Origin of the sequence: Pantoea sp. VS1, from assembly GCF_002207995.1 — a bacterium.
Classification (GTDB): domain Bacteria; phylum Pseudomonadota; class Gammaproteobacteria; order Enterobacterales; family Enterobacteriaceae; genus Pantoea; species Pantoea dispersa.
In genome coordinates this window covers 1-229,471 of sequence record NZ_NHZE01000005.1, presented here as the reverse complement: position 1 = coordinate 229,471, position 229,471 = coordinate 1, and the positions used below count along the sequence as shown (strand labels likewise).

Here is a 229,471-nt window from a genome sequence, read left to right as displayed (position 1 = left end):
ACGGGCAATTACGCGGTAACGCTTGTCCGAATCCAGCAGATAGCGGGAAAACTTGGTGGCTTCGCCGAGACAAATCGGCAGCATACCGGTGGCCAGCGGATCGAGCGCGCCGGTATGGCCCGCCTTGTTAGCATTAAACAGGCGTTTTACTTTTTGCAGCACATCGTTAGAGGATGCGCCCTGGTGTTTATCCAGCAGGAAAACACCGTGGACATCGCGACCACGGCGACGAGGACGACTCATCAGTCCTCCTTGTCGTCTTCCGCCGGGCTTTCACCCCGTCGCTCAGCATCGTTTCTGATCACGTTAGACACCAGATTCGACATGCGCATCCCTTCAATCAGCGAGTTATCGTAAAAGAAGGTCAGCTCCGGCACGATGCGCAGACGCATCGCTTTACCGAGCAGAATACGGATGTAGCCAGACGCTTCTTTCAGCGCTTTGAGGCCGTTTTTCACCGCTTCTTCATCCTGGTCGTTCAGGAAGGTCACGAACACTTTGGCATACGCCAGATCGCGTGACACCTCAACGCCAGACACGGTGACCATCATACCCAGACGTGGGTCTTTGATTTCGCGCTGCAGGATGATCGCAATCTCTTTCTGCAACTCCTGCGCCACGCGCTGTGGGCGACCAAACTCTTTCGCCATACTATTTCTCCCAAATAATTCGGGAGGCCAGAGGCCTCCCAAATTGCATCACATCGACCAGCAATTACTCGATGGTGCGTTTAACTTCAATCACTTCGAACACTTCGATCATATCGCCAACGCGAACGTCGTTGTAGTTCTTCACGCCGATACCACACTCCATGCCGTTACGCACTTCGTTGACGTCATCTTTGAAGCGACGCAGAGATTCCAGCTCGCCTTCATAGATAACCACGTTGTCGCGCAGTACGCGGATCGGGTTGTGACGTTTGATGTTGCCTTCGGTGACCATACAGCCGGCAATCGCGCCAAATTTCGGTGACTTGAACACGTCACGGACTTCGGCCAGACCGATAATCTGCTGTTTGAACTCCGGTGCCAGCATGCCGCTCATGGCTGCTTTCACTTCGTCAATCAGGTTATAGATGACGGAGTAGTAGCGCAGGTCAACGTTTTCAGCGTCAATCACGCGACGCGCAGAGGCATCAGCACGCACGTTGAAGCCGAGGATGATCGCGTTGGACGCAGCAGCCAGGGTGGCGTCGGTTTCGGTGATACCGCCCACGCCAGAACCGATAATCTTCACCTTCACTTCGTCGGTGGAGAGTTTCAGCAGCGAGTCGGAGATCGCTTCCACAGAACCCTGTACGTCGGACTTCAGGACGATGTTCAGCTCGGACACTTCGCCTTCGGTCATGTTGGCAAACATGTTTTCCAGCTTGGACTTCTGCTGACGTGCCAGTTTGACTTCGCGGAATTTGCCCTGACGATACAGCGCCACTTCACGCGCTTTCTTCTCGTCACGCACCACGGTCGCTTCGTCACCCGCTGCCGGCACACCGGACAGGCCGAGGATTTCCACCGGAATCGATGGACCCGCTTCCAGCACTTCGCGACCCAGTTCGTCACGCATCGCACGCACACGGCCGTATTCGAAGCCGCACAGTACGATATCGCCCTTGTTCAGCGTACCTTCACGCACCAGCACGGTCGCTACCGGACCACGACCTTTGTCGAGGAACGATTCGATCACCACGCCGCTCGCCATACCCTGACGAATCGCAGTCAGCTCCAGTACTTCCGCCTGCAGCAGAATCGCGTTCAGCAGGTCGTCGATACCGGTACCGGCTTTCGCCGAGACGTTAACGAACATGTTCTCGCCGCCCCACTCTTCCGGAATGATACCGTACTGGGTCAGCTCGTTCTTGACGCGATCCGGATCGGCTTCTGGCTTATCGATCTTGTTCACGGCCACGACCACCGGCACACCGGCCGCTTTCGCGTGCTGGATAGCTTCGACGGTCTGCGGCATCACGCCATCGTCCGCCGCCACCACCAGGATAACGATATCCGTGGCCTGCGCACCACGTGCACGCATTGCGGTAAACGCGGCGTGGCCCGGGGTGTCAAGGAAGGTGATCATGCCGTTATCGGTTTCAACGTGATACGCACCGATATGCTGGGTAATCCCGCCCGCTTCGCCGGAGGCGACTTTGGTGGAGCGGATATAGTCCAGCAGCGAGGTTTTACCGTGGTCAACGTGACCCATGATGGTCACGACCGGCGCACGGCTTTCCTGCGCAGCATCGGTATCACGATCGTCCATTACCGCTTCTTCCAGCTCGTTCTCGCGGCGCAGGATCACTTTGTGACCCATCTCTTCGGCCACCAGCTGGGCGGTTTCCTGGTCGATAACCTGGTTGATGGTTGCCATGGCACCCATCTTCATCATCGCTTTAATAACCAGCGAGCCTTTCACCGCCATTTTGTTGGCCAGTTCGGCAACGGTGATGGTTTCGCCAATGATGACGTCACGGTTCACCGCCTGAGCAGGTTTGTTGAAGCCCTGCTGCAGCGTGCTTGGTTTACGATGTTTGCCACCTTTACCGCCGCGTACCTGAGCACGCGCTTCTTCACGGTCAGTTTTGGCTTCAGAGTGCTTGTTGCCTTTTTTGGCCGGACGCGCTGCCTTGGTGGTGCGGGTGCGACCACGACCGCCTTCGACTTCGCGATCGTTTTCGTCTTCTGCCTGACGGGCATGAGTTGAAGTGGTGACGTGGTAGTCGCCCTTATCTTCTTCCTCTGGTTTTTCCCATTCAGCGGCTTTCTCTTCGGCCAGACGACGGGCTTCTTCCGCCGCGCGGCGCGCATTCTCTTCCAGCTTACGGCGCGCTTCTTCTTCCGCTTTACGCTTCAGTTCGGCGGCTTCAGCTTCACGACGGGCTTTGTCAGATTGCGCAGCCTTGGTCATTTCGTCGGTAGGTTGATTAGTCACTTTCTCATTTTCCGCTGCTTCACGCTTAGCCTTGTCAGCGGCTTCGCGCTTGGCTTTCTCTTCGGCTTCACGTTGCGCTTTTTGTTCAGCTTCGCGACGGGCTTGTTCTTCAGCCTCGCGACGCGCCTGCTCTTCCGCTTCACGCTGCGCCTCGGCTTCTGCTTCCGCCTGAGCTTGCTCAGCGTCGGCATCACCTTTCACGTATGTGCGCTTTTTGCGGACTTCGATTTGCACCGACTTACTTTTACCCCCGGTGCCTGGAATATTCAAGGTGCTGCGCGTTTTGCGCTGCAACGTCAGTTTGCCTGAACCGGTCTGACCGTGCTCACGATTCAGGTGGGACAGTAAGGTCTCTTTCTCTTGCTGGGATACGGCGTCGTTTTCAGACTTACGGATCCCTGCATCAGCAAATTGCTGTACCAGGCGATCGACCGGAGTCTGAATTTCGGCGGCCAGCGATTTTACGGTTACATCTGTCATGCTGTTCCTTCCTGTTATTACGCGTCATCGCCGAACCAGCAGATATTACGTGCAGCCATAATCAGCGCACCGGCTTTCTCATCATCCAGCCCTTCAATATCTGTCAGATCGTCAACACCTTGCTCAGCGAGATCTTCCAGCGTGCAAACGCCTTTTGACGCCAGGCGATACGCCAGCGCACGATCCAGGCCTTCAAGATTCAGCAGGTCCTCAGCAGGTTCCTGATTACCAAGGCTCTCTTCTTTCGCTAATGCCAGGGTGGTTAACGCATTTTTTGCTCGTTCACGCAGGGCTTCAATGGTCTCTTCGTCGAGGCCGTCGATTTCCAGCAGCTCGTTGATTGGCACGTAAGCCAATTCTTCCAGCGAAGAGAAGCCCTCTTCCACCAGAACGGTGGCGAACTCTTCGTCGATGTCGAGATGTTTAGTGAACATATCGATCGCTGCATGGGCTTCGGCCTGATGCTTCGCCTGCAGATCATCGACGGTCATCACGTTCAGCTCCCAGCCGCTCAGCTGGGATGCCAGACGCACGTTTTGGCCATTACGGCCAATCGCCTGAGCCAGATTGCCGGCTTCAACAGCGATATCCATGGTGTGATTGTCTTCATCCACCACAATTGACGCCACATCGGCAGGTGCCATGGCGTTAATCACGAACTGTGCCGGGTTGTCGTCCCACAGCACGATATCAATACGCTCGCCGCCCAGCTCGCTGGACACCGCCTGCACGCGCGCACCGCGCATACCGACGCAGGCACCGACCGGATCGATACGTTTGTCGTTAGTTTTTACCGCAATTTTGGCGCGTGAACCCGGATCGCGCGCTGCCGCTTTGATCTCGATAACTTCTTCGCCAATCTCCGGCACTTCAATGCGGAACAGTTCGATCAGCATCTCTGGTTTGGAGCGGGTAACGAACAGTTGCGCACCACGCGCTTCCGGACGCACGGCATACAGCACGCCGCGAATACGGTCACCCGGGCGGAAGTTTTCACGCGGCAGCATGTCTTCACGCACAATCACCGCTTCGGCGTTGTTGCCGAGATCCAGTGAAATGTTGTCGCGATTCACTTTCTTCACCACGCCGGTGATGATTTCGCCTTCCTGCTCGCGGAACTGATCGACCACCATCGCGCGCTCGGCTTCACGCACTTTCTGGACGATAACCTGTTTCGCGGTCTGCGTGGTGATACGGTCGAAGGTGACAGATTCGATCTGATCTTCAACATAATCGCCCAGATTGAAGGCTTCATCTTCAAAGCGTGCTGCTTCCAGCGTGATCTCGCGCGTTGGCTGCGTGACTTCTTCTACAACCACCCAGCGACGGAAGGTGTCGAAATCTCCGCTGCGACGGTCAATGCTGACGCGCACGTCGATTTCCTGCTCATACTTCTTCTTGGTCGCAGTGGCCAAAGCGCTCTCCAGCGCTTCGAAGATTTTCTCACGCGGCAGGGCTTTTTCGTTAGAAACGGCTTCTACTACAGCTAAGATCTCTTTGTTCATCCTGGTTAGCCTCAATCCGGACTTTTAAAAGTGGGGGACCAGGTTCGCTTTCTGAATGTTGCTCAGCGCGAACACTTCATCGTTACCCTCAACGGTTACCGTGATCATCTCGCCTTCGACAGACTTGATGATGCCCTGCCATTTACGGCGGTTCTGCACGGCCATACGCAGTACCAGGCTCACCTCTTCGCCAGCGAAACGCGCATAGTGCTCCGCGGTGAACAGAGGGCGATCGAGACCCGGTGAGGAAACTTCAAGGTTGTAAGCCACCGTAATAGGATCTTCCACATCCATTACAGCGCTGACCTGGTGGCTAACATCGGCGCAATCATCAACATTGATACCCTCTTCACTATCAATATAGATGCGCAAGGTTGATGTGCGACCACGAATGAACTCGATACCGACCAATTCGTAGCCAAGCGCTTCTACCGGAGCAGAGATCAACTCTGTCAACTTTTGCTCTAATGTGGACAAGCCCACCCCCAAGACATAAAAAAAGGGCCTAAAGCCCAGTGTTACGATTTCCTGATAACAAAAAACCCCGAAAATTCGGGGCTTTTTGTGACTGGACCCTGTATGCCGCGATGCGGCTTCGGCACACCATCCAGCAGAATTTTTTTCAAAACTGACTGCGGATGCGTCCGTCGATGCATACAGTATATTTGAAAAAGAACTCTAAGGGAAAGTGGTTGCGGGGGCCGGATTTGAACCGACGACCTTCGGGTTATGAGCCCGACGAGCTACCAGGCTGCTCCACCCCGCGTCCGAAAACGTGGCGAATATTACGCCGATCTTGCGAAAAATGCAAGTTATACTGAGATTTGGTACCGAGGACGGGACTTGAACCCGTAAGCCCAATCGGGCACTACCACCTCAAGGTAGCGTGTCTACCAATTCCACCACCTCGGCACTTCACTGACTGCGACGATACGATGTCGCTTTAGCGCTGACGATCTTACTGCGGGATATCATTGCCCGGCGTGGCCGGTTTAGCTGGCTGAGTCTGCTGTTGAGACTGAGCCGGCGCGCTGAGGTTTTCCCACTCGCTTCCTTTGGAAGTCTTATTACTGTTCAGGTTGCCCAGAATCAGACTGATAATGAAGAACAGCGTAGCCAGTACCGCGGTCATGCGAGTCATAAAGTTACCAGACCCGGTTGAACCGAACAGCGTACCAGAAGCGCCTGCACCGAATGAGGCTCCCATATCAGCGCCTTTGCCTTGCTGCAGCATGATCAGACCAACGAGGCCAATCGCTACAATAAGGAAAACAACCAACAGAGCTTCGTACATAATCAACCTGTTTCCTTGCGCGTTATCCGCACAGTTAAAGCTTCAACCAATATTGACGGGGAGTCTCGTCATCACCCATCAGAAGCGGGTGTGAATACTAACCAAAGGCGCATACCTCTGCAAGCGCAATTTACACGAAGTTTTGCGATTGCGGAAAAAAGCGCCATCCCGGTGATTTTACAGGCGGAAAGCAGCAAACTGACCGCCCGTAACGCGGTTACACCGCTTTTACCGCATCGGCAATTTTGTGCGCCAGCTCGGTTACCTGCGCCTCATCCTCGCCTTCCACCATCACGCGAATCAGCGGCTCGGTGCCGGATTTACGCAACAGCACACGCCCGCGCCCGGCCAGCGTTTTTTCCACCTCTGCGGCAGCCGCTTTGACGCTGTCGCTCTCCAGCGGATCGTGGCTGCCGCTGAAACGCACATTCACCAGCACCTGTGGCAGCATCTTCATACCGCTGCACAGATCGTGCAGACTCATGTGGTTGCGCACAATCGCAGTAAGTACTTGCAAACTTGCTACGATGCCGTCACCGGTGCTGATTTTATCCAGCAGGATCACGTGGCCGGAGTTCTCCGCGCCCATGCGCCAGCCCTTCTCCTGCATTTTTTCCAGCACATAGCGGTCGCCCACTTTGGCACGGGTAAACGGAATCCCCAGCTGTTTCAGCGCCAGCTCCAGCCCCATGTTGCTCATCAGCGTGCCGACCACGCCGCCACGCAGTTGACCCTGACGCAGCGCTTCGCGCGCGATGATGTAGAGAATCTGGTCGCCATCCACCTTCTGTCCAAGGTGATCCACCATCATGATGCGGTCGCCGTCGCCGTCATAGGCCAGGCCGAGATCGGCTTTTTCATCCAGCACGCGCTGCTGCAGTTGACGCAGATCGGTAGCGCCGCACTCTTTGTTGATGTTCATGCCGTCCGGCTGCACGCCAATCGCAATCACCTTCGCACCCAGTTCACGCAGCACATTCGGCGCGATGTGATAGGTCGCGCCGTTGGCACAGTCGACCACGATCTTCAGCCCGTTCAGGCTTAGCTCGCTGGGAAAAGTGCCTTTGCAGAACTCGATGTAGCGCCCGGCGGCATCGACGATGCGGCTGGCACGGCCCAGCTCAGCGGACTCGACGCAGGTCAGCGGCTTCTCCAGCTCCAGCTCAATGGCGGCTTCAACGTCGTCCGGCAGTTTGGTGCCTTCGGCAGAGAAGAATTTGATGCCGTTGTCGTCAAACGGGTTGTGCGACGCGGAGATCACGATGCCCGCCTCGGCGCGGAAAGTGCGCGTCAGGTAGGCAATGGCCGGCGTGGGCATCGGGCCGGTGAAAGCCGCAGACAGCCCGGCAGCCGCCAGACCGGCCTCCAGCGCCGATTCCAGCATATAGCCGGAAATCCGTGTATCTTTACCAATCAATACCTTGCGCGAGCCGGAACGGGCCAGCACTTTGCCGGCAGCAAAACCCAGCTTCAACACAAAGTCCGGGGTAATGGGCGCTTCACCCACTTTGCCGCGAATCCCATCCGTACCGAAATATTTACGATCGCTCATGCCTTTATCCTTTTGCTCTCCGTGTCGCCTCGACGATGCGCATCGCTTCGACAGTTTCTTTAACGTCATGCACGCGAATAATCTGCGCGCCCTGCATGGCGGCGATCACCGCGCAGCTCAGGCTGCCGGTCAGGCGCTGTGCCGGGCCGACGTTTAACAGCTGGCCAATCATCGACTTACGCGACATGCCCACCAGCAGCGGCAGACCGTGATGGTGAAAATCACTGAGATGCGCCAGCAGCTCATAATTGTGGCTGAGATTCTTACCGAAACCGAAGCCCGGGTCGAGCAGCAGACGCTCTTTTTTAATGCCGGCCGCTTCACAGCGCGCAATCTGCGCAGCGAAGTAAGCGTCCACTTCGCTTACGATGTGCTGATATTCCGGTGCCTGCTGCATGGTGCGCGGTTCGCCCTGCATGTGCATCAGGCATACCGGCAGACCGGTCTCTGCGGCGGCCTGTAACGCGCCCGGCTCGGACAGCGAGCGGATATCGTTAATGATGTGAGCGCCCACTCGCGCGGCTTCGCGAATCACTTCTGCTTTTGACGTATCCACCGAAATCCACACTTCAAAGCGCTGCGCAATGGCTTCCACCACCGGAATCACCCGCGCCAGTTCCTCTTCCACCGGGACTTCATCAGCACCAGGACGGGTTGATTCGCCGCCCACATCGATAATCGTGGCACCGGCATTCACCATCTCGTTGGTGTGCGTGAGCGCGTCGACCAGCGTGTTGTGCGTTCCGCCATCAGAAAAGGAGTCCGGCGTGACATTTAAAATTCCCATCACATGGGGAAACGACAGATCGAGATGGGTATCACGGGCGTACAACTTCATGGCGAAAATCTCCCTGAGGAATCACTGGATTGTGGAATGTAAAAAACCCCGGACCAGCCGGGGTTTTTGCTTAGGAACAGGCCTGTTACTTGTCGAACTGTTCTGACATGGTGTTGCCTGGGTTTGGCGTACGCGGTTCATCAACCGGACGTGGCGCCTTTGGCGTACCGTTGCTGTCAGAGTTGTTGCTGCCTGGATCTTCCCAGCCTGCTGGCGGACGCACTTCGCGGCGCGCCATCAGGTCATCGATCTGCGGTGCGTCGATGGTTTCATACTTCATCAGCGCGTCTTTCATCGCGTGAAGGATATCCATGTTCTCACCCAGAATACGGCGTGCACGCTGGTAGTTGCTGTCGATCAGGTGTTTAACTTCCTGGTCGATGATGCGGGCCGTTTCGTCCGACATGTGTTTGGCTTTCGCCACTGAACGGCCGAGGAACACTTCACCGTCCTCTTCCGCATACAGCAGCGGACCGAGTTTTTCCGAGAAGCCCCACTGCGTCACCATGTTGCGCGCCAGGTTGGTCGCCACTTTGATGTCGTTTGAAGCACCGGTAGAAACGTGTTCCGCCCCGTAGATGATCTCTTCTGCCAGACGGCCGCCGTACAGCGTTGAAATCTGGCTCTCCAGCTTCTGACGGCTGGCGCTGATCGCGTCGCCTTCAGGCAGGAAGAAGGTCACACCCAGCGCACGGCCGCGCGGGATAATCGTCACTTTATGCACCGGATCGTGTTCCGGCACCAGGCGACCAATAATCGCATGGCCCGCTTCGTGATACGCGGTGGATTCTTTCTGCGCTTCCGTCATCACCATGGAGCGACGTTCCGCACCCATCATGATTTTGTCTTTCGCTTTCTCGAACTCGACCATCGACACTACGCGCTTGTTGCCACGCGCAGCGAACAGCGCCGCTTCGTTGACCAGGTTCGCCAGGTCCGCACCGGAGAAGCCCGGCGTACCACGTGCGATAATCGCGGCATCAATGTCGGTTGCCAGCGGCACGCGACGCATATGCACTTTCAGAATCTGTTCACGGCCGCGCACGTCTGGCAGACCTACCACCACCTGGCGGTCAAAACGGCCTGGACGCAGCAGCGCCGGGTCCAGTACGTCCGGACGGTTAGTCGCGGCGATAACGATGATGCCTTCATTGCCTTCGAAGCCATCCATCTCAACCAGCATCTGGTTCAGCGTCTGCTCACGTTCGTCGTGACCACCGCCTAAACCGGCACCACGCTGACGACCCACCGCATCGATCTCATCGATAAAGATGATGCACGGTGCCGCTTTCTTCGCCTGCTCGAACATGTCGCGCACACGTGATGCACCGACACCGACGAACATTTCTACGAAGTCAGAACCGGAAATCGTGAAGAACGGTACTTTCGCTTCGCCAGCAATCGCTTTCGCCAGCAGCGTTTTACCGGTACCCGGAGGGCCCACCATCAGCACGCCTTTCGGGATTTTACCGCCCAGCTTCTGGAAGCGGCTCGGCTCACGCAGGTATTCCACCAGCTCACCCACCTCTTCTTTTGCTTCGTCGCAACCCGCAACGTCAGCAAAGGTGGTTTTGATCTGGTCTTCGGTCAGCATACGGGCTTTGCTCTTGCCGAAGGACATCGCGCCCTTGCCGCCGCCGCCCTGCATCTGCCGCATAAAGAAGATCCACACGCCAATCAGTAGCAGCATCGGGAACCAGGAGATGAAGATGGAAGCCAGCAGGCTCGGCTCTTCTGGTGGTTCACCCACAACTTTGACGTTTTTGGTCAACAGGTTATCGAGTAACTTGGGATCGTTGACAGGAATGTAGGTCGTGTATTTATTACTGTCTTTTTTGGTTACGTTGATCTCACGCCCGTTAATACGTGCCTCGCGGACCTGATCCTGGTTCACTTCCGACAGGAAGGTTGAATAATCAACCCTACGGCCATTCGACTCGCTGGGCCCAAAGCTCTGGAATACTGACATCAGCACGACCGCGATGACTAACCAGAGAATCAGGTTTTTCGCCATGTCACTCAAGGGATTAACCTCATATTACAACGGTGTTAACAGACAGCGTAGGGTACTATATATCCTTCATACCTGGAATCGCGGCGCTGATGATTTTGCCTGTTTAGCCTGAAACTCAGAATTACGCATCAGAATAAACGCCGTTTCGCCTTGCTTTGATTCCGGTATGGAGGGCTACAGTTTGCGCCCTGTCGCCACAATGTACACTTCGCGCGAACGTGATCGCGAAGCGTCCGGCTTACGAATTTTCACTTTCGTAAACAGGGAGCGAATTTCCCGCAGGTATTCATCGAAGCCATCTCCCTGAAACACTTTCACTACAAAACTGCCGCCAGGTGCCAGTACATCCCGACACATTTCTAACGCCAGTTCAACTAAATACATGGAACGCGGGATATCGACCGCAGGCGTACCGCTCATGTTCGGCGCCATGTCCGACATCACCACCTGCACTTTCTGGTCGCCCACGCGCTCCAGTAACGCTTTCAACACCGCTTCGTCGCGAAAATCGCCCTGCAGGAAGTCAACGCCAACGATGGGATCCATCGGCAGCAGATCGCAGGCAATAATACGGCCACCCGAACCAATCTGTTGTACCACATATTGCGACCAGCCGCCGGGCGCAGCGCCCAGGTCAACCACGGTCATACCGGGTTTGAACAGCTTGTCACCCTGCTGAATTTCATCCAGTTTAAACCAGGCGCGCGAGCGCAACCCTTTTTTCTGTGCCTGTTGCACATATTTATCGCTAAAGTGTTCCTGAAGCCAGCGACTGGAACTGGCCGAACGCTTTTTACCCGTCATAATATTTCCAGTTAAATCGTCATCGTAGCGATAAATCAGCACGCAATGGGTCGCGTTGATTTGGCGATATACCCGAGATGGCGGTAGAATGAACCGTTTTCAATCCCTGAGTAAGCAAAAAATACGATGAATCTGAGTACCAAACAAAAACAGCACCTGAAAGGCCTTGCCCATCCACTGAAGCCAGTGGTCATGCTGGGCGGCAATGGCCTGACTGAAGGCGTGCTCGCCGAGATCGAACAGGCGCTCGAACATCACGAATTGATCAAGGTAAAAATTGCCTCGGAAGATCGTGAAACCAAGCAGCTGATCGTGGACGCTATCGTGCGTGAAACTAAGGCAAACAACGTTCAGGTCATCGGCAACGTGCTGGTGCTGTATCGCCCTGCCAAAGAGCGCAAAATTACTCTGCCACGTTAAGCGTACCGTTACGGCTCGTCCGACGGGCAGAGAAAGTGCCATGCTCCTGCATGGGATAAAAGGCCGCAGCGCGGCCTTTTTCCTTTCTTTACAATATGCAGCTGCGCATTTCAAAGCGTAGCAATATCTTAGATGTATTCCACTTTCAGCACTTCATATTCCACATCGCCGCCTGGGGTTTTAACAATAGCCACGTCATCGGCCTCTTTGCCCACCAGACCGCGCGCCATCGGCGAATTCACAGAAATCAGGTTCTGTTTAAAGTCCGCTTCGTCGTCACCGACAATCCGGTAAGTAAACTCTTCGTCGGTATCGACATTCAGCACGGTGACGGTGGCGCCAAAAATCACGCGGCCGGTTTTCGGCATGGCGGTCACGTCAATCACCTGTGCATTGGAGAGCTTGGCTTCGATCTCCTGAATACGCCCTTCGCAGAACCCCTGTTCTTCGCGCGCGGCGTGGTATTCGGCATTCTCTTTCAGATCGCCGTGCTCACGGGCTTCGGCGATAGAGGCGATGATGCGCGGACGCTTAACGGTTTTCAGTTCGTTCAGCTCTTCACGCAGCTTCTCAGCGCCTTTCAACGTCATCGGAATCTGATTCATTTTGGCTCCTCGTCATCTATCCTGGTTAACGGCGTCATCCTGACCGGTGACAGCAGAAGATCGGCTTCTGCGGCGCGTAACCTCTTTTCACAAGCAAAAGAATCCTGACCCGGAAAGCTTTCCGGGTCAGGTATCGGTTTTGCATTTTGATACGTATTTTACCCCAGAGTTCCCTGTGGGTCATTGTTTACTTTGCACCGTCCGGGGACATAGTATTGACGCCTTCACCCGTCAGTTACCGCGAGATTATGCGATTTTCACGACTTGTTACCGGATTAACCTGTGCGTTTATGCTGCAGGCACAAGCAGCACCCGTTGAAGAATACATGCAGTATTTGCCAGACGGCGCAAACCTGGCGCTGATGGTACAAAAAGTGGGCGCATCCACCCCGATAATCGACTATCACGGCAAACAGATGGCGTTGCCGGCCAGTACCATGAAAGTGATCACCGCGCTGGCGGCACTGCTGGAGCTGGGCCCGGACTTCCGTTTTCAGACCACGCTGGAGACCAAAGGCGCGGTCAGCGATGGCACCTTAAATGGCGACCTGGTAGCGCGCTTTGCCGGCGATCCGACGCTCAGCCGCCAGGATCTGCGCAATATGGTGGCGGCGCTGAAAAAGCAGGGCATCAACCATATCAAAGGCAATCTGGTGATCGACACCTCGGTGTTCGCCAGTCACGATATGGCGCCAGGCTGGCCGTGGAACGATCTGACACAGTGCTTCAGCGCCCCGCCAGGTGCGGCGATTGTTGATAAAAACTGCTTCTCGGTTTCGCTCTACAGTGCCAATACGCCCGGCGAAAACGCCTTTGTGCGCATCGCCTCTTACTATCCGGCGCACATGTTCAGCCAGGTGCGCACGATCGGACGCAACAGCGGTGACGGGCAGTATTGCGAACTGGACGTGGTGCCCGGCGAGCTCAATCGCTACACGCTGACCGGCTGTATGCGCCAGCGTGCGGAACCGCTGCCCCTGGCATTTGCCGTGCAGGATGGCGCCGCGTGGGCCGGCGAGATCCTTAAAGCGCAGCTGCGCGACGCCGATATTGATTACAGCGGCCATTTAGTGCGCCAGACGCAGGTGACGTCACCGGGCACGGTGCTGGCCTCGACGCAGTCCGCACCGCTGCACAACCTGCTGCACACCATGCTGAAAAAGTCAGACAACATGATCGCTGATACCGTGTTCCGCACCATCGGCCATCACTACTTTAACGTGCCGGGCACCTTCCGCGCCGGTTCGGATGCGGTCAGGCGTGTGCTGCGCGAAAAAGCCGGCGTCGACCTCGGCAACAGTATTCAGGTGGATGGTTCCGGCCTGTCGCGTCACGACCTGATCGCGCCGGATACCATGATGCAGGTGCTGCAGTTCATCGCCAAAAATGACGCCACGCTGAATTATATTTCGATGCTGCCGCTGGCAGGTTATGACGGCACGCTGCAGTATCGCGGCGGTCTGCACGAAGCGGGGCTGGATGGCAAAGTGTCGGCAAAAACCGGTTCGCTGCAGGGCGTCTATAATCTGGCTGGGTTCATCACCACGTCGAGCGGTGCGCGCGTGGCCTTTGTCCAGTTCCTCTCTGGCTATGCGGTACCGCCGGAAGACCAGAAAACGCGGCGGATTCCGCTGGTGCGCTTTGAGAGCCGCCTCTATACCGACATTAACAAGAACAACTAATGAAACTGTTGATCGTTGAAGATGATGCGTTATTACAATCGGGCCTGGCGCAGGCGCTGAGCAGCGAGGGCTACGCCGTGGATTGCGCTGGCAGCGCGGCGGAAAGCAACGCCCTGCTGCGCAGCAGCCAGTACAGCCTGATCGTGCTGGATCTCGGTCTGCCGGATCGCGATGGCGCCACGCTGCTGCGCCAGTGGCGGCGCGGCGGCATCGCGGTGCCGGTGCTGATCCTGACCGCGCGCGATGCGCTGGAGGATCGCGTCGACGGGCTGGACGCCGGTGCCGATGATTACCTGGTCAAGCCGTTTGCGCTTGCAGAACTGCAGGCGCGGGTGCGCGCGCTGATCCGCCGCTATCAGGGGCACAGCGACAACCTGCTGCAGCAGGGCGATCTGACGCTCAATCTCAGCTCGCAGCAGGTACTGCTGGAGAATCTGCCGCTGGAGATCACCCCCAAAGAGTTCGCCCTGCTCACCCGCCTGCTGATGCGCGTGGGGCAGAATGTGCATCGCGAAACGCTGCAGCAGGATCTCTACAGCTGGAACGACGATCCCGGCTCCAACACTTTAGAAGTCCACATTCATAATCTGCGCCGCAAGCTGGGGAAAGATCGCATCAAAACCGTGCGCGGCGTTGGCTACCGGCTGGAACTGCGCGAATGAACAGCATGCGTCAGCGGTTACTGATCATGCTGGCGCTGATTCTCCTCACCTGCCAGGTGATGAGTGCCATCTGGCTGTGGCACGAAAGCCGCGAACAGATCAGTTTCCTCGTCAACGAAACCCTGTCGGCCCAGGCGCGTAACGATCGCGTGGAGAATGAGATCCGTGAAGCCATCGCCTCGCTGTTGCTGCCTTCGCTGGTGATGGTAAGCCTGACGCTGCTGCTGTCGTTCTGGGCCATCAACTGGATTATCCGTCCGCTCAAATCGCTACAGGACAGCCTTGCCCACCGCTCTGCCGACAACCTGACGCCGCTGCCGATTTACTCCGAGATGGATGAGATCGTTGCGGTCACCTCCTCCATCAACCAGCTGTTTTCCCGTCTCGACCACACGCTGCAGCAGGAGCGATTATTCACCGCCGACGCCGCGCACGAGCTGCGTACGCCGCTGGCCGGGCTGCGCCTGCATCTTGAGCTTCTGCATCAGCAGCAGGTGCCACAAAGCGCCATGCTGATTGAGCGTATCGACCAGTTGATGCACACCGTCGAACAGCTGCTGATGCTGTCGCGCGCCGGTCAGGCGCTGGCGGGCGGCCACTATCAGCAACTACAGTGGCAGCGTGACATCATGCAGCCGCTAATGCCGGAGATGGCTGAACTGTATGCCCAGCGTCAGCAGACGCTGCACTGGCCAGACGGCGACGATGTGCCGCAGCAGGGTGAAGCGGTGCTGCTGCGCCTGATGCTGCGCAATTTGCTGGAGAACGCGTCGCGCTACAGTCCGGAAGGCAGCAGCGTGCAGGTGAAGCTGCGTCAGGTGCAACAGCAGGTCTGGGTTGAAGTGTGGGATCAGGGGCCGGGTATTGATGCCGATGCGGCAGAAGAGCTGACGCAGGCGTTCCGGCGGCGCGATCAACGCTATGGCGGCAGCGGCCTGGGCCTGAACATTGTGCTGCGTATTGTGCAGATGCATCGCGGCAAACTGGAACTGGTCAACCGCGAAGACAGCAGCGGACTGGTCGCCCGCTGCTGTTTGCCAACGCAACTGATTGGCTGAACGCCATCAGAAGTGGGTGTTGAGGCTCATATAGTAAGTACGGCCTGATTCGTTATAGGTATTGGCACCGGCACCGTAGAGATAAGCGCCGGTGGTAGCATTACCGGTGGTTTGCGCATTGCCCTCACGGAAGTGGCGCTTATCGAACAGGTTATCGATGCCCAGCGTCACGCTGGCGTACTTATTAATATCGTAAGTACCGCTCAGGCCGACAATCGAGTACGGGCTCACTTTGTCGGTGGCGCTGCCGGTCACCGGCTGTCCTTTGTAGTCGTACTTCTTCGGCGTCTGGGTGCCGTACCACGTCAGGGTGGTTTGCAGCGACAGATCCTGCGTTGCCTGCCAGCTCAGCGTCGAGTTCAGCGTATACTCCGGAATGATCGACAGACGATCGCCGGTCTCCTTGTTCTTGCTCTGCAGCATGTAGGTGAAGTTGTTATTCCACATCACGCTGTCAGAGAAAGGAACATTGACCGTACCTTCCAGCCCTTCCACCACCGCTTTCGGCACGTTCTCCCAGCGATAGATGTCCGTGGTGCCGTTAGAGGCTTTACCTGAAGGCGCATAGCCGGCTTCAATCTTGTTGCGGTAATCGTTACGGAACCAGGTCAGACCTGCCTGATAACCTTCATGCTTCCACTCCAGCCCAACTTCTTTATTGATGCTGTTTTCCGCTTTCAGATCCGGATTACCCTGCAAATAGCAGGCGCCGGTGCTGGCGGCGCAGCCCTGCCCGTTGCTGTACAGCAGGTAGTTCGGGTTCGTCTGGTACAGACTCGGCGCTTTGTAGGCCCGGCCAATCCCCATCTTCAGCGTGAAGTCATCGCCCAGCCCCTGTGACAGGTTAAGCGACGGGCTCCAGTTGTTGCCAACGATGGAGTGATGATCGAAGCGCAGCGCCGGCGTCAGCATGGTGCTGTCGGTCAGCTCCATGTTGTCTTCGGCAAACAGGGAGAAAATCTCCGCCTGGGCATAAGGACTGCGGCCGGTGCTGGCGATGCCTGGAACAGCGCCGTTGCTGGCAGCCTGGGTGGTCGACGAAGGATCTTTCATGCGCTGCTGGTTCCATTCGGTGCCCAGCGTTGCGGTCTGATTGACGCCCAGCTCAAACGGCAGGCTGATTTCACTGTGCAGCAGCACATCGTCCAGCTGAATGGTATTGAACCCGCTGTTGGAGAAGATCCCTTCCGTGCCGCCCGCCAGACCTTCATTAATGCGCGTATTGCGGGTTTTCTCGTAGCGCGCCCAGCTGCTGGTGCTGATGCCGTTGTCCCACGCGCCGGTCCATTTCAGTGAAATATTCTGGCGATACAGACGGTTGGTTTCATCGCCGTACAGGCTTTTCACCAGCGCGTTAGTGTTGGTGTTCTGCGTATCGCCCGCGTACAGGTTGCCCTGACGACTGTAACCGGCCTGCAGTTCCAGCGTCTGCATGGGGGCAAACGCCCAGCTCAGCAACGCATTGATATCTTTGTTAACCGAACCTTCGCGGCCTGCCGGGTAGCTGCCGGCATAGCTGCCGGTGCGCGCTGCCGCGTGCCCTTCATTGATGTCGTACGCGTCGGCCTGGGTTTTGGCTAAACCGCCATAAAGCCGGAAGTTGAAGTCGTCGCCCAGCGGCCCTTCAAGGCTGAAGTTGGTGCGTTTGGTCGCCCCTTCCGATTTGTGTTCCGGCGCGTTGAAGTAGGTATTCCACGAACCGTGCCACTGCTGATCGCTGTACTTTTTGGTGATGATGTTCACCACACCGCCCGCCGCGCCGTTGCCGTAGCGCACCGCGGCCGGCCCGCGAATCACGTCGATGTGATCAATCATCTCCGGCGGCACCCAGTTGGTATCGCCGCGCGTATCACGCTCACCGCGCCAGCCAAGACGCACCGAGTTACGGCTGGTGATCGGCATACCGTCCACCATGATCAGGGTATTTTCCGGTCCCATGCCGCGAATATCGATCTGACGGTTGTTGCCGCGCTGGCCGCTGGTCGAGTTACCGGTCAGGTTAACCCCCGGCATGGTACGGATAATTTCTGAAACATCGCGCGCCGGCGGATGCTTTTTGATCTCATCGGCGGTGATGGTGGAAACCCCCGGTGCCTGCAGCGTCTGCTGCTGGGCCGTCACCATTAAGGTGCCACCGTCCATCGCGCTGGCGTCGGGAGAAGAGGCGTTGCTGGAAGTCGTCTTGCTGGAAGTCTCTGCTGCCCAGGCGCTGCCGGAGAGCAGTGAGGCGCTGAGCCCCAGTTCGATCAAAATAGCGAAGGTTAACCGCGAGTAATGCTTCATTTTTTTTCATTCCTGGAAGGCCAGTTCTGCGCCACAGCGGAGTGACTGGCGAGCCGGTGAGAAGATCCCTGTCTTTATCGCGCAGCCGTTCACACCTGGCAGGGCCATCCTTTGCTGAATCCCATGACTTACCGGGTGCCAGACGGAACGTGCGTGCTCATTTTGAGCGCAGTCACCCTATTGCAAATGCAAATAATTATCAATAGTATTATTTATCAATCCTATGTAAACCTCCCCGTACAGACGGCGACTGGCAGCCCCTATGACCTGGCGAAATGATGGAATTGGTAGCGAAGCCTGGTGGCAGGAGCAACAGACTCAGGGCATTCCGCGCATTGAGCCGCAGCAGGATGGCACCTGTCTGGTGACCTTCTTCTGGCGCGATCCGCAAGGCAGTGAAACCACCTCCCACACCCAGCGCGTGTGGATCAACATCACCGGCGTGACCGATCACCACCAGCGGCGCCCGCCGCAATCGCTGATGCGCGTCGCCAGTAGCGATGTCTGGTACTGGCAAACCGTGCTGCCGTCACACTGGCGCGGCAGCTACTGCCTGATGCCGGATCGGCAGGCCAGCGATTTCAGCGGCGAGCCTGACATGCATGCGCTGCGCCACTGGTGGCGCGAAAAATTCCCTGCCGCGCAGGCCGATGCGCTCAATCCGCTGCGCAGCTGGTCCGGCGGGCGCGGCATGGGCGTGTCACCGCTGCACCTGCCTGACGCGCCCGACCAGCAGGTGTGGCGTGCGGTGGATGAGGGCCGCGCCCCGGCGCTGACGCTGCAGGTGCAGCAGTGGGACAGCGCGCTGCTCGGCAATCGTCGCCGGGTGTGGCTGTACGCCACAGGCGAGGCGCAGCACGGCCCGCGTCCGCTGGCGATACTGCTCGATGGTCAGTTCTGGGCGCAGCAGATGCCGATCGCCGGCCCGCTGCAGCAGCTGACCGCCGCGGGCAAGCTGCCGCCGGCGGTCTACCTGTTTATCGACATCATCGATCGCGAACACCGCAGCCGCGAGCTGCCATGCAATCCGCAATTCTGGCAGGCGGTGCAGCAGGAGCTGTTGCCGCAGGTGGCACGCTGGATGCCGTACGATGCGCAGCCGGCGCGCACGCTGGTCGCCGGACAAAGCTTCGGCGGTCTGGCCGCGGTGTTTGCCGCACTGCACTTTCCCCACACCTTTGGTAATGCGCTCAGCCTGTCCGGCTCCTTCTGGTGGCCGGAGCGCGGTAACCCGCATGGCTGGCTGCTGCAGGCGCTGGACCATGGCCTGGCACCTCGCCAGCCGCTGCGTTTCTGGCTGGAGGCAGGCCAGCGTGAAGGCCTGATTCTGCAAGCCAATCAACAATTACAACAACAACTTACCGCTGCCGGCTATCAGGTGCATTACCAGCCGGTAGAGGGCGGGCATGACGCGCTGTGCTGGCGCGGTGGCCTGCTCGACGGTCTGCAAGCTTTGTGGCGCAATCCAAATTCATTCATCACGCCAGACGTGAACCGGAGCGACAGTAAATTCTCTGATGAACGACACTATGATTGACCAACAAACTCTGCCGCTGGTGGCGGCGCAGCCTGGCATCTGGATCGCCGACCAGCTCAGCCGCCATCACAACGCTTACGCGGTCGCGCACTTTGTCGAACTGCGCGGCGACATCAACAGTGCGCTGCTGGCGCAGGCCATCGTCGACGGCATGCAGGAAGCCGATACCCTGAATATGGCGTTCGGCGAAATCGACGGCGAGCCGCTGCAGTGGCCGCAGCCGCAGACCTTCAGCCTGCCAGACATCGTTGATCTGCGCAGCGAAGCGGATGCCGCTGCCGCCGCGCGCGCCCTGATGCGTGCCGATATGCAGGGTGACCTGCGCGTGCTGAGCGGCGCACCGCTGTGGCACCATCGTCTGTTCCGCCTCGGCGAGCAGCACTGGTTCTGGTATCAGCGCTATCACCATCTGGTGGTGGATGGCTTTAGCTTTACCGCGCTCACGCGCCGCATCGCCAATCTGTACAGCGCCGCCGTACAGCAGCAGCCGCCTGAGCCGACACCGTTTATTCCGTTCAGCGCCGTGGTTGACGAGTATCAGCGCTATCAGCAATCGGCGTCTTACACACGTGACGGCGAATTCTGGCGCGAAAAAGGCCGCGCCCTGCCCGCGCCCGCCTCGCTGTCGCCGCTGCCGCTGGCCGGTCAGAGCGCCAGCACCGATCTGCTGCGTCACAGCGTTACGCTGGATCGTCACCGCTTCCAGACGCTGACCAGCCAGCATCCACAGCACAGCGCCGCCGATCTGGCCTTTGCGCTGGTAGCGCTGTGGCTGGCTCGTCTCAGCGGACAAAATGATTTTGCTGCTGGCTTCATCTTCATGCGCCGCATCGGCTCCGCCGCGCTGTGCGCCACCGGTCCGGTGATCAACGTGCTGCCGATGGCGGTGCACTATCAGCCGGGACAAACGCTCGGCGATCTCGCCGCTCAGCTGGCCGCGGAAGTGAAAAAAATGCGCCGTCATCAGCGCTACGATGCTGAACAGGTGCAGCGCGATCTCGGCCGCCTCGGCGATAGCGATCCGCTGTATGGCCCGGTGATCAACCTGAAGATGTTTGACTACCAGCTTGATTTCGCTGGCATTGAAGGCATCACGCATCAGCTGGCCTCCGGCCCGGTGCGCGACCTGGAAATCGCGATTTACCTCAGCGAGCACGGCGATCTGACGCTGGAGCTGCTGGCGAACGCGCAGCGCTATGCTGCCGAGACGCTGCAGCGCCATGCCAGCCGCTTTGCCCTGCTGCTCAGCCAGCTGGCCGCGCAGCCGCAGCGCGCGCTGGGCGAGCTCGATCTGCTGACGCCAGCGGAGCAGCAGCAGATTGCGGCCATCAATCAGACCGCCCATCCGCTGCCGGCGGAAACCCTGGCGTCGCTGCTGGCGCAGCAGGCGCAGCGCACGCCGGACGCACCGGCGCTGGCCGATGCGCAGCACCAGCTGAACTATCGCCAGATGCAGCAGCAGGTATTCGCGCTGGCGGCCGATCTCAGTGCGGCCGGCGTGCAGCGGGGTGATATCGTCGCCGTGGCGCTGCCGCGTTCAGTGCAGCTGTCGCTGGCGCTGCAGGCGATTGTGACGCTCGGGGCCGCTTATCTGCCGCTGGATACCGGCTATCCTGACGAGCGGCTACAGCTGATGCTGGAAGACGCCGCGCCCAAAACGCTGATTACCGCTGCCGCACTCAGTGCCCGCTTCCGCGCCATCGCGCCGGTCAGTCAGCTGCACTTTGACACCCTGTATAATGCCGAACATGCACCGGCCCCGGCCAGCGCGCCGACGCCGCAGGATGGCGCGTACATCATCTATACCTCCGGCTCTACCGGCCGGCCGAAAGGCGTGCTGGTCGGCCATCAGGCGATCGTTAATCGCCTGCTGTGGATGCAGGATCGTTATCCGCTGCAGGCGGATGACGTGGTGCTGCAGAAAACACCGAGCAGCTTTGATGTCTCGGTGTGGGAGTTCTTCTGGCCGCTGCTGGTCGGCGCGCAGCTGGTGATGGCGCCGCCGGATGCACACCGCGATCCGGAAGCCTTACAGCAACTGTTTGCCCGCTACAAAGTCACCACCACGCATTTCGTACCCTCGATGCTGGCGGCCTTTGTCGCGGCGCTCGACCACCCGGCCGCGATAGCGTGCTGCGCCAGCCTGCGCAACGTGTTCTGCAGCGGTGAAGCATTGCCCACCGATCTGTCGCGCAGCTGGGAAACATTGACCCGCGTGCCGCTGCACAATCTGTATGGGCCGACCGAAGCGGCCGTTGATGTCAGCTGGTATCCGGCGTATGGCGCGGCGCTGGCAGCCGTCGATGGCCCGAGCGTACCGATCGGCTTCCCGGTGTGGAACACCGGCCTGCGCATTCTTGATGCGCAAATGCAGCCGGTGCCGCCGGGCGTGGCCGGCGATCTCTATCTTACCGGCATTCAGCTGGCGCACGGCTATCTCAACCGGCCGGAGCTGACCGCCAGCCGCTTTATCGCCGACCCGTACGCCGCTGGCGAGCGCATGTACCTGACCGGCGACGTAGCGCGCTGGCTGGACAACGGTGCGGTGGAGTATCTCGGACGCAGCGATGACCAGCTGAAGATCCGCGGTCAGCGCATTGAGCTGAACGAGATCGATCATGCGCTGTGCGCCCAGCCCGGCATTGAGCAGGCGGTGACGCATGCGGTGGTGCTGGGCAGTGCGGCGGCACAGGGCGATGCGCGTCAGCTGGTGGGCTACGTGGTGGCGCCTCAGCCGGTGGATGGCGATGCGCTGCGTCAGGCGCTGGCACAGCAGCTACCGGCACACATGGTGCCGGTGGCCATCGTCCAGCTGGAGGCGCTGCCGCTCAGCAGCAACGGCAAACTGGATCGCAAAGCGCTGCCGCTGCCGCAGAGCACCACGCAGCGCCAGGGGCGAGCGCCACTGCCCGGTTTAGAGAGCACGCTGGCCGCAGCGTTCTGCCGCCTGCTGGCCTGCGACACGATCGGTGCGCAGGATGATTTCTTTGCGCTCGGTGGCCATTCGCTGCTGGCGATGCGCCTGGCCGCGCAGCTGCGCCGCGAGCTCCAGCTGCCGGTCTCGGTTGGGCAGATCATGATTGCCCCGACGGTGGAAAAACTGGCGACGCTGCTGAGCGATGGACAATCCCATCAGCAGGCGGGCTTTGAAGCGGTGCTGCCGCTGCGTAAAGGCAGCGGACCGACGCTGTTCTGCTTCCACCCGGCGTCCGGCTTCGCCTGGCAGTTCAGCGTGCTGCAGCGTTACCTTGACCCACGCTGGTCACTGGTCGGCATTCAGTCGCCTGATACTCAGGGACCGCTGAATCAGAGCGCGCACCTCAATGAGGTCTGTGAGGCGCATTTGCGCACGCTGCGCGAGGTGCAACCGCACGGGCCCTACTATTTCCTCGGCTACTCGCTGGGCGGTACGCTGGCGCAGGGCATTGCTGCCCGGCTGGAAGCGGCGGGTGAAGAAGTCGCCTTCCTTGGCCTGCTCGACACCTGGCCGCCGGAAACGCAGAACTGGGATGAGAAGCGCGGCGAGAATGTGCTGGATCCGGCGGTGCTGGAGGAGGTGAATCGCGAGCGCGAACAGTTTATCGCCGCGCAGCGCCATCAGGCCGGTGAAGAGATGCAGGCCATGTTCGATACCATCGAAGCCAACTACGCCAGCTCGGTGCGTCTGCTGGCCACGGCGCGCAGCGCACGCTTCGGCGGCCGCGCTACGCTGTTCCTCGCCGAACAGACGCAGCAGCCAGGCCAGGATGCGCGCCGCGCCTGGGCGCCCTATGTCGGTGAGCTGACGGTGTGGCCGATGGATTGCGCCCACGTCGAGATTATCTCGCCTCGCATGTTTGAGCAGATCGGGCCGCTGTTGCAGCAGTTGCTGGCGTAGCGGTTTTGCCCTAACCCTCTCCCGGCGGGAGAGGGAACCGTATGGCAGAAAACGTTTACACCACAGCCCCTTTCCCGCCTTAGCGCCCGCGCCCCAGCGGCACAATCATTGGCGTATGCGCCACCGGATCCTCAACAATCACACAGCGTAATCCGTACACCTGCTCAATCAGTGCTGGCGTCACAATCTCGCCAGGCTTGCCCTCGGCAATGATCTTCCCGTGACGCATGGCGATCAGATGGGTGGCGTAGCGGCAGGCGTGATTAAGGTCGTGCAGCACCACCACCAGCGTGCGGCCATGCTGCTGGTTGAGCGTCTGCATCAGCTCAAGCAGCTCAATCTGGTGGGTAATATCCAGCCAGGTGGTGGGCTCATCCAGCAGCAGCAGCGGCGTCTGCTGCGCCAGCACCATGGCGATCCATACGCGCTGACGCTGCCCGCCGGACAGGGTATCGACCGCCTGTTGCGCCAGGTCCGCCACGCCGGTGGCCAGCATCGCCTGCTGCACCGCCGCTTCATCCTCCGCGCGCCAGCGGCCAAACAGTGACTGATGCGGATAACGTCCGCGCGCCACCAGCTCGCTCACGCTGATGCCCGCCGGTGCGTTTGAACTCTGCGGCAGCAGGCCAAGACGGCGCGCCACTTCTTTGGTGGGATAACGTGCAATCGCCTCGCCGTCCAGCAGCACGTCGCCTTTCAGCGGTGCCTGCAGGCGGCTGAGAGTACGCAGCAGGGTGGATTTACCGCAGGCGTTAGGGCCGATAATCACGGTCAGCTCCCCTTGCGGAATCGCCACCGACAGATTTTCCGCCACCACTTTTTTGTCATAACCCAGCGTCAGGCCTTCGCCATACAGCCGTGAAGGAATATCGATCATTGGCGTCGCGCCTCCCGCACCAGTAACGCAATCAGATAGAGTCCGCCCAGGCTGACGGTAATCACGCCAACCGGCAGTTGATAAGGCAGGAACAGATGCTGCGCGGCATAATCGGCGGCGCACAACAGCAGCGCGCCGCACAGCGCCGCCAGCCATAATGCGCCTTTTTCCCCGCCGCTCAGCCGGCGCGCAATCTGCGGGGCCAGCAGCGCCACGAACGAGATCGGCCCCGCCAGCGCGGTGGAGGCCGCGGTCAGCAGCACGCCCAGCAGCATCAGCCACAGGCGGCTGCGCTCCACCGGCACGCCGAGCGCGCAGGCGGTGTCGTCGCCCATCTCCAGCAGACGCATGCGCCGCGTTAACAGCGCCACCAGCAGCAGCGACAGCAGCAGCACCGTCACCACCGGCGGCGTTTTCGCCCAGGTGATGCCGTTGAGCGAGCCGGCGCTCCACAGCCCGGCGCTGAGCGCCGACTCCAGCGAAGCGCTGATAATCAGCCAGGCATTGAGCGCCATCAGCAGCGCGCGCACGCTGATGCCCACGATGATTAACCGAAACGTTTCCACCCCGTTGCGCCAGGCAAACAGATACACCAGCGCAGCCGTCGCGATACCGCCGATCAGCGCGGCCCCGGTCATCGCGGTAATACTTTGATTGAACAGCACCAGCGCCACCAGCACACCGCTATAAGCCCCGGTATTGAAGCCGAGAATGTCCGGGCTGCCGAGCGGGTTACGCAGCAGCGACTGAAAAATTGCCCCGCTGACACCCAGCGCCGCACCGATCAGCAGCGCCATCAGCACGCGCGGCAGCCGCCACTCCACCACAATCAGCTGCACGTTGGCCGCTCCCTGCCCGCGCAGCGCCTGCCACACCTGCTCCGCCGTAATCGGCAGCGCACCGCGCGTCAGCGCCAGCCACGTCAGCAGCGCACACGCTAATAGCAGCCAGCCGCCATGCAACCAGGCGCGCCGCGTCATAGTCCACCTCGCCCGCGCTGGCGCCGTACCAGCAAAATCAGCATCGGCGCGCCAAGGATGGCGGTCACTATTGAGACACGCAGTTCCCCTGCCACCATCATCCGCCCCAGAATATCCGCCGCCAGCAGCAGCGCCGGGGTGATCAGCGCCGTCGCCGGCAGCAGCCAGCGGTGATCGTTGCCCACCAGCCAGCGGGCAAAATGCGGCGTCATCAGGCCGATAAAAGCGATCGGCCCGACGGCGGCGGTCGCCGCGCCGCTCAGTAAGGCAATCGCCAGCAGGCCCAGCAGTTGGGTGCGCACCACGCGCGTGCCCAGCGCCGCCGCCATATCGCCGCCCATGCTCAGGCTGTTCAGCGATTGCGCCAGCCCCAGCGCCAGCGCCGCACCGGCCAGCACCGCCGGGCTCAGGATGCGCAACACGCTGAAATCGCGGATATCCAGCGAGCCGCTTTGCCAGAAGCGCAGGTGATCGTAAATGTCCGGATTGAGCAGCGACAGGCCGGAGGTTAAGCCCTCCAGCACCGCAGCCAGCGCCACGCCCGCCAGCGTCAGACGCACCGGATTGACGCGCCCGCCGCCCATCGCGCCAATCACCGTCATCAGCAGCGCCGCCAGCAGCGCGCCGCTGAAGGCCAGCGTCAGCCACTGCAGCGGGGAGTCTGCTCCCAGCAGCGCGATGCCGAGCACGATGGCAAAACCGGCACCGGCGTTCACGCCCAGAATGCCCGGCTCGGCCAGCGGATTACGCGTCAGGCTCTGCATCAGCGCGCCCGCCAGCCCCAGCGCCACACCCGCCAGCAGACCGGCCAGCGTGCGCGGCAGGCGCGCATCGCGCACGATGATGCACTCCGCGCTGGAGCAGGAGGCGGTGAGAGCGTGATACACATCGGAAAGCGGTATTGATTTGGCACCCAGCATCAGACTGAGCGCCATGAGGAGCAAAAGCAGAATCCCTGAGCCTGCTAATGCACGGATCTGGCGCATAGCGTTCTAAACCTTCACTGTTCGACGTCGTTGCGGTGCAACGTAATGTGATAATGATATTTGTTATCGTTATTACTCGCGTTTGCCTATGTTACCATGAGTCGCCTCGCGGATGATGAGGAAAATTGGTGCAAAAAGGCGAAACAATGAACAAACCCTCTCACTTTATCGATCTCTCACTGCTGAAAACCCACGCGGCGTTTCGCGCGGTGTTTATTGCGCGTTTTATCTCGATTGTGGCGCTCGGCATGCTGGCCGTTGCCGTGCCGGTGCAGATTCAGCAGATGACCCATTCACCGCTGCTGGTGGGCCTCGCCGTCACACTGTCCGCTGCCGGCATGTTTACTGGCCTGCTGACCGGCGGCGTGCTCGCCGATCGCTATGAGCGTAAGAAGTTGATCCTGTTTGCCCGCACCACCTGCGGACTGGGCTTTGTCGCGCTGGCGATAAATGCCGCGCTGCCCGCGCCTTCGCTGCTGGCGGTCTATCTGCTGGGCTTGTGGGACGGCTTTTTTGGCGCGATTGGCGTCACGGCGCTGCTGGCCGCTACGCCAGCGCTGGTGGGACGCGAAAACATCATGCAGGCCGGTGCCATTACCATGCTGACGGTGCGCTTCGGCTCGATTTTATCGCCGGCGATTGCGGGTGTGGTGATCGCGCACGGCGGCGTGCTGTGGAATTACGGACTGACCGCCTTCGGCACGCTGCTGACGGTGCTGACGCTGCTGAAGCTGCCTGCGCTGCCCCCGCCTCCGCAGCCGCGCGAGCACCCGCTGCGGGCGCTGGCAACCGGTGTGCAATTCCTGTTCGCCAGCCCGCTGGTCGGCATGGTGGCGCTGACCGGTGCGCTGGTAACGCTGGCCAGCGCCATCCGCGTGCTGTACCCGGCGCTGGCACCGCACTGGTCAGTCAGCGCCGACCAGCTCGGTATGCTGTACGCTGCCGTGCCGCTCGGTGCCGCCGTGGGTGCATTTACCAGCGGCAGGCTGAAACAGGCGGCGCGCCCGGGGCGGCTGGTGCTGGGCAGTGCCGTGGCCGGTTTCGTCGCCCTGGGCCTGTTCAGCCTGATGCCGACGCTGTGGCTGGCGCTGCTGTGTCTGGCGGGCTTCGGCTATTTCAGTGCTATCAACAGCCTGGTGCAATACGCGATGATTCAGCTGCTGACGCCGAATCATCTGCTGGGCCGCATCAACAGCCTGTGGACGGCGCAGAACGTGTGCGGCGATGCCCTCGGCGCCGCGCTGATTGGTGCCCTCGGTTCGTGGCTGTTACCGGCGCAGGCTGCCGCGGCGTTTGGCTGTGCCGCGACACTGCTTGGCGTCATGATGTGGCTGATGATGAAAGGATTGCGGCGCTATCAGGCGCCCGCGCCGGTGCTGGCGCAGCAAACATCATGATTTGACGAACAGCTGATGCAGACGCGTCAGCAGATTGCTGGCGCTGTAGTAATCCAGGCGGAAGGTGTCGATGCCCAGCGCATAGACCTGCTTATCGCGCACCGCCGCGTTTTGTGCCAGGAACGGGTTGCTCAGCACTGACTGCGCGGTTTTGTCATCGCCGGCAAACAGCAGGAAGCTGTGACCGGTCAGGCTGGCGGCGAGATTCTCGCCCGAGAGCTGAATAATGTCTTTGCGCTGGCCCATGCTGTGCCCCTGTTGCGTGCCGGCCGGCGGCTGCGCCAGGGTAAAACCGAGCTGCTGCAGCAGTTTGCCCTGCGCCGATGCGGCGGTCCACAGATTCACCGCCCGGCCATCACCGTTCCATACCATCGCGGAGACCGGCTGCGGCGGCAGCGTAATGGCCTGCTTCAGCGCCGCTTCGCGATCGTCGAACTCTTTTACGCGCTGCGCCGCCTGTGCTTCATGGCCGGTGGCCTGCCCCAGCAGCGTAACCACATCCTGCCAGCTCTTATCGTCGTAGTTGACCACCAGCGTGGGGGCAATGGCGGACAGCTGACTGACCAGCTTCAGGGCAGAGTCATTACCGGTGGCGCTGACGATGATCAGATCCGGGGCTTGCGCCGCAATCGCCTCGGCGCTCGGCTCACCAATGTACAGCCGCTTAACGTGGCGCTGCTTTGCCACCTCGCCCCACTGACGGAAAAAGCCCTGATCGTCGGCCAGGCGGCTTTTCGGTGCGGTCGCGCCTGAGGCGATGACCGGCGCGTCAATCGCCAGCAGCGAGCCAGTCAGCGTGACGCTGGTGGAGACAATGCGCTGTGGTGCCTGGTTAAGCGTTACCGTTCCGGTCGCGCCCTGTACGCTGCGCGGCCAGCCCTGGTCGGCCCGCGCTGTCCCTGACAGCGACTGGAAAATGAACAACAGGACAGCCATGCCCCATAAACCGCATTTATTCATAAGTTTTGATCCACCTTTTAGCTTAATGCCTGGCCCGGCGTCAGCCGCCGCTTACGTCTGACAGCACGGTAAATCCCGCGAATGGATTGACTCTTTGCCCCTTTCGACGTAGGTTACAGAGCCATAATAAAAATGATAATCATTCTTAATAATCTTATCATTTATAGGTGAAAATTATGGTGGAAAGCTCCACGTTTGAAAATGCCTGGCTGAAGGATTTTTCCGCGCTGTGCCGCGGTTTCCTTTTCACCTCGCCATGGCGCAGCCTGGCCACCCAGGGCTGCTATACCACGATCAACACGCCGGTGGGCGATGCCGCGCTGCTGCAGGGCGACTTTCAACAGCAGCTGCGCCAGCACTTTGCCGCGGCGAAAAAGCAGGGGATCGCCAATCCGCTGCTGGTGGGCGCGATTCCGTTTGACGTCAGCCAGCCAGCGTCGCTGTTCATACCCGAATCTTGGCAGAGCTTTAATCGCGCCGACCTGCAACAGGCGCTGCCGGCGCAGCAGAGCGATCTGCCGGCAGTGCGGCGGCGGACGGCAGTGCCAGACCACGCGGTGTTTACCCGCATGGTGGCCGACGCCGTTGCCACCATCCAGCGCGGCGATCCGGACAAAGTGGTGCTGTCGCGCCTGATGGATATCGTCACGGAGCAGCCGGTGGATACCGCCGCGCTGATGCAGCGCGTCATCGCGCAAAATCCCAATAGCTACCATTTCCATCTGCCGCTGGCGGAAGGCGGCGCACTGGTGGGCGCCAGCCCGGAACTGATGCTGCGCAAACAGGGGCGCGATTTCTCCTCCTGCCCGCTGGCCGGCTCGGCGCGCCGCCATCATGACGACGTCAGCGCCGATCGCGCGGCAGGTAACACCCTGATGGCGTCAGCCAAAGATCGCCACGAACATCAGCTGGTGACCGACGCGATGCGCAGCACGCTGCAGCCGCGTAGCCGCCTGCTGTCGGTGCCTACCGTGCCGTCGCTGATCACCACCGCCACGCTGTGGCATCTGGCGACGCAAATCGATGGCGAAGTGCAGGATGAGCGCGAAAACGCGCTGTCGCTGGCTGCGCTGCTGCACCCAACCCCGGCCCTGAGCGGCTTCCCGCACGCCCGCGCGCAGCAGCTGATTCAGCAGCTCGAACCCTTTGATCGCCAGCTGTTTGGCGGCATCGTCGGCTGGTGCGACAGCGAAGGCAATGGCGAATGGGTGGTGACCATTCGCTGCGGAACGGTAAACGGCACGCGCGTGCGGCTGTTTGCCGGCGCTGGCATCGTCGCCGACTCACAACCGGAATCAGAATGGCGTGAAACGGGTGTGAAGCTGGACACCATGTTGCGCGCTTTTGGACTGCAATAAAGGAACAAGCATGAGCATTCCCTTCAGCCGCTGGCCGGCACATCTGGCCGCGCGCTACCGCGAAAAAGGCTACTGGATCGACGTGCCGCTGACCGACATCATCGACCGCCATCGCGAAAACGACGCTATCGCCGTGATCGACGGCCCTTTGCAGCTCAGCTACCGCCAGCTGGCGCAACGCAGTGATAATCTGGCGGCGGCGCTGCAGCGGCGCGGTTTACAGCGCGGTGACACGGCGCTGGTGCAGCTCGGCAACGTGGCGGACTTTTACGTTACGCTGTTTGCGCTGTTTAAGCTGGGCGTGGTCCCGGTGTACGCACTGTTCAGCCATCAGCGCACTGAACTGCAGGCCTATGCGCAGCAGATTGCACCGAAACTGCTGATCGCCGATCGCCAGCACGCGCTGTTTGCCAGCGACGACTTCATCGCCACGCTGTGCGAGGCGCAGCCCACGCTGCAGCAGGTGATCCTGCGTAACGACGCGCAGGCGGAAAATACGCTGGCGTCGCTGCAGGATGAAGCGGCTGGCGATTTTATCGCGACACCGACGGCCGCCGATGAAGTGGCGTTTTTCCAGCTCTCCGGCGGCAGCACCGGCACGCCGAAGCTGATTCCGCGCACCCACAACGACTACTACTACAGCATCCGTGCCAGCGACGAGATTTGCCACATCAACGCCGACACGCGCTATCTGATCGCCCTGCCCGCGCCGCATAACTTCGCCATGAGTTCCCCCGGTTCGCTCGGGGTGTTCTATGCCGGTGGCCAGGTGATTCTCGCCGCGGACCCCAGCGCCACGCTCTGCTTCCCGCTGATTGAGCAGCACCAGGTGACCGATACCGGACTGGTGCCGCCGGCGGTCAGCCTGTGGTTGCAGGCAATTCAGGAGTGGGGCAGCAACACAGCGCTGGCCTCGCTGCAGCGCATTCAGGTGGGCGGAGCCAAACTGGGCGAAACGCTGGCCGCACGCATTCAGCGTGAAATCGGCTGCCAGCTGCAGCAGGTGTTTGGCATGGCGGAAGGGCTGGTTAACTACACGCGCTTCGGCGATGACGAGCAAACCATTCTGACTACTCAGGGGCGGCCGATTTCGGAAGATGACGAAGTGTGGGTGGCCGACGAGAACGGCAATCCGCTGCCGCCGGGCCAGGTGGGTCGCCTGATGACGCGCGGCCCTTACACCTTCCGGGGTTACTACAACAGCCCGGAGCACAATGCCGCCAGCTTCGACGCCAACGGTTTTTACTGCTCAGGCGATCTGATTGAGATCAACGCTCAGGGTTACATCACCGTACAGGGACGCGAAAAGGATCAGATCAACCGCGGCGGCGAGAAGATCGCGGCCGAAGAGATCGAAAACCTGCTGCTGCGCCATCCGGATGTGATCCACGCCGCGCTGGTGTCCATGCACGATGAGCTGATGGGTGAAAAGAGCTGTGCCTTCATTGTGGCACGCCAGCCGGTAAAACCGGTCGCGCTGCGCCGCCATCTGCGCGAGCTGGGCATTGCCGAATTCAAACTTCCCGACCGCATTACCTGCGTCGACGCCCTGCCGCTGACTCCGGTGGGCAAAGTGGATAAAAAACGTTTACGCCAACAGCTTGCTGAGCAGACGCAAGCCTGATTTTTTCCGGAGATTGTAATGGCTATTCCAAAACTGACGTCTTATGCGCTGCCCGCCGCCACTGAGCTGCCGGCTAACAAAGTACAATGGGCGCTGGAGCCGCAGCGCGCGGCGCTGCTGATTCACGATATGCAGGCCTATTTCCTCAACTTCTGGGGCGAAGACAGCCCGCTGGTGAATCAGGTGGTGGAGAACATTGCCCGCCTGCGCGCTTACTGCAAAGCGCAGGGCATTCCGGTGTTCTATACCGCCCAGCCCAACCAGCAAAGCGATGAGGATCGCGCGCTGCTGAATGATATGTGGGGACCGGGGCTGAACAAACATCCGGATCAGCAGAAGATCGTCGACGCGCTGGCGCCGGATCAGGACGATCAGGTGCTGACTAAATGGCGCTACAGCGCGTTCGTACGCTCGCCGCTGGAGTCTATCCTGCAGGAGATGGGCCGCGATCAGCTGATCATTACTGGCGTGTATGCCCACATCGGCTGCCTGACCACCGCTACCGACGCCTTCATGCGTAACATCCAGCCGTTTATGGTGGCCGATGCGCTGGCCGACTTCTCGCGCGACGAGCATATGATGGCGCTGACCTACACCGCAGGTCGCAGTGGCAAAGTGGTGATGACCGCCGACCTGATGCCGCTGCCACAGAGCAAGGACGCGCTGCGCGCGCTGATTCTGCCGCTGCTGGAAGATGATGACGTGCCGGAAGATGATGAAAACCTGATCGATTATGGGCTGGATTCGGTGCGCGTGATGGCGCTGGCGGCGCGCTGGCGTCAGGTGCACAGCGATATCGACTTCATCAGCCTGGCGAAAAACCCCAGCATTGATGGCTGGTGGGCGCTGCTGTCACGGGTGCCAGCATAATGAGCGCCTGTTTTGATTTCAGCGGAAAAATTGTCTGGGTGACCGGTGCCGGCAAAGGCATCGGCTATCACACCGCGCTGGCGTTCCATCAGGCCGGTGCGCAGGTGACCGGTTTTGATTTGCACTTTGGCCAGGATGACTATCCGTTTGCCACCTGCCAGCTGGATGTCGCCGACAGCGCTGCGGTGCGCGATTGCTGTCAGTCACTGCTGGCCAGCCAGCCGCGGCTGGATATCCTGGTGAACGGCGCGGGCATTCTGCGCATCGGCAGCACCGATGCGCTGTCGTTTACTGACTGGCAGGCGTGTCTCGCCGTCAACGCCGGCGGCGCGTTTAACCTGTTCCAGCAGACGCTGCCGGTCTTCCGCCAGCAGCGCGCTGGCGCGATTGTCACCATCGCCTCTAACGCCGCGCACGCCCCGCGCCTCGGCATGTCAGCCTATGGCGCGTCCAAAGCAGCGCTGCGCAGCCTGTGCCAGACGGTTGGGCTGGAGATGGCACCGTATGGCGTGCGCTGCAACATTGTCTCACCGGGATCAACCGATACCGATATGCAGCGCAGCCTGTGGCATACGCCGGAAGCCGAGCAGGAGATGATCAACGGTTTCCCGGATCAGTACAAGCTGGGGATCCCGCTGCGTAAGATCGCCCAGCCGCAGGAGATCGTGAACAATATCCTGTTCCTGGCCTCGGATCTTGCCAGCCACGTGGTGCTGCAGGATATTGTGGTGGACGGTGGCGCAACGCTGGGAGCCTGAGGCATGGCAATCTGGAAACGTACGGTGGATATCGCCACGCTGAATCAGCTGGGCGATAACTCGCTGGTGGCGCATCTGGGCATCGTGTTTACCGCCATCGGTGACGATTATCTGGAGGCCACCATGCCGGTAGACAGCCGCACGCAGCAGCCGTTTGGTCTGCTGCACGGCGGCGCGTCGGTGGTGCTGGCGGAGTCGATGGGCTCCATTGCCGGTTACCTGAGCGTGGAAGAAGGTAAAAGCGTTGTGGGCATTGAGGTGAGCGCCAGCCATCATCGGGCGGTGAGCAGCGGCGAGGTGCGCGGTGTTTGTCGTCCGCTGCATCTGGGGGCGCGCAATCAGAGCTGGCAGATTGAGATACGCAATGGTCGCGATCAGCTGTGTTGCAGTTCGCGGCTGACGGTGGCGGTGCTGGGGTAGGTTTGGTTCCGCTGCGGCCTGATGCCCTCACCCTGCCCTCTCCCACAGGGAGAGGGAATGATGGTGCGGGCTGGTGCTTTCTCCTGCGGGGAGAGGGATGATTGTGCGGGCTGGTGCTCTCTCCCGCGGGGAGAGGGAATGATTGTGCGGGCTGGTGCTCTCTCTTACGGGAGAGGGAATGATGGTGCGGGCTGGTGCTCTCTCCCACGGGGTGAGGGAATGATGGTGCGGGCTGGTGCTCTCTCCCACGGGGAGAGGGAATGATGGTGCGGGCTGGTGCTCTCTCCCGCGGGGAGAGGGAATGATGGTGCGGCCTGGTGCTCTGCGCTAAACAGCTATAAAAAAAGCGGCCATCTGGCCGCTTTTTTTTCTGACATCAACGCTGATAAATGATCTCGACGCCTTCGTCGTCGTCTTCATCCCAGTCGTCATCCCAGTCTTCGTCTTCTTCCACTTCCTGAGCATTTTCCAGCGCTTCACGGTGGTAATCATCCCACATGAAGGCCACTTTCTCCGGCTGCTTCGCTTCTTCTTCCGCTTCTTTTGGATTCGCGATGATAAAGCTCATCACATCCCAGCACAGCTCATTGACACCGTCACGGCTGGCGGCGGAGATCAGATAGTACTTCTCATCCCAGCCCAGCGCTTCGGCAATCGCTTTAGCGCGGCTTTCCGCCTCTTCACGGCTCAGCAGGTCAGTTTTATTGAACACCAGCCAGCGCGGTTTCTGGTACAGCTTGTCGCTGTATTTCTCCAGCTCGCCGAGAATGATGCGGGCGTTTTCTACCGGATCGGATTCGTCGATTGGCGCGATGTCGATGAGGTGCAGCAGCACACGGCAGCGCTCCAGATGCTTGAGGAAGCGAATGCCGAGGCCCGCGCCTTCTGCTGCGCCTTCAATCAGGCCGGGAATGTCGGCGACCACGAAGCTCTTTTCGCTGTCCATACGTACCACGCCGAGGCTTGGCACTAAGGTAGTGAACGGATAATCCGCCACTTTTGGCTTCGCCGCTGATACCGCGCGGATAAAGGTCGATTTACCGGCGTTAGGCAGCCCCAGCATCCCCACGTCTGCCAGCAGCATCAGCTCCAGCTGCAGGTCGCGCTTCTCGCCCGGCGTGCCCATGGTTTTCTGACGCGGCGTACGGTTCACGGACGATTTGAAGCGGGTGTTGCCCAGACCGTGCCAGCCACCTTTCGCCACCATCAGCTTCTGCTCATGGCGCGTCATGTCGCCCAGCGTTTCGCCCGTGCCCTGATCGATAACGCGCGTACCCACCGGCACTTTAACAATAATGTCTTTACCGCGTTTACCGGTACAGTCACGGCTCTGGCCATTCTGGCCGCGTTCGGCGCGGAAAGATTTTTCGAAACGATAATCGATCAGGGTGTTGAGGTTTTCATCCGCCAGCAGGTAAACATCGCCGCCGTCACCGCCGTCACCGCCGTCCGGTCCCCCTTTGGGAATGTACTTCTCGCGGCGGAAGCTGACGCAACCGTTGCCACCATCACCCGCGACCACCAGGATCGTCGCTTCATCAACAAACTTCATTTTTTATCTCCGTCACACTGTCGTTTGCGCCACGCTGCGGGCGACAAACGGGTCCGCCAGGGTCTTCTGCGCTGACCGGCGGCGGATAATACAGGATTGGCAAAGCCATGTGTACATAAAGTGTACAGCAAACTGAGGCGCAAGGTCAGCGTGATTGCCGTAACCTGCGGCAGAATGTAAAAAGCCCCGCAAAGCTGCGGGGCCTTCCATTCGTGTGTTCAGACGTTAATCGTCTGCGGCACAACAACCTTACTCAGCAACGATGCTGATGTATTTACGGTTGTTAGGACCTTTAACTTCGAATTTAACTTTGCCGTCTGCGGTAGCAAACAGAGTGTGGTCACGACCACAACCTACGTTGTTACCGGCGTGGAATTTGGTACCACGCTGACGAACGATGATGCTACCTGCCAGAACAGATTCACCACCGAAACGCTTAACACCCAGACGTTTTGCATTGGAGTCGCGACCGTTACGAGTCGAGCCACCAGCCTTTTTATGTGCCATTTGTCAGATCTCCTCTTACGCGCTGATCACAGTGATTTTCACATCAGTGAACCACTGACGGTGACCAGCTTGCTTACGGTAGTGTTTACGACGACGAAACTTAACGATTTTAATTTTCTCGCCACGACCGTGAGCAACAACTTCTGCCTTGATCACACCGCCTGAAACCAGTGGCGCGCCGATTTTCACGTCTTCGCCATTTGCAATCATCAGAACCTGGTCGAACTCGATGGTTTCACCGGTTGCGATGTCCAGCTTTTCCAGGCGAACGGTCTGACCTTCGCTTACTCGGTGTTGTTTACCACCACTTTGGAAAACCGCGTACATATAAAACTCCGCTTCTGCGCATGCCTTTCTGTTCATCAGGCGGCGCGATAAATATTCACAATAGGGCGCGAATTCTACGCAAAACTCCAGCAGAAGACAAGTGCACTTTGCACTCTCTTGCAGAAAAAAAGCGCAGGACGAATGCAAACGTTTCTCAACCCGATTTTTCAAGTACAATCAGTAACAGATTACCTGAACTCACGCTGGGTAAAAGCGCTTACCATGCAGAAAACGAGTCAAAGCTGAACAGACGAATGAACTTAGAACAGATTAACGAATTAACCGCGCAGGACATGGCGGCCGTCAACCAGACCATCCTCGACCAGCTGAATTCAGATGTCTCACTGATTAACCAGTTGGGCTATTACATCATCAGCGGGGGAGGCAAACGCATCCGTCCGATGATCGCGGTGCTGTCAGCACGCGCGCTGAATTATCAGGGATCGCTGCATGTGACCAATGCGGCGCTGATCGAATTTATCCACACGGCGACGCTGCTGCACGATGATGTGGTGGATGAATCCGATATGCGCCGTGGCAAAGCCACCGCTAACGCCGCGTTCGGCAATGCGGCGAGCGTGCTGGTCGGGGATTTTATCTATACCCGCGCCTTCCAGATGATGACCAGCATGGGATCGCTGAAGATCCTTGCACTGATGTCCGAAGCGGTGAACGTGATCGCCGAAGGGGAAGTGCTGCAGCTGATGAACTGCAACGATCCGGATATCACCGAAGAGAGCTACATGCGGGTGATCTACAGCAAAACCGCCCGCCTGTTTGAAGCCGCTTCGCAGGCTTCGGCGATCCTCGCGGAGGCCACGCCGGCGCAGGAGAAAGCGCTGCAGGATTATGGCCGCTATCTCGGTACGGCGTTTCAGCTGATCGACGATCTGCTGGATTACAGCGCCGACGGCGAGACGCTGGGCAAAAATACCGGTGATGATCTGAGCGAAGGCAAGCCGACGCTGCCGCTGCTGCACGCCATGCACAACGGCACGCCCGAGCAGGCGCAGATGATCCGCAAGGCGATCGAAGAGGGTAATGGTCGTCATCTGCTGGAGCCGGTGCTGGCGGCAATGCAGCAAACCGGTTCGCTGGAATGGACGCGCAAACGCGCCGAAGAAGAGGCGGATAAAGCCATCGCCGCGCTACAGGCACTGCCAGAAACGCCGTGGCGCAGCGCACTGGAAGCACTGGCGCATATGTCGGTGCAGCGCGATTTCTGACCTGCTACGGGGCCGTCCGGCCCCGTTTTTATTTCTCTCCCCTGCTCTGCCCGTCTGATTACATTCCCTTGCAGCATTTTTGCGAAAAACTGCGCAGTTTCGTGCACAGGCAAAACAATTACTGGAAACATATGGAAATTATTTGCTATAAAAATCCGGATTTTTCCAGTTATCTCTGCGCAGGAGAGCCACAGCGCTGCAGAGATGGAGCACTAACACGGACACGGAGAAGAGAGTTATGCATGCAAGGAGAGAAGACTGGCATCCGGCAGATATCATTGCGGCCCTGCGCAAGCGCGGTACGTCACTGGCCGCCCTGTCACGTCAATCTGGCCTCAGTTCATCGACGCTGGCCAACGCGCTGTCGCGCCCCTGGCCCAAAGGTGAATGGCTGATCGCCACGGCGCTGAAGGTCCATCCTTCCGAGATCTGGCCCAGCCGCTATTTTGATCCGGTCACACAGCGTCTGCTGGATCGTAAAAAACGCATTCGATCGCCCCAGGATCTGAAAAAGATCGCCTCACGCGGGTAAAGCAAAAAAAACCAGCCACGCTGTCGTGACTGGTTTTCATGCCTGGCAATCAGGACAAAGGGTTACTCGCCGCTGACGCGCTCGATGTTGGCGCCTAACGCTTTCAGCTTGTCTTCAATGTGCTCGTAGCCACGATCGATGTGGTAGATACGATCCACCAGCGTCGCACCTTCTGCAATGCAGCCTGCCAGTACCAGACTGGCTGACGCACGCAGATCGGTCGCCATCACCTGCGCGCCGGACAAGGTTTCAACACCGTGACAGATAGCGGTGTTGCTTTCGATTTCGGCGTGCGCACCCATACGAATCAGCTCCGGGATGTGCATGAAGCGGTTTTCGAAGATGGTCTCGGTAATCACGCCGGTGCCTTCAGCCACCAGGTTGAGCAGCGTAAACTGCGCCTGCATGTCGGTCGGGAAACCCGGGTGCGGTGCGGTACGGATGTTAACCGCTTTCGGACGCTTGCCGTGCATATCCAGGCTCACCCAGTCTTCGCCAACTTCAATCTCCGCACCCGCGTCACGCAGTTTCGCCAGCACGGCGTCCAGCGTGTCTGGCTGCGCATTGCGGCACACCACTTTGCCGCGCGAGATAGCGCCGGCCACGAGGAAGGTGCCGGTTTCGATACGGTCCGGCAACACACGATAGACGCCGCCGCCGAGGCGCTCAACGCCCTCGATGGTGATTTTGTCGGTGCCGGCGCCGCTGATTTTCGCGCCCAGCGTGTTAAGGAAGTTTGCCGTGTCGACAATCTCCGGTTCACGCGCCGCGTTTTCAATGATGGTGGTGCCCGTCGCCAGCGTTGCGGCGCTCATGATGGTCACGGTCGCGCCCACGCTGACCTTATCCATCACAATGTGCGCGCCCTTCAGGCGGCCATCCACAGAGGCTTTAACATAGCCCTCTTCCAGTTTGATCTCGGCACCCAGCTGCTCCAGGCCGGTAATGTGCAGATCGACCGGACGCGCACCAATCGCACAGCCGCCCGGCAGAGAAACCTGGCCCTGGCCAAAACGCGCCACCAGCGGCCCCAGCGCCCAGATGGAGGCGCGCATGGTTTTCACCAGATCGTACGGTGCACTGAAGACATTAACTTCGCGCGCATCAACGTGGACCGAACCATTGCGTTCCACGCGCGCACCGAGCAGGCTCAGCAGCTTCATGGTGGTATCGATGTCACGCAGCTTCGGCACGTTCTGAATCTCTACCGGCTCTTCAGCCAGCAGCGCAGCAAACAGAATCGGCAGCGCAGCATTCTTCGCCCCGGAAATGGTCACTTCACCGCTTAAACGGGTGGGGCCTTGCACACGAAATTTGTCCATTAACACGGCTCTCAATTATCTATCAACAAAACAGCCAGAGTGGCGCTTAGAAACCGTTGAGTTTACGGTCGCGCGCCCACTCGGCTGGGGTATAAGTCTTGATGGACACCGCATGAATACGGTTATCCGCAATGTATTCCATCAGCGGCGCGTACACAGCCTGCTGTTTCTTTACGCGGCTCAGCTCGCCAAACATTTCGCCCACGGCAATGACCTGGAAATGGCTGCCATCGTTGCTGAGAACATGTACTTCTTCTAACGGCAGCGCCTGCATTAGCACGGCCTGAACTTCACTATTTTCCATCGCTCATTGCTTCACTTGATAATAATAAGGCGGATATCTTAGAGGAAAGCGCCTGACTCTTAAATACGCAAAAGCCCCTGAAAAAATAAGGGGCTTTGTCAGCAGCGCCGTTAATCAGGCGATTTGTTCCGCAGAAACAATAATCTGCTGCAGGTTGTACAGCTTGATTAACGAGTCGAGCTTATCGGTGATACCACTGAAAAGCGGCGTCGTGCCCTGCGCCCGCGCGATTTCGCGCAGATGCACCAGCAGCGCCAGTCCGGCAGAATCAACCCGATCCAGCGCCGCCACGTCAATCGTAGTGATACCGGCCATGGCGCTGTCACGCGCCTGCCACAGCGCCAGCAGCGTATCGCGGTCCAGTTTGCCGCTCAGGGCCAGCGTGCTGGCAGTGCGCTGCCAGCGTAACGGTTCGCTCATTATTGCTGCTTGTCCAGGGTGATAGGCTGCGCGGCATAGGTTTTCAGCTGCGCAGTCAGGCCGTCGATGCCTTTGGTGCGCAGCAGATCGCTCCACTCATTCTGTTTGGTGGTGATCATGCTGATGCCTTCGGCAATCATGTCATAAGCCTGCCAGTTGCCGGTCTGGCTGTTCTTGCGCCACTGGAAATCAAGGCGCACCGGCGGACGACCGTTGGGATCGATGATGGTGACGCGAATCGCCACGATATTGGCATCGCCAATCGGCTGCTCAGGCTGAATCTGGTAAGTCTGGCCGTGATACAACGCCAGCGCCTGACCATAAGCCTGCGCCAGATAATCCCCGAACGCGGCAAAATAGGCGTCGCGCTGCGCCGGCGTGGCTTCACGGTAGTAACGACCCAGTACCAGCGCCCCCGCGTATTTAATCTGCACGTACGGCAGCAGCTCCTGGCGCACGATTTCGCGCAGGTAATTCGGATCCTGCTTAATCTTCGGCTGTTCGTTCTTCAGGCGGGTAAAGGTCTTCTCCGCCGCTTCGTTCATCATCTTGTACGGATTGCTCTGGTTGGCGTCCGCTGCGTTTGCCGCCAGCGGCGCGATGGCCAGCAGGGCCACCATCAGGAAACGTTTTAACATCGTGTTGTACCTCTCTGGGTTATTCCGTTGTAGCAGGTGCTGCCGGGGCGCTCGCGCTGGCGGCGCCCGACGATTTCTCATTGTCCTTGTTGTCGCCGCTCTTATAGAGGAACTGGCCGATCAGGTCTTCCAGCACCAGCGCCGATTTGGTATCCCGCAGCGTGCCGCCATCTTTCAGCATCGCCGAGCCAAGCTCCGGATCGTCAAAACCTAAGTTGAGCGCGAGGAACTGCTCACCCAGCAGACCCTGGGTGCGAATCGCCAGCGAGCTGGTGTCAGGAATTTTATTGGCATACTGTTCGCTGATGTCCATGGTGACGCGCGGCGACAGCGTTTTGTCATCCAGTGAAATGTCAGTGACGCGGCCAATCACCACGCCGCCAATTTTCACCGGCGAGCTGACTTTCAGGCCGCCGATATTATCGAAGGTGGCGTACAGCTTCCACGTTGGCTCAGTACCCAGCGATTTAAGATCGGCGACGCGCAGGCTGAGGAACAGCAGCGCCAGCAGCGCAGCCAGCATAAACACGCCAACCCAGATTTCGTTTTTTTTGCTTTGCATTGCATTAATTCCCAAACATCAGTGCCGTCAGCACAAAATCCAGTCCAAGCACCGCCAGCGAAGCATGGACTACGGTACGCGTCGTCGCGCGACTGATCCCTTCCGAAGTCGGGATGGCGTCATACCCATTGAACAGCGCGATCCAGGTCACCGTGATGGCAAACACCGCGCTCTTGATAAGGCAGTTGATCACATCGGTACGAAAATCCACCGCGTTCTGCATCGCCGACCAGAAAAAGCCCGGGTCGATGCCTTTCCAGGCCACCCCGACCAGCGCGCCACCGGCAATGCCCACCGCGGTAAAGATCAGCGCCAGCAGCGGCATACTGATAAAGCCGGCCCAGAAGCGCGGCGAGACCACGCGGCGCAGCGGATCGACCGCCATCATCTCCATGCTGGAGAGCTGCTCAGTGGCTTTCATCAGGCCAATTTCCGCAGTGAGCGCCGAGCCGGCGCGTCCGGCAAACAGCAGCGCGGTGACCACCGGCCCCAGTTCGCGCAGCAGCGACAGCGCCACCAGCATACCCAGGCTGGTTTCCGCGCTGTAAGTGGTGAGTACCAGATAGCCCTGCAGCCCCAGCACCATGCCAATGAACAGGCCGGAGACCACAATGATCAGCAATGACAGCACGCCCACGCTATACAGCTGCTTCACCAGCAGCGGCGCATGCTTACGAAACGCCGGTTTACCCACCAGCGCATGGAAGAGCATTAAGCCCGCCCGGCCAAAGGCCGCACAGGTGTTAATTCCCTGACGCCCAAATGACGCCAGTGCCTGTAACCACATCAGTTTAGCTTCTCCCTGTGCGGGTCAGATCGCTGAGGTAATCCCCGGCAGCGAAGCGGAACGGCACCGGACCATCCGCATGACCCTCAATAAACTGGCGCACGCGCGGATCGGGATTCTCCCTCAGCTGCGGCGCACTACCCTGAGCAATAATCTTTTGCCCGGCAACAATATAGGCATGGTCGGCAATGCTCAAGACCTCTGGCACGTCGTGTGAAACCACAATGCAGGTGACGCCCAGCGAATGGTTGAGCTCATCGATCAGCTTGACCAGCACGCCCATGGTAATGGGATCCTGGCCGACAAAGGGTTCGTCGAACATGATCAGCTCCGGCTCCAGCGCAATTGCACGCGCCAGCGCCGCCCGGCGCGCCATGCCGCCGGAGAGTTCGGCCGGCATCAGCTGGGCGGCGCCGCGCAGTCCCACAGCTTCCAGCTTCATCATTACCGTGCTGTGCAGTAATTCCGCTGGCAGCCGGGTGTGTTCGCGCAGCGGCCAGGCAACGTTTTCATAGACGTTAAGGTCGGTGAACAGCGCACCGGACTGGAACAGCATGCTCATTTTTTTACGCACGTCATACAGCTTACGGCGCGACAGCGTCGGAATGTTCTGGTCACGAAACCAGATCTCACCTTTGTCCGGCTGCAGCTGCCCGCCAATCAGGCGCAGCAGGGTGGTTTTACCGATGCCGGAAGGGCCCATAATCGCCGTGACTTTGCCCGCCGGAACGGTCAGCGAAATGTCGTCGAAGATGGTGCGATTGCCGCGCGTAAAACTGACGCCACGAACCTCAACCAGATTCGTTTGCTGCTGGATCATCATTACCTCTTTAAACGGATCGGGCGTAATTAACGTGGTGGATGGTAGCCTGGTAAACCACAATGCACGATAGTTTTACAGAAACTTACCCGTCCGGTGTGGCGAAAACGGCCTTAAAATTTACTTTTGCCTCTCAGACAGTCAAAATCAGCGCCTGATTCCGCACGCGCACTGCTTTTACCTGTCGGACAAGGTTTGCCGGCACCGTTATCCATCAAGGATTTTTCATGTTCGTAGCCACTGCCCTGCTGTTTATCGGATTGATTTTACTGGCTTACGGAGCTGACCGCCTGGTGTTCAGCGCCGCGATCCTGTGTCGATCCCTTGGCATTCCCCCGTTGATCATTGGCATGACGGTGGTGAGCATTGGCACTTCACTGCCGGAGCTGATCGTCTCGTTCTCTGCCGCGCAGCATGGTCAGATGGATTTAGCCGTGGGTACCGCGCTGGGCTCGAACATCACCAATATTCTGCTGATTCTGGGTGGCGCTGCGCTGCTGCACCCTTTAACCGTACACTCCAATCTGATTCGCCGCGAACTCCCTCTGCTGCTGCTGGTCTCACTGCTCAGCGGCATCATGCTGTTTGATAACCAGCTCAGCCGGCTGGATGGCGTGGCACTGCTGCTGCTGGCGCTGGGTTATCTGCTGGTGGCGATCCGCATCGCCCGGCGGGCCGAGCGCGATAATAATGACACCCTGACGCGTGAACAACTGGCGGAGCTGCCGCGCGACGAAAGCGGCAACACGGTGGCGTTTCTCTGGCTGGCGGTGGCGCTGATTATTCTGCCGATGTCGACGCGCATGGTGATCGACAACGCCACGGTGTTTGCGGATTACTTCGGCGTTAGCGAACTGGTGATGGGACTGACGCTGATTGCTGTCGGTACCAGTCTGCCGGAACTGGCCACGGTGCTGGCCGGCGCGCTGAAAGGCGAAGACGATATCGCCATCGGCAACCTGATTGGCGCCAATATCTTCAATCTGGCGATTGTGCTGGGCCTGCCGGCGCTGGTGCATCCCGGCGCGATCGATGCGCACGCCTTTGCACGGGATTACTGGATTATGCTGGGCGTCAGCGTGCTGTTCGCCCTGCTGTGCCTGCTGCGCAAGCGCCGCATCGGCCGCGTAGCGGGCACGCTGCTGTTAGGTGGATTTATCGTGTGGGTGCTGTGGCTGTGGCTCAGCCCCACGCTTATCGCAAGCTATTAAGGATGACTGACCATGTCACATCAGCAACCGGATTTCGACTTCCAGCAGGCAGGTAAAGCGGTACTGCGCATTGAACGCGAAGGGCTGGAACAGCTCGATCAGTATATTAACGCCGACTTCAGCCGCGCCTGCGAAATGATCTTTGCCTGCCGTGGCAAAGTGGTGGTGATGGGCATGGGCAAATCCGGCCATATCGGCAAGAAGATGGCCGCCACTTTCGCCAGTACCGGCACGCCGGCGTTCTTCGTCCACCCGGGTGAAGCCAGCCACGGCGATCTCGGCATGGTCAGCACCAACGATGTGGTGATCGCCATCTCGAACAGCGGCGAGTCAGGCGAAATCCTCGCGCTGATCCCGGTGCTCAAACGGCAGAAAGTGCAGCTGATTTGCCTGACCAGCCGTCCGGAGAGCGCCATGGGCCGGGCTGCCGATGTGCATTTATGCGTGAAGGTGCCGCAGGAAGCCTGTCCGCTCGGGCTGGCACCGACCTCCAGCACCACCGCCACGCTGGTGATGGGCGATGCGCTGGCGGTGGCGCTGCTGGAAGCGCGCGGCTTCACCCAGGAAGATTTCGCGCTGTCGCATCCGGGCGGCGCACTGGGGCGCAAACTGCTGCTGCACGTCAGCGACATTATGCACAGCGGCGATGAAATTCCCCACGTCACCCGTGACGCCTCGCTGCGCGACGCGCTGCTGGAAATCACGCGCAAAAACCTCGGCCTGACGGTGATTGTCGACGACCTGATGAAAATCGAAGGGATTTTCACGGACGGTGACCTGCGCCGCATCTTCGATATGGGCATCGATTTCCAGTCGGCCCGCATCCAGGATGTGATGACGCGCGGCGGGATTCGCGTGCGCCCTAACCTGCTGGCGGTGGACGCGCTTAATCTGATGCAAAACAAAAACATCACTGCGCTGCTGGTGGCCGATGACGATCGCCTGCTCGGTGTGGTACATATGCATGACATGCTGCGCGCTGGCGTGGTCTGAACGGGAAACAACAATGAGTGCTGAAACCACGATGGTCGACACCTGCTACGGCCCGGTGAGCGCCGACGTGATGGCGCGGGCGGCCAACATCCGCCTGCTGATTTGCGATGTCGACGGCGTGATGTCCGACGGCCTGATTTACATGGGCAACAGCGGTGAAGAGCTAAAGGCCTTTAACGTGCGCGACGGTTACGGCGTGCGCTGCCTGCTGACCTCGGACATCGAAGTGGCTATTATTACCGGCCGTCGCGCTAAACTGCTGGAAGATCGCTGTAAAACGCTCGGCATTACGCATCTTTACCAGGGACAGTCGGATAAGCTTTTGGCCTGGCGCGAACTCCTGGATAAACTGTCACTATCGGCAGACCAGGTCGCGTATATTGGTGACGACCTGATCGACTGGCCGGTAATGGCACAGGCGGGTCTGAGCGTGGCCGTCGCCGATGCGCATCCGGTGTTACTGCCGCGCGCGCATTACGTGACGCGCATTGCTGGCGGTCGCGGTGCAGTACGTGAGCTATGCGACCTGATTTTGCTGGCGCAGAACAAATTTGAGGATGCCAAAGGGCAATCAGTATGAGTAAAAGCAGGCGTTGGATAACGCTGATTCTGGCGCTGATCGCCCTGGTGCTGATCGGCTGGAATCTTACCAACCAGGACGACAGCGCCACGCCGGTGGCGACCAACGATCAGGCGCCGACCTACACCAGCGCCAACTCCAGCACCGTGGTGTATAACCCGACGGGTGCGCTGGCCTATAAGCTGGTCTCGGATAAAGTGACCTACTTTTCGGCCGAAGAAGTGAGCTGGTTCGATAATCCGGTGATGACCACTTACGACGAAAACAAAGTGCCCACGTGGTCGGTTCGTGCTGACAAGGCAAAGCTGACGAAAGATCGTATGCTGTATCTTTATGGCCACGTTGAAGTACACACATTGACGCAGGATTCCCAGCTTGAGCGCATCATCACGGATAATGCTCAGGTTAATCTGGTCAGCCAGGATGTGACGTCTGACGATCAGGTCACCCTATTTGGCCGCAGTTTTAACTCCACTGGCATGAAGATGCGCGGCAACCTACGGACAAAGAATGCCGAGCTGCTTGAAAAGGTCAAAACCTCCTATGAAATTCAAAATGAACAAAAATAGCCTTAAGTTGCTGCTGGTGAGTGCGCTGCTGGCAACCAGCCTGCCGGCGCTGGCGTTAACGGGCGATTCGGACAAGCCGGTTAACATCGACTCGGTGAACCAGGCGCTCGATTTGCAGGGTAACGTCGCCACCTTTACCGGCAACGTGATCGTGACCCAGGGCACCATCAAAATTACCGCCGATAAAGTGGTGGTAACCCGTCCCGGCGGCGACAGCAACAAAACCATCGTTGATGCCTACGGCAATCCGGCCACCTTTTATCAGATGCAGGACAACGGCAAACCGGTGCAGGGTCACGCCGCCAAACTGCACTATGAGCTGGCCAACGATTTCGTCGAGCTGACCGGCAACGCCTTTATCGAGCAGCAGGACAGCAACATCAAAGGCGATCGCATCACCTATCTGGTGAAAGAGCAGAAAATGCAGGCCTACAGTCAGGGCCAGAGCAAGCGCGTCACCACCGTGCTGGTGCCGTCGCAGCTGCAGGATAAAAACGGTTCGTCTGCGAGCCCCAAAAAGAGTAACTGATCGCTATGGCCACATTAGTCGCTGAAAACCTGGCGAAAGCCTACAAAGGCCGTCGCGTAGTAGAAGATGTCAGCCTGCAGGTGAAATCCGGCGAGATTGTCGGCCTGCTGGGCCCCAACGGGGCCGGTAAAACCACCACCTTCTACATGGTGGTCGGCATCGTGCCGCGCGATGCCGGCCGCATCATTATTGATGAAGAAGATATCAGTATTCTGCCGCTGCATGCGCGCGCGCGGCGCGGCATCGGTTATCTGCCGCAGGAAGCGTCGATCTTTCGCCGTCTGAGCGTCTACGACAACCTGATGGCGGTACTGCAGGTGCGTGACGACCTGACGGAAGAGCAGCGTCAGGATCGCGCCAATGAGCTGATGGACGAATTCCACATCGGCCATCTGCGTGACAGCATGGGCCAGGCGCTGTCAGGCGGTGAACGTCGCCGCGTCGAGATTGCCCGTGCGCTGGCCGCCAATCCAAAGTTTATCCTGCTGGATGAACCTTTTGCCGGCGTTGACCCCATCTCCGTTATCGATATCAAAAAGATCATCGAACACCTGCGTGACAGCGGCCTCGGCGTGCTGATCACCGACCACAACGTGCGTGAAACGCTCGCGGTGTGTGAGCGCGCATATATCGTCAGCCAGGGCCATCTGATTGCCCACGGCACGCCAGATGAAATTCTTGCAGATGAGCAGGTTAAGCGGGTTTATTTGGGCGAAGAGTTCAGACTCTGATAAGGTGTCGGCATACCCGACATTTGCTTAGGAAATTCTAGCCGGATTATGAAGCAAGGTTTGCAACTCAGGCTCAGCCAACAGCTGGCGATGACCCCCCAGTTGCAGCAGGCAATCCGCTTGCTGCAACTCTCTACGCTTGAACTCCAGCAGGAACTGCAACTGGCGCTGGAAAGCAATCCGCTGCTTGAACAAACCGATCTGCACGATGAAGTCGACGCCCGCGAATTTCAGGAGAACGAGGCGTTAGATACCCGTGAGGCACTCGAACAGAAAGAGATGCCGGAAGAGCTGCCGCTCGATGCCACCTGGGACGAGATCTACACGGCCGGTACGCCCTCCGGTACCGGCACCGATTACCAGGACGATGAGCTGCCGGTGTATCAGGGTGAAACCACGCAGTCGCTGCAGGACTATCTGATGTGGCAGGTGGAACTGACGCCGTTCACCGACACCGACCGCGCCATCGCTACCTCCATCGTCGATGCCATCGACGATACCGGTTATCTCACCGTCAGCTTACAGGACATTTGTGACAGTATTGGTGACGAAGAGCTGACGCTGGAAGAGGTGGAAGCGGTGCTGAAGCGCGTACAGCGTTTCGATCCGGTGGGCGTTGGCGCACGCGATCTGCGTGACTGCCTGCTGGTGCAGCTGTCGCAGTATGCGGCCGATATGCCGATGCTGAACGAAGCACGGCTGATTGTCAGCGAGCACCTCGACCTGCTGGCTAACCATGATTTCCGCAGCCTGATGCGCGTGACGCGGCTGAAAGAAGAGGTGCTGAAGGAAGCGATGCTGCTGATTCAGTCGCTCGATCCGCGCCCCGGGCAGTCCATCAATACCAGCGAGCCCGAGTATGTGATTCCCGATGTGCTGGTGCGCAAGACTGGCACGCGCTGGACGGTGGAGCTGAACGCTGACAGCCTGCCGCGCCTGAAAATCAATCAGCATTACGCCGCGATGGGCGGTTCTGCACGTAATGACAGTGACAGTCAGTTTATTCGCAGCAACTTACAGGAAGCCCGCTGGCTGATTAAGAGCCTGGAGAGCCGCAACGACACGCTGCTGAAAGTGACGCGCTGTATTGTCGAACAGCAGCAGGCGTTTTTTGAACAGGGTGAAGAGCATATGCGTCCGATGGTGCTGGCGGATATCGCCCAGGCCGTTGATATGCATGAATCCACCATTTCCCGCGTCACCACGCAAAAGTATTTACACAGCCCGCGTGGCATTTTTGAACTGAAGTATTTTTTCTCCAGTCACGTCAGCACCGAAGGCGGTGGCGAAGCCTCGTCGACGGCGATCCGTGCACTGGTGAAAAAATTAATCTCCGCGGAAAATCCCGCAAAACCCTTGAGCGACAGCAAACTGACCTCCATGTTATCTGAACAGGGCATCATGGTGGCGCGACGTACGGTTGCTAAGTATCGCGAGTCTTTATCTATACCGCCATCAAACCAGCGCAAGCAGCTGGTTTGACCGAAACAAGAAGGAAGACCTATGCAGCTAAACCTTACCGGACTGAATGTTGAGATAACCGACCCACTGCGCGAATTTGTAAATAACAAATTTGCCAAACTGGAACACTATTTTGATCGTATCAATCAGGTTTATATTGTTCTGAAAGTGGAGAAGGTGACGCAGATTGCGGAAGCAACCCTGCACGTCAACGGCGGGGAGCTGCACGCCACATCGGAAGCGGAAGACATGTACGCGGCCATCGACGGGTTGATTGACAAGCTGGCCCGTCAGCTGACCAAACACAAAGACAAACTGAAAAAACACTAACCTTCACGCTTGCAGAGTGCTGACGGGTTCAGCACTCAGAGGAGAAATGGGGCGGGTCACCGCCCCGTTTTGTCATCTGCGCAAGCGCCTGCAGTCACCTGCCCTGCCCGTTCGCGGTGTCCCGGTACGTGCCTTACGGCTATGTGAACACGCAAGTGAAACGATGATGAACAACGATCTGACACTGGAATTGAGCGCGGTCCTTTCGCTGGACTGCACCCGCAGCGGCGTACACTGCCAGAGTAAAAAGCGCGCGCTGGAAATTATCAGCGAGCTGGCCGCTAAGCAGCTCAATCTGCCGCACCAGACGCTTTTTGAAGCCATCCTGACCCGTGAACGCATGGGCAGTACCGGCATTGGCAACGGCATCGCCATCCCGCACGGCAAGCTGGAGGAGGATACGCTGCGCGCCGTTGGCGTGTTTATCAGCCTCGACCAGCCTATCGCCTTTGACGCCGTCGACAACCAGCCGGTTGACCTGCTGTTTGCCCTGCTGGTGCCCGCAGACCAGTGCAAAACCCATCTGCACACCCTGTCGCTGGTGGCGAAACGCCTGGCGGATAAAACCGTCTGCCGCCGTTTGCGCGCGGCACAGAGCGATGAAGAGCTCTACGCCATCATTACAGAAGCTCAGGAAGATCACGCTTAAGCGACAGACACTTTTACCGGCCTGCGTGCCGGTTTAACACGGGAGAAATGTGATGGTGCTGATGATCGTTAGCGGTCGGTCAGGCTCAGGAAAATCAGTCGCGCTGCGCGCCCTTGAGGATATGGGCTTCTACTGTGTCGATAACCTGCCGGTGGTGCTGCTGCCGGAGCTGGCGAACACCTTAACCGAGCGCAATATCTCAGCGGCGGTTAGCATTGACGTGCGCAACATGCCGGAATCACCGGAGGTGTTTGAGCAGGCACTGAACAATCTGCCGGAAGCGTTCTCGCCACAGCTGCTGTTTCTGGACGCCGATCGCAACACGCTGATCCGCCGCTACAGCGACACGCGCCGCCTGCATCCGCTCTCCAGCAAAAATCTGTCGCTGGAAAGCGCCATTGATGAGGAGAACGATCTGCTGGAGCCGCTGCGCTCGCGTGCGGATCTGATCATCGATACCTCAGAGATGTCGGTGCATGAGCTGGCAGAAATGCTGCGCACGCGCCTGCTGGGCAAGCGTGAGCGTGAACTCACCATGGTGTTTGAATCCTTCGGCTTCAAGCACGGCATCCCGATCGATGCCGATTACGTGTTTGACGTGCGTTTTCTGCCCAACCCACACTGGGATCCGAAGCTGCGTCCGATGACCGGGCTCGATCGTCCGGTGGCGGCCTTCCTCGATCGTCACACCGAAGTGCACAACTTTATCTACCAGACGCGCAGCTATCTCGAGCTGTGGCTGCCGATGCTGGAAACCAATAACCGCAGCTATCTGACTGTGGCGATTGGCTGTACCGGCGGTAAGCACCGTTCGGTCTACATTGCCGAACAGCTGGCAGACTATTTCCGTTCGCGCGGAAAAAATGTGCAGTCCCGTCATCGCACCCTGGAAAAACGCAAATCATGACCGTGAAGCAAACCGTTGAGATTCGAAATAAGCTGGGTATGCATGCGCGCCCGGCGATGAAGCTGTTTGAGCTGGTGCAGAGTTTTGATGCGGAAGTGCTGCTGCGTAACGAGGCCGGTACCGAAGCCGAAGCCAGCAGCGTGATTGCGCTACTGATGCTCGACTCCGCTAAAGGCGGTCATATCGAAATCGAGGCCAGTGGCCCGCAGGAAACCCAGGCGCTGGCCGCGGTCATTGAGCTGTTTGAAGCCGGTTTTGACGAAGATTAACCGCGTCAGTGCAGCTGGTAACGGTTGAGGAAGCCCTCGCCGCCCAGCTGGCGCATCTGGCGCATAATCCACTGCTGGCGCTGACGAATGTAGCCGGAAGGCGCATCCGCGCGGAAGCGAATCGGATTCGGCAGCACCGCCGCCAGCAAAGCGGCTTCCGCCATGCTCAGCCGACTGGCAGGCTTGTGGAAATAGCGCTGCGATGCCTCTTCCACACCAAACACCCCGTTCCCGAATTCCGCAATATTCAGGTAGACTGTCAGAATGCGGCGTTTGGTCCAAACCGTTTCCAGCCCCACCGTCAGCCCGGCCTCCAGCCCTTTGCGCACCCAACTGCGGCCATCCCACAAGAACAGGTTCTTCGCCGTCTGCTGAGACAGCGTTGATGCGCCGCGCATCCGTTCGCTGCCGTCATTGTCCAGCACCTGCTGAATGGCATGCACGTCAAAGCCCCAGTGCTCAGGAAACTTCTGATCTTCCGAGGCGATCACCGCCAGCGCCATCCACGGTGAAATCTCATCCATTCCCACCCAGTCTGAATGCGCGACATAATCGAAGCGTCCGCTGAACCACGCGCCAAGCTGCCGCTCCACCATTACCGCCGAAAACGGCACCGGCAAAAATGCGAACAGCACGATGCCGGCCAGCCACAGACCCAGCCATGCCAGAAGCACCCTGCCAGCCAGCCGCTTCAGGCGCTGGACCATCTTCCCTTTACTCTTACTCATGCAATCGTCTCTTACCGGTTCCCTGGATTAATCAATTACTCAGGTCATGATTTCAAATAGCGGTGATGCAAGCCGGAATTTTATCTCTGCGGCATCGCGACCACCAGCCAAACTCATTGCGCGGGCAACCATCGTTCCTCTATTAGAGCCAGTCGCATCAAGTACTTCCGGCAAAAAGGAATCGGTTCCATGCAGAAAAATCGCGCAGCGCGCACGGGCATAAATACTTAACCGATTGTGATACCGCTCACGTTAAACCTTTCACGATGTTTAACTATCATCTTTAGTAGTCAGTGAAGATGTTGATTGACAACCGAGACCATTCTGAAAAACACGGCGCAAATAGCGACAATTACGCTTCAGGCCAGGGCGCAACCTGTAAAACGTTTTACCGCCCATCCGGTTTACGCTAACCGTTCAATGCCCGAACTGGAACTTTCAGCCGGGGGTTTCCAAAACGTTTTGGATAACCGCCACAAAATCTGGTTATTCATTATTAGAATCAATAACATGAGCACAAAAACAGCCGTTGCGCTGCGCTTTTTGCTGTTTCCCTTCGCCGCGCAGCACTTTCCGGACCGCGACTGTGGGAAAACCAGGCAAAAAAGCGAACATTTGCTCAAAAATAGTGCAATACGCCAAAGAAATTGATTCCTTGCTTGACTGTGTCAGCAAATTAATGTTTTCTGTATTTAAACGCTGCTCAACATCACACAATTTAATGAATCTTGTCACAAGCTGTGGCGAATTTGCTAAGGTGATTTTGAAGCGTTAACCAATACCACGCTGTTGCTTTTGTATTCGATTTCTAATAATAGCAGCAGCGCCCATTTCCCTGGTGTTGGCGCAGTATTCGCGCACCCCGGTTTCGACTGGGGTCATTTTTTTTCTGGCCCGCGCTATTTTTCACGCTCCGCAACCCAGTTCCGTAATACTTCAACGTCGTGCCGCCACTCGTGCTTCAGCTCGTCAACCCACTCCTGCACGTTATCCCACCAGGCCGGCAATTCCGGTGACTGAATCTGTTTCGCCAGCTTCTGCAGATGCAGCAGGCCGACGGAGCCCGCCGCGCCTTTGATCTTGTGCCCCTCTTCGGCGATGCCCTTCTGATCACGCGCCATCATGTTGGAGTCCAGCACCTCAAGATAACCCGGCATCATCTGCTCGAACATCGTCAGGCTTTGGGTGATCAGCCCCGGACCAACCAGCTCGATATACTGCTCCAGCATGTCCACATCCAGCAGCGTGCGTGACTGTTCCGCGTCGGCGTCACTCACCACCGCTTCGGCTTCGGCCTGGTAATCCCAGAATTTCTTGATCATCGCGGTCAGCGCCGGCACCGCCAGCGGTTTGCTCAGCACGTCGTCCATGCCGGCATCGAGATACTCTTTTTTATCCTTCAGCACGTTGGCAGTCAGCGCCACCAGCGGCGGCAGCGTCACGCCGGCGTGCTGCTGATGAATGGCGCGCGACACATCAAGGCCGGTCATGTCCGGCAGCTGGATATCCAGCAGCACCAGGTCGAACTCCTGCGGATCGAACATCGCCAGCGCCTCACCGCCGGTCATCGCCACTTCCACGCTGCAACCCAGCTTCTCCAGTACCGAGCGCGCCACAATCACGTTGAGCTCGATATCTTCTACCAGCAGCACGTGCAGCGCCGGCAGCGGCATGCTGTCGTCCTGATCCTCATCTTCCACTTCATCCGCCACGCGCGGCGCGTGGATTTCCACGGTAAAGCACGAGCCCTGACCCGGTGCGCTGCTGACGGTGATATCGCCGCCCATCGCCTGCGCCAGCCGGCGTGACACCGCCAGGCCAATCCCGGTGCCGGTGGCCGGTTTACCGCCGTGCTGATCTTTTACCTGGTAATACATGGCGAAGATTTTGTCCTGCTCTTCCTGCGGAATGCCCATCCCGGAGTCCTGCACCTCAAAGTGCAGCGTTTCGTCCTGGCGATAGGCGACGCGCACCACGATTTCGCCCTGCCGGGTAAACTTCACAGCATTGCCAATCAGGTTCCACAGAATCTGGCGCAGGCGCGTGCCGTCGGCGGAGATCTTGTGCGGCAGCGGCAGTTCCGGTGCCATGACGAACTTCAGCCCTTTCGGCTGCGCCAGCAGGCCGGAGAGGTTTTCCAGGTCGGCGAGGAAGCCGGTGAAATCCAGCGGCTGGTTATCCAGCTGCACTTTGCGCCGCTCAATCTTGTCGACTTCAATCACATCATTAAAGATATTGCCGAGGGTGATGGCCGAGACGTGAATAGTTTTCAGGTACTTCAGCTGCTCCTGATTGAGATCGGTATCCAGCAGGATACGGCTCAACCCGACGATGCCGTTAAGCGGCGTACGCAGCTCGTGGCTGATGGTGGAGATAAAGGTGGTCTTTTCACGGCTGGCGTTCTCCAGCGCGTCCTGATAGCGCTTACGCTCGGTAATATCGCGTCCGAAGCCCATCAGGCCGCTGCGCTTACCGACGCGATCGTAATACGGCACTTTGCGGATTTCAAAGCAGGCTTTGCGCCCGTCCGGATACTGTAGCCACTGTTCATAGGTGAGCGACACATTGTGGCGAAACACCTTCTCATCGGTCTCCAGCACTTTGGTGGCGGCATCTTCGTCATAAATGTCGCGCGGCGTCAGGCCAATCAGCTGCTTCTCGCTCAGGCCGGTGAGCAGTTCCATGGCGCGGTTACAGCCGGAGAACTGTTTGTCGATGTTGCGATAGAACACCAGGTCGGGCGAGGCATCGAGGAACGAACGCAGGAAGGAAGATTGCTGCTCCAGCTCAATCTGCGCCTGTTCACGCCGCGTCATCTCTTCGCGCAGCTTATCCATCACCTGTTCGCGCGCCTGCTCTGCTTTAATACGGTCGCTGATTTCCTGGTTCAGCTGGCTGATGGTCTCTTTCATCTGCTGATTCAGTTCAAGGTCGCGCGTGCGCATCTCCTCCAGCTTGTCCACCAACTTCGACAGCCGCTGGCGCGACTCCTCCAGCTGATCGACCACCACGGAGAGAAAGTAGACCGCCCACGGGGTAATCAGCAGGCCAAAAAACACCGAACGCACCACGTCGATACTTTCAACGTGGCCACGCAGCACCATGGTGACCGCCATCTGCACCACCATTGCCAGCACCACCAGCGCCGAAGCCAGCAGCAGCGAAAACCGCACCAGCCCGAGCTTGACCATTAAATCCACGTAGTACTGTGCTAAAAGACGAATCTGTTTCATTACGCGCTCCCTGAACGAATCTGGCTCATCATAGCGTAATTATCTGCGCGCTGCGCCGCCGCACGCGCCGTGCGGACTGACTTTACGCCCTGTTATGGTGCAGCAGCGCGGCGTTTCGCCGACGTTCGCGCCTTTATGCCTAAAGCGCTTGACTAATTCTGCTAACTGAATAATCTGGAGGGCCGCGCTTTTGCGGGTCCCGGTGCCGCGTGCCCGGCGCATCCGCTTTCTGCAGCCATCCCTCCTGATGGTTGCCTTCCGTTATTGCATATCCATTCAGATTAAGTGCTGTTTTAATCACATCCTGGTTAATTAATTTTACTAATGGCAACCGCGTTTTGATTCAAATGTTCCGCCATAAGAAAAACAGATACATGCTGTGCACGAAACGGTCCAAACAGAATTTTGTGCTGGCATCCCCACATTCAACAGCATGGTCTGGAAATATGAGGCCGATCTCACAGTGAGACGGCTCACACTTCATAAGGGAATCAGAAAGGTCAGATTGACATATATTTACGTAATAAAAACATAATAATCATACAGTTAAATCGCAAAAAGGCTGATTAACCGTAATAAAGCTGGCTATTTGACCTGAGTTCGCTTTCCCGATAAGTTGGAATTCCGCTGGATGCTTTCCAGTCGGGACTGTGTCTCGGCATATCTATGCAGCAAGAAGACTCCCTCTGGATGCAAGTTATCTCCCTTAGAGACCGGATTTTATGGACAGCCAATCAAGGACGTGAATCAGTGCCTTGATTGTCGTTGTCCGGTGTTGCGACGTCCGCGTAAAAGCGCGCGAAAACAAATTGATACAGCACGCAGCAGCGCTCTGTGCCTGAAATAATGCAGGTAATGTCTAAAGCAGTTTAAGGAGACCCTCAATGTCCACTCAACAACCTAACCCCTGGGGTTTGTATGATCCATCAGCAGGAAGCGACAGCTGTGGTGTAGGTTTCATTACCCGCAAGGACGGCGAGCAGACCCATGAAATCCTGCAGATGGCGCATAGCGCCCTGTGCACGGTACCGCACCGTGGCGGGATGTCTGCAGAGGGTGTGGGCGATGGCGCGGGCGTTAACGTTGACCTCTCCCTGAACTTCTTCCGTAAGCTGACCGGTCAGGCGCTGGAAGCGGGCCGCTTTGGCGTGGGCAACTTCTTTGTGCCAAAAGATGCGGCGCTGCGCGCGAACGTAGAGCGTCTGGTTGAAGAGACGCTGGCTGCTTACAACTTCCCGGTGCTGCTGAAGCGTGATATGCCGCTGGACAACAGCGTCACGCGCCCGGCCGCACAGCAGTTCCAGCTGCCGATCGTGCAGTGGGTGTTTGCCGCACCGCAGGACGTTAGCGAGCAAAGCGACTTCGAGCGCCACATTTACCGTGCGCTGCTGGACATCGAAGCACGCGCCTTTACCGAAAGCGAATTCGGCGGCCTTTATCCGCTGTCGCTGTCGTCGCGCACTCAGGTGTTCAAAGCCCGCCTGAACTCCAATGAAGTGATTCCCTACTTCAAAGATCTGACCGATCCCGATCATCAGGTGCGCGGACTGTTTTTCCATACCCGTTTCTCCACCAATACCGATCCGCATACCACGATGGCGCAGCCGTTCCGCCTGATGGCGCACAACGGTGAGCTGAACACGGACCGGAAAAACCGCATCGCGGAAGCGGCACTGATGCTGGCGCGCGGCAAAAAGATCGTGCGGCCAAAAGGCCAGTCTGACAGTTCGCGTCTCGATCAGAGCATCCACAGCCGTCTGATGGAAGATAACCTCGATCTAATCAACGCCGTGGTTTCAATGATGCCGCCGGCGTGGGAAAACGACACCTCGCTGTCGGCTGAAGTGCGCGCCATGCTGGAATACTTCTCGCTGTATGAAGAGAAGAACGACGGCCCCGCCGCGCTGATCTTCGGAAACGGCGAAGTGATTGGCGCACGACTGGACCGTCTTGGCCTGCGTCCGCTGCGCTCCGTCGAAACCGCTGAGTATATCGGTGCGATGTCAGAAGCCGGCCAGATCGCCTTCCCACCGGAGAGCGTGCTGCGCCGTGGCCGTATCGAAGCTGGCGGCATGCTCTATTACGATCACAAAGAGAAACGCTCTTACACCACCGTGCAGGCGCTGGAAAAGCTGGCGGCGGAAAAAGATTATCTCTCACTGGTGCAGGCGGCACGCGTTGAACTGCAGCAGCTGCCGGAAGTGCCGGCAGAGAAACTCGGCTCGCCGCTGCGCTATCGCGGCGACCTGAAAACCTATCAGCGCTTTGTGGCTTACTACTACAACCAGGAAAGCTTCAAATTCATGATGGACCCGATGCTGCAAACCGGCGCTGAGAAGATCTCCGCGATGGGTTACGGCAACGCCATCAATGGCCTGTCCGATCATGAAGGCGGCATGGCGCACTACTTCTCGCAGCGCTTTGCACAGGTCACCAACCCGCCGCTCGACTCCATCCGTGAAGCGGACGGCATGACGCTGCGCGTGGCGCTCGGCGCTAAACCGCACCTCGGCCGCAGTAAAGGCCAGCAGATCATCGTGCCAAGCCCAATCCTGACGCACCTGGACATGCTGCGTCTGCGCGAGCAGAAAGTGGCGCCGTATGCGCGCTTCGAGATGCTGTATGAGCCAGTCATCGGTAAAGACATCGTCAGCCGCGCCGCCAACGCCAAAGCGCTGGAAAACGCTATCGATAACCTGGCGCAGCAGGTGGTGGATTTTGCCCGTCAGCAGGGCGGCATCGCGGTGATTACCGATCGCCATATCTCTTCAACTCATGCTGCCATTCCGATGCTGCTGATGGTGTCGGCCATCAACCAGCGTCTGGTGCAGGAAGGCCTGCGTCTGGATGTGTCACTGGTGGTCGAGAGCGGCCAGAGCATCTCCTCACACCATATCGCCGCCACGCTCGGCTTCGGCGCCTCTGCCGTGTATCCGCTGGGCGTACAGATGCGTGCAGAAGAGAAGTTTGGTGAAGGTGAAGAAGGCAACAAAGCGTTCAAACGCTATGCCAAAGCGGCAGAAAAAGCGCTGATGAAAACCATGGGCAAAGTGGGCCTGTGTACCGTTGAGAGCTACAGCTGCGGTGAGTTCTTCGAGCCGAACTTCCTCGATACCGAAGATCCGGTGCTGAAGAAATATTTCCCGAATATCAAAACCCCGGTGGGCGGCGCGGGCTTCCCGGCCATCGCGCAGATGGCGGTGGACTGGCACCAGAGCGCGCTGAAAATTCAGGGCGAAGCCGAAGTACCACTGCTGGGTCTGTTCAAAGAACGTTCTGAGGGTGCGGGCCACTCGTATGGCACCATCGCAGTACGTACCTTTATTGATATGACAGAGCAGCCGATTCGTTTCGCCGACAAAGCGCGCGAAGAGGACAACTTTATCCGTCTGATGACGCTGGCCAGGCTGGACAACGCGTTCAGCATCAAAGCCGAGTCGTTTAAAGACAGCAGCTTCGAGCGCATCCCGAATGCGGTGATCGACAGCTTTGCTATCACGCCGGATTACCGTCAGTTCTCCAGCCTGATGCACGCTGAGCGTAAGCGTCGTCCGGCGGCACTGCGTGACATCCTCGCGCTGCCGTGCGATCTGACCCACGTGGACAGCGAAGCCGAATTTGGCCGCAAGCTGGGCCGCTACTCGCTGGTCAACAACGGCTTCGCCATTCGCGGCCTGCGCTGCGAAGCGGTGAACGGCAGCCTCAACCAGTTTGAGCTGCGTCTGATTGATGCTATTGCCGGCCTGAAGCCGGAGAGCGAGCGTCTGGCCGCGCTGTCACGCGCGCTGAAAACCCGCTTTAACGATGAGATCGAAAGCAGCAGCATCACTGAAGGCGTGTTGCAGATTACCGCTTACGGCCAGGCCGCAGACTATCTGGCAAAAATCTTTACCGCGCTGCCCTCGCTGCCGCTGGAAGAGATCCAGCCGGCGCACGAAATCACCCGTACCTTCGCCTCAGGCGCCATGAGCCACGGCGCGCTGGTCGCGCCGGCGCACGAAGCGGTAGCGCACGGCACCAATATGGTGGGCGGAATGAGTAACTGTGGTGAAGGTGGCGAACACTATTCACGCCACGGCACCATTCGCGCATCGCGCATCAAACAGCTGGCGTCCGGTCGTTTCGGCGTGTGGGCGGCTTATCTGGCCGACCCGATGCTGGAAGAGCTGGAGATCAAAATTGGCCAGGGCGCTAAACCGGGCGAAGGCGGTCAGCTGCCGGCACCGAAAGTGACGGTGGAGATTGCGGCCGCGCGTGGCGGTACGCCGGGCGTTGAGCTGGTATCACCGCCGCCGCATCACGATACTTATTCTATCGAGGATTTGGCGCAGCTGATCCACGACTGTAAAGCGGCGCGCGTACGCGTTATCGTCAAACTGGTGTCGTCTGAAGGCATCGGTACTATCGCAGTCGGCGTGGCAAAAGCCGGCGCAGACGTCATCAACGTCGCCGGTAACACCGGCGGCACCGGCGCGGCGTCGGTCACCAGCCTGAAATACACCGGGCGCGTGGCGGAAATCGGTATCGCCGAAGTACACCAGGCGCTGTGCGCGAACGGGCTGCGTGACAAAGTGCAGCTGCGCTGCTCCGGCGCACAGCAGACCGGCAGCGACGTGATCAAATCGGCCCTGCTCGGCGGCGACAGCTTCGAGTTCGGCACCACCGCGCTGATGATGCTGAAATGCGTGATGGCGAAAAACTGTAACGTCAAATGCCCGGCAGGCCTCACCACTAACGCTGAAGCCTTCGATGGCGATCCGCGTCAGCTGGCGCAGTACTTCATCAACGTGGCGCAGGAAGTGCGTGAGTTCCTCGCACGCCTCGGTCTGCGTTCGCTGCGTGAAGCGCGCGGCCGCTCTGACCTGCTGCACCTGATGGATCATCCGCTGGAAGTGGGCAAACTCGATCTGCGCGCCATGCTGACCGTGGTGCCAGAGCAGAAGATCGCTCAGCCGGTGTATCTGGAAAAAGATTTCGAGCTGGACGATGGCTGGGTAGACGAGCTGAAAGCGCAGCTGGTTGATGCTGCCCGCCGCGAGATTACGCTGGGTAACGGCGTAACGCTGAACAACCGTAACAAGAGCGTTGGCGGTCAGCTGGCGATCGATATTGAGCGCATGCTGAACCACGAGCTGTCGGCGCAGCAGCTGGCCGCGCTGCCGGCGGTACTGCAGGATGACCGTGGCCGGAAATATCTGGCACCGCGCACAGTGCAGATTGATACCCGCGGGTCAGCCGGTCAGTCATTTGGCGCGTTCTGCAACGACGGCATGCAGATGAAGCATTACGGCACCTGTAACGATGGCGTCGGTAAAGGTCAGTGTGGCGGCGAACTGGTGGTGATGTCACCGGGCGGCGGCGCACAGGACAGCGACGGCAACGTGCTGATCGGTAACTTTGCGCTGTTCGGCGCGACCGGCGGTCGTCTGTTTGTTCAGGGCCAGGCCGGTGACCGTTTCGCCGTGCGTAACTCGGGCGCCACCGCGGTGGTGGAAGGCGTCGGCGACTTCTGCTGTGAATACATGACCAACGGCGCGATTCTTAACCTCGGCACCTTTGGTAAAGGTTTCGGTAACGGCATGAGCGGCGGCTTCGCCTATCAGTATGATCCGTACCGTTCCCTGGCCGCGCACGCCGCCGGTGATTCGGTGCTGTTCGGCTCCATCGCTGACGAAGACGAAATGGCGCAGGTGCACAAGCAGGCAGTGCTGACCATGCTGCACTGGCACCTCGAAGCTACCCAGTCGCCGCGCGCGGCGTGGCTGCTGGAGAACTGGGAAACCGAGTGTCAGCACTTCGTTTATGTGATGCCGCGCTCGCTGCTGCTGTATCAGGATGGCGGCGAAATTCTGAAAGCGAAAACGCGTAAGGATCTGCTGGAAGAGCTGTCCACGTCGCTGGCCGCGCATCAGGTTGCCAAGTTCAAATCAGCCTGGCGTGCGGGCAAAACCATCGCCGACGGTGCGGTACCGGCCTACGGCGCGACCGATACGCAGGAGATGTTTGTTCTGCTGAATAACTACACCGTTCTGAGCTTCGCGCAGCAGCTGGCGCTGGGCAAACTGCCGAAAGGCACAGCGGTGGAAGACGCGGCAGTCGAGAAAGCGGTTCGCAACCTGCTGATGACCGAAGATTTCGCGCTGGTCAGCAAGCTGCAGCGTCATGCCCGTGCGGCCATTGAGAACTACAGCGATGATGAGCTGGCAAGCCTGATCGCCGCCAAGCGTATGTCGGATTACAAAGCCGCGCTGACGCAGCGTAACATTCGCTCCATGGACAGCCTGGCAACCTATGGCTGGATCATTTATCAGGACGCCTGCAACCGTGAGGTGCTGGGCCATCTGCCTGATTTTGAAGAGCTGTTTGCACGCGCCGCACTGCCAGAGATTGCCGCCGCGGTCGGGAAACTCTCCTGATTGCGCTGCGAAAGAAGATTGATGACGATAAAACGGTTTGAGTACTGATATCCATGAAGATTCCTTACATTCCTGAAGACGCGCCGTTTAACGGCGAACAGAAATACTGGCTGGCGGGGTTTCTCGCCGGTCTCCACTCGCGCCTGCTGGTATTAGAAGACAAGCAGACCGCACCGGCAGCGGGCGCCAGCGCCACCACCCAGCTGCATATTCTGTTTGGTTCCCAGACCGGTAACGCCGAAGCGCTGGCGCAGACCGCAGCCAAAGCGGCGCGCGCTAAAGGCCTGGTGCCGGTAGTGCAGGCGCTGGGTGAAGTGGATCTGGATGTGTTCGCCACCATGCGTCATGTACTGATCGTCACCTCCACCTACGGCGAAGGCGAAATGCCGGATAACGCACAGCTGTTCTGGCAGGCCATCTCAGCCAGCACCGCACCGCGTCTGGAGCAGATGCACTTTGCCGTGCTGGCAATCGGCGATACCGGCTACGACGGTTTCTGCCAGGCCGGTAAGTTCATTGATATGCGCCTGGAGCAGTTGGGGGCGAAACGCGTGGTGGATCGCATCGACTGCGACATCGATTACGAAGAGCCTTCCAGCGAGTGGATTGGCAGCGCCATGCCACAGTTTGCCGCCAGCGCGGGCAGCAGCGGCACGGTGCTGGAGAGCGCGCCGGAAGCGCCGGTGATCCCGGGCAGCAACAAGCAAAACCCGTACGCGGCGGCGCTGGTGACCAATAAGCGTCTGTCCGGCGAGCAGTCCGCCAAAGATATCCGTCACTTCGAATTTGACCTGAGCGACAGCGGCCTGAAATACGAAGCCGGTGATGCGCTGGGCGTGATCCCGGTGAACGATGCCGGTCTGGTGAGCCTGCTGCTGAGCGAGCTGAAAGCCGACTACGAAACCCCGGTGCCGGGCTTTGACCGTAACCTCGGCGATCTGCTGACCTATCAGTTCGAGATTTCGGAGCCGTCGCGCAAGCTGATTGAGTGGGTCGGACAGCACACCACCAACCAGGAGCTGCTGCACGTCCTGCAGCACGACGATAAAGACACGCTGGCCAACTGGCTGTGGGGCAAAGATACGCTGGATCTGCTGCAGCTCGAGCTGAAGCGTAATCTGTCGGTGCCGGAGCTGGTGGCGATGCTGCGTCCGCTGCAGCACCGTGCTTACTCCATTTCGTCCAGCTCGAAGGCGTACCCTAACCAGGTGCATCTGACCATCGCTTCCGTGCGCTATCACAGCGGTGGCCGCGAGCGTAAAGGCGTGTGCTCCACCTATCTGGCTGAACGCGTGCGTCGCGGAGAGAAGCCGGCGATCTTTATTTCGCCGAACAAAGCGTTCCGCGTGCCGGCGAACAATAACGCCCCGCTGATTATGGTCGGTCCGGGCACCGGCATCGCGCCGTTCCGCGCCTTCCTGCAGGAGCGCCAGGCGACCGGTGCTGAAGGTAAAAACTGGCTGTTCTTCGGCGACCAGCATCAGGAACATGACTATATTTATGCGGATGAGCTGGCGGGCTGGCAGCAGAGCGGTCTGCTGACGCATCTCGACCTGGCCTTCTCCCGCGATCAGGAAGAGAAGATTTACGTGCAGAACCGCATGCTGGAGAAAGGCGCTGAGCTGTACGCGTGGCTGCAGGAAGGCGCCTACTTCTACGTCTGTGGCGATGCCTCACGTATGGCGAAAGATGTCGATGCCGCGCTGTATGAAGTGGTGCGTCAGTTCGGTGGTCTTTCCAGCGAACGTGCCGCAGCCTATATCGATCAGCTGAAGAAAGATAAGCGTTATCTGCGCGACGTTTATTAAGATCGGTACAAAGGGAGCGCTACGCTCCCTTTGGTCTGCTGCGCACTAAGCCGCGCCGCGACACAGGCATAAAAAAACGGGCTAATCAGCCCGTTTTTTATTTTCCGCGATTTACTTCACTACGCGCAGTGAAGGACGTCCACCGCGCGGCGGCGGTTCGTCATCCGGTGAAGAGTCGTCATCCGTCGCATCGTCCGGACGGTCACCATCAATCACCGACATCAGCGTCTCTTCCTGGCCGCCTTCCTGCTCGTCGCCGGACAGCTCATACGCGGGCTCCGGTTCGAACATCGTGCCGGCGCCGTTTTCGCGCGCGTAAATCGCCAGCACCGCAGCCATCGGCACGGATACCTGGCGCGGCACGCCGCCGAAACGCGCATTGAAGCGCACCTGATCGTTGGCAAGCTCAAGGTTACCCACCGCGCGCGGTGCGATGTTCAGGACAATCTGTCCGTCACGAGCGTACTCCAGCGGCACCTGTACGCCAGGCAGATTGATATCCACCACCAGATGCGGCGTCAGCTGGTTGTCGAGCAGCCATTCATAAAAGGCCCGCAGCAGATAGGGACGGCGGGCAGTAAGTTGCGACATTTCCATAGATTAGCCCCGGGCTTGCAGGCGCATTTCACGTTCGGCTTCCGTCAAAGAAGCGAGGAAGGAGTCACGTTCAAATACGCGCGTCATGTAGCCTTTCAGCTCTTTCGAACCTGCGCCAGCCAGATCCACACCCAGCTGCGGCAGACGCCACAGCAGCGGCGCCAGATAGCAATCAACCAGGCTGAACTCTTCGCTCATAAAGAACGGCGTACGTGAGAACAGCGGCGCAATGGCCAGCAGCTCTTCGCGCAGTTGCTTGCGCGCGGCATCGGCTTCGGCACCGCTGCTGGTTTCAATGGTACGCATCAGGCTGTACCAGTCCTGCTCAATGCGGTGCATCATCAGACGGCTTTCACCGCGCGCGACCGGATAAACCGGCATCAGTGGCGGATGCGGGAAACGCTCATCGAGGTATTCCATGATGATGCGGGATTCATACAGCGTCAGTTCACGGTCGACCAGCGTTGGCACAGTGCGATACGGGTTGAGGTCAATCAGATCCTGCGGCAGATTATCCGTTTCAACCTGCTCGATCTCCACGCTGACGCCCTTCTCAGCCAGCACGATACGTACCTGATGGCTGAAAATGTCAGTCGGACCAGAAAACAGCGTCATTACCGAACGTTTGTTGGCAGCGACAGCCATGAAAACCTCCAAGTTTGTTCACAAAAAAATACTGCGAATAGCCAACCACGCGGCGACTCACCTGCTCATCAGATTCGCACACAGCCGGGCGTTACAGGCATTGTCCGGTCGTCCCGACAGGAGCAGTATGCACAACGCCGCGACTCGCGGGCGCAAAGTGTCAGTCAGTTTACCAGATTTTAAGCAGCTTGTGGGGCGGGGATAATCATTTGCGGGCAAAATGCGGGGAAAGCTCGCGTTTTTGCGCTGAAAAAGCCGCGATTCAGGCAATAAAAAACCCGCCGAAGCGGGTTTTTTGAGCCAATTGTAACTGCCGAAGCAGCCAGCAATTAACGCTTGGAGAACTGTGGACGACGGCGTGCTTTACGCAGACCGACTTTCTTACGTTCAACCTGACGCGCGTCACGGGTAACGAAGCCCGCTTTACGCAGTTCAGAACGCAGAGACTCGTCGTATTCCATCAGAGCGCGGGTGATACCGTGACGGATCGCACCAGCCTGACCAGAAATACCACCACCTTTAACGGTGATGTACAGGTCCAGTTTACCAACCATATCAACCAGCTCCAGCGGCTGACGCACGACCATGCGTGCAGTCTCACGACCGAAGTACTGCTCCAGAGAGCGCTGGTTAATGACGATGTTACCGCTACCCGGCTTGATAAAGACGCGAGCGGCAGAGCTTTTGCGGCGACCAGTGCCGTAGTTTTGAGTTTCAGCCATTGCCTATAATCCCGATTAAATGTCAAGAACTTGCGGTTGCTGCGCCGCGTGGTTGTGCTCGTTACCTGCGTAAACTTTCAGTTTACGGTACATAGCACGACCCAGTGGGCCTTTTGGCAGCATGCCTTTAACCGCGATTTCAATCACACGCTCAGGACGGCGTTCGATCATCTCTGCAAAGGTCGCTTGCTTGATACCACCGATGTGGCCAGTGTGGTGATAGTAAATCTTGTCGTTACGCTTGTTGCCGGTTACAGCAACTTTGTCAGCGTTCAGAACGATGATGTAATCACCGGTATCAACGTGCGGAGTGTATTCCGCTTTGTGCTTACCACGCAGACGGCGCGCCAGTTCAGTCGCCAGGCGACCCAGGGTTTTGCCAGTTGCGTCAACAACATACCAGTCACGCTGTACGGTTTCTGGTTTAGCTGTAAAAGTTTTCATTGAAAAGCTTACCCAAATAAAAGTTACACGTTGGTGAAATCCCAAACGCTAAGTTAACGATTGAGGCTCACACGACCAATTCGCCCAGCAAGCCCACCCCCTCAGGTAGAGTTACCGGATCACACAGTTTTCCGGGAAAAGAAAGCCTGTGCTGTAACGTGGGGTCGCAAGATTATAGAGAAGTCGAATCTAAAGATCGACTCTTTTTGCGCCCGAAGCGGTGATTTCTGTTTGCCCCTCAGGGCAGGTGCGGCAGGCGAAGATACTCCTCGCTCTGCATCTCCTGCAGGCGCGACAGACAGCGCTGATATTCGAATTTCAGCCGCGTGCCCTGATAGATTTCAAACAGCGAGGTTTCTGCCGCCACCACCAGCTTGACGTGGCGCTCGTAGAACTCATCCACCAGCGCGAGGAACCGCCGCGCCTGGTCTTCCGTTTTGTAAATCATCACCGGCACATCGTACAGCAGCACGCTGTGGAAGCGGCGCGACAGCTCAATGTAATCGTGCTGGCTGCGTCCTTCACCGCACAACGCGAGGAAGTTGATGGCCAGTACGCCTTCGTGAACGCCAAGCGTCGGCAGCTGACGATGGTTAATCTCCAGCACCGGCGCGTCGCCGCGCGGTTTACCGGACAGCGCGCTGAACATGCGCTCCATCTCCGCGTGCGTTGCGTCGTTAAGCGGGAAATTCCACAGATGGGCCGATGTCAGGGTGCGCAGGCGATAATCAATGCCGGCATCGACATTCATCACATCGCAGTGGCGCTTAATCTGCTCGATAGCCGGCAGAAAACGCGCCCGCTGCAGGCCGTTGCGGTACAGCTCATCCGGCGGAATGTTGGAGGTCGCTACCAGCGTAATACCGCGGGCAAACAGCGCCTCCATCAGGGTACCAAGCAGCATTGCGTCGGTAATGTCGGAGACGAAAAACTCGTCGAAACAGAGAATATCGGTTTCCGCTTTGAAACGGTCAGCGACAATCAGCAGCGGGTCGCTGTGGCCCTGCAGCTGCGTTAACTCTTCGTGCACGCGCAGCATGAAGCGATGGAAATGCAGACGCAGTTTGCGATCGCCAGGAATAGACTGAAAAAACAGATCCATTACCCAGGTTTTACCGCGTCCGACGCCGCCCCACATATACAGGCCACGCACCGGCGCTTCATGGCTCTCCGGCGCTTTATTCATCAGCTTTGATAAGCGGCCAAACAGCCCTTTAGCTGCCGACTGCGGCTGCTGCTGGCGGGCAATCAGGCCTTGCTGAATGCGATCTAAACGGGTGATGGCGTCACGTTGTACATCGTCCGGACGAAACTCGCCCTGCGACAGCGCCTGCTCATAGCGCGCAAGCGGAGATGAGGTTTGCATGGTTCTCTCAGAATCCCTGAAAAAGTCCGATTCACGTGTCGGTTGTCGAAAATTAGGCCGCTCTACACTAAGCGATACAGCCCGAGGATTCCACTTCCGATGGATTAACGGGTATAGTGGCTACTATTGAAGTTGAAACAGAAGCAATGCCCTACGAAGCAACGGAAATTACACGGGAGTCATTATGACCTGGGAATACGGGCTGATTGGTTTAGTGATTGGCATTATTGTCGGCGCGGTAGCGATGCGTTTTGGCAACAAAAAGCTGCGTGAGCAGCGCAGCATGCAGTACGAACTGGAAAAATCCAAAGCGGAGCTGGCGGATTACCGCGAAGAGCTCACCAACCACTTTGCGCGCAGCGCAGAGTTGCTGGACAACATGGCGCGCGACTATCGCCAGCTGTATCAGCACATGGCGAAAGGGTCGAATGACCTGCTGCCAAATCTGCCGGGCGAGAAAAACCCGTTTGCTTACCAGCTGACGGAAGCCGAGGCCGATAACGACCAGGCGCCGGTGCAGATCCCGCGCGACTACTCTGAAGGCGCATCGGGCCTGCTGCGCAGCGGCGAACGCACCACCCGCGGTTAATCCTTTTGGGGCACAGCATGGCTGTGCCCTTTTTGTTTTCCGAACGCTTATTACCAATAACTGTCACACTTCTTTTATCCCCCTTTTCGCAGCGAGAGCGTCATAGCAATGAAAAAACCAGCACGACTGTTAAGCGCATTAGCCTTGAGCATTGGGATGAGTCTGGCGGCGACGCCGGGTGCCATGGCCACGTTGCCGGCACAGATTCAGGGGCAAGCACTGCCAAGCCTGGCACCGATGCTGGAAAAAGTGCTGCCGGCGGTGGTCAGCGTACATGTCGAGGGCACCGACAGCGGTCAGCAGGGCCAGGATATTCCCGAGCCGCTGAAGCGCTTCTTTGGCCAGGCGCCCGGGCAGTCTCAGCCACAGCCGTTTGAAGGGCTGGGTTCCGGCGTCATCATCGACGCAGCTAAAGGCTACATTCTGACCAACAATCACGTGGTAAACGGTGCGGATAAAATCAGCGTGCAGCTGAGTGATGGCAACGAATATGACGCAAAGCTGATTGGTCATGACGAGCAAACCGACATCGCGCTGATTCAGGTAGAAGGCGCAAAAAACCTCACGCAGGTGAAAATTGCTGATTCTGACGCGCTGCAAGTGGGTGATTTCGCCGTGGCGATCGGCAACCCGTTCGGCCTCGGCCAGACGGCGACGTCCGGCATTATCTCGGCACTGGGCCGCAGCGGGCTGAATCTGGAAGGGCTGGAGAACTTTATTCAGACCGATGCCGCCATCAACCGTGGTAACTCCGGCGGCGCGCTGGTGAACCTCAACGGCGAGCTGATCGGCATTAACACCGCCATTCTGGCGTCGAGCGGCGGCAATATTGGTATTGGCTTTGCCATCCCCAGCAACATGGCGATGAACCTGGCGCAGCAGCTGATTCAGTTCGGCGAAGTGAAGCGCGGTCAGCTCGGGATCAAAGGGACTGAAATGACCGCCGATATCGCGAAAGCGTTTAACGTCGATGCGCAGCGCGGGGCATTTGTCTCTGAAGTGCTGCCGAAGTCGGCGGCGGAACAGGCGGGCATCAAAGCGGGCGACATCATCACCGCCATTAACGATAAGCCAATCACCAGCTTTGCCGAGCTGCGGGTGAAAGTCGGCACCACGCCGCCAGGCCAGCAGGTGAAAATCGGTCTGCTGCGCGATGGCAAACCGCTGACGGTGACCGTAACGCTGGAACAGAGCGCGCAGAGCACCGCCAGCGCCCAGCTGATGTCGCCAGCGCTGCAGGGTGCCACGCTCAGTGACGGCAATACCAAAGCCGGCGATAAAGGGGTCAAAGTCGATACCATCGAAAAAGGCACGCCGGCAGAACAGGTTGGCCTGCAGAAAGACGATGTAATTGTCGGCGTTAACCGTACGCGGGTGCAAAGCCTCGCCGAGATGCGCAAAGTGCTGGAGGGCAAACCGCCGGTACTGGCGCTGAACGTGGTGCGCGGCGACGAGAGTATTTACCTGCTTCTGCGATAATCCTCGCAACGGGCGGACAAGCAGGTGTTTGTCCGCCCTTCTCGTGCTATTCTGCCCTGCGATCAACTCTTGCCTGAAATAACACCATGTTTCTTAAACTTTTACGTTCTGTGGTGATGGGCCTGATCGTGGCAGGTTTACTGCTTGTCGCGATCCCGGCGCTGCGAATGGGCAGCAACGTCACCTTTGATCACGACAGCAGCGCCGATGAAGCGCCCTTCAGTTTCAATCAGGGCGTGCGCCGTGCTGTGCCGGCGGTGGTCAACGTCTATAACCGTAGCGCGCACGGTAACAATAATCGCGGCATTACCACGCTCGGTTCCGGCGTCATCATGAACGCGAAAGGCTACATCCTCACCAACAAACATGTCATCAATAACGCTGACCAGATTATCGTCGCGCTGCAGGACGGACGCTTTTTTGAAGCGACGCTGGTGGGCTCCGACGCCATGACCGATCTGGCGGTGTTAAAAATAAGCGCCTCTAATCTGCCGGTAATCCCGATTAACGCCAAACGTGTCGCGCATATTGGTGATGTGGTGATGGCGATTGGCAACCCGTACAACCTCGGCCAGACGGTCACCCAGGGCATCATCAGCGCCACCGGCCGCATCGGTCTGAGCTCCTCCGGTCGGCAGAACTTCCTGCAAACCGATGCCTCGATCAACCAGGGGAACTCCGGCGGCGCGCTGATTAATTCGCTGGGCGAGCTGATGGGCATCAACACGCTGACCTTCGACAAAAGCAACGACGGCGAAACCCCGGAAGGCATTGGTTTTGCCATCCCGACCGCGCTGGCGACCAAAATCATGGATAAGCTGATTCGCGATGGCCGGGTGATCCGCGGTTATATCGGTATTACCGGGCGCGAGCTGCCGCCGCTGCACGGTCAGGGCAGCAACCTCGATCGGGTGCAGGGCATTATTGTTAGTGAAGTTACGCCGGGCGGTCCGGCAGATCGCGCCGGCATTCAGGCCAACGATGTCCTGCTGCAGGTGAACGGTAAGCCGGCGCTGTCCGCGCAGGAGACCATGGACCAGGTGGCGGAAATCCGCCCGGGATCGGTGATTGATGTGCAGGTGCTACGCAATGAGCAGAAGATGACGCTGCCGGTTACCATCCAGGAGTTTCCGGAAGCGGCCAATAATACCTCGCCGTAAACGCACCCGGCCGCGGACAGCGCCATCGCTGAGCCGCGGCCGGGTGTGCAGAACCGCGGCGTAACTAGCTGCGATCGACCGGGAAAGCGATCACCTCACTAAGCGCATCGGCCTTCAGCGCCAGCATAATCAGGCGATCGACGCCCAGCGCCACGCCGGAACAGGCCGGCATGCCGTGCGCCAGCGCATCCAGCAGGTAAGTATCAATCGGATGCTGTGGCAAACCGCGCGCAGCGCGACGGCGATTATCCTGCTCAAAGCGCTGACGCTGTTCGCGGCTATCGGTCAGTTCGCGGAAACCGTTGGCGAGCTCCACGCCTTTGTAATAGACCTCAAAACGCTCTGCCACGCGGTGATCTTCGGTACTGATCTCCGCCAGCGCCGCCTGACTGGCCGGGAAGTGATAGACGAAGCACGGCTTATCGAGACCAATTTTCGGTTCCACGCCTAGCATAAACAGCAGCTGCAGCAGCGTGTCGCGATCGTCTTCGCGATTCGCCAGCTCACCCTCACCCAGCTTTTCCGCCGCTTCGCGCAGCTGCGCCTTGTCCGCCGACAGCGGATCGATCTCCAGATGACGGATAAACGCCTGCTGATACGATAGCGATTCGGCGCTGTCGCACTCCAGCACCTGCTGCAGCAGGTCGTCGACTTCGTTCATCAGCCGATACATGTCGTAGTGCGGCCGATACCACTCCAGCATGGTGAATTCCGGATTATGGTGGCGCCCGGCCTCTTCATTACGGAAGCAGCGCCCCATCTGATAAATCGGGCCGCTGCCCGCCGCCAGCAGGCGCTTCATGTGATATTCCGGACTGGTCATCAGCCACAGATCGCGCCCGTCTGCCGCGCCAGGTCCGACAAAGCGCGTCTGGAATGGCACCAGGTGGATGTCGGTGATCGTCGCCTGGCTCATGGCAGGCGTATCCACTTCCAGTACGCCGCGATCGGCAAAGAAACGCCGGATTTCCGCCAGGATGGCGGCGCGTTTCAACAAATTGGCAATGGGTGCGCTCGGCTGCCAGCTTGCCGTTTCGCTCATGGTGATGACTCCTTATACAGACAAGGGGAGGAAGTCTACCCGTATTGCTGACGGCAAACAACGGCACCGCCGTCGCGGCAGGCAGTTTCAGAAATCACAGGTGCTGGCAGGACAACAGGAGGAAGAGAAAGCCGGTACGAAAGCAGGTTTCGCACCGGTTTTAGTTACTGCGCGCTGCGCTGAATTGCCTGACCGCCCGCTTCAACATCTTCGCCTACGCCACGCGTGGTGTTACAGGCTGAAAGCAGCGAGGAAAGCACCAGTACCGAGAAAATCGCGACAATACTTTTCTTTAACATAGCCATATCCTTGTTGGTTGCAGTAAAAGTACAGCTTTTAAAGCATAGACCGGATACGCCATGATGGCGGTTAAGCTGCTGAAAAAAGACGCGGTGCGGGGAAGAGCGCGGAAATAAAAAAGGCGCATCGATGATGCGCCTGATTTGACGATTATTTTACGCGGGAAACGTATTCGCCAGAGCGGGTGTCCACTTTTACCACTTCGCCAATCTGTACGAACAGTGGCACTTTGATCACGGCGCCGGTAGACAGCGTCGCTGGCTTGCCGCCGGTACCGGCAGTATCACCTTTCAGACCTGGGTCAGTTTCGGTGATTTCTGCTTCGATGAAGTTCGGTGGCTGAACGGCGATCGGTTTATCGTTCCACAGGGTTACGATACACTCGGCGTTGTCCTGCAGCCATTTGGTCACGTCGTCCAGTACCTTGGCTTCAACCTGATACTGTTCGAAGGTTTCCGGGTGCATGAAGTAGAAGAAGTCACCGTCGTTGTAGGAGTACTGCAGCGTCATGTCACGCACGTCTGCGCCTTCGGCGGAGTCGGTAGACTTGAAGGTTTTCTCAACGCGTGAACCGGTCAGCAGACGACGCATTTTAACACGTGCAAACGCCTGGCCTTTACCCGGCTTAACGAATTCACTGGATTCGATGGCATACGGTTCGCCTTCGAACATGATTTTAAGACCGGCACGAAAATCGTTGCTAAGATAAGTCGCCATAAAGGCCCTCTGTAGATATTAACTGGTAATAGCCAAAAAAATGGCACACATTGTAACCCTAAATCCCCCCGTCAGAGAAGATTGGTTGCAGCAACTTGCTGATGTTGTCACCGATCCTGCTGAATTACTGCAACTTTTAGCCCTCGAAAACCACGCAGATCTGGCAGCCGGGAGCGAAGCACGCCGTCTGTTCGCCCTGCGCGTACCGCGCGCCTTTATTCAGCGCATGCAGCGCGGCAATGCGCAGGACCCGCTGCTGCTGCAGGTGCTGACCAGCCGTCAGGAGTTTACCGATGCGCAGGGCTACAGCACCGATCCGCTCGATGAGCAGAGCAGCGTGGTGCCGGGCTTACTGCATAAGTATAGAAACCGCGCGCTGCTGCTGGTCAAGGGCGGCTGCGCGGTGAACTGTCGCTACTGCTTCCGCCGGCATTTCCCCTATCAGGATAATCAGGGCAACAAGCGCAACTGGCAGGCGGCGATTGATTACATTGCCGCCCATCCCGAGCTCGACGAGATCATCTTCTCCGGCGGCGATCCGCTGATGGCGAAAGATCAGGAGCTGGCATGGCTGATTGGCGCGCTGGAAAACATTCCGCACCTGAAACGCCTGCGCATTCACAGCCGGCTGCCGGTAGTGATCCCGGCGCGCATTACCGAAGGGCTATGCCAGCTGCTGGCGGATACGCGTCTGCAGGTGCTGCTGGTCAGCCACATCAACCACGCGCAGGAGATTGACGAGGCGCTGCGCGAACGCATGCAGAGGCTGAAGCGCGCCGGCGTCACCCTGCTGAACCAGAGCGTGCTGCTGCGCGGCGTTAATGACGATGCGCAGACCCTGGCACAGCTCAGCAATGCGCTGTTTGATGCCGGCATCCTGCCCTACTATTTACATGTGCTGGATAAGGTGCAGGGGGCGGCGCACTTCTTTGTGCCGGATGAGCAGGCGCGCGCGCTGGTGCGGCAGCTGCTGACCATGGTATCAGGCTATATGGTGCCGAAGCTGGCGCGAGAAATTGGTGGTGAGCCGAGCAAAACGCCGCTGGATCTGCAGCTGCGTCAGGAGTGACCAGGCGCAATAAATTGCGCCGCTACGCGTTCGTGCAGACTGCTGAATTCGGATTACCCCCTATCTGCGGGCCGTAGCGGCGCGATTCATCGCGCTATTGTTTATATTACGCCCACAAAAAAGCCGCTCTCGCGGCTTTTTTATTGCTGCTCTGCCATTACGGGCACTTATACACCTGACCCGACATTTTGCTGTCGAGCGGGGCAAAGGCAGACAGCAGGTTCTGCGTCGGGCTGGTGGCACCATAAATTACGTTGCCGCCCATCTCCGCTGCGCGGTTACGCAGGTCGTTGGCCGCACCGCGCAGTGAACTGCCTTCACCGCCTGAGCCGGTCAGCCAGTTGCTCTGCGAGCCGGTAACATTGCCCAGCAGCTGACATTGGCTGCCTGGCTGTTGATCAACAAAGGTGACACGTTCGCCGGCGGCACTCAGTTGGTTGGAGGTGCTACAGCCCGCCAGCAGTAAGGTACCGACTGCCAGTCCGAGCGAGAGGTTAATCCGCATTATAATCCCCATTTATTATCATCAGTGTCGGGCGGCAGCGTAGCAGAAAAGCGCACATTTTTTCTGAACATTCATTGCCCTAAACCCGCAAAGCCGAAGTATTGCGCCCTTACTTATACCTTGTTCGCCGGCAAAAGAAAAACCCCCGACCGTTTCCGATCGGGGGTTTCTCAACAGCTCAGACGTTCAGGGCAATTACATCATGCCGCCCATACCGCCCATGCCACCCATGCCGCCAGCGCCAGCACCTAAGTCAGGTGCGTCGCCTTTCGGCAGGTCGGTGACCATCGCTTCGGTGGTGATCATCAGACCGGCCACAGAAGACGCGTACTGCAGCGCAGAACGGGTCACTTTGGTTGGATCCAGGATACCGAAGTCGATCATGTTGCCGTACTCTTCGGTCTGTGCGTTGTAACCGTAGTTACCGTCGCCCGCTTTCACGTTGTTAGCAACCACAGATGGTTCTTCACCGGCGTTAGAAACGATCTGACGCAGTGGCGCTTCCATCGCACGCAGAGCAACCTTGATACCGACGTTCTGGTCTTCGTTCTGACCTTTCAGGCCAGATGCTGCGATTTTCGCCGCAACACGCACCAGCGCGACACCACCACCGGCAACCACGCCTTCTTCAACCGCAGCACGGGTAGCGTGCAGGGCATCTTCAACGCGTGCTTTCTTCTCTTTCATCTCAACTTCAGTCGCTGCGCCTACTTTCAGTACGGCTACACCGCCTGCCAGTTTAGCAACGCGCTCCTGCAGTTTCTCTTTGTCGTAGTCAGACGTCGCTTCTTCGATCTGCTGACGGATCTGCGTCACGCGGCCAGAGATTGCGCCCTGATCGCCCACACCATCGATGATGGTAGTGGTGTCTTTGTTGATCACCACGCGCTTTGCCTGACCCAGGTCTTCCAGCGTCGCTTTTTCCAGCTCCATACCGATCTCTTCAGAGATCACGGTACCGCCGGTCAGGATAGCAATATCCTGCAGCATCGCTTTACGACGGTCGCCGAAGCCCGGTGCTTTCACCGCAGCCACTTTCACGATACCGCGCATGGTGTTGACCACCAGCGTAGCCAGCGCTTCGCCTTCCACGTCTTCTGCGATGATCAGCAGTGGTTTGCCGGCTTTCGCCACAGCTTCCAGCACTGGCAGCATTTCGCGGATGTTAGAGATTTTCTTGTCAGCCAGCAGGATGAATGGGCTTTCCAGCTCCACTGCACCGGTTTCTGGCTTGTTGATGAAGTACGGAGACAGGTAGCCACGGTCGAACTGCATACCTTCAACCACGTCCAGCTCGTCCTGCAGACCGGTGCCTTCTTCAACGGTGATCACGCCTTCTTTACCCACTTTGTCCATCGCCTGAGCGATCAGGGTACCGACGCTTTCATCGGAGTTGGCAGAAATGGTACCTACCTGCGCGATAGCGCGGGAATCCTGACATGGTACAGACAGGGTTTTCAGCTCTTCAACGGCTGCTGCAACGGCTTTATCGATACCGCGCTTCAGATCCATTGGGTTCATGCCCGCCGCGACGGCTTTCAGGCCTTCGTTGACGATAGCCTGTGCCAGAACGGTAGCGGTGGTGGTGCCGTCGCCTGCTGCGTCGTTGGCTTTAGAAGCGACTTCTTTCACCATCTGCGCACCCATGTTCTCGAACTTGTCTTCCAGCTCGATTTCACGTGCCACAGAAACACCATCTTTAGTGATGGTCGGTGCACCAAAAGATTTATCCAGAACCACGTTACGGCCTTTCGGGCCCAGGGTAACTTTTACTGCATCTGCCAGTACGTTCACGCCACGCAGCATTTTTACGCGTGCGTCATTACCGAATTTTACGTCTTTAGCTGCCATTTCAAATATCCCTTAAATTCGTTTCGTTCAGTGAATTACGCGTAAATTACGCTTCAACAATCGCCAGAATGTCGCTTTCAGAGATGATCAGAACTTCTTCGTTGTCGATTTTCTCAGTCTTGGCACCGTAGCCTTCGCTGAAAATCACCAGATCACCCACTTTCACGTCCAGCGGCTTCACGTCGCCGTTTTCCAGGATGCGGCCATTGCCAACAGCCAGTACTTCACCGCGGGTTGATTTGCCTGCTGCAGAGCCGGTCAGAACGATACCGCCAGCAGATTTGGCTTCAACTTCTTTACGCTTGACGATAACGCGATCGTGCAACGGACGAATTTTCATTTGATAGCTCTCCTTTGAGAAGTCCAATCATTCATTTTTGGGTTGAACGCCGGGCTTGAGGGTTCCGGCCTCGTGGAGAGAGAGATAGGGGCAGAAAAGGGGCTTTCAAGGGCAAAAAAATAAAAAATTTTCGTTTGCGTAACAGATGACGAAAAAGACAGCAAAAAGGGCGGCTTACGCCGCCCCGCTTACATTCAGCGATCTTTATCGTGACCGATACGATCCTGATCTTTGCGCTCAAACTCGCCGTCCATGGTGACGCCGCTATCCGGGCCCTGCCCCGGGCCGCGCCATACGCGCAGGTGCGGCATCAGTTTCAGCGTCAGGTGCTTCTGCACCGGCGGCAGCAACAGCAGCAGGCCGAGGAAATCGGTAAAGAAGCCCGGCAGCAGCAGCAGAAAACCGGCGATGATCAGCGACACGCTTTTGATCATCTCCGCCGCCGGGCTCTCATTACGCGCCAGCTTCTCCTGCATCAGCATAAAGTTCTTCATGCCCTGATTTTTCACCAGCGACACACCAATGCACGAGGTAAAAATCACCAGCAGCATGGTCAGCAGCACGCCGAGCGCGTGCGCCACCTGGATGAAAATCGAGATCTCAATCCAGGCCAGAACAAAAAAAATCACTAACGGTAACCAGCGCACCGATATCTCCTGTGAGTCACGCCGCCACGCAGCGTGCGGGGCAGCAAAATTGAAGGGTCAGCATGACCATAACGTATGAGATGGGCACGCGGCCGGGGAAATTCAACCGCCGCTGTTAAATTTATGCCACCGACTTAAAATTGCGAAGTACATCACATATCGTTATTACCGCTGGGCCAGCAAATGTCCGTAAAGTGATCTGTGCACAAGCATTTCTGCAGTGACAGAATATGATCGTGCTCGCCAGCCCGAAGATGGATAAAATGTCGGCACTGGTATTCCACGACAATATAATTGCTTCACCTGCACGTTATTCGCCGCCCATCCATTCCGGATGCCCGGCAGTAACACAGCAGCAATAATAAGAAGGTAATCATGGCGAACAACATTCGTATCGAAGAAGACCTGTTAGGCATGCGTGAAGTTCCGGCAGATGCCTATTACGGTGTTCATACTCTGCGTGCGATTGAGAACTTCTATATCAGTAACAGTAAAATCAGTGACATCCCCGAGTTTGTTCGCGGCATGGTGATGGTGAAAAAAGCCGCCGCGCTCGCCAACAAAGAGCTGCAAACCATCCCCCGCCACATCGCCAACACTATCATTCAGGCCTGTGATGAAGTGCTGAACAACGGTAAGTGCATGGACCAGTTCCCGGTTGATGTCTATCAGGGCGGCGCGGGCACCTCGGTCAACATGAACACCAACGAGGTGCTGGCTAACATCGGGCTGGAGCTGATGGGGCACCAGAAAGGTGAATATCAGTACCTCAACCCGAACGATCACGTGAATAAGTGTCAGTCCACTAACGACGCTTATCCTACCGGTTTCCGCATTGCGGTTTACGCCTCGATCCTCAAACTGCTCGACGCGATTGGCCAGCTGAGCGAAGGTTTTCAGCGCAAAGCGGTGGAGTTTGAAAACATCCTTAAGATGGGCCGCACCCAGCTGCAGGACGCGGTGCCAATGTCGCTCGGTCAGGAGTTCCACGCGTTCAACGTACTGCTGAACGAAGAGACGCGCAGCATTCTGCGCACCGCCGAACTGCTGCTGGAGGTTAACCTCGGCGCCACGGCGATCGGCACCCGCCTCAACACGCCGGACGGCTACCAGCAGCTGGCGGTACAACGCCTGGCGGAAGTCAGCAACCTGCCGGTGGTGCCCGCCGAAGATCTGATTGAAGCCACCTCAGACTGCGGCGCTTACGTCATGGTGCATTCAGCGCTGAAGCGCCTGGCGGTGAAACTGTCGAAAATCTGTAACGACCTGCGCCTGCTGTCATCCGGTCCGCGCGCCGGCCTGAACGAAATCAACCTGCCGGAACTGCAGGCCGGTTCTTCGATCATGCCAGCGAAAGTTAACCCGGTGGTTCCGGAAGTAGTCAATCAGGTGTGCTTCAAAGTGATTGGCAACGACACCACGGTGACCATGGCTTCCGAAGCCGGTCAGCTGCAGCTCAACGTGATGGAGCCGGTGATTGGCCAGGCGCTGTTTGAGTCGATCAGCATCCTGACCAACGCCTGCTACAACCTGCTGGAAAAATGCGTTAACGGCATCACCGCCAACAAAGCGGTCTGTGAAGCCTACGTGTTCAACTCCATCGGTATCGTCACTTACCTCAACCCGTACATCGGCCATCACAACGGCGATATCGTCGGGAAAATTTGTGCTGAAACCGGTAAGAGCGTACGCGAAGTGGTGCTGGAACGCGGTCTGCTGACCGAAGCCGAGCTGGACGATATTTTCTCCATCCAGAACCTGATGCACCCGGAATACAAAGCCAAACGCTACACCGACGAAAACGAACAGTAATCCGTTCCGGATCAAGTCGTCTGAAGCACGCCTGTATACAATACGGCGTGCTTTTTTATTTTGACGTCTATAACTAAAGTGGCTGCGTGTGGCGGCACTTCAGGGAGTGAAACTATGGTAGTGGTGGAATTGCTCATCGTCCTGCTGGCGATCTGGCTGGGTGCGCGCCTTGGCGGCATCGGCATTGGCTTTGCCGGCGGTTTAGGCGTGCTGGTGCTGACGCTGGTTTGCGGCATGAAACCCGGCGCGATCCCGTTCGATGTCATCGAGATCATTATGGCGGTGATTGCGGCCATCGCCGCGATGCAGGTGGCTGGCGGCATGGATTATCTGGTCGGGCTGGCGGAACGCCTGCTGCGCCGCCATCCGCGCTATGTCACTTTCCTTGCGCCGCTGGTGACCTATGCGATGACGCTGCTGGCGGGTACCGGGCACACCGCTTTTTCTACCCTGCCGGTGATTGCGGAAGTGGCCAAAGAGCAAGGCGTACGCCCTTCGCGCCCGCTATCGATAGCCGTAGTGGCGTCGCAAATCGCCATCACCGCCTCGCCGCTTTCAGCCGCGGTGGTATTTTTTGCCTCGATTCTTGAACCGCGCGGCGTCAGTTATCTGGCGCTGCTCGGCGTCGCGCTGCCTGCCACCCTGCTGGCCATTTTCTGTGCCGCCGTGATCACCAACTTCCTCGGCAAAGAGCTCAAAGAAGATGACGTCTATCAGGCGCGCCTGGCGAAAGGTGAAGTGACATTGCGCGGTGAGCAGGTTTATCACATCAAGCCGGGTGCCAGACGCGCGGTACTGCTATTCCTTATCGGTATTGCGGCGGTGGTGCTGTACGCGACGGCAATCAGCGACAGCGTGGGCCTGATCAGCAATCCGGTGCTGCCGCGTAACGAAGCCATTGTGGTGTTTATGCTGACGGTTGCCACGCTGATTTGCCTGACCTGCAAAGTGGAAACCGGTGAAATCCTCAGCGCCAGCACGTTTAAATCCGGCATGAGCGCCTGTATCTGCGTAATGGGCGTCGCCTGGCTGGGCGATACCTTTGTCAAGGCGCACCTGAGCGACATCCAGACGCTGGCCGGCGACATGCTGCAGAGCTATCCGTGGATGCTGGCGCTGGTGCTGTTCTTTGCTGCCACGTTGCTCTACTCGCAGGCGGCCACCACTAAAGCGCTGATGCCGGCCGCACTAATGCTCGGCGTGTCGCCGCTGGCGGCGGTCGCCTCCTTCGCCGCGGTGTCCGCGCTGTTCGTGCTGCCCACCTACCCGACGCTGCTGGCCGCGGTGGAGATGGATGACACCGGCTCCACCCGCATTGGTAAGTACGTGTTCAACCACTCGTTTATCATTCCCGGCGTACTGGCAATTACCTTCTCGGTGGCGTTTGGCTTCCTGTTCGGCAGCCTGATCCTGTAGCGTCGTGGTTACATCCTGAAAACCTCGTGGCGAATGAGCCGTGTTATTATCGCGGCTCATTCGCCACCGGAGCTGATTAATTCGTCATGGCTGCTCGATTTTCCCGCCTGCTAAGCCTGTGCCTGGCGCTGCTGTTTTGCCTGTCGGCGCAGGCCAGCCTGTTCTCGCCCACTACCAATAACCGCTTTGTGCCAGTCGATCAGGCCTTTGGCTTCGATTTCAGCCAGCAGGGCCATCAGCTGACGCTGAGCTGGAAAGTGAAGGACGGCTATTACCTCTATCGTCAGCAATTCCACATCAGCGCGCAACACGCGCAGCTGGCGCCGGTCACGCTGCCGCCGGGCCAGCCGCACGAAGATGAGTTTTACGGCAAGAGCGAAATCTATCCGCGGGACGTACAGCTGCCGATCACCCTGCGCCAGGCCGATGCCGGTGCAACGCTCAGCGTGACCTATCAGGGCTGCGCCGCGGCCGGCTTCTGCTATCCGCCGGAGACCCGCTCGGTGCCGCTGACGGCGATGGCTGCCGATAGCGCCGCGCCGGTAATCGCGGCATCACCGGCCGCTGACCGCACGCCGCTGCCGTTTTCGCCGCTGTGGGCGCTGCTGATTGGCATCGGCGTGGCCTTTACGCCGTGCGTGCTGCCGATGTATCCGCTGATCTCCGGCATCATTCTTGGTGGCCAGCGCCGCTACTCGCTGGGCCGGCTGTTCGCCCTCGCACTGGTTTACGTGCAGGGCATGGCGCTGACTTACACCCTGCTCGGTATGGTGGTGGCAGCGGCGGGGCTGCGTTTCCAGGCTGCGCTGCAGCATCCTTACGTGTTGATCGGCCTCTCGGTGCTGTTTGTGCTGCTGGCGCTGTCGATGTTTGGCCTGTTCACGCTGCAGCTGCCTGCCAGCCTCCAGACGCGTCTGACGCTGTGGAGCAACCGTCAGCAAGGCGGCTCGCTGGCGGGCGTGTTTATGATGGGCGCACTGGCTGGGCTAATCTGCTCCCCCTGCACCACCGCGCCGCTCAGCGCCATCCTGCTGTATATCGCGCAGAGCGGTAATCTGTGGGCCGGAGCCGGCACGCTGTGGCTGTACGCCTTCGGCATGGGACTGCCGCTGATTGCTGTAACGATGTTCGGCAACCGGCTGCTGCCGAAAAGCGGTCCGTGGATGCAGAGCGTAAAAGAGGGTTTTGGCTTTGTGATTCTGGCGCTACCGGTGTTTCTGCTGGAGCGCGTGCTGGGCGATATCTGGGGACTGCGGCTGTGGAGCCTGCTCGGCGTGGCGTTTTTTGCCTGGGCGTTCAGCCTGAGTCTCAGCGCGCGCGGCACAGCGCGCGTGCTGCCGATCATCATGCTGGCGGCCGCGCTGGTGGTGGCGCGCCCGCTGCAGGACTGGGCATTTGGCAGCAGCAGTACGCAAAGCGTCGCCCACCTGCCGTTTCAGCGCATCAGCAGCAGCCAGCAGCTGGATAGCGCATTACAGCAGGCGCAGGGCCGTATCACTATGGTCGATCTCTATGCCGACTGGTGCGTGGCCTGCAAAGAGTTTGAAAAATACACCTTCAGTGATGACGGCGTGCGCAGTGCCCTGAGCAACGTGCAGCTGCTGCAGGCTAACGTGACAGCCAACAACGCGCAGGATAACGCGCTGCTGCAGCATCTGCAGGTGCTTGGCCTGCCGACCATCCTGTTCTTCGATGCGCAGGGCAAAGAGATTGCCGATTCACGCGTCACCGGGTTCCTTAACGCCGCGGATTTCCGCGCCCATTTGCACAATCTGCCGCGTTAAACGAAACTGGTTGCACGACACTGCCCGGGCGTACGCGCCCGGGCCCGCATTCCGGAGGAGAGTCTTTTGCAACGCGAACAGATCCTTGAGCATGCGCTGAATGTGCTCGAACAGAGCGGCCTGGCCGCGACCACCTCGCTGCAGCAGCTGGCTGGCGAAAGCGGCCTCGCCAGCGATCAGCTGGAGCGCTACTGGCCCGATCGCGATGCCCTGCTGTATGACGCGCTGCGCTTTCACGGCCAGCAGATCGACAGCTGGCGCCGCCAGGTGCAGCTGGATGAGCGCCTCAGTGCAGCACAAAAGCTGCTGGCGCGTTACGACGTGCTGGCAGAGCACGTCAGTAAAGGCCGCTTTCCCGGCTGCCTGTTTATTGCCGCCTGCAGTTTCTATCCCCAGCCGGATCAGCCGGTGCACCAGCTCGCCGAACAGCAGAAGCGCAGTTCCTGGCAGTTCACCCATGAAATCCTCGTCGACCTGGCGCTGGACAACCCCAGCATGGTGGCCGATCAGATGGAGCTGATCCTCGAAGGTTGTCTGAGTAAGCTGCTGGTGAAGCGCAACGTGCAGGATGTCGCTACCGCGCGGCGTCTGGCTGAAGATGTGCTGAGCATCGCGCTATGCCGGCAAAACGGCGCGCTGGCGTAGGCTTTTTGTTCAGCCTGCCTGAAAAGCAGGCAATCAGTCACGATTGCTACGCTTTTTTTACGAAACCCGTTGACGGCTGTGAGCCATTAGGGTTTAATGCGCCCCGTTGCCCGGATAGCTCAGTCGGTAGAGCAGGGGATTGAAAATCCCCGTGTCGGTGGTTCGATTCCGCCTCCGGGCACCACTCTTCAGAGCCTGTTCGTTAGGGGTTGAGATCCTTAACGGGCATGACAGTGGTCCCCAGCATGATGTTGGTAGTTTGCTTACCGCACCATTGTTGAACACGGGACTTAAAGTCCGGAGGATGTTGCTGCATCCTCTGGACTTCTCACATCCTTAAAAAATACTTCAGCATCGTATTTACCTTTAGAAATGTTTTCTGTCAATCTTTTGTAAAGGTTTGCCTCCCTTTTTTTCCTCTTTTAGAATCATATCGTTAAGATTTGACTTAAGATTACTCTTAGGCCACCTCCAGCTGTTCAAGAACGCTCCTGACCTTGTTGATGTCGCTCTCAACGTATTGCAGAGTGACTGCAGGCGTTGAATGGCCCAGAAGATCCTGAGCCATTTTCAGGTTTCGGTCAGGCATACTCATCAGATTTGTAGCTATGGTGTGCCGGAATCGATGAGGACTCACAACAAAACCACATTCATTTGAAAGCCGGCGAAAAAAAGCACGCAATGGTGGATTATCCATGTTTTCACTTGTCTCATTTCTGCGACCATCAAATCGGGATAAATTGAAAAGCTGATCCTCCATCTTTGCTCCTCTTTCCAGAGAACGGTTATAAAGCATTTCTAATCTTGGTCTCAGATGACGCGTGATCGGAACAAGATGCTCGCGATGGTTTTTTGCTCCTTCCGGTCGAAGGCTTATCCAGTTATGCAAAAAATTAACGTCACATAATCGTATATGCAGAAGCTGATTCTGCCTCATCCCTGTCCTTCGTAAAGCATCCAGCACGGTAAGCCAGAACCATGCAGGCCTCAATGCCGACCTGTAGTTATAGTTTTTACCATACTGTTCATCCGCCTCCCTGGCCTCCATTAAAAGATATATTTTATTAATCTGGATATCAGTCAGGGTTTTCTTTCGCTTTACATCTGGCCGTGCAATCTTGCCATTAAAGGGATTTTTGGTTGCCGAAATATAACCTTCTTCAATCGCAAAGTTGAATAATGCTCTCATGTGAGTGAGCTTATTGTTCCAAGTGGTTTTTGTCAGACCCTCCACATTAATCACATGTCTGCGCCAGTTTAAAACCAACCTGTCATCAACATCAGCAGGAGATATGGCTGCTCCAGCAAAATTAAGGAAAGTCTTTAATACTTTTCTGTAACTCCATTCAGTTGCAACACGAAGAGTTTTACTAAAAAAATATCCTTCAATAAGTTCATCAAATGAACATGAATCTTTCATTTTGACCTCAGTTTTATAAATTCTCCCCAGCCAGTCATTTTCTGGCTGAAAGCCATGTGCTGTCCGAAGGACAGCTCCCTTTTTTAAATAAAATGTCGGCATTAATCATATAGCCTGACACTTTTGTAAAACGACCGCTCTTATCCGGCGTATCGTATTGATGGTAATGGAATAACCCCTTACCATTTCGTGAATGGTGTACGTTCAGTGCCTCAAAACTTTTTTGTAGTCTGGCCTTATCCGTATCACTGCCTCCTGCAGTCGTGGTGTAACGGTAAAAACAGGCCGGTGAGACTACAAAAACAAACTGCGCCAGAACGTGAAGCAGACTGTCCTTTTGATTTACGCTCAGCGTGCCGTCCTCAATGCTGTCCCTGATCCATTCAAGAAAGAGCACACCCGATTCTTCTCCCTTATCTTTCCTCTTTTCATCAGAATGAAACACATCAGTTGTAATTGGCGTGGCTGGACGATTATCCGCAGAAGAATTATCCATTGCCGTAGCAGTTTTCCCTTCAGCCATTAAATCAAGCAATGACAGAAGATTCTCCGTAGATCCCTGCATCTGCACTTCTTCTCCCGTACTGATGGCGTTTTCTGCAGAAAGCAGCGGTTCCTCAGCTGTGAGTGCGGATTCCAGCTCCAGTAAAGGCGCAGGTGGGATAATCTTCTCAGGCGACAACTCGTTTTCCTGAACAGAACTGTAGTCTGAAACTCCAGTTTTAATTGGCACTAAAGGACCTTCCGCATTATCGAGACTGGACAATGAGTTAGGTATTACTTCATATAATTTCGGGGGGGTATGGTCTGTAACTGATGTGATATTAACCAGAGATACCTGCTGAGGTTTTTGCCCGGACATTACGGTCTCATTTGAAAGACCGCAGCTGCTCAGGGCATCGTTAACAATACTGGTTAATATCCCGGCTTCAGCACGGTGTCCCGACAGAAATAGCAGGAGCGTATCAGAAAGAACGGGCCAGCGCTGAAGCCACAGCAGGGCCGCCTCAGGCAATAGTCTTAGCGCCACAAATACGCAGTTCATCTCGCCTGATGGTTCTATGGTCTGTCTGACCCGCCATTGCTCTCCAGGCACGCTAAGACCGGGATACCAGACCCGACCGTTTTTCAGAGCCCCTTCCATCTGCATCAGCCAGGGCAGATGATGGAACAGCCCTGCCCAGTAAGCAGCACAGACCCAGCCGGGAGTTTGCTCAGCCTGTTCTTCAGGCGTGGCGCCCGGTGGCAGCATCATGCCACGGACCAGCCTGACCGCACGCGCGGCTACGTTCAGGCTGAGTTCATTAAATCCTCCGGGACCAGAGTACGGGCCGTACCAGGCTGCCGGGCAGGTCTGCACCCTTGCCGCCATCTCCTCCAGAGGCCTGAGCCACCAGGCTTCAGTGACTTCTTTTGAAAACGGGCTGTTTTCTGTCAGCACCCTGATGAGGCGACGGTTTTCGTTTGTCTGCAGTAGCACACTTCCCGTCTGAGCAGGGTGCCAGCTACCGTCAGCAACAGGCCGGGATGACGTGTCTCCCTTAGAGAGTCTCTCTCCCGGCTGGCTTTCCTGTCTGCCTCTGCCTGTTAACCAGTTAAGTCCAATCACCGTCACCTCCGCCGGAATATGCCTGCTGAATATGACGCTAACCTAAAAGCACTCCGGACTATTTCAACAGTAAACCCGGAACCGTCTCTGACAGAAATCCTGCTTGTTAAAATATTAAAAAGTGGTTTCAGATTTTCAGGGTGATCTGGTAACACCGTGATGCTTTCCTGCATACCTCTGATTACACCGGTATCGCGAGCCATCGTATGCAACAATTCTTTGTTTTGTTTTTTTTTATGATCTGGCTGGCACTGTGCGGGTCTTTGAGCCTGAGTTTCACCCTCCAGGGCACTTCCACCGGGTTTTATCTGGTATGGGTGCTGCTGTTCTGTCTTCCCTTTCTGCTTCGCCCGCTCGCATGGGCAGAGCGGCAGTTAAGACCGGCGCTGACGCTGATCCGCCATCGTCGCAGTCGGGCGTGGGTGCACCTCGCCCCCTGGCAGCCCACCACAGATCTGACGCCAGAGCGGGTCCATCAGTTCTGGCAAGGCGTGAAGGCGTCAACCCGACAGGCTCTGGAAAAGCACCACATCGTTATCATCTCCTCGCACCTTCTGACCGACATTCGAGCCCGCCGGATGCTGGCCTGTATCGCTGAAGGTGGACTCACCGTCCATCACCGCACTTACCGTATCCCTTTTACACCGGCGATGAGAGCGCTGATGCAACTGGAAATTCTCTTCCGGCAGTGGCGCTGGCGCACGGAATTCCGTAGTGACTGGCCCGTGCTGATACTACGGCGTAAATCTTCCTGGTCGGAAAAATAATTTCTGGTGTTAGGGCGTTTAGGGAATGTTCACACTGACTACACACATGCATTCGAATTGAACGATCATGTGCAGCCCTTCATTCCATAGGCTGTTAATATGAAAAAAATTCTCTCCATTATGACCCTTTTAATAACGCTAACCGGCTGCAGCGGCAATAACCTCACAAGCTATCTCAACCCTGTCAGTCAGCAACCGGTAACAGGCAACGAAGAGTCGGCAACACGCAATAATACGGTGTGAAAATCTGGCCCGGGTCCTCTTGATACGCCTGCTATGAACCTTAAACAGCATTACGGGTTTGTATCTGACATCGATCTCTCCGCGCACGTAACAGCTGTCAGGGTAATGCAGGCTGGTTAGCATCGGCGATCGCCGAAGGCACCAGTTGGCAGGCACAGCCGGGTAGCTACTGTCGCATGAGTCGGAACTTGGCAGGAAATGACCGCCTGACTCTCGATGTTCGGGGGAACAGCAAAGAGAGCTTTATCACAGCAACCTATATATCTTCTAATAAGGAACAACACTTGGACCACTGTCTGGCCCGCCTTCAGCGACAGGCGTTGTCCTGCAAGCTCGTGCGGTACGGAGTACCAGTGACGGACATATTCGATGCGGTAGTAAGGGCCCACCTAAATTGCCTTATATTCGGTTTATCCATACGGCGAAAGCGGTAGCGCTGAGAGTGCGGCTGCGTCCAGCTCGCGGAAGGGCTCAGCGCGGCTCTGGTTGCCGTAGGCTTTCATAGGACGGTTGTTCATGTCCGTCAGCAGCTCGTGCAGGCGCGTATTTAGCGCCCTCAGCGTGTAGAAGGTCTCACCGCGGATGCGCGCCAGCAGCCACCTTTCCACGATGAGCACGCCGTTTTCTGCTTTCTGATTATCCTTCGGTTTATACGGGCGGGCATCAAGAATGCGTGTCTTTAATGAACCAGGTGGTTCTGTTAATATAATTTCTTCTACAGGGAGAAATAATATGCGAACGCTGACCGAACAAAAACGAACTGACATCCTGAACGCTGCCACGACCGTCTTTCTTGAGCAGGGGTATGAACGCGCCTCCATGGAAGGAGTGGCAAGAACAGCAGAATGCTCCAAAGCCACGCTTTATAACTACTTTGCCTCCAAGGAAAGCCTTCTTGAGGCCGTCGTCAGGGCCTACGGCACCAACTTTCTGACGCGCGCTGCAGATGATCTGTGCAGTCAGGACAGCCGCCATCTTCCTCTGCCTGACAGGCTGCAGCGATTTGGCGAAGGCATGCTGGGTGCCATGACGTCGGACTGGAAGGGACTTCAGTTGTATCGCATGGTCATCGGCGAGGCGGGCCATTCCGGCATCGGTGATATCTTTTATGAGTCCGGCGTCCGGGAAAGCATGAACGCCCTGGCGGCGCTGATGGAGCAGCATATTGAAGCGGGCGACCTTCTGCCCTCCAGCCCCGAACTACGTGCGAAACAGTTTTCTGCGCTAGTGAAGGCCGAGGCTGACGAGCTCTTTCTCCGTCATCACATGCCGGCTTACACGCACGATGATATTGTCGGCATGGTGCGAAGTGCTGTAAACGTGTTTCTGTCGGGCACGTCACCGCGCTGACAAAGCGAGACGGCCTCGGACGATTCAATAAAACCCATTGACAAATTTGACTCCATAAATAAACTGATACGTACAGTTTATTTATGGAGGTAAGTTAATGCTTAATCGTTTTATTATGGTAGCAGGTCTGACCATGGGGTCACTTCTGCTAAGCGGCTGCGTTTCTTTATTCTGAGGAACTGACATGCGTCTTGTTTACAGCCTCATCACCGGCATGGCCGTGCTGATGCTCTCCGGGTGTCTTTCCGTCGGCAGCCACATCTGAACCTTTCAGGCCCGCCTTCCGGCGGGTTTTTTCTGGCGCTGTTTGCACCCGGTCAGAATGACGCCTCCGTCAGCATGAGTACAATCAAGGCGCTGATGGCGAGAGCCACTGGGGTTTCAGTGACAAGCAGCTTCATAAGCGAGTTCTGACGGACTCCCCAGGCGCCTTCAGCATATTTTCGCCCACGTCGGGCTTTCAGGCGCCGTATGTGGACGACTTCTGTAATATTACTGATGACGCGCCACCACATAATCATCACGGTCGCAGCCAGGACGCCAAATAAAATCAGAATGCTTAGCGTATTCCAGTCCCCCAGGAGGCATCGGTATTAATCCCTGTCAGTTTCTCAATCAATTGTATTCCCCTTCATGTAAAGTTATCGCTGATGGTGCCCTCAAGCTGGCGAACCGTACAGTTCGAGACCGGTGCTGTGGTTTTTCACCAGAGAGTGACGTCGCTAAGCACCAGCAGCGCACACAGCGCATCCACGACAAGGCATTCCGCCACCAGGAATATCCTCAGCGGTTCTGATGAGACCCCCCATACCCTGACGGCATAGTATCTGGCCCGCAACTTCCCGAACTGGCGCAGGCGGTATATCTCCCTGAGGTTACCGGCGGTTCTCAGCAGGGCGAATGCCACGGTTATCAGCATGGCTCCATACACGAACCATTGCCGCGGCGGCGTATTTTCCAGCGTCTCCGCTATCAGACAGCCATTCATTAGGCGATCCTGACGTCAAATGCGGTGAGGACGCCGCCGGCAATAAAAATAAGCGCCAGAGTGGCTCTGATAAGCAGCGACTTCATGCTTCTACACGTGCCGCATACTGGAGCAGAAAATCAGCCGTTCTGCGCCTGACCTCTTTGCGGAGCAGTACCTTAACCTGCTGAACGCCGGCCATGAGGTTCAGCAGTTCCTCCGTCTGCGTCAGGTAGGCGCGCGCCATTTCGCCGGAGGGCCGGCAGCGCAGCTCTCCGCGCAGCATTGCCGTATCAATAACGCTCCGGGCATAATCCGCTGCCGGCGTAAAAAAGGTGTCCCGTCCCCTGCAGTGAGGCGGGCCCCTGGTTTCGCCGCATTTCTGCAGCGTCAGCATCATTCTTATCAGCCTCCGCCGCACCGGCAGGCAGGAATAGCGAAGCGGTAGAGTCCAGATAAAACCAGCGCGCCCATCGCTCTCTTCCCGCCTGGGCTCCGGCACGTCCTCCTTAAGTGCCGGCACGATCACCTGCTGAGAACGGGCTCGGTGAGTGGCGCCTGATGACGAAAATTCCGGGTAAATGTAAAGCATGCTGTACTCCTCGTATAAAAGTTACAGACACGAAATGAAACATTCTCTTGACAGAGTCAGGATAAACCATATTAACTGAACCGTACAGTTCATTATTTTAAAAAGTAACCGGAGAATATTTTATGGTTTGCCTGACAAAACAGCTGTTCCGTACGCTTATCCTGACCGCCGTCATTGCCGCTGCGGGGTGTTCGTCCACCTCACCGGTAAAATATTCCGGCATTGAGTCCACGTCCCGGATGACCCCCAACACGGCTGATGACAGCGACCGGATCCCGTTCCGCTACGCCGCGCCCGTTGACTGGAGTAAATACCGGAGTATCATCATCGACCCCGTCGAAATCTATAGCGGCAGCGACGCGCAGTTCAATGACCTGTCCCAGGAAGACCGGCGCAATCTGGCAGACTACATGCAGAAAAAGTTCGCCGAAGTGCTGGCGGAAAAATTTACCGCAAACACCCACGCCGGGAACGCGCCTTCTCTCCGGCTTAAGCTGACGCTGACCGGCGCGGACACGACGCCTCAGGTTGTGGGGACTTTCACGAAGTTCGACCTGGCCGGCGGCCCGTACAATATCGTCCAGTCCGTGCGAGGAGGCCGCGGCCTGATGAGCGGATACGTCAACTATGCGGTGGAAGTAAAAGATGCAGCGACCGGCGAGCTTCTGCTGGCCTACGTGGCGGAGCAGTACCCCAACGCCATGAACGTGGGTGCAACGTTTGGCTCAATGAGCGCGGCAGAGACTGGGGTGGACAAAGGCGCGGAGCAACTGCTGGAAAAACTTCGCTGAGGCAGGCGACAACCGGAACGGTTTGCTGTTAGTTAGTAAGTGCCCCTGCATATGCTGACAGATATTCTTGTCAGGCCGTTCCGGCCCGGGTCAGGACTACATGGGAGGCAGACTTTGAAACTTCTGGACAGCTATACGCTGGATGAGATTGCGAGCCTGACCAGAGGCGTATTCCGCTTTCGTGAGCTGTGGCTCCGGGAAACGACCGTTACAGGCAGCCGGTGGCAGGCGGCCCATCTCCGTCGTGAGATTATTACAGGAGGGGGGCGTACGCTCTTCACCCTAGCCGGGGACGGTAGTGTTATCCCTGACGAGCATTCCCGGGAAAGATATGCGGGCGACGCCGGCAATCCGGAATTAACTGGTAGGGGTGAACCTGGCGTGTGTGTTGAGAGGCTTGACGACCATCTCTATCGGGTGAAAACCATGACAGCGGAAAGTCACACTGTAGGTGGAGGGGGGGAAGAAAAGCAGAAGAGAAGCGTCATGATATAAATACAGGTAATTGTGGGGTACGTCTGTTAAAGCATCCCGTCAACCTGGGATAATGGGCTTTGCCTTCTCGCAGGGCATTCCACCATTGTCACGCTGAAGCTTGCCACCGCGTTTCGTATCGCGAGATATCCAGGAAAGGTCCAGCAGAACCCATGGGGAACTGGCGGAAGCCAGCATTACACGTCAGGACAGCAGACTGTGGAATACGGCCCCCCGCCTCAGCGACAGGTCTCAGAAATGGCGGTCAGCGTTGGAAATCCGCACAGGCAGCGCCTGGCTGGGGACGTGCTGGCGTATCCGCCCGCGCTATGCGTAGTGGTCGTGGCCGGCGCTAGGCGGGCTGAGTTCGACGCCAGAAAAGTGCTGACAGGTTTTCTGTCGCACTCTATAATCAGGTAACAGGGTGATGGCGTACCACCCTCTCCAACCGCTCCGTTCCGGAGCTGATGACGCCTGATGTGACTCTTGATTTTCAGGAGGCGCGTCAGGCCGTCCCTTACTTTCTTCCCGGCCTGCGTGCTTCCCTTCTACGGGGAGGTATCTGTGATACACGTTTTTGGCCACATCAATCCTGACAGTGACGCCATCTGCACGGCCGTCGTCGCCGCGCACTGGCTGACCGGGCGCGGCATGGACGCCCGGGCATGGCGTCTCGGCGAGGCTAACCGCGAAACCTGCTTTATCTTTGACGCCGCCGGTCTTGCGCTGCCGCCGCTGCTCGCATTTCCTCTGAAGGATGAACGGGTCTGGCTGGTTGATTTCACCGAGCCGGCGCAGGGGCCTGACGACCTGCTCCGGAGCAACGTCGTGGGCATCACTGACCACCACCGGCTGGGCGGGCTGGTAACGCAACTGCCGCCGGAGGTACATATTTGCCCGATTGGCAGCAGCGCCACGCTGCTCTGGCTGCTGATGGACGCAGAAACGCGCCGCGCGCTGCCCCCGACGCTCGCCGTGCTTCTGCTGGGCGCGCTCCTGAGTGACACCGTGAATCTTCGCTCGCCGACCACCACCGAAGACGATATCCGTTCGGCGACCGAACTGGGCGTGCTGTCCGGCGTAAACCGCAGAGCCTTCGCCCGTGACCTTCTCGCCGCCAAAACAGACGTCAGCGGCCTCAGCGCACAGCAGTTGCTGGAAAGGGACCTCAAGTCCTTCGTCATTGCCGGCACCGACGTGCGCATAGCCCAGATTGAGGTCAGCTCACCGACACAGGTTGCCCCCGTGATGAACGACCTGCTTGCTGCCCTGGCGTATCTGGCTGACCAGTCGGGTGCCGGCCTGGCGGTGCTGATGCTGACCGACATTCGCGCCGGGTTTTCAACGCTTTACTTCGCCGGGCGGGAAAGCGTTAACGCCGCCTCCTGCTCCGTACCGGGCATGCTCAGCCGCAAAAAACAGCTTCTGCCGTGGCTTGAGTCCCGCCTTAACCAGAACGGGAGTTCATTATGACCTGCTACACCCACGCACTGATACTTGTGAATGATAAAGACGACGGCACCCTTCTGCTGAAACGGGCGGTCGCGCTGGCGCAGCCGCTCGGCATGAAAATTACCCTGGCGCACATCAGCGACGACTACCGGGAGATGAACTACGTGTCCGACAGCCTGTTGGACGACGTCGTGTCGGAGGAGGTGGTGAAGGCTAAAGCGTTTCTGAGCGAGTTGGCGGCTTCAGTGTCTGAGGCGGTCGATACGCGGGAACTGGTCACCATGCACCGTTTTGAGGACGTGGAGAGGTGCATCGCGGAGCTGGGCGTGGACCTCGTGCTTGCCGGGCACCGCAACCGCTTTATGGGAATGCTCACCTCCCGCTCGGCGGAATACTTCAACCACCTTACGGTGGATGTGCTTATCACTCACCTGACTGACTGAACCGGGAGAAACACCATGCATTTTACACTGGATAACGTGACCGCCCGGGAAATTCTTGACTCGCGCGGCAACCCCACGGTTGAAGTCGAAGCCCGGACCGCGGACGGGATGATGGCGCGCGCCTCGGTGCCTTCCGGGGCCAGCACCGGGTCGCGCGAGGCCGCAGAGCGCCGCGACGATGACGCACACCGTTTTGGCGGCAAAGGCGTTCTGGATGCCGTCAGGGCGGTTAATACGGAAATCTGCCAGGCCGTGCGCGGCAGCGACGTGCGCGAACAGCGTCAGCTGGACAACATCATGCTGGCGCTGGATGGCACGGAGAACAAGAGTCGCCTGGGTGCCAATGCCATTTTGGGCGTGTCGCTGGCGGTGGCCCGGCTGGCGGCTCAGGCCTCGCACGAGCCGCTGTGGCGCTACCTGGGGGGCCTGCAGGCGAACCTGCTGCCCGTGCCGTGCATGAACATCATCAACGGCGGCGTGCACGCCCGCGGTCAGGGCGCGGACTTCCAGGAGTTTATGATAGCCCCGCACGGCGCGCCCACGCTGCGCGAGGCCGTACGTCAGGGCAGCGAGGTCTACCAGGCGCTGCGCCAGATCCTGCTGGACAAAAACCTCTCGGCGGCAGTGGGCGATGAAGGCGGCTTTGCGCCCGCCGTGTCGTCGAACCGCGACCCGCTGGCGTTTATCGTACAGGCGATTGAGAAGGCGGGATACCGGCCCGGAGAGGACATCAGCATCTGCATGGACCCCGCATCAAGTGAGTTTTACGCTGACGGTCAGTATCATCTGCGCACCGAGGGCAGCGCGCTGAGCGCGGCGGAAATGACGGCGTACTACGGCGAGCTGATGGACCAGTTTCCGGTCATCCTGCTGGAAGACGGCCTGGCCGAGGACGACTGGGCGGGCTGGAAGCATCTGCACCAGCAGCTCGCGGGCCGGGCCGAGCTGGTTGGCGACGACCTTTTTGTCACCAACGTGAAGTACATCCAGCGCGGCATAGACGAAAACCTCGCCAGCGCCGCGCTGATTAAGCTCAATCAGATAGGCTCGCTCAGCGAAACGCTGGACGCCGTGGCGCTCTGCCAGCGGCACGGCTGGGGCGCGTTCATGTCCCACCGCAGCGGGGAAACGACGGACACGTTCCTTGCAGATTTGACGGTGGCACTGCGCGCGGGACACCTGAAAACCGGCGCGCCGTGCCGCGGCGAACGCGTGGAAAAGTACAACCAGCTGATGCGCATCGAGCAGGCGCTGGGTGACGATGCGCACTACGCGGGGCTTCATGCGTTTGTGCGCCGCACGTAATGCATCTGCCGGACGGTCCCCGTCCGGCACGGGAGCACTGCCTGTGGCACCTGCAACGCTGATCCTTTTGCGTCATGGCGAAAGCCAGTGGAACCGGGAAAACCTTTTTACCGGATGGACGGACGTGCCGCTGACGGACCGGGGGCGGCAGGAGGCCGACCGGGCCGGTGACGCGCTGCGGGCAGCGGGCCTGATGCCCGACCGGGTCTTCACCTCGGTGATGACGCGCTGTGTTCATACGGTCTGGCGGGTGCTGGACCGTCTTGACCGCAGCTGGACGCCCGTGGAAAAAAGCTGGCGGCTGAACGAGCGCCACTACGGTGCGCTGCAGGGGCTGAACAAGGACGCGGCTGCCCGGCTGATGGGCGCAGAGACCGTGCGGCTCTGGCGCAAAAGCTTCAGCGGTATTCCGCCCGCGGACGCGGAGGCTCCGGCGCAGCTGCGTCGGGACCCGCGCTACCGCCGCGTTGCGCTGGCCGACCTGCCTGCAACGGAAAGCCTGGAAATGACCCTGCGTCGCGTCATGCCGTACTGGCACCACGTTGTGGTGCCACAGTTGCGCTGCGGAAGTACCGTTCTGATCGTGGCGCACGGCAACACGCTGCGCGCCCTGACCGTCTTTCTGGACGGCATGCCCTACGACAGCGTGGCACAGTTGCATATCCCGACCGGCGTGCCGGCCGTATACCAGATGGATGCGGCCGCACAGGTCGTGTGCCGTTATGTTCTGAATATTAAAAAAAAGGAGTGAACGTGAATCAGCTTTTTGCCGTCATCACCGGCGGTGCTTTAGGGTGTGTTATCCGCTGGCAGCTGGGCGCGCGCCTGAACGCGCTTTTTCCGGACCTGCCGCCGGGGACGCTGCTGGTCAACCTGCTGGGTGGATTTATCATCGGGTCGGCGCTGGCGTATTTTCTGCGCCATCCCGGCCTCGATCCGGCCTGGCGGCTGCTCATTACCACCGGGCTGTGTGGCGGAATGACGACCTTCTCCACATTTTCAGCTGAGGTTTTTGCCCTGCTGCAGTCCGGCAGCTATGCCTGGGCAGCCGCCTCGGTGCTGATGCACGTGCTGGGTTCGCTGGCCATGACGGCGGCAGGATTTTATATCATGACGCTGTGTGCTTAACCCGGACCGTACGGCCTTTAATCCAGGGGAGACCTCAGTGCAACGACCGCTGCACTGAGGTCAGACAGTTCAGTATATTGTTCAGAAGCGCTCTCTGCAGGCCTGACCCGACAGGGTTACGCCTGTAATGCTCGGGACACTGTCGTAACAGAGTTTCAGGTCTGCCTGTTCTGGTAAAGGTCCCAGCGATTGCCATAGAGGTCCTCAAACACGACAACCATTCCGTATTCTTCCTCCCGCGGCTCCTGACAGAAGTGGACGCCTTTTGCCTTCATAGTATTGTAATCGCGCCAGAAGTCGTCGGTCTGCAGAAACAGAAAAACCCGTCCGCCGCACTGATTGCCGATAAAGCCTTCCTGCCGGTCGTTCGACGCGCGGGCAAGAAGAATAGCGCAGTCGCTGTCAGGGTCCGGCGTAACCACGACCCAGCGCTTACCCGGCGGCGGCGTGTCCTCAATCAGGGTAAAGCCCAGCTTATCGGTGTAGAACTCAATTGCACGATCATAGTCATCGACCACGACATGGCCATACGCTGCTGGCCATGCTCATCAAAGCCTGAAACAAGCCCGTTACGGTTAAGGTAGATGCCGGACATGGCTAGGCTCAGGCGCAACTGCCTGCGGTCGCTCCACTCGCTCTCTGCCAGCACCTGATATATCCAGAAGGTGAGCTTGACCACGTGCAGCGCGTGCTGCCGCCGGAACAGGTCGTTCTGAGCCTTCAGGTTGCCGTTACCGGCCCGCCAGGGTTAGTCCGGCTGGCCGGGAAGGTAGGCGTGCAGCCCTTTCTCACGGCCCTCCCGCAGCAGCCTGTTGATATCGCTGGCCAGCTCCTTCGGAAATTGCCGCTACTTATCAACCATCGCCAGCTAAACGGCCGAGAGAGAGCCGCACTATGAGAAAGGCGCCAGAAGGAGATTACTTTACGTACTGCCAGATGTGCCTGGGTACCCGGTCAAACAGCTTGCCAGCGGCAAGTTCGGCCTTTCGATGGTCATAAGCCGACGTCATCGCAAATTCTTCATCAGGGTCGCCGGTATAGCTCAGGTGCTCATAAACCCTCTCCAGCGTTTCCAGATTCTGGTATCGCCGGAACTTTAGCAGCCATTCGGTACGGTTCATCCATATTCCACATGTTAATTAAGAGTCAGCGAAGGGGCCGGATAATGAGACTATCCGGCAAAAATAAAAACTGGCAATAAGCTGATTTACCTTACTTTTTCGATAAACAGCATCGGTACTCGGCGGTAAATAACTCAACGGCCGCAGCGGAAAACATCAGATGGCTGCCGTAAGATTTGATAGCCACGGGCAGGGCAATGCCCCGGAGCGGTTTTCCGGCACTGGCAGCCTGCCAGAGTGCCAGCGGCGCGATACCGGCCTGGCGAGCGAATGCGTCCAGTGATACCAGCGGCTCATCGGCATCCGGAGCAGAGGGTACAGATGAACGCGTCTGCCACTGCTTTAAGAAGGCTACAGCCTCCTCCTGCAGGAACATCACGGCAGCGCCGCGCACCTGACGACGTCGGGGGAGAGTAAAGCCTGCCAGCACCCCGTCCGTGCGCGTCGCCTGTAGCAGGTCGCCCGGCCGGATGCCGAGCATCTCGGCAAAGAGATCCAGTCGAATATACATGTCTTACCTCTTTCTGGTGTGTGAAAGGCAGTCCATCGCGGGTCCCGGGCATAAATGCTACGGTGACTGAGATTAATCCTGGGTGGAAAAGTATAGATGCCACAGGAGAGACCGCCAGACCAGTACGTGGATGTCACACAACGTAACAACAATTTCAGTTATTCAGCAGGTGCCATGGACCCGCTATGACGCCTGCTGAACATGAGAATAAACAGTATCTTCAGGCGCCTGCCAGCGGCTCCGCAATTAACATCGCGGACAGGCTCTGCTCATGCGTCATATCATCGGGCAGGAGCAACTCTATGCCGAGGCAAGGGGGGCTAGCGTTTACGCCGCAGTGCCGGAAGCCCGCAGGCGACCGCTTAACGCAATCATCGACCGGAGCACGTCCGGTAGGCTGGCTGATCTCCTTTGAAGCCATCAGCTACGTCAACCAGAGCATGTTCGGGCAGGGGGCGGTTGCCGCCAACGCCCTGCTGCGCATGATCAGCGTATGGTTTGCTCTCTCCGGGGGCAGCTGTGGTGCCGCTCGCATAACGACGGGCACTCCGGCCTGAAGGTTACGCAAGCGAACCAGCAGAAATGATAGAGCCGGCCGGGTATTACATTACATCAGGAAAAAAAACCGCCGGCGGCGGGAAAATTCGTTACGGGAAACATCTCATATCATTCTGACATCTGAAAAAAATCAATTTCATCATAAGGTTAGTATTATATACTGACAGTTCAGGGAGGCAACCAGCGGAACGGTTGCGCATGCGGAGGGATGATACGCCCTGCCGGACGGTGCATTAATTTCAGGTTGAACATACCGTGGCAGAGGCTACCATTGGTGGCAGAGTTCTCCGGCAGATACCGGCAAGGCCGGCATCTGCCCTGACTGAAACCAGGAATGTGGTGCAACGTAATGTACAGAACAGAAGATGAAAAACGGGCCGACATGAAGCTCGGTGAGGCGGTGCTTTTTTTACTCAGAGAGAAAGAACCGGTTAATGAGATAACGCTGCTCCTCCGGCTGCAGCAGATGCTGATGACGGAAAAGGATGCCGGCTGCAGAAAGGCAACCTTTTCCGCCATCCGCGAAGCCGAAGGGGCATTACGCAGGCAGCATCAGGACGGTGCCGCCGGCCGCGTCCTGAACCGGACAGATGACCCGGAACGGGCTGACGTAACCGTCCCGGGTGCAGCGTTCAGGCACTGATTCAACGGCCATCCGGCTGTGTGTCAGCCGGTGGCCTGCTGAGTCCGCATCATCCATCCGTGTCTCCGGCGACGACGCGGATCGCCCGATCGTAAAGCTTTTTACGGCCGTCCACCGACCGCGCGGCCTCCTGCTCCAGGACGGTCAGGATCTGCTGCATGCCCACCTCTTTTCCTGACTTCAGCAGGGCCGAGACGGCCTGCCCTATTACTGACGCAATGCTTTCCGTATTATCCGGACTGTCGCTACCCAATTCATACTCCTGACGCACAACTGGTGTCGTGCTTATATCGCCGGGAACGACGTCATTCGGGTCACCCGGCGGGGTTATGATGTTTCCCGCACCCGGCGAGAAGCGGTATCATGTGCGGGCACGCGCCAGCTTTTCCCGCAGCGCGGCGACCCGGCTGGTCAACTCACCCAACTCATCACAGGCTGTATCCATCACCGACACCATATCCGCGGGCACGCCGGCGGCCGTTATCTTCAGCCGGCGGCCCTGCTCCGTCAGGAAAACCAGCACGCGCCGCTCATCATGCTGCATGTCGCGCTGCCGGCAGATAACGCCGGTCTTCTCCAGACGCTTCAGGAGCTGGCTGAGCGTGCCGGAGTCCAGCCGTACGCGCGCGCCGACCTCGGAGACCGTCAGGCCATCCTTTTCCCACAGCACCAGCAGCACCAGGTACTGCGGATAGGTCAGGCCCAGCGGCTTCAGCCGGGGCTGATAGAGTTTCGTCATGGCAAGGGATGCCGAGTAAAGCGCAAAGCACAGAAACTGATCAATGGTTTCAGGTGCCGCTGCGGCAGGAACCGCATCGCAGTTTGCTGGAATGTCATCTTTCATATCATCACGTTTTCCGGATTGGGCCGGGTGCGGCGTGACAGTCTGCACCGGCCAGCGGTTCAGGGCGCCGGACACGCTTCTGTCAGTCAGTCTGCCTCACCGGCCGGACAGCAGCGGTTCTGCGCCCTATCAGGGCGCGCACAGTATTGGGTCAGATTAAATTGATGTCAACGTGAACCGGCTGGCCGGTTCAGCGCGTGGCGGCCGCACAGCGCATAAAGTTGTTTATCACCATAATCATCCGGCCTACTGCTATCAGGTCTGCGGTCAGCAGCAGATCCGTGCGGACCATCCGGTCCATCAGGACCCGGTCGTTCATCTGTGCCTGGATTCTGGCATAGAGGGCTGTCAGGTGCACCCAGTTGTTGGCAAACGTGTCGATGCTAAGGTATTCCCCCTCGCTGAGCTGCCGTAACAGCGCGTCCACGTCGGCCTTAAGAGAGGTGATCCGGTCCGGGCCGGCGAATACAGTATCGCTATCGTACGTCATACGCGGAAGGTCTCCACCATGCCGAGCAGGGCACGGGCCTGCTCTGACAGCGACTGCGATGCCGAAGAGGACTCTTCCACCAGGGCGGCGTTATTCTGCGTCACTCCGTCCATCTGACTGACGGCGATGCTGACCTGAGAGATACCCTGCATCTGCTCGCCGGAGGAGAGGGAAAGGCTGTCCATGGCGTCTGCCAGCTCGCCCACCATGCTGACAACCCTCAGGATACTCTCTCCCGTGCCGGCGGCCGCGGCCACGCCGCCTTCGACCTGGGAAACGGCCTGTTCAATCAGCAGCTTGATGTCCCGCGCCGCGCTGGCGCTGCGCTGGGCAAGTGACCTGACCTCCCCCGCCACAACGGCAAACCCCCGGCCCTCCTCGCCGGCGCGTGCAGCCTCTACGGCCGCATTGAGCGCCAGAATGTTTGTCTGGAAAGCAATGCCCTCAATGACCGAGGTGATGTCCCGGACCCTGACCGCGCTCAGCGAGATCTCGTTCATGGTCTCCGACATGCGCTGCACGTCAGCCTCACCCGCGCGGGCCAGCGAGGCGGTTTCGCGCGCCGTGCCCGCAGTCTGGTGCGCACCGGCCGCGTTGCTTTTCACCGTGGCGGTCAGCTGCTCCATGCTGGCTGCCGTCTCCTGCAGGGCGGCAGCCTGCTGCTCAGTGCGCGAGGACAGCTCGGTATTTCCCTGCGAAATTTCGTCTGCGGCGAGCGCCACCGAGGCGGACGCATCCTTAATCTGCGACACCAGCCCGCGCAGGTTAGCCTGCATGCCTTCCAGCGAGGCAAGCAGGCTGGAAGTATCGCCGCGGCGCAGCGTGACCGGAGAGGTCAGGTCACCGGAGGCGATGGCGGCGGCCAGCGCGCGGGCCTGAGCAGGTTCCCCGCCCAGCTGGCGCATCAGCATGCGGACGAGCAGATAACAGGTTGCTACCGACAGCAGAACGGACAGCAGGGCCAGGCCCGACAGGATAGCGGCCGTCCGGGCGGTGCGGGCACTATTTTCAGATACCGTATCCCGGCTCAGCTGCATCTCAATGTCCGTCAGGTCATCAAGGGGTGTAAGTAAAGCCTTCTGCGCCGGCCGGGCGGTGGCTATCAGAAACGCGGTAGCCTCCTGCTGGCGGTTATCCAGCCCCAGCTTTCCGGCCGTCATCAGGGTGGAAAGTGCGGCTCCCTCCGCTGAAAGCACTTTCTCCAGCGCAGCCTTCCCCTGTGCGGTAACGTTGCCGGACATGCTTCTTTGCAGTTGCTCACGATTACGGATATACGCATCACGCTGAGCAGTCAGGCGCTGCCACTCGGGCTGCATCTGTGCCGGGTCAGACAGCAGGGCCAGGTTGCGCGCGGCAATCGCCATGTCGCGCACGCCGTTCCGTATGTCCACGACCAGTGCAAAGCGCTTCATCTTCACGTCGACGGTGTCGTTCATCCCCTCCCTGGCCTGCCACAGTGCGTGAACGGCGATAGCTGTGCACAGGATAAAAAGCAGGATAAGCAAACCAAAGCCTGCGCTGAGGCGTGTTGAAATTTTCATCAGTTCTCCGGGAAACATTTGTTTGGTGAAGGGGTATCGGCAGAAGACGTTGATTCAGCAGGGTTGAGCACAACAAAATTGCACGCAATATAGTTTTGCACTGTCGTGGCAGGCAACCACATCACCTGAATATCCTGCTGCGCACGGTAATAACACCCGTCAGCGGATGGTCCCGGCATGCCTGAGCCGGTCAGGCCGACACCGGGTGAATGTTCCGTAGACCCTGCTTAGCCGGGCGTGCCGTGACGCACCGGCAGGGCTCGCTCAGCCCGCCCGGCTAAAGGCTATGCAGCCTTACTTGCCGGTAAAGTGCTGCCGGCACCGAAAACCGCAACCGGACCGGATGCAGTCAGATCGGTTGCATGCTCTGCGGAAACCGGCTGGCTGAAGAGGTAACCATGACCTGTCTGCTGGCAACACATCGCCTGAGCCCCGCCCCGTTCGTAGTAGGACTTACCTCACTGCATCTGCAAAAGCAGCCTCTCGGGTCATTAATGGGATCCCGCACCTACTATCAGGGCAGAGCAGGCGGCTGGCTGATATGAACACACATAATGCCGGACGATCAGCGTATGTCTGATTTGTCAGTGTCCGCAGCAAAACTTTTTATGCGCATCTGCAGGCGGGAAATCTGCCCGGTGATGTCAGCTGTTCTTTCGGCCAGCCCCCTGATAGCGCTGGCGATAACAGAAAATCCCCTGCCGTGTATTCCGGCCCTTGCGGCTTCAATACTTGCGTTGAGCGAAATGAGTTTAATTTGCGCTGCAATGCTTCCGTTTTCAGATACCAGTTCCGCAATTTCTTTAGCGGTTTCAGCTGTCTGGATATTCCGCCTGATTTCACTTTCTTCGTGCTGCAGCCGGTCTTTACGCCCCTGAATGTCAATAAGCGCACCGACAGCACGCAGTGGCGTCCCGTCTGCCGCGCGCTTTGTCTGGCCCCGGGCCTGAAACCACCGGTATTCCCCGCTGCGCAGTTTAAGGCGATACTCGATATCAAAACCGGTTTTACCGCTGAAGTCCATGAGATGGCTGACAAACGCGTCAAGCGCAGCCTGTTTATCTTCCGGATGAAGGCGTGATGCCCAGCTTTCCATTACGTCCGGAAACTCTTCAGTCGTTTCAAAGCCAAGCAGCTTTCTGAACTGCGGTGACCACCAGAATACGTTGTCCGGGTTGAGCGGATTTCCACCGATAATATCGAGGTCCCAGAGTCCGTCGTTAAGCATTTCCCGGGACAGGTCAAAGCGTGTGGATACGATATCGAAAAGGCGGGCCTGCTCGATTTCTTCCCCGATATTTTCAATAGTGCCAACCAGCCGGGGCGGCGTAAAGTCTGCGCTGTACTGAGCCCGGAGAAGGAACCATTGAGAATTATTTGCATCTGTTTTAATACGGCATCGTAGGGGATTACCGACGACGCTGTGGCTGACAGCATAATGAATGAAACTTCTGAAAGCGTCTTTGTGATCCGGATGAACCCTCTGCACCAGCGAGGCGAGTCCAAATTCCTTCTGAGAAGACAATCCTAAAAGACGACGGGCCGAAGGTGAGAAGAAAGCGGGCGAATCAGTCCGCAGGTCAGGTGCCTCAATGTACCACACGCACGTCTGATTGATATTCATCAGACATTTCAGCAGCAGAGTGTCGCTGTTATCTGCGCAGACCGTTTCAACAGCCGGTATTGCAGATGTGATTGTATCAGCCCTTTCTACGGCAGGCGCTTTTTTTAATAATTTCCGGAACATCACTTCTCCTGGTCAGCGTAATGAGGCACAAAATATGCTTCAGGCGCTATATCGGCGTGTGATGACGAAAATTCAGTCAACCGACGAAATGTTTCTGGACGTGCGACGTAAAAAGTCGCTTCAGTAATTGTTCCGCTGAGAAATCAGAGAGGAACCTGATGTTCCGTCATCAGTAGCCTACTGGCACATGCAGGATCGGCAACGGGCCTGTGTGAAGCTGCCAGAACAAGGTAGTCCGGCCTTAGGCCGCGTGGATACCGTGAGGTGAAGCGTTACCTGTGAGCATCAATACGGGTGGGACGCCAGGTTGGGCGTCATTCCCGGCAAGACGATCACCGAGCGGCAGGCGGCGGGCAACTTCACCACCAACGTGTTACGCGTCGAGGCGGCACTGGCGCGCTGCGTGGCGCGCAGCATGTTTACGACGCGCTGGTGTCGCTGGCGTTCAACGTCGGCACCGGCAACGTCTGCGGCTCAACCATGGTGACCTTTGCACCATTGATGATAAGCGGCAGTATCGCATAACCCGGCCATGCCATTAAGCCGGTCGCAACCCCCGCTTTTGCGATATCGTCCAAACCGAGGTTTAGGCGAATCAATGGCCTGGCCCGTGATGGCCTGGACTGGCACACTCACGCCCATTTGCGGAGATTGCAGCGTGCTGATTGGCTACATCAGGGTATCAACAAATGACCAAAACACGGATTTACAGCGGATTGCGCTTCAGAGCGCAGATTGTGAGCTGATTTTCGAGGACAGGATCAGCGGAAAAACCCGTGTTCGCCCCGGACTGAAAAAGGCGCTGCGTTGCCTGCAGGCCGGGGACACGCTGGTTGTCTGGAAGCTGGACAGGCTCGGGCGCAGCATGCGTCATCTGGTCATGCTGACGGAAGAACTGCGTGAACGCGGCGTTAATTTCCGCAGCCTGACCGACAGCATTGATACCAGCACGCCGATGGGGCGCTTTTTCTTTCACGTGATGGGGGCGCTTGCGGAAATGGAACGCGAGCTGATCGTAGAGCGAACCCGCGCTGGGCTGGCAGCTGCGCGGGAAAAAGGGCGCGTTGGGGGCCGCCGGCGGGTGATGACAGCGGACGTGACAGCCAGGGCTGAGCGGATGCTGGTTCAGGGGGCAACAATGCTGCAGGTTTCACTGGTGCTGGAAGTGTCAGTCAAAACACTATACCGCTATATTCCGGCGGCAAGACTAAGAGAGCTTAAGGACGAAAGCATTACAGATAAAAAAACGCCGCAACCTGACCAGGTATGTCGGGCGGAAAAATAAAGAAGTGAAATTCGCGACAGGATAAATCGCTGTGAGAGAATACCATTACTGCACAAATGGATAATGATTTGTTTGAATCGCGAAGATAAAGAACTTAACTGTCAGTAATGTGATTATTTCAGGGGCAAAAAAAACCGCGCTGGAGGGCGCGGCAGCAAACTAAAATGAAAACACAATTTCTTATTCAGGTAGGTAAATATAACCGGTTTAACGGCATCGTCAAGGTGATGCAATGTTTTGAGAGGGTACACTACGCAGGATATCGGGTTACGGCAGGTGAGATGTCTCGCTGACAAATACCCCATTGCATGATTTGCGGGCGAGTTGATATGACAAGACTAAACACTGTCGAACTGATTTACTGGGCAAAAAAAACCGCGCCAGCGCGCGGATAATATGGGGTAACGAAAACGTCGATTTTATTAGAATGCCTACCAAGGCTAGTCTGTAGACTGGAAGCGTCAAGGGAAGCGGTTGCTGTCCTTTCGCGGCCTTCCAGGACGAAATGGCCGTGACTCACCGGCGGCACGCTGCTTTTCCTGCTCAATCTCTTTATCGTGTTTCTCAAGTAATTCCCGGCCCTGCTTCGTCAGCCTGTAGCGTTCCTTTTCCCTGAGCCACTCCTCACAGTGAAAATATTCAGCGAGGCCCATTGCCACCAGTTCTTCCCTTATAACAGGCCTGATACGCGCGGGAATCGAGCCTCTTTCCTGCAGTAGGGACAACAGGCGGTAATGTTTCGGGGCCAGTTTCATCGTTATTCTCACGTTTAACATTTCCCTCATAGTTAAAGTATTGAAGAGGGTTATCAATCGGATTCAGGGGGAATAATCCCTGATTCGGTCCATTCTTAATTTGTACCAGCGGGTACGGCAGTTACTCCGGAGTCGCGGATAATTGTGTGAGCCCTCACACAACACTACTCAGATGCGCCATCTGCAATGAGGCACGACCATAGCGGAACCCCTTAACAGGAGAACCGCCAAACGGCACAGGATTATCATCACGGCGTGCGCGTTGAGGAAATCAACGAGGGCACCCGAACCATTACCACCGTCAGTACAGCGATCGTCGGGCTGGTCTGCACCGGTGACGACGCCGACCCGGCAACATTCTCGCTTAACCGACCGGTGCTGCTGACCGGCGTACTCACCGCCAGCGGCAAGGCGGGCGAATCCGGCACGCTGGCCCGATCGCTGGACGCTATCGCCGACCAGTCCAAACCCGTCACCGTCGTGGTGCGCGTGCCGCAGGGCGAGACTGAGGCGGAAACCTCCGCGAACATCATCGGCGGCGTCACCGACGGCCAGCGCACCGGTATGAAAGCGTTGCTGGCCGCGCAGTCGGTGTGCGACGTAAAGCCGCGCATCCTCGGCGCGCCTGGGCACGATACGCAGGCCGTTGCAACCGAGTTGCTGAGTGTGGCGCAGAGCCTGCGCGGGTTTGCGTACCTGTCCGCCTACGGCTGCAAAAGCGTGGAGGAGGCGATCGCTTACCGCGCCAACTTCAGCCAGCGCGAAGGGATGCTGATCTGGTCGGACTTCATCAGCTTTGACACCGTACTGAAGCAGGACGCCACGGCCTACGCCACCGCCCGCGCGCTGGGCCTGCGCGCCAAAATCGACGAACAAACCGGCTGGCATAAGTCGCTCTCTAACGTCGGCGTGAACGGCGTGACCGGTATTTCAAAGGACGTATTCTGGGATTTACAGGATCCGGCTACCGACGCGGGCCTGCTTAACCAGAACGACGTCACCACGCTTATCCGCAAAGACGGCTACCGCTTCTGGGGTTCCCGCTGCCTGAGCGACGATCCGCTGTTTGCGTTTGAATGCTACACCCGCACCGCGCAGGTGCTGATGGACACCATGGCCGAGGCGCAGATGTGGTCCGTTGACGGCCCGCTGAACCCGTCGCTGGCCCGCGACATTATCGAGGGTGAATGGCATGACCAACATAAGTGAACTACTGTGAATCGCCGTTAACATTGACAAGCCAAAGATGCTGACAGGCTTGAACCAAAAGGTACGCAATCGGCTGCTCTTTTGTCGAGTGAGAGCACACGGACATCACGATTGCCGATGAAGAGGCAGGGTCTGACCCATTCTGTTACTGAAGTGAAACACGGTAAGCCCGTACTTCTGCCCACGCTGGCAAGCCGACCGCAAGGGAAGCTGATGGAGGTGCGGGTACAGGAAGGTGGAGAAAGCGAATGCTGCCCTGTAACCGGGCAGAAAGGGGTTGAGCTTCCGGGCGACATTACCCCACGCGAAAGCGGGCGGACTTCCACTGGGTCTTTCTTTACGGGACAGCATTCCGGCTTCTGTTCATGGCATCTGGATGAAACTTATATCAAAGTGAATGGCCGGTGGGCTTATCCGTACCGGGCCGTTGACAGCAGGGGCCGCACTGTCGATTTTTACTTTTCGCCGCATCGCAATACGAATGCCGCTTACCGGTTTCTGGGTAAGATTTTAAACAACGTAAAACAGTGGAAGATCCCGCGCATCATCAGTACAGACAAAGCACCGACTCCCCCCGGGCACTGGCGTTACTGAAACGTCAAGGGAAATGCCCGCCGGAGGTGGAGCACCGGCAGATCAAATACCGGAACAACGTTATCGAATGCGGTCATGGCAAGCTGAAACGGATAATCAGCGCCACGCTGGGGTTTAAATCGATTAAGACAGCTCACGCCACGATAAAAGGGATTGAAGTGATGCGCGCGCTGTGCAAAGGCCAGGCTGAGTCATTCTACTTCGGCCATCCTCTGGGTGAAATGCACTTAGTAGCCAGAGTGTTTGAAATGTGGGCCTTTATCATCGGCCAGAAGGCATATCAACTTTAATATTTGCAACAGTGCCATTTAATCCCCATTACACGATCAGATGCACTCATGGGAAGGCACCAAATACCAGTGGGGTCGAACGCAATTAACGGGGGTGATTGCTCGGGATTCGTCTGGCGCACGTTAAAAGATCGTTTTAATATTCCGATGGATCGTGTCACCACCAAAGAATTAATCGCCATGGGTCAGCCGGTTGATCAGTCACACCTGCAACCCGCTGATTTAGTGTTCTTTAGTATCAAACATGAGTGATACGTCGGCTTTTATGACACCGATCATCAATTCCTTCACGCTTCGGTTAGCCGGGGCGTGATGCGCTCATCCCTGAATAATCCGTACTGGAAATCGGTTTATTTAGAAGCGTGGCGTTCACCGCGTGAGCAGAATTCGCAGATCAGTTTTAATTATAAAAACAAGGTCTGATGTCAAAAATCCCCGGCTTAGCACCGGGGATTTTTCAATCAAAACTGATAAGAGACACTCACCGAGAAGTTACGCGGTTCACCGTAAACATAGTTGTTCATATAGGTGTAGTACTCGCGGTCAAATAAATTATCGACGTTGGCCTGCACCGCAACTTGTTTGGTGACCTGATAACGCGCAAACAGGTTGGCCAGCGGATAGCTGCCCTGATACACACGCTGCGTACTGCCTTCTGGTGCGCTGACATCTTCAAAGGTACGGTTCTGCCAGTTGATGCCGCCGCCAATGGTCAGGTCTGGCAACCTCGGTACCTGGTAGCGCGTAAACAGTTTGAAGTCGGTTTGCGGCTGATCCGGGTTATATCGCCCATCACTGTCGCGTGCCACGTAACGTGTGGCACCGAAGGTCAGTTGCAGGTTATCGGTCAAGGCCCCGTTTAGCTCAAACTCTGCCCCCTTACTGCGCGCGCCCTTAGTGGCGTAGTACGCTTGCTCGCTACTGTTATTAACATAAACGCCGTCAATAGCCGTACCGACATTCTCTTGCTGGATGCGGAATACCGCGACGGTAGCCGTCAGGCGACCATCAAACCACGCTGATTTCAGGCCCGTTTCGTAACTTTTCCCGGTAACTGGCGACAGGTAATGACCTGAGGCGTCGCGGTAAGTCTGGGGCTGGAAGATCGAGGTGTAGCTGGCATAGGCTGACCAGGTATCGTTGATGTCATACACCAAACCGGCATACGGCGTCGTATTGCTCTTGGTCATATTGCCACTGCTGCCGTTGGTACTCCACTCGGTGTAGCGCGCCCCAATAATCAGTGACAGTGGATCAGCCAGCGAGAAGCGCGCGGCGGTGTAGGCGGATTTCTGACGGATCACGTCATTGGCGTTGAGATACCAGCCTTGCCACTGCGGTTCAGCGATATTGCCGGTCCAGTTGTTATTAAAAGCCCCCATGTCGGCTGACGTAATGTCGTATTCATCCAGATCGGTGACGCCATCCTGACTGTAGGTTTGGTTATGCTGACGGCTGTAGCTTACACCCGCCATGAGCTGATGTTGACGTCCAAACAACTCAAACGGACCGCTGGCATAGCCATCAACGGAAGTTTGTTCACGTTTACCGCGATCGAGGCTGCCGTAACCGGTCACCCCTTCACCCGTGGTTTCATCCGGGAAGGCGCTGTAGATATTGAGCAGTTTATCGCTAAAGGTATTTTTCGCATGTGTGCCGTTAACATGAATGCTCCAGCCATTGTTGAAGTTATGCACCAGGTCGGCATACAACTTCTGCACTTCAGTGTGGTAATAAGTCCAGTCGGCGGCGGAGTTGAGACTGCGGTTGTAATGCGTCAGTGATCCATTGCTGTAGAACACTGGTAAGCCGCCCCAGGTAGGATCACGCGTGTCGGCTTTCTCATAGTCATAACCCAGTGAAAGCGTGGTGTGTTCGGTAAGGTCGGCATCAACGACGCCATACAGGAACTTCTTGTTTTTATGGTAACGGTCTAACCAGCTGTCCTGGTCCTGATAACCCGTTACAACACGTCCGCGCAACGAGCCGTTACTGTTCAGCGGGCCCGCAATGTCAGCCACATAGCGCTGCTTATTCCAACTGCCGTAACTGGCACTGACGCTACCGGTGAATTCTTTGCTGTCGGCGTGCTTACGCACCATATTCACCGACGCTGATGGGCTGCCCGCACCAGTCATCAGTCCGGTCGCACCACGTACCACTTCGATACGATCATAAATCGCGGTATCAGAGGCGGCATCACCGTAGTTCCAGCTGTCACCCACCGACGTGGGGATGCCGTCAAAGGTGAAGTTGGTGATTTTAAAACCGCGTGAATAATATTCTGAACGTTCTGAGTCGACCAGGTTACTGGTGATGCCGGTGGTGTTATTCAAAACATCGGTGACGGTTTGTAATTGCTGGTCCTGCATACGCTGCTGAGTCACCACACTGACCGATTGCGGCACATCGCGCGGCGTCAGTAACAACTTGGTGCCAGCACGCGTGGTTTTCACCGCATAATCCTGCTTCTCATTATCTCCGCTGTTGTCGCTGGTGATGGCATTAACCACCAAATCCTGCTGCGTGTTATCTGCCGCCTGTACTATGCCTGGATTGAGAAGGGTATGTACTGCCATCGCCAAAAGCGACACGCTATACGTTTTTCGGATGCCTGAATCCCTGCCTTTCGAAGACATAATTATTTCCGTGGTCAATGATTGTTATGTAAAGCCATCAGGCTTCGGTTGTTATGTTTGCGCCTGAATTTACCCCCCATAGAAAAGGGGTAGGTGCGGCGTATTCCTGTTTACGAACGCCAATGATAATCATTTGCTTTATAGAATCTCGCAATGATTCAACCTGAAGTGTAATAATGTGTAAATAACAACGAAATCAGTGTGATGGATGCGTTCATAACCCGTTAGTTGCTGGCGTTTTCATTTTTGTTACGGGAATAAACAGGAACTTTGCGGTAAATGGTGCGGCAGATGCAGTGAACATTTTTTCTGGTTGAAAGCGGGAGAGCAGAGAAATCCACGTGAATATTTGCCTCCTTCATCTTAATGCGTATGATTCTCATTCTTCTTATATTTTCCGCTCGTTAGATACGGTCGGAGCCGTTCATCCATTGATGGAGTACTGCATGAAATCGTTGTTTAGTCCGCGCAAAGCCGCTGTTGCCATGGCGGTTGCTGCTGCATTTAGTCTGACTGCTTGTCAGGCGCCTGCTAAAAAAGCCGAAGCCCCTGTTGCTGAAACCGCTAAACCGGTTGATACCGCCGTGACACAGCGTGTCCTGGGTGATGGCCTGTATGAGATGGTTTACTCACAGGACTCAAAAGGGCTGTTTGTCGCCAGCGCGCAGAGCTTTAAGGATGTGAATGGCGGTGTTATCTATCGTCTGGACCCAGCAACCCTGGCGACTGAAGGCGAGACTCACACCGATCTGAAAAACTTTGGTGCGGCAATCGATGAACAAGGCAGTGTGTTCTACACCACTAACTCATTGGATGGCGCAATCTCTAAGGTTGATGCCCAGAGTGGCAAAGTGCTGGCACGTCTGGTGTTCCCAGGCAAAATCAGTAAAGAAGGTTATCCGGCGGGCGCCCGTGAAGTGCTGTGGCACGGCAACGAATTGTACGTGGGCCGCGTTGCCGATCCAGGTTACATCTCGGTGGTTGATACGAAAACCTTCAAGCTAAAAACCGAGATCAAAAATGCCGGTAAATGGGTAACGGGCCTGATCTATTCCCCGGTCACTGAGCGCATTTATGCCGCCAATGGTTCTGGCGAAATTTTGGTGATTAACCCGCGCACCCACAAAATCGAGAAGCGTTGGACGGCGGGTGACGGTAAAGAGTATCTGTTCCTGAACATGGCAGAAGATCCTGCCACTGGCCGTCTGTTCATCACTGACGATTCCAAAGGAAAAGCGACACTGGTACTCGACGAGCACACCGGCAAAGTGGTCAAACGTATTGAAGGTGACTCGCTGGGCATCAAATTCAACGCGAAGCGCAACGAAATCTACATCAGCCAGCGTGAATCGAAGAAAGTGCTGCAGCTGGATGCCACCACTTACGCGGTGAAAAACAGCTGGTCGTTTGATCAGAATCCTAACAGTCTGCTGATTGGCCCAGACGACAACACCCTGTATGTGACCCTGAAAGCGGAATTTAATAAAGACTCTTCTACAAAAGGCGCTGACGGCATCGCGCGTATTGCGTTGAAGTAACAGTTATGAAAAGGGCGGCGAAAGCTGCCCTGATGCTTGCTGTTAAGCGCTTTTTGGTCACAACACTACGAAGATCGTGCGAAGTTTTCGTAGGGTGCGCATTTAGGCACTGTTGCAAATATTAAAGTTGATATGCCTTCTGGCCGATGATAAAGGCCCGCATTTCAAACACTCTGGCTACCAGGCGCATTTCACCCAGAAGATGATGTCGCGCTGAAAATGCCCGCCTTTAAATACATTCATGGGGTGCGTCACTGGTGAAAATGGGAAGAAAGTTTATCAGCGCCGCTGATCTTTGCAACAGAGCCGAAAATACAGTGCGACACCTTTAATCATTTTTGCAGCGTTCAGAACGCTGGAAATCAGGTTACCTAATCCATCCACCGGCAGTAATTCAGGCCAGAAAAAGTATGGTTGTCTGTGGAAGAGTGGCACAGGGCAGATTAACCGTATTCATAAAGAGTCCGGGAAGTGCCAGGGGAATAATTCAACGATTTACCTTAACTGAGTCTGGATCTAATGCAGCCGGCGCTTTCATCATGGCACCGGGTAAATAGTTGTCAGACCGGCCTCTGCAGCCTCGCGGCTGAAAGGCGGGACAGAGGTATGCGCCATACACTGCGATGAGGAAGATGTTTCATTATGTTAATTTCTTGACGCCAGACACATTAATAACCCACGCTTTAAAAGCATACCCAGCATGATGACTGGGTTAATTTATCATTTACCAGACGTTGTTAAGGATTAATTATGGTTGATAAAGCAGAAGTTCTGGACCATGCTCAGGTAGTGGACGTTAACGGCGAGCACGTGGGTGTTGTTGACCACTTCGAGGGTGATGACAAAATTAAGCTGGCGAAAAGCGACCCGGAAGCCGGCGGTCAGCATCACATCATCCCCTTCAGCTGGGTTAATGAAGTGGATGACAATAAAGTCATTCTTTCCAAATCTAAAGATGAAGTTGAAAGTGAGTGGCAGGCTGTGTAACGAAACGCCGCGGCTGTTATGCCGCGGCTAATTTTTAAAGCGTTATTGTATTGACCGCATATTCCCCTGGTACTGAACACATCAGTTTTTCTCACGCATTTATATTCTGTTCTACACCCGGCGACTCCGCCACACAAAACCAATATTTTATTTCTTATCCATATGACAGATTTTTCTTCTGGTGAAGGCGCCTTCTCCGTCTACATTCAGTCCTGAGGTTGTTATTTTCCCGAGAAGGAGGATTTGCTGTGTTCTATCACGACGATGAGAAAGGCCATCTCATTATCGGAGAGGCAGCGGTCAGCCTGGCGAGCGCCGGCCAGGACAGTACGGCAGGGTCCCTGAGAAAGGAGCTCGCCGTGATGGCCGAAGCTGACGTCAGCGACGAGAAGCTTGCGGAAATCTTTGATGCCAGACGCTGGCTGCAGGGTTTCCGTCAGTACGGCAGTCGCGAGCAGGCTGAGCTGCACTGGATGACGATGACGGGTCAGGAAAACGACGGTTAGAACGACCTGGAACGTAGAACGGCTCTGGCCGGGACACGACGATGAAAAGCCAGCCTCGCATCGGGCGCGCTGTGCGCGTGCCGGCCGGAGAAACTGTCAGGGATGCCCCCCTCCGCCCTTCGTAAGATAAGTTATTTATCCTCATGATTTATAATGATTAGCATTTTTTGCTAAAAAATTCATTTCACCGTCAAAAATATTTCTGTACAGGTTTTTATTTTTTGTATAACTTTCCGCGCATCATCACCCGATGACATTTTAACCATTATCTCGAGAGAAATGACTATGCGCCAGAACAGCATGCAACCTGATAATGCGGGAGACATTGCCCGTTATTTCACTGACGCCCAACTCCCTTCGCAGCAGGCCATGCTGGGGCAGATCGTGGTGGAAATCCTGCGCAGCGGCGCCGCCCTCAACCGGCCGGCCATCTGCGCAAAGCTCGTACGTCGCCTGGAGCTCGCGGGCAGCGCAGAAGAGGAGCAGCTCTGCCGCACGCTGATTGGCCTGCTGTTTGGCCGGGAAGAGCCTCTCTGAATCAGGTATCTGCCCACAGCAGTGCCTTCTCCGGCGTGGATATCACATCCGGTCATGCATGCGGATGTAACGTCAGCCAGCCGCGTCAGCGGCGGCAGGTACAGGAAAGCGTCCCTTTACTGACACCCGGGAAGTGGTATGTACAGAAACAAAACTGAAATGCTTATGGACCACGTTATCGGTGAGGCCGTCCTCGGTCTGCTCAGCGAGAATGCACCGGTATCGGGTGCAACGGTTGCCGTCAGGCTGATCGAAATGGCCGCGCGTGAAACGCATCCCGACAGGGCTGAGGCCCTGAAACTGGCGCTTGATGAGGTCAGTGCGGCGCTTCCTGGCGCCCGGCTCGTACAGAGTCCGGAGTCGCTGTTTATGACAGAGGATGCCCCTCCGCCAGGCACGCGCCGGCACTGACCGGTAACGTATCTCCGCCACGGGCGGAGGCAGAACGGAGTCTGAAGACAGCCCGGGCGCCGGCGGCGCCCTTCTCTTTATCTGTCCCGGATGATGGGTTATGCAGCAGAACAAAACCGAAGAAGAAATTCTCAGTGTAATTAATCAGCGCGGCGATCAGCTGGCCGCTGAATCAGAAATCATCAGCGCGGTATTTACACGCCTGAAGGCTCAGGGCGGACGCGTGCTGCGAAAGGACGTGATACTCAGCCTGATAGCAGAGCTGGAGAGCACCTCTGACGTCGTCAGGCTCGATGTACTGCGCGGCGCGCTGGAGATGGTTGTGGGGTATTCGCGAGAGGAAGAGGACGCTTAGTCCGGTTCGGCAATGAAGCCACAACACTGATTGTATGAGGCCTGCTTCGCAGGCCTTATCTGCTTAAGCGGACGGGTTAATGAGCACCTGTATCTCAGGAAGAGCCAACGACCCGCTGGTTTATTCCTGAACATTACGATTCTGAGTCAGTGAAGGCGCTCTGCCAGCAGGCCGATAGCGGCCAGACAGGCTTTTTTCTTTCAGAGCTCGGGGGCGCTGATGCTCATCCGCCACAGTGCTGATGAGAGATGCTGTATGGATATCCTCATCGAACAGGATCAGGCAATGGGATTGCCACAAACAGAATTTATTTCGCCGGGTGCGCCTTTCCTGAAATAACGTTTCCTGCTTTTCTGCCGATATATATGCTGAAAGTTTTTATTATTTTCAGATTTCATAAAGTATCAGTCACTTACAATGGCAGGAATTACAGATGACGATTACACAGCGATTATTGCTCACCTTTTCACTTCTCTCAGCCGCTCTGGTCGCGATGGTCATCGTGGCCGTCATGGTTGCCGGCGGATTTCAGTCCCGCTTTCAGTATGTGCAGGAAAATACCGTTGCCTCACTGCTGGACCTGGGCAAGCTGGTAGACGGCAGTAACTCCCTTATTATCTGGCTTTACCGCCACCAGAGCGCAACAGACCGGCGGCGGCAGGCTGAAGTTGAAAAGAAAATCGATGAAGCTATCAGTAATATCAAATCACTGAACCAGTATTACCTAAATAACGACATATCGAACGAGGAGGACCGGCAACTGACAGAGAAGGCGTTCTCCACCATCAAACAGGTTGAATCGTCGCTTCCTGCATTTCTTGCTGGCTCACGCGCACAGAATGACGCCGTTGCACTGGGGGCGCTTCAGAGCAATGACGGCATTGGAGAAGCTGCCCGCCAGCTGATTGCTGGCTACCAGAAACAGCTCAAACTGAATGTGAACATCGGTAGTACTCTGCGTAAAGAAAATGACCGGACTTATCAGATGACAGTCTGGAGCCTTGTGGGTGGCTCAATGCTGGCCATTTCCATTCTGGCCTTTTTTGCGCTGAAAACTATTTTCGCTATCCGCGGACAGCTCAACGGCATGCGGCAGACTATGGAAATCGCCAGCCAGCAGCTTGACCTGACTCTGAGGGTGGACGAGTCGCGTCGGGATGAAATCGGCCTGACCGCAAAAGCGTTTAATCATCTTATTGAAAACGTCTCAGCCTCGCTGTCGAAGGTCGAGGCTTCTGCACAGTCGGTCAGCTCAGCCTCTGCGCAGATAGCAGCCGGTAATGAGGACCTCTCTTCACGAACCGAGGAGCAGGCTGCCTCGCTGGAGCAGACGGCGGCAAGCATGTCAGAGCTGAGTGAGACCGTACGTCAGACCGCAGAAAACACACAGCTTGCCAGTCAGCTGGCGAAAAATGCCCGCGATATTTCTGAAGACAGCGCCGGCCGGGTGCGCACGCTGTTGGGCACAATGGGTGACATCAGGGGGAGCTCTGCAAAAATTACGGATATTATCGGGCTCATTGAAGGGATTGCGTTTCAGACCAACATTCTGGCCCTGAACGCCGCCGTCGAGGCCGCGCGTGCCGGGGAGCAGGGCCGTGGTTTCGCTGTGGTCGCCGGCGAAGTCCGCAACCTCGCGCAGCGCTCCTCCTCTTCCGCCCGCGAAATCAAGGAGCTGATTGAGTCATCCATGGGCTTTGTCGAAGCCGGAGCGACGCAGGCCGAGGGTGTAGGAGAGAATATGTCCCGCATGAACGACGCCGTGCGGCAGGTCACCGACCTTGTCGATGAGATATCCGTTGCCGCCAGTGAACAATCTCAGGGTATCGGGCAGGTCCATATTGCCGTAAACCAGATGGATGACGTGACGCAGCAGAACGCCGCGCTGGTTGAAGAGGCTTCGGCCGCGTCACGCTCGCTGATGGAGCAGGCGGCGGCGCTGAATCAGCTGGTCAGTGCCTTTACGCTGGTTCCCGATTCGGGACAGTCAGACACTGTGCGCGCTCAGGCAACACGGCCGATAAGGACGGCTGCTGCATTACGTCCCACCCCTGCCGTTGCGGCAGCGGGAGATGATAACTGGAAGAGCTTCTGAGGCAGCAGTTACGGTTTCTTAGACTGAAACACGGGGCAGGGACCCTTCCTCAGCCTTTCAGCGTTTTTACGTTATTGGCGTGGTGCCTGCCGGCCAGAAAAAGTACATCGTCGCTGCGCATATGTCTGGCCTGCGCGTACCGACATCTTTAGTGTGCCTTATCAGGGGACAAATAACAGATACTGCGACTGATTGTGCTGATGGCTTCCTCCCGGAAGCCGGTTTTTATCAAACTGACCAGACAGAAAATGTCAGGCATGAACCGGTGGCAGTAATCACGGCAGACTGGCGCGGTGTCATGCCTGCATCTGCAGTTACGGAAGACGTTGTGGAGCGCGTTACGGTCAGGGCCGGTCAGCCCCTGAAAACGTCAATGAGATAAACGGACTTACTCGTGGAGTGTGGCCATCGGATTAATCACCTTATTCGTATAGGCCTGCTGGCGTAAAACTTTAAAGCCCGATCTGCCGGAAGCATTTACTGCTTTTCATGTCGCTCAACGTCCTGTTCGGCCTCTTCGAGCTCGGACATCAACGCCGCAAGGTCAACCACTCCGGCGGCCGGATTACGGCTCGCACGCCGGTAGCGCAACCTGAGCGCACAAAGACGTATCAGCGCTTCGCGGTAAGGTGTGGCAGCATTTTTCATCGGGATGCCTCCTGTCAACTCAACCTTTTGGGTTTTATCACTCCCAACCTGACTCTGTCACGCAGGCGTAAAGCAGGTGACGGCGGCGGAATAGATAAACGTGCACGGTGTCACAGAACAACGTGGGGCAGCAGCGAGTACAGCCGGAAACGATGTGGCGGGACACATGGCAAAAAGTAACCCGGGATGTTCAGACCCGGGATCAAGGCAGGATTTCACATAACCGGCCTTACGCTGGCTGTGTAAAGGGCGGACCAGAGTCCCACAAAGTGCTTACTGATATTGCGGAAAGCCGCCATCCATGATACGGGAAAACATTATATGAATATATTACGCTGTCGAGAAAGTGATGCCAGGAAGTGTCTGATTCACTGATTTTTTTACACTGACTGCGCCACTATCGTTTCAGCCGGTACAGTTTATCCTGAATTATGGCCCGCTGAGCGCGCATTGCTGTAAAGCGCGCTCCGCTCACATCACGGTACCCTGAATACCATCAGGAGCCGTTTTATGTCAGCCGCCACAGGGTGGGCCCTTTACGGAATATTTCCTGACGGTCCGCCGTTTATCCACAGACATTCTGCCTGACACGCCGGTCAGCTTCCTGGTGTCTGTCCGGGAGGGACACTTTCCCTGCCGGAGGTCACGGAGCCCGATGTGTTCGCTGATACTGGCCTGGCACGTGCTATCAGCTCTGCCGCAGGGCGACCTTTCGGGCACCGTCAGCGCCGTTTTCACGCACGGCCGGCCGGGACGTGTGGCGCTGGCACCCGGCGGTCTGGTGCTGGCCCCGCCGCTGCGCGGAAGCGGTATCGGCACCTGGCTTGTGCAGCAAGCTTGCGCATGGGCCGTCACGCTGGCGGCGGCTACACGTGTTGAGGTTTCCGGGTTTGCCCCGGCTGAACCGACTTCATCAGTGGAGCAGATGCGGTTAAGTAAGGCAGTTGCGGGAAAGGGCGGTCTGGATTACAAAGTAGCCTGGCTGCGCCTGCAGCGTCGGTGGAAACGCCAGCCTGATAGTCGAAAGCCCGGAAGCGGTCCTGCGGGACTTCTGGCAGAGGTGCCCGCCACCAACTTCGAGCTGGCGAACTATGAGCGTCTGACCCGCTGCACAGGACCGGCCGGGGTCTGCTGTTTCCGGGCTCGCTGCCCTTACTTCTGCCCGATAAGCTGGCGCACCGGCTGATGGGCCGCTGAGGGCGCCGTTTTATCAGCTGTGCTTCAGCGTCTTACTGTCACCCTCCGCGCTGAGCAGCGCCTCAAACGCCACCGCCGTCAGGGGTCTGCACAGCCCGTTCCCCTGCATGATGTCGCACCGGGCGCCTGTTACGTACGCCCGCTGCTCCGCGTCTTCCACACCCTCGGCCGCCACGCTGAGCCCGAGGCTTTTCCCCAGCGCCGCGATGGCCCGGAACATCATCCGCACGCACATGCTGGTGCCGAGCTCAAGCGTCAGCGACTTGTCAATCTTGAAGCCGCTGACGAAGCCGTGCCGAAGCAGGCTGATGGCGCCCAGCTTGCGGCCGTAGTGATCGATGACGAACGCGGCCCCCGTGCGCCGGATGGCCGCAAACTGTGCCGGCATTTCCTCAACGAGCCCCGTCAGCAGCGGCTCGTCCACCTCCAGGTCCACAAAGGCGGCGTCGCCGCCCGCGGACTCGCGCAGCACGCTTTCCAGCCCGGGACCGGAAAGCTGGCGCGGGAACAGGTTAACGCTGACCCGCAGCCGCGGGCAGCGGACCTGCCACTGCCGGACCTGCGCCAGCGCGGTGCGGATGACCCAGTCGCCGAGCGTCACGGACAGCGGGCTTTTCACCAGCATATCCATAAACTCGGCGGGCAGCAGCAGGCCGCGGGCCGGATGCTGCCAGCGCACCAGCGCCTCGCAGCCGAGCAGGCGGCCGCTGCCGGCGTCATAGCGCGGCTGGTAGTGCAGGATGAACTGCTGCTGGCGTACCGCGGTTTCCAGCTCGCGTTCAAAGCGCCGGCGCCGCTGCTCCGCCGCCAGGAATTCGGGCCGGAACAGGACGCTGCAGCCCTTGCCCGACGCCTTGGCCCGGTAGAGCGCCAGGTCCGCCGCCGACATCACCGACGAGGCGTCTTCTCCGTGTTCGGGATAGGCGGCAATGCCAGTGCTGGCCCCGACAATCACGGGGGAGCCGTGGTAGCTGAATGGCGTCTGCACGGCGGCAATCAGGCGCTCCGCCGTCAGGCCGGCACCGGTACTTCCGCCCGGCAGCAGGATGATAAACTCGTCGCCGCCGAGCCGGGCCGCAGTGACCGCCTCCGCGCACACCAGCCGGATCTGCTCCGCCACGTGACACAGCAGCGCGTCGCCGGCGGCGTGCCCGAGCGTGTCATTGACCTCCTTGAAGCCGTCCAGGTCGGTCATCAGCAGGGTGTAGGGCACGCCGGCCTCGGTCAGCTGCCCCAGCTGCTGCATAAAGGCACCGCGGCTGGCCAGACGCGTCAGCATGTCCAGCGAGGCGAGCTCGCAGAGGCGGGCCTCGCTCTCGTGCCGGGCGGTGACGTCGCGCACAATCATCCCCACCAGGCGTTCGCCGCCCTCCCGCCAGCCCGAGAATGACACCTCGGCCGGAAACTCCCGGCCGTCGCGCCTGAGCCCCCATATCTGCAGCGTGCGCGGCTGCGAAATCGCCGCCTCGTCGGCCGTCAGGCGCTCCAGCTCGTTGCGGTAGTCGGTCTGGCAGCGCTCGGGAATAAGCCCGGCCACATACTGGCCCGCCATCTCCTCCGGGCCGTAACCGAACATCGCGGTGGCAGCCGGGTTCCAGAAGGTGATGCCCCGGCGCAGGTCGGTGCAGATGATGGCGTCCGGGGAGGTGGCCGAGATGGACTCCAGCCGCTGCTGGCTGGCGTGGCGCAGCACCTCGAGCCGGTGGACCTCCATCCGGTCCATAACCAGCGCGGCGATGTCGGCCAGGTGCTGCCGGTCCGCGTCCGTGAGCGGCGGGCGCGGCTGCGTGTCGGTCAGGCACACGGTGCCGATATGGTGGCCGTCCGGGGTGGCAAGCGGGATCCCCGCGTAGAAGCGGATGTGCGGGTAGCCGTGCACCAGCGGGCTGTCGCGAAAACGCGGATCGTCGAGGGTATCCGGCACGCAGAGGATCTCCCCCTGCGCCAGCGTGTGGTCGCAGAAGGCGACGCTGCGGGCGGTGCCGGTGATGTTCAGCCCGTAGCGGGACGCAAAAAGCTGCCGCTGGTCGTCAATCAGCGAAACGAAGGCGGTGGGCACGCGGAAAAGGCGCGCGGCGAGCGTGGTGAGCCGGTCCAGCGCGTTTTCCGGCAGCGCATCCGCCTGCTGATAGGGTGCCAGCGCCGCAAGACGGGTCGCTTCGTGGTCTGATGTCGGGCGTTTCAGGGTCTGTCCCCCCGGGTCGAATGAGCTGTGGCCGGCATGACACAGCAAAAAGGGGACACGTTCAATCAGACGGGGCCGCAGAAATCCCTGCCGCCCCGCCGCCGGAAGAAAGGCCCGTCAGCTGACCCCGCCGCGGGCGGAGTCAGGGATAACAGTGACGCCCGGCTGTCCGGGCATCACGAAAACGTTACTTCAGGACCACTCCTGGCCGCGTTTCAGCGCTGCAGGGAGGCGCACCGCAGGCAGATTACGCAGTCGGGATGCCGCAGGCGCGCGGACTGGAGCGCGTGCCTGAGCGAGTAAAACGTGCCGAGAAAGCGGCCCCCGCCGGCCTGCGCCAGCTCGCCACAGCCCGCGCAGTGCACCTCTTCAATCGCGGGGCGCCCGCATCGAACTGCATAGTAGTACTTTCCGCTCATGTCCTTATCCTTTTATCGGCCGGGCCCGCCTGAACTTCAGGGGGCTCAGGGAACAGAGCCTGCTACTTTTTCTTTTGCGGCACAAGGGCATAGTGCGGGTGACGCCCGGCGAGCAGCAGCAGGAGCTCGTACTCTCCCTGGCTCAGGGGGGCGGGATTTTTCGCCGCCTCCTTCATCTGCCAGACGCGCAGGCTGAGCTCAAACCGCTCGGCGGCGGCCTCCTGCGACAGGCCGGCCGCAAGCCGGAGCTCGCGGACGTCGGAACCGACCGCGACGGGCCGGTATAAAAGCTGATTTCCCAGAAGACACTCCTTTCGCGGCCAGGCGGACCACAACGGGCCGTCAGGATAAAAAATACGGGATACGCCCCTGATACATCACATTATCTTAATATTTATTCCGTAATGCAATGCGCCCTGAATCGATCGCGGGATAGTCAACCGCCATTACCTGATTTATTTCTATAACGCTAAACCAAATCAGCCGCTCAGCGCGACAGGCATAATATCCATACACCCAGGAATCCTCTCCTTTTTTTACGAAATCCTGACAGAGGGATTAATCCGGTGTTTTCCTGATTATTATTCGCCAGGATAGGCAGGGCTTGCTGGCGGCCGTATTTATTGTGCCGCCACACCCTGTACTGATGAAAAGGATAACCTGATGAAAAACCGCGATTATATTCAGCGGCGGGTACCCGCCGACCTGAGCCGCATAGACATCCGGGAGCAGTGGCAGATCACGTTCTGGACGCTGGAACTGCGCACGACCCAGGAGCGTCTGACCCGGGCCGTGCGCGAGGCGGGCCCGGAAGCCGACCGCGTGCGGGCGTGGCTGGAGAAAAATCCGCCCCCCCGCACGACGCGTTAATGATGCCTGAAGGCCACCCAGTCGCCTTCAGGTGGCGGGGTCGCCCGGCGCGGGCTGACCGGTGAAGCGGACGCGGCAACAGCCACGTTGCCTTCTTCTGCAGGCAGTGTAAAGCGGGTGATGGCGCCGCCCAGCGCGATCGTCTGCCCGTTCAGGTTGCCCGCGGTGGCAGAAACCTCCTGCACCAGGGTGGCGTTCTGCTGCGTGACGCGGTCAAGCTCCGCAACCGCCAGCGTGATCTGCGCAATCCCTTTGCTCTGTTCTTCCGAAGCCAGGGCAATCTGTCCGATCAGCGCGTTGACCTCACCGACGCCGTGCAGCACCTCGCTCATGGTGGCACCGGCGCTGCCGGCAGCCCGTCGCCCGTCGCTGACGCGCGCCACGGTGTCGGCAATCAGGCCCTCAATCTCTTTCGAGGCGGCCGCGCTGCGCTGTGCCAGCGACCGCACTTCGGCCGCCACCACGGCAAAGCCCCGCCCCTGCTCCCCGGCGCGGGCGGCCTCAACGGCGGCGTTGAGCGCCAGGATGTTGGTCTGGAAGGCAATGCCGTTGATGGTGGCGGTGAACTGGCGGATTTTTTCAGAGCCCTCCGCGATGCCGCTCATGGCGTCAACCACGGTCTGCACCAGCGCCGCGCCCTGCTGCGTGGTGCCGGCGGTGCGGCCCGCCAGTTCGCGCGCCTCGCGGGCGTTCTCCGCGTTATGGCTGACGGTGGCGGTAATTTCCTCCATGCTCGCCGCGGTCTGCTCCAGCGCGGCGGCCTGGGTGGCGGTCCGGTCGGACAGATCGGCGTTGCCGGCCGCAATCTCGCCAGCCTCGCGGTGCAGGATCGCCGCGTTGTCGCGGATGGCCGCCACCGCGTCCAGCAGGCTGTGCTGCATCTCACGGACCAGCGGCACCAGCTGCCCGACGCAGTTGCGGCCCAGGTCTTCCGGCTCGCGCGTGAGGTCACCCCCTGCGATGGTCTTCAGGTGCGCGCGGATTTTCGCTACCGGGCGCACCAGGTGCACCACCAGATAGCGGTCACAGAACGCCAGCAGCGCGGCAGCGGCCAGCAGCGCGCTGCTGAGAATCACCTCCAGCCGGTGGCGCCCGGCCATCACCGGCGCGTCGTCGGCCGCGAGCTGCTGCGTCAGGCTTCCGAGCCGCTCGCGGCCGGCGGCCGGATAACGGTCCGGCGCACTCAACGCCGCGCGGTAGCCGTCCCACGCCGCCTCCGGCGGAACGGCGGCCAGCAGGGCCGTCTTCTCGGCTGCGGTCCCGCCCTGCATGACGAGGCCGGCGCGGGCCAGAAAGGTCAGCTGCCGGGTCAGCGCACCGGCGTGGTCGGCGTGGCGGTACATTTCGCGCAGCGTCAGCGCGCTCCAGGCGCCGGCGACCGCAACCATGCTAAATGAAACAATCATCATCCACAGCACGACGCGGCGGATGGTAAAATGTCTGAGTAACTGCATGAGGTTTTCCCCGGTGTTGTTATTATTAAATAATAAGAGGCGTTATCGTTTGTTTTAATTACGCGCGTGATTAAGTTGCGCACTACATTTATTTGGCAGGAGTCTGGCAGGTATTATTCAAAAAGAACACTCACGGACGATAAAATAAAAGAATCGCGCTGCGCTAAATATTTTGCTAAAGAAAATAAACATGACATCAGACCAGGAAGCGCCTATAGTAAGCACCATAAAAAAGTTTTAATCGCTTTTCCCTTTCGCAGTTATTGCCTTTTACACCGGTCCGTTACCGTCCACTTTCTCTTTATAATTTCGCACCGGAACCAGGCCGGTGCGGAGGAACCCATGCTGATGAATATTAACGGCGACAGCGATCGCCGCGCGCGGGCGCTGAAAGCACTGCGCAGCCCCGACGAAAGCCGCGACGACGTGCTGCGCAAATTTGTGCGGCTGGCGAGCCAGGCGCTGGGTATCCCCGGCAGCTTTATCTCCGTGCTGGACGACGAGCACCAGCACGTGCAGGCCGCCCACAACTTCGCCCTCACGAGGTCCTCGCGGCAGGACTCACTCTGTCGTCACGCGGTGGACAACGACAGCCCGGTGGTGGTGCCCGACACCTGGCTGGACGCCCGCTTCGTCACGCACCCGCTCATCACGGGCGCGCCCTACATCCGCTTCTATGCCGGCGTACCGCTGAAGAACCGCGAAGGCATCGTGCTCGGCACACTGTGCGTCACGGACACTGCCCCACACCCGTTTGGCGCCGGGCAGGTTACCACCCTGAAGTTGCTGGCCGCGCTGGTGATGTCGTTTCTGGAGGCCTGGCACTCCGCCGGCTTTGCCGACCCGGTCACCGGCCTGCCCAACCGCCAGCGCCTCATCCGCGACCTGCAGTATCTGGCGGCGGCGGGGGACAGTACGCCGCGCCGGCTGGTGCTGATTGACTGCATCGACATGCCGCGCGCCTATGAACTCGCGCGCTCGATGGGCATGGGGCCGGTAGAGAGCCTGCTGAAGGACGTGGCCACGCTGCTGCCGCTGCGGCTGCGTCCTGCCACCGGCGAGCTGCTCTACACCGTTGCCACCGGCCGCTTTGCCGTACTGACGCGTAACGACAGCCGGCTCAGCGCGGACTGGGTGGCGGGGCGTCTGGAGGGGATCAGCGCCGACCTGGGCGACGGCATCGCCGTGGCGCTCAGCACCCACACCGGGGAGCTCACCTTCACCCCGGGCGACATTCCGGCGCAGGAAGCGCTGCGTCGCGCGGTCAGCGCCCTGCACGAGGCCATCGGCCGGAACGTGCCCGCCATGCGCTTCAGCGAAGCGACCGATTCGCGCCATACGCAGGACTTTACCCTGATGAACGACCTGGCCGCCGCGCTGCGGGAAGACAGGGGGCTGTGGCTCGCCTACCAGCCTAAAGTCTGCCTGCACACCGGCCGCCCGGTGGGGCTGGAGGCGCTGGTGCGCTGGCGCCATCCGGTACGGGGAGAACTCTCGCCCGCCCTGTTCGTGCCGCTGGCTGAGCAGACCGAGCTGCTCAGCACGCTTACAGCCTGGGTAACCGACCGCGCGATCGCGCGCCTTGCCCGCCTGCGCAACAGCTGCATCCAGCTCCCGGTGACCATCAATGTCAGTTGCAGGGACTTTTCGCGTGAGGGTTTTGCCGACGCGCTGGAAGCAAAAATGATCAGGGCAAAGCTGCCCACTTCGCTGCTGGGCATAGAGTGCCTGGAGACCGAGCGCATTATTGAAAGCCCGGCGGCGATGCAGGGGCTGGAGATGCTGAAGCTCAGGGGCTTTGGCATTTCGCTGGACGACTTCGGCACCGGCTACAGCAATATCAGCTACCTGCGGCGCATGCCGCTGGACGTCATCAAACTGGACCGCACGCTCATCAGCGAAATCTCGTCAGACACCGCCTCGCGCATCATCGCGCGCAGCATCATCGCGATGCTGAAGGAGCTGGACTATACGGTGCTCGCCGAGGGGGTCGAGGATGCAGAAACGGTGACCGCACTCACCCAGTACGGCTGCGACCAGGCGCAGGGCTTCTTCTACTCCCGGCCGCTGCCGGAAGGGGAGCTCGACGAGTGGCTGGGCTGGAAGCTGCGCGGGCAGTGCTGACCCGCCGCCGCGGGTTCACAGCCCTCAGGCTGGCGTCCTGTAGCGCCTGAACCCCTCCGGTCCGGCGACGATGACCACGTTACGTCCGGCGCCTTTGGCCTCATAAAGGGCCTCATCGGCGCGGCGCAGAAGCGCATCGCGGCTGCCACAGTCTGACAGCGCGGCCACCCCGGCAGAGACCGTCATGGCGCCGACGTACGGGAACGTTGTGGTGCTGACCACGTCGCGGATGCGCTCCGCTGTGCGGGCCGCATCCTCCACGGAGGTCTGCGGCAGCAGAAGAATAAACTCCTCACCGCCAAAGCGGCTGACGACGTCCCCCGTCCGGCACGCCTGCCGCAGCAGACCGGCGAGGCTGACCAGCACCGCATCGCCTGCATCATGGCCGTACCAGTCATTGATTTTTTTGAAGTGGTCAATGTCGATGGCAATCACGCACTGCGCGGCGTCATCGCTGAACCTGTCCGCCATGAGGGTAAAGCCGCGGCGGTTGCAGATTCCGGTGAGCGGATCGGTCATGGCCTCATCGCTGAGCGCAGCCATGCGGCCGGCGACCGCCAGGCGGTGATCCTGTACCGCCTCCTTAAGGCGATCGGCCTCATAATACCAGGCGGGCACCGAGGCCAGCGACGCCTCGCTGTCGTCGTCCCGCACCATGCCGGCCAGCTTTTCAAGCGGGTAAGCGATGCGCCCGGCCATCAGGGCAACGACGGCGGCCGTGAGCACGATGATCCCCAGCAGGAACCACAGCGCGTTTTTCGCCGTGCGCACGAGAATATGCCGGACCGTTTCAGAAGTGCCCGCGATAAAAATGTTCCAGTCCGTTTTGTGCAGGCTGGCGAACCCCGTCAGAAACGCCTGTCCGCCCGCCTCCATGCTGAATCGTCCGCTGTCCATCGTGGCGAGTCGCTTCATCAGGGCTGCACTCAGCGTCATTCTGGTTCCCACGAGAGACGGGTCGTGGCTGAACACGATGAGGCCGTCATTGCTGACGATGCTGACGGTAGAGCCGCGGGCGTAGAAATGCTGACTCAGGATATCGCTCAGCATGCTCTGCTTCCTGAGGTAAATGGTGCCGCCGATGTAGCCCAGATAGCCACCGTCCGGCGCAAACAGCGGCTGTGACAGGAACACGACGTAATTACCGGAGGCCGAGGTAAAGGGGGCCGAGATAAACGGCTTCTGCGTGGCGATGGCCTGCCGGCTCGCATCGGAGTGCAGCTTCACGCCGACCAGGCTCAGGCTCTCCGGGGAGGTGGCGGCGATAACGGCGTCGCGGTTTACCACCACCACCGTGTTAAAAAAGCCGGACTGCAGCCGGAGGCGGTCGGTCTCCCCTCTCAGCAGCGCGGGGTCGGTGAGGCCCTTAATCTGCGTGGCGCTCCAGGCGAGCTCGCGCTGCGCCGTGCCGAGATAGCGATCGGTGGTGTCGGCGAGCTTCCTCGCGTAGGCGATGTTGCTCTCCAGCAGGCTGTCCTCGATGTTGCCCTTCTGAAAAATCAGCAGCGCCCCGAGCAGCAGGCAGGAGGTGAGGATCACCCCGCCGACGGAGAGCGACAGGAGCAGTGTACGGAGGCGGAGTTTTTTCAGCGGCATGGCGTCAGGGGCCCGGTTGAGGTGTCATCAGAGTGTAACGGTCACGGACCGGGTTAAATGGCAGAACAGCGCGCCTTTTATGCGCCGCGCGACAGGATTGCGGGGGCCGGCCCACGCCAGCTTAGCGCATTTCATTCTTCTTAATGCAACTTAATCTGATAATCCTCTGCTTTCACACAATTTTCGTGGATAAATATCATGGAAAATGCTTAATAAAGCGGTGCCGTCTCACCACGGCATAAATCAACGATTAGCCCGTGAAGGCTTGCGGGCATTTTTTTATCGTGCCGGACGTTTTATTTCATGAAGGCGGGCCGGTACCATACAGATAAAAGGGATATACTCCCTGCGCTGCACACACAACGCGTCTGCACAGCAAACGAAGAGAGCTGGCGTCTCCGCCCTTCCGCACCTGACTCAGGTCCGGACGACCGGTGGCGTATTGTCCGGTATTTACGGAACGTCCTGACCGCGCACCCGCGCGGTTTTTTTCTCCGCCGGCGTACAGGCGAACTTATGCACCCGTGCGGTGGATAACCCTGTGGGCAGGGTGCATACACCATCGGCCAGGGAGCGCACCATGCCCGATGGCGGGTGGCGTACAAATTTCATACAGACAGGCGGGCCGTTTATGAACAAGATGCTGCTGCTGTTTGTGCTCATGGCGTCCCCCTTATGGGCGCAGCCGGCAGCCTGCACGCCCGGCTCCGGCACCTGCATCACGGCTTCGGAGGATAAAAACGTGTTTCTGCACGCGACCTGCGATGACGACGGAGCGCTTCTGATTTCGCTGGAGGCGCCGCACGGCAGGCTTTCGGGCGATGACATACAAAACAGCGCAGGACAGGACGGCGGCGGATGGACGTGTGCCGGCGAGGCCCTGCGTGGCCACTGCAACATTCTCTACGCCCGGGTGCCCGGCGCCATGCTGGACATGCTGTCCGGGCGTGCAGGCCGAGGAGTCCGGCTGGCCGGCGCACTGCCGGAAGGACGCCTCCTGAATTTTTCTGCCGCCAGCCTGCGACACTGGGCTGACGCCCTGCCGGCACGCTGCCACTGAGCCCTGCCCTTCCGTGACCGCGACCCGCGCTGCCAGGAATCATCTTATTCACGCGCGCCCGGTTGCCTTAACGGCAGCGGCGGTCTTTGCTTAAACGACTGCAGAGATACAGCAGGTTAAGCGGAGAAACAAACGCCATGGGTCCCGTACGCTGCCGGCGCTGCTGTGCACCTCTGACCACGGAGGATCGTTATTATTTTATCAGCCACTGTGAGACCTGCGACACGGACATCCGGCATCAGGCGGGTGAGGCACACATACCCGTAAAGTCCCCGATGTATGTGCTGAGGGGCGTCTTTTTCTTATTGCGCCGTTACCGTCATATCCGGACGGCCGGGCGCTGACCTCGCGGCGGGAAAGTGACGTCTGCCGCTCAGTGTTTTTTTACAGTGTCCGAAACGATTCGGATATTAAGAAAACACGCATCCCTGCGTGATTATATTTATTCCCAGATTGTTAACGGCAGGTGGGTTACAGAAATCCCCGCATCATTTTAATATAAGACCAGCTTGTCATTCTTTTAATAAACTTTTTCGGGCAGGTGAATTTCCTGCCCTCCCAGTCCAGATTAAACCACTGAAAATCATCGTCCTTTATTTTCTCAATCATACTTAAAGCCTGTTCAGGCGTCCTGAAAGCATAAGCCTTCATCACGCCTTCACGTGTGCGCAAATCAATGTGAACCATATAACCCCCGGGTGAAAAACTACTGTGATTTCATATTATTTTAATAACACGGTCATAATAGCTCTGTTTTCTCACGGTGCGTTATTTATTTTCGTTATGATCGCTTAAAAAAATCACCCCTGAAAAGCCGCTTAAAATATCTGATTATATTTGTGTTAAATAAACAGGAATTTTGATGGCAAAATTCCTGGTCATAAATTAAATATATTTAATCACGTTGACGCATAAGATCATGCTGCATGCTCATCGGACTGATGCCTGTACGCCCGGATGCCACGAAAAGGCGGATTCAGGCAGAGCGCTGGTCCGCGCGATCTCCGCAGCGCGCGCCGGAGAAGTATCATGACTCAGCCATTCCCGAACCGCGTCTGCAGTCAGCACAAGTGGACGGCGGTCATGTATGTCTACCATGCCCTGATTGCTGGCCGCGGTGACGATAACGAAGCCTTCCCGCCCGTGCTCCCGATTGAAGGGCGCCTTTCCGATGGCCGCAAAAAACAGCGGCTGCCTGTCACGGTGGTGAATGAAGTAGGGTTGTTTTCCGGCACCACTTTTTTGCCACTCAAACCAGCCGTTTGCAGGCACGACGGCACGCCCGTGTACCCACAACGGCTTAAACATGCGCCCTGATGCAGCTGTTTCACTGCGGGCATTTATGAGCGGCGCCTTATCCCACCACTCGGGACCATAGCCCCAGTAGACCGGATCGAACGCCAGATCCCCATCGCGTTCACTGAGTAACAGGACCTTTGTGCCCGGCGCCACGTTGTACCGCCCGATAGGCTCCGGGTCCCGGATTAATTCTTCAGGGCTGGCGCCAAGCGCCTCAAAGTATTCATCCCTGCTGCTGTACTGCGCAAACCGTCCACACATAATTACCTCCTGCTATTCAGCATAGGCGGTATACTGTCATCCGGAGGAGTCATCATGTCTCATAACCTTGCAGCCCGGTCGCGGGAAGAACGCGACAGAGTTAACGTGGATTTAGCTGCGTCAGGCGCGGCCTACAAAGAACGCATGAACCTGCCGGTAATACCTGCAGAAGTGGAGCGGCAGCAGCCAGAAGAAATGCGTGAATATTCCGGGAGCGTCTGCAATTCTATCGGCAAGAAGCGCAGAAGTTCCCGCGCGGTACTGACCCGATTTATCAGAAGGAGGAGCAGAAATGACGACGCCGATTGAAAAATTAAAGCAGCTAGCCGAATCTGAACACGTAGCGAAAGATTGTTATTTCGGATACAGCATTGGCAAGCTAACTTCTGATGAAGCTGTCATGCTTTATATGCACCGAAAAACAAAGGAGCATAAAGGTGTTCGCAATCGGCTTCTCAGGGAGAAGCGGGCATAAAATTTCCAAAAGAAAGCAGACCTGTATTCAGGTCTGCCTGCTGAGTTTTAAGCTACGTGAAAAAGTTGTTTTTGCCCTTTAGTGACATTCCGCAACCTTTCCGGCCAGCGCTCCCAGTAATGAACCGGCGTTCGTAAAACCCTTCGCCGCTCATCGCTCAGGGCATTTCCAATCACGACCTCTCCGGCTACGCCGCACAGTGAGAGCTGAATGTAAGCCATACCTGCGGCCAGCGGATCGATGTCCGTTGCTGAAAACCACAGATGACGGTGTGGTGGATAACCGGCCTCCATCATCACGCTGGCGTACGCCAGCACCATACAACCGGCACCGCAGGCTGGTTCCCAGAGGGTAATGAAAGGTTTAACCTTCAGCTGTTCTTCAATAATCCCAAGCTGAAGCTGAGCCATCATACGGGCAATGCTCCACGGGGTAAAAAACTGTCCCCGGTATTTATCACCCATCTCGAGCTGCATAAAAACCCGCCCCAGAAAATCACCTAGCTCCTCTTCAAGCCCGTTCACCACATGGGCAAACAGTTGCGCCAAATTTTTGACGTCAGGTTTTTCATAACGGGACACGATGCGCAGGTACTTCTGTTCACGCTTTTCACAGAACTGCAGGCGATTTTCCAGTGCGATGACGCTACAGCTGATGAAATCCTCAAACACCTGATGCCGGCGGTGATAACGGGCGGTCTGATTAAAGAGTTTAAGAAAGGCTTTTTCGTGATTAATGACTTGTTTCATGCGTGCTTCCTCAGAAAAGGGAACACGCTTCCTGAAGGGAAACGGTGTTCCCTTCGGGGTGAAAAAACGGCCACAGGTTTCGCTGTGGCGGGACGACAGAGCCGGATTACCGGTTCTGGATTGTCGCTATGCGCGGATACTGCCGTAGTGCGCTGTGGTTACAGCGGGCACTAAAGCAGGTTCAGGCGTAACCAGGTACATACGGGCACCATCACCCGATGCAGACTGGCGTAGCTCCTCAGCCGGGTACGGACCGCTGTCAACATGATCGCCCCGGTCAAAGCAGTTGTAACCTGACGTGCCGGCATCCGGTGAAATCCAGTAGTGCCTGATCTCGCAGTCAAACAACTGTGACATTTCTCCCATGATCTCACCTGACGGCGGATACCAGGGAGACGCAAAGTGCAGCGTGAGCGAACCCACATCATCACGGCTCCAGCTGGCCTGATGGCCTGCCGGGAACTCCATGCCAAAAAGCTGCATGTAAAGTTCTAACGATGTATTGAGCCCCCTGAACAGACCCGTATCGCCGTTGAGTTCGGTAGCAAGACGTGACGGCATCACCATCAGCATGTCACAGGGGCAGGTTGTCTCCGGCATACTGCTGAGCCATTCCCAGCGCTCCTGCGGATCGAACTGGCCACCGGCACCGGCTACACCAAACCAGTCGGCATAATGCACGGCCATCAGCTGCGCCATTATCTGCCGGGCTGAAAACGGAATGGCTTCCCATTTCAGCGCATCGATGCCGGACTGCAGCGTGATTTTCTCCATGCGGGAGAGTGTCTTCGTGTCCAGCCACGCATCCTGCTCCAGCAGCTCGATAAAGTGCTGGAATGCCTGGTTAGGTGAAGTCTGCGCTCCCGTACCTGAAGCGGTCAGCATCGGATACGGCGCATAGTCCATGGCCCTGATAGGCTTGAGTATGCCGGCACAGCCAGCGAGAAACAGTTTTATCGCCTGCCGGACGGCATGGCGGTATAGCGGTTTTTCCGTGCCGGCAATCCAGGGCTGCATAACATCAAGGCAGACTGACTTACCGGTGATTTCCAGGCGGTTCTGGCACCATGAAAACATTGTGAAACTCCTCTTGTCGGTTGAAACGAAAAGAGGGCATCTCCCTGAGGAAGATGCCCTCAGGGGGATGATGGCGGCCGCAGCCGCCGGGTCAGATTATGCCGCCTGTTCCGTATTACGGTTCAGGGGCGCAAGTAAATATTCCGAGGCTTCACGGGCGAACCGGCAGGCACGGAAAATTGCCCGTTTGTCTTCCCGAAGTGCTCTCAGCCAGCCGGCAAGATAGCTTTCGTGCTGCACGTCGCCGGTAATACCGAGCTCCGCACAGAGAAAGGCGCTGCCGGTTTCCGCTATCAGCTCTTCGAACGCATAAACCGGGTCACCAAACTGCCGTGACGATGAGGTAATGCCTTCCCGGTTCAGGCGACTGCCGTGCCCGGTGGCATGCACCAGTTCATGCAGCAGGGTGGACCAGTAGTCCGCCTCCGTCCGGAACTGCGATACCGTCGGCATGACTATGCGGTCAGCGCCCGGCCGGTAATAAGCGCGGTCCTGCAGGCGGTGATCGCACCCGACTCCCGTGGAGCTGAATATCTGCTGTACCTGATTCAGCTGTACCGCGCTGAGTTCAGACGGGGATTCTGCCGGAACAGAAACCACACCTTCACCGCTGACGAATTCAGGCAGGCCCTCACACTGTTCAACGTTGAACAGCTGCAGTTGCTTCAGCATGGTCAGTTGCTCCATAACCGGCTCTCCGTCCCGGAACAGCAGATTATCACTGCTGTCCCTAGCCTGTTTCTCAAACGGTTTGTAGATAATGGTCAGCGCGCTGGTTTCATTCTTCCTGACGTGACCTCCCGCAGTTTTAGCCTGCAGGAAAGTCAGCCAGCGATCGGACGTATAACCGTGTTCTTCTGCGGCCATCCAGAGCAGGGGAACGTTAACCCCGCTGTAGGCACGGCCGGTTACGGCATTGACCGGCAGGCAGCTGCCGTGCACGTTCTGAGCCGAACGCCATGGGCGCCGCCAGGGCGGCACGCCATTTTCCAGCGCCACAATGATTTTATCGGTGACCTGCTGATACAGGTCAGTAGTCTGTACTGCTGACGCTTTGGATCGGGCTGTTGTCTTTTTCATGGGATGCATCCTTTGAAAACGGGGCGCATCCCGGCCGGTGGCGGACGATGCGCCACCGGTGAGTGGAAAAATCAGTAAAAACGTAAGGAGCCGTCGGCCATAACCAAACGAATACGGTCACGTACGCTCGCGACCGCACTGTCAAACATCTCCCGATCGGCGGGTTTCGCCCGCTTTGAATCAAGGCGAATGACCTGGTCGAGAACATGTAATGCCTGCGAACGCCAGCTGAGACGTTCAGCATTACCTACACAGGCATGAAAATGGCGCAGCGACTGATCGTAAAGCCAGCGGGTCCGGTCACGATATTCGCTCACCGGTACATACACCTTCAGCGGTGGATGCGTTTCCACATGAAGCGTCAGCGCATTGTTCAGGTTACTGATCACGGGTTTGATGAGCAGATCATGCTGGTCATTCAGGACAGCATCAGACATGCTCTGCGCAATAAAGGTCTGAAAGAAGAATTCCCGTTCGGGTATCAGTGAGTCAGCAAGATCTGACCAGTCTGCATCCTCCGACGGATTACACCCTGCAGCCCAGGCTTTCAGCCACTCTCCGGGATGATTGTCATCAGGTACACGAAGATAAATCCCCAGGTTCTTTTCAAGTATCAGCGGGCGCTGCATACCCAGGTTCTGTGTGAAAAGCGGACGAAGTTCAGCAGAAGTAAAACGGATCATATTTCCTCCGTATAAAAGAAGGAGGAAACCTCCCCGGGAGGGAAGGCCCCTCCGGGAAGTGTTAATCAGTAAAAACAGATTCAGTCGAAACGGTAACGCAATCCGGCCATTTGCTGCGCCATCTGCCGGCCCGCCCGTAAAGCCTTACGTGCGGAGGCAAACTTACCTGCGCTGCCAAGTTGCTGATACTGCCAGTCACGCGAACTGTAGCCCGTTCTGCGTGAAATGATGGCGGTAAACCCTCCTTCAGACTGAACGACCTCGGCGCGGAAACTGCTGTGTCCGCTGCGGTTGGTGAACCATTCAGCCTGCTGCTGACGCATTGCCTCTGCAAGGCAGCTGAGGGCGCGCGATGTGCGGGTGATAAGTAACAGCATTATACTGCTCATGGTTTTCTCCTTAATGAATGCGGAGAAAACCATCACCGCAGATGCAGGGAGGTTGTCCCCGCATGGGTTAAAGCCTTTGTCATAAATGACGCCGGCGTCTGGTTAATGACTAACCGAAGTGATGATATAAAGCGTTATCCGGATCGTCCGGGTTAAAGGTTCGGCTGGCAGGAATGTGAACTGTCATGGCGCAACCGCAGGCTGGGTGATAACGATGACGGAAACGATGGATGTAGCGTTTTCCAAACCACAGAACGCGTTTTTCCACTGTCTCCATGTACTGCCAGACTTCACCGTCATTATCAGCAACAGCCGGGTCCTGCAGGGCACGGTTAGATCTGTGCTTTGCCAGCCTGCTCCACATCCGGTGCCATTCGCTGCTGTTATGTTTAACGAGTAATAACGTATTAAATGCCAGTGTATTCACAGGTAAATCCTCTTCAGTAAAAATAAGAGGATTTGTCTCCGTATGGAGAAAATCCCCATACGGGTTAAGTGCATCACCTCAGAAATCTGCTTCGCTATTTTCCATAGCCAGAAAGCATTTTTCGTCTTTGACTGCGCTTTTGTAGAAATATGTCCAGGCCTCTTTATCAATACCTTCTGCCATGCGGCAGAGGCCGTTAAAGAATGCCTCCCATGATTCAGGTATAAGCTTCCGGACATGCAGTTCAGCCAGGTCCCTGGCGACCGCAGCCATTTCCCAGACGTAAAACGGAAAGCCGTCGTCATCTGTCCCGGTATTCAGGCCAAAACGGCGAAGCGCTGCGATACTCAGCAGCTCGCCCTCTGCTTTGGCCAGTGCGACTTTGTGAGCGGTACGCTCGCTGGCACGATGATAAAAATCTGAAGTGAGAGTTAAATCGTTCATTGAGGATTCCCTGAAGCGTCGGGGAAATCTGTCCCTGACGGGGACAGAAGTCCCGTGAGGGTGAAAGACTGTCCGTTTGATAAGGCAGTCAGGCGATGTCAGAAAAACCGGCGCTCTGATAAAACATTTTGCGCGCTTCTTCTGTAGCGTCGTCCAGCTCTTTTTCCTGGCGAGACAGGGTAACGCCCTGGTGAAAAGCCGTATTCCAGTGACGACTGTGAACATTTGCCCCCAGGAGCGTCAGCTCGTTCACGGCTTCTTCGACAAAGGTGTGTCTTATGAAGCAATGCTCAGTTGCAAAACCAACGGTATGTGCGACATATCTGAGAAAAGTCAGGTAGTCTGGAAGGCCGTCAGCAGGAACCTGAGGATCGGCGTCAACCATGAGTTTGTAACCAAGACGTACGTTAAGCTGAGTTTTAACGTAATCCACCATGATTCTTGCAGAAGCGGATGAATCACAATTCAGTAACGTGAGCGGATTGATCATTTTGGTGTAATGCATGGGTACGATTCCTTATAAAAAAAGGGAACCGTCCCAAAGGGAAAGTATCCCTCAGGGTGAGAATCAGGCCAGAAATGCCGGATGAGTAAATCAGGTGTTCAGGAGAGTGAAGCGAAGTAAAAAGGACCTTAACCGCAGGGGTCCCTGTTTTCAAAGGTTAACAGGTTTGTACCGCCCGAAAGCGCCATCTCTCAGGTTGTGATGGCATTGGCATGTGATTACCCGAAGGCGTTCCTCTCAAATCACCGGAACATTGGCAGTTGTCAGAGACAACGTTAGCAAAATAAGCGTACACAATTCCCGCACCTCAGGCAAGAGTATCAACGCAAAGATCTTACCGCTTTAATTTTTGCACTCAGCACAATCCTGAAAGTTTCAATCAGTGCGCCCTGAGTGAAATACAGACAGGCATCAGTACGGGTGAGCCTGTCACCATAATGTGCATAAGCCTCCTGTAGACAGGCCACCTCGTAATGTCCCCTGTCGATAATGCGTGAAACGTTTACTTTAAATCCTAAAAGCACACGACAAATAATCGAAACTTTACCAGAAATAAAACCATGCTTATTCATGAAGCTCAACCTTGTTATAAACACGCGCCACGTAATGTCCCCTGCCATCGCCATGTCCCAGATCCATTGATGCAAGAGCCTGCGCCTCTTCTTTAGTAAAACCTTTTTTCATATGGAGATTCATAACATCAACAGAGTACGCATAACGTAAACTATGGGGTGCATATTTGCCGGTTAATCCTGATTCACGGACGACATTGCGATAGCGTTCAATAGCCGTGTGTAATGATGGTTTATCGATTAACTTGCCATTATTTTCACTCAGATGTTTAAGAGACGCATTGATTGCAGCCAGAGTCGCATCACGATCTAATACCGTGGTATCTCTTGGGCGCCCTCCTTTTGTACCGAATACAATGCGTATTTTTTCGTCCTCATTCAGTAACGCTTTTTGCCAGGTACGCAATGATTTAGCAGACTGAACTGTTTCTTCCGTTCTTAAACCGAGTAATCGGGATAGCCTCATTGCGCAGGCAATGCCCTCATCCTTTTGCTCTACACTCGTTAATACCTGCCGAAAATAATTATCGGGAATGGCAACCTTCGTTCCGTCCCGGCTCGTTTCCGAAATGCCCAGGGCCTGGTTGCTCAGTTTTTCATGAGAAGGATTAGCCATGAATGTCTTTCCTGCAACCCGCAGTAAAGCGCGGATCGCCGCCATTTCATTTTGAAGTGTGCGCCTGGAAATTTCTTCTGAAAGGCGACTTTTCATATACAGTTCGATATGCGACGTTTTAATGTTCCTTATATCTCTGATTTGAACATTAAGCCTTAATAAACGCTCGGCAAACCTGTCAGCAATTTTCATTCGGTCAGAAACAGTTTTAAAACTTCCGCCCGCCTGTCTGGCAAGCGTTTTAAGATTTTTATTCAGTTTTGCCATAATCCCCCTCCATTTAAACAGGTGTCAGTGCTTTTCCGTCTGCGTAAACGGAAAAGCACTGACACCGGCTGCGCCACAGCTACAGACGATGAATTTCACCCCGACGGCACGGTTTGTGGTTGCGCTTCCTGCGTCTCGACAGATATCTGTGCATCGGGGCGGCGAAATGTTGAGTTATTGCGAAGCTCCCCAGGTCTCTGACCTGTTCGCGGTTTGCACCGGGCTGAAATGAATCAGTCTGCTTCCACACACCAGTATGCTGACTGGTGTCGCCATCGATATCGTGTCGATTTTCTCCTCTTTTAATGAAGTCCCGGGCCGTTTTCATGGCTAAGACGTTTGATTGATAAATGAACAAACGGTGAATGAAGTACGTCTTTAAGGCGCTTAAAACCTTTGAGTACGTGTTGGTCAGTTGGTAAAGAAGTTGTTTAAACGGCAGTGCGTCAGCGCTGCCAGTTATGCGCTGCGCGCGTCACTTGGTACTCGTTTCACTCGAACGCAAGTGACGCCGCGCTCCTCTGCTCTCAATGCGGCCGTGGAAGATGCCCAAATGTTCATACCCACGTCGCAAAGTTTGCAACGGATGCAGTCGTCAAAAAATCGAGACGAAACGAAGAAAACAGACAGATGAGCCTGAAAGAAGGCTGTCAGGGACAGCTTGTTTGTAAAGGAATATCCTTTATCGCTGTCAAAGCGATCCCCATTTTCAAAGGCTAACGGGTTTACCGCCCGAAGGCACCGTCTCTCAGGTCATAACGGTTTTGGCATGCAATCACCCGAAGGCGTCCCTCTCAGATTGCCGGGACATTGGCATGTTGCTTTACGCAACGGTACAACGAGAAGATAGTAGATCGGGTTGGGATCCATTTACAAGTATTAGTCACCGTTCGAGTGTTTAAACTTTTCATTTATAAGAAATAAATGTTTATAATTCCTATAAGAAAAGAACACATACAATATAAACCAGGGTGTTTAGATGGTCGCAGGATCGCCAATAAATTCCACCCCCAACATATGACAATAACTACGCTGGGCTCATTAATAATGAGTTTCTTTGCGTGGAGAGTTATTGTAGGCATACAACATTCATAGATAAATTAAGCAGCCACTGCAAAGATGATATGCCTGACCGGGATATTTAAAGTAACAAAAGTAAATTGTGATTTCTGAGTGATAACTAGAATTTAATAAATAAAAACATAATACACCTGACTCCCATCAGGATAACTATCGTCATTCAACTGGGTTGATTGCATTAATCTAAACATAAAAAACAAACACAACATGAATCCCTTAAATAAAATGTGATGAGATTTTAAATTTAGAAAGGATGTTAAAGCCAAGTAACCCAACCTATCTAAATTAAATTGACCGGGTAATAGCAAGCGTCATTTATTAAGGAGAAAAATAGGCATTATTGCAGTTTAAAGGATAAGATAGCTCGATCTTTTCCCCCTTGCTAAAGACAACATTTTAATTTTCTGAGGAGTTTTTTTCATTACTAATATGCATATTCGAAACATTTAACGTTCGCGCTTTTAGTCTATAAATTGTCATGTCAATGAGATGCCTTAGGGGGCTTGCCTGCCTTTTTCCTGCTAGAGTTGCCCTTGTAAACAGAAAACACGGGCGGTCATGGTTCCAGTAGACATTCTCATCGCAGGATGAGATTTCACGCATCTGCCTGCTTAAAAATTTGCCAGTGCTTTGGAAATTTAGTAACCTGGCAACAGTTTCATGAGTGATGCTGAACTTTAGCATCCTTCGTGTTAAAAAAAATCATGATCATATAGGTATATGTAGTCGGTGCCGTGAAGTAACGTAATCTATTGATAATGAAATGATATAATCTTAAATGAAGTGCAGGCCGTATATAGTTTCGCTACTTGTCTATCAGGAGGGGTTATGGCTAATGATTGGAACGAGGAGTTAAAAGCATATGAAAATGGCAGAACCAACAAAGATGATTTAACTGATTGTTTTTCAGTTATTTTTTCGGTTGCATCTGGTGCTTTAGATATAGTTTCGAATATGCCGAATTCATCCAAAAACCTTGATGATGAGTTAAGTTCTGATGGTTGGAAGGATGGTACACAAGGATATGGTTATTATCGTAATGGGATAAAAGATTAGACCAAGTGCATCCATAAACTTGGTCTATTTATTCACTCTTATGCCTTACCTTTAGTAGCTACAGTCTTGATTGCGCCAGCCGTTTGCTTTGCTCCGTCACTTCCCGCCTGTTGTGGCATTTTCGATGCTGCTGACATTGCTGAATCGATTACTCCTCCAATCCTTACCCCTGCCCAACTCAGCATACCCATCCAAAAGGCTGGAAACACAACATACATCATTCCCAGCACAAGGTTCATAATCCATCCGTCTCTGGGTGAACTCAAAAAATCAGCAATGGGCTGACCAGACGCAAGGCCGCTCTCAGCAAGGCTTGAGTACAAAATGGTGATCATTCTGTCATCAAGCCATCCTGCCAGCTCCCACCAGAAGGTGATGAACTGCAATGCAAATAATGCAAATGATATGGTAACCACTGTTTTGGGCTCGTAAGCACTGAACATCATCAGCACCGGTATCACAGTGATAATCATCATCTGCAGAAGCGCCTGAATCATCGGAAGCGCCTGTTTCAGCGCATCGAAGCCAGGAAGTGCTTCTACCTGCTTCATACCTAAACCTACAGTAGATGCCAGCCGTGACAGATTTCCGCCAATACCGGAGGCGGTGTCATCTGCACCGGCCATGTAAGTAACACCGCCACCCGAAAGTCCGGCATTTCGCGGGCTTACTATCCACCGCAGCACGACCTCTTCCCATTGCTGACCGGGAAACTGCCTCTGCACTTCTTTACGTGTGTAATCACTGAAGATGGCCAGCACGCGAGTACGAAGCCCCGATGAGCCATCGGACCACCACGTTTTACAGGTGGGATAGCCGCCCTGACCGGTGTCCGGATAGCCGCTGTCGCGGGAGCTGTTATAGGGCCACTGGCTCCTCGGGGTGGTGGCGGTGTAGTAATCGTAATAGCCCGACGTATTCAGGAAGTAGTCGCTGCCAATCCAGCCTACCGAGTTAATGGTGGCATCGCTGAGCTGACTGTTGCTGTTCTTGAGCCGGAAATAGGCCCTTGAATAACACTGATCTGCAAAGTCCTGGACCTCCTGTAGCAATACCGGGTCACGTAGCTTCGTGTTCTGCACGTCAAAACGCATCTGGCGCAGCTGCGTGCCGCAGGGAATGGACGCAATCAGAGCCTGGGTAGTGCCCTTAGACATCATATGCAGCAGATACCACCAGATGGGCACCTGGGCGGTACGACCGTCAAAGTCATTGACTAAACCGCTGTACCCCGAGTTCTGCGGCGTGGGTACGCTGATGCCACATTGCTTTGCCCGGGAACTGTCGAATTTGATGGTACTGATATCTACTGGCAGCAGCGGGATGCAGCAAAAAAGCATCACCACAAACGAAACATAAATGGCATGCTCAATGCGCGGGAGCGCCAGTAATCCTTTATTCCCTTCGTCTGCACCTTCCTCACGCACCTTGAGCCACACGCCCATGACCTTAAAAACCAGCGGCAGCGCAAAGAGCCCTGTGCTGCTGAGAATGGTCCACATGGCATTGTTCATCACCCAGCCAAAGAGGACCAGAAAATATTTCAGGTAACTGTTTGCTGTCATGATCTTCCCCTTATGCCGTGCCGGTCCAGGCCACGCATTCCGTGGCCAGAATAAACAGCACCCCGAGCAGCTCGGTGCGCGGCAGGCGGGCACGAGCCTCCGGCCACCGCTTCAGAAGCTGCGGGCGGATCTTCAGGCCCCAGGCTGCAGCGATGCCGGCATACATCACAAGCCGCCAGGCAAACAGCCCCCACCGGCTCTCATGCAGCCAGCTGCGTGTCAGCTGGCCGTCCGGGTCATACGCCATAAAGACCGAAGCCAGCGCAAACATGGCCACGGTTACCAGCAGTAAGGGGAGAAGCATGAGTAATATGCGGCCTGCACGGCCGCGAACAGAGGAGAGTGTCATATCAGTTTGCTCCGGAAGACTGCGTCTGGTTCATCTGGCTGAAGCCCTGATCCTGATTGCCGGCTTTCTGCTGCAGCTGGTTATCCTGGTTACGCTCTCCCTGACGCGCCAGCGTGGTCAGCAGGCTGTTGTTGCTGATGGATTTGCGCAACTCCATCTCGTTACGCAGGGCGCTGAGCTCGCGGTCAAGAGCATCAATGCGGCGGTCGCCTTCAGCAAGCGCCTCGGGTTGCTCAGCGGCGTTTGGCTCGGATTCTCCGGTGGTCAGCATGCGCCGCATGGTCAGTGCTGTTTCCACGGTGTCAGCCATCGCCAGCTCGCCGGCCAGGCGCTGAACCAGCGCGACCTTGTCCGGGTCATCGCGTAGTGACTGAATAACGCCGCGCGTTACAACAAGGCTGCCGGTTTTAAGCGCCGCCAGGTTATCGGCTGTTGGCTGCAGTTCACCGCCGACAAGTTTACCCAGCTGTTCCAGATTGGCTTTGGTAGCATCTTCAAGCACGGGCGAGAATCCCGTGCCGGCGACAGAACTGCCGGGCTGGTTTTCAGCCCCGCCGCTTGTGCATTCGCTGGTTTCTCTGCAGGTCCGGATCGAACGATCGCCAAGCACCTTAACCACCGCCGCTGCCGCATCATCCGAGGTTTTCCAGCGCTGGCAGACCGTGCCGTTGCAGCTGGCGGAGCCCACGCTGCTGTTGCTGGTCACCGGCAGGCTGTTCATCATGTTATAACCGGCTTTAGCCAGGTCACGGGTCGGCTGAATGGCCTGCTGGCCTTTGCCTCCGCGTTTCTGGCCGCCGACCCAGGTTACGCCTTCTTCACCGGTGGCCTTCTGCAGCTGCTGGTCGCTGGAGACGGCGTCTCCGCCGCTGGACGCCACAATATCCTTATATTCTTCGGATACAGCAGCCTGCTGCCACTTGCTGCCCAGGGTATAGTCAGCAAGCTTTTTTGACATATTCTGGCAATTGAGCTGCGCTTTATCGAAGTTGAGCCCTGCCTGCAGCACCCCGTTGGTGAGCATTTCATACAGCCCGGGATTAGCACGCTGAATGGCCATTGCCGGCATGCTCATAACCGCGCCGGTCGCGCCCTGAATCACGTTGCCCATAAGGTCCTTGAATCCGCTGGTGATGCCGTTGAGCTGATTGCCTACGGTCGTTTTCAGGTCAAAGTTGCCGCACATGAGGTCACTGCTCCACCCACCGTTCAGCCCCAGCCGGGACATATTGCTGCGGCTCGGTGGCGGTGAGATCACTGAGCCGCCACCAATAGAGTAAAAAAGTCCGTCATTAATCGCGCCGCTCACTGACGCACCGCCGGACGAAAGTGACGTGTCCACAGCCAGTGCCGGCAGGGAGAGAAAGGCGGAGAAGGCTAATGCCGCCAGAGGGCGGTAGAGCCGCTGCGAATACTGCTGTTTCATCTGCTTAGTCCTCAGGAGAAATCGGTGCTGTAAAGGAAGGTCTGGCCACGTCGTTTGCAGCAGCTGTAGGGCTGCCACAGCGCCCAGGCATAGTTGCCGTTTTCAGCTATCTGCCCGCCGGTGTCGGGGAAAACCGCGCAGCTCTGTGAGAGCTGGGGAGAGAGACGCTGCCATTTGTGATTTTTTGTGCCGGTATTTTCCTGGACGGGGTCGGGTGGCCAGTAGCCCGGCGAACGCTGCCCGGTGAGCGGGCTGTAGACATGCAGCTGTCCCTGGCGGGTGATAATGTCGGCCACGCGCTGCACCACAACGGCCGCCGACTTGTAACTGTCGGTCTGAGTGACAAAGCCGCTGCGGGGGTAGACATTCCCCCACATGTTGCCGCTGGCCGTGCTGCCAATCTCACGCTGTCCCGGGATTAAAGCCTCCGGGTAGAGCGATTCCGGTACGCCAGTGCGCCAGGCAAGCGCATCGAGGCTGCTTGTGAAGTACGGCATAAAAGGCGTGGCGGCACTGTCACAGGAATACCCCGGCACCATTCCGCCGATGAGTCTGGTAGCTGGATGGCCATACGCATCGCCGTAGTAAAAGTGCAGGTTCTGCTTACGATCGCCGGGCGCCTTCATTTCCTGCCGTCCGCCACCTGTCGCCACACCTGCAGCGCCTCCCAGGAGCGCACCCTCGGCGCCATCAGCCAGGCTGCTGACGGCCGACATCTCCGTCCAGGGATTGGCTCCAGGGCTCAGGTAGGCTGAAACCACGGCTTCCGGAATGAAATGGGTGACCTTCACGGAGGTTTTAACGGAGCAGCCGAAAGGCGTACAGAACAGCCAGTAACAGATACCGCTGATGCGCCAGCTGATACAGTCAGGACTGGCGGCGCTTGAGAGCAGACTCGCGGTATTGACGCTGGCCATCGTGCCGGTGCAGGCCATTAACGTGGCGAGTGCCAGCCGGCGCGGGCGGGAGAAAGGCATTTTCACTGTGCAGACTCCTTCCGGGCGTTCAGCTGCTGCGTGGCCACGCCGACGTCCGTGGTGCCGTAGACCACCCACTTATCGTCAAACACCACCGCGGGGTATTTCTCAAGACCCAGCGACCAGGCGTGCGTGAGACCAGCATAGGTTCCGGCAAGGTCCTGCTGACGCTGCTTAAACGCAGGCGAATTGATGACAGCCCGCGCCTGCTGTTCAGCCTGTGCCGGGTCTGCCGGCAGCGGGCCGAAGAGATCTGCCTGCAGCCGGTCAGGCGCATCCAGCATAATGACAGTCACGTCAGGCCCGGGGTTACCCGTTACGGGGTGGGCGTTGTCGGTATAAATGACGGTGCCGGCATGGGCGCCGGCGGTTAGTAACAGTGCTGCGAGGCAGCAAAATGAAAATTTCATGGAGAACACTCCCTGAGTGAGTAACCTGCTCAGGGTGCGTTCAATAACAGGGCCGGTCAGTAATTAACTCTGAGCCCGGCGCTGATAATTTCTCAGCGCGCAGGCTGGTTGAGAAAACCGTGATTCCGCATGATCAGGATGACCCGCCGATGGTGCTGTCGCGGCGCCACTCCAGATAATCCATTTCACGGACAAAACCTGCTGCAGCTGCGTTACGCTCTATGCTCCATCGGGTTTCGCCCTCCACGACAAATGGAAGCCACTCTGCAGGAAGGCTTTGTTCAGGCGGGTGTTCAGCATCCTGTTCATGGAGGTCTTCCGCTTCAATGCTGGCTGGAGTATTTCTGGCAAACCAGAGGTCGCTGTTTTCCCATGCACGCATGGCCCACGCAGCACGTGCTTCCTCATCTGAATCGGTCGCAATGGCAAGGAACTCAACCACCCAGTCGTTTAAAGCCTCCTCAGTAGCGTCGGGTAAAAGGGACAGGTAATGTGTTTTACGGGAAGCCAGCCACATCTGCTCTTCAGCTTCAGCTGCCCGTTGCTCATCGATTAGAATGTCGGATGCATCATCCTCTGCAGCGTACCAGTCCTCCAGAGCCTGCTGTTCCCGTAACCGTTCTGACTGATTCTTACGGGCCTGCTCAATGCCGGCGGCCACCGCGCTATCCCAGTCGGACCTTACAGGCGCCGCTGCACCGGCGCCCGTCAGTTGCTGGTTAAGAAAATCAAGCCGTGACATATCTTCCGGGTCCGGCTGTGCACTTACAGCATCACGAATTCCGGCATCACTGATAACGCCGGGGAGTCCTTTTTTCTCCCGGCCGGTGCTGGCACGCTCAGTCAGATAACGCTCTTTCCAGGCTGTTCCGATTGCGCGTTTACCCTCTGCCTCCAGGCTAGTCGTGTATTTCATCAGCCAGACGTGCATGTAACGCTGGCGATCGGGTGCGCATAGGGTGCTGATATCATGGAAACGCTGATAAAAAGTCTCGTCGTGGCCACAGTCCAGGCTGTCGCCCTGGTGTGCCACCTCGTGCTCCGTCAGGCTGAACAGCTGACTGGCAGTCTGCAGCGCATCGGATTTTAGCCGGCGGACGATATCGATGTTGTAGGCAATGTAGGTCTCTCCGTCCGTCCAGGCATCCGCCGACGTGGACTCACCCAGCAAAATTTGAAAGCGCTTCCCCCCGTAAGAACGTGACTGATAGCCCGCTTCGCCACCCGAGCAGACAGCAGCATACTGGGTAAGGCACCAGCGCAGCGCTGTCCACGCCCGTCGCGTTTCCTTATCAAGCTGTTTCTCGCTGACCATCTGCGTGCGGTCGATAAAGTTTGCGCTGAGGGTGTCGAAATCAATAAGTACCAGCTCAGACTGCCAGCCGGAACCCCATCGCCGGTGCCGGGGTAACTGTTCACGGTAAGCCATCAGATTTGCGCGTACGCGGCTCAGACTTTCCATAAACTCGTCCGACTCGTAACAGCCGAAGCGGGACAGCGTGACAGGATGCACCACTGGCGCGATACCGGCCCGGGCAATGATTTCCCCGCGCGGAACATCGCGAGCATACCGCGCGAGGGTGAAGCAGTTTTTGTCGGTTGCCGCCGGGTAATAGCGGCACTTACGAATGAAGTGCTCAAGCGTGACGTGACGTTTGCCGGGCAGGAGCGTGATGACTTCTTCATCGTGCATCAGCTTCTGCAGGTCGCCTTCTCCGGAAAGCAAAGCGCGGGCGGTTTTCTCCCGACGCGCTTCAGTTTTACGATGTTTCCCCTGATTGTCAGAAAAGGCGGTGGCAAGCTGGCCAAACCGGGCGGCAATTGTTTTCCAGACAGGGCAGCTCTTGCGAAGGATTTCTGTACGCGAGACGTTAAGTGCGATGGGCTTTTTACTGACGATAAGGCCACCCACGCCCCAGATGTGTCCCGGATCATGACGCACCAGAACGCCCTGATTGTATACCGACACCGCTCCGTCTTCCCGGAGGCGATACCAGGCCTGATCGTCCTCCGCATCCCACTTCTCCAGTGCCGGCTGGCGGGTAATGATGGTGCCGTTGAGGTGCACCGTGACGGGTGTATAGCGCACCAGATCACGGATTTCCTGAATACATGACATACGCTCCTGACTGGTCAGCGGTTCATACCACTCACCAGTGATATGACAGCCAGGCTCAGCCTCCGCAATTTCTTCCAGGTCATAGTGATAACCCATTTCACGCGTATCAACCGACATCTGCCAGCGCTGCGAGCGCCAGAGTGTACGAGCGTGCGCCATGATCTGGCCACGACCCAGACGAAAGCGCCCGTAGGTCGCATCACCTTCCTGATGCGGCGTGCCGAAACGCCCGAAATAGCGCTTTACGTCATCGTATGACGTAAAGCCGCGTCCATCATCCCGGCAGGAGAAGCCCTCCGGGGTAATGTCGATGATCACCGCGCCGGCACCGGCATCGACACTGTTCATGATGAGTTCAATGACGGCCTTGCCGACAGAGCCGGCCTGACTGTAAATGATGTGGTGAATAATCTGCGGATCGAGTTCAAAGGGATAGCGCATCAACAGGCTCCTGTTTATAAGCGGGAGTCCATTTTCATGCATTATGCACATGGTTAAACAAACAACTCATATCTGAATCAAGAAAAATTAAAATTCTTTTTTCAGCCTGTTATGATGCCAGTGGAGATAAATGGAAACTGAAGGCTTTCAGTAGAATATTCAGAGTGTGAAGCCAACAGCATGTCAATATTTATTGGCTTTTAGGCTATTTAATTAACAAAGGAAATGACATGAATACAAAAAACACAGAAAATACATGGTTTGAAAAAACCGTTGAATACAATTTTGTACTTGATTCTAAAGATACGTGTGGATTAGATTTTTTATCTCCTCTCGATGGGGGTGCAGAAAGAATCGGAGATTTGGTTGCAGGCTCTGATGCTAAGCACTTTATAATTGAATTTAAGAAAGAACTCAGTGGTCATGCAAGTGAAATAACAAAATACAAAGATGACAAGGTCGGATATATTAGTGCAAAGTTTGCTTTGAGGCATAAAAAAGGATTTAAGAATCACTTTGTTATAGGCGGCAGCCTTACGGAGAGCAATACACTCCAGCTGCACGTAAAACCTTATTTCTCTTTAGGCGACGATAAGATAAAGTCCAGGCTAATTTCAAAGGTGAATAATAATCCCTTCCCACTTGGTGAGGGCATGAGTATCGCTGAGCTGGAGGACTATACAAAAATACTGACTCAGTTTCGTGATTCTACAGAAGGTGTGAAGGAAGGTAGTGCCGGAGGGGTGAGGAATGTTTCGGTGATAGCAGTGTCAAATAAAGGTAATGCAGTTTCGATTCCACTGCATTATTACATTAAATATGTGTTAGACCTTACAAATGCATACGTTAAGGTCCCCAAAACAAGAAAGGCATACAAAAATCGCTGAGACGGTAAAGCGGGCTCTATGCCGCCCGCACCCGCAGCCTCCCTGTTTGTCAGACAGCTTGAAACCGCTGCCTGACAAACAGGCAGGGCCGTTTTAACTGAACACCTCGCCGGCTGTAACCCTGTCGATCTCCTTCAATACCCATAACATATCGGTGGCATCCGGCACGCAGATATTCCAGCGCAGACTGCTTTCGAACTCAGCTTCACCAGGCCATAGCGTGTTACCGGTTACGGTGATGAGGATATCCAGTTTTTTCCCGCCGGCATCCGTCAGATGTACCGCCACGCAGCTGCGGCGCCCAACGCGGTGAGGGAAGACTGAAATCAGAACCGGCTTATCAAGCCGACTTGTGATCTCGCGCTGCAGTATTTCCAGTGAGACACTGTCGGACTGACCAATTGATGCCGTCCCCTGCGGTGGCACGGTAAAAATGACAGACGCAATCAGCGCCTTATCCGCTACGACCACTGGCGGTGCCATAGTCAGTTTTTTCATGGGTTCCCCTGTCAGATACTCAGTCCGCGATTTTCATCCAGCCGGCGCGCAACGTGAAACGCAGCCTCAAGCTCACTGCAATTTAATTCGTTCATGATTTGTCGTCTCTCGGCTTTCTCTGGTTTTTCAGTCATCCCCAGCGCCAGGTAAAGGCTGGGTGGCACCGCACGAAAGAGCGCCTGAACCTTCTCTGAAATAATGACGCCTTCCGTATATTTCCGGGGGACCTTCGTCGCTGAAAGCAGCATTTCCCGTTGTTCAGCTGTCAGCGTCTTGAAGCGGGCAATCTGCTCGACCTCCTGCGGAGGCATTACCAGACAGATCCACCACTCCGCCATGTTCAGCATTTTTTTGGCGGTATCAGGGAAATCCTCGAGGTTCTGTGTGAAAATCCAGAGCCAGGTGCCGAGCTTACGCCACATTTTGGCAATTTTAGTCGCGTAGGGCCCGAGCAGCGGGTTCGTCGTTACGATATGTCCTTCATCGATGGGCACAATAATATCCCTGTCGCTGTACTGATCTCGCTCAGCGATATTATTGATTGAGTTAAGCAGCGAAATGACCGCAACGGCCATCTGCGCCTCATAGCCCTCACGGGCCAGCGTACCCAGGTCAACGATCGTGACATCCGCCTCTGGCCACGGTGTGCCTGGACGGTTGAAGAGTTCGCCTTCGAAACCTTCAGTGAACATCCGTAGCGCCTCGGACATTTCTTCCGCACGGGAACGACGTGCCGCAGTTCGCTTTTCCCGGCCGTCTTCTCCCTGGCTGCTGTCCCGGGCAATATTCTGCAACGCAAACATCAGGTCTTCAGGCAACATCTGCCGGCTTTCCTCAAAAGCCGTGCGGGCGGCGATCATGATGGCCTCACGGATCATGCCACGGTCTGCGCGCGTTAATCGTGATTCTTCTGCAGCTTCTCCGCCAGTAATCATCAGGCGGGCGGCAATTTCCATTTCACCGAGTACGTCATGCTCTTCATCCTTATCTTCATCGTCATCAATATCCGGAAGAGCATCTTCACTGATGATCAGTTCATCCGGTTTTGCCTGCATCAGCAGATGTGAGTCACCGAAAGGTGCGAGAGAAATAACTTTACCGGGCTTTATACTGACCCGATGTACGCTCAGTCCCAGGGAGGCACAGTAATCACCAAACAGGCCGAAGCTGTTGCCTGCTTCTATCAGGAAAATACGGGGGCGATAGATGGCCATCATCTGGGCAAGCTTGACCAGCGCGGTGGCGGACTTGCCGGCACCGGTTGGCCCAAACAGCATTAGATGCGCGTTCTGCGTGCGGTCATTTCTGTTAAGCGGATCGACCGAGAGCGGGCCACCGCCCCGGTTAAAGAAGGTGAAGCCCGGGTTGCCGGTGCCGGTATCACGACCATAGACCGGTGCCAGGCAGGCAAAATGCTGCACGAACATCAGGCGCGTATACCAGTTATGCCGGTCCTGTGCCGGATTAAAGCACATGGGTAATGCGCGCATATAGGTGCTGAGCGGACCGATATCATGCTCCGGGTTAACCGGCTCAAGTCCGCAGTTGAGCAGCTTGCTGCTGAGATCAAGATAGCGCTTATCCAGCGATGGAAGATCCCGGGCTTTAATCAGCAGGGTAATGGCAGCCCGATACAGTTTATGTTTATTACCCAGGTAAGTGCGGGCTGTGGCGGCATCCTCGCGCGCGCGCAGGGAGTCCACGTTTTCACCCATTGAATCGCGGCTCAGGCGGGCAAAGTTTTCCTCCAGCTTATCCTGAGGGTGAATGACCAGCGTCAGGGCAAGCACGGTGCCCTCAGGCAGCAGGTCCATAATGGCATTAATATGTTCACCGCGTTTCACCTCACCCGTCAGGTGACCTGTTGAGGGAGCATTGCGCAGACGCGCCACGGGAACAGCTTTATGCGCCACATCATCAAACCACCATACACCTTTATCCCCGTCGCTGCGCGGGCGAGTAAACCACAGGCTTTCACTGAAATCGTTCAGCAGAGGTAAATCACCCGGCGCATCGTCAGTGTGTTTTGCACAACGATAAAGTGTCGCTTTATCAACCCATTTCGGATCGGGATTGAACCAGCGCAGCAGCCAGCTGTGGATCTGTTCTCCGTTCTGACGCCGGCACTGGATACCCGCACCACTCATTGCCGATGTCAGACGATCGCAAACCTGTTTGAGCAACACCTCGGGCGCCATCGGGTCGCGATACGGTGATTCAACCCAGCGGTAAATCACCATACGTGTACGTCTGATCTGGCCGCGCCAGGGCGCACCGGTGACAGCCTCATCCAGAAACAGGCCCTTTTCGCTGGCCACGTTCTGCAGATGCCGCTCCTGCTCCGTCAGCCAGGCTTCCGTAAAAGCCGTTCCCTGAGCATTGGGCTTCACATACCCCCTGATTCCGTCCATGTAGACGGTCAGATCTGACTCGTCCTGGCAGTAAAACTGCACCACCCACTGGTGAGCATCCAGCTCCGGGAGGCTGTCCTGCAGGGCGTTTTCCACCACGTCACGAATTTCATCGAGCCGTGTGTCAGGTCGTCCCTCGGTCCCAACCGGGATCACTTCGTAAACGGCGCCGACCGACACGCCATCATCAAGCAGAATGCACTTGTGCTCAGGTAGATACTCGCCCCACGGGATGTGGTCGATAATGGAAGGCGCAGTATCATACAGCTTAGCTTCATCACGGCGGGTAAGCCGCCCCTCTCGCGTCAGCGGTTCATGCCCGTTAATGGAAAACGGGCCATCTCCAAACTGATGCGGCGCCTGCGCGTCGGCCCGACGGCGAAAAAGAGAAAAAGCCATTACAGATCCTCCGTGCGCTCACCAGGCAGCGCATACTGCACCTGGCTGTAAAACGGGAAAACGGTGCTGTAGCCGGGCACCGGCGTATTGCCGTCGGCCAGGTGCGGGAACACGTACATGACCATGTCGGGATTAGGCAGGCGCGGAAACGTCTGCTGTATTTCATTTTCCTGCGTGCGGCTGTAGCTTTCGCGCGTCTGTTGAGAAATCACGCGTTCGCTGTCCGTAACCGGGCGGCGCAGTGTCGTGCGGCTTTCGCCGGTTGCATGTGTCGCAGAGGCGCCATCATTCCAGAGCTCAAGCATGCTGCTGTCTCCGGGCGGCAGCATCTCGTCTTTGGACGTGCTGCAGCCGGCCAGTGATAACGAAAGCATCAGTGTCAGAGGCAACACCAGGCGGGGTTTAGCGCTGTGCATTCGCGTCCTCCATTGTTTCAGCGTCTGTAATGACTGCAGACACACGCATTACCCGACCGTCAGGCAGGGGAAACAGCATATCGGTCTCTTCCCGAGCCAGTTTCTGGCCAACCGCAAACATGGCCCAGTCGGTCACCTCATGGGGTGACCCCTCCCACTTTCCATTATCTTTCCGGAGATAACCGGCATACAGGCGTCCACTGAGTGGGGTATACCCCACCCGATACTCAAGGTTGGTGTTTTGCATTGAAATCCCCGTCAGTCCATGCCTGTGCCATTGCCGGCCAGGCTGAAGTCATATTTAACCCTGCGGCCTTTTTCTTCGTAATCGATAGTCAGCTGTCGCGTGATATGCAGCGCCACCTTCTGACCCGGCGGTACATAAATGGCGTCAAATGTTTGTCCGTAGCGGGCTTTCACCCAGTCGATCGTTTCCCGCATGCCGCCGGAAAGCGCCTTGCCCAGCACGGCCTGACCGGCATCACCCGTGAGAGTTGAAGTCACGCCACCGTAGGCGTTGGTCTGGCCGGTATTTTGATTTTCCGCCACGGCATCACCCGCCGCACCGGCGGCCGCAAGTGTGGTGATGGTCGGCAGGTAGGTTGAGGCGTTGCTTTTACGCGTGCCTGAAATGCAGGGAATGCCGTTGTCGTCTGACAGCCAGCCAATGCTGCTGTTATTACCGTTCGCGTTGCCGCTGTTCTGATTGCCGCCACTGTTCTGGCCATCCGGAGAAGGCAGCGTCCTGACGGTGCCGTCGGTAAAGACAAACGTGATGCTGGTAATTGACCCGCGCACGCACGACAGCGTCCAGTCCCCCGTAGCGGTACCGGACACGATTGCCCCCTGAACATCGGGAAGCTCGATGCCGTTCGCCGTCAGGTTATCCCTGCCGATCATGACCTTGAAAGGATAGGGATCAGTGACTTTACCATCGATGGGAATACGCCCCAGTAAGGCGGTCATCGCCTGACTGCCTACAAGCGTGGAGTTTTCCGGAAGCGTAAATACGGGAACGGTCGCCTTCTGCGCATCCGTAAGCTGAGTCTGAACCATTACGGTTGCTTTTCCTGCCGCCTGTTTTCCTGCTTCACCCGCCTCGGAAAACGAAGTGGCAAAGGAGAAACCGGTCGCGTTGTTTCTGTTGCTGTCGGTCACCGGCCGGCCGCTGGCATCAACGGATACCCCGTCTCTGGGCTCAACCCACTGCAGGCCATCAGAAGAAGACGATACGCCGGAAGCGCCGCTGTTCAGCCCGCTCTCGTAGCCCAGCCCGATCGGAATATCACTGCCGGGACTGCTGCTTTTTCCGGATTCCGTGCCGGCACCGCCATTCTGCAGCTGATCCATCAGCCGTTTGACCTGTGAGCTGAGATCCGTGACCTGAGCGCTGAGCTGCTGGCGTTTCTGCGCTTCCTCATTGCGGGCATTGCTCACCGCCTGGCTGATCTGTGCGTCCACGTTGCTGTTGGTAGTTTTCAGGACTTTATTTTCGTCAGTGAGTTTTTTGTTGTCGTCCGCGAGCGAATCGAGACGGTCCTGAACTTTGCGGAAATTTCCCACCACCGTGCGAAGCGTGTCCTGCGGCGTGTCACCCTCGATCCCCGCGGCCTTGAGGTCTTCCGGCGACAGGTCTTTCAGCGCAGAACTGGCTGCGTTGCCTGTCATCGCCGGATGATTTCCGCCCCCTGAGCAGGATTTCACGCCGACGACAATGGCACCGGCCAGCACCACCGGCACGGCAATTTTAACGATGAGATTAGAGGCAGGTGCTTTCATTATTTTACTCTCCGCTTACGGCTGTTAGCAGTCTGCTGAGACGGCGGTTCGGCAATGAATGCCCCCTCCGGGCGCCCGGACGTAACCAGATAAAGAACCGTTGTATCCTCAGGCGTACCTGCACGGCCGAGCCAGCGGTGCTGGAAGGTGGCCGTAATAAACTGCCCCTCCAGCGCGCGCGGATCGAGAATCACTTTGCCGGCAGAACGGTTACGGACCTGCAGCGCAACCACGCTGCTGCCCTGCAGGCTCCATGCTGCCATTGGTGTAACGCTGACGGGTTCTGAGGGCATCAGTGTGGTAACAGCGGACGGCAGCTTCAGTGAAACCGGACTGATACCCGGCACCGGCTCAACCGTACGCAGCGGGCCATACATATTCTGAGCCGCATAGCGGGTCAGCACGACAGGCAGAGGGGCATTGAGTTTAGCGGGCTTACGATCCTGCTGAGGAGCATCCACTTCCGATTGCTTCGCCTGACGCCCGGTGCTGTCCCCGTCGCTGCTGACGGACTGCCTGTCACTGGCTGATACGGTGGCCACTTCACCGTCATAAACAATTTTCACGGGTTCACGCGTGGTTTTACCGGATGCCGCAGAGACATCCAGCAGGATAATCTCCCCGTTCTCTTTGTTCTGCAGCTCAAGTCGCGTCACCGGAAACGCTTCGCTGGCATTGAGATAGACCACGCCACTATTGCTCTGTATACGCAGCTTGTTGTTGAGCGAGGGCGGAAAGCCAACGCGTACGTTTTTATTCACAAAAACGATACGCTCCTGGCCCACGGTCAGGGGGACCTGCAGCGGGATACGCTCCCATTTCATCAGCTCAACGGCGTTCGCCACCCAGGGAAAACACAGGCTGACGAGAAAAATGAGTGAGTACTTTTTCATCCGGTTTCCCATCACTTTTTCTCCGGCTCAGGCAGGGTGACAGCTTCAAGCCGCTGAGGCGTAGCCGCATAGCAATCCAGCGCCAGCCCAAAGGGATTGCGCTCTGGATCGCCTTCCCAGCGCACCACTTTCAGGGGATACCGGACCAGCGCTCGCTTGACCGACTCGGTGTGGTAATACTCGTCTGCCACTAAATCCAGCCGTGCGATCCAGTTGTCCTGATCGAGAATGGTGACGCTGCGACTGCTGTAGCCACGGCGGGGAATTTCATATACCACCCGCACGCGGTCCCGCAGTTCATCACTGTTTTTACGCATCTCTGCGTCTTTATTCAGAAAGTCCTGGCAGGACGGCGTCAGATAAGGGCTCATCTGGGCAATTTTGGCCGGATAATCCACCTCACCATTTTTGGGCCATGAGTTCAGCTGCTGAAAGATATAGAACGCAAAGCTGTATACGGTGGACGGCGGAACCTCCCACCATTTTCGCGTGCTGCCCGATCGCAGGTCGGGTGGGTTATGGATGGTGAGTTCGGAAGGCGCGCGCATCCAGCCAATCCCCGTGACCAGCAGGCCGGCGAACAGCAGCACACAGGCGATGCGAAGCGAAATGATGTGATTATCACGCGCGGTCATACCGTTACGAAACCGGCTCATCGCTCACCTCTCTGCGGCATGGCCCGGGTTCGCTTCATCTCCCACGCCCGGCTGTCGAGTACCAGTGAACGTGAAAGGCGGGCCCGGCAGCGGATTTCCTCCAGCCGCTGCCAGATGTAATTTTCCGGTTTGCCACGTTTATAGCCGGCAATCCAGCCGCCACCCAGGAAGATGACAATGAGTGGCATAAGCAGCATGCAGGTGGGAAATGCCAGCCAGCCGATAAATGGCACCAGCGCCAGCGGCACCGCTAGGGGAATGCCGGCGACGAAGCCAATGATGGCCGCCAGAAGAAACTCACCAGACGTGAAGCCTTTCCACACCACGGGCGGATTGTTCAGACGATCAGGAAGGAAGTCGATGACGGCCATGCAGGCTCCTTACAAAATGTCAGAGGCTTTAGTGGCCAGATAGATGACGGCGAGGATGAGAATGATCCCAACCACCCCGTAAAGCAGGAATTCCGTCCAGGAGCCTTTACCCTTACGGATGTCGTGGAAAGAGGTAATGACGGCATGGGCGACCGCGAGGAAGGCCCCAACGCTTATCAACAGCCCGAGTGCCAGCCCACCCATTTTGACGTACCCCATCATGGTGTTATAGGTGCCACCGCCACCGCCGGTAGTGGGCTGCTCAACCGGCGGCAGATCAGCAAGCGCCTGACCACTGATGAGAAAACCCGTCAGCAACAGCCCGGCGCGTGCGAATGCAGAGTGGTAAAGCCTGAGTAATGTGGATTTCATTGAGGTGTCCTTTTAGTGGAAAAACAGAAACAGCGTTGCCAGGTAAAGCACGATTAGCCTTACCGCAAGTTCATTGAACTGACGAAACGTCACGGATTTGGATGCAATCCCGCGATAGGCCTGAACCAGCGCCCAGGCGCAGAACAGTAGAATGACGACGGCCAGCCCCCCAAGAATGAGAGTGTTAAGTTGTCCGGGCGTAAGGCCGCTGCCGGTGCCGGCGCTCCACCCGTTCAGCTGCGCGCCGTTCATCGCCATGCGGGTTCCTCAGCACGATACTGGCCGGTAACAGCGGTCTGCCGGGACGCGGGTTGTGCCCGGGAGGGTTCCAGGTAGGCGGAAATACCCTGCTTCATGGTGGCGATATCGCGTTTCGCCTGCAGATAGTCGAAATAAAAGCGGGCATCCTGAGTCTGGTTTGCCGCGACACGGGCCCGGTCAAGCCCGGCCTGCACCTGATCCAGCTGACGCATGACAAGCGCCAGCTCGTCTTTCTCGGAGGCGTGACACTGCAGGACGGGAAGTGTGGCTATCAGCAGGGCAATGAGGTTTATGGTGTGACGCATGAGGCTCTCCCGGTTATCTGGTCGTCGGGAGAGTGACGCAAAGCAGCGATGCTTACAGCAGGAAATTCTTTATGTACTGCCGAAAATTTAGGTGTAATTGCTTAGGGTGATGAATCAACTCAACGTGCACGTCTTAACTGTATACTTTGTATATAGACCGTATCATCGCTCACTCAGAGTATGTACCAGCTCAGACTTAAACTAACAGTTTGCTTTGAGCGATCTACGGACATTGTTAATTGCATCCCGTGTGAATCAACGAGAAGCGGGTCAGCTTATGGGACGAACAACTGGCTACGAGATTGACAAGTAAGTGCTACCTGATTCAAAGATGGAAACAGCAATGTGTACCATCCGCTACATTCTTGCATTGTGGCATAATCATTCTTTTTATAGATTGGCATTTTTGGATGCAGCCGCAAGATCCGCCGTTACAGAAATATCTCTTTCTCTCCGAGAAACGCCATGGCGTCAAGGATGGATGACCATCCAACCTGGCGGTAAAGAGGGTAATTATGGATTTTCATGCCATTATTAAGAAATACGTCGCACGTCTTTGCCCCGGTATGCATCCTGATCTCCCGGAATAGGCTTCTTGCCGTGCGCTGGCACGTCTGGCGAGCGCCGATGTCCTGCAGGTTCAGCTGCGTGACAGCAACGCAATCTCTCATCTGTCGGACGCCGGCCATCTCTCTCTCCAGCTTTCTTATCTCCCCGGACAGGCTCTTTGCCCGCTCACTGAGTTCAGACACGTCCGACGCGATTTCAATCGCCCTGATGATGTTGTGCAGACTTCCGGTGAGCTGCAGATGCCGTGCAGTCAGCGGTCGCAGCGTATCTTCAGCTGAAACGCGCCCACCCATGGCTGATGCCTCCTGGACCAAGCCACTAATCAGATAACGATCGGTCAGGTCCCGGCGTATCGTGACGGCTTCACACCGGTTCTGCCGGCGCATTGAACATACGTAGTAGCCGTAGCCCTTTATCGAGATACCGGTCAGGATAACCGCGTGGCCGCAGAGGCCGCACCGCATCAGCCCGCGGAAAATATTGATGAGGTAAGGATTAAAATTACCATCCCTGCGGCTTTCAGGTTCCCGGTACATCAACTGCGCGAGCGCGAAATCCTCTTCGCTAATGATTGGCGGATAATAACCAGGTATCTCCTCTGCCTCTGCCGCGGTGCACTGATGTGACGGCACGAGATAGCCTATTACCGCCTTTTTTCTGACCAGTCGTTCAATGGATGAAGAGTTCCACTGTGATACCTTTCCCTTCAGATTCTCCTTCCCCTGTGCGTTCAGCGCGCAGCTGATCCTGACAAATGACATGCCCTCAAGACGCATGCGGAAAACTGAGCGGATCACTTCTGCGCGTTCTTCCAGCACGTCAAAGCCGTCCCGGGCAGCATTAACCTTAAGCCAGTAGGGGCACTTCGTTGTCATGATGGTCCCCGCAGCAGCTGCCTTCCGCTTTTCCGCCCAGGCGGCGCGCATGCGCCTGGACTTCAGTTCGCTCTCTTCATTCGCCCGCTGGGCAATCAGAATGGCTCTGATAATGGCAAAGGGATCGTCCAGCGAACCACGGGTGTAACGTACATTATCGCTGAGCGTGATGACGTCAATGCCGGCTTCAAGCACCGCCCGCAGACGACCAGTGGCCTCACCAATTTTCTCGCGTGACAGCCTGTCAAGGCTTTCAATCAGCAGTACCGTGTCGTGCCCGACCAGACCCTGCTCGACCGCCACCATAAATACGGCAAAGGCCCCCCGTACGGCGTGGTGTCCCCGCCAGGCGCTTAGCCCCATGTCCTCATAGGTAACAGGATCAAGGTAATAATCAGGATTATGGCTAAGCCATTCATCGATAAGTTTCTTCTGACGTCTGGCTGAGTCACCTTTCGCCTGTTGCAGCGAGGAAAAACGAAGGTATGCAATTGCCTTTTTCATAGAAACACCACCGGGGTTAGCCAGTAAAAGACCTGAAGTGGATGTAGTGTGCGCAATTTTTGACTTACGCCACTCTTGGAAGAGTAACGATTGAGCACCGGGAAGTCTGCCGCGCCGCTCATGTTTTTGGCTGTGCACGACCGTTATGTTTCAGATAATTGCATCCACATTACAACCCCCGAGCGGCCACGATGAGCAAGGTGAGGACATGTTCACATAAATTAAAATTATTGTATTATCTACTACATATGGTAGTGGCGGATTAATGCACAAAAGGAGATGATGGGATTTTCTTTTCAAACCTCTTGGTCAGTTCAAAACTATGACAGAATTTGAAATAAACAGCCCGCTGCTTCACCTCGCTTTGCTTGAAACGCTAAAACGAGACGATATACACGATGAAATAGACTTGTTTCTACCGTTTATTGCAGTGACTGCATCGGATATCGGCAAGCCTGTTATAAATGAGAGTGATATTCAGGATAAGCTTAAGCAGAGTTTTGGATTTAAGCCTCCATTGGCAGCGGTAAAAGTCTTGATGACACGCGCAAAAAAAAGAGGGCTACTAACTCGCGAAAACTACGCTTTTATACCCGTTCACGATAAAATTACCGAATGGAAAAATGGCTTCGAGCATAAAAAAGAGGATGTTGAAACATCGCTTGCAAGTCTTAAACGCGAGTTTATCCATTTTACGGAGGTAAACTTTGCTAAAAAACTATCTGACGGTGAAGCTGAAAAACTAATTACCGATTTTATTGAAGTGAACGTCAGTAGTGTGATTAGCCACAGGGCTTATCAAAGAATGGAACTGGCTGACCGCATTAAAAATACTAACCATGTAATTGCATCTTTTATAAGTCATATTCACCGCAATCAACCAGGAGTTCTTGAGCACTTTAGTCGTTGCGTTAAAGGAATGTTGCTCGCTAATTACCTATTTTATGCAGATAAAGCCACAGATAAGAAATCATATAAAGGAATCACCGTCTACCTTGACTCTCCTATAGTCATAGGTATGCTAGGTTACAGCGGGCGTCAAGCCAAAGAGGCATATACAGACTTTTTGAATCTTTTAAAATCACTCGATATTGAGGTTGTTATTTTCGACCGCACGCTTAGTGAAATAGAAGGTCTGCTTTACGCTTGGAAAAATGACATTTCTAGAAAACGATATGATCGTTTTAATACGAAAACGCTGGAGTGGTTGAGGGCGCAAGGTTATGACGCAGAACGCCTTGATACTGATCTTAAACTTTTAGAAAGTAATATCTCTAAACTTGGTATAGATATTAAACTCGGTTTTAGCCCTAAAGCAATACATCAATGTGACGAGGTAAAACTTCAAAGTGCTATTGGTAGGGTTTTCCGGCGAGATAAAAATCTCGAGCACGATACTGTTTGTGTTTCTCGTGTACACAATATGCGAGAAGGTAGAATCATCAACAATCTCAGTCAGTCTTTTAGCGTTTTTGTCACCCCAAATACCGGTCTAGTCAAGGAGGCAAATGAGTTTTTCCGCCATGAAGCTAACCGCCAGGCTATTCCTATTGTGGTTTCAGAACAATGGATGACCGCCATGTTTTGGCTTAAAAAGCCAGATATTTATGCTCGACTGCCTCAAGAGCAGCTTCTTTCAACAGCATATAGCTTACTGTATACCGATGATCGCTTCTGGGAAGCATTTGTTAGTCGTCTTGAGAAACTTGAAAAGCGCGGGGATATTACGCAGGATGAATTTCTACAAATTCGCTGGGATAGTGATCTTCTCCGACTTGTCCATGATGTATCTGTCGACGTGGGAGAAGACTTTTCCGAGGAAGATGTTTTCGACGTTGTTAACACGATTAGGAGAAAACATGAGGAAAAACATCAAAGTGATATAGCAGAACTTGAAGGGCGCAGTCGCTCAGAAATTGAGACTGTACGTCAAGAAGCAACCACGCAAATTCAGACCATTACTCAGGAGCATCATGCTGCTCAGGTAAGAATTGAATTGCTAGAGCGAAAAATACGTAAGTTGAGTGCCTTTTTGGCTGGGGTAATAGCTTGGTTCTTCAGCGGTTTGCTTGTTTTTGCTCTTTGTCTGGCCGCTGTAAAAGGTATTCCTGATGAGATGCAACCTGCTTTTCTCAAAAACGATTTATTTAAAGGTAGTTTAGTCGGTATTACCTTGATTATTACCTTATTGTTTGGGTTAATAAGTAATGTTACAGGTATAGATTTAGCAGTTTGCCACAAGTTTCTAAAATCAAGAATGGAAAGATGGTTTTTGTCCTTTTTTGGTTAACTTTAACTATATATATAGGAAGATAATAAGTTCCAACTAATCCGCATTGTTTGTAATTATAAGGTATAAGGTATGAGAAATGTCCGCTTTTGGCCCTTAACCGCCGCAGGTGGTGCTCAGAAATGTTGACTTAGCCTGCTCAGCCCGGAGGGTTAACTTGCCGGGCCCTATCATAACGCGCTGACCAAAAATCATAATCACGCGCCGGTTTGAAAAATTGAGTCAGATGCCTTCCTCAATCAGTATCATCAACCCGACAAAAAAATTACAGTGCCCAAGGGAGTATCTATCTCTCATGCCATTTAATTAGCATAAAAAAAGCCCGCACCAGCTGCGGGCCCCCGGGGAGCATCCCGAAAATGGTACAACACGCGGTATCTTCAGAGGTATTTCTTGAATGACCCCGTTACCACGGCCAGCACGCCACCAACCAGCAGTGCTGAAGGCAGTAACAACAGATTTGGCCACACCGCCATGGGCCATGCCAGGTAGAGCATGCAGGGACCATACAGAGCGGGTTTAATAAAGCGTTTGGCGTGATGATAGACAAAGCTTGATTCATAGCCGGCGCCGTATCGCCGTAAATCACGCCTGACCAGACCGTCCACCACGCCCATGATGACAACCAGCGCAAACAGCGGCAGGCTGAGAAAAAGGATCATGACCCGGATGAAGAAAATCAACGTGACCCAGACTGTCGCCTGAAGGTACACACCCAGCCAACTCACCAGTGAAGCACCGAGCCCATTTAGCGCCGGAATAAGCCCGCTGCCTTTTTCGCTCAGGGCTTTAAATGACTGCAGCCAGCCGCTGAATCCGCTGTCCACGAACAGCCACTGCCACGCTACATGCACCCAGCGGCTGACCGTCTCAACCGGTGAAGCCATCAGCAGGCTGCGTGTATACCCCTCCGACAGCCAGTGACTTTCAGCCACCATCACCCGGTAGCTGTGGGCGGCGCCTTCCTCCGGCCACAACAGCGCGATACAGGCATATTCAATCAGCAGGCTGACGAGCAGTGATCCGAGCAGCACGCCGATAAGTCCCACAGGAAAATCCCACAGAAGCAGCCCAATCGGTCCTGACTGCCGCTGGCGCGAAGGGGCGCTTCGTTGTCTGCTGTCACCATCATGCTGGGACATCCGGACCTCCTGCCAACGGCATGTCACCACCCGTCCACCATGTTTCACCGGTGTGGTAGTTTTTTTCCATATTGTCAGCCAGTTGCTTCAGACTGGCTGGCATATGTGGATCGTCATTATCTGCCGGCAGCGGCATGCGAACTTTCCACAACCGCCCCCCTTCAAGTAACGCAAAGGCCTGCCCCTTTGGCAGATTGATGATATCTGCAGGGCTTATCATCGGGACTTTTACCAGACTCACCTGGTCATTAACGTTGCTGTTAAAGTCTGTTCCTTCCCCGGGACGGGAAACATCCGTGAAGCCGGAAGTCAGTGTTTTCTGGTAAACGTCCACTTCAGGGAGCTGATCGGTGAGCAGCAAGGCGGTGTTCTTCTCACGCACGCGGAGCATGACCAGCGTGTTGAAGTTCCCCACCACCTGATTCGCTTTAGCCGTGCTGCCGATCCGCGCCTCGATATCGGACAGGGTCTGGGTGTACGCGGTCACCTGAAACCCGGCGCCGCCCCCTTTGTTGATGAGGGGAATGAATTCATCCCCCATCAGCTCGTTGAACTCATCGCAGTGCAGGTTGATGGCCACCTTTGCGGATTTTCCTTCCTCCTCATCGCCAAGACCGAACTTGTAGATGTGACCGCCCTCAGAGACCAGATCGGCAAACATGCTGTTGCCAACGGCCGCGGCCACCACCGGATCAGAGAGCGCATCGAGGCCGACATACACCACGCCGCGTGACTTGATAATATTGTGCCAGTCCAGAATCGGGCGCGGATCGTCAAGGTCGGTGTAATCGGGCGCGAGAAGCGCAGCCGTTTTACCGGTGGTAAGTTTCTCCAGCAGCGGCAACAGGGAGGCCACAATTTTATCGAAGTAGGTGCGATCGTACTGGACTGCGCTGCGCAGACCATCAAGCACCGGGTCCCAGAGCTTTTTCCCCTCCGGGCTGCCCAGTACCTGCTCCGATACCCAAATTTTCGCGCCGTTAGGCCTGCCCTGAAGATGACGCGGCAGGTCCTTATCGCTGATCCCGCTCTGCATCATAGCTTCTGCGGTATTCAGCAATTGCGGCGCCTTTTCACTCAGCAGGTTATCCACGTAGGTTTCATACAGCTCACCGATATTGGTGACATAGCGGAGAATGAGGCCGTAATCCGGTCGCTGACCGAGGGCGACCAGCGCGCGCGTGATGATATTGACGAAGCGCCAGGCAAACTCCCGGAATGCGGCGGAATTACCTTCACCGGAGAGCTGTCCAGCCACGCGTGACGCCACCTCCGAAATACGGCTGAAGCGTCCGACGGCGTTGTACCGTGCGCTGATATCGGGCCAGCCAAGATGAAAGACCCAGAAATTATCCTGACGACCCGCGCGGTGCGACTCCGCATACATCCGGCGCAGCAGGTCAGCGTCCCCTTTGGGGTCAAACACGATGACCACCTCATGGTCGCCGGCGGCGTTTTTACGTCGGATATCCTGGGTGATGAGCAACTCCGCCAGACGGGTCTTGCCCACGCGGGTGGTGCCAATAACGAGCATATGTCCGACGCGTTCGCCGAGATCGTAGGTCACCGTCGTCTCATCAGGCTCGACGCCGTGATAAATCGGGCTGCCGCCGACCGGCGGCAATGGTCGAAAAGGGTTTAGCGCCGTATCTGCACGGGTCAGTCGGCACAGCCAGGGGAGGCTGTATTCCATCCTTTTTTCCATTTCGCGTGCCATGCGGTAGAGCACGGAGGGCTGCACGTAGATTTCGCATTCAGGACGACGCGCCTCCATCAGTCGCTGGGTATGACGTGCCGACCACTGGAACCCTTTGCCCAGAAAAAGATGGCGCCGGCTGACCGGGATCTGATCGCTGGTCAGCACGTAACGGGGGAGACGACGGATATTCTGCCGGTAGCGCAAAATTTTCATGCCCTGACGGGTCCGCTTCAGGGCAATGACGCCGAAGCCGGCAGCCGTAATCCAGCTTACGGAAGGCGCGAGTGCCACCGCCCAGGGGGCGGTCAGGCATATGCAGGTCGCACTGGCCGCAACCGTAGCGGAATAGAGCTCTACCGCCGGGCGCAGCAGGGACTCCATGACATAACGATCGCTCATGAAAACTCCCTGCTGGTCTGCCAGCCAGAAGAGCCGGTAAGCTTTGCTGCAGCATTCATTTTGCGGTCAACCTCTGCCGCGCTTTGCAGCAGGTTGTCATTGTTACTCGCCATAAAACCAGACATTGTTATCTCCCTCTTAATCATGAACAGTTGTGGAAGAAGCGTGTTTTTCTGGGGGGGTTGTCGCGGGGCCTGACAATGTGACTGGGTGTTCAGGTAGTCCATCCAGCGCCGGTCACCGGACAGCAGCCACAGTAGCCGCTGGCCACTGATGAGGGTGATGCCGCTGTAATGTCGTAAGGCATCCCGGCTCACCTCACCTGTCCGGCCGGTATGAATAAACAGACCAGAGCAGCGTTCGCGCTCTGTCAGCAACCCGAATGCAGAAACGTGTGCCGCACTGATGGTTGCACTGTACCGCTTGGCCTGAATCAGAAAGCGGCGACCATTGATCCAGACGGTCCCATCGGCCCCCCCATCACCGCTGTAACGGGCATTGCGCTGTATACGCAGCCCCTGCCGTGACAGCGCTGTCAGTAACATCTCTTCAAACACATACGGATTCATCTTGCGAAGCCAGCTTATCCGCGCCGGCTCGTCGCGCAGCCGGGACAGGCGAAGCAGCGCCCGGGCAGCCTGTTTCTGATAGCGACGATGACGGCGCTGGGTGACAGAACGGCGCGTTGATAACAGAAGGCCCAGTGCAGTCGCAAAAGCGATTAACAGGACAACCAGCCCGCGATGCTGGCTGAACAGCTCCGGGAAAAGGGTTGCCGGCATCACTGTGAAATTCCTGTTGCGGTGATCAGCGCCGGATAATGTGTCAGCGCCAGCCGGCGGGCCAGATCTCCGCCGCTGACAGGCACCATTTCAACCGCCGGGGTTATCTGACGCAGCGATTTCAGGCCGCTTTCATCCTGCACGTTGATAATCATGCCGGTTGCCTGCATACGCATTAGCTCAGCGGCATTATGCTGTAGCCATCTGCGGGATGAGGGATCGTCACCCAGCACAAATACCGGTGGCATCCCCGGCAGGTTTACTGGTCTGGCAGTCACGGTGCCTGGGGACATTTCTGGTGTGCTGACGGGCAGCATATCGGAAATGGATAGCGACACAGGAGGCGGAGGAAGCGCTGTTGCTGCCGGATCGCCCGCAGGAGCCGCGTTAATTGCGTCGAAGAAAGGTGCGGTACTTTCACCGCCAAGATCCCCGACAACGGTGAGCGCTGCAAACGCACTGAAGGTTGCCATCAGCATGACAGGGAGGAGCGTCACAGGCAGGATATTACGGATTTGAATTTTCATTGAGGTTCAATCCAGGTAAGTGTTGAACGGGCAAGGGTGACAGGCTGCTCACTTCGGGAGGGCATATCGGCTGGCGCAATCTGGCTGAGCTTTCGGCGCACTATCGCCATATAGGTTGCGGCGTGCCGCCCGCCCGCAGGATGATGGTAGCAACCTGCAGCCTGCAGCCAGCTTCCGGGACGGGCGTCATAACAGGCCCGCAGAATACGGGCAGCAGCGCGAAGATTGGTATAAGGGTCAAATGCATCACGATAGGTGGCAAAGAAATGGCCATTCCATCCCAGATTCACCTGCGCCAGCCCGACATCGATATTTTTCAGTGGCCAGCGCTGCATGAATCCGAGCAACGCCGTGAAAGCTTCCTCCCGGGTATCATAGTGATATCCCCTGCCTGCCACGTTGATGGTCCAGGGCCACGGCTTTGCTCCCCATGCGGTACTGCGCGTACTTTCAGCCATAGCGAGCGAGTACAGCGATTCAGCAGGTACCCGCTCGGCTGCAGCAATTTCACGGTAAGCATCCGGAATGACCTGGAGTGCCGGCGCACTGTGAGCTGCCGATGCCAGCAGCAGACCAGATGCAACCATCAGAACGCGGCGAGCTGCCATCCGTTTTCCCCCTGCTGCAGAATCACAGGCATCTGCCCCTGTCCGTAACGCAGCCACAGGCCGCCGTCGTGGTTAAGTGTTATCTGGCGACTGCGAACCTTTTCCACCGGAATGTTATGCCGGATAGCCCAGGCGCGGATGGCCTCATCGCTGTTTCCGCCGACCAGATAAATATCAACCGGGCGATCGTCTGCAAGAACAGCCGCAAGACGCGCATCGCAGCGGGAGCAGTTCTCTTTAACAAACAGTGCAAGCCGTCCCTGCGTATCGTGTGCTATCCCTGCAGCATTGCTGCCCATATTTACGGCCAGCGTCTCGGGATACAGGCGGAGCCAGGCGGCATTGATCTCGCGCTGGAAGGCCAGTTCTTTTTCAGTTCGCTGATATTCATGCCTGACCCAGAGCTCGGCCAGACGACGACGCTCAGCGCTGTTGCTGGTTTCCACGCCCAGAGCAGTAAGAGGATCGAGACCGGGAGACATAATGCCGCGCTCGCCTCGCATGAGCGTCTGATAACGGCTCCAGTCGCTGTCAGAAAGTCCCCACTGCTGCGCCTGCTGCTGAGAACTCAGCGTGCCCGATGAGGACTCCTGCAGCGGGGATACGCTGCTCTGCGCTGTCGGCGTCTGAACCGTTGCCGCATCTGAGAGAAATGACATCAGAATCAGCACGGCAGGTAAGCTTTTTTTAATCACAGATCTATCTCCGTTCATTCAACATGCAGCCGTTGCTCGCTGCCGTTAACCGTAAAGAGCGCGGTGCTACTTCCCTCTGTTGACCGGAGTGTCCAGCTCAGCAGGGAATCACCTGGTGAAAGCAGGCGCATGGCGGATATCTGTGAAGCACCGCGCGGAATGACAACGGCGAAGGTCTGCCCGCCACGGCGTTCAATGCCGGTCAGCACAAACGGTGCAGCCAGCGTCACCGTGCGCCTGGCTGACCGGTTAATCTTTTTTGCAGGAGTCGCCGCGGGGGTTTTAGCTGCTTTGATGGCAGTCCGGCTCTTCTCAGGCTCAGCCGCTTTCTGCGCCAGCTGGCGGTTGAGCTCACTCAGTGCGGAGGATGACTGCTGAACATCGTGCTCAAGAGAACTTAAGCGCGTCTGCAGCTGAGCAACCACCTGGCCGTTACTACTGCCGGCGTCCTGCAGCTGACTGACTGCGTTTTTCAGGCTGGCCTGTTCATCACCGGCCGACTGCAGTTTCACGGGGAGTGAGGCTAAGGCGGCTGTCTGATGCTCAAGTGTTTTCAGGCGCGCTTCCATCGATGAGACATTGGAGGCAAGCTGACCAATCTGGCCGCTGCGAAACGCCGCATCGAGTGTGTTAACGCGTATAGTCAGGTCTGATACCTGACGCCCCATGACAACCAGCGCGATCAGGGAACCCGTCAGACTGACAGTAAGCAAAACGATGCTGCCACCTTTGATGATTTTTCGGTGGTTAAACGGAGGCCGGATTCGGGGCTTATCCGCCGCGGCGGGCTGCGCCTCTAACGCTCCGGCCTGATGTTCAGGAGCGTCAGGGAGCAGTTCCTCGGGCGAGGCATGGCTGAGTGACATACAGGGTTTCCTTATGGCTGCACAGCAGAACGGCCATAAGGTGCAAAAATGCGCGACGAATAACGATGGTTAACTCATTAGCCGTTTGTAAAAATTTCCGGGCGGCGGATACATCGGTAAATTATACAGGGCCTAGAAGGCTCTGTTTCAGGCGTTAAAAAAAACCGCGGCCAGTGTCCCGGTGCGCGGCATCAAAATGTCATTAGAGGTTCGTTGTTATAGGTGCATTGACAGGATCTATAAAACGCGTTCAGGCGTCAAGCACTGCGCCCTGAATGTTAACTGACACGCCACACACCAGTCTGGCCGTCAGTTTATGCTGCAGAAAACAGGCACGAGCCAGTTTTGGGTATATGTTCCACCACATCCCTCGCCAAGCGTATTCCATGAAGACCAGTCGCCGTCATGGTTTACGCGGCCAATTTCAAGCGGCCAGCGCCCGCCGCAGCGGTTAGCGCAGACGCGCACGGGAGATGAAGAGCCGCTCTGCCACACCCAGTCCTTACAGGAGAGTGTGGCGCCGCTCGAATCATGACTGATCGCGCCAATAATGCTGCAGCCTGCGCCTGGCGAGTTGACCTGGTCCTGGTATATAAGTCCTCCGGCAGACATGTCCCCCTCTGCCCGCACGCTTCCGCCACGAACCTGACCGCCGGTATAGATGTTTTTATTATTAACTGCGCGAACCCAGTCATTATCAGACATATAAAATCCACCGCCATATGTCTCGTTAAGCCAGCCCTTAGAGCCTCGCGTAATCATCCAGCCATTATTAGACCTGATGTCGTTATTCGCGGTAATCGCGTTACCTGCAGTGACGTTAGCGCCTGCTGAGACGCCGGACCCTGCGGTGACGTTTTGGCCCGTAACGGTTCCGTTAGCAGTGATGTTGCCGCGTGCAGTGACGTTACTGCTGAATGCACCGTTTACCGCGTTCACCGTAGCCGCGTTATTGAGATTGTTTCCTCCCATATCAATGCTGGTATGCATCGTGTTCAGGTCTGGCTTACCGGTAACGGAGAAACGATACAGGCGATCGCTCTCACCCTGCGCGGCACCCAGTTCATCCGTGGTCAGCAGAACGGCGATATGGCCCTGCGTGGTGCTGACGCCAAATTGTGCGAGCGGTATGCTCCAGCTGCTCATCGCGCCGGTGGCGATCCCTGACGTCCAGATATAGCCTCCCATACCAGAGGTGATATCCATTGATATCTGTCGCAGCGCCAGAAAGGGCAGCGCGGAACCATTCTGTGTAAAAATCAGCCCCTGCAGCTGGTCCGTGTTAGTTGCATTCCGGACAAGCGCAGCGCGATATACCTGGCCATCGATAGTGTTCTCACTGAAACCCTGCTCCAGAAAACCGGTGTTTTTCAACATGACCGGCGTCACGATGACAGGGGACGTTGTCGTGGTGCTGGAGAGCAGCGTATCGTAATAACGTCCCGTATAGCTCTTGACGGCCTGCGTGAAACGGGAAACCTGCGCAGCGGTGTTCATCCAGGTCCGCTTATCCATCCAGTCACTGATAAGCGAATACCCCCAGACGCTGACGAGTAAAAGAATAATCAGTGCGGCGCCGGTGCTGATGATCGCCCAGCCCCTGTCGTTTTTTTCAGTCGATTTCACAGGCATCACCATGTAATGAGTGGCTGATAAAGTTTGATAAGCGCGACCAGCATCGCACCGGCGCACAGCCAGGGCCCCATAGGACCTCCCTGCTGGACGCGGCGAACCAGAAGCTGCCAGAGCACAAATAAAATGACGCCGGTGAGCAGTGCATAAAGCCCCTCACAACCACCGAGCCAGGCCGCAACAGCGCCGGCCAGCCAGACGTCGCCAAGTCCCAGGCATTCGCGTGCAGAGACTCTTCCGGTGACGTAGCGCCAGAGCCCGAATAACCCCAGCGCCGTCGCGGCAGAGAATGAATGTCCCCAGAATCCGGGGGCTGACAGAGCAGCAGCCAGACCTGCAATCAGGCAGCTCACCGTCATATAACGGGGCAGAAATCCGGTGAGCGCATCGATGAGCGTCATCCTGAAGAGAAAAAGGCTGAGCAACAGCGCCATCAGCCTTTCCAGAGCCGGCGCCGGCGACAGTACGATGCAGGTTGCCGATGCCGCAAAAAGCCAGGTAATGCCGGCGGGGGCGGGATTTAAAAAAATGGCCAGCCATTCTTTTTCATCATTGGTGGTCAGATAGCTGAGGCGTACCAGGTTTGCCATAAAACAGAACAGGCACAAGCCAAGCGGAAAAATGATGATAAGCATTGGCCACGGCATGCTCAGCGTCAGCAGCGTCACAGTTTAATTCCCCGTTCTTTTAGTAAAAGCTGGCGGTAAATGGCATATATGCGGTTGGCATAGGACTCGCGCGTTTCATGGCGGTCTTTTCTGAACCCGGCGTTATACGAGCCGAGACAGTTCCAGCTGTAGCCACAGACCTGAAAATGTCTGGCAAGTATCCAGGTGCCGATTTGTACATTAAGGCAGGGGCGCGTCAGCAAATCCTGTGGACCGCTGATGACCCCCTGCGCGATCAGCCCAGGAATATGTGAGGAATTGATCTGCATCAGCCCATAGTCCGTGCTAAGCGCCCGCCCGGTTTTTTTATCCCGGTTAATATTCGTTATTGCCGGCCGGAGGCTGCTCTCGCCCGTAGCGATGGCTTTAAGCAGGAGCGGATCGAGATGGTACTTCGCACCCGCTGCGTCAAAGCAAAACGCCCCCGCACGGGGGCAAAGCAATATCAGGAACAGAACCGTGGACAGGCGCAGCATGTCATCAGCCGTTATGCGTAAAGACGAGCGTGTTATTCCCGGTCATGCCGCTGTCAGCCGTGCAGGACTTTCCTGCCGCTTCCGCGCTGACAATGCCGTCGCTGAAATCCGTGCTGTTAATGCTGATTGCGCTGAATGCACCGCCGGAACCAAGCTGGGTGGCAATAGAGATGCAGTCTGCCTGCGGTACTTTCTGGGTCGTAACAGAAAATCCGTTGTTGAACCCGTTGGTCGCCACCGGTGCTATCACGACCTGGCCACCATAGCTGTTCCACATCGTCGCCGTGCCGGAGCTCGCCGTTCCCTGAATGGTCCAGCCGGCTTTCGGCGCGCCACCCTGCTGGATCAGGGTGCCGGTCATCGTGGTGCTGCTGGTAAAGTTGTACCCTCCCTGAGTCTGCTTAAGCTGCTGAGCATTGGTCACGATAAACTGGAGATTGGATACCTCCACGCCTACGGACTTTTTACCCCACAGGCTCCAGATCCATGCACCCACGATACAGATAACAACGATGGTGAGCAGTGCAATGGCGCCATGTTCCATAATGCCCCAGCCGCGATCGGGCTGGCGATGATGTTGCGGGAATGCCTTTGATGACATGATGTTTCCTTAATGTGTGCTGAAGGTGTTCATATCCTGAATCTGCATCACCATCAGCAGTATGAGTAAGAAGAAACTCATAATCAGGACGAGAGAAAAGAGCTTGGTGACGTTCGCGCGGCGGGCAACGCGCGCCAGCGCCTGCTCCAGCCAGCGATCGGCATAGTTGGTGATCAGCGATGCTGCGCTGTTGCCTTTATCGAGAAGAGAGAGGTAGTTCACCGCCTCACGGCTGGGGAAGTCATAACCGCTGTTGCGCATTGCGCGACCCAGAGAATCGCCCTCGCTCATGCAGTCCATTGCGCCCTCGATGCGCTCCTGCAGCCAGGGCGGAGCGAATCCGTTAAGGATCTGCAGCGACTTAAGCTCCTGCACGCCAGCACCCAGCAGCGCCCCGATATTCATCAGAAACACCGCCCCCTGCAGGTCTTTGTAAACCGACCAGGGCAAAAGGTAATCAGCGAAGCGACGCAGTCGCCCCCGCCATCGGGGCAGGGACCAGAACGCCAGCGTCACAAGTGCCGCGACCGCGCCGGCAGCAGTCAGTCCCCAGCGGCTGCTCCACTGCGCAACCCCATTCATAAATCCGAGTGCGCCAGTCCAGCCTGCCGGATCGGACATTTTGCTCAGGGTGGGGACCAGCGCCAGGTTGTTGGCCAGCAGCAACCCCGTCCCCAGCAATACCAGCACGATCGGGAATACTGAGGCGAATACCACCTGGCCGAGAATGCGACGACGGGCCACAATGAGTTTATCCGCCTGCATCAGGGCACCGGGAATATTGCCGGTTTCCATGCCGGCGCTGATAAGTGCGGCCTCTTCGTAAGGTGCCCAGGCGGCCAGCACGTCCTGCAGCGCGCGACCGGGGCGGTTATCGTTCACCCCTTCAAGACAGTCCTGAACCAGCTCGTGGTAAGGATGCCAGCGGCTGCCAAAGTCGGTGTGCACCTCGCCAATCATGGTCAGGGCCTCTTTGAGTTGTTTACGGTTTTCCAGCAGAAAGCGCAGGGTCTCGTAAAACGGCTGGCGGTACTGGCCGGTGAATGTTGCCCTGACCAGGCGGTAGCGCAGGTTTTCTGCTATCGACATATGCCTGTCAGGCGTGAAGCGATCAGCGGATGCCATCGGGTACCTCGCACTCCATTACCGAATCTTCATCCAGCGGACAGATAAGATCGCCTTCCAGCGGGTCAACACGCCCCTCAGCCAGGTATCTCATCAGGTGCATGCGGCGGGTAATACCGCCCTGATTCACCCAGTACTGACGGGCAACGGCCGGGCCGTGTAACAGCCAGAGCTGCATCAGGCGGGCATCGGTCCGTATTACTTCGGCAATGGCCGTGCGCCCGGTCACCCCATGGCTGATGATGCGTCCGGTCAGCGGTACCGTTTTCTGACAGTGGGGACAGCCTTCGTGATTGCGGAAAAAGAGTTTGCTGGTATCGCAGAAGCCCTCAACAGTGCAGTACCGTTCAAGACGTTCCCACGTATCAGCGTCCAGCTCAGGGGCTTTTTTCTCCCACGGCACCCGGCAGTGTTCGCACAGCAGCGGCACGAGACGCTGGCCTATTAAGCCGGTGATGAGTGCGGCATCTGCCAGAAGATGGCGGTCAATACCGAAGTGCTCCATACGACGCAGGGAGCCAATGGGGCTCTGCGTGTGCAGGGTGGAGAACAGCGCGTGGCCGGTTTCACTGGCGTAAATGCCGGCGATAAGGGAGTGCAGGTCACGCATCTCGCCGTTCAGAATGGCATCCGGATCGAGACGCAGCGCGGAGGCATTGGCGTTAGTCCAGGCGCGACTGATGGCCTCCGGCGAGTTATCGGCAGGCATGACGGCCGTCTGTATGGCACCCGGAATCCGACCCTCAGGCGGATTTTCCAGCGTCAGCAGGCGCTTTTTACCGCCCGTCAGATCAAGCCAGATGTCACTGAACACGCGCAGCGTGGCGCTTTTGCCCGAGCCGGTTGGGCCGGTGAGCAGAACCATGCCTTCCGGAAGGCGAAGGATCTGCATAATGAGCTTTATCTGCTCCGGCAGAAAACCCAGCTGCGGCAGCGTCGGTATGTTGTCACCGTCGTCCGGAATAAGACGCATGACAACTATCAACCCGTCGGGCGTTGGACGATGCTCGTATCGCGCGCCATAAAGACCGGCGCGGCGGGCAAACTTTGCATCTATGCGCCCTGACTGCTCGCGACCGGCAAAAAATGACTGTTCGCGCACGTCGCACATGGAAAGATATGAGGTAGAGGCCAGCGTCATCCCCTCCACATCTTTCACTTCATCCACCACCTCCAGCTCGCCGTGAATACGCAGCTGGACGATGGAAATCCTGCGATCACTGCTGATTTCAATATGAATATCAGAGGCATTGAACTCGTGACCGAGCCTCATATAGTTAATGACCTTATCCTGCGATACGCTGATGTCGAGCTTGTCCAGATCGCCTTCGCTGACGCTCTGTGACAGGCTCAGGCCGCGCTGCTCTGCCACTTCACGCCGGCGGTTCAGCTCGCTCAGCGTCACAAACTCGGTTTTTGCCGTGGGATGCGTCCGGGTGACGTCCATCACCCAGCGTTGTATGGCCGCTTCTTTACGGCGGTTGCCGTCGATTAACAGTGTTACGCCACCGGTGGCATGCAGCTCGGCGAACACAAAATCCATTATCTCTTTATCAGGTGTCATCGTGGCCTCAGAAGGAGAGTTCAGAATTGTCGCTGAGGCGCACAAGCGTTGACGTTACCTCAGTGACGCGTTTAGCCGTGCCCGGGATTTGATCGCCTTTTACCACCTCCGTGACCCCGCCGTCAGGCAGGACAATGCGCGCGCGTAACTGATTACCCCGCCCGTAAATTTCCTGCAGGCGAACGCTGCCGGCGCGCTTCTCCGTGCCGGCAGACGCAGTCTGCTGAGAGGGGGCAGGCTGCGCCATAACCGGCATGGCCGGCTGGCTGGCGGTGGCCAGATAATTCCGGTCGGCACCCTGTCCGGACTGACTTTCCCGCAGCTGCTGCTCCAGCCGCGCCGTCTGCACTTTCTGCTCCAGAATCAGATTGCGGGCCTGCGCAGCTTCCAGCTCCCCGAGGGTGACATTCGGCGGCAGCACATCGCCGGTAGCGGCCGCGGGCGCGGGTCCGCAGAGCAGAGCGGACAGAAGCAGCCCAGGCAGGGCGGGATTAATTCTGCGCATAGATGCTCCCCTTCATGGTGTAGTCGAACTGCCCCTGCGGGCTCATGGTGATCGAAAGGCTGCTGAGGCGAAGCCCCGTGGCATCAAAATCCTGCAGCAGTCGCTCGGGCTGCAGACGTGAGCTGACAGAAAAGTTAAATTCCCGCCAGTCCTGTACAGGGGTAATTTTTTCCTCACCCGGCGCTACCGGCGGCGGCTTCACCTCGGTAAATTTGACGTCGAGGTTGCGGCGCTGCAGATGGGATATAAAGCGCATAAGCTGAGCATCAGCACCGGGCAGTCCTTCGTCAGTGAACCCGGTCGGGGGGGTATGGTTAAAGGGAATGAAAACATCACCGTTTTTAGCGCCTTCCTGAAGATTAAAGACGGCTGAGTGACCGAACAGCTCGCGGGCGCGGCGGGAGAAATCCTCGACCGTTGCACCCGGAGTGGCAACAAAGCGCAGGCGCAGGCCCTCCGGGACACATTCCCCGTCGGTAAAGCGCCAGCCGGCAACGGATGCGAATACGGGCTCACGCGTGAGCCAGCAATTGCTTAGCAGCACTGAAACTGGAGGCAGTGAGGCCCACGGGTGAGGTGCACGTGCGGGTTCAGCAGGCTTTTCTTTCGTCAATGCCATGCGCGCGCGAAACGCTGCCATTGCAGCGGCCTGTTCAGCCTTCTCTGATGCGGCATCGAACCAGTAAACGCCACAGGCCACCGCGAGGGTGACGGCGGCTGCCGGGATAATGACCGACAGGGCGGTCACGCGCTTATGAAGCCGGCAGCGTTTTACCTGCGCCCGGCTGAGTCTGCCAGTCAGTGTGCCGGCGTGCAGGTTGTCGTCTGCCATTGCTGCACAGCGTAAACGCGGCGAATCAGCATCATTAAAACGCAGGAAGTTTGCCGCCGACTGTTCAATGATGGCGCGGGAGCCGGTCACATCGCCCATGACGGATAACTGCCCGCCGATAGCCGCGAAAAAGACCCACGAATCCTCAGTGTGACTCAGGCGGTAAATACCCCAGGCATTTCCGCCCTCGGCCAGCAGGAATGCCACGGCCAGCGCGTGCTGGCTGCGGCGCACGCGCCCCGGGGAAACCAGACCGCGCATAGAAGCATTTCCTCTTCCGGCAGCGGCATAATGCGTATCAGGCGACGCTTTACTGCGAAACCGGGTACTTAACGCATTACGCTGCGGCTCCCAGTGCAGGCCTGCCATCCAGTCCCGCCGCTGATGCGTCAAACGGATGCCGGCCCGGAGGCTCATTTTTTTCAGTACTGACATGGTTTACCTCAGCAGAACAGGCGTGATCATGATGACGAGCGTCGTGCGGCCGCGGGAGCCTGTCTGGCCGCCGCCCAGAATGAAGTTGTTTGGCGTAAGGGTGCCCTGTTTGTCTGCAGAAAGGTTCTGCTGTTCCGAACCGGTCAATACCAGCGTCTGACCAGAACGCAGATTGACCTTGCGGGCCAGCCCTTCGGTTGACGTTGTCGGCAGATCGTTACGGGTATTGCCGTCAGCGCTGACGAATTTCTCAATCTGCGGCGGGCTGGTATAGCTGAAAGCGAACTGCAGCTGCACGTCACCGTTTTCCTGAATGAACGGCAGCATGGTCATGAACAGGCCGGTGGTAATGGTCGTCGTTGTCATCGATGAGGTGACGCCCACGTTCGCCGTTGCAGTTGTGCTGGAACTGGACAGGATGCCTTTCTGGCTTGAAAGCTGATACGCCACCGGCGTCAGGTTGGCGGTAGGGTCAGTCTGGTTCAGTGCCATGCTGACATTACCCTGCTCGGAAAGGGCTTTGATAAGCAGGCTTGATCCGGAAAATTTAGCCGCATTACCTGTGGCCGTATCGAGGATTGAGATACCGGCGCTGGCGGCTGACGTGGAGGCATTGGCCATTGAACCTGTCAGGCTGGCGCCAAAGTTATGCAGGGATTTATAAACCAGCCCCCAGTCAAGGCCCAGCTGCTCGTTGCGTGTCTGGCTGACGCTGACAATCTGAATATTGAGTTGTACCTGACGGCTCAGGACCTTGTTCTGGTATTCGATATAGCGACCGATGCGGTTAAGCACGTCAGGCGTATCGGTCACGCTCAGCGTGCCGGTGGCGGCCGAAAGCCAGAATCGCCCGGATTTCGGGGTCACCATCTGCTCAACCGTTTTACGGATATCATCGTAAAGGTCGCTGTTCATGCCGTAATCGGTTTTCTGATTAGAGCTGATATCGCCCGTCGTCCCGCCGGTCGTCCCGCCGGTCGTCCCGCCGCCGCTGCCCAGCTGATTGCCTGAGCCGGAATTGATCGAGGCGCTGCTGTTAACCTTTGTATTCAGGATAACCAGCTGAAAAGTGCGGGTATCCTGGAGATAGAAATACACGCCGCTACTGTCACTTCGCCAGGACAGGCCGTATCCGCTGGCTTCAATATCAAGGAGATCGCGGACGTCGCCCTGGAACTTAAGGCCACGCGCGATCATGGTGCTTTGCTGAACAGGCGTAGCCTGCCCTGCAGAAGCGCCGATCTGTGAAAGCGGCACACGACCGTTATCATCGGGTGCCGGTAACGGACCGCTCATCGGGGAGGTGACCACACCTCCGTTTGTGACACTGCTGAGCGCAGCATAGGCATCGGGGGTGATCGACACCCGGATGCCACACAGCGCGGTGATGCGCTGACCCAGCTCAGGCAGTGAAATCCCTTCCGGCCGGTTAATCGTTATCTGACAGGAAGGCAGTTTTTTTTCATCCGGCGTGGACACGACCGGTGCAACCGGCTGCAGGTTCACCCAGGGTTTATCAGACCAGACAACGGTAGGCTGAGACAAAGCCTGGCGGCTCTGCAGCACCCGCTGTGCCGTTTCAGCCTGACCTGAGGCCTCCTTATCCATTTTGCTGATTTCACTCAGCGAACATGATGACAGCACAAACGCGGCGGCCAGCGCTGTCAGGCAGAAAGGTAAACGGCGCATCCGCAGCCCCCTGGTGTTGTTAGTTAAGGTAAACAATGCTGCCCTCCGATACGCCGGACGGCAGAGAGAGATTCATATCGGTGCCATCCGCCATGCGCAGACGGCCACCGCTGACGGTCAGGGCCAGCGCCGAGGTCATTGACCTCGCACGCAGCGCGGCAAAAACACCGGCAGTTTCAGGCACCCATATCCAGAGGCGCCCCCCCTGGATAACGGTCTTAATGCGATTGTCCGGGAGCGGCACAATACCTGTCTGAGCAAGGGATACCGGACCATCAGCCACCGTTTTTCCGTAGCGCCAGTTATTTACCGCGTCCGCGGTGCGCAGCATGTCGCCGGCAAGCCGATCCGGCAGGGTCTGCTGCATTGAAAGCCGGATGTGTTCAGCAGAATGGCGCTGCGCATCACCCGCCATCAGCGAAATGACCAGACAGAACACGAGTATGGGCAGCGCAAACCCCATCTCAGTGAACTCCTCCCGCTGGCGTATCGCTCACGGAAATCAGGCACTGAATACGATTGGCTTCAGCGAAAAGGGGTTTTTCGGCTTTGCGGTAGAGGTCAAAAACCTGAACCATGACCGACTCAAAGTTGCCGTGGAAAACCAGCGGCGCATCGATGCGGTAATCAAGCGTTACGGGCCAGATAACGACCCAGTTGCCGCCATTACTGCACTGTGCTTTCGAAGCCCAGCTGGTCAGCGTCTCTTTCAGGGTCGAACCCGGTTCCGCCCGCCAGGTCTGCCCGACGGGAAGCGCAGCAACTGGCGTACCCGGCGCATAAGAAGATGAGGCCTGGCTGCTGACGGGAGGAGCAGGCGGCAGCGTTGTAACGGGGCGGACCGGTGCCGACGGTGAGGTGCCGTTCACTGTAGTCTGCAGCGCGGCCGCCGGGCGCGCTGCGGCAACAGTTGCTTTCTGCGACAGCGCTGTTCTTTGATCAGGTGCGTGAGTCGCAGCAGGGGATGACACCGGTTTGCTTTTTACCGGGGCCACCGAAGGGATTTTCTGTGGTGCTGACACGTTCGCCGCCGTCAGCACCGGAGACGGAACTGCGGGATTCTGCGGTTTGAGCGACGTTTCCGGCGCGGTGGCCGGGGCATTGACGCTGATGGTGTCACTGGTAAAAGGATTGCGTGAGACGGTATTGCCTTTTCCCGTCACCACCGGGGGCTGAACAGGCTGCGTCACTACCGGACGATTCACATTTACAGCCTGTGGTGAGCGCGAGATCGGCAACGTCTGGGGGGTAGCAAAACTACGGAACTGGTCACGCAGCTCAAAGCAGATTTCGCGGTTCACCTCATCCACCTTCAGGCGCCAGGCTGGACCGGCCAGCACCTGCAGAGCTTCGCTCAGTTTCACAGGACCGATATCGCGCTGCACGGCAGGAAGGGGGCGGCTGAGCAGTTCTGAAAATGCTGAAGAAGTGGCTGAGCATAGTGAATAGCCGGATTCCAGCAGGAGATAACGAAATCCTTCTCCCACTGAGTTAACCAGCTGAGCAGGCATAGTGATATCGATTATCTGATTAAGCGGATCGCGCTGCGCATCATCTGGGCGTGTGCTGACGAGCGTGTAACGGTCGTAGCGCACCACTTCAGGGGAACGATTTCGGTAAATGTCATCGAAGCGGGCAGGCTGCTGATAACGGCCATTGATTAATGGCGCTGCGTCATAGGCCGGGTTGCTGCAGCTTGCCAGCATGACAGAGCAGGCAAGCAGTCCGGCTCCCGTTGCCGCGCGTCTTGAAGGTACTGCCATCAGGATTCACCCCAGGAATAGTCTTAGTCAGGAGTGCTATTCTCGCGGTGGAGGAAAAACGGACAATGCGAAACTATGTCTGCGGATTAAAGAATTAAGTTTTGCAAACCGATAACGGCTTTACAGAAATAATCCCCTCCGGGGCAACCCCTTCTGTCCATAAAAGCACGTTTTACGGACAGAGGGGGTTCTCGATTTCCCCGCTGTTTCAGGTTGCATGGGATAAAAAAAAGCGCCCGCAGGCGCTTTATTGTCTGGCATGGTGGTAACTCAGTCAGGATAAAATTTCTGAGACAGAATTTGTCCCATATCCCAGATACAGTCCTCGGGAAAGACGTCAAGTTGTGTTTCCTGAGTTGCAGAAGATACAGCATCGGCCCATACAGCAGCTATCCAGTCACGATCAGAGAGCGCAGTTTTCAGGCTGGGTGTGCCTTTGATGTGTAATGCCAGTGCTTTTCTGTGTTCTTTGATGGTTCGTTGCCAGCTGGAACCGCGGCAGCCCGGCTGAAACTTCCATATGAGAAGATGCGCCAGCAGAACGGCCATACGCCTTGCAAGTTCCCGTTTCTCGCTTTTGCCCACGTCCTCGATCTCCTCGGCGATATTAGCAACATCAATCTCAGAGAACCGACCGGTACGCAGTAAAGCTGCCTGCTCCTGAGCCCAGGCAACAACATCAGCTTCGTATCGTGTGTTCATGCTAGATCTCCAGTGACATTTCTGATTAATGAACATCAATATAGAAGTAAAAATCGCCAGACTGAACCGGCGCAATTCAGGTCGTAATTACATGAATCGATAATGAAATATCGTAAATGGCTTTCCGGCACATGCCATAACCGTGTCCGAGGAACGGTATGTCGTCGTCAAAAAAAGCGGTTTAACATTTCACCCAGAAAAAGAGATGAAACAGCGGAAACAACGTCACCAGAAGATAAGTCAGCCCAACCAAAATCCCAGCTTCATCGTTTTTATACACGCGAGAGATGATTTGATTGAGCGTATAAACCCCGATGTTGACGGCAATGATTGCAGGCCAGCCACCGTGGGGTTTCAGCATCAGGTATGAGCCCCCCGCAGCCAGCATGTAAATCAGCAGGTACAAAATAATGGCGTCAGCGGTACCGAAATAAAAAATATCTGTGACACTGTTAACAGCTCTTTTTAATCCGCTGCACTTAGCATTGTTCATGATAACGCCCATTTTTTAATCATACATTATCAGAATCTGAGTTATTGCAGCTGACCAGCATAACCCAGCCCTCAGCCAGTCTGATTACCGTTGCTACGCGACTTGAAAGTACTGCCATCAGGATTCACCCCATGAATAGTCTTAGCCTGGAGTGCTATTCTCGCGGTGATGAAAAAGCGGGCAATGCGGAACCCTTTCCTGAAACTGAAGAAAAATACTGCAGAGCCGGTACGGGTTAATCAACGGACCTGGCCATTAACTTTAATCAGAAAAGAAAACGCCGGGGGAACCGGCGTTGATAGTAATTTGAAGCCCATGAGTTCAGCTGTTGGATAACAGCATGAAACCATCATATTTTGTAGAATAATGTGTTAGCGGCAACCGGGGACTGGACAAAGCCAAAGTAGTCGTAGAACGCTTTAGCCTGCTCGTCAATTGCATGTACCATGATAGCCTTAATGCCGACTTGATCCGCCAGATTTGAAACGCGTATCACGGCATCATTCAGCAACCATTTCCCGAATTTATTGCCCTGAGTAGTTACATCGACTGCAAGACGGCCCAGTAAAACAACCGGTACGGGATCGGGCATATTCTGTCTGAGACTACGACTCAAATCGACATGACTTACCGAGCCGGTCGCGATGGAATAATAACCCACTACCCGCATGGTTCCTTCAAGACAGATGACGAATGTACGGGAGGCATTGAGATGCTGATTTTTCAACGCACGCCGGCGAAGCCAGTCATCAAGAACTATATTTCCGCTATCGAACGGCTCAAGATCATGCCCCTCTGTCAGTAAAGCAGGCGCAGTGACTTTTATTTCCATTCAGGTTTTACATCCATCAGTCGCTGACGACCTTCAACATTTTGTACAGGGGCTTCGAGTTGCCTGATGAACTCCTGATAACGTTCGTCATCAAGAATGAACACGCGTTGGTCCAGAATAATGTTCTGTGCCTCATGCACAGCCCTTTCAATGATGAAATCAGTACGGTTTTTATTCACCAGACTCGCAGCATAATCAATCACTGCGCGCTCTTCATCCGTGGCACGGATATTGATTTGCTTATCACGAACGGATTTACGGAAAGTTGTTTGCATAACTCCTCCTGTTGGTAACAAATTGCTATACGCATATGGTATCCCGAATGGTAGCAAATTGCTATACATAACCATTCAGTAGATGATGAAAAGAAAGCGCCAGACTGAGCTGGCGCATAAGAGGGTATAATTCTGTGATTCCGTTAAGAAATGGCGTAAATGGCTTTGCGGCATATGCCATAACCGTGTCCGAGGAACGGTATGTCATCGTCAAAATCCATTGGTGGCTCATTCGCCGGATTCTGTGGCGCAGACTGAGGCTGCTGAGGTTGCTGAGGCTGGCCCCATGCACTCTGCTGACCTGACTGCGCATTGTTTCCACTGGTGTTGGTACCATTGTTACGGCCTCCGCCCACCATCTGCATCGTTCCGTTCATTCCCACAACGACTTCAGTAGTCCAGCGATCGGTGCCGCTGTTATCCGTCCATTTGCGGGTGCGTAACTGACCTTCGATATACACCTGTGAACCCTTACGCAGGTATTCACCGGCAACTTCAGCCAGCTTGCCAAACAGCACGACGCGATGCCATTCGGTAATTTCCCGGTTTTCACCGGTCTGTTTATCACGCCAGGTTTCAGAAGTGGCCAGGCTTAAGCCGGTCACTGCTTTGCCATCTGGCATGTAACGAACTTCAGGGTCCTGACCGAGATGACCGACCAGAATAACTTTGTTGACGCCGCGTGCGGACATAATGTTTTCCTCTCAGAAATGTGGGGTGAGAAACACGACCACCGGGATGTTCCGGTGGTGTATCCGTAACGCTTAGAACGAATTCGGATCGTACTCTTTCTGAGCCGATGAGCCGGATTCTGGCGTCTGGGAAGCATTGGGTGCCTGATAGACTACGTCCTGACCTTTCTTGATGAACTCCACCTTGATAAGGCGGGCCTTCAGGGAAGGGCGGCTTTCACCGGCATGATCACCCGACTGAAGGGTAAACACATCGGCTTTGAGTCCGCTTAGCACGAAGCCAATCAGAACTTTTTCCTCTTCATCAACGGCTTTCTGACAGCGGTTAATGAGTTTGGTGGTGTCCGCGCCAGCGACAGTGACATCGAAGCGGGTATAGGACGCATTATCAGTAGGGCCGGTCAGGGCATTAATAACGGCGCAGGTGAATTCGCCGTTGGGTCCCTGAACACGACGTATCGAATTGAGATATCCGATGCCGCTGACGTTGAGGTTGAAAAACTCTTTTTTCTGATTAGCAGAAGCAGAGCTGTTTGAAGCAGGGGTATTGGTAGTTGCAGTCATGATGGTTTCTCCGGAGTAAAAACTAAACAGGTTGCGGAGAAACATCTGTCCCTTACGGGAAGTGTTTCCCGCAGGGATGTCAGCAAGGATTGCCGACTGGCTGAATTGGTGAAATGGACCTCAACTCATGAAGAGTTCCTGTTCTCAGAGGTTAACAGGTTTAAAACCGCCCGAAAGCGCCATCTCTCAGGTTGTGATGGCATTGGCATGTGATTACCCGAAGGCGTTCCTCTCAAATCACCGGAACATTGGCAGTTGTCGGAACGACAACGATTAGCCTCTTTATCATTCATTCAGACGCCGCGGATGTCAACGTCGCAGCGTGCAAAAAATCATCAGCACATAAAATTAAAAAAGCGGCACCCTGCGGCACCGCCTTCTGAGGTCTGCACCATCGACCTGAGGTTAACCTGCTTTCGCAGTCGCTCCGAAGGCTGAAAGGGCCCGGCACGGGTTTCACGGAGTTTTCGTGCCTTACCGGCTCCCGTTCAGGTGTGGACAGGGCCGGTCAGACTGTATTCCGTCAGCACATGCATTAGATGCTGACGAAACCCGCAGTCACGGGGTGCGGCTTCAGAGCCGGTGCCACAATAGCAAAGCCCCTGACGGCCCGCAATCGGAGACGACGGATTAATTCTTCTTTGATTCAGCAGACTTAGGTTTCCGGGAACGCTTCTTTTTGCTGCCGCTGATGTTTATGACGCCTTTGCACCCAGGATAGCGCTGGCAGCTCCAGAACTCCCCCTTCTCTCCTTTGCGCAGGCGGGTTTTCCCTCCGCACACCGGGCAGGCAGGCGTGGGCGGAACCCGGATACGGACCTGCTGCTGAGCCCACTGGCTGACCAGGTTACGCGTCCAGCCGGCCTGGCGGCGCAGAAAGTCGTCCAGCGACATACGGCCGGCGGCAACTTCATCCAGCGCCTGCTCCCAGAGCGCGGTCATGCCCGGCTCGGTCAGTTGGGGCGGCAGGGCATCGATCACGTCGGTTCCCAGTTCGGTCGCCATAATTTTGCTGCCTTTACGGACAATAAAACGCCGGTTCAGCAGCTGCTCAACGATGCCTGCCCGGGTAGCTTCGGTGCCCAGCCCCGCATTGTCTTTAAGCACCTTACGCAGCGCAACGTCCGTAACTAAAGCGGCCGCATTCATCATGGCGCCAATCAGGGTGGCAAACGTATAGTGCGCCGGCGGACGGGTCATCAGCTGCGCCACCTCAGCACCGGTCACCGCGCAGCGGTCATTGCGGCTAAGCGGCGGCAGGGCAGCAGCTGCTTCATCGTCCTCATCAATATTACTATCCTGATCTTTTTCAAAAAGGACCTTCCAGCCCTTTATCACCTCCGTTCGTCCGGTGCTGCGAAACAGCTGCCCGCCAATGTCGAACTGCAGCTCGGTGAAATCGGACTCATGCAGGTGCAGGAACTGCGCGAGGTAGTTACGGCGGATGAGCAGATAGACGTTACGCTCCGCCTCTGTCAGAGCGGACAACTGAAACGCATTGCGCGTGGGGATAATGCCGTGGTGTGCCGTTATTTTTTTGTTGTTCCAGATGCGCGAGACAAATTCCCTGTCAAGGCCTGCCAGCACCGGTGCACATTCCGGGTCGGTACGGCCAATGGCATCGAGCACACCGGAAATCTCTTCCCGCATGGATTCAGGCAGATAACCGCAGTCGGTGCGGGGATAAGTGGTGGCCTTGTGCTTTTCATACAGGCTCTGCGCGGTATCAAGCACCTGCTGGGGTGACATATCCCATAGCCTGCCACAGGCCTGCTGCAGGGTGCCCAGCGAAAAAGCCAGCGGCGCGGCGGCTTTTTCGCGCTTAGTGTCACATTCTGTCACCACAGCGTGCCCCGTCTGACGGCACAGCTGCGCCACCTGCTGCGCAATGTTCTGGTGAACACAGCGCTTTTCTTCATCGGTATACACCTTCGCCGGCACCCACTGCGCAGGAAAGGTGAGGCCGCCGGCCGAAATAATCGCTTTAACCTGCCAGTAAGGCCTGGGCACGAAAGAGGCGATTTCCCGGTCCCGGCGAACAACCAGCGCCAGCGTCGGCGTCTGCACACGACCTACAGAGACAATGCCATCGAAGCCTGCCTCGGCTGCACGCAGGGTGTAAAGGCGGGAGAGGTTCATGCCTATCAGCCAGTCGGCCCGGGCTCGCCCCAGACCGGCATGATACATCCCGAGCGTGGCGTGCCCGGGGCGAAGGTCCTTGAGTGCCGCACGGATGCTGAGCTCATCCAGGGCGGAGAGCCAGAGCCGCTGCACCGGGCCTTCCCAGCGGCAGTAATCCAGCAGCTCGCGCGCGATGACTTCACCCTCACGATCAGCATCAGTAGCAATCACCACGTCGTCAACCTGACGCAGCAGCCGCTCTATGACCTTAAACTGATCCTGCGTCTCCTTTTTCACAACAACCTGCCAGGGGGCCGGCAGGATGGGAAGCGCAGAGAGCGACCAGGGCTTACCATACTGCTGACCGTAGGCCTCCGGCGGAGCGGTTTCCAGCAGATGGCCTACGGCCCAGGTGACGGTGACGCCACTGCCTGTCAGAAAACCATCGCCGCGGCGGGTGGCGCCGACAACCCCCGCAAGATCGCGCCCCTGAGAGGGCTTTTCACAGATATAAAGGCGCATAGCCAGCCTCCAGTGAGTCAGACTGACTGATAACGCATGCGCAGCAGGTTTACGCTCGCTTCGTTCACCGGCGGTGAAAAGGCAGAACGCTTCAACCCCAGCAAAACAGCGCGATCGGGCTCTCCAGCTTCCTCACAGGCTTTCTGCCAGACTTCATTATTTTCAACAGCATCAAGACGGGTTGCTCCTTTTTTACGATACCGCAGAACACATCCATAAATTTCACGTAACAGCCTGCTGCCATCACCCAGAAGTTCATAACGTTGCTTACGCGATATGACACTATAGTGAGCCGCCTGCAGGACTTTTTTGGCAAACTGATCGAAACCCATTAACAGGAAAACACAGCGATAGCCCAGCGGTGTCCCGCTGAATACCGTCAGGTCGAGTGTTTCTGCGGCCTGTGCATCACTGATCGTGACACCTGCAGGAACAAAGCTCATTTGTTTGTCCAGCGCATCAATCAGTTTGCTCATTTCATTACTGGCGTATTCGATTTTTTCTTCCAGTTCCAGCATTGCTGCATCCGCCCAGGGGTCATTCATTAATGAATCTCTGTTAATCAGAGTTGCGCGATGAAGGAACTGAGGCATTCCCATAATAGGTTGTTTGCCTTTTTTACCATCCTCAGGCTTTTCTCTTTTGCGACCTTCCCATAGGCCGATAGCGTAATTAGTATGCAGCTCTATATGGAGTTCTGACTGGAGAGCACCAGCCCTTTTGTGTTTCTCTGCCATCGTTGTCGTCACCTGCATTCAGTTAAGAAGAGCAGGCATAGTCGTGAAAAGACTATCCTTCCAACAATGTGAAATTCTTAATCATCCTAATGAAATTCCGAAATTGCTCATTTATCACTCTTGCTGCGGGGCGCAGCAAGGTTATTTTTTAACCACTCGTCGCAGGTTCAGGTGGCATCTTCGAGAGTTAACCGACGATCGTCTGTACGTTTTTTAATCTTGCTGCGCCCCGCAGCAAGTTCACTTTTTAATCAACCCTGCATTGACCATGTCCGTAGGGGAATAGTTTTGCCACATCGCTGCACTGAGCGATTTGATCCAGCCGCTCGTTGCTGCTTTCATTGCTGATTGCTGGCCTCCGGTGCTGCTGTCAGCGCCGCGAGGGCTATTTGCAACAATTCCAGGTATGCTTTGCCGGAACGGTCAGCGGGGTTGCTAGCCACATATATTTCTGCGGCATAGATGTATCCTTTAGCCCAGTCAATCAGAGAATCTCGACGCTCATCAGTCAGCATCGTCATGAAATGATTAGTCATGGTTGGCTCCTGTTATTTGTTGCGGCGCTTCGAGCGCACTCAATGATTTCAATACGGCAATTACGTTTTGCTGTTTACGTTTCTACGAATGGCGGCAATCATTTCCCTGACTTCCTCTTGCGACGGGCGGTTGCCAGGCTGAACAGGCAGGCTGACTGCGGGTACAGTACGCATGCTGGTTGTCCGGGGATTGTTGCTGCCGGAGCTGCCATGTACTGCGGCTTCCTGCAGATTCAGCTCACCGCTGCGGGCACGTCGCAGCATCGTGAACAACCAGCCAACAGGGTTATTAAGCCTGCCAAGTCGCAGTTGTTCGCGGAGCATGTCAGCCAGCGCTTTTGCTACCGCTTCCGGCAGTGAGGCCATCTGGGTGGTGAGCATCTGCCGATCCTCGCTGTTCAGCCCGTTAACAAAATCGTCAGGAAGAAAATGCTCTCCACCCGGTACGTACGTTTTTTTATTCACACTCTGTGTGAAAGAACGTACGTTACAGTCCGGATTTCGGACTCCGGTGTAAGTCATTGATTTCAGGCTGAGTCCGGATTCCGGACTCGGCGTTTTCTCCATTAATGAATTACTGAGTCCGTTTTCCGGACTCAGTGGATCTGGTTGATTTTTTGCGCTTTTCTGACTGAGTCCGGAATCCGGACTGCGGGTCACAGCCTGGCGATTGCAGACCATCTGCTGAGGCGTGGACGGCGCGCTCAGGCGACTTTCGATAAGGGCCAGGCGACTGTGACGATGACGCATCCCGGGGTCCTGCAGGATATCATTCACCACGGCCAGCGCGGTCATCCGGACCGCTTTATTACGATTCTGGCAGCTCTCTTCAACAAGTGTCAGCCAGCCCGGGTCAAAGGTTTCGGCGTCACGGTAACCCAGCGGCTCATCATGCTGCGCGTAGATATTGCCCCTCACGCGGCCAAGGTCATCGCGCACCCGCTTACACAGACTGAGCCAGCCGGTCAGGCGCAGCATCAGCAGAACGCGGCTCACCGTATCGCGTGAGGATTTTTCGGAATGCGCAGAGGCCAGCTGAACCTGTAGCTCGTCATAGGTCGGAAAGATGGCTCCCTCATTCTGCTGCGCATAAAGCCTGATCATCACCCAGGCGGTTTTATCCAGCGGTGACAGGCGCGTATCAAGAAACAGCCTGCGCGGGAACGCATCGTGCACGTTTCCCATAAACAGCAGTCCGCTGCGTTCCTGGCTTACATCGCCGTTATCAGCGCGCCGCTCAAGATTCTGCTGCATTCTGCCAAGCGTATGCGCCACGATACTGTCGGCGGGAATGGTCATTTTATGCTCTCCTCTTCTGCCTGAGACAGCACTGTGCCGGGATAAACCCGGCACAGTGTGGTCATCAGCGGCAATCCTTTACCGGCGTATTTCACGGTTGTATGTCTCATGATCCATCAGCCACCACTGCCGGCCACCGTCCTTGCTCAGGATGCGCCAGAACGGTCCTACATCTATCTTGAGATATCCGTTCATGGTCAGCCGGCGGAACACTTTCTGGCCGCAGCAAAGTGCATGAAATAACTTTTGCGCCCGGCGGCGTACCGCCGGGGAAACCTGCTGACGAGGAGAAAAATCTTCCAGTTCCATCACGCCTCCTTGCGAGCGGTTGACTCGGTCCGACGTAATGACGTGTTTGCCTCGCGGCACCACTGACAAACCCGACTCCAAACGGCGGTAAGAGACAGGCCATGTTGCTCGGCAGTGAGCATCATCGCTTCCAGCGCCTGATGGGAATCTGGTGAAGTCAGGCCTGAGGCTTTCCACTCGGTCCAGAGCGCTGCATCCTGCGGCTCCGTCAGGCCCTGAGTACGCCCCTGACGCGACTCAATACCCATGAGTCGGCGCCGGGCACTGACCTCCGCAGGTGAAAGACCGAAATATTTGTCTATCAGCTCCATAGAGCCGCCCAGTTCAAGCGCGCGATCGATCATCAGCATGCGCTTGAGTTCATTCCGAGCCTGATTCAGCATCAGCCAGAAATTTTCGTGGTTCAGACGGATATCAAGAACGGAAACGTGCGACTGGCTGAGGTAGTGCAGTTCATCAAGGCTGAGCTGACTCAGTGCACGTATCTCCTCTACTGACATACCAAGCGACTCGCAGCGACGTATATTTCCATTCTTAATGTCCATAAGAAGGGATGAGAGAATGGCCGTGGTGGCCTGGGAAAGATTAATCTGGCTCACAGGCCACCTCCTGATAACGTCTGATCAGCAACAAGCAGAACATCAAAGATCCAGCCCGACAGGCAGGCACACCATAAAAGAACATCAGTCATGAGAGCCTCCCCCTGCTGAAATCTGCCGGGGTGCCTGTGCGCCACCGAGGCCATGATGAAGGTCGGCATCCCGGCCGGCGAGAAAACCGGCCATCCGGGCCGCGCTGTCACCGCGACAGCTTCCCGCCTCACGAACAGTCACGTCGGCCAGTGCGTCTCCGGCATGTCGCTTTGTCAGCCAGCGCTGAAGTACGGTATTTTCCTCCTCAGAGGGCGCAAATGAACGCAGTACCTGCCAGACGCCGGATACCCAGCCCTCCCTGAACTGGTCTGCACGACGACGGCGCGTACGCAGCAGCATCCGACGGGTACGATACTGTTCCATGTGCGTTTCAGACGCGACGCGCAGCTGGCGCTGCAGAACTGTATAGATGTAGAGCGCCACCTCGGGTCGTTCGCTGAAGCCATAAAAGTGAAGTGAACGGCGAACGCTGCTGGTTCCCTGTGAACTGACATGAACATGCCAGCCAAACCAGCAGCGACATCCTGTGGCCATGCAGACCACTGTTGCCAGAGAGCTCAGCCAGGCTGGCACCTTATCTGCATTACTGGTCAGGCTCAGGCAGACTGACTCGGTGATGCCACTGAGAGAAAGCATGTCTGGCGTCATACCATGACGCTGCATAAGCCGCTGGGCCAGTGCCACCGCACGGGCGGCTTCATGAGGGTTACTTTTGCGCGTGCCCAGCGCCATCAGGCGGCGGATACGGGCTGTGACTTTTGCGTTATCCGACATAGCGCATCCCCCTGCTCCCGGCAGCACGGTGACGGTCCTGTTTCTCTTTCACATCCTGACAGCCGGCACAGAGCTCCACGCCCGGCACAGCCTGCTGGCGAGCGACCGGTATGTCCGCTCCGCAGCATTCGCAGAACACTTTTGACGGTTTCACTGAGTGCACCTGCGCCCGGATTGCATCGATGCCGCGCTGGGTGAACAGAGCCGTACTGGCCTGCGCCATTTCATCGTTCAGGTCATCAGACATTTTCCCCTCCTTTTGCAGACTGTCGCTGCAGCTCACGCAGACGGCGGAGAACGCGGATAAGGCGCAGGGTTTTTACCACCGTAATATCGTCGAATACGGCCGTGTCAGATGGAGACTGAGAGCCGAAGAAATTCAGGCAGAACAGGAACATATTGAACTGCCTGTTGGGGAGCGCGCCGGACAGGCCTGCCAGGAAGAGGACAAATTCGCTGCCGGTTTCGGAGACGGCAAAGCCTGCTGACTGAGGGTGTTTATCCTCCCGCACGTTGTCCGCACAGCCCATCGCCTCGGCAATCTCGAAGACAAGCCGGTAGGCCATATCCTGCAGATGCTCAATATCATCCTGGAGTGCCGGGATGTGCCAGATATCGCTGACGGGCTCAAGCCCGGTTGCAGCGAAGGCGACCGAACTGACGGGCGCGGCCTGGGACTCACTCTCCTCGCCAAATGCGGACATCAGCGTGCCCGAGCTGAAATCAGGAAGAGAAATGCTGTCCGAGCCAGCCGTTTCGCCGGTAATGACTGGTCGTCCGCCGAACAGATCATCCTGTACTTCGCGACGCGGTTCACTGCCGGCGGTTACCAGTGCGTTCACAGGCAGTTCAGCGCCCGCGGGCAGTTCCGGAGCCGGCTCGGGACGACCTGGTGTGGTCAGGGTGCCACTGCGCAGCCCCGTGACCGGCGTTTCGGAGCTGGTATCCGGAGGCAGGACAGTGACCTGAGATGCCGTGGATTCCCGGCCTGCCGCTCTTTCCGGCGGAGGCGTCATTGCCGGCAGCGGTGGCGGCTCACCAAACTGCTCACGGCGCTTCTGCTCGCGGGGGTCAAGCTCAATCAGCCAGCGATCATAATTCAGGCTTGGATGCGGAAGAGCCTTAATCAACTGGCCGATAAATTCATCTCTGAATACATCAAGCGCATAGCTGTCTGGTTCGTCAAAAACCCTGCATGTTGAGCCAAATACTTCATCCAGAGTAGCGGCAGGTTTAACGTCACCGCTAAATACTTTCCAGACCTTCATAGCAGAGGAGCGAAGGCTGAGAAGAGGCGTTACCTGACTGCGACTCATGCCAGATTCAAGTAGTTTTGGCATATGTGGATATAAGTAGTTCAGCGTGTCCTCCATGCGGCTGACACTTGAATTATCAATTGGATAACCCTCCTGACCGAGCAGGTCAGAAAGTTCCCGCAGCGTAACAGCACGGCCTAGTTGCTCTTCGTAAATCACGCGGGCCTTATGCACACCAAAGGCTTTTTCGATGTAAGTCAGATCTCCCCTGACTTCATTTTCTGCAAGGTGACCAACCAGGCATTTAAGCCTGCCTGGCCACGGCTTGAAAATAGTGTGTATGCGATAGAAACGTTCATCGCCGGTTTCCTGCCATAACTCACAGAGAATCTGATATCGGGTGTTGCCGCCGTCGCTGAAGATGTAAACATCTTCCCCCTGAGGGTCGCGGGTCACTTTAGGAATGGAATCCAGTCCGCGAGCACGTACGGAGGCTTTGATTTCTTCATAACGTGGATTGCGGCCTTTACGGGGGTTGTCCGGATTCGGGCGCAGCTGGTCCAGTGACAGTACCATTGCCATTTCGCTGACCGGCAATGTAGCGGCATCCATTGGGTCAGTGACCTGAGAAGGCGATTTACCCCGTTGCAGCATGGCAGCTCCGATGTTCAGGTTACGAACGTTACTCATGCTGCTGTCCTCCCTGCGCTGGCCGTCAGGTCAGAAAATCGGGTGAAACGACCTTCATATTGCAGGCGAATTGTGCCTGTAGGCCCCTGACGTTGTTTGCTGATGATGATTTCAGCGACGCCTTTATCATCCGTGTTTTCGTGGTAGACCTCATCGCGGTAGATAAAAACGATGACGTCAGCGTCCTGTTCAAGAGCCCCGGAATCGCGAAGATCACCATTATTCGGACGTTTATCTGCGCGGCTCTCAAGCTGTCGGTTCAGTTGTGACAGCGCAACAACAGGGCAGTCCATTTCTTTGGCCAGCGCTTTCAGGGAACGCGATATTTCAGCAATTTCCTGCGTGCGGTTTTCCTGATCCGGGCAGCGCATCAGCTGCAGGTAATCAAGTCCGATAATCGATGGATGACCATAGCGCCGGGCGTTGCGCCTGGCGCGAATACGAAGCATCGCCGGCGTCAGTGAACCGGTGTCATCAATGATGAGGCGATCCTTGAGGTCCCCTGTTAACAACCCATAAGCGTTTGACACGCGCGCCCAGTCTTCATCATCCATTAACCCACTCTTGAGGTGGGTCAGGTCTATGCTGCCCAGTGAAGCAACCATGCGCATCAGGATCTGTTCTGTTGGCTGTTCAAGACTGTAAAACTGCCCGTTTGACTCCTTTTTTTTCATTAAGGAATTAATCAGCAAACTTATCAGCAACGCCGTTTTACCCATTGATGGACGTGCCGCTATAAGCACTAAGTCGCCAGCCTGAAGACCGCTGGTCATGGCATCGAAGTCTTCAAAACCTGTAGGCGTACCGGTAATACCGTCAGGGACATTGCATCGGCGCTCCAGCTCAACCAGCAGCTTTTCCATACCATCAATGAGAGTGACTGCCTGTTCAGGTTCAGTTCGCTCGGCAAGTCGGGTGATTTTCTGCTCGGCAATTTCCATTACCCTTTCAATATCAGCACCCGGTTTTTTTACCGATTCAGTGATTTCTGTACCAATTGCGGCTAACTGACGACCCTGACTGTATTTTGCCACTATGTCACAGTACGCAACGATATTTGCCGCGCTGGGCGTATTCTTAGCGAGCTCTGCCAGGTAGGCAAAGCCACCGAGCTGGTCAAGGGCATCTTTACCACGGCTTTCAATACTTTCAACCAGCGTCACGAGGTCTATGGGCTTACTGGCCGCCACCAGACGCGTCATTTCCTGAAAGATGGCTTTATGAACCTTATGGAAGAAATCATTGGCGCTGAGGCGGATTGCCACTTCATCCCAGCGATCGTTATCCAGCATCAGGCCACCGATGACAGACTGTTCAGCATCAAGAGAAAACAGACCGGGGATATTTCTGCGATTAGAGGTCATCTTTACGTTCCCCTTCTGCAGCAAGCTCGTCAAACTTCTCTTTCCATTCGGGGAAAAGTTCGCATGCAAGGTTGTGCATCGAATCAAAGGCCGAATCACTTTTACGGCTGGTTTTCTTCTCGAGCCTGTGAACTGGCTGCCCTGCTGCATGACCATGTTTATAGATATCCAGGTCATAGATTCTGGTCTGAAGCATCTCAATAACTATTTTGTCCGAATGCTGACTGTAATCCCCGCCTGAAATGATGGCTTCAGCATGCTCAACGGTTGTTTTCGCCAGCACCGTATAATCCATACAGTTAACAAGCATGCGTATCTGCGGGAGTTTGATACCAAAGGCCAGATAAGGAAGGAGCTCTTCCATAAGAGCAACTGTGCCGCGCATGAATTCGCGGACATCGGGCAGAACGGGCTTAACCATGCCGATCATTTCACCGGTAGCGGCAAGAATAATCAGTTCCGACATCACCGAACGTGAACCCTGTGAATCTATCAGGATGACGTCATACTGGCTGAATACTGGATTTGCCAGCGCATTCCGCAGGCGCACGCGTCCGTCAGCGACATTGAGCATGTAGGTAGGTAAAAGGTTGCGGGGATCATTGGAGACAATGACGTCCAGATTATCGATCTCGGTGCGGGAAATTATGTTTTCTGGCCGTGAGAGGTCTGCAGTCTGCATGAGCAGCTCATAGAGACCGCAAGGCGCTTCATATGCTAAGGGGTAGATACTGCTGGCAGTTGGTTGAGCGTGATCCCCGTCGATAATGAGGGTTTTGATGCCCGCATCGGCGAGAAAACCGCCGAGATTTGCGGCCTGGGTTGATTTACCCTCGCCACCTTTAGTTGAAACAACTGGAATCACTTTCGGTCTGGCACCAAGTGATTTGTAATTATCTGATTTTAAATGCATTTATAACACCTGAAGTTTATTCAGGTGAGATAAGCAATTTCACAACAATCAAAGCGGAAAAAATTAATACTTACACACGGGGATTGAAAATCCCCGTGTCCGTGGTTCGATTCCGCGTCCGGGCACCACTATTCAGAAAACCCAGCCTTATGGCTGGGTTTTTGCTTTTCTGCGCCGGCAGAATCGCTCACCCTGCGGCCTGGCAGAAACTCTTAAAGCTGGAAGATCCGCCCGTCACCGGCTGGCAGTTCAACGGTTACACTCAATTTTCCGCCTAACGCCTCAACGTACTTTTTCAGGCTGGAGAGTTTCAGTTCGTCACCACGCGCCTCGATGGCTGCAATAGCAGGTTGCGAAACACCCATCTTTTCAGCCAGCTGTACCTGTGAAAGCGCCAGTTCTTCCCGCAGCTGGCGCAGGCGAATCTCGAGGATTTTTTCCGCCGCCTTATTTCTGATGCGCGCCTGTGATTCAGGCGAACGCTGAGCAATCAGGTCTTCAAGTTTTGGCATGATTCATCTCCTCCAGATGCTGTTGATACTCGCGGTCAGCCAGTTTAATCATCGCCTGATAAAAGCGCCGCTGATGCGTTCCGGTTTTGTTTCCCGCGTAGAGCACAATGGCCCGTCTGACCGGATCGAAGGCAAAAAACGCACGAATCGCCCGGCCATTACTCTGAACACGGAGTTCTTTCATATTGGAAAAACGCGACCCGACGAGGGTATCAACATCAGGCCGCCCTAACGTGGGCCCGAACTCCCTGAGAACCGCCAGGCTGGCCAACACATCCTCAATCATCGCGTCATCCTGCGCCTGCAGCCATGTGGCAAAGCGCGCGGTGGTTTCTACCTTCCAGCTGTTCAAAATCACCTCATATAACCTGTAGTTTATAGCGTCCTGATATAAACCGGAAGTTATATTGAAAAGATGACCTGTATCATGCCGGATGCCAGCATCGCTGTGGACGTACTCAGCTTGTGCGGAGTACCTGAAAAAACTGCAATCCCATGCAATATCGATTAGCTCCATTACGACCCTGACTGCTTCGGCCCCATTTGCGCGACGCGTCGCACACTTTTGCGATTGCGCCCAAACCTTTCCAGCGAATTGCGCCACCGGTCACGCCGCGTTGCGCGTGTCGATGTTAAAAAACTGTTAATCGTAGTACCTGCCTGCCGTCGTGGCTTTTGTCCTTAACTCAGCGTCTGCTGCATCTCATCGTGCCGGACGTTTTTGATACACCGAATCGTGTCGCCAGAGGGAGTAATCGTGAACCTTCGTCGCCTTAAATATTTCATCAAAATCGTCGACGCGGGCAGCCTGACGCAGGCCGCTGAAAGTTTGCATATTGCGCAACCGGCGCTAAGCCAGCAGCTTGCCACGCTGGAAGGAGAAGTGAATCAGCAGTTACTGATCCGCACCAAACGCGGCGTAACGCCTACCGAAGCAGGAAAAATGCTTTACCATCATGCCTTCACTATTTTGCACCAGTGCGAACAGGCGCAGCGCGCCATCGATCAGATCGCCGCAGCAACTGCAGAAGGCATGCGCAGCGGCTCCCAGTAAAGCACGGATGCCGCCCCGCTGCCTCGCATTCCGGTTAAATTTCGTCAGCCAGTCAGCACTCAACCCACACCGCACCGGCATCCGCCGATTTGACACACTGTTCCACCCAGCGTACCCCCATCAGCCCGGCGTGTACGTCCGGATACCAGAAGTCCTGCAGGAAGGCGTGATCGCCGCGGTCGGTGGCGTCCATCGCCAGCGCAAAACGGCGATAGAGATTCGACCAGGCTTCAAATAATCCTTCGGGATGGCCGCCACCAATACGGTCATCGGCCAGCGCGCTGGCGTGCAGATAACCCATGCCGCGCTCAAGAATCTGCACCGGCTCGCCCTGCACTTCATAGCGCAGCTGGTTTGGCTGTTCGTCCCACCACTCGAGACTGGCTCGGGCCCCCACCACGCGAATTTTCTGGCCGTGCATCGATCCGCAGTTCACCGCTGACGCCCACAGCGTACCGATCGCGCCGTTGTCGTATTCCATCATCACGAAGGCGTTATCTTCCAGCGGCGCACGCGAGGCCACAAAGCTCTGGCGGCTGCACAGCAGGCGTTTTATTTGCAACTGCGGCAACAGGGTTTCAGCGATAAACAGCGGATGGGTGGCCAGATCGCCCAGCACATAGCTCGGGCCGACAAAACGCGGATCGACGCGCCAGCGGGTGCTGGCGTTCTGTAGCTCCACCGCTTCGTGATGAAAGCCGTGAGCAAACTGCATGTTCACAATGCGGATCTCACCCAGCAGCCCGTCAGCAATCATGGTGCGCGCCTGCTGAATCAGCTGATGCCCGGCATAACCGTAGGTCATGCCGATGATCTTCTGCTGCGCTTTACACAGTTGCTGCAGTTCCTCAGCTTCAGCGGAGGTGAAACACAGCGGTTTTTCACACACCACGTGCAGCCCGGCGCTGAGCGCGGCGCGGCAGATAGCAAAGTGCGTATTGTTCGGCGTGGCGATGGAGACGGCTTCAATGCCATCAGCACGCGCGGCTTCGGCTTTAAACAGGGTTTCGTAATCGCTATAGCAGCGCTCCGCCGCCACGCCCAGCGCGCGACCAAACGCCTGTCCGCGCTCCGCATCAATATCAAACGCACCCGCCACTAAGGTAAAATTGCCGTCGCGTAAAGCAGCGGAACGGTGGATGTAACCGATCTGGCTGGTGCCGCCGCCGCCCACCATGCCCCAGCGCAGCGCGCGATCCAGTACTTTGCTCCCGTTAATCATGCTGTTCTCCTCAGAATCCGATGGAATGCAGGTAGTGCAGGCTGGCCGTGACGTCCTGCAGACTGGTGGCGGCGTTGCGCGGATCGCGCTCCTGCTCAATGGTGATCCAGCCCTGGTAGTGACGTTCAGCGAGAAACGCCCGCAGCGCCGGGTAATCAATCGCGCCCTGGCCAAGCGGGCACATCACGCCCTCGGCACAGGCAGTGAAAAAGTCGACGCCGCGCGCAATCACATCGCGCCAGACGGCCGCATTGATGTCTTTGAAATGCAGATAGTCGATGCGCGACCAGTAGCGTTGCAGCCAGGTCTGCGGATCCATGCCGGAATAAAAAAGATGGCCGGTATCGAGACACAGTCCGGCGACCTCATGCGGGATGTCCTGCACCAGCTGCTCCAGTTCATCGGCAAACTCAATGCAGCCACCGGCATGAGGATGAATCACCGGTCGCACGCCGTAGTCATGCCAGGCGATGTGACTGAGCTGAGTGATGTGCTGCATCATGCGCTGCCAGTCCGCGGGTGCCAGGCGTGGCGCTTTCTCTGTCTGACCAGCAAATTGCGCCCGCAGCGGGTTGCCGAAATCGATAATCACCAGATAGGGCGCGGGTCGGTTATCACCGTGCGTGCGTGCCGCGCACGGCACCTGCGACAGGTTGCGGCAGATGTTGTGCGTCAGTTCAACCATCGCCGGGAAATTCGCCTCGCTGACCAAATCATCAAAAATGGTGCCGGCCACCAGCGACAGCTGATGCGCTTCCAGCTGCTGGCGCAGTTCGGCGGCATCGGTCGGCAGATAGCGCCACGGCCCGAGTTCAATGCTGCGGTAACCGGCCTGGACCGCCTCGCGCAGCACCGTTTGCCATGGCGGCAGAAAAGGATTGTCAGGATCGTCTACGCCCCAGCTGCAGGGCGCATTGGCAATGTGTAGGGTCATGATGGTTCCTTATGATGAGGGCTGGCGTCAGTATCAAATAGATATTTCACCAACCTCAATCATGGAACTTTCATTCTTTGATAGCGATCATAAATTTAATTATCAAATTTTTGATATATTTTTATCAAATGCTGTCGTCATGCGCGCTGGCGTGGCTGTCGCCCGGTGAGCGATAACAAAGGGTGACAGCGCAACGCCTCATACATTTTCCCGCATGACGATCTCAAACGGCAGGGTGACCTGAGAAAAATGGTCGCTGCGCTCAGCGTGACGTTGCAGCACGGTTTGCGCCAGCTGTCGTGCCATGTCATCGATCTGGTGGCGCAGCATCACCGTGATGGTGCCATCTATCAGCGCCAGGTCGCCGTCATTGACCGGGCCGTGACAAATCAGCGCCACCTTACGCTGCGGCTGCTCACGCAGCGCCTGAACGACCCCTTCTATGCCGCCGCACGGTGCGTAGATCAGCGCCAGATCGGCATGCTGCTCCAGCAGCTGGCGAGTCGCCTGATAACCACCGGCAATCGATTCGTGGGTTTTGAGCGGTTCCAGCACGCGGCGCGCACTGTCCTGCTCGCGCAGATACGAGCGAAAACCACTCTCGCAGTTCTCCTGACAGATAAAGCGGTGATCCCCCAGCAGCACGCCCGCCGGCCCCGGCTGATGCAGCAGATGGCTGGCGATCCAGCCCGCGCTGCGCCCGGCTTTCTGATTATCCAGGCCGAAATAGCCAGCATGCCCACAGGGCGAAAAGTCAGAAAACAGCGCGTAGACGCGCACGCCCTGACGCGAAACGTGCGCTATCGCGTGGCGGATCAGCGGATGATCCAGCGCCACCACGCCGATAGCCTCCACCTGCTCAGCCAGCCGGTAGAGCGAATCCACCACCGCTGCCACCTCATCAATCTCGTGCCAGACAAACAGCGGCTCGCTGCCGGCCGGATGAAATGGCTGCGTCTGCTGGCGCAGCGCATCGGTTAGCGTTTGATAAAAAGAGTACGAAGCCGACAGCAGGATAAACCCCATGCGCAGCGTCACGCCGTCGCTCTGCGCACTGAGCGGGGCGTGGCTACTGCGGTAACCCAGCCGATGCGCCGCTGCCAGTACTTTCTGTTCGGTCTGCGCCCGCACCGGCGCGCGGCGATTGAGCACCCGATCCACGGTGGCGATCCCCACCCCGGCAGCGGCGGCAATCGCGCTCATGGTAATTTTGCTCATCGTTAAGCCCCTTAATGATAATAAACTATCAAAAATAATGCCTGACGTTATGCTTTCACGCCATATAAGCCGGTCGTTATCTCTCAATTAATGAGTAAATCCTCTCATTCTTTTGATCGCTGTCGCACAAACACCCTCATTCGTTTCATTTCTCACGCAAATAGAATAATTATTTGGCAAAAGCTCGCCGCAGCGGGCCGCCGGCACTGATGGAAATGCATCAGCAAAGCATTAGAGCCGGTGCCGGGCTGTTTTTATAGTTGACGCCACACCAGCCGCCGATTGCGGTGGTGGGTAACGTAACGCGCAGGAGAACAACAATGAAAATCGCTTTTGATGTGGATGTTATCCGCGATCTCGGCATCACGCGTATGGTGCATCAGGTCGCGGAGTGGGGTTATAAATACATTGAACAGTCGCCGCATCCGCAGATCAATCCGTTCTATAAACACCCAAAAGCCAGCCGGGAGATCATGCGCGAGTACAAAAATGCGCTCAACGCTACCGGACTGGAAATCTCCTCGTTTATCACCGTCTATCGCTGGTCGGGACCGGATGAGCTGCGGCGCCAGGCGGCGGTGAAAAACTGGAAGCGAATGATTGAGATTGCCGTGGAGATGGGCGTGCAGGTGATCAATACCGAGCTCTCCGGTAACCCGAACGAGCCGGAAATCTGCGAAGAGATGTTCTATCGCTCAATGGACGAGCTGCTGCCGATTTTCGAGCGAGAGGGGATTCGCGTAGAAATTCAGGCGCATCCGTGGGATTTCTGCGAAGAGAGCAATGAAACGGCCGATATCGTCAAGTCGTTCCGCAGCGACAACGTCAAATACATCTACAGCGCACCGCATACGTTCTACTATGACAAGGGCAAAGGCGACGTGAAGAGTATGCTGCATTACGCTGGCGACGATCTGTCGCACATGCTGATTGCCGATACCATGAACCACACCAAACACTGTCGCTACATCGTTAACCCGCCGGGTGTCGATGCCACCATCCACCAGCACGTGGCAGTTGGCGAAGGTGAGGTGAATTTCGACGCGCTGTTCGAAGCGCTGCGCGAGATGGATTTCGCTAACCGCCACTATAAAGTGGGCGGCGAGTCGATTATCTCCGCCGCGCTATTTGGCTATCCGGAGAAGATGAAGTATCAGGCGGTGGAAACCCGCGAGCTGATTGAGCGCGAACTGCTGAATCTGTAAGTTGCATGCACAATCAGCCCCCTCTCCCGCCTGCGGGAGAGGGTTGGGGTGAGGGCAAACGCCATCGCCCACTCCCCATTAAACCGTCACCCACTCCACCTCAACAAACTCGCCGCGCGTCAGCGACAGCTGCGCCGCTTCCGCGATGGCCTGCGCGCGCAGCCCGTCAATCAGCCCCGGCAGACCGGCCACTTTCTCGCCGCCAAGATGGCGCACAAACGCATCGAGATGGCTGTAATAGGTCTCCTGTACCCGGCTGAACCAGTCCGCATACAGTCCCGGCTGGCGGATGTGCTGCCCCTGATACAGCGTTGCACCGCGCACCGCCTGGCTTTCCGACGCCAGCATGCCCAGGCTGCCCATCACGCTGATGCGCTCGTCATAACCGTAAGCGGTACGACGGGCATTATCGAGCTGCGCCAGCGCGCCCTGCTGCAGGCGCATAATCAGCACTGAGGTATCGACGTCAATGTCGCGGATCGCCGGCATCGCCAGCGCGGCACCGAGCGCGCCCACGGTGACCACTTCATCCTCAGTTAGCCAGCGCAACAGATCGAAAAAGTGGATGGCCTGGTCGCGCATCTGTCCGCCGGACGCCTGCAGATAGCTTAGCGGCGGCAGTTCAGAGGCGCGGCACACCATCTGGATGAGCTCGCTGCGTCCAATCACGCCCTGCTGCAGCTGGGCTTTCAGTTGTGCATGGCTGCGATCAAAACGCCGATTAAACCCTACCGTCACCGACACCTGCAGCGGGGAAATGCTGGCTACCACTTCCCGGGCGCGTGACAGCGACAAATCGATCGGTTTTTCACAGTACACCGCTTTGCCCGCCAGCACCGCCTGCTCCAGTAGCGGAGCATGAGTCGGCGTCGCACTGGCAATCAGCACCGCATCAATGGCCTTACTGCTCAGCGCCTGCGGCACGCTGGCGGCCCGCGCCCCAAACTGCTCTGCCAGCGCAGCGGCGCGCGCGGCGTCAATATCGCACACCAGCGCCAGCTCAACGCCGGGATGGCGCGCCAGGTTTGCGGCATGCACCTGGCCAATAAATCCACAGCCAATCAAGGCAAAACGTTGCGCACTGCGCATGATAACGCTCCTGTTGCTCACACTTCGGCATCGTCGGTCTTGTCAAAATATCGCTTTCTGGCAGGCTGTCTGAACGCGGTTTTTGATGGAATTCACTCAGATGAAAACAATGACGCTGGCCGAACTGGCTAAGCGGGTGGGTGTGGGCGTCGCCACGGTAGATCGGGTGCTGAACGACCGGGGCGGCGTGTCGCCCGCGATGACGAAAAAGATTTTACTGGCGGCGCGCGAAGCGGGTTTGAAACGCATCCTGCCGGAGGAGCACCGCCACGCGTGGCAGATCGAAGTGCTACTGAGCGGTAACGGTTCCTTCTTCTTTCAACAGCTGGCGCAGGATTTTGCCCGGCTGGCGGATGAGCTCGGCTATCGTCGTCTGCGGCTGCACCGCACGCTGATTCCAGAGCATGCGCCCGAAAAACTGGCGGCGCATATCGAAGCCAGCAGCAAAAAGATGGACGGGCTGATTGTTTTCGCCCATGAAAATCCGCTGATTTACGCAGCGCTTGAGGCCTGTAAAGCGCGTGGCGTACCGGTCATCACGCTGGTGGCCGATCTGCCTGATGCGCCGCGCCTGTGTCATGTCGGTATTGACCAGCTGAAGGCGGGACGCACCGCCGCGCTGATGCTCGGCAGCATGCTGCCTGTGGCGGGAGATGTGGTGCTGGTTAGCGGTCGCGCCGATTACGCCGCGCACCGTCTGCGCATCGAAGGGTTTCAGGCAGTGCTGGCGGAGCGTTTCCCGCATCTGCGGCTGCGGGAGATAATCGCTGGCCAGGATGAGCGCGAGCGCATCAGCCGGCTGCTGGAGAAAACGCTGGCCGCATCGCAGCACATTGTCGGCTTGTACAATACCGGCATGGGCAACACGCAGATTCACGAAGCGCTGGCGCGCCACCGGCTGTGCGGCAAGGTGGTGTATGTGACGCACGAACTTTACCAAACCACCCGTGAGCTGCTGGCCAAACGCGTGCTGACGCTAACGCTCGATCAAAACACTCTGCGTCACGCACAACTGGCGCTGACGCTGCTGCTGCGACATCTGGAAGAGGGTGAGCAACCAGAGACCTATCAGCCCGGCAAAGTCGACTTTATGCTGTTTACGCAAGAGAATTTTGCCTGATTCGACTTTGTCTTTTATCGCCAGCGCGGTTAAATCGGCGTGATAGCGTGCTGCTACACTCAGTAGCAGCAAAAATCTTCTCACAACAAGGCGAACGCATTATGTCGGAAAATCAGTATCAGCCCGCGAAAGTCTGGACCTGGGACCCGGAAGCCAAAGGTAACGGGGCGAAGACTAACCGTCCAACCGCCGGGCCGACGCATGAGCAAACGCTGCCGGTCGGTAAGCATCCGCTGCAGCTCTATTCGCTGGGGACGCCAAACGGCCAGAAAGTGACCATTCTGCTGGAAGAGCTGCTGGCGCTCGGCGTGCAGGAAGCGGAGTATGACGCCTGGCTGATCCGCATCGGCGACGGCGATCAGTTCTCCAGCGGCTTCGTTGAGGTTAACCCCAACTCAAAAATTCCGGCGCTGCGCGACCACTCGATCACGCCGCCACTGCGCGTGTTTGAATCCGGCAATATCCTGCTCTATCTGGCAGATAAATTCGGCCACTTTATTCCCTCTGACGTGGCGGGCCGCACTGAAACCCTGAACTGGCTGTTCTGGCTGCAGGGATCCGCGCCCTACCTTGGCGGCGGTTTCGGCCACTTCTATCACTACGCGCCAGAAAAAATTGAATACGCCATTAACCGTTTCACGCTGGAGGCCAAACGTCAGCTTGATGTGCTGGATCGCCAGCTGGCGGACCACCGTTTCCTCGCCGGCGACGAATATACCATTGCCGATATCGCGACCTGGCCGTGGTACGGCAATCTGGTGCTGAACAACCAGTACGGCGGCGGCGAATTCCTCGATGTGCAGTCGTACAAAAATGTGGTGCGCTGGGCAAAAGAGATTGCCGACCGTCCGGCGGTGATCCGCGGGCGTAAAGTGAACCGGGCATTTGGCGCCGAGCCGCAGGATCAGCTGCTGGAACGGCACGATGCGAGCGATTTTGATACCAATACTGAAGACAAGCGTCAGGCGCGAGGCGAACAATAATGGCCGCATATGTCGTTATGATTAAAGACGAAACGCTGGACAAAGACGAGCTGACCACCTATTCGCAGAAAGCCGGCGCGGCGCGTGGCGATCACCACATCACGCCACTGGCGTTTTACGGCGATCTGGAGGTACTGGAAGGGCGCGATGCTGAAGGCGTGGTGGTGCTGCAGTTTGAAGATGCCGAGGCCGCCAAAGCCTGGTACTTCAGCCCGGCCTACCAGGAAGCCAAAGCGCATCGCCTGAAAGGCGCCAACTACCGCGTACTGCTGGTGAACGGCGTGGCGTAATGGATGACGTAACCCGTTGCTCAGCACGGGTTATCTGCGGCGCGATCCCTCGCGCCGCGATTAAATCCAGCGCGGTTAATCCAGCGCGATTAATCCAGCGTAATCCGCACCACGCTATCCGGCCCTTGCGGCGAGCGATCTTTATTGAGTCCCTGCTTCACCGTCACGTACAGCGTCTGACCATCTGGCGACACCAGCAGGCTGTTAGGGTGGGTCGGCAGCGCCCAGCTATTTTTCACTGCGTAGGTCGTCGCGTCCAGCTGCAGCACTTTGCCGCCGAGTCGCTGGCTGATGTAAATCTCGTTGCGCTTCGCATTGAATTTGATGCCAAGCGAATCGCCGACATCCAGGCGTTTGATCACCTTACCGCTGCGCTCATCGAACACCAGCGTGGTTTTGCCCTTAGAATTATCAGTGACGTACAGGCGGCCATTGGCGGCATCTTCGGCCAGATTTAACAGCAGATACTCTTTGCCATCGCCTGGCGTCCAGCGCTGCTCAATTTTGTGACTGCGCGGATTGATCACCAGCACTTCGCCACTGCCGTTCGCCGCGTAAATACGGTCGGTTGACGCCGAATAGAGCAACCCGGTCACCCACTTGCCGGCGTTTTTGATGGTGGTTTTCAGCCGCAGCGTATTCGCATCGACCACCCAAATCATCGCCGGATTCTCAATCGCACCGATGTACAGCAGGCCGTCATGCAGCAGGATTTCACGCGCGCCAACCGGATTGCCTTTGTCGTTTTTCAGGCCAAACAGCAGACGCTGCAGCACTTTACCGCTTCTGGCGTCCACTTTTGTCACGCCACCGTCCAGCGTGTTGGTAATGTACAGCACGCTGCCGTCCGGTGAAGCCGTCATGCCAAAGTTTTTCAGATCGGTGTGGGTTTCGCCCAGCGTCGCCAGCGTGCGGGCATCCAGGCGATACAGCACGCCACCGTTGACGGTTTTAAACGCCTGTGCGCTGGCCACATACAGCGCAGCCGGATCGCCCGGCACATAGGCCATTTCATACAGGCCGTCGCCCAGTTCACGCTGCTGTACCTTCTCCGCTGCCGCTGGCTTAGCCGCGGCGGCAGGCGCTACTGATTTTTTAGCCGGCGCCTGACAGGCGCTCAGGCTCATGGCTGCCAGCAGCGCCAGAACCAGCGCGGTGGCGCGCGGGCGTAATGATGAAGTCATTGCTGTCTCCGGTAAGGACCGATGGGTTACCTGCGCGAGCAGGAAGCATAAAAAGGAATGAGAATCATACGCATTATTGTATCAGTCGTAAATGTGCCTGATCGGTGGCAGGAGGCGCAGGGCTGCGCTGCGTCAATGCCCTCCCCTCAAATTGCCACTTGTAGTATGCTTGACGGCATTCCAGCCTTAGATGTTGACTTAAAAAATGATGGTTCCTGACTATTTAATCAGTGTGTTGCTAACGGCCCATAACAGTGAAAAATTTCTGCCTGACACGCTGGCGAGTTTAGAAAAGGCCTGTCATGGTGTTGAGCAGTATATTGAATTTATTCTTATCAATGACGCATCCGTCGACAACACAGCAGCGTTACTCGATGATTTTTCCCGGCGGCATCCGCAGGCGAAAGTATTTAATATTGATTACCGCAACATTGGCCGGGTGCGTAATTTTGGCGTTCAGCAGTGCAGCGGTGAATATATTACGATGCTGGATGGCGACGATCAGTTGCTGGCCGACGCCCTCGCCGATATTGTCCGCTACCTGAAAAGCCATCGTCCGGATGCACTGTTCACGGCGCTTAATGAGGTATACGAATCCCGGCCTCAGCACATCACGTGGCAGGGCCTGCAGGCGGAAACACTGTCACGGCATCAGGCCATTGAAAAATTCCTGATCCATCGCGATTTGCAGGCGCACTTTATCGGTCAGTTTATTAAGCGCACCATACTGCTGGCACATCCCTTCCCGGATTATACCTGCTACGAGGACGCCTGGCTTTTTCCGGAAATCCTGGTCAGCAGTCATGCAATCGCTTATAGCCGCCAGAGCCCTTATCTCTATTTTAAACGCGGCAACAGCTTATCCAGCCAGCTGGATAAACACAAAATTTCACTCTTAGTGAGCGCAACGCAGCATATGGATGAGGTGTTGCAGGAGCGCTATCGCAATCTGCTATCCTGCCACTGGATTAATATTGCACATAAACATCGGCAAGCCCTGGATAATCCTGACGACAGAAAGCAGGTTATTGAGGCGATCACTAAAATCAGGCCGCTGTCTTTTCTTTTCGATAGTAAAATCAGAACCAGTTTTAAAAAGAAATATCTGGCTCTGAAGTTAAACAAACCGCTGTAACAACCGGGCGCTATGCCAGCGCCGGTTTATCAGGACGATGCTTTCTCAGGCGGATGAATCATGGCATAGCTGATGATAATCGCCATCACCAGGATTAGCACCGAACCACTCTGAATTAACACCGTGTCGGTCAGCCCAAAGATGATAATTGACAGCGGCAGCAGCGTTAATCCGGCGACGCCGCGGCGTGCGGCTAATATCAGCAGCACCAGGTAAAAAATCAGCAGGGAAAGTGCACCAGCGATCCCCTGCAGCGAAAGCGTTTCAAGGAAATCATCGTGCAGGTGATACATGACGTTTTTATACGCTTCGGGATTGTGGCGCTCATGCTGCGTGATGTATTCCCGTGCTTTTGCCGTGCGCTGATCCGGACTTTGCCCCAGTAGCGACCACGAAACGCTGTGCCAGCCGCCTTTCCAGATAGAGAAACGGGCACCAATCGAGGTGTTGTTGTTGGTTTGATAAGTATCGACTTCATTGTGGATGCTGTCTAAGCGCTGCCAGACGCTGCCCGGCATAAATAAAGCGCCCACGATAATAAACAGCGCTAACACCACCAGCGAAATTTTACCCGCCCAGCGATGGGTAAAATAAAACCAGGCCAGATAAATCAGTGGCAAGGTTAATACGCCGGCGCGTGACTCGGTCAGAATCATTAGCATCATATTCACGACAAAAACCGCGCTGAATAAGACCATTTGTCCGCCGCGATGGGTGATGACCCGGTGGCCGGTATACAAAGTACAGAGCGCCAGCGCGGTAATCAGATAAGAGACGGTACCGGCGGAGTCGGTCAGCAATCTGATGCGGGTCAGCGTTTTTGCGTGTTCACTGATAGCGAAACCTAACGTCACCAGCAGCCCGACAAATAAGATGGCGCTGCAGGTTATCAGGAGTGGACGGCTAAGGTAGTGGCGCCAGGCGACGATAAAATAGCTGAGAAAAGCCGCGATAATAAATAGCTTACCGCCCTGGAAGTAGTTATTCACCACGTCACTGAATTCAGCGTGGGAAAACATCTTTGCCCAGATGAGCCTGACCAGCCCAATGAACAGCAGCGGAAGCGCTACCGTTATGGCCGTTTTATCTTTTAGCCACTGTTTTTTCACCGCCAGAATTACTAAATACAGAGCCACCAGATAACTGGAAAAATAGAATATTTTGCGCGGTAAGGCTTCAACCACCAGTGACGACGCCAGCGCGATACTCAGCAGCACAAAACAGAGCTGGTAAATATTTTTACCCGTCATCAGCTGGCGAAAAGCGTGAGCTTGCACTTAACAATACCTCATCTTGATATGTTTCAGGCGCCACAGCATGGCCTGCCACCATCTTTTTTGACGAAAAAGCGACTTATACATTCTTTTTGCCTGCTGCGCATTGGCTGGCTGATCAAACGCCATGGTGGACAGCGGTGAATCCTGATAAATATCGCGATAGTGGTGAACCACAAACTGTTGATTCCATACCTGCCAGGGCTTATCCGCACCGGCATAATGAATCAGGCAGGTTTCCGCCGGCACGTCGAGCGTATAGCCACGATCGTCATGGGCCAGCATGGTCAGGGTATTGAAGCGAGGAGAAACAAAGGTCACTTTATCTTCCAGTAAAATATTCAACGCATCCTGGTCGAGATACTGGAAGTCTCGCCCGTGTTCGGACAGTAAAGTAAACGCGCGTTCGCTGATATTGTCAGCGCGCCATTGCGCCACATCAATCAGCATCATACCGGCGTTAAAATAGCGCTCGCCGCGCAAGCCGGCATTCTTCGCCAGCACCGGCTGCAGCGAGGCAATTTCACCGACCACCAGCGCAACCGCCTCGGGGCCGGTCGGGATCTGCCACAGTTCATTGAGCGGATTAATGCACACCATATCGGCATCAAGATAGAGCAGTTTTTCCGCCTGCGGCAAAATCAGCGGTGCCAGAAAGCGATAGTAGGTCGCACGGGTAAAAAGTTCAGTGACCGGCAGCGTGGCAAACAGCTGGTCCGGCAGATGATGCAGCGTCACGCCGTGGCGCGATCCCTGAAACAGCCTGGCCAGCCGGGGGTTATCGGCCGGTGTCAGTTCTGACGAGATCAAATGGAAATGATACACGCGGTCTCCGGCGTGTTTCATGATGGACAGAATTGTGATTAGCGCATGCGCTTTAAACTTTCCGTCAACGCCAAAAACAATATGTTGATCGCTCTGTACCGGAAAAAGTGGTTCGGCGTTTATTTCCTGAAGAACATCATGATTCATTGCGCGCTTCTCTGCTGCGGAGCGCTACACTCCGTAACCACTTAATATGTAGACAATAAAATTGGGTTTACCAAAACGGTGAAAAGATTACCATTTTGGTAAACCCAAAGAAAGCGTAGCACGATAAGCCAGGAGTTTTCGCAGACGAGACATAATCAGCCTCTCCCATCCTGTTTTTTACGATGGGAGAGGCACGCTGGAGAATAAAGCTACAGCGACGCGCCGCCGCAAATTACCAGCTCCTGTCCGGTAATGGCAGCGGCAGCCGGCGACAGCACAAAGCCAGCCAGCGCGGCCACCTCTTCGGGATGGATATAGCGTCCGATAGGCGGCAGTTTCGGCGGCGAGCTGGCGCGGTCCGGCTGCAGCAGCATCGGCGTGGCGGTGGCACCGGGAGCGATCACATTGACCGTAATGCCCTGCGGAGCCAGTTCGGCGGCCCAGCTGCGCGCCATGCCCACCATCGCCGCCTTGGTGCTGACATACTGGCTGCGATTCGCCGCGCCGCGTGACGTGCGGCTGCCGAGCAGCAGGATACGATCGCCGTGGCCCATCTGCGGCAGCAAGGTGTTGGCCATGATTTGCGCCACCTGCACGTGCAGATACCACAGCCGCGCCCCCTGCTCTTCCTCCAGCTCACCCAGCGGCGCGGCCAGCATCATGCCTGCCGCGTGCACCAGCGCATCCACCTTCGCCAGCCCGGCCAAAGCCCGTTTCAGCTGACCGGCGTCAAACAGGTCGACGCTGACGGAGGTAAACGCCGGATGATCTTTCTCCACCGGCGTACGGCTAAAACCAGTGACCTGCCAGCCCTGCGTCAGCAGCTCATCGGCAATCGCCGCACCAATGCCGGAACTGACACCGGTCACCAGCGCATGGCGGCTCATGCTTTGTCCCTCACCCAGCTCTCCTCAACGCGCACGTACTTGATGGCCTGGCGAAAATAGGTGTAGGCAATGTGCAGTGCGCCGTCCGCGCTCTGCTTAATGCTGGGATAGGAGAACTCGCGGTTCAGTTTCTGCTGTGAATTGTTGGTCATGCAGTAGCCGTCCCCTTCATCCAGATTACGCTGCCACGGCCAGCTCACCCCGCCATCGGCAGAAATAGCCAGCGTCATCGGTGCGCGCGGAGCCCCCCAGAAGGCGGTGCGTGCGCCCTGAACCACCGGCTGCGCCGCCACGGCCACCGCCGCGTCATCTTCATCTTCGTCTTCGATTTCGTCGTACAGTGACAGGCGACGCTCGCTGGCATCACGTGCGCTCATGGCATTAAACACCAGCGCCAGATGGCCGTTATGCAGCGTAGTCACCTGAATCGATGAGTTATTATTTGGCAGATCGGTTGCCTGCGGCGCGCTCCAGCTTTCACCGCCGTCGTCCGAACGACTCTGGTAGATATAATCAGCCCAGCGGCTGCGATACAGCGACAGCAGGCTGCCATCCTGCAGCAGCGTAATGTTCATGTGCACGCAGCCGAGGCTGTCCGGCACCGCCACATCGCGCCAGCTCTGTCCTTTGTCACTGGAGATTTTTACCGCACTGATGTCATCGTTGCCCACCCATTTCACTCCCGGCTGGGTGCGACAATAGAACACCGGCAGCAGCCAGTTGCCGTTCGGCAGCACCACCAGCGGCTGGCGGATAAACGTGCCCGGCTGATCGAGCAGCGTATCGATGGCACTCCAGCTGTGACCCAAATCGTGTGACTGGCGATAGCGCACAATCGCCGTGTCCTGATTACCGGACTTCTGCGCGGTCCACAGCAGCCACAGCACGCCCTCGGGATCGAGGAACAGTACCGGATTCTGTTCCGATCGCGCCGGATCGTCGGATAACTGCAAAGGATCGCTCCACTGGGCGCTGCCCTGCGCCAGCCGCGAGCACCACACCGAAATATCCGCGATGCCTTCCTGCGTGCCGCCAAACCACACGCACAGCAGGTCGCCGTTTGGTAACGGCAGCAGATTAGCGGCGTGGTTCTGCGGACAGACCGAAGGCAGCATCGCCGTGAGCTGCTGCGCGTCCTGCGCGTGCGGATGAAGCTTACCGTTGCGTTCGACGGTAATGGTTGAGTCGGTCATGTCAGGCTCCACTGTTTTGCATTGATGAATCAGGTGCATTTTTGCGCTGCGACTGGCGTGACGGGATCAGGCGGTCAATCAGCATGATCACCGCCGGTGTGACCAGCGCGACGTACATATTGTTGATGCCGAACGGATCGCCCAGCAGATACCACAGCGAGGTCATGACGCAGGCACCAATCAGGCCGGCGTTCGCGCCGCGCGTACTTTTATAAAACGGCAGGTAGAAAGCGATGATCGCCACCACCGAAATTGATAGGCGAATGGCGCGGGTAAAGAACGACAGCTTCAGCACTTCCGGTACGAACAGCACGAAGATCAGCGGCAGGAAACCGATCAGCAGTGACAGCCAGCGCGTCATGCGAAATTCGCGTTCCGGCGTCGGATTACGGTATGGCACATAAAAGTCCTTCACCACCAGCGAAGCGATGGCCAGCGCCACGGTGCTGACGCTGACAAAAATCGAGGCCACCAGCGAGGTGGTGACAATCCCTGCCAGCCACGGGCTCATGTCCTGCAGGAACACCGGCAGCGCGTACAGGCTGTTGATCTCCGGATGCAGATACTTTGCCGCCACGCCAATCAGCGCAATGGCGATGGCAATCGGCATACAGAAGAAGAACGCGACCCAGGTGGCCCGCTTCGCAGACGCCGCGCTTTTGGTCGAGGCAATGGCCTGAATCACAAACTGGGTGCAGAAGATCGACCCGATGGTGCCAATCATCCAGGCAAAAATGGTGCTGGCGCCCACGTTACCGTCCCAGGTCCAGTAAAAGTGCGGCATCTCTTTGATCATCGGGCTGACGCCGCCAGTCATGTGCAGCGCCACGCCGAGAATGACCAGAATACCGATATATTTCAGGCCGCTGTGCAGCAGCGTCACCCAGGCGATGCCTTTCATGCCGCCGAACATAAAATAGAAAGTGCTGACCAGCGCAGTGATCACCGCCGCCGTGGTGAGGTCAAGGTTCAGTACCGTAGAGATCGCCGCCGCACCGCTGACATAGTTACCGACGTTCACCAGCAGCAGCGCGTAGATCATGATGATGGAAATAATATTTTTGGTGGAGTTGCCATAGCGCTCGGCAATCGCGCCGGAAATGGTAATTTTGCCGGTATTGTAGATGCGTTTGACCAGCAAAATACCAAACAGCGGAAAGCCGATGGCGGCACCGATCACCGACCAGGACGCGGCAAAGCCATCCTCAAAAGCCGCCTGCGCCGTACCGATGGTTGACTTGGCGCCAATGTATTCAGACATCAGCATCACGCCGACCACAAACGCTGGCATCACGTTTGAACCCGCCATAAAGTCGCCGCTGTTTTTACTGCGCAACCGCCAGGTCAGCCAGGTAGTGAACAGGATGTAGGCAATGACAATCCCGACAATAATCACCATCCCTTCTGCAGAGAACTGTTTCATGTTCGCCTCATTGATAACGTAGGGTCGTGGTGCGTGCCGGGCTTCACACACACCGTTAATGAGGCGGCCATGATTATTGTTGTTGCGTCGCTGCGCTGGCTACCCCGCACCGTGCAAAATGATTCACTTCACTCAAAAATGAATAAATTTACGCACAGGCAGGGCAATTTATAGATTAACTGGCGCTTAATTAGTTTGATCATGCTCACAAACAGTCAAATGTGATTAATAATAATCAAACCTGACTATGTGAGATAGCGAGGCAGACGGCGTGCCTGGCCGCGGCCACCGCGCCGGGCAGCCGCGAACGTCAGGCGAGACTGTCGTTTTCCAGTTTCTGCCGTTTGCGCAGATGAGGGAACAGCGCCATCCACAGCGCCACGACCACCAGGGTGCCGACACCGCCAATCGCCGCTGCGGGCACCGCACCGAACCATGCGGCCAACAGGCCGGATTCGAACTCCCCCAGCTGGTTAGAGGTATTAATGAAGATGGCGTTGACCGCATTGACGCGCCCGCGCATCTCATCCGGCGTGTCCAGCTGCACCAGCGCGCCGCGAATCACCATGCTCACCATATCGAAGCCGCCGAGTGCCGCCAGCGCCAGCAGCGAGAGCCACAGCTGCGTCGATAGCGCAAATACCAGCGTAGCCAGACCAAAACCGGCTACCGAGCCAAACATGATCATGCCCACGTGCTTTTCCAGCTTGTGACGGCTGAGCCACACCCCGACCAGCAGCGCCCCGACCGACGGGGCACCGCGCAGCATGCCCAGCCCCCACGGACCGGTATGCAGAATATCCTGGGCGAAGATCGGCAGCAGCGCCGTGGCGCCGCCCAGCAGCACGGCAAACAGATCGAGCGAGATCACCCCAAGCACATCTTTGCGCTCGCGGATGAAGCGGACGCCGGCAAACATGGTGCTGAGGCTGGCCGGAATACGCGCCTGCGGCGGTCGTTCGTAGCGCAATCGGCTGACCAGCACAATCGACAACAGATAGAACAGCGCCGAAACACCGTACACCACCTCCGGCCCGGCCACGTACAGTAAGCCGCCCAGCGTCGGACCGACAATCACCGCCGCCTGACCGCCCACCGAGCTGGCCGCCATGGCGCGCGCGAGGATGGGCGGCGGTACCAACGCTGGCAGCATTGAGGTGATTGCCGGCCACTCCAGCGCTTTGGCCAGCGAAATCAGGAATACCAGACCCCAGATTTCAATCCGGCCCGCCCAGTGCAGCAGCGTCAGCGACACCAGCCCGAGCAGCGCCAGCCACTCAATCAGCTGCCCCAGCAGCACGATGCGGCGACGGTCATACTGATCCGCAAGGTGACCCGCCGGCAACGCCAGCAATACTGAAGGTAAAAATTGCATCAGACCGATCATGCCCAGCGCCATAGCACTGTGGGTAAGCGCATAGATTTGCCAGCTGACGGCCACGGAGAACATCTGAAAACCAAACGATGAACAGGTACGCGCCAGCCAGAAGGCGACGAACGACCTGTGTCGCAGCAGCGAATCTTCCGCTGCGGTGACCGGTGAACCCATAGTTTTATCCCATCCTGAAGCAGAACCGGCCGGCGTCATGGCACCGGCCTGGTGAAAAGCCACCATCGGCTTTCCTTATGTTTTTCACGCCATAGAGTGCGATAACTGACCGGGGCAGGCAATGGCTGGATGTGCGCTGTAAAAACAGGTGCTTATCCGGATTGACAGTTAAACATGGCGTTCTGAATATTAGCAGACTGATTGTTTTACTTTGAAAATAGCCGAATCATTCCAGATAATTCAGTAAAGCGTTAATTAATGCCTGACCAATTCTTTTTATCTCTTTATCAGAAACAGCTAAAAAAGGTGATCTTTGCCGGCGAATCGATCTATATTGCCCCCTGTGATAATCACAGCAGTCTTCCCGTCCTTATAATAATTAAGACGCTATCGTTCATTAATTTATTCATAGAGATAAATGGAAAACAATTCATACCATCCTTATGTCACTGAGCGTGTCTGTCGCTTCGACGGCACACCTATCGGCGCATGCTATTCAGCGTCCTTAATGCATTGCGTGCCGGAACGTGATGCATTACTTCATGAAGGCGAGATAATTACTCAACATTATCAGTCAGCGGATGCTGCGGGATTAATAATTATTCCACTGGCGGGAAATAGTGTGATGTCCTTTTTGCATGACGTGGATAATTATTCCAGCCTGCAACATGAGAATGTTAGACTGGCGATCAACTATGCCACTTTACGTCAGGCAGGATCCGCCTTACGCGCTGTGGCGTCTCGTTTTTCCTTCTGGCTTTACGATCTCGCGCCGCCGGGAACCGAGTGGAAAAATATTACCGATTTTCCCTTCAGCGGTATTGTTCTGAGCGATGACTTCTTCCGTGAAAATTATCTCAAGTTCAGCTTTCCTTTTCTGCTCGCTTCGCTGCGGGAAACACAAGCAGAGGTAATATTACGTACGCCCCAGCTCCAATTACCGGCCGAAGATTACCTGCATTTACAGCTAAGCGGCTGGCAAACGCAGCGGAGCTGTCATCCGCTCTTCCCAGGGTAAACGTTTACACAAAATTCTGCGCGTCGGCGTTATCACCCGATTACGTCGGACAGGATGGCGCAATATCCTCATAAAATGTCGTGTCACTGCCTGATAAAAAGAGCAAAGCGCTAAAAAAATCAAACCTGTTAACGTTTTTAAGATAAAATTTAACGCAAAGGGATCATCCTGCTTAACGGAAAAGCACTGACAGAACACCTTAAGTCACTTCGTACTCTATGTCGGGATACAGCCTAATCGGTTGTTTCCTTTGATTTTATGGCAAAGAAAGAGGTCAATATTATGGGGAAAGCTTCCTCATCTTTTGGCGTAATTCGCTTCCTGACGGTGCTGTTTGCACTGCTGACGGGCGCATTTATGCTGATTGGCGGCGTTTGGTTAGCCGCCATTGGAGGTTCCTGGTACTACGTTATTGGCGGTGTGATTATGCTGATCACCGCTGTTCTGCTGTGGCGCCGTAGCGGTTCCGCACTGCTGCTGTATGCCCTGTTGCTGCTGGCAACGCTGGTGTGGGGTGTATGGGAAGTCGGCTTCGACTTCTGGGCGCTGGCCCCACGTACCGACGTGCTGGTGATCTTCGGTATCTGGCTGATTCTGCCGTTTGTGTATCGCGGCCTGAATCATGCGGGTAAAGGTGCGCTGGGTGCGATGGCCGTTGCGCTGGTAGCCAGCGTACTGGTGCTGGCGTGGGCAGTATTCCACGATCCGCAGGAGCTGAATGGCAACCTGCCGGAAGCCGCTAACGTCCCGCAGGCCCAGCCGCTGAGTAACATCAACGATGCTGACTGGCCAGCCTACGCGCGTGACCAGCAGGGCACCCGCTTCTCGCCGCTGAAGCAGATCAACACCAGCAACGTGAAAGAGTTGCAGGTTGCCTGGCAGTTCCAGACCGGCGATCTCAAAACCGCCAACGATCCGGGTGAAATCACTGACGAAGTGACGCCGATTAAAATCCGCGACACGCTGTACCTTTGCTCGCCACACCAGATTCTGTTTGCGCTGGATGCGACGACCGGTAAGCAGAAGTGGAAATTCGATCCGGGCCTGAAGCCGAATCCAACCTTCCAGCACGTGACCTGCCGCGGTGTTTCATACCATGAAGTGCCTGCCGCTGCCGATGCCGCCAACAGCCAGCCTGCGCTGTGCTCACGCCGCATCTACCTGCCAGTGAACGACGGTCGTCTGTTCGCGCTGGATGCCGATACCGGTGCCCATTGCCCATCCTTTGGCAACAACGGTGAGCTGGATCTGCAGCACAAGCAGCCGGTACAGACGCCAGGCCAGTATGAGCCTACGTCACCGCCAGTTATCACTGACACCACCATCGTCATTGCTGGTGCGGTCACCGATAACTACTCTACCCGTGAGCCGTCTGGTGCCATCCGTGGCTTCGACGTCAACACCGGTAAACTGCTGTGGGTGTTCGACCCGGGCGCGAAAGATCCTAACGCGATTCCGGCCGATGAACACACCTTCACCATGAACTCGCCGAACTCGTGGGCGCCGGCGGTATACGATCCAAAACTGGATACCGTTTACCTGCCAATGGGCGTTTCCACCCCGGATATCTGGGGCGGTAACCGCACACCAGAGCAGGAGCGCTACGCGAGCAGCGTTCTGGCGCTGAACGCCACCACCGGTAAGCTGGTGTGGTCGTATCAGACCGTGCACCACGATCTGTGGGATATGGACCTGCCGTCACAGCCGACGCTGGCCGATATCACGGACAAAGATGGCAACACCGTACCGGTGATTTATGCCCCGGCGAAAACCGGTAACATCTTTGTGCTGGATCGTCGTACCGGTAAGCCGGTCGTGCCTGCACCGGAGACGCCGGTACCGCAGGGCGCGGCGAAAGGTGACCACGTGGCACCGACCCAGCCGTACTCCGAACTGACCTTCCGTCCGAAGCAGAACCTGACGGACAAGGACATGTGGGGCGCGACGATGTATGACCAGCTGGTGTGCCGCGTGATCTTCAAGCGTCTGCGCTACGAAGGTCCGTTCACGCCGCCGTCTGAGCAGGGTACGCTGGTGTTCCCGGGCAACCTCGGTATGTTCGAGTGGGGCGGCATCGCGGTTGATCCCCATCGTCAAATCGCGATTGCTAACCCAATGGCGCTGCCGTTTGTGTCTAAGCTGATTCCGCGCGGTCCGGGCAACCCGATTGAACCACCGCAGGGCGCAGAAGGCGGTTCCGGTACCGAAACCGGCATTCAGCCGCAGTACGGTGTGCCGTTTGGCGTCGAGCTGAACCCGTTCCTGTCGCCGTTTGGTCTGCCGTGTAAACAGCCGGCCTGGGGTTACGTTTCAGCGATCGACCTGAAGACCAACGAAACCGTGTGGAAGAAACGTATCGGTACCGTTCGCGATAGCGCACCGGTTCCGCTGCCGTTCAAAATGGGTATGCCAATGCTGGGTGGCCCAATCACCACCGCCGGTAACGTGTTCTTCATCGGCGCGACCGCAGATAACTACCTGCGTGCGTTCGATACCAACACCGGTGAGATGCTGTGGCAGGCGCGTCTGCCAGCGGGTGGCCAGGCTACGCCGATGACCTATGAAGTGAATGGCAAGCAGTACGTTGTCATCGCGGCCGGTGGTCACGGTTCGTTTGGTACCAAGCTGGGCGATTACGTGATTGCCTATGCGCTGCCAGATGCGAAGTAATATTTCGCACTGAAGTAAAAAAGCGGGCAATGCCCGCTTTTTTTTATATGCCGGTCGGCATTACGCTCGAGCCGGCGGTTGAGGTTTACGCAGCACGCGCGCATTCAATAGCGCGCACAGCGCCATAATCACGCAGGTGGCGAGAAAAACCGGTCGCATACCAAACGCGCCGCCGATAAAGCCACCGAACAGCGGGCCGCTCACCTGGCCGACATACTGGGCTGAGGTCGCATAGCCCAGCATTTTCCCGACCTGCCGCTGCGGCACATTATGACGAACCAACGCCGTCACGCAGGGCATCAGGCCGCCCAGCGCCATCCCCATCAGGAAACGCAGCACCACCAGCTGCCACGCCGCGCTAATAAACGCCTGCGGAATCAGCAGCAGCGCGCAGACCAGCAGGCCATAAATCAGCACGCGCGCATGTCCGATGCGGTCGGCCAGCCGGCCAAGGCGCGGCGCGGAGAGAATGCTGCCCAGCGCAGCGGCCGCCATCACCAGTCCGGCCGTCACCGTCACCGCGTGATCGCCGTGAACAAACTGCGCGATATACAGCGTGATAATCGGTTCAATCGACATATTGGCAAAAATCAGCAGCATGCCCGACAGCCACATCAGCCGCACCACTGGCCGGTTGATCGACGCCTCCGGCTCATCACCCTCCCCGGCTGCGGCTTTCTTCGCCGCACGTGGCGCTTCTTTCAGCAGAAAAGTGGTGGCGAGAAACGCGAGAAAAATCACCGCGCCGGTGAGCCAGAAAGTGTGGCGGATACCGATCAGCGGTGGCAGCACGCCGCCCAGCAGCGGGCCGACCACGTTACCGGCCATGATGCCGGAGGACAGCACGCCCAGCGCCCAGCCGGTCTGCGCTTTCGGCGTTTGCGCCGCCACCAGAATGGTGGAACCCGACGCATAGCCACCGAGCAGGCCGGCCAGCAGGCGCAGCGCCACTAGCTGCCACGGCGCGGTGGCCATACCAATCAGCGACATGGCGACGGCCATTCCGAGGCTGGCGCGGATCAGCATCAGCTTGCGGCCATAGCGATCCGCCAGTTTGCCCCACAGCGGTGCCGTCAGCGCCGCGCTAAGAAAAGTGGCACCGTAGGCGGCGCCTGACCAGCGCGCAATCGCAGCCGGTTCCTGCACGCCCAGCTGCTGCACGTAGAGGGGCAGAAAGGGCAGCAGCAGGGTCATGGCGACGATAGTGCTGAACGAACCCAGCACGCAAACCCACAAATTGCGCCGCCAGTGTTGCTGCTCAGGCGCTAACGCGATAGAAGAATGCGACATAGTGATATCCCTGTTTTTGGCTTTTTTAGCAGGCTATCAGCGGTAGCACACAGAAAACAGGGAGAAGCGGATATTTGCCAGCCAGCGCGCTATTGTTGCCAGAAAACAACAATCACGGCGCACCCAGCGCAGTGATCAGCGCGTCGCAGAGCAAGGTGATCGGTGACGAGGGCTGCGGCTGCTCTTTCAGCAGCAGGTAACTGTGCAGGCGATCCATCTGCCATTCCGGCAGCACCTGCTGAATCTCGCCGCGCGCCAGCGCCTCCTGCGTCATATAGGCCGGCAGATACGCCACGCCGGTTCCGGCCAGGGCCGCATTGAGCAGCGCCATGCTGTTATTCGCGCGAAAGCGGCTGTGCACATCCAGCGCCAGGCGCTGCTTATCACGGCGAAACGGCAACGCCGCCGTGTGTGCCGGGCCGTGAAACAGCAGCAGATCGTGGCGCATCAGACGTTCGGGATGATCGATGGCCGGATGCGCGGCCAGATACGCTGGCGACGCATACAGTCCCCAGTCAATACTGCTCAGCTCGCGGTAGTTTGCGACTTCCGGCGCACGCGCGCGGATCACAATCGCCACGTCCGCACTGGGCTGCGGATCGTCGCTGGTGGTCAGTTCGAGATCGACGTTGATGTGAATATGACGGCGGATAAAGGTGTTCAGCGTCGGCACCACGCACTGGCAGCCGAAGGTGATCGGTGCCTGCAGCCGCACGTTGCCGGCAGGCTGCTGATGCACCTGCTGCACAAACGCGTCGGCGCGATGCATCTCTTCCAGCATGCGGGTGCAGAACGGATAGTAAGCCTGACCCAGCTCGGTCAGCGCCACTTTGCGCGTGGTGCGCTGCAGCAGTTTGATACCCAGCCGCACCTCCAGCCGGGCGATTTCGCGGCTGACGTGCGATTTTGATACCCCCAGCGTACGGGCCGCTTCGCTGAAGCTTTGCCGCTCAACGACGCGTGCAAACAGCATCATGGCGGTGAGATTATCGCTGTTGTCCATGTTCTCTGGCTGATTCGAAAGAGTGAGAACCGCAGCTTAAAAGTAAACACGCGAATGCGCACCCGATTTCCCGTTACGCAGCGGCCACGGGAAATCGGGCGAGGGATGTCACACCGCCACCGCTAGCGGAAACAGCAGGCGATCCGGCTCGACGCGACGCTGACGCCGCAGCTGGCCTGGCGTGACGCGGAAATAATTTTTAAAGGTGCGGGTGTAAGCCTGCTGGGTATCAAAGCCGTAGCTCATCGCCACCTGCAGAATCGCCTCGTCACTGTTGATCAGCGTGAGCGCTGACTCAGTCAGCCGGCGCTGGCGAATGTATTCTGCCAGTGAAAAACCGGTGTGCTGACGGAACAGACGTTGCAGATGCCAGCGGGAATATCCCGAGCGGCGTGCTACTTCATCCAGATGCAGATCGTGCCCTAAGTTTTTTTCAATCCACTCCAGCAAACTACGGATAAATTCGCGCTGATTCATGACTTCCTCCGGCGTCGGTAAAATGTCCAGTGACGTCACTGTAGCGCGTTAAATTTATCCCTTAATTAGCAGAAAATTAGCGCAGAATTAGCAAGCAAAAAAACGGCTTTCCCGACGAAACAGCGCGCCAGGTTAATTCTGCGCTAATTATCGGGCGCTACACTGCGACAAGTTATTCAGGAGGGCATCATGCGTGTGCTGCTGGTAGAAGATGATGAAATGATCGGCGCCAACCTGCAGCAGGCGCTGGAGGCCGCCGGCTGGTCGGTGGACTGGGTGCGTGACGGCGTATTTGCCAGCAACGCCTGGCAGGAAGGCGGTTACACCTGCGTCCTGCTCGATCTCGGTTTACCGCGTGAAGATGGCATCAATGTGCTGCGCCGTGCGCGCACGCGCGGTGACATGACGCCGGTGCTGGTGCTGACCGCGCGTGATACCGTGCAGCAGCGCATCCAGGGCCTGGACAGCGGCGCCGATGACTACTTACTCAAACCCTTTGATCTGCAAGAGGTTCTGGCGCGTATGCGAGCCATCACCCGACGCCGCCACGGTGCGGCGGACTCCCTGCTGGGCAACGGCGACGTGCAGCTCGATATGATGACGCGTGAAGTGCTGTACAAAGGCCAGCGCGAGCAGCTAACCGCACGTGAATACGCCCTGCTCTATGCGCTGCTGGAACGCCCGGGCGCGATCCTGTCGCGTGAGCAGTTAGAAAACCGCATCTACGGCTGGGGCGAAGAGGTCACCAGCAACGCCGTGGACGTGCTGATTCATGGCATGCGGCGCAAACTCGATAACGAAGTGATTCGCAACGTACGCGGTCTGGGCTGGCGGGTGCCGGCAATATGAGATCCTTTACGTTTATGCGGTCGCTGCGCAACAAACTGCTGGCCACGCTGGTGCTGCTGCATCTGGCGATGATCGGCGGTGTCACCTGGTATTTCTACCACTGCTATGGCGACATGATGGGCACCATGAAGGACGACCAGCTCGCCAAAATTGCCGATGCCTGGTCAAGCAGCCAGCGCATGCCGGCACTGATGCCAATGGTGATGCAGCAGGAGAAGCTGAAAAGTACCTATATCGTTCAGCTCTGGGACACCAATAATCACCTGCGCGCCAGTTCATGGCCGGCGCTGCACGCGCCCCTGCAGAGCAAAAAAGGCTGGTCAGATTTAAAAGTTGGCGACTGCGGCGATGACTGCCAGTGGCGCGTTTACACCCGTCCCGGCGAGCTGGGCAGCGAGATCGGCAATATTCAGGTGCTGCACAACGTCGGCTACATGAAGAGCCTGATGGTGAAACGCGTACTCTCCGCCATCATTCCGCTCATCCTGATGATGCCGCTGTCGCTGCTGGTGATCTGGCTGGTAGTGCGGGCCATTACGCGCGATCTGCGCGTGGCGTCGCGCCAGATTGCGGCGCAGGAAACCCTGCATCCGCACAGCGTGTCGCCGGACGGTCTGCCGGACGAAGTGCTGCCGCTGGTCGATGCCTATAACTCGCTACTGGATAAACTACGCGCGGCCTGGTCGTCACAGCGCCAGTTCCTTGAGGATGCCGCGCATGAACTGCGCACGCCGGTTACCGCCGTCACGTTACAGCTGGAGAACCTGCGTCAGCACATCCTGCCGGGCGAAGCCAGCCGCCAGTTTGATCAGCTGGAAGCGGGCGTCACGCGCACGCGCCATCTGGTGACGCAGTTGCTGAATATCTCACGCCAGGAGGATCAGTCCGTGGTCGCCAGCGTCGAGACCATTGAGCTTGATGACCTGCTGAAGGAGAGCATTGAGCAGCTGATGGTGGTAGCGGACAAGCGCGGCATTGATATCGGCTTCAACGGCACGGCGCATTATCGTCTGCACGCCAGCCGCTCCGATCTGCGCAGCCTGTTCGATAACCTGATCGGCAACGCCATGCTGCACACGCCGGAGGGCAGCCTGGTGGATGTGCTGCTGCATCGCGTCGGTCATCATACGGTGGTGGATATTGTCGATAACGGCCCCGGCATGCCGGAGTCGTTTATCGAGCGCGCCTTCGATCGCTTTACCCGCTCGCCGGATGTCCAGGCGCAGGGCAGCGGCTTAGGATTATCGATCGTGCGCAGCGTGGCGCAGAAGCATCAGATGCAGGTGGCGCTGTCGAATTGCCTTAACCCGCAGGGTGAAGTGTGTGGCCTGCAGGTACGCGTAACCCTTCCCTGACGTCTTTCCTCTCCGGCGCGATAATCCGCGCCGGCTATTTTCTTCTCCTGCCAGTTCTCTGCGTATCCCGACAACGTAAACGGTTGCGGGGTTCCGTTCGTTACACGGCCTTTATGTGATCAACTTCACATATTTACTGAATCCAAATGCAACACTTTTTGACAAACGTGATCAAAATCTATTTTCTATCGCTCTGTTACAGGCACATTACGCGGGCCTGAAAATCCGGCGCGTCAGACCGGCAACAACAGCACACTGCCCATCCCCTGGGATCGATTTCACCCGATCGCAGCATTTGCGCGGCGATCACGAGCAAGTGGTTAAAAAATAATGAAATTTAAAACGTTGATAGCAGGGGCCTTACTGGCCAGTAGCTGGACCGGCGCCGCACAGGCGGCGGAAAGCGATCCGCAGTACCTTTCTGACTGGTGGCATCAGAGCGTGAACGTGGTAGGCAGTTATCACACCCGCTTCGGACCCCAGTTCAACAATGATGTGTATCTCGAATACGAAGCCTTTACTAAAAAGGACTGGTTTGATTTCTACGGCTACCTTGACCTGACCAACTTCTTTGGCGTAGGTAACAGCAATGCCAACGGTATTTTTGACCACGGTTCGCCGATGTTCATGGAAATTGAGCCACGCTTCTCCATCGATAAGCTGACCGGCACCAGTCTGGCGTTCGGACCGTTCAAAGAGTGGTACTTCGCTAACAACTACATCTACGACATGGGTCGCAACAGCGACAGCCGTCAGAACACCTGGTACATGGGTCTGGGTACTGACATCGATACCCATAGCAATATCGGCCTGTCACTGAACGTGTACGCGAAATACCAGTGGGAAAACTACGGTGCGGCGAACGAAAACAGCTGGGATGGTTATCGCTTCAAGGTGAAATACTTTGTGCCGATCACTGATCTGTGGGGCGGCAAGCTGAGTTATATCGGCTTCACCAACTTTGACTGGGGTTCCGATCTGCGTGACAAGTCTGACCGCTCGCGCACCAGCAACTCGATTGCCTCCAGCCACATTCTGTCGCTGAACTACGATCACTGGCATGTCTCTACCGTGGCGCGTTACTTCCACAACGGCGGCCAGTGGGCTGATGGCCAGGAGCTCAACTTCGGCAACGGTCCGTTTGAAGTGAAATCAACCGGCTGGGGTTACTACCTGGTGGTGGGTTACAACTTCTAAACCACTTCCGGCGTGGCCGCTCACCATCGCGGCCACGCCAGTCTGTTACGCCTGTGGCTTCACCACGTTGATGCGCCATGGGATGCCAAACTTATCGATAAACATCCCGAAGCCGTTCGACCAGAAGGTTTTCTGCCATTCAGTGGTCACTTTGCCGCCCGCAGAGAGCTTATCAAACCAGGCTTTACCCTCCGCTTCATCTGGCGTGGCCAGGCTCACCGCATAACCGGCATGTTCGGACGCCGGTGGCTGGGCGGTATTGCCATCACTCAGCATCAGCTCGCCCTGACCAATGCGCAGATGCGCATGCATAATCTTTTCCGGCGGCAGCGGCGGCGCCGACCGATCGCCCACCTGTTCGCCCTGCTCCGGCATATCGCCAAACGTCATTTTTTGCAGAATTTCGCCGCCGGTGGCCTCCAGATAGAAGGCAATGGCTTCTTCACAGCGGCCGTAGAGAAATAAATAAGGACTCACCTGCATCGTAACCTCCGTTGAGAGTGCGTTAACGCGTGTCGTACACCTAAAGTGTAGACGATGCAGTTTTTCGCCCGTCACGGCTGGCAGTAGCGGCGGAACAGCTGCGCCATGTAAGCGCTCATCGGCGTCAGCGCGGTGTCTTTACGCTGAATCAGATAGAAGGTGGCTTTCGGCAGCGGATCGTCGAGATCCAGCGCGATCAGCTGCCCGCCGTGCGTAGGGTCTTCAATTACGTCGCGCGCAATGATGCTGACAAAATCACTCTTCGCCACCAGGCTGGTGCAGGCCATAAAGGTCTCGCAGGTCACCGCGATTTTGGGTGCCATGCCGCGCTCACCGAACAGGTCATGCAGCAGTCGGTAATAACTGCCCTGCGGCGTCGGCATGGTCCAGTCGCAATGTTGCAACTCGGCCAGCGAGCGCGCATGCGCCATCGGATGCCCTTTACGCATCACCACCTGATACTCGCGCTGCATCAGCCGCTCGAAAATCAGCTCCTGATCGAAGTGATGCCGGTCGTAGGTATTGATGGTGAAATCCAGCGCGCCCTGACGCAGTTCATGCACCATCGACACCAGCTGCCCCTCCACGATACGCACTTTCACCAGTGGATACTCACGATGAAACTGGGTTATCACCTGCGGCATCACGGTACGCGCAATGCTGCCGCCCACCCCAATATTCACTTTGCCACCGGCCAGACCGAGCCGCTGCTGGATATCCTCCTGCGCCACGCGCAGTTCCTCCAGCACCAGACAGGCATGACGAAAAAAGGTTTCACCGACATCGGTCAGCATCACGCCCTGCTGACGACGCTCGAACAGGCGCGCGCCCAGCGCCAGCTCCAGTTCCTGAATCGCTTTGGTTAACGCCGGCTGCGACAGGCCCGACAGCCGGCTGGCGGCGCGAATACTGCCCTGGCGCGCCACGTCAACAAAGGCGCGCAGCTGATGAAGTTTGAGATTAGCCGCCATGATCAGGTGATAACCGTTGTCTATCGGTCACAAGATATTCGCATCTTATGCGCCCTAATACCATTGTGTAGATTCGGTTGAATGCATAAAAAACCAACACTAAGGAACAGCCGATGAACACCCTTTCCGACCTCGTCAACGCGCGGATACCGCAGATGCAGACATGGCGCCGCGACCTGCACCAGTATGCTGAATCCGGCTGGCTGGAGTTCCGCACCGCCACGCTGGTGGCGGAAGAGTTGCATCGTCTTGGTTATCAGCTGCAGCTGGGCCGTGAGGTGATTGATGCCGATGCGCGCATGGGTCTCCCGTCTGCTGAAGTGCTGGCGCAGCAGGAAGCGCGGGCGCTGCAGCAGGGTGCATTGCCACAATGGCTGCCCCACTTCTCCGGCGGTTTCTGCGGCGTGGTGGCAACGCTGGACACCGGACGTCCCGGTCCGGTGATGGGCTTTCGTGTTGATATGGACGCGCTCGACCAGACGGAGAGCGCCGCCGCCGATCACCTGCCGACGCGCGAAGGCTTCGCCTCGTGCAATCCCGGCATGATGCACGCCTGCGGCCACGATGGTCACACCACCATAGGTCTGGCGCTGGCGGGCGTGCTGATGGCGATGAAGCACCAGCTTAGCGGTCGCATAAAACTCATTTTTCAGCCGGCCGAAGAGGGCGTACGCGGTGCCAAAGCGATGGTGGCCGCGGGCGTGCTTGATGATGTCGATCTGTTCACCGCCATTCACCTTGGCACCGGCGTGCCGCCCGGCGAGATCGTCTGCGGCAGCGACAGCTTTCTCGCCACGACCAAACTGGACGTGCGTTTTACCGGGGTCGGCGCGCATGCCGGTGGCAAACCGGAAGAGGGACGCAACGCACTGCTGGCGGCGGCGCAGGCCACGCTGGCGCTGCACACTCTGCCGCAGCACAGCGGCGGCGTGGCGCGCGTTAACGTTGGCGTATTACAGGCTGGCAGCGGACGCAACGTGGTGCCGGATGTTGCGCTGATGAAGGTGGAAACGCGCGGCGCGAGTAATCAGGTTAATGACGACATCTATCAGCAGGCGCTGCGCGTGATTGCCGGTGCTGCGGCGATGTACGACGTTGAGCACGAGGTTACGCTGATGGGCGGTGCACGCAGCTGCACGCCGAGTCCGGCGTGGGTCAGTTTTATCCATCAGCAGGCCGAAGCGCTGGGTCTGTTCAGCTCGGTGATAGACAGCAAACAGCAGGCGGCCGGTTCCGAAGATGCCACCTATATGATGGAGCGCGTGCAGCAGCGCGGCGGCCAGGCGTCTTACGTCATCTTCGGCTGCGAGCTGGCGGCGGGCCATCACAATGCGCGGTTTGACTTTGATGAAGCGGTGATGGCCACCGCCGTGCAGATGCTGGCCACGCTGGCGCTTAACCAGGCGCAATTCGGCGGTGCCCGATGAGCGCACACGACTTCATCGATCGCTACATCGACCAGCATCAGGCGCGCTTCAGTGCCCTCAGCGATGCCATCTGGGACGTACCGGAAACCCGTTTCGAAGAGACGCAATCGTCTGCGCTGCTGGCCGATGCGCTGGCGCAGGAGGGGTTTGAGGTCGAGCGCGGCGTCGGCGGTCTCGACACCGCGTTTATCGCCTCAATCGGCCACGGCCAGCCGGTGATCGCCATCCTCGGCGAGTTTGATGCGTTGGCCGGTCTGAGCCAGCAGGCGGGCTGCGCCACGCCTGAGCCGCTGGTGGAAAACGGCAACGGTCACGGCTGCGGCCATAACCTGCTCGGTACCGCCGGCCTGGCCGCCGCTTTCGCCATCAAAGCCTGGTGGGCAGAACAGGGCGGACGCGGCACGCTGCGCTTTTACGGCTGCCCTGGCGAGGAGGGCGGCTCGGGTAAAACCTTTATGGTGCGCGAGGGGCTGTTTGATGATGTCGATGCTGCCGTGACCTGGCACCCGGAAGGCTTTAGCGGCATGTTTAACCTCAGCACCCTCGCCAATATTCAGGCGGCGTTTCACTTCAAAGGCGTGGCGGCGCATGCTGCTAACTCGCCGCATCTCGGGCGCAGCGCGCTGGACGCGGTGACGCTGATGAATACCGGCGCAAATTTCCTGCGCGAGCACATCGTGCAGGAGGCGCGCCTGCACTATGCGGTCACCCAAACCGGCGGCGTATCGCCCAACGTGGTGCAGGCCGATGCCGAAGTGCTGTACCTGATTCGCGCGCCGCAGCTCGACCAGGCCCAGGATATCTACCAGCGCGTGATCAACATCGCCAAAGGCGCGGCGCTGATGACCGATACGCAGATGACGGTACGTTTTGATAAAGCCTGCTCCAACTATGTGCCCAACCGCGCGCTGGAAGCGGTGATGGAACGTAATTTGCACCATTTCGGTCTGCCGCACTACAGCGCGCAGGAACAAGCATTTGCTGCAGAGATCCGCGCCACGCTGAGCAAAGACGATCTGCGTAACGCGCGACTGAATGCGGCGCGCACCGGCGGCGAAGCGGGTATCGCCTGGGCTGAGGCGCTGGGGGATAAAGTGCTGATGGATGAGGTAGCGCCGTATGCGGTCACGCGCGAGTTGCTGTACGGCTCAACTGACGTTGGGGATGTTAGCTGGGTAACGCCGACGGCGCAGTGTTTTGCCCCCTGCTTTGCCTTCGGCACGCCGCTGCACACCTGGCAGCTGGTGGCACAGGGCCGCACGCCGATTGCCCACAAAGGGATGTGCCTCGCCGCCAAAGTGCTGGCCGCCACCGCGCTGACGCTGTTGCACGATGCCGCCGCGCTGGCGCGCTGTCGTGAAGAGTTTGACCGCGTGCGCCGTGAGCAGCCGTACGTGTGCCCGATTCCGGCCGGCGTGCAGCCATCGACATTATAAAGCGAAGCGCACTGGCCCGTAGCGGCGCGATTAATCGCGCGGGTTTAACAAGACGCGCAATAAATTGCGCCGCTACAGGCTGGTGTGAAAGGTCACTCCGCAACACATGCGGAAGCAGTAAATAAAAAAATAAAAAATAACAGCCCTTCCGGGCATGCAAATACAACATGACGAGGATCTACCGATGGAAGTGATGACCGAAAATCGCAGCCCCGGCAAGCTGTTCAGCTGGATTGAGCGGGTCGGCAACAAAGTGCCCAACCCGTTCTTACTGTTTGTCTACCTGATCGTGGTGCTGATGATCGCCACCGCGCTTCTCAGCAGCCTCGATGTGGCCGTTAAAAATCCGGCCAATGGCGAACTGGTGCGGGTCAATAACCTGCTCAGCGTGGCGGGCATTCAGTGGATCCTGCCCAACATCATCAAAAACTTCAGCGGCTTCACCCCACTGGGCTCCATTCTGGCGCTGGTGATCGGGGCCGGGCTGGCGGAAAAAGTCGGGCTGCTGCAGTCGCTGATGGTGAAGATGGCGTCGCGCGTCAGCCGTCGCTACGCCAGCTATATGGTGCTGTTTATCGCGTTCTTCAGCCATATCTCTTCCGATGCGGCACTGGTGGTGATGCCGCCGCTCGGCGCGCTGATCTTCCTTGCCGTCGGGCGTCATCCGGTGGCGGGCCTGCTGGCGGCGATTGCCGGCGTCGCGTCGGGTTTTACCGCGAATCTGCTGATCGTCACCACCGATGTACTGCTCTCCGGCATCAGTACAGAGGCCGCCAAAGCGGTCAGCGACACGGTCCACGTCAGCGTGATCGATAACTGGTTCTTTATGGCCAGCTCAGTCATCGTACTGACCGTGGCCGGCGCGCTGCTGACCGATAAATTTGTCGAGCCGCGCCTGCCCGTCTGGAACAGCGGCCACCACGATCGCCTGCCACCACTGACGGCGCAGGAGAATCGCGGCCTGAAGGCGGCCGGTCTCGCCGCACTGGTGTTCATCGGCGTGATGGCGCTGCTGGTGGTGCCGGAGCATGCGCCGCTGCGCAACCCGAAAACCGGCGGCATCATCCCTTCGCCGTTTATTCAGGGCATCGTGCCGATCATCATCCTGTTCTTCTTTGTGGTGGCGATTGCCTATGGCGCGGTGACGCAGCAGATTCGCCGCGCTGACGACATCCCCCGACTGCTGGTGGATCCGATGAAGAGCATGGCCGGCTTTATCGTCATGGTATTTCCGCTGTCGCAGTTCGTGGCGTTCTTCAACTGGAGCAACATGGGCAAGTTTATGGCCATCGGCCTGACCGATATGCTGGAGAGCGCCGGCATCAGCGGTGCGCCGGCCTTTCTCGGCCTGATGTTCCTCTCGGCATTTCTGTGCATGTTTATCGCCAGCGGCTCGGCGATCTGGTCGATCCTCGCGCCGGTATTTGTGCCGATGTTTATGCTGCTCGGCTTTCACCCGGCGTTTGCCCAGATGATCTTCCGCATCGCCGATTCCGCCGTGCTGCCGCTGGCGCCGATGTCGCCGTTTCTGCCGCTGTTCCTCGGTTTCCTGCAGCGCTATCAAAAAGACGCGCAGCTCGGCACCTACTACGTGCTGATCTTCCCGTATCCGCTGGTGTTCTTTGTGACGTGGATCGCGTTGCTACTGGTGTGGTATCTGCTGGGCCTGCCCATCGGTCCGGGCGTTTATCCGCATCTGCCCTGACCTGGCGCCATGGACGGCGTACCGCTTTCTGTGAACTGCAACGCACGTTGCCAAAATGTCACCGCTGCGCCTCTCGGCAACCCCGGACGAATTGATTATTCTGCTATTTCTTCGCTTGCTAACGGTTAATGATTTCTGACAAACCACCACCGGGCGGATCCTGCAAACACCGAGGTAACAATCATAATGACAACCACCTATTCGACAGGAGTGGCGACCGATCGCATCGCGACCGAACGCCAGACGCTGGCCGGGCGCATCGACGCCCTGCCCTCTTCCGCCGGGCTGTGGCGCTTTATTACGCTGCTGGCGCTCGGCGGCTTCTTCGAGCTGTACGATCTGTTTGAAACCGGCTACATCAGCGCCGGGCTGGTAGCCGCAGGCGTGTTCCACACCGGCGCCGCTGGCGTGTTTGGTATCGCCGATCAGGCGGCGTTCGCCTCGGCGACCTTTCTCGGCCTGTTTGTCGGTGCCAGCCTGCTGACACCCTATGCTGACCGCTTCGGCCGTCGCCTGACCTTTATGTGCGCGCTGGCGTGGTACGGTGCGTTCTCACTGCTGATGGCGTTCCAGCACAGCGCGGAGATGATTATTCTGTGCCGCTTCCTGGTCGGAATCGGTCTGGGCGTCGAGCTGGTGACCATCGATACCTATCTGTCGGAGTGGGTGCCGGCCCATCTGCGCAGCCGCGCGTTTGCCTTCTCTTTTTTCATTCAGTTCCTGTCGGTGCCGACGGTAGCGCTGATGTCATGGTGGCTGGTACCGCAAACCCTGCTCGGCCTCGAAGGCTGGCGCTGGGTCGTGATCGCCGGTGCGCTGTGCTCGCTGGTGATCTGGTTTATCCGTAAAAATCTGCCGGAGTCGGCGCGCTGGCTGGCGCAGCAGGGGCGGCATCAGGACGCGCACCGGGTGCTGAGCGAGATGGAAAAACGCTGCGGCATTGCGCCGGGAGACGATTTCTCTCAGCGCGATGCGGCGGCACAGCTGCCGAAAAAAGGGCACTTTAGCGAAATCTGGGCACCGGCTTATCGCCAGCGTACGCTGATGCTGGTGGTGATGAACTTCTTCCAGGCGATTGGCTTCTTCGGCTTCGGTAACTGGCTGCCGGCGCTGCTGTCCGGCAAGGGGGCCACCGTCACCCACAGCCTGCTGTACGCCTTTTTCATCACGCTGGCCTATCCGCTCGGCTCGCTGATTTGCAGCCGCTACGCCGACCGGCTGGAAAACAAATGGCAGATCGTTTTTTCATCGCTGATGACGGTGGTGTTCGGCACGCTGTTCGCGCTGACCAGCAACCCGCTGCTGATGGTGGTGTGCGGTTTCCTGATCACCTACAGCAACGCCTGGCTCACCTTCAGCTATCACGCCTATCAGACCGAGATCTTCCCGACGCACATTCGTGCGCGCGCCGTCGGCTTCTGCTATTCGTTCAGTCGGCTGTCGACCGCTTTCAGCAGTATTCTGATTGGCCTGATTCTGCAGTATGCCGGCAGTCAGGGGGTGATCGTGTTTATCGTGCTAAGTATGCTGATGGTGATGCTGTCGGTCGGGATTTACGGGCCGAAGACGCGGGGACTGGATCTGGAGAACATTTAAACCGGATGGGCGCAGGGTAGGCGGCGGCCGGTTTAGCCCGGCAATGCGCACCCTTTGGAGCGGCACGATTCATCGCGCGATAAATCGCGCCGCTACGTCCTGGTGCAAACCTTTGGGGGCGTTTCCACCCCCGCCGAATTTACACCAGTTCGGTTTTCACCCCCTCCTGGATCAACACGTCGGCATCGACGCCGCTGTGGCTGTAAACCTGATATTTCACGCCAGCCACCGTGGTGCTGCCCTGCTGTTTCACCCAATCGCCCACGTCACCGCCGTCGCCGAGGATGTCATCCAGTTTCACTACGTCCTGCGCATCGCCTTTGATCAGCAGTTGGGTTTTGCCGTCAACAATAAACAGGTCTTTGCTGCCAGCACTGAGAACATCCGCCACGCTAACGCTAAGCGTATTTTTACCGTTGCCGAGCATGTCGATTACCGCGGCTTCTTCACCGCTGGCCAGCATTTCTGTCAGTATGCTTTCCGCTGCGATTACTTTGGTAACACTATTATTTTGCGGCTGTACAAACAGATTATCCAGCAGGAAGTCATTGCCATAGGCATTTGACGTATTATTAACCACGGCCACTTTCACGACTTTAGTTTCAGTTGCTGTGTAAACGCCACTAAAATGCTGCCATGTTTGCGTCAGGGTTGCAGGGGCAACAATATCTGCTCCATCAACCTGGATGCCAATGACTGGAGGTGCATAGCTTTTATTAATCCGTTGACCATCAAAGCCCAGCGTGTAACTTTTACCCGCTTCAACCTGGATATATTGATAAACAACCTCACCACTATAATCACGCCCGGAATTATTGGCATCTGTCGTGCTACCTAAAACATTGGAGCCATCTTCGCCCTTCCAGTAAGTGGTCTTAATTTGGTTAAGTTTTTCATATATCCCTGCAGCCATCCAGCCTTGCAATGTGCCGTCGTTGAAGTCCCAGTCGATCCGCTGTTTCCCCACGTTGGTTACGTTGACCGGCTTTATCCCAAGGTTATCCAGCAGGAAATCGTTGCCGTAACCATTGGCGGTGGCATTGGTGACCGCGACTTTGACCACTTTGGTCTCGGTTGCGGTATAGGTGCCGCTTTTATGCTGCCATGACGACGTTAACGCCTCGGGTTTAATTACCGTTTTACCGTCAACTTCCATGCCGATTACGGGGGCAACCCAACCCTGATTCAGACGGTAACCA

At 57.0% G+C, this 229,471-nt stretch carries 218 protein-coding genes, 3 tRNA genes, 10 pseudogenes and 1 riboswitch (1 of these 232 cut by a window edge); of the genes and pseudogenes, 85 read left to right on the top strand and 146 right to left on the bottom strand.

What is annotated here, in order from left to right:
* The 12 genes from truB to rlmE form a co-directional block, all read right to left on the bottom strand.
* Positions 1–243, bottom strand: partial view of a tRNA pseudouridine(55) synthase TruB gene (gene truB, locus CBW22_RS03445; protein ID WP_088516029.1) — the beginning only. The gene continues 702 nt to the left of window position 1, outside the view; only the first 243 of its 945 coding nucleotides appear in the window; the start codon lies at positions 241–243; its stop codon lies off the left edge, out of view.
* A complete protein-coding gene (rbfA, locus tag CBW22_RS03440; RefSeq protein WP_021507701.1) occupies positions 243–650 on the bottom strand; it encodes a 30S ribosome-binding factor RbfA in 408 nt (135 codons plus the stop codon). Before rbfA ends, truB begins: the two co-directional genes overlap by 1 nt.
* Positions 651–714: 64 nt before the next feature.
* A complete protein-coding gene (gene infB / locus CBW22_RS03435) occupies positions 715–3,405 on the bottom strand; it encodes a translation initiation factor IF-2 (protein WP_021507702.1) in 2,691 nt (896 codons plus the stop codon).
* A gap of 17 nt (positions 3,406–3,422) precedes the next feature.
* A complete protein-coding gene (gene nusA / locus CBW22_RS03430) occupies positions 3,423–4,910 on the bottom strand; it encodes a transcription termination factor NusA (RefSeq protein ID WP_021507703.1) in 1,488 nt (495 codons plus the stop codon).
* Positions 4,911–4,934: 24 nt separating this feature from the next.
* Positions 4,935–5,387: a ribosome maturation factor RimP gene (gene rimP, locus CBW22_RS03425; RefSeq protein ID WP_031279732.1), complete on the bottom strand. Its 453-nt coding sequence runs from the start codon at positions 5,385–5,387 to the stop codon at positions 4,935–4,937.
* Positions 5,388–5,599: 212 nt separating this feature from the next.
* Positions 5,600–5,676 (bottom strand) — tRNA-Met (locus CBW22_RS03420).
* Between the two features lie 59 nt (positions 5,677–5,735).
* Positions 5,736–5,822, bottom strand: a tRNA-Leu gene (locus CBW22_RS03415).
* Positions 5,823–5,868: 46 nt separating this feature from the next.
* Positions 5,869–6,204: a preprotein translocase subunit SecG gene (gene secG / locus CBW22_RS03410; RefSeq protein WP_010617340.1), complete on the bottom strand. Its 336-nt coding sequence runs from the start codon at positions 6,202–6,204 to the stop codon at positions 5,869–5,871.
* Positions 6,205–6,421: 217 nt separating this feature from the next.
* Positions 6,422–7,756, bottom strand: a complete 1,335-nt coding sequence (gene glmM, locus CBW22_RS03405; protein WP_021507705.1) for a phosphoglucosamine mutase — start codon at positions 7,754–7,756, stop codon at positions 6,422–6,424.
* A 4-nt stretch (positions 7,757–7,760) separates the two neighbouring features.
* The gene (gene folP / locus CBW22_RS03400) at positions 7,761–8,594 is read right to left on the bottom strand and encodes a dihydropteroate synthase (protein ID WP_088516028.1); all 834 of its coding nucleotides are present in this window, start codon (positions 8,592–8,594) and stop codon (positions 7,761–7,763) included.
* A gap of 85 nt (positions 8,595–8,679) precedes the next feature.
* Positions 8,680–10,608, bottom strand: coding sequence for an ATP-dependent zinc metalloprotease FtsH (gene ftsH / locus CBW22_RS03395; RefSeq protein ID WP_021507707.1), 1,929 nt, complete (start codon positions 10,606–10,608; stop codon positions 8,680–8,682).
* A 174-nt stretch (positions 10,609–10,782) separates the two neighbouring features.
* On the bottom strand, positions 10,783–11,412 hold the full coding sequence (gene rlmE, locus CBW22_RS03390; protein ID WP_021507708.1) for a 23S rRNA (uridine(2552)-2'-O)-methyltransferase RlmE: 630 nt from the start codon (positions 11,410–11,412) through the stop codon (positions 10,783–10,785).
* A 126-nt stretch (positions 11,413–11,538) separates the two neighbouring features.
* Between rlmE and yhbY the strand changes: the two genes are divergently transcribed.
* On the top strand, positions 11,539–11,832 hold the full coding sequence (gene yhbY, locus CBW22_RS03385) for a ribosome assembly RNA-binding protein YhbY (RefSeq protein WP_010617345.1): 294 nt from the start codon (positions 11,539–11,541) through the stop codon (positions 11,830–11,832).
* 128 nt (positions 11,833–11,960) lie between these two features.
* Here yhbY and greA read toward each other — a convergent pair whose 3' ends face one another.
* Positions 11,961–12,437, bottom strand: a complete 477-nt coding sequence (gene greA, locus CBW22_RS03380; RefSeq protein WP_021507709.1) for a transcription elongation factor GreA — start codon at positions 12,435–12,437, stop codon at positions 11,961–11,963.
* Positions 12,438–12,685: 248 nt separating this feature from the next.
* On the opposite strand from greA, the gene dacB reads away from it, so the two are divergent.
* Genes dacB through pmrB form a run of 3 tightly spaced genes read left to right on the top strand, consistent with a single transcriptional unit; the run spans position 12,686 to position 15,839 of the window.
* Entirely contained in the window at positions 12,686–14,119 is a 1,434-nt protein-coding gene (dacB, locus tag CBW22_RS03375; RefSeq protein WP_031279733.1) for a serine-type D-Ala-D-Ala carboxypeptidase, read from the top strand.
* A complete protein-coding gene (gene pmrA / locus CBW22_RS03370; protein WP_088516027.1) occupies positions 14,119–14,781 on the top strand; it encodes a two-component system response regulator PmrA in 663 nt (220 codons plus the stop codon). Before dacB ends, pmrA begins: the two co-directional genes overlap by 1 nt.
* The gene (gene pmrB, locus CBW22_RS03365) at positions 14,778–15,839 is read left to right on the top strand and encodes a two-component system sensor histidine kinase PmrB (protein ID WP_058774882.1); all 1,062 of its coding nucleotides are present in this window, start codon (positions 14,778–14,780) and stop codon (positions 15,837–15,839) included. Before pmrA ends, pmrB begins: the two co-directional genes overlap by 4 nt.
* A gap of 6 nt (positions 15,840–15,845) precedes the next feature.
* On the opposite strand, the gene CBW22_RS03360 is transcribed toward pmrB, so the two are convergent.
* Complete coding sequence (locus CBW22_RS03360; protein ID WP_088516026.1) at positions 15,846–18,122, bottom strand: TonB-dependent siderophore receptor; 2,277 nt, start codon at positions 18,120–18,122, stop codon at positions 15,846–15,848.
* A 262-nt stretch (positions 18,123–18,384) separates the two neighbouring features.
* Here CBW22_RS03360 and fes point away from each other — a divergent pair, with 262 nt between their 5' ends.
* The gene (gene fes, locus CBW22_RS03355; protein ID WP_088516025.1) at positions 18,385–19,659 is read left to right on the top strand and encodes an enterochelin esterase; all 1,275 of its coding nucleotides are present in this window, start codon (positions 18,385–18,387) and stop codon (positions 19,657–19,659) included.
* Complete coding sequence (locus CBW22_RS03350; RefSeq protein WP_254919467.1) at positions 19,652–23,536, top strand: enterobactin synthase subunit F; 3,885 nt, start codon at positions 19,652–19,654, stop codon at positions 23,534–23,536. The genes fes and CBW22_RS03350 overlap by 8 nt, the downstream gene beginning before the upstream one ends.
* A gap of 79 nt (positions 23,537–23,615) precedes the next feature.
* Here the strand turns inward: CBW22_RS03350 and CBW22_RS03345 are convergent, their stop codons facing one another.
* The 3 genes from CBW22_RS03345 to fepD are packed head-to-tail and all read right to left on the bottom strand — an operon-like array spanning position 23,616 to position 26,379.
* Positions 23,616–24,413, bottom strand: coding sequence for an ATP-binding cassette domain-containing protein (locus CBW22_RS03345; protein WP_058780378.1), 798 nt, complete (start codon positions 24,411–24,413; stop codon positions 23,616–23,618).
* Positions 24,410–25,393 carry an iron-enterobactin ABC transporter permease gene (fepG, locus tag CBW22_RS03340; protein ID WP_058759584.1) on the bottom strand — a complete coding sequence of 328 codons (984 nt, stop codon included), beginning with the start codon at positions 25,391–25,393 and terminating at the stop codon, positions 24,410–24,412. Before fepG ends, CBW22_RS03345 begins: the two co-directional genes overlap by 4 nt.
* Positions 25,390–26,379, bottom strand: coding sequence for a Fe(3+)-siderophore ABC transporter permease (gene fepD, locus CBW22_RS03335; protein ID WP_088516023.1), 990 nt, complete (start codon positions 26,377–26,379; stop codon positions 25,390–25,392). Before fepD ends, fepG begins: the two co-directional genes overlap by 4 nt.
* 146 nt (positions 26,380–26,525) lie before the next feature.
* Between fepD and entS the strand changes: the two genes are divergently transcribed.
* Positions 26,526–27,776 carry an enterobactin transporter EntS gene (gene entS / locus CBW22_RS03330; protein WP_088516022.1) on the top strand — a complete coding sequence of 417 codons (1,251 nt, stop codon included), beginning with the start codon at positions 26,526–26,528 and terminating at the stop codon, positions 27,774–27,776.
* On the opposite strand, the gene fepB is transcribed toward entS, so the two are convergent.
* Positions 27,771–28,736 carry a Fe2+-enterobactin ABC transporter substrate-binding protein gene (gene fepB / locus CBW22_RS03325; RefSeq protein WP_088516021.1) on the bottom strand — a complete coding sequence of 322 codons (966 nt, stop codon included), beginning with the start codon at positions 28,734–28,736 and terminating at the stop codon, positions 27,771–27,773. The two genes, entS and fepB, sit on opposite strands and share 6 nt — an antisense overlap.
* Positions 28,737–28,915: 179 nt before the next feature.
* Between fepB and CBW22_RS03320 the strand changes: the two genes are divergently transcribed.
* The 5 genes from CBW22_RS03320 to CBW22_RS03300 are packed head-to-tail and all read left to right on the top strand — an operon-like array spanning position 28,916 to position 33,766.
* A complete protein-coding gene (locus CBW22_RS03320; protein ID WP_370515556.1) occupies positions 28,916–30,094 on the top strand; it encodes an isochorismate synthase in 1,179 nt (392 codons plus the stop codon).
* A 10-nt stretch (positions 30,095–30,104) separates the two neighbouring features.
* Positions 30,105–31,718 (top strand): (2,3-dihydroxybenzoyl)adenylate synthase, encoded by a 1,614-nt coding sequence (locus CBW22_RS03315; RefSeq protein WP_088516020.1) that lies wholly within the window; start codon positions 30,105–30,107, stop codon positions 31,716–31,718.
* An 18-nt stretch (positions 31,719–31,736) separates the two neighbouring features.
* Positions 31,737–32,588, top strand: coding sequence for an isochorismatase family protein (locus CBW22_RS03310; protein WP_088516019.1), 852 nt, complete (start codon positions 31,737–31,739; stop codon positions 32,586–32,588).
* Positions 32,588–33,346, top strand: a complete 759-nt coding sequence (gene dhbA, locus CBW22_RS03305) for a 2,3-dihydro-2,3-dihydroxybenzoate dehydrogenase (protein ID WP_088516018.1) — start codon at positions 32,588–32,590, stop codon at positions 33,344–33,346. The genes CBW22_RS03310 and dhbA overlap by 1 nt, the downstream gene beginning before the upstream one ends.
* A 3-nt stretch (positions 33,347–33,349) precedes the next feature.
* The gene (locus tag CBW22_RS03300; RefSeq protein ID WP_088516017.1) at positions 33,350–33,766 is read left to right on the top strand and encodes a hotdog fold thioesterase; all 417 of its coding nucleotides are present in this window, start codon (positions 33,350–33,352) and stop codon (positions 33,764–33,766) included.
* Between the two features lie 376 nt (positions 33,767–34,142).
* Here the strand turns inward: CBW22_RS03300 and cgtA are convergent, their stop codons facing one another.
* From cgtA to rplU, 3 genes are all read right to left on the bottom strand, one after another.
* Positions 34,143–35,318 carry an Obg family GTPase CgtA gene (gene cgtA / locus CBW22_RS03295; protein WP_058759590.1) on the bottom strand — a complete coding sequence of 392 codons (1,176 nt, stop codon included), beginning with the start codon at positions 35,316–35,318 and terminating at the stop codon, positions 34,143–34,145.
* A gap of 249 nt (positions 35,319–35,567) precedes the next feature.
* Positions 35,568–35,825 (bottom strand): 50S ribosomal protein L27, encoded by a 258-nt coding sequence (rpmA, locus tag CBW22_RS03290; protein WP_006121751.1) that lies wholly within the window; start codon positions 35,823–35,825, stop codon positions 35,568–35,570.
* 15 nt (positions 35,826–35,840) lie between these two features.
* Complete coding sequence (rplU, locus tag CBW22_RS03285; RefSeq protein WP_021507728.1) at positions 35,841–36,152, bottom strand: 50S ribosomal protein L21; 312 nt, start codon at positions 36,150–36,152, stop codon at positions 35,841–35,843.
* Between the two features lie 254 nt (positions 36,153–36,406).
* On the opposite strand from rplU, the gene ispB reads away from it, so the two are divergent.
* Together ispB and CBW22_RS03275 are read left to right on the top strand one after the other, a co-directional pair.
* Positions 36,407–37,378, top strand: coding sequence for an octaprenyl diphosphate synthase (ispB, locus tag CBW22_RS03280; RefSeq protein ID WP_021507729.1), 972 nt, complete (start codon positions 36,407–36,409; stop codon positions 37,376–37,378).
* Positions 37,379–37,616: 238 nt separating this feature from the next.
* Positions 37,617–37,910, top strand: a complete 294-nt coding sequence (locus CBW22_RS03275) for a helix-turn-helix domain-containing protein (protein ID WP_088516016.1) — start codon at positions 37,617–37,619, stop codon at positions 37,908–37,910.
* Between the two features lie 62 nt (positions 37,911–37,972).
* Here CBW22_RS03275 and murA read toward each other — a convergent pair whose 3' ends face one another.
* From murA to mlaF, 7 genes are all read right to left on the bottom strand, one after another.
* A complete protein-coding gene (gene murA, locus CBW22_RS03270; RefSeq protein ID WP_021507731.1) occupies positions 37,973–39,232 on the bottom strand; it encodes a UDP-N-acetylglucosamine 1-carboxyvinyltransferase in 1,260 nt (419 codons plus the stop codon).
* Positions 39,233–39,278: 46 nt separating this feature from the next.
* Positions 39,279–39,536 (bottom strand): BolA family iron metabolism protein IbaG, encoded by a 258-nt coding sequence (gene ibaG / locus CBW22_RS03265; protein WP_007886637.1) that lies wholly within the window; start codon positions 39,534–39,536, stop codon positions 39,279–39,281.
* Positions 39,537–39,650: 114 nt separating this feature from the next.
* Positions 39,651–39,956 (bottom strand): lipid asymmetry maintenance protein MlaB, encoded by a 306-nt coding sequence (gene mlaB / locus CBW22_RS03260; RefSeq protein WP_021507732.1) that lies wholly within the window; start codon positions 39,954–39,956, stop codon positions 39,651–39,653.
* Positions 39,956–40,594 (bottom strand): phospholipid-binding protein MlaC, encoded by a 639-nt coding sequence (mlaC, locus tag CBW22_RS03255; RefSeq protein ID WP_021507733.1) that lies wholly within the window; start codon positions 40,592–40,594, stop codon positions 39,956–39,958. Before mlaC ends, mlaB begins: the two co-directional genes overlap by 1 nt.
* A 19-nt stretch (positions 40,595–40,613) precedes the next feature.
* Positions 40,614–41,156 (bottom strand): outer membrane lipid asymmetry maintenance protein MlaD, encoded by a 543-nt coding sequence (gene mlaD, locus CBW22_RS03250; RefSeq protein WP_021507734.1) that lies wholly within the window; start codon positions 41,154–41,156, stop codon positions 40,614–40,616.
* Between the two features lie 4 nt (positions 41,157–41,160).
* A complete protein-coding gene (gene mlaE / locus CBW22_RS03245; protein ID WP_021507735.1) occupies positions 41,161–41,943 on the bottom strand; it encodes a lipid asymmetry maintenance ABC transporter permease subunit MlaE in 783 nt (260 codons plus the stop codon).
* A gap of 4 nt (positions 41,944–41,947) precedes the next feature.
* Entirely contained in the window at positions 41,948–42,763 is an 816-nt protein-coding gene (gene mlaF, locus CBW22_RS03240; protein WP_021507736.1) for a phospholipid ABC transporter ATP-binding protein MlaF, read from the bottom strand.
* Between the two features lie 227 nt (positions 42,764–42,990).
* Here mlaF and CBW22_RS03235 point away from each other — a divergent pair, with 227 nt between their 5' ends.
* The 11 genes from CBW22_RS03235 (at position 42,991) to npr (ending at position 50,992) form a co-directional block, all read left to right on the top strand.
* Positions 42,991–43,974, top strand: a complete 984-nt coding sequence (locus CBW22_RS03235; RefSeq protein WP_058774893.1) for a calcium/sodium antiporter — start codon at positions 42,991–42,993, stop codon at positions 43,972–43,974.
* Between the two features lie 12 nt (positions 43,975–43,986).
* On the top strand, positions 43,987–44,967 hold the full coding sequence (kdsD, locus tag CBW22_RS03230; protein ID WP_021507738.1) for an arabinose-5-phosphate isomerase KdsD: 981 nt from the start codon (positions 43,987–43,989) through the stop codon (positions 44,965–44,967).
* Between the two features lie 13 nt (positions 44,968–44,980).
* A complete protein-coding gene (kdsC, locus tag CBW22_RS03225; RefSeq protein WP_021507739.1) occupies positions 44,981–45,547 on the top strand; it encodes a 3-deoxy-manno-octulosonate-8-phosphatase KdsC in 567 nt (188 codons plus the stop codon).
* Positions 45,544–46,116 (top strand): LPS export ABC transporter periplasmic protein LptC, encoded by a 573-nt coding sequence (lptC, locus tag CBW22_RS03220; RefSeq protein ID WP_021507740.1) that lies wholly within the window; start codon positions 45,544–45,546, stop codon positions 46,114–46,116. The genes kdsC and lptC overlap by 4 nt, the downstream gene beginning before the upstream one ends.
* Positions 46,091–46,645 carry a lipopolysaccharide ABC transporter substrate-binding protein LptA gene (gene lptA, locus CBW22_RS03215; RefSeq protein WP_031279739.1) on the top strand — a complete coding sequence of 185 codons (555 nt, stop codon included), beginning with the start codon at positions 46,091–46,093 and terminating at the stop codon, positions 46,643–46,645. Before lptC ends, lptA begins: the two co-directional genes overlap by 26 nt.
* Positions 46,646–46,650: 5 nt before the next feature.
* Positions 46,651–47,376: an LPS export ABC transporter ATP-binding protein gene (gene lptB, locus CBW22_RS03210; protein WP_010618248.1), complete on the top strand. Its 726-nt coding sequence runs from the start codon at positions 46,651–46,653 to the stop codon at positions 47,374–47,376.
* Positions 47,377–47,424: 48 nt separating this feature from the next.
* The gene (gene rpoN, locus CBW22_RS03205) at positions 47,425–48,858 is read left to right on the top strand and encodes an RNA polymerase factor sigma-54 (RefSeq protein WP_088516015.1); all 1,434 of its coding nucleotides are present in this window, start codon (positions 47,425–47,427) and stop codon (positions 48,856–48,858) included.
* 21 nt (positions 48,859–48,879) lie between these two features.
* Positions 48,880–49,167 (top strand): ribosome hibernation promoting factor, encoded by a 288-nt coding sequence (hpf, locus tag CBW22_RS03200; RefSeq protein WP_010618250.1) that lies wholly within the window; start codon positions 48,880–48,882, stop codon positions 49,165–49,167.
* A 166-nt stretch (positions 49,168–49,333) separates the two neighbouring features.
* Positions 49,334–49,816, top strand: a complete 483-nt coding sequence (gene ptsN / locus CBW22_RS03195) for a PTS IIA-like nitrogen regulatory protein PtsN (protein WP_031279741.1) — start codon at positions 49,334–49,336, stop codon at positions 49,814–49,816.
* A gap of 52 nt (positions 49,817–49,868) precedes the next feature.
* Complete coding sequence (gene rapZ / locus CBW22_RS03190) at positions 49,869–50,723, top strand: RNase adapter RapZ (protein ID WP_021507744.1); 855 nt, start codon at positions 49,869–49,871, stop codon at positions 50,721–50,723.
* Positions 50,720–50,992, top strand: coding sequence for a PTS phosphocarrier protein NPr (gene npr / locus CBW22_RS03185; protein ID WP_058759594.1), 273 nt, complete (start codon positions 50,720–50,722; stop codon positions 50,990–50,992). Before rapZ ends, npr begins: the two co-directional genes overlap by 4 nt.
* A 5-nt stretch (positions 50,993–50,997) precedes the next feature.
* Here npr and mtgA read toward each other — a convergent pair whose 3' ends face one another.
* Positions 50,998–51,720, bottom strand: coding sequence for a monofunctional biosynthetic peptidoglycan transglycosylase (gene mtgA / locus CBW22_RS03180; protein ID WP_031279742.1), 723 nt, complete (start codon positions 51,718–51,720; stop codon positions 50,998–51,000).
* A gap of 306 nt (positions 51,721–52,026) precedes the next feature.
* Between mtgA and CBW22_RS03175 the strand changes: the two genes are divergently transcribed.
* A complete protein-coding gene (locus CBW22_RS03175) occupies positions 52,027–52,371 on the top strand; it encodes a hypothetical protein (protein ID WP_088516014.1) in 345 nt (114 codons plus the stop codon).
* A 157-nt stretch (positions 52,372–52,528) separates the two neighbouring features.
* On the opposite strand, the pseudogene arcB reads toward CBW22_RS03175, so the two are convergent.
* Positions 52,529–54,953, bottom strand: a pseudogene (arcB, locus tag CBW22_RS03170) (aerobic respiration two-component sensor histidine kinase ArcB).
* 884 nt (positions 54,954–55,837) lie between these two features.
* Between arcB and CBW22_RS03160 the strand changes: the two are divergent.
* Complete coding sequence (locus CBW22_RS03160) at positions 55,838–61,369, top strand: glutamate synthase-related protein (RefSeq protein WP_088516012.1); 5,532 nt, start codon at positions 55,838–55,840, stop codon at positions 61,367–61,369.
* A 53-nt stretch (positions 61,370–61,422) separates the two neighbouring features.
* Complete coding sequence (locus CBW22_RS03155; protein ID WP_088516011.1) at positions 61,423–63,177, top strand: sulfite reductase subunit alpha; 1,755 nt, start codon at positions 61,423–61,425, stop codon at positions 63,175–63,177.
* A gap of 111 nt (positions 63,178–63,288) precedes the next feature.
* Here the strand turns inward: CBW22_RS03155 and sspB are convergent, their stop codons facing one another.
* From sspB to zapE, 5 genes are all read right to left on the bottom strand, one after another.
* Positions 63,289–63,774, bottom strand: coding sequence for a ClpXP protease specificity-enhancing factor (sspB, locus tag CBW22_RS03150; RefSeq protein WP_021507752.1), 486 nt, complete (start codon positions 63,772–63,774; stop codon positions 63,289–63,291).
* A gap of 3 nt (positions 63,775–63,777) precedes the next feature.
* Positions 63,778–64,419: a stringent starvation protein SspA gene (gene sspA, locus CBW22_RS03145; protein ID WP_021507753.1), complete on the bottom strand. Its 642-nt coding sequence runs from the start codon at positions 64,417–64,419 to the stop codon at positions 63,778–63,780.
* Positions 64,420–64,748: 329 nt separating this feature from the next.
* A complete protein-coding gene (gene rpsI, locus CBW22_RS03140; protein WP_021507754.1) occupies positions 64,749–65,141 on the bottom strand; it encodes a 30S ribosomal protein S9 in 393 nt (130 codons plus the stop codon).
* A 15-nt stretch (positions 65,142–65,156) separates the two neighbouring features.
* On the bottom strand, positions 65,157–65,585 hold the full coding sequence (gene rplM / locus CBW22_RS03135; protein ID WP_021507755.1) for a 50S ribosomal protein L13: 429 nt from the start codon (positions 65,583–65,585) through the stop codon (positions 65,157–65,159).
* 238 nt (positions 65,586–65,823) lie between these two features.
* The gene (gene zapE, locus CBW22_RS03130; protein ID WP_088516010.1) at positions 65,824–66,951 is read right to left on the bottom strand and encodes a cell division protein ZapE; all 1,128 of its coding nucleotides are present in this window, start codon (positions 66,949–66,951) and stop codon (positions 65,824–65,826) included.
* A 184-nt stretch (positions 66,952–67,135) separates the two neighbouring features.
* On the opposite strand from zapE, the gene zapG reads away from it, so the two are divergent.
* The 3 genes from zapG (at position 67,136) to degS (ending at position 70,179) form a co-directional block, all read left to right on the top strand.
* Positions 67,136–67,540, top strand: coding sequence for a Z-ring associated protein ZapG (gene zapG, locus CBW22_RS03125; protein ID WP_088516009.1), 405 nt, complete (start codon positions 67,136–67,138; stop codon positions 67,538–67,540).
* 108 nt (positions 67,541–67,648) lie between these two features.
* A complete protein-coding gene (degQ, locus tag CBW22_RS03120) occupies positions 67,649–69,019 on the top strand; it encodes a serine endoprotease DegQ (RefSeq protein ID WP_088516008.1) in 1,371 nt (456 codons plus the stop codon).
* A gap of 86 nt (positions 69,020–69,105) precedes the next feature.
* Positions 69,106–70,179 (top strand): outer membrane-stress sensor serine endopeptidase DegS, encoded by a 1,074-nt coding sequence (gene degS, locus CBW22_RS03115; RefSeq protein WP_021507759.1) that lies wholly within the window; start codon positions 69,106–69,108, stop codon positions 70,177–70,179.
* Between the two features lie 64 nt (positions 70,180–70,243).
* Here the strand turns inward: degS and epmA are convergent, their stop codons facing one another.
* The 3 genes from epmA to efp all read right to left on the bottom strand — a co-directional run bounded on the left by epmA (position 70,244) and on the right by efp (position 72,238).
* Positions 70,244–71,221, bottom strand: coding sequence for an elongation factor P--(R)-beta-lysine ligase (gene epmA / locus CBW22_RS03110; protein ID WP_021507760.1), 978 nt, complete (start codon positions 71,219–71,221; stop codon positions 70,244–70,246).
* Between the two features lie 164 nt (positions 71,222–71,385).
* Positions 71,386–71,520 carry an entericidin A/B family lipoprotein gene (locus CBW22_RS03105; protein ID WP_031279745.1) on the bottom strand — a complete coding sequence of 45 codons (135 nt, stop codon included), beginning with the start codon at positions 71,518–71,520 and terminating at the stop codon, positions 71,386–71,388.
* Between the two features lie 151 nt (positions 71,521–71,671).
* Entirely contained in the window at positions 71,672–72,238 is a 567-nt protein-coding gene (gene efp, locus CBW22_RS03100; protein ID WP_021507762.1) for an elongation factor P, read from the bottom strand.
* A gap of 40 nt (positions 72,239–72,278) precedes the next feature.
* On the opposite strand from efp, the gene epmB reads away from it, so the two are divergent.
* Positions 72,279–73,307, top strand: a complete 1,029-nt coding sequence (gene epmB / locus CBW22_RS03095) for an EF-P beta-lysylation protein EpmB (RefSeq protein WP_088516007.1) — start codon at positions 72,279–72,281, stop codon at positions 73,305–73,307.
* A gap of 157 nt (positions 73,308–73,464) precedes the next feature.
* Here epmB and CBW22_RS03090 read toward each other — a convergent pair whose 3' ends face one another.
* The 4 genes from CBW22_RS03090 to CBW22_RS03075 form a co-directional block, all read right to left on the bottom strand.
* Positions 73,465–73,812, bottom strand: a complete 348-nt coding sequence (locus CBW22_RS03090) for a DUF4156 domain-containing protein (protein ID WP_021507764.1) — start codon at positions 73,810–73,812, stop codon at positions 73,465–73,467.
* 195 nt (positions 73,813–74,007) lie between these two features.
* Complete coding sequence (gene groL / locus CBW22_RS03085) at positions 74,008–75,663, bottom strand: chaperonin GroEL (RefSeq protein ID WP_021507765.1); 1,656 nt, start codon at positions 75,661–75,663, stop codon at positions 74,008–74,010.
* Between the two features lie 46 nt (positions 75,664–75,709).
* Positions 75,710–76,003 carry a co-chaperone GroES gene (locus tag CBW22_RS03080; protein WP_021507766.1) on the bottom strand — a complete coding sequence of 98 codons (294 nt, stop codon included), beginning with the start codon at positions 76,001–76,003 and terminating at the stop codon, positions 75,710–75,712.
* A gap of 194 nt (positions 76,004–76,197) precedes the next feature.
* Positions 76,198–76,650, bottom strand: a complete 453-nt coding sequence (locus tag CBW22_RS03075; RefSeq protein ID WP_021507767.1) for an FxsA family protein — start codon at positions 76,648–76,650, stop codon at positions 76,198–76,200.
* Positions 76,651–77,025: 375 nt separating this feature from the next.
* Between CBW22_RS03075 and aspA the strand changes: the two genes are divergently transcribed.
* The 5 genes from aspA (at position 77,026) to CBW22_RS03050 (ending at position 82,491) form a co-directional block, all read left to right on the top strand.
* Entirely contained in the window at positions 77,026–78,462 is a 1,437-nt protein-coding gene (gene aspA, locus CBW22_RS03070; protein WP_021507768.1) for an aspartate ammonia-lyase, read from the top strand.
* Positions 78,463–78,576: 114 nt separating this feature from the next.
* Positions 78,577–79,878: an anaerobic C4-dicarboxylate transporter gene (locus CBW22_RS03065; protein WP_088516006.1), complete on the top strand. Its 1,302-nt coding sequence runs from the start codon at positions 78,577–78,579 to the stop codon at positions 79,876–79,878.
* An 86-nt stretch (positions 79,879–79,964) separates the two neighbouring features.
* Positions 79,965–81,662 (top strand): protein-disulfide reductase DsbD, encoded by a 1,698-nt coding sequence (locus tag CBW22_RS03060; RefSeq protein ID WP_088516005.1) that lies wholly within the window; start codon positions 79,965–79,967, stop codon positions 81,660–81,662.
* A 66-nt stretch (positions 81,663–81,728) separates the two neighbouring features.
* A complete protein-coding gene (gene dicD / locus CBW22_RS03055; RefSeq protein ID WP_021507771.1) occupies positions 81,729–82,307 on the top strand; it encodes a division control transcriptional repressor DicD in 579 nt (192 codons plus the stop codon).
* Between the two features lie 108 nt (positions 82,308–82,415).
* Positions 82,416–82,491 (top strand) — tRNA-Phe (locus tag CBW22_RS03050).
* A 276-nt stretch (positions 82,492–82,767) separates the two neighbouring features.
* Here CBW22_RS03050 and CBW22_RS03045 read toward each other — a convergent pair.
* Positions 82,768–83,727 (bottom strand): tyrosine-type recombinase/integrase, encoded by a 960-nt coding sequence (locus CBW22_RS03045; RefSeq protein WP_088516004.1) that lies wholly within the window; start codon positions 83,725–83,727, stop codon positions 82,768–82,770.
* Positions 83,728–83,761: 34 nt separating this feature from the next.
* A complete protein-coding gene (locus CBW22_RS03040; protein ID WP_254919466.1) occupies positions 83,762–85,336 on the bottom strand; it encodes a TraI domain-containing protein in 1,575 nt (524 codons plus the stop codon).
* 206 nt (positions 85,337–85,542) lie between these two features.
* On the opposite strand from CBW22_RS03040, the gene CBW22_RS03035 reads away from it, so the two are divergent.
* Both CBW22_RS03035 and CBW22_RS26605 read left to right on the top strand, forming a co-directional pair.
* Positions 85,543–86,103 carry a hypothetical protein gene (locus tag CBW22_RS03035; RefSeq protein ID WP_088516003.1) on the top strand — a complete coding sequence of 187 codons (561 nt, stop codon included), beginning with the start codon at positions 85,543–85,545 and terminating at the stop codon, positions 86,101–86,103.
* 99 nt (positions 86,104–86,202) lie between these two features.
* Positions 86,203–86,346, top strand: coding sequence for a lipoprotein (locus tag CBW22_RS26605; RefSeq protein ID WP_369597186.1), 144 nt, complete (start codon positions 86,203–86,205; stop codon positions 86,344–86,346).
* 281 nt (positions 86,347–86,627) lie between these two features.
* Here CBW22_RS26605 and CBW22_RS03025 read toward each other — a convergent pair.
* Positions 86,628–87,023, bottom strand: a pseudogene (locus CBW22_RS03025) (Mu transposase domain-containing protein); the annotation flags it as partial.
* A 55-nt stretch (positions 87,024–87,078) separates the two neighbouring features.
* On the opposite strand from CBW22_RS03025, the gene CBW22_RS03020 reads away from it, so the two are divergent.
* On the top strand, positions 87,079–87,696 hold the full coding sequence (locus CBW22_RS03020; protein ID WP_088516002.1) for a TetR/AcrR family transcriptional regulator: 618 nt from the start codon (positions 87,079–87,081) through the stop codon (positions 87,694–87,696).
* A 703-nt stretch (positions 87,697–88,399) separates the two neighbouring features.
* On the opposite strand, the gene CBW22_RS03010 is transcribed toward CBW22_RS03020, so the two are convergent.
* Together CBW22_RS03010 and CBW22_RS03005 are read right to left on the bottom strand one after the other, a co-directional pair.
* A complete protein-coding gene (locus tag CBW22_RS03010) occupies positions 88,400–88,684 on the bottom strand; it encodes a hypothetical protein (RefSeq protein WP_088516000.1) in 285 nt (94 codons plus the stop codon).
* A gap of 82 nt (positions 88,685–88,766) precedes the next feature.
* A complete protein-coding gene (locus tag CBW22_RS03005) occupies positions 88,767–89,255 on the bottom strand; it encodes a hypothetical protein (protein ID WP_254919465.1) in 489 nt (162 codons plus the stop codon).
* Between the two features lie 122 nt (positions 89,256–89,377).
* On the opposite strand from CBW22_RS03005, the gene CBW22_RS03000 reads away from it, so the two are divergent.
* The 6 genes from CBW22_RS03000 (at position 89,378) to crcB (ending at position 94,848) form a co-directional block, all read left to right on the top strand.
* On the top strand, positions 89,378–90,046 hold the full coding sequence (locus tag CBW22_RS03000; protein ID WP_088515999.1) for a DUF3313 domain-containing protein: 669 nt from the start codon (positions 89,378–89,380) through the stop codon (positions 90,044–90,046).
* A gap of 888 nt (positions 90,047–90,934) precedes the next feature.
* Positions 90,935–91,004, top strand: a riboswitch (Fluoride riboswitch).
* A gap of 80 nt (positions 91,005–91,084) precedes the next feature.
* The gene (locus CBW22_RS02990; protein WP_088515998.1) at positions 91,085–91,993 is read left to right on the top strand and encodes a DHHA2 domain-containing protein; all 909 of its coding nucleotides are present in this window, start codon (positions 91,085–91,087) and stop codon (positions 91,991–91,993) included.
* Positions 91,990–92,415 carry a universal stress protein gene (locus tag CBW22_RS02985; RefSeq protein ID WP_088515997.1) on the top strand — a complete coding sequence of 142 codons (426 nt, stop codon included), beginning with the start codon at positions 91,990–91,992 and terminating at the stop codon, positions 92,413–92,415. The genes CBW22_RS02990 and CBW22_RS02985 overlap by 4 nt, the downstream gene beginning before the upstream one ends.
* 15 nt (positions 92,416–92,430) lie before the next feature.
* The gene (gene eno, locus CBW22_RS02980) at positions 92,431–93,720 is read left to right on the top strand and encodes a phosphopyruvate hydratase (RefSeq protein WP_088515996.1); all 1,290 of its coding nucleotides are present in this window, start codon (positions 92,431–92,433) and stop codon (positions 93,718–93,720) included.
* Positions 93,721–93,763: 43 nt separating this feature from the next.
* Positions 93,764–94,471, top strand: coding sequence for a 2,3-bisphosphoglycerate-dependent phosphoglycerate mutase (locus CBW22_RS02975; protein ID WP_088515995.1), 708 nt, complete (start codon positions 93,764–93,766; stop codon positions 94,469–94,471).
* A gap of 2 nt (positions 94,472–94,473) precedes the next feature.
* Positions 94,474–94,848 (top strand): fluoride efflux transporter CrcB, encoded by a 375-nt coding sequence (crcB, locus tag CBW22_RS02970; RefSeq protein WP_176428076.1) that lies wholly within the window; start codon positions 94,474–94,476, stop codon positions 94,846–94,848.
* Between the two features lie 155 nt (positions 94,849–95,003).
* Here the strand turns inward: crcB and CBW22_RS02965 are convergent, their stop codons facing one another.
* The 3 genes from CBW22_RS02965 to CBW22_RS02950 form a co-directional block, all read right to left on the bottom strand.
* Complete coding sequence (locus CBW22_RS02965; RefSeq protein ID WP_088515993.1) at positions 95,004–95,366, bottom strand: VOC family protein; 363 nt, start codon at positions 95,364–95,366, stop codon at positions 95,004–95,006.
* A 399-nt stretch (positions 95,367–95,765) separates the two neighbouring features.
* Positions 95,766–95,969, bottom strand: coding sequence for an Hha/YmoA family nucleoid-associated regulatory protein (locus tag CBW22_RS02955; protein ID WP_059009433.1), 204 nt, complete (start codon positions 95,967–95,969; stop codon positions 95,766–95,768).
* Between the two features lie 91 nt (positions 95,970–96,060).
* Entirely contained in the window at positions 96,061–96,480 is a 420-nt protein-coding gene (locus CBW22_RS02950) for a hypothetical protein (protein ID WP_088515991.1), read from the bottom strand.
* Between the two features lie 302 nt (positions 96,481–96,782).
* Between CBW22_RS02950 and CBW22_RS26250 the strand changes: the two genes are divergently transcribed.
* Together CBW22_RS26250 and CBW22_RS02940 are read left to right on the top strand one after the other, a co-directional pair.
* Positions 96,783–97,037, top strand: coding sequence for a hypothetical protein (locus tag CBW22_RS26250; RefSeq protein ID WP_176428075.1), 255 nt, complete (start codon positions 96,783–96,785; stop codon positions 97,035–97,037).
* Positions 97,038–97,387: 350 nt separating this feature from the next.
* Positions 97,388–97,681, top strand: coding sequence for a hypothetical protein (locus tag CBW22_RS02940; protein WP_088515990.1), 294 nt, complete (start codon positions 97,388–97,390; stop codon positions 97,679–97,681).
* A gap of 49 nt (positions 97,682–97,730) precedes the next feature.
* Here the strand turns inward: CBW22_RS02940 and CBW22_RS02935 are convergent, their stop codons facing one another.
* The 5 genes from CBW22_RS02935 to CBW22_RS26900 all read right to left on the bottom strand — a co-directional run bounded on the left by CBW22_RS02935 (position 97,731) and on the right by CBW22_RS26900 (position 102,303).
* The gene (locus CBW22_RS02935; protein WP_254919464.1) at positions 97,731–97,934 is read right to left on the bottom strand and encodes a hypothetical protein; all 204 of its coding nucleotides are present in this window, start codon (positions 97,932–97,934) and stop codon (positions 97,731–97,733) included.
* A 108-nt stretch (positions 97,935–98,042) separates the two neighbouring features.
* Positions 98,043–98,525, bottom strand: coding sequence for a MarR family winged helix-turn-helix transcriptional regulator (locus tag CBW22_RS02930; protein ID WP_088516082.1), 483 nt, complete (start codon positions 98,523–98,525; stop codon positions 98,043–98,045).
* A gap of 190 nt (positions 98,526–98,715) precedes the next feature.
* Complete coding sequence (locus CBW22_RS02925) at positions 98,716–99,015, bottom strand: hypothetical protein (RefSeq protein WP_088515988.1); 300 nt, start codon at positions 99,013–99,015, stop codon at positions 98,716–98,718.
* A complete protein-coding gene (locus tag CBW22_RS02920) occupies positions 99,012–100,556 on the bottom strand; it encodes a methyl-accepting chemotaxis protein (RefSeq protein WP_088515987.1) in 1,545 nt (514 codons plus the stop codon). Before CBW22_RS02920 ends, CBW22_RS02925 begins: the two co-directional genes overlap by 4 nt.
* A gap of 565 nt (positions 100,557–101,121) precedes the next feature.
* Positions 101,122–102,303 carry a methyl-accepting chemotaxis protein gene (locus CBW22_RS26900; RefSeq protein WP_088515986.1) on the bottom strand — a complete coding sequence of 394 codons (1,182 nt, stop codon included), beginning with the start codon at positions 102,301–102,303 and terminating at the stop codon, positions 101,122–101,124.
* Between the two features lie 310 nt (positions 102,304–102,613).
* Here CBW22_RS26900 and CBW22_RS02910 point away from each other — a divergent pair.
* Both CBW22_RS02910 and CBW22_RS02905 read left to right on the top strand, forming a co-directional pair.
* Positions 102,614–102,795, top strand: a pseudogene (locus tag CBW22_RS02910) (glycoside hydrolase family protein); the annotation flags it as partial.
* A 166-nt stretch (positions 102,796–102,961) separates the two neighbouring features.
* Complete coding sequence (locus tag CBW22_RS02905) at positions 102,962–103,588, top strand: recombinase family protein (RefSeq protein ID WP_088516081.1); 627 nt, start codon at positions 102,962–102,964, stop codon at positions 103,586–103,588.
* Positions 103,589–104,049: 461 nt separating this feature from the next.
* Here CBW22_RS02905 and CBW22_RS02900 read toward each other — a convergent pair whose 3' ends face one another.
* Positions 104,050–104,343 (bottom strand): hypothetical protein, encoded by a 294-nt coding sequence (locus tag CBW22_RS02900; protein WP_141097287.1) that lies wholly within the window; start codon positions 104,341–104,343, stop codon positions 104,050–104,052.
* 255 nt (positions 104,344–104,598) lie between these two features.
* Here CBW22_RS02900 and CBW22_RS02895 point away from each other — a divergent pair.
* The 3 pseudogenes from CBW22_RS02895 to CBW22_RS02885 form a co-directional block, all read left to right on the top strand.
* Positions 104,599–105,528, top strand: a pseudogene (locus tag CBW22_RS02895) (phage tail sheath protein); the annotation flags it as partial.
* A gap of 375 nt (positions 105,529–105,903) precedes the next feature.
* Positions 105,904–106,436, top strand: a pseudogene (locus CBW22_RS02890) (IS6 family transposase); the annotation flags it as partial.
* Positions 106,437–106,464: 28 nt separating this feature from the next.
* Positions 106,465–106,859 (top strand): annotated as a pseudogene (locus tag CBW22_RS02885) (C40 family peptidase); the annotation flags it as partial.
* Positions 106,860–106,897: 38 nt separating this feature from the next.
* Here CBW22_RS02885 and fhuE read toward each other — a convergent pair.
* Positions 106,898–109,075: a ferric-rhodotorulic acid/ferric-coprogen receptor FhuE gene (gene fhuE / locus CBW22_RS02880; protein WP_088515984.1), complete on the bottom strand. Its 2,178-nt coding sequence runs from the start codon at positions 109,073–109,075 to the stop codon at positions 106,898–106,900.
* Positions 109,076–109,521: 446 nt separating this feature from the next.
* Here fhuE and CBW22_RS02875 point away from each other — a divergent pair, with 446 nt between their 5' ends.
* From CBW22_RS02875 to CBW22_RS02845, 7 genes are all read left to right on the top strand, one after another.
* A complete protein-coding gene (locus CBW22_RS02875) occupies positions 109,522–110,613 on the top strand; it encodes a YncE family protein (protein WP_059009451.1) in 1,092 nt (363 codons plus the stop codon).
* 750 nt (positions 110,614–111,363) lie between these two features.
* On the top strand, positions 111,364–111,600 hold the full coding sequence (locus CBW22_RS02870; RefSeq protein ID WP_059009452.1) for a DUF2171 domain-containing protein: 237 nt from the start codon (positions 111,364–111,366) through the stop codon (positions 111,598–111,600).
* Positions 111,601–111,848: 248 nt separating this feature from the next.
* Entirely contained in the window at positions 111,849–112,106 is a 258-nt protein-coding gene (locus CBW22_RS02865; protein ID WP_088515983.1) for a hypothetical protein, read from the top strand.
* Positions 112,107–112,391: 285 nt separating this feature from the next.
* Positions 112,392–112,643 carry a regulatory protein YcgZ gene (gene ycgZ / locus CBW22_RS02860; RefSeq protein ID WP_059009457.1) on the top strand — a complete coding sequence of 84 codons (252 nt, stop codon included), beginning with the start codon at positions 112,392–112,394 and terminating at the stop codon, positions 112,641–112,643.
* 138 nt (positions 112,644–112,781) lie between these two features.
* The gene (locus tag CBW22_RS02855; protein ID WP_059009459.1) at positions 112,782–113,054 is read left to right on the top strand and encodes a hypothetical protein; all 273 of its coding nucleotides are present in this window, start codon (positions 112,782–112,784) and stop codon (positions 113,052–113,054) included.
* A 100-nt stretch (positions 113,055–113,154) separates the two neighbouring features.
* A complete protein-coding gene (locus CBW22_RS02850) occupies positions 113,155–113,409 on the top strand; it encodes a biofilm development regulator YmgB/AriR family protein (RefSeq protein WP_059009461.1) in 255 nt (84 codons plus the stop codon).
* Positions 113,410–113,842: 433 nt separating this feature from the next.
* A complete protein-coding gene (locus tag CBW22_RS02845) occupies positions 113,843–115,504 on the top strand; it encodes a methyl-accepting chemotaxis protein (protein WP_088515982.1) in 1,662 nt (553 codons plus the stop codon).
* Positions 115,505–115,981: 477 nt separating this feature from the next.
* Here the strand turns inward: CBW22_RS02845 and CBW22_RS26245 are convergent, their stop codons facing one another.
* A complete protein-coding gene (locus CBW22_RS26245; protein ID WP_176428074.1) occupies positions 115,982–116,152 on the bottom strand; it encodes a hypothetical protein in 171 nt (56 codons plus the stop codon).
* A gap of 655 nt (positions 116,153–116,807) precedes the next feature.
* Between CBW22_RS26245 and CBW22_RS02840 the strand changes: the two genes are divergently transcribed.
* Positions 116,808–117,338, top strand: a complete 531-nt coding sequence (locus CBW22_RS02840) for a GNAT family N-acetyltransferase (protein ID WP_088515981.1) — start codon at positions 116,808–116,810, stop codon at positions 117,336–117,338.
* 24 nt (positions 117,339–117,362) lie between these two features.
* Here CBW22_RS02840 and CBW22_RS02835 read toward each other — a convergent pair whose 3' ends face one another.
* Together CBW22_RS02835 and CBW22_RS02825 are read right to left on the bottom strand one after the other, a co-directional pair.
* Entirely contained in the window at positions 117,363–119,489 is a 2,127-nt protein-coding gene (locus CBW22_RS02835) for a putative bifunctional diguanylate cyclase/phosphodiesterase (protein WP_088516080.1), read from the bottom strand.
* Positions 119,490–120,015: 526 nt separating this feature from the next.
* Positions 120,016–120,255, bottom strand: coding sequence for a hypothetical protein (locus CBW22_RS02825; protein ID WP_039328794.1), 240 nt, complete (start codon positions 120,253–120,255; stop codon positions 120,016–120,018).
* Positions 120,256–120,616: 361 nt separating this feature from the next.
* Here CBW22_RS02825 and CBW22_RS02820 point away from each other — a divergent pair, with 361 nt between their 5' ends.
* On the top strand, positions 120,617–120,823 hold the full coding sequence (locus CBW22_RS02820) for a DUF3606 domain-containing protein (RefSeq protein ID WP_045814937.1): 207 nt from the start codon (positions 120,617–120,619) through the stop codon (positions 120,821–120,823).
* Here the strand turns inward: CBW22_RS02820 and CBW22_RS02815 are convergent.
* Positions 120,820–122,277: a methyl-accepting chemotaxis protein gene (locus CBW22_RS02815; protein ID WP_088515980.1), complete on the bottom strand. Its 1,458-nt coding sequence runs from the start codon at positions 122,275–122,277 to the stop codon at positions 120,820–120,822. The two genes, CBW22_RS02820 and CBW22_RS02815, sit on opposite strands and share 4 nt — an antisense overlap.
* Positions 122,278–122,619: 342 nt before the next feature.
* Here CBW22_RS02815 and CBW22_RS02810 point away from each other — a divergent pair, with 342 nt between their 5' ends.
* Positions 122,620–124,401: a putative bifunctional diguanylate cyclase/phosphodiesterase gene (locus CBW22_RS02810; RefSeq protein ID WP_088515979.1), complete on the top strand. Its 1,782-nt coding sequence runs from the start codon at positions 122,620–122,622 to the stop codon at positions 124,399–124,401.
* A 24-nt stretch (positions 124,402–124,425) separates the two neighbouring features.
* Here CBW22_RS02810 and CBW22_RS02805 read toward each other — a convergent pair whose 3' ends face one another.
* Positions 124,426–125,997 (bottom strand): sensor domain-containing diguanylate cyclase, encoded by a 1,572-nt coding sequence (locus tag CBW22_RS02805; RefSeq protein WP_088515978.1) that lies wholly within the window; start codon positions 125,995–125,997, stop codon positions 124,426–124,428.
* A gap of 631 nt (positions 125,998–126,628) precedes the next feature.
* On the opposite strand from CBW22_RS02805, the gene CBW22_RS02800 reads away from it, so the two are divergent.
* Positions 126,629–127,057, top strand: a complete 429-nt coding sequence (locus tag CBW22_RS02800) for a hypothetical protein (RefSeq protein ID WP_059009477.1) — start codon at positions 126,629–126,631, stop codon at positions 127,055–127,057.
* Positions 127,058–127,528: 471 nt separating this feature from the next.
* Here the strand turns inward: CBW22_RS02800 and CBW22_RS02795 are convergent, their stop codons facing one another.
* Both CBW22_RS02795 and CBW22_RS02790 read right to left on the bottom strand, forming a co-directional pair.
* Positions 127,529–127,744 (bottom strand): hypothetical protein, encoded by a 216-nt coding sequence (locus tag CBW22_RS02795; RefSeq protein ID WP_059009479.1) that lies wholly within the window; start codon positions 127,742–127,744, stop codon positions 127,529–127,531.
* A 243-nt stretch (positions 127,745–127,987) separates the two neighbouring features.
* Positions 127,988–128,617 carry an SOS response-associated peptidase family protein gene (locus CBW22_RS02790; protein ID WP_088515977.1) on the bottom strand — a complete coding sequence of 210 codons (630 nt, stop codon included), beginning with the start codon at positions 128,615–128,617 and terminating at the stop codon, positions 127,988–127,990.
* Between the two features lie 54 nt (positions 128,618–128,671).
* Here CBW22_RS02790 and CBW22_RS02785 point away from each other — a divergent pair.
* Together CBW22_RS02785 and CBW22_RS02780 are read left to right on the top strand one after the other, a co-directional pair.
* Positions 128,672–128,913 (top strand): annotated as a pseudogene (locus CBW22_RS02785) (DNA polymerase III subunit theta).
* Positions 128,910–129,092, top strand: coding sequence for a hypothetical protein (locus CBW22_RS02780; RefSeq protein ID WP_059009483.1), 183 nt, complete (start codon positions 128,910–128,912; stop codon positions 129,090–129,092). Before CBW22_RS02785 ends, CBW22_RS02780 begins: the two are co-directional and overlap by 4 nt.
* Before the next feature lie 47 nt (positions 129,093–129,139).
* Here CBW22_RS02780 and CBW22_RS02775 read toward each other — a convergent pair whose 3' ends face one another.
* The 10 genes from CBW22_RS02775 to CBW22_RS02735 form a co-directional block, all read right to left on the bottom strand.
* Positions 129,140–129,841 (bottom strand): N-6 DNA methylase, encoded by a 702-nt coding sequence (locus CBW22_RS02775; RefSeq protein ID WP_088515976.1) that lies wholly within the window; start codon positions 129,839–129,841, stop codon positions 129,140–129,142.
* 126 nt (positions 129,842–129,967) lie between these two features.
* Entirely contained in the window at positions 129,968–130,918 is a 951-nt protein-coding gene (locus tag CBW22_RS02770; protein ID WP_088515975.1) for a DUF1281 domain-containing protein, read from the bottom strand.
* Positions 130,919–131,014: 96 nt separating this feature from the next.
* Positions 131,015–131,998, bottom strand: a complete 984-nt coding sequence (locus CBW22_RS02765; protein WP_088515974.1) for an ArdC family protein — start codon at positions 131,996–131,998, stop codon at positions 131,015–131,017.
* 71 nt (positions 131,999–132,069) lie between these two features.
* Positions 132,070–132,681, bottom strand: a complete 612-nt coding sequence (locus CBW22_RS02760; RefSeq protein ID WP_088515973.1) for a hypothetical protein — start codon at positions 132,679–132,681, stop codon at positions 132,070–132,072.
* Between the two features lie 80 nt (positions 132,682–132,761).
* The gene (locus CBW22_RS02755; protein WP_059009494.1) at positions 132,762–133,070 is read right to left on the bottom strand and encodes a hypothetical protein; all 309 of its coding nucleotides are present in this window, start codon (positions 133,068–133,070) and stop codon (positions 132,762–132,764) included.
* A gap of 109 nt (positions 133,071–133,179) precedes the next feature.
* Positions 133,180–133,497, bottom strand: coding sequence for a hypothetical protein (locus CBW22_RS02750; protein WP_088515972.1), 318 nt, complete (start codon positions 133,495–133,497; stop codon positions 133,180–133,182).
* Positions 133,498–133,575: 78 nt separating this feature from the next.
* Positions 133,576–133,941 carry a hypothetical protein gene (locus CBW22_RS02745; RefSeq protein ID WP_088515971.1) on the bottom strand — a complete coding sequence of 122 codons (366 nt, stop codon included), beginning with the start codon at positions 133,939–133,941 and terminating at the stop codon, positions 133,576–133,578.
* A gap of 88 nt (positions 133,942–134,029) precedes the next feature.
* On the bottom strand, positions 134,030–134,446 hold the full coding sequence (locus tag CBW22_RS02740) for a hypothetical protein (RefSeq protein ID WP_088515970.1): 417 nt from the start codon (positions 134,444–134,446) through the stop codon (positions 134,030–134,032).
* A 320-nt stretch (positions 134,447–134,766) separates the two neighbouring features.
* Positions 134,767–135,018: a hypothetical protein gene (locus CBW22_RS25920; RefSeq protein WP_141097286.1), complete on the bottom strand. Its 252-nt coding sequence runs from the start codon at positions 135,016–135,018 to the stop codon at positions 134,767–134,769.
* Positions 135,011–135,901 carry an integrase domain-containing protein gene (locus CBW22_RS02735; protein ID WP_088515969.1) on the bottom strand — a complete coding sequence of 297 codons (891 nt, stop codon included), beginning with the start codon at positions 135,899–135,901 and terminating at the stop codon, positions 135,011–135,013. Before CBW22_RS02735 ends, CBW22_RS25920 begins: the two co-directional genes overlap by 8 nt.
* 1,908 nt (positions 135,902–137,809) lie before the next feature.
* Here CBW22_RS02735 and CBW22_RS25915 point away from each other — a divergent pair.
* Entirely contained in the window at positions 137,810–138,037 is a 228-nt protein-coding gene (locus CBW22_RS25915; RefSeq protein WP_141097285.1) for a hypothetical protein, read from the top strand.
* Between the two features lie 38 nt (positions 138,038–138,075).
* Here CBW22_RS25915 and CBW22_RS02725 read toward each other — a convergent pair whose 3' ends face one another.
* The 6 genes from CBW22_RS02725 to CBW22_RS02700 form a co-directional block, all read right to left on the bottom strand.
* On the bottom strand, positions 138,076–139,602 hold the full coding sequence (locus CBW22_RS02725; protein ID WP_088515967.1) for a conjugal transfer protein TraG N-terminal domain-containing protein: 1,527 nt from the start codon (positions 139,600–139,602) through the stop codon (positions 138,076–138,078).
* 10 nt (positions 139,603–139,612) lie between these two features.
* Positions 139,613–139,951: a hypothetical protein gene (locus CBW22_RS02720; RefSeq protein ID WP_088515966.1), complete on the bottom strand. Its 339-nt coding sequence runs from the start codon at positions 139,949–139,951 to the stop codon at positions 139,613–139,615.
* A 1-nt stretch (position 139,952) separates the two neighbouring features.
* Entirely contained in the window at positions 139,953–141,377 is a 1,425-nt protein-coding gene (locus CBW22_RS02715) for an integrating conjugative element protein (RefSeq protein ID WP_233209822.1), read from the bottom strand.
* An 11-nt stretch (positions 141,378–141,388) separates the two neighbouring features.
* Positions 141,389–142,354 carry a TIGR03756 family integrating conjugative element protein gene (locus CBW22_RS02710; protein ID WP_441339103.1) on the bottom strand — a complete coding sequence of 322 codons (966 nt, stop codon included), beginning with the start codon at positions 142,352–142,354 and terminating at the stop codon, positions 141,389–141,391.
* A gap of 2 nt (positions 142,355–142,356) precedes the next feature.
* Positions 142,357–142,764 (bottom strand): TIGR03757 family integrating conjugative element protein, encoded by a 408-nt coding sequence (locus CBW22_RS02705; protein WP_088515964.1) that lies wholly within the window; start codon positions 142,762–142,764, stop codon positions 142,357–142,359.
* A 133-nt stretch (positions 142,765–142,897) separates the two neighbouring features.
* Positions 142,898–145,324, bottom strand: a complete 2,427-nt coding sequence (locus CBW22_RS02700) for an ATP-binding protein (protein WP_088515963.1) — start codon at positions 145,322–145,324, stop codon at positions 142,898–142,900.
* A 230-nt stretch (positions 145,325–145,554) separates the two neighbouring features.
* Here CBW22_RS02700 and CBW22_RS02695 point away from each other — a divergent pair, with 230 nt between their 5' ends.
* Positions 145,555–146,211 carry a hypothetical protein gene (locus CBW22_RS02695; RefSeq protein WP_088515962.1) on the top strand — a complete coding sequence of 219 codons (657 nt, stop codon included), beginning with the start codon at positions 145,555–145,557 and terminating at the stop codon, positions 146,209–146,211.
* 93 nt (positions 146,212–146,304) lie between these two features.
* Here CBW22_RS02695 and CBW22_RS02690 read toward each other — a convergent pair whose 3' ends face one another.
* From CBW22_RS02690 to CBW22_RS02635, 12 genes are all read right to left on the bottom strand, one after another.
* On the bottom strand, positions 146,305–146,709 hold the full coding sequence (locus CBW22_RS02690) for a hypothetical protein (RefSeq protein WP_088515961.1): 405 nt from the start codon (positions 146,707–146,709) through the stop codon (positions 146,305–146,307).
* A gap of 11 nt (positions 146,710–146,720) precedes the next feature.
* A complete protein-coding gene (locus tag CBW22_RS02685; RefSeq protein WP_088515960.1) occupies positions 146,721–149,519 on the bottom strand; it encodes a conjugative transfer ATPase in 2,799 nt (932 codons plus the stop codon).
* On the bottom strand, positions 149,519–149,935 hold the full coding sequence (locus CBW22_RS02680) for a TIGR03751 family conjugal transfer lipoprotein (RefSeq protein WP_088515959.1): 417 nt from the start codon (positions 149,933–149,935) through the stop codon (positions 149,519–149,521). The genes CBW22_RS02685 and CBW22_RS02680 overlap by 1 nt, the downstream gene beginning before the upstream one ends.
* The gene (locus CBW22_RS02675) at positions 149,922–150,182 is read right to left on the bottom strand and encodes a DUF7446 family protein (protein ID WP_088515958.1); all 261 of its coding nucleotides are present in this window, start codon (positions 150,180–150,182) and stop codon (positions 149,922–149,924) included. The genes CBW22_RS02680 and CBW22_RS02675 overlap by 14 nt, the downstream gene beginning before the upstream one ends.
* A gap of 11 nt (positions 150,183–150,193) precedes the next feature.
* Positions 150,194–151,714, bottom strand: coding sequence for a TIGR03752 family integrating conjugative element protein (locus CBW22_RS02670; RefSeq protein WP_088515957.1), 1,521 nt, complete (start codon positions 151,712–151,714; stop codon positions 150,194–150,196).
* Complete coding sequence (locus CBW22_RS02665; RefSeq protein ID WP_254919463.1) at positions 151,714–152,607, bottom strand: TIGR03749 family integrating conjugative element protein; 894 nt, start codon at positions 152,605–152,607, stop codon at positions 151,714–151,716. The genes CBW22_RS02670 and CBW22_RS02665 overlap by 1 nt, the downstream gene beginning before the upstream one ends.
* An 11-nt stretch (positions 152,608–152,618) precedes the next feature.
* On the bottom strand, positions 152,619–153,263 hold the full coding sequence (locus CBW22_RS02660; RefSeq protein ID WP_058770099.1) for a PFL_4703 family integrating conjugative element protein: 645 nt from the start codon (positions 153,261–153,263) through the stop codon (positions 152,619–152,621).
* A complete protein-coding gene (locus CBW22_RS02655; protein WP_088515955.1) occupies positions 153,260–153,634 on the bottom strand; it encodes a TIGR03750 family conjugal transfer protein in 375 nt (124 codons plus the stop codon). Before CBW22_RS02655 ends, CBW22_RS02660 begins: the two co-directional genes overlap by 4 nt.
* Positions 153,635–153,643: 9 nt before the next feature.
* Positions 153,644–154,006, bottom strand: coding sequence for a TIGR03745 family integrating conjugative element membrane protein (locus CBW22_RS02650; RefSeq protein ID WP_088515954.1), 363 nt, complete (start codon positions 154,004–154,006; stop codon positions 153,644–153,646).
* A gap of 12 nt (positions 154,007–154,018) precedes the next feature.
* Positions 154,019–154,264, bottom strand: a complete 246-nt coding sequence (locus CBW22_RS02645; RefSeq protein WP_088515953.1) for a TIGR03758 family integrating conjugative element protein — start codon at positions 154,262–154,264, stop codon at positions 154,019–154,021.
* Positions 154,255–154,572, bottom strand: a complete 318-nt coding sequence (locus CBW22_RS02640; RefSeq protein ID WP_088515952.1) for an integrative conjugative element protein, RAQPRD family — start codon at positions 154,570–154,572, stop codon at positions 154,255–154,257. Before CBW22_RS02640 ends, CBW22_RS02645 begins: the two co-directional genes overlap by 10 nt.
* Before the next feature lie 431 nt (positions 154,573–155,003).
* Complete coding sequence (locus tag CBW22_RS02635) at positions 155,004–156,521, bottom strand: recombinase family protein (protein WP_088515951.1); 1,518 nt, start codon at positions 156,519–156,521, stop codon at positions 155,004–155,006.
* A gap of 322 nt (positions 156,522–156,843) precedes the next feature.
* Between CBW22_RS02635 and CBW22_RS02630 the strand changes: the two genes are divergently transcribed.
* Positions 156,844–158,811 (top strand): hypothetical protein, encoded by a 1,968-nt coding sequence (locus CBW22_RS02630; protein WP_088515950.1) that lies wholly within the window; start codon positions 156,844–156,846, stop codon positions 158,809–158,811.
* Positions 158,812–159,191: 380 nt separating this feature from the next.
* On the opposite strand, the gene CBW22_RS02625 is transcribed toward CBW22_RS02630, so the two are convergent.
* The 37 genes and pseudogenes from CBW22_RS02625 to CBW22_RS02445 all read right to left on the bottom strand — a co-directional run bounded on the left by CBW22_RS02625 (position 159,192) and on the right by CBW22_RS02445 (position 192,415).
* The gene (locus CBW22_RS02625; protein WP_088515949.1) at positions 159,192–159,953 is read right to left on the bottom strand and encodes a TIGR03747 family integrating conjugative element membrane protein; all 762 of its coding nucleotides are present in this window, start codon (positions 159,951–159,953) and stop codon (positions 159,192–159,194) included.
* Positions 159,940–162,051, bottom strand: coding sequence for a type IV conjugative transfer system coupling protein TraD (gene traD, locus CBW22_RS02620; protein WP_088515948.1), 2,112 nt, complete (start codon positions 162,049–162,051; stop codon positions 159,940–159,942). The genes CBW22_RS02625 and traD overlap by 14 nt, the downstream gene beginning before the upstream one ends.
* A 194-nt stretch (positions 162,052–162,245) precedes the next feature.
* A pseudogene (locus CBW22_RS02615) lies at positions 162,246–162,833 on the bottom strand (restriction endonuclease); the annotation flags it as partial.
* A complete protein-coding gene (locus CBW22_RS02610) occupies positions 162,833–163,360 on the bottom strand; it encodes an integrating conjugative element protein (protein ID WP_088515946.1) in 528 nt (175 codons plus the stop codon). The gene CBW22_RS02610 and the pseudogene CBW22_RS02615, both read right to left, overlap by 1 nt.
* The gene (locus CBW22_RS02605; RefSeq protein WP_088515945.1) at positions 163,357–163,968 is read right to left on the bottom strand and encodes a transglycosylase SLT domain-containing protein; all 612 of its coding nucleotides are present in this window, start codon (positions 163,966–163,968) and stop codon (positions 163,357–163,359) included. The genes CBW22_RS02610 and CBW22_RS02605 overlap by 4 nt, the downstream gene beginning before the upstream one ends.
* The gene (locus tag CBW22_RS02600) at positions 163,947–164,660 is read right to left on the bottom strand and encodes a TIGR03759 family integrating conjugative element protein (protein ID WP_088516078.1); all 714 of its coding nucleotides are present in this window, start codon (positions 164,658–164,660) and stop codon (positions 163,947–163,949) included. Before CBW22_RS02600 ends, CBW22_RS02605 begins: the two co-directional genes overlap by 22 nt.
* 17 nt (positions 164,661–164,677) lie before the next feature.
* A complete protein-coding gene (locus CBW22_RS02595) occupies positions 164,678–165,529 on the bottom strand; it encodes a plasmid transfer protein (protein ID WP_088515944.1) in 852 nt (283 codons plus the stop codon).
* Between the two features lie 309 nt (positions 165,530–165,838).
* Positions 165,839–167,161, bottom strand: a complete 1,323-nt coding sequence (gene pilV / locus CBW22_RS02590) for a shufflon system plasmid conjugative transfer pilus tip adhesin PilV (RefSeq protein ID WP_088516077.1) — start codon at positions 167,159–167,161, stop codon at positions 165,839–165,841.
* Complete coding sequence (locus CBW22_RS02585; protein WP_088515943.1) at positions 167,161–167,829, bottom strand: prepilin peptidase; 669 nt, start codon at positions 167,827–167,829, stop codon at positions 167,161–167,163. Before CBW22_RS02585 ends, pilV begins: the two co-directional genes overlap by 1 nt.
* Positions 167,826–168,305, bottom strand: a complete 480-nt coding sequence (locus tag CBW22_RS02580; RefSeq protein ID WP_058770081.1) for a lytic transglycosylase domain-containing protein — start codon at positions 168,303–168,305, stop codon at positions 167,826–167,828. The genes CBW22_RS02585 and CBW22_RS02580 overlap by 4 nt, the downstream gene beginning before the upstream one ends.
* A gap of 4 nt (positions 168,306–168,309) precedes the next feature.
* Entirely contained in the window at positions 168,310–168,906 is a 597-nt protein-coding gene (locus CBW22_RS02575; protein WP_088515942.1) for a type 4 pilus major pilin, read from the bottom strand.
* Positions 168,907–168,915: 9 nt separating this feature from the next.
* A complete protein-coding gene (locus tag CBW22_RS02570) occupies positions 168,916–170,031 on the bottom strand; it encodes a type II secretion system F family protein (RefSeq protein WP_059009395.1) in 1,116 nt (371 codons plus the stop codon).
* The gene (locus CBW22_RS02565) at positions 170,018–171,595 is read right to left on the bottom strand and encodes a GspE/PulE family protein (protein WP_088515941.1); all 1,578 of its coding nucleotides are present in this window, start codon (positions 171,593–171,595) and stop codon (positions 170,018–170,020) included. Before CBW22_RS02565 ends, CBW22_RS02570 begins: the two co-directional genes overlap by 14 nt.
* A 7-nt stretch (positions 171,596–171,602) precedes the next feature.
* Positions 171,603–172,100 (bottom strand): type IV pilus biogenesis protein PilP, encoded by a 498-nt coding sequence (pilP, locus tag CBW22_RS02560; RefSeq protein ID WP_059009391.1) that lies wholly within the window; start codon positions 172,098–172,100, stop codon positions 171,603–171,605.
* Positions 172,087–173,367 (bottom strand): type 4b pilus protein PilO2, encoded by a 1,281-nt coding sequence (gene pilO2 / locus CBW22_RS02555; protein WP_088515940.1) that lies wholly within the window; start codon positions 173,365–173,367, stop codon positions 172,087–172,089. Before pilO2 ends, pilP begins: the two co-directional genes overlap by 14 nt.
* Before the next feature lie 3 nt (positions 173,368–173,370).
* A complete protein-coding gene (pilN, locus tag CBW22_RS02550) occupies positions 173,371–175,056 on the bottom strand; it encodes a PilN family type IVB pilus formation outer membrane protein (RefSeq protein ID WP_088515939.1) in 1,686 nt (561 codons plus the stop codon).
* 19 nt (positions 175,057–175,075) lie between these two features.
* Positions 175,076–175,519, bottom strand: coding sequence for a type IV pilus biogenesis protein PilM (gene pilM, locus CBW22_RS02545; protein WP_088515938.1), 444 nt, complete (start codon positions 175,517–175,519; stop codon positions 175,076–175,078).
* A gap of 1 nt (position 175,520) precedes the next feature.
* Positions 175,521–176,819, bottom strand: a complete 1,299-nt coding sequence (pilL2, locus tag CBW22_RS02540) for a PFGI-1 class ICE element type IV pilus protein PilL2 (protein WP_088515937.1) — start codon at positions 176,817–176,819, stop codon at positions 175,521–175,523.
* A gap of 270 nt (positions 176,820–177,089) precedes the next feature.
* Complete coding sequence (locus CBW22_RS02535; protein WP_088515936.1) at positions 177,090–177,521, bottom strand: DUF29 domain-containing protein; 432 nt, start codon at positions 177,519–177,521, stop codon at positions 177,090–177,092.
* 181 nt (positions 177,522–177,702) lie between these two features.
* Complete coding sequence (locus CBW22_RS02530; protein ID WP_141097284.1) at positions 177,703–178,014, bottom strand: hypothetical protein; 312 nt, start codon at positions 178,012–178,014, stop codon at positions 177,703–177,705.
* Between the two features lie 349 nt (positions 178,015–178,363).
* Complete coding sequence (locus tag CBW22_RS02525) at positions 178,364–178,846, bottom strand: GNAT family N-acetyltransferase (protein ID WP_088515934.1); 483 nt, start codon at positions 178,844–178,846, stop codon at positions 178,364–178,366.
* Positions 178,837–179,121 carry a type II toxin-antitoxin system TacA family antitoxin gene (locus CBW22_RS02520; protein WP_088515933.1) on the bottom strand — a complete coding sequence of 95 codons (285 nt, stop codon included), beginning with the start codon at positions 179,119–179,121 and terminating at the stop codon, positions 178,837–178,839. Before CBW22_RS02520 ends, CBW22_RS02525 begins: the two co-directional genes overlap by 10 nt.
* A 143-nt stretch (positions 179,122–179,264) precedes the next feature.
* The gene (locus CBW22_RS02515) at positions 179,265–179,813 is read right to left on the bottom strand and encodes a single-stranded DNA-binding protein (protein ID WP_088515932.1); all 549 of its coding nucleotides are present in this window, start codon (positions 179,811–179,813) and stop codon (positions 179,265–179,267) included.
* 72 nt (positions 179,814–179,885) lie between these two features.
* Entirely contained in the window at positions 179,886–180,377 is a 492-nt protein-coding gene (locus CBW22_RS02510) for an STY4534 family ICE replication protein (RefSeq protein ID WP_058770118.1), read from the bottom strand.
* A gap of 630 nt (positions 180,378–181,007) precedes the next feature.
* Positions 181,008–183,020, bottom strand: coding sequence for a DNA topoisomerase III (locus CBW22_RS02505; RefSeq protein WP_088515931.1), 2,013 nt, complete (start codon positions 183,018–183,020; stop codon positions 181,008–181,010).
* A gap of 17 nt (positions 183,021–183,037) precedes the next feature.
* Complete coding sequence (locus CBW22_RS02500) at positions 183,038–183,757, bottom strand: PFL_4669 family integrating conjugative element protein (RefSeq protein WP_088515930.1); 720 nt, start codon at positions 183,755–183,757, stop codon at positions 183,038–183,040.
* A 338-nt stretch (positions 183,758–184,095) separates the two neighbouring features.
* On the bottom strand, positions 184,096–184,293 hold the full coding sequence (locus tag CBW22_RS02495) for a hypothetical protein (RefSeq protein WP_088515929.1): 198 nt from the start codon (positions 184,291–184,293) through the stop codon (positions 184,096–184,098).
* A gap of 60 nt (positions 184,294–184,353) precedes the next feature.
* Positions 184,354–185,592 (bottom strand): STY4528 family pathogenicity island replication protein, encoded by a 1,239-nt coding sequence (locus CBW22_RS02490; protein ID WP_088515928.1) that lies wholly within the window; start codon positions 185,590–185,592, stop codon positions 184,354–184,356.
* 78 nt (positions 185,593–185,670) lie between these two features.
* On the bottom strand, positions 185,671–185,901 hold the full coding sequence (locus CBW22_RS02485; protein WP_059012802.1) for a ParE family toxin-like protein: 231 nt from the start codon (positions 185,899–185,901) through the stop codon (positions 185,671–185,673).
* On the bottom strand, positions 185,901–186,500 hold the full coding sequence (locus CBW22_RS02480) for a DUF2857 domain-containing protein (protein ID WP_088515927.1): 600 nt from the start codon (positions 186,498–186,500) through the stop codon (positions 185,901–185,903). The genes CBW22_RS02485 and CBW22_RS02480 overlap by 1 nt, the downstream gene beginning before the upstream one ends.
* A gap of 84 nt (positions 186,501–186,584) precedes the next feature.
* A complete protein-coding gene (locus tag CBW22_RS02475) occupies positions 186,585–187,328 on the bottom strand; it encodes a DUF2786 domain-containing protein (protein ID WP_088515926.1) in 744 nt (247 codons plus the stop codon).
* On the bottom strand, positions 187,318–187,575 hold the full coding sequence (locus CBW22_RS02470; RefSeq protein ID WP_088515925.1) for a TraR/DksA C4-type zinc finger protein: 258 nt from the start codon (positions 187,573–187,575) through the stop codon (positions 187,318–187,320). Before CBW22_RS02470 ends, CBW22_RS02475 begins: the two co-directional genes overlap by 11 nt.
* Complete coding sequence (locus CBW22_RS02465) at positions 187,568–189,274, bottom strand: ParB family protein (RefSeq protein ID WP_088515924.1); 1,707 nt, start codon at positions 189,272–189,274, stop codon at positions 187,568–187,570. The genes CBW22_RS02470 and CBW22_RS02465 overlap by 8 nt, the downstream gene beginning before the upstream one ends.
* The gene (gene dnaB-PI / locus CBW22_RS02460; protein ID WP_088515923.1) at positions 189,271–190,638 is read right to left on the bottom strand and encodes an SPI-7-type island replicative DNA helicase; all 1,368 of its coding nucleotides are present in this window, start codon (positions 190,636–190,638) and stop codon (positions 189,271–189,273) included. The genes CBW22_RS02465 and dnaB-PI overlap by 4 nt, the downstream gene beginning before the upstream one ends.
* Positions 190,628–191,551 (bottom strand): ParA family protein, encoded by a 924-nt coding sequence (locus CBW22_RS02455; RefSeq protein WP_088515922.1) that lies wholly within the window; start codon positions 191,549–191,551, stop codon positions 190,628–190,630. Before CBW22_RS02455 ends, dnaB-PI begins: the two co-directional genes overlap by 11 nt.
* A 212-nt stretch (positions 191,552–191,763) precedes the next feature.
* Entirely contained in the window at positions 191,764–192,063 is a 300-nt protein-coding gene (locus CBW22_RS02450; protein WP_010615565.1) for a helix-turn-helix domain-containing protein, read from the bottom strand.
* On the bottom strand, positions 192,050–192,415 hold the full coding sequence (locus CBW22_RS02445; RefSeq protein WP_088516076.1) for a type II toxin-antitoxin system RelE/ParE family toxin: 366 nt from the start codon (positions 192,413–192,415) through the stop codon (positions 192,050–192,052). The genes CBW22_RS02450 and CBW22_RS02445 overlap by 14 nt, the downstream gene beginning before the upstream one ends.
* A 405-nt stretch (positions 192,416–192,820) precedes the next feature.
* Between CBW22_RS02445 and CBW22_RS02440 the strand changes: the two are divergent.
* Positions 192,821–193,075, top strand: a pseudogene (locus tag CBW22_RS02440) (LysR family transcriptional regulator); the annotation flags it as partial.
* A gap of 94 nt (positions 193,076–193,169) precedes the next feature.
* Here the strand turns inward: CBW22_RS02440 and CBW22_RS02435 are convergent.
* The gene (locus tag CBW22_RS02435; protein ID WP_088515921.1) at positions 193,170–194,339 is read right to left on the bottom strand and encodes a Gfo/Idh/MocA family protein; all 1,170 of its coding nucleotides are present in this window, start codon (positions 194,337–194,339) and stop codon (positions 193,170–193,172) included.
* A 10-nt stretch (positions 194,340–194,349) separates the two neighbouring features.
* Positions 194,350–195,273 carry a TIM barrel protein gene (locus CBW22_RS02430; protein WP_088515920.1) on the bottom strand — a complete coding sequence of 308 codons (924 nt, stop codon included), beginning with the start codon at positions 195,271–195,273 and terminating at the stop codon, positions 194,350–194,352.
* Here CBW22_RS02430 and CBW22_RS26240 point away from each other — a divergent pair.
* Positions 195,272–195,442, top strand: a complete 171-nt coding sequence (locus CBW22_RS26240) for a hypothetical protein (RefSeq protein ID WP_165899365.1) — start codon at positions 195,272–195,274, stop codon at positions 195,440–195,442. The genes CBW22_RS02430 and CBW22_RS26240 overlap by 2 nt on opposite strands.
* A 29-nt stretch (positions 195,443–195,471) precedes the next feature.
* Here CBW22_RS26240 and CBW22_RS02425 read toward each other — a convergent pair whose 3' ends face one another.
* On the bottom strand, positions 195,472–196,491 hold the full coding sequence (locus CBW22_RS02425; RefSeq protein WP_021507776.1) for a LacI family DNA-binding transcriptional regulator: 1,020 nt from the start codon (positions 196,489–196,491) through the stop codon (positions 195,472–195,474).
* Positions 196,492–196,811: 320 nt separating this feature from the next.
* Here CBW22_RS02425 and CBW22_RS02420 point away from each other — a divergent pair, with 320 nt between their 5' ends.
* Positions 196,812–197,696, top strand: a complete 885-nt coding sequence (locus CBW22_RS02420; RefSeq protein WP_021507777.1) for a sugar phosphate isomerase/epimerase family protein — start codon at positions 196,812–196,814, stop codon at positions 197,694–197,696.
* Between the two features lie 78 nt (positions 197,697–197,774).
* Here the strand turns inward: CBW22_RS02420 and CBW22_RS02415 are convergent, their stop codons facing one another.
* Complete coding sequence (locus CBW22_RS02415; protein WP_088515919.1) at positions 197,775–198,785, bottom strand: Gfo/Idh/MocA family oxidoreductase; 1,011 nt, start codon at positions 198,783–198,785, stop codon at positions 197,775–197,777.
* 100 nt (positions 198,786–198,885) lie between these two features.
* Here CBW22_RS02415 and CBW22_RS02410 point away from each other — a divergent pair, with 100 nt between their 5' ends.
* The 3 genes from CBW22_RS02410 to CBW22_RS02400 all read left to right on the top strand — a co-directional run bounded on the left by CBW22_RS02410 (position 198,886) and on the right by CBW22_RS02400 (position 201,178).
* Complete coding sequence (locus CBW22_RS02410; RefSeq protein WP_088515918.1) at positions 198,886–199,905, top strand: LacI family DNA-binding transcriptional regulator; 1,020 nt, start codon at positions 198,886–198,888, stop codon at positions 199,903–199,905.
* 101 nt (positions 199,906–200,006) lie between these two features.
* Positions 200,007–200,888 (top strand): glutathione-dependent disulfide-bond oxidoreductase, encoded by an 882-nt coding sequence (gene yghU, locus CBW22_RS02405; protein ID WP_021507780.1) that lies wholly within the window; start codon positions 200,007–200,009, stop codon positions 200,886–200,888.
* On the top strand, positions 200,888–201,178 hold the full coding sequence (locus tag CBW22_RS02400) for a DUF1330 domain-containing protein (RefSeq protein WP_088515917.1): 291 nt from the start codon (positions 200,888–200,890) through the stop codon (positions 201,176–201,178). Before yghU ends, CBW22_RS02400 begins: the two co-directional genes overlap by 1 nt.
* Before the next feature lie 89 nt (positions 201,179–201,267).
* On the opposite strand, the gene CBW22_RS02395 is transcribed toward CBW22_RS02400, so the two are convergent.
* Complete coding sequence (locus tag CBW22_RS02395) at positions 201,268–202,362, bottom strand: YncE family protein (protein WP_088515916.1); 1,095 nt, start codon at positions 202,360–202,362, stop codon at positions 201,268–201,270.
* Between the two features lie 205 nt (positions 202,363–202,567).
* On the opposite strand from CBW22_RS02395, the gene CBW22_RS02390 reads away from it, so the two are divergent.
* Positions 202,568–203,497 (top strand): glycosyltransferase family 2 protein, encoded by a 930-nt coding sequence (locus CBW22_RS02390; RefSeq protein WP_088515915.1) that lies wholly within the window; start codon positions 202,568–202,570, stop codon positions 203,495–203,497.
* Positions 203,498–203,526: 29 nt separating this feature from the next.
* On the opposite strand, the gene CBW22_RS02385 is transcribed toward CBW22_RS02390, so the two are convergent.
* The 6 genes from CBW22_RS02385 to CBW22_RS02360 form a co-directional block, all read right to left on the bottom strand.
* Complete coding sequence (locus tag CBW22_RS02385) at positions 203,527–204,774, bottom strand: O-antigen ligase family protein (protein WP_254919462.1); 1,248 nt, start codon at positions 204,772–204,774, stop codon at positions 203,527–203,529.
* Entirely contained in the window at positions 204,775–205,743 is a 969-nt protein-coding gene (locus CBW22_RS02380) for a glycosyltransferase family 8 protein (protein WP_088515914.1), read from the bottom strand.
* 209 nt (positions 205,744–205,952) lie between these two features.
* The gene (locus tag CBW22_RS02375) at positions 205,953–206,630 is read right to left on the bottom strand and encodes an SDR family NAD(P)-dependent oxidoreductase (protein WP_021507786.1); all 678 of its coding nucleotides are present in this window, start codon (positions 206,628–206,630) and stop codon (positions 205,953–205,955) included.
* On the bottom strand, positions 206,627–207,823 hold the full coding sequence (locus tag CBW22_RS02370) for a sialidase family protein (RefSeq protein ID WP_088515913.1): 1,197 nt from the start codon (positions 207,821–207,823) through the stop codon (positions 206,627–206,629). Before CBW22_RS02370 ends, CBW22_RS02375 begins: the two co-directional genes overlap by 4 nt.
* A 1-nt stretch (position 207,824) precedes the next feature.
* Entirely contained in the window at positions 207,825–209,246 is a 1,422-nt protein-coding gene (locus CBW22_RS02365) for a sodium:solute symporter family protein (protein WP_088515912.1), read from the bottom strand.
* Between the two features lie 310 nt (positions 209,247–209,556).
* Entirely contained in the window at positions 209,557–210,795 is a 1,239-nt protein-coding gene (locus CBW22_RS02360) for an MFS transporter (protein ID WP_088516074.1), read from the bottom strand.
* Positions 210,796–211,213: 418 nt separating this feature from the next.
* On the opposite strand from CBW22_RS02360, the gene CBW22_RS02355 reads away from it, so the two are divergent.
* Both CBW22_RS02355 and CBW22_RS02350 read left to right on the top strand, forming a co-directional pair.
* Positions 211,214–211,813 carry a hypothetical protein gene (locus CBW22_RS02355; RefSeq protein ID WP_058774908.1) on the top strand — a complete coding sequence of 200 codons (600 nt, stop codon included), beginning with the start codon at positions 211,214–211,216 and terminating at the stop codon, positions 211,811–211,813.
* A 282-nt stretch (positions 211,814–212,095) separates the two neighbouring features.
* Entirely contained in the window at positions 212,096–214,483 is a 2,388-nt protein-coding gene (locus CBW22_RS02350) for a glucose/quinate/shikimate family membrane-bound PQQ-dependent dehydrogenase (protein WP_088515911.1), read from the top strand.
* A 60-nt stretch (positions 214,484–214,543) separates the two neighbouring features.
* Here the strand turns inward: CBW22_RS02350 and CBW22_RS02345 are convergent, their stop codons facing one another.
* From CBW22_RS02345 to CBW22_RS02335, 3 genes are all read right to left on the bottom strand, one after another.
* Positions 214,544–215,773, bottom strand: a complete 1,230-nt coding sequence (locus CBW22_RS02345) for an MFS transporter (RefSeq protein ID WP_088515910.1) — start codon at positions 215,771–215,773, stop codon at positions 214,544–214,546.
* 112 nt (positions 215,774–215,885) lie between these two features.
* On the bottom strand, positions 215,886–216,776 hold the full coding sequence (locus tag CBW22_RS02340; protein ID WP_058759280.1) for a LysR family transcriptional regulator: 891 nt from the start codon (positions 216,774–216,776) through the stop codon (positions 215,886–215,888).
* Between the two features lie 108 nt (positions 216,777–216,884).
* Positions 216,885–217,253: a helix-turn-helix domain-containing protein gene (locus tag CBW22_RS02335; protein ID WP_021507794.1), complete on the bottom strand. Its 369-nt coding sequence runs from the start codon at positions 217,251–217,253 to the stop codon at positions 216,885–216,887.
* A gap of 189 nt (positions 217,254–217,442) precedes the next feature.
* On the opposite strand from CBW22_RS02335, the gene CBW22_RS02330 reads away from it, so the two are divergent.
* From CBW22_RS02330 to CBW22_RS02320, 3 genes are all read left to right on the top strand, one after another.
* Positions 217,443–218,102, top strand: a complete 660-nt coding sequence (locus tag CBW22_RS02330) for a response regulator (protein WP_021507795.1) — start codon at positions 217,443–217,445, stop codon at positions 218,100–218,102.
* Positions 218,099–219,457, top strand: coding sequence for a sensor histidine kinase (locus tag CBW22_RS02325; protein WP_058759279.1), 1,359 nt, complete (start codon positions 218,099–218,101; stop codon positions 219,455–219,457). The genes CBW22_RS02330 and CBW22_RS02325 overlap by 4 nt, the downstream gene beginning before the upstream one ends.
* A gap of 330 nt (positions 219,458–219,787) precedes the next feature.
* Positions 219,788–220,654 carry a nucleoside-specific channel-forming protein Tsx gene (locus CBW22_RS02320; RefSeq protein WP_088515909.1) on the top strand — a complete coding sequence of 289 codons (867 nt, stop codon included), beginning with the start codon at positions 219,788–219,790 and terminating at the stop codon, positions 220,652–220,654.
* Positions 220,655–220,699: 45 nt separating this feature from the next.
* Here the strand turns inward: CBW22_RS02320 and yjdN are convergent, their stop codons facing one another.
* Entirely contained in the window at positions 220,700–221,137 is a 438-nt protein-coding gene (yjdN, locus tag CBW22_RS02315) for a VOC family metalloprotein YjdN (protein ID WP_058774910.1), read from the bottom strand.
* 71 nt (positions 221,138–221,208) lie between these two features.
* A complete protein-coding gene (locus tag CBW22_RS02310) occupies positions 221,209–222,108 on the bottom strand; it encodes a LysR family transcriptional regulator (protein ID WP_021507800.1) in 900 nt (299 codons plus the stop codon).
* A gap of 113 nt (positions 222,109–222,221) precedes the next feature.
* On the opposite strand from CBW22_RS02310, the gene CBW22_RS02305 reads away from it, so the two are divergent.
* The 4 genes from CBW22_RS02305 to CBW22_RS02290 all read left to right on the top strand — a co-directional run bounded on the left by CBW22_RS02305 (position 222,222) and on the right by CBW22_RS02290 (position 228,272).
* Entirely contained in the window at positions 222,222–223,535 is a 1,314-nt protein-coding gene (locus tag CBW22_RS02305) for an amidohydrolase (RefSeq protein ID WP_088515908.1), read from the top strand.
* On the top strand, positions 223,532–224,971 hold the full coding sequence (locus CBW22_RS02300) for a M20 family metallopeptidase (protein ID WP_088515907.1): 1,440 nt from the start codon (positions 223,532–223,534) through the stop codon (positions 224,969–224,971). The genes CBW22_RS02305 and CBW22_RS02300 overlap by 4 nt, the downstream gene beginning before the upstream one ends.
* A 184-nt stretch (positions 224,972–225,155) precedes the next feature.
* Positions 225,156–226,676 (top strand): p-aminobenzoyl-glutamate transporter, encoded by a 1,521-nt coding sequence (gene abgT / locus CBW22_RS02295; protein ID WP_058759275.1) that lies wholly within the window; start codon positions 225,156–225,158, stop codon positions 226,674–226,676.
* A gap of 186 nt (positions 226,677–226,862) precedes the next feature.
* Complete coding sequence (locus tag CBW22_RS02290) at positions 226,863–228,272, top strand: MFS transporter (protein ID WP_088515906.1); 1,410 nt, start codon at positions 226,863–226,865, stop codon at positions 228,270–228,272.
* Positions 228,273–228,411: 139 nt separating this feature from the next.
* Here the strand turns inward: CBW22_RS02290 and CBW22_RS02285 are convergent.
* Positions 228,412–229,471, bottom strand: a pseudogene (locus tag CBW22_RS02285) (hypothetical protein); the annotation flags it as partial.

Coding starts and splice junctions, on each gene's coding strand:
- CBW22_RS02930 (WP_088516082.1), bottom strand. CDS start 98,525: ATGAAAGATGACATTCCAGCAAACTGCGATGCGGTTCCTGCCGCAGCG.
- CBW22_RS03155 (WP_088516011.1), top strand. CDS start 61,423: ATGAAGATTCCTTACATTCCTGAAGACGCGCCGTTTAACGGCGAACAG.
- CBW22_RS03035 (WP_088516003.1), top strand. CDS start 85,543: ATGCAACAATTCTTTGTTTTGTTTTTTTTTATGATCTGGCTGGCACTG.
- lptC (WP_021507740.1), top strand. CDS start 45,544: ATGAGTAAAAGCAGGCGTTGGATAACGCTGATTCTGGCGCTGATCGCC.
- CBW22_RS02770 (WP_088515975.1), bottom strand. CDS start 130,918: ATGTTTTCATGGTGCCAGAACCGCCTGGAAATCACCGGTAAGTCAGTC.
- CBW22_RS02420 (WP_021507777.1), top strand. CDS start 196,812: ATGAAAATCGCTTTTGATGTGGATGTTATCCGCGATCTCGGCATCACG.
- CBW22_RS02955 (WP_059009433.1), bottom strand. CDS start 95,969: ATGAACCGTACCGAATGGCTGCTAAAGTTCCGGCGATACCAGAATCTG.
- CBW22_RS02310 (WP_021507800.1), bottom strand. CDS start 222,108: ATGGCGGCTAATCTCAAACTTCATCAGCTGCGCGCCTTTGTTGACGTG.
- CBW22_RS02760 (WP_088515973.1), bottom strand. CDS start 132,681: ATGATCCGTTTTACTTCTGCTGAACTTCGTCCGCTTTTCACACAGAAC.
- CBW22_RS02435 (WP_088515921.1), bottom strand. CDS start 194,339: ATGATTAACGGGAGCAAAGTACTGGATCGCGCGCTGCGCTGGGGCATG.
- cgtA (WP_058759590.1), bottom strand. CDS start 35,318: ATGAAGTTTGTTGATGAAGCGACGATCCTGGTGGTCGCGGGTGATGGT.
- CBW22_RS02470 (WP_088515925.1), bottom strand. CDS start 187,575: ATGTCTGATGACCTGAACGATGAAATGGCGCAGGCCAGTACGGCTCTG.
- CBW22_RS02780 (WP_059009483.1), top strand. CDS start 128,910: ATGACGACGCCGATTGAAAAATTAAAGCAGCTAGCCGAATCTGAACAC.
- CBW22_RS02695 (WP_088515962.1), top strand. CDS start 145,555: ATGAATACAAAAAACACAGAAAATACATGGTTTGAAAAAACCGTTGAA.
- CBW22_RS02745 (WP_088515971.1), bottom strand. CDS start 133,941: ATGAACGATTTAACTCTCACTTCAGATTTTTATCATCGTGCCAGCGAG.
- CBW22_RS26900 (WP_088515986.1), bottom strand. CDS start 102,303: ATGTTCCGGAAATTATTAAAAAAAGCGCCTGCCGTAGAAAGGGCTGAT.
- folP (WP_088516028.1), bottom strand. CDS start 8,594: ATGAAGTTGTACGCCCGTGATACCCATCTCGATCTGTCGTTTCCCCAT.
- CBW22_RS02395 (WP_088515916.1), bottom strand. CDS start 202,362: ATGACTTCATCATTACGCCCGCGCGCCACCGCGCTGGTTCTGGCGCTG.
- CBW22_RS02875 (WP_059009451.1), top strand. CDS start 109,522: ATGAAATCGTTGTTTAGTCCGCGCAAAGCCGCTGTTGCCATGGCGGTT.
- rpoN (WP_088516015.1), top strand. CDS start 47,425: ATGAAGCAAGGTTTGCAACTCAGGCTCAGCCAACAGCTGGCGATGACC.
- ftsH (WP_021507707.1), bottom strand. CDS start 10,608: ATGGCGAAAAACCTGATTCTCTGGTTAGTCATCGCGGTCGTGCTGATG.
- CBW22_RS02495 (WP_088515929.1), bottom strand. CDS start 184,293: ATGACTAATCATTTCATGACGATGCTGACTGATGAGCGTCGAGATTCT.
- CBW22_RS02350 (WP_088515911.1), top strand. CDS start 212,096: ATGGGGAAAGCTTCCTCATCTTTTGGCGTAATTCGCTTCCTGACGGTG.
- CBW22_RS02450 (WP_010615565.1), bottom strand. CDS start 192,063: ATGCCAAAACTTGAAGACCTGATTGCTCAGCGTTCGCCTGAATCACAG.
- kdsD (WP_021507738.1), top strand. CDS start 43,987: ATGTCACATCAGCAACCGGATTTCGACTTCCAGCAGGCAGGTAAAGCG.
- aspA (WP_021507768.1), top strand. CDS start 77,026: ATGGCGAACAACATTCGTATCGAAGAAGACCTGTTAGGCATGCGTGAA.
- CBW22_RS02475 (WP_088515926.1), bottom strand. CDS start 187,328: ATGTCGGATAACGCAAAAGTCACAGCCCGTATCCGCCGCCTGATGGCG.
- rbfA (WP_021507701.1), bottom strand. CDS start 650: ATGGCGAAAGAGTTTGGTCGCCCACAGCGCGTGGCGCAGGAGTTGCAG.
- CBW22_RS02515 (WP_088515932.1), bottom strand. CDS start 179,813: ATGTCCGCACGCGGCGTCAACAAAGTTATTCTGGTCGGTCATCTCGGT.
- CBW22_RS03105 (WP_031279745.1), bottom strand. CDS start 71,520: ATGTTAAAGAAAAGTATTGTCGCGATTTTCTCGGTACTGGTGCTTTCC.
- pilP (WP_059009391.1), bottom strand. CDS start 172,100: ATGCGCAGAATTAATCCCGCCCTGCCTGGGCTGCTTCTGTCCGCTCTG.
- CBW22_RS02455 (WP_088515922.1), bottom strand. CDS start 191,551: ATGCATTTAAAATCAGATAATTACAAATCACTTGGTGCCAGACCGAAA.
- CBW22_RS02370 (WP_088515913.1), bottom strand. CDS start 207,823: ATGACCGACTCAACCATTACCGTCGAACGCAACGGTAAGCTTCATCCG.
- lptB (WP_010618248.1), top strand. CDS start 46,651: ATGGCCACATTAGTCGCTGAAAACCTGGCGAAAGCCTACAAAGGCCGT.
- CBW22_RS02690 (WP_088515961.1), bottom strand. CDS start 146,709: ATGAAAAAACTGACTATGGCACCGCCAGTGGTCGTAGCGGATAAGGCG.
- yjdN (WP_058774910.1), bottom strand. CDS start 221,137: ATGCAGGTGAGTCCTTATTTATTTCTCTACGGCCGCTGTGAAGAAGCC.
- CBW22_RS02300 (WP_088515907.1), top strand. CDS start 223,532: ATGAGCGCACACGACTTCATCGATCGCTACATCGACCAGCATCAGGCG.
- CBW22_RS02725 (WP_088515967.1), bottom strand. CDS start 139,602: ATGACAGCAAACAGTTACCTGAAATATTTTCTGGTCCTCTTTGGCTGG.
- CBW22_RS26605 (WP_369597186.1), top strand. CDS start 86,203: ATGAAAAAAATTCTCTCCATTATGACCCTTTTAATAACGCTAACCGGC.
- CBW22_RS02635 (WP_088515951.1), bottom strand. CDS start 156,521: ATGAAAAAGGCAATTGCATACCTTCGTTTTTCCTCGCTGCAACAGGCG.
- CBW22_RS03300 (WP_088516017.1), top strand. CDS start 33,350: ATGGCAATCTGGAAACGTACGGTGGATATCGCCACGCTGAATCAGCTG.
- CBW22_RS02580 (WP_058770081.1), bottom strand. CDS start 168,305: ATGCTGCGCCTGTCCACGGTTCTGTTCCTGATATTGCTTTGCCCCCGT.
- epmB (WP_088516007.1), top strand. CDS start 72,279: ATGGCACACATTGTAACCCTAAATCCCCCCGTCAGAGAAGATTGGTTG.
- CBW22_RS02365 (WP_088515912.1), bottom strand. CDS start 209,246: ATGAAACAGTTCTCTGCAGAAGGGATGGTGATTATTGTCGGGATTGTC.
- CBW22_RS02645 (WP_088515953.1), bottom strand. CDS start 154,264: ATGGCGATGAACGGCGCGCAGCTGAACGGGTGGAGCGCCGGCACCGGC.
- CBW22_RS02605 (WP_088515945.1), bottom strand. CDS start 163,968: ATGGCAGCTCGCCGCGTTCTGATGGTTGCATCTGGTCTGCTGCTGGCA.
- yhbY (WP_010617345.1), top strand. CDS start 11,539: ATGAATCTGAGTACCAAACAAAAACAGCACCTGAAAGGCCTTGCCCAT.
- yghU (WP_021507780.1), top strand. CDS start 200,007: ATGTCGGAAAATCAGTATCAGCCCGCGAAAGTCTGGACCTGGGACCCG.
- fepB (WP_088516021.1), bottom strand. CDS start 28,736: ATGAATAAATGCGGTTTATGGGGCATGGCTGTCCTGTTGTTCATTTTC.
- kdsC (WP_021507739.1), top strand. CDS start 44,981: ATGAGTGCTGAAACCACGATGGTCGACACCTGCTACGGCCCGGTGAGC.
- CBW22_RS02520 (WP_088515933.1), bottom strand. CDS start 179,121: ATGCAAACAACTTTCCGTAAATCCGTTCGTGATAAGCAAATCAATATC.
- mlaC (WP_021507733.1), bottom strand. CDS start 40,594: ATGTTAAAACGTTTCCTGATGGTGGCCCTGCTGGCCATCGCGCCGCTG.
- CBW22_RS02335 (WP_021507794.1), bottom strand. CDS start 217,253: ATGAATCAGCGCGAATTTATCCGTAGTTTGCTGGAGTGGATTGAAAAA.
- efp (WP_021507762.1), bottom strand. CDS start 72,238: ATGGCGACTTATCTTAGCAACGATTTTCGTGCCGGTCTTAAAATCATG.
- glmM (WP_021507705.1), bottom strand. CDS start 7,756: ATGAGCGATCGTAAATATTTCGGTACGGATGGGATTCGCGGCAAAGTG.
- CBW22_RS02720 (WP_088515966.1), bottom strand. CDS start 139,951: ATGACACTCTCCTCTGTTCGCGGCCGTGCAGGCCGCATATTACTCATG.
- sspA (WP_021507753.1), bottom strand. CDS start 64,419: ATGGCTGTCGCTGCCAACAAACGTTCGGTAATGACGCTGTTTTCTGGT.
- CBW22_RS02820 (WP_045814937.1), top strand. CDS start 120,617: ATGAAAAACCGCGATTATATTCAGCGGCGGGTACCCGCCGACCTGAGC.
- pilV (WP_088516077.1), bottom strand. CDS start 167,161: ATGCCTGTGAAATCGACTGAAAAAAACGACAGGGGCTGGGCGATCATC.
- pmrA (WP_088516027.1), top strand. CDS start 14,119: ATGAAACTGTTGATCGTTGAAGATGATGCGTTATTACAATCGGGCCTG.
- dacB (WP_031279733.1), top strand. CDS start 12,686: ATGCGATTTTCACGACTTGTTACCGGATTAACCTGTGCGTTTATGCTG.
- CBW22_RS02800 (WP_059009477.1), top strand. CDS start 126,629: ATGAACAAGATGCTGCTGCTGTTTGTGCTCATGGCGTCCCCCTTATGG.
- CBW22_RS02790 (WP_088515977.1), bottom strand. CDS start 128,617: ATGTGTGGACGGTTTGCGCAGTACAGCAGCAGGGATGAATACTTTGAG.
- CBW22_RS02815 (WP_088515980.1), bottom strand. CDS start 122,277: ATGCAGTTACTCAGACATTTTACCATCCGCCGCGTCGTGCTGTGGATG.
- CBW22_RS02940 (WP_088515990.1), top strand. CDS start 97,388: ATGTACAGAACAGAAGATGAAAAACGGGCCGACATGAAGCTCGGTGAG.
- CBW22_RS02985 (WP_088515997.1), top strand. CDS start 91,990: ATGACCTGCTACACCCACGCACTGATACTTGTGAATGATAAAGACGAC.
- CBW22_RS02870 (WP_059009452.1), top strand. CDS start 111,364: ATGGTTGATAAAGCAGAAGTTCTGGACCATGCTCAGGTAGTGGACGTT.
- zapE (WP_088516010.1), bottom strand. CDS start 66,951: ATGCAAACCTCATCTCCGCTTGCGCGCTATGAGCAGGCGCTGTCGCAG.
- rplU (WP_021507728.1), bottom strand. CDS start 36,152: ATGTACGCGGTTTTCCAAAGTGGTGGTAAACAACACCGAGTAAGCGAA.
- eno (WP_088515996.1), top strand. CDS start 92,431: ATGCATTTTACACTGGATAACGTGACCGCCCGGGAAATTCTTGACTCG.
- CBW22_RS02675 (WP_088515958.1), bottom strand. CDS start 150,182: ATGCAAAACACCAACCTTGAGTATCGGGTGGGGTATACCCCACTCAGT.
- ptsN (WP_031279741.1), top strand. CDS start 49,334: ATGAACAACGATCTGACACTGGAATTGAGCGCGGTCCTTTCGCTGGAC.
- CBW22_RS02535 (WP_088515936.1), bottom strand. CDS start 177,521: ATGAACACACGATACGAAGCTGATGTTGTTGCCTGGGCTCAGGAGCAG.
- degQ (WP_088516008.1), top strand. CDS start 67,649: ATGAAAAAACCAGCACGACTGTTAAGCGCATTAGCCTTGAGCATTGGG.
- CBW22_RS02630 (WP_088515950.1), top strand. CDS start 156,844: ATGACAGAATTTGAAATAAACAGCCCGCTGCTTCACCTCGCTTTGCTT.
- CBW22_RS02340 (WP_058759280.1), bottom strand. CDS start 216,776: ATGGACAACAGCGATAATCTCACCGCCATGATGCTGTTTGCACGCGTC.
- mtgA (WP_031279742.1), bottom strand. CDS start 51,720: ATGAGTAAGAGTAAAGGGAAGATGGTCCAGCGCCTGAAGCGGCTGGCT.
- degS (WP_021507759.1), top strand. CDS start 69,106: ATGTTTCTTAAACTTTTACGTTCTGTGGTGATGGGCCTGATCGTGGCA.
- CBW22_RS02610 (WP_088515946.1), bottom strand. CDS start 163,360: ATGAAAATTCAAATCCGTAATATCCTGCCTGTGACGCTCCTCCCTGTC.
- CBW22_RS03000 (WP_088515999.1), top strand. CDS start 89,378: ATGGTTTGCCTGACAAAACAGCTGTTCCGTACGCTTATCCTGACCGCC.
- rplM (WP_021507755.1), bottom strand. CDS start 65,585: ATGAAAACTTTTACAGCTAAACCAGAAACCGTACAGCGTGACTGGTAT.
- CBW22_RS02360 (WP_088516074.1), bottom strand. CDS start 210,795: ATGGGTTCACCGGTCACCGCAGCGGAAGATTCGCTGCTGCGACACAGG.
- pmrB (WP_058774882.1), top strand. CDS start 14,778: ATGAACAGCATGCGTCAGCGGTTACTGATCATGCTGGCGCTGATTCTC.
- fhuE (WP_088515984.1), bottom strand. CDS start 109,075: ATGTCTTCGAAAGGCAGGGATTCAGGCATCCGAAAAACGTATAGCGTG.
- mlaF (WP_021507736.1), bottom strand. CDS start 42,763: ATGATCCAGCAGCAAACGAATCTGGTTGAGGTTCGTGGCGTCAGTTTT.
- CBW22_RS02715 (WP_233209822.1), bottom strand. CDS start 141,377: ATGAAACAGCAGTATTCGCAGCGGCTCTACCGCCCTCTGGCGGCATTA.
- CBW22_RS02650 (WP_088515954.1), bottom strand. CDS start 154,006: ATGAAATCCACATTACTCAGGCTTTACCACTCTGCATTCGCACGCGCC.
- CBW22_RS02565 (WP_088515941.1), bottom strand. CDS start 171,595: ATGACACCTGATAAAGAGATAATGGATTTTGTGTTCGCCGAGCTGCAT.
- CBW22_RS02640 (WP_088515952.1), bottom strand. CDS start 154,572: ATGCGTCACACCATAAACCTCATTGCCCTGCTGATAGCCACACTTCCC.
- CBW22_RS03160 (WP_088516012.1), top strand. CDS start 55,838: ATGTCCACTCAACAACCTAACCCCTGGGGTTTGTATGATCCATCAGCA.
- traD (WP_088515948.1), bottom strand. CDS start 162,051: ATGAGCGATCGTTATGTCATGGAGTCCCTGCTGCGCCCGGCGGTAGAG.
- CBW22_RS02375 (WP_021507786.1), bottom strand. CDS start 206,630: ATGAGCCGCCATGCGCTGGTGACCGGTGTCAGTTCCGGCATTGGTGCG.
- CBW22_RS03350 (WP_254919467.1), top strand. CDS start 19,652: ATGATTGACCAACAAACTCTGCCGCTGGTGGCGGCGCAGCCTGGCATC.
- CBW22_RS03090 (WP_021507764.1), bottom strand. CDS start 73,812: ATGCGGATTAACCTCTCGCTCGGACTGGCAGTCGGTACCTTACTGCTG.
- CBW22_RS02655 (WP_088515955.1), bottom strand. CDS start 153,634: ATGGCCGTCATCGACTTCCTTCCTGATCGTCTGAACAATCCGCCCGTG.
- hpf (WP_010618250.1), top strand. CDS start 48,880: ATGCAGCTAAACCTTACCGGACTGAATGTTGAGATAACCGACCCACTG.
- CBW22_RS25920 (WP_141097286.1), bottom strand. CDS start 135,018: ATGAATAAGCATGGTTTTATTTCTGGTAAAGTTTCGATTATTTGTCGT.
- CBW22_RS03065 (WP_088516006.1), top strand. CDS start 78,577: ATGGTAGTGGTGGAATTGCTCATCGTCCTGCTGGCGATCTGGCTGGGT.
- CBW22_RS02845 (WP_088515982.1), top strand. CDS start 113,843: ATGACGATTACACAGCGATTATTGCTCACCTTTTCACTTCTCTCAGCC.
- CBW22_RS02795 (WP_059009479.1), bottom strand. CDS start 127,744: ATGGTTCACATTGATTTGCGCACACGTGAAGGCGTGATGAAGGCTTAT.
- dnaB-PI (WP_088515923.1), bottom strand. CDS start 190,638: ATGACCTCTAATCGCAGAAATATCCCCGGTCTGTTTTCTCTTGATGCT.
- CBW22_RS02705 (WP_088515964.1), bottom strand. CDS start 142,764: ATGAAATTTTCATTTTGCTGCCTCGCAGCACTGTTACTAACCGCCGGC.
- CBW22_RS02755 (WP_059009494.1), bottom strand. CDS start 133,070: ATGAGCAGTATAATGCTGTTACTTATCACCCGCACATCGCGCGCCCTC.
- CBW22_RS02805 (WP_088515978.1), bottom strand. CDS start 125,997: ATGCCGCTGAAAAAACTCCGCCTCCGTACACTGCTCCTGTCGCTCTCC.
- CBW22_RS03080 (WP_021507766.1), bottom strand. CDS start 76,003: ATGAAAATTCGTCCGTTGCACGATCGCGTTATCGTCAAGCGTAAAGAA.
- CBW22_RS03010 (WP_088516000.1), bottom strand. CDS start 88,684: ATGAATGGCTGTCTGATAGCGGAGACGCTGGAAAATACGCCGCCGCGG.
- CBW22_RS02950 (WP_088515991.1), bottom strand. CDS start 96,480: ATGTATATTCGACTGGATCTCTTTGCCGAGATGCTCGGCATCCGGCCG.
- CBW22_RS02665 (WP_254919463.1), bottom strand. CDS start 152,607: ATGAAAAAGTACTCACTCATTTTTCTCGTCAGCCTGTGTTTTCCCTGG.
- CBW22_RS02850 (WP_059009461.1), top strand. CDS start 113,155: ATGCAGCAGAACAAAACCGAAGAAGAAATTCTCAGTGTAATTAATCAG.
- CBW22_RS03310 (WP_088516019.1), top strand. CDS start 31,737: ATGGCTATTCCAAAACTGACGTCTTATGCGCTGCCCGCCGCCACTGAG.
- mlaE (WP_021507735.1), bottom strand. CDS start 41,943: ATGTGGTTACAGGCACTGGCGTCATTTGGGCGTCAGGGAATTAACACC.
- CBW22_RS26245 (WP_176428074.1), bottom strand. CDS start 116,152: ATGAAAAATGCTGCCACACCTTACCGCGAAGCGCTGATACGTCTTTGT.
- CBW22_RS02855 (WP_059009459.1), top strand. CDS start 112,782: ATGTACAGAAACAAAACTGAAATGCTTATGGACCACGTTATCGGTGAG.
- CBW22_RS02700 (WP_088515963.1), bottom strand. CDS start 145,324: ATGCGCTATCCCTTTGAACTCGATCCGCAGATTATTCACCACATCATT.
- ibaG (WP_007886637.1), bottom strand. CDS start 39,536: ATGGAAAATAGTGAAGTTCAGGCCGTGCTAATGCAGGCGCTGCCGTTA.
- secG (WP_010617340.1), bottom strand. CDS start 6,204: ATGTACGAAGCTCTGTTGGTTGTTTTCCTTATTGTAGCGATTGGCCTC.
- pilO2 (WP_088515940.1), bottom strand. CDS start 173,367: ATGTCAGTACTGAAAAAAATGAGCCTCCGGGCCGGCATCCGTTTGACG.
- rlmE (WP_021507708.1), bottom strand. CDS start 11,412: ATGACGGGTAAAAAGCGTTCGGCCAGTTCCAGTCGCTGGCTTCAGGAA.
- CBW22_RS02810 (WP_088515979.1), top strand. CDS start 122,620: ATGCTGATGAATATTAACGGCGACAGCGATCGCCGCGCGCGGGCGCTG.
- CBW22_RS25915 (WP_141097285.1), top strand. CDS start 137,810: ATGGCTAATGATTGGAACGAGGAGTTAAAAGCATATGAAAATGGCAGA.
- CBW22_RS02525 (WP_088515934.1), bottom strand. CDS start 178,846: ATGGAAATAAAAGTCACTGCGCCTGCTTTACTGACAGAGGGGCATGAT.
- pilN (WP_088515939.1), bottom strand. CDS start 175,056: ATGCGCCGTTTACCTTTCTGCCTGACAGCGCTGGCCGCCGCGTTTGTG.
- CBW22_RS02400 (WP_088515917.1), top strand. CDS start 200,888: ATGGCCGCATATGTCGTTATGATTAAAGACGAAACGCTGGACAAAGAC.
- CBW22_RS02425 (WP_021507776.1), bottom strand. CDS start 196,491: ATGAGCAAAATTACCATGAGCGCGATTGCCGCCGCTGCCGGGGTGGGG.
- CBW22_RS03315 (WP_088516020.1), top strand. CDS start 30,105: ATGAGCATTCCCTTCAGCCGCTGGCCGGCACATCTGGCCGCGCGCTAC.
- CBW22_RS02575 (WP_088515942.1), bottom strand. CDS start 168,906: ATGTCATCAAAGGCATTCCCGCAACATCATCGCCAGCCCGATCGCGGC.
- CBW22_RS02670 (WP_088515957.1), bottom strand. CDS start 151,714: ATGAAAGCACCTGCCTCTAATCTCATCGTTAAAATTGCCGTGCCGGTG.
- murA (WP_021507731.1), bottom strand. CDS start 39,232: ATGGACAAATTTCGTGTGCAAGGCCCCACCCGTTTAAGCGGTGAAGTG.
- lptA (WP_031279739.1), top strand. CDS start 46,091: ATGAAATTCAAAATGAACAAAAATAGCCTTAAGTTGCTGCTGGTGAGT.
- CBW22_RS02355 (WP_058774908.1), top strand. CDS start 211,214: ATGGAAAACAATTCATACCATCCTTATGTCACTGAGCGTGTCTGTCGC.
- CBW22_RS02510 (WP_058770118.1), bottom strand. CDS start 180,377: ATGACTGCAACTACCAATACCCCTGCTTCAAACAGCTCTGCTTCTGCT.
- pilL2 (WP_088515937.1), bottom strand. CDS start 176,819: ATGGCAGTACCTTCAAGACGCGCGGCAACGGGAGCCGGACTGCTTGCC.
- CBW22_RS02305 (WP_088515908.1), top strand. CDS start 222,222: ATGAACACCCTTTCCGACCTCGTCAACGCGCGGATACCGCAGATGCAG.
- CBW22_RS02775 (WP_088515976.1), bottom strand. CDS start 129,841: ATGAAACAAGTCATTAATCACGAAAAAGCCTTTCTTAAACTCTTTAAT.
- fes (WP_088516025.1), top strand. CDS start 18,385: ATGACCTGGCGAAATGATGGAATTGGTAGCGAAGCCTGGTGGCAGGAG.
- npr (WP_058759594.1), top strand. CDS start 50,720: ATGACCGTGAAGCAAACCGTTGAGATTCGAAATAAGCTGGGTATGCAT.
- CBW22_RS02430 (WP_088515920.1), bottom strand. CDS start 195,273: ATGACCCTACACATTGCCAATGCGCCCTGCAGCTGGGGCGTAGACGAT.
- ycgZ (WP_059009457.1), top strand. CDS start 112,392: ATGCGCCAGAACAGCATGCAACCTGATAATGCGGGAGACATTGCCCGT.
- CBW22_RS02325 (WP_058759279.1), top strand. CDS start 218,099: ATGAGATCCTTTACGTTTATGCGGTCGCTGCGCAACAAACTGCTGGCC.
- epmA (WP_021507760.1), bottom strand. CDS start 71,221: ATGAGCGAAACGGCAAGCTGGCAGCCGAGCGCACCCATTGCCAATTTG.
- CBW22_RS02765 (WP_088515974.1), bottom strand. CDS start 131,998: ATGAAAAAGACAACAGCCCGATCCAAAGCGTCAGCAGTACAGACTACT.
- CBW22_RS26240 (WP_165899365.1), top strand. CDS start 195,272: ATGATGGTTCCTTATGATGAGGGCTGGCGTCAGTATCAAATAGATATT.
- CBW22_RS02380 (WP_088515914.1), bottom strand. CDS start 205,743: ATGAATCATGATGTTCTTCAGGAAATAAACGCCGAACCACTTTTTCCG.
- CBW22_RS02490 (WP_088515928.1), bottom strand. CDS start 185,592: ATGACCATTCCCGCCGACAGTATCGTGGCGCATACGCTTGGCAGAATG.
- CBW22_RS02570 (WP_059009395.1), bottom strand. CDS start 170,031: ATGGCATCCGCTGATCGCTTCACGCCTGACAGGCATATGTCGATAGCA.
- CBW22_RS03345 (WP_058780378.1), bottom strand. CDS start 24,413: ATGATCGATATTCCTTCACGGCTGTATGGCGAAGGCCTGACGCTGGGT.
- mlaD (WP_021507734.1), bottom strand. CDS start 41,156: ATGCAAAGCAAAAAAAACGAAATCTGGGTTGGCGTGTTTATGCTGGCT.
- CBW22_RS02485 (WP_059012802.1), bottom strand. CDS start 185,901: ATGGAACTGGAAGATTTTTCTCCTCGTCAGCAGGTTTCCCCGGCGGTA.
- CBW22_RS02660 (WP_058770099.1), bottom strand. CDS start 153,263: ATGAGCCGGTTTCGTAACGGTATGACCGCGCGTGATAATCACATCATT.
- CBW22_RS02925 (WP_088515988.1), bottom strand. CDS start 99,015: ATGACGTACGATAGCGATACTGTATTCGCCGGCCCGGACCGGATCACC.
- CBW22_RS03275 (WP_088516016.1), top strand. CDS start 37,617: ATGCATGCAAGGAGAGAAGACTGGCATCCGGCAGATATCATTGCGGCC.
- CBW22_RS02345 (WP_088515910.1), bottom strand. CDS start 215,773: ATGTCGCATTCTTCTATCGCGTTAGCGCCTGAGCAGCAACACTGGCGG.
- CBW22_RS03045 (WP_088516004.1), bottom strand. CDS start 83,727: ATGAAAGATTCATGTTCATTTGATGAACTTATTGAAGGATATTTTTTT.
- rpmA (WP_006121751.1), bottom strand. CDS start 35,825: ATGGCACATAAAAAGGCTGGTGGCTCGACTCGTAACGGTCGCGACTCC.
- CBW22_RS02900 (WP_141097287.1), bottom strand. CDS start 104,343: ATGAAACTGGCCCCGAAACATTACCGCCTGTTGTCCCTACTGCAGGAA.
- CBW22_RS02390 (WP_088515915.1), top strand. CDS start 202,568: ATGATGGTTCCTGACTATTTAATCAGTGTGTTGCTAACGGCCCATAAC.
- infB (WP_021507702.1), bottom strand. CDS start 3,405: ATGACAGATGTAACCGTAAAATCGCTGGCCGCCGAAATTCAGACTCCG.
- greA (WP_021507709.1), bottom strand. CDS start 12,437: ATGAATCAGATTCCGATGACGTTGAAAGGCGCTGAGAAGCTGCGTGAA.
- abgT (WP_058759275.1), top strand. CDS start 225,156: ATGGAAGTGATGACCGAAAATCGCAGCCCCGGCAAGCTGTTCAGCTGG.
- CBW22_RS02595 (WP_088515944.1), bottom strand. CDS start 165,529: ATGTCACTCAGCCATGCCTCGCCCGAGGAACTGCTCCCTGACGCTCCT.
- ispB (WP_021507729.1), top strand. CDS start 36,407: ATGAACTTAGAACAGATTAACGAATTAACCGCGCAGGACATGGCGGCC.
- CBW22_RS02330 (WP_021507795.1), top strand. CDS start 217,443: ATGCGTGTGCTGCTGGTAGAAGATGATGAAATGATCGGCGCCAACCTG.
- CBW22_RS02290 (WP_088515906.1), top strand. CDS start 226,863: ATGACAACCACCTATTCGACAGGAGTGGCGACCGATCGCATCGCGACC.
- CBW22_RS02500 (WP_088515930.1), bottom strand. CDS start 183,757: ATGGCAGAGAAACACAAAAGGGCTGGTGCTCTCCAGTCAGAACTCCAT.
- dhbA (WP_088516018.1), top strand. CDS start 32,588: ATGAGCGCCTGTTTTGATTTCAGCGGAAAAATTGTCTGGGTGACCGGT.
- CBW22_RS03360 (WP_088516026.1), bottom strand. CDS start 18,122: ATGAAGCATTACTCGCGGTTAACCTTCGCTATTTTGATCGAACTGGGG.
- CBW22_RS03060 (WP_088516005.1), top strand. CDS start 79,965: ATGGCTGCTCGATTTTCCCGCCTGCTAAGCCTGTGCCTGGCGCTGCTG.
- rpsI (WP_021507754.1), bottom strand. CDS start 65,141: ATGGCTGAAACTCAAAACTACGGCACTGGTCGCCGCAAAAGCTCTGCC.
- CBW22_RS02740 (WP_088515970.1), bottom strand. CDS start 134,446: ATGCATTACACCAAAATGATCAATCCGCTCACGTTACTGAATTGTGAT.
- CBW22_RS02410 (WP_088515918.1), top strand. CDS start 198,886: ATGAAAACAATGACGCTGGCCGAACTGGCTAAGCGGGTGGGTGTGGGC.
- mlaB (WP_021507732.1), bottom strand. CDS start 39,956: ATGAGCGAACCGTTACGCTGGCAGCGCACTGCCAGCACGCTGGCCCTG.
- CBW22_RS03005 (WP_254919465.1), bottom strand. CDS start 89,255: ATGCTTTACATTTACCCGGAATTTTCGTCATCAGGCGCCACTCACCGA.
- groL (WP_021507765.1), bottom strand. CDS start 75,663: ATGGCAGCTAAAGACGTAAAATTCGGTAATGACGCACGCGTAAAAATG.
- entS (WP_088516022.1), top strand. CDS start 26,526: ATGAACAAACCCTCTCACTTTATCGATCTCTCACTGCTGAAAACCCAC.
- CBW22_RS02625 (WP_088515949.1), bottom strand. CDS start 159,953: ATGTCCCAGCATGATGGTGACAGCAGACAACGAAGCGCCCCTTCGCGC.
- CBW22_RS02505 (WP_088515931.1), bottom strand. CDS start 183,020: ATGCGCCTTTATATCTGTGAAAAGCCCTCTCAGGGGCGCGATCTTGCG.
- fepG (WP_058759584.1), bottom strand. CDS start 25,393: ATGACGCGGCGCGCCTGGTTGCATGGCGGCTGGCTGCTATTAGCGTGT.
- CBW22_RS02680 (WP_088515959.1), bottom strand. CDS start 149,935: ATGCACAGCGCTAAACCCCGCCTGGTGTTGCCTCTGACACTGATGCTT.
- sspB (WP_021507752.1), bottom strand. CDS start 63,774: ATGGAAATGTCGCAACTTACTGCCCGCCGTCCCTATCTGCTGCGGGCC.
- zapG (WP_088516009.1), top strand. CDS start 67,136: ATGACCTGGGAATACGGGCTGATTGGTTTAGTGATTGGCATTATTGTC.
- rapZ (WP_021507744.1), top strand. CDS start 49,869: ATGGTGCTGATGATCGTTAGCGGTCGGTCAGGCTCAGGAAAATCAGTC.
- nusA (WP_021507703.1), bottom strand. CDS start 4,910: ATGAACAAAGAGATCTTAGCTGTAGTAGAAGCCGTTTCTAACGAAAAA.
- CBW22_RS02735 (WP_088515969.1), bottom strand. CDS start 135,901: ATGGCAAAACTGAATAAAAATCTTAAAACGCTTGCCAGACAGGCGGGC.
- CBW22_RS02710 (WP_441339103.1), bottom strand. CDS start 142,354: ATGCCTTTCTCCCGCCCGCGCCGGCTGGCACTCGCCACGTTAATGGCC.
- pilM (WP_088515938.1), bottom strand. CDS start 175,519: ATGGGGTTTGCGCTGCCCATACTCGTGTTCTGTCTGGTCATTTCGCTG.
- CBW22_RS02415 (WP_088515919.1), bottom strand. CDS start 198,785: ATGCGCAGTGCGCAACGTTTTGCCTTGATTGGCTGTGGATTTATTGGC.
- CBW22_RS02530 (WP_141097284.1), bottom strand. CDS start 178,014: ATGAACAATGCTAAGTGCAGCGGATTAAAAAGAGCTGTTAACAGTGTC.
- CBW22_RS02685 (WP_088515960.1), bottom strand. CDS start 149,519: ATGGCTTTTTCTCTTTTTCGCCGTCGGGCCGACGCGCAGGCGCCGCAT.
- CBW22_RS02920 (WP_088515987.1), bottom strand. CDS start 100,556: ATGAAAATTTCAACACGCCTCAGCGCAGGCTTTGGTTTGCTTATCCTG.
- CBW22_RS02320 (WP_088515909.1), top strand. CDS start 219,788: ATGAAATTTAAAACGTTGATAGCAGGGGCCTTACTGGCCAGTAGCTGG.
- CBW22_RS03020 (WP_088516002.1), top strand. CDS start 87,079: ATGCGAACGCTGACCGAACAAAAACGAACTGACATCCTGAACGCTGCC.
- CBW22_RS26250 (WP_176428075.1), top strand. CDS start 96,783: ATGCCGAGGCAAGGGGGGCTAGCGTTTACGCCGCAGTGCCGGAAGCCC.
- CBW22_RS02840 (WP_088515981.1), top strand. CDS start 116,808: ATGTGTTCGCTGATACTGGCCTGGCACGTGCTATCAGCTCTGCCGCAG.
- CBW22_RS02465 (WP_088515924.1), bottom strand. CDS start 189,274: ATGAGTAACGTTCGTAACCTGAACATCGGAGCTGCCATGCTGCAACGG.
- fepD (WP_088516023.1), bottom strand. CDS start 26,379: ATGCGCCAGATCCGTGCATTAGCAGGCTCAGGGATTCTGCTTTTGCTC.
- CBW22_RS03235 (WP_058774893.1), top strand. CDS start 42,991: ATGTTCGTAGCCACTGCCCTGCTGTTTATCGGATTGATTTTACTGGCT.